Source organism: Vibrio sinaloensis (assembly GCF_023195835.1).
GTDB classification, from domain to species: Bacteria; Pseudomonadota; Gammaproteobacteria; order Enterobacterales; family Vibrionaceae; genus Vibrio; species Vibrio sinaloensis_C.
The window spans coordinates 749730-980415 of sequence record NZ_CP096200.1 but is presented as its reverse complement, the minus strand read 5'-3'; the positions used below and the strand labels follow the sequence as shown (position 1 = coordinate 980415).

190 protein-coding genes and 1 tRNA gene (1 of these 191 running past the window's edge) are annotated in these 230686 nt (G+C 48.4%); 85 read left to right on the top strand and 106 right to left on the bottom strand.

Features of this window, described 5'->3' with window-relative positions; translation table 11 throughout:
- Positions 1-80, bottom strand: partial view of a sensor domain-containing diguanylate cyclase gene (locus MTO69_RS17895; protein ID WP_248334788.1) — the beginning only. The gene continues 2047 nt to the left of window position 1, outside the view; 80 of the gene's 2127 nt are visible here — the first part of the coding sequence; it begins with the start codon at positions 78-80; its stop codon lies beyond the left edge, outside the window.
- Between the two features lie 395 nt (positions 81-475).
- On the opposite strand from MTO69_RS17895, the gene MTO69_RS17890 reads away from it, so the two are divergent.
- On the top strand, positions 476-859 hold the full coding sequence (locus MTO69_RS17890; RefSeq protein WP_432715665.1) for a L,D-transpeptidase family protein: 384 nt from the start codon (positions 476-478) through the stop codon (positions 857-859).
- A 6-nt stretch (positions 860-865) separates the two neighbouring features.
- On the opposite strand, the gene yddG is transcribed toward MTO69_RS17890, so the two are convergent.
- The 6 genes from yddG to MTO69_RS17860 form a co-directional block, all read right to left on the bottom strand.
- Positions 866-1759, bottom strand: a complete 894-nt coding sequence (yddG, locus tag MTO69_RS17885; protein ID WP_248334786.1) for an aromatic amino acid DMT transporter YddG — start codon at positions 1757-1759, stop codon at positions 866-868.
- Positions 1760-1824: 65 nt separating this feature from the next.
- A complete protein-coding gene (locus MTO69_RS17880; RefSeq protein ID WP_248334785.1) occupies positions 1825-2223 on the bottom strand; it encodes an OsmC family protein in 399 nt (132 codons plus the stop codon).
- Between the two features lie 13 nt (positions 2224-2236).
- On the bottom strand, positions 2237-3232 hold the full coding sequence (locus tag MTO69_RS17875; RefSeq protein ID WP_248334784.1) for a Gfo/Idh/MocA family protein: 996 nt from the start codon (positions 3230-3232) through the stop codon (positions 2237-2239).
- A gap of 43 nt (positions 3233-3275) precedes the next feature.
- Complete coding sequence (locus MTO69_RS17870) at positions 3276-3890, bottom strand: LysE family translocator (RefSeq protein WP_248334783.1); 615 nt, start codon at positions 3888-3890, stop codon at positions 3276-3278.
- Between the two features lie 108 nt (positions 3891-3998).
- The gene (locus MTO69_RS17865) at positions 3999-4919 is read right to left on the bottom strand and encodes a LysR family transcriptional regulator (RefSeq protein ID WP_248334782.1); all 921 of its coding nucleotides are present in this window, start codon (positions 4917-4919) and stop codon (positions 3999-4001) included.
- The gene (locus MTO69_RS17860; RefSeq protein ID WP_248334781.1) at positions 4909-5361 is read right to left on the bottom strand and encodes an Lrp/AsnC family transcriptional regulator; all 453 of its coding nucleotides are present in this window, start codon (positions 5359-5361) and stop codon (positions 4909-4911) included. The genes MTO69_RS17865 and MTO69_RS17860 overlap by 11 nt, the downstream gene beginning before the upstream one ends.
- Before the next feature lie 201 nt (positions 5362-5562).
- Between MTO69_RS17860 and yjeH the strand changes: the two genes are divergently transcribed.
- The 3 genes from yjeH (at position 5563) to MTO69_RS17845 (ending at position 9719) form a co-directional block, all read left to right on the top strand.
- On the top strand, positions 5563-6813 hold the full coding sequence (gene yjeH, locus MTO69_RS17855) for an L-methionine/branched-chain amino acid transporter (RefSeq protein WP_248334780.1): 1251 nt from the start codon (positions 5563-5565) through the stop codon (positions 6811-6813).
- 162 nt (positions 6814-6975) lie between these two features.
- The gene (locus MTO69_RS17850; protein WP_248334779.1) at positions 6976-8298 is read left to right on the top strand and encodes an ABC1 kinase family protein; all 1323 of its coding nucleotides are present in this window, start codon (positions 6976-6978) and stop codon (positions 8296-8298) included.
- 74 nt (positions 8299-8372) lie between these two features.
- Positions 8373-9719, top strand: a complete 1347-nt coding sequence (locus tag MTO69_RS17845; RefSeq protein ID WP_248334778.1) for a magnesium transporter — start codon at positions 8373-8375, stop codon at positions 9717-9719.
- 343 nt (positions 9720-10062) lie between these two features.
- Here MTO69_RS17845 and MTO69_RS17840 read toward each other — a convergent pair whose 3' ends face one another.
- Positions 10063-10821: a TerC family protein gene (locus MTO69_RS17840; protein ID WP_248334777.1), complete on the bottom strand. Its 759-nt coding sequence runs from the start codon at positions 10819-10821 to the stop codon at positions 10063-10065.
- Between the two features lie 935 nt (positions 10822-11756).
- On the opposite strand from MTO69_RS17840, the gene MTO69_RS17835 reads away from it, so the two are divergent.
- The 4 genes from MTO69_RS17835 (at position 11757) to MTO69_RS17820 (ending at position 15840) form a co-directional block, all read left to right on the top strand.
- The gene (locus MTO69_RS17835) at positions 11757-12206 is read left to right on the top strand and encodes a dCMP deaminase family protein (RefSeq protein WP_248334776.1); all 450 of its coding nucleotides are present in this window, start codon (positions 11757-11759) and stop codon (positions 12204-12206) included.
- Positions 12207-12791: 585 nt separating this feature from the next.
- Positions 12792-14228, top strand: coding sequence for a glyceraldehyde-3-phosphate dehydrogenase (locus MTO69_RS17830; RefSeq protein ID WP_248334775.1), 1437 nt, complete (start codon positions 12792-12794; stop codon positions 14226-14228).
- Positions 14229-14452: 224 nt separating this feature from the next.
- On the top strand, positions 14453-14662 hold the full coding sequence (locus MTO69_RS17825) for a hypothetical protein (RefSeq protein WP_248334774.1): 210 nt from the start codon (positions 14453-14455) through the stop codon (positions 14660-14662).
- 14 nt (positions 14663-14676) lie between these two features.
- On the top strand, positions 14677-15840 hold the full coding sequence (locus MTO69_RS17820) for an alpha/beta hydrolase (RefSeq protein ID WP_248334773.1): 1164 nt from the start codon (positions 14677-14679) through the stop codon (positions 15838-15840).
- Positions 15841-15898: 58 nt separating this feature from the next.
- On the opposite strand, the gene MTO69_RS17815 is transcribed toward MTO69_RS17820, so the two are convergent.
- Complete coding sequence (locus tag MTO69_RS17815) at positions 15899-17254, bottom strand: hypothetical protein (protein WP_248334772.1); 1356 nt, start codon at positions 17252-17254, stop codon at positions 15899-15901.
- Between the two features lie 501 nt (positions 17255-17755).
- Here MTO69_RS17815 and MTO69_RS17810 point away from each other — a divergent pair.
- Together MTO69_RS17810 and MTO69_RS17805 are read left to right on the top strand one after the other, a co-directional pair.
- A complete protein-coding gene (locus tag MTO69_RS17810; protein WP_248334771.1) occupies positions 17756-18241 on the top strand; it encodes an acyl-CoA thioesterase in 486 nt (161 codons plus the stop codon).
- Positions 18242-18551: 310 nt separating this feature from the next.
- Positions 18552-18797 (top strand): hypothetical protein, encoded by a 246-nt coding sequence (locus tag MTO69_RS17805; RefSeq protein WP_248334770.1) that lies wholly within the window; start codon positions 18552-18554, stop codon positions 18795-18797.
- Positions 18798-19150: 353 nt separating this feature from the next.
- On the opposite strand, the gene malG is transcribed toward MTO69_RS17805, so the two are convergent.
- The 3 genes from malG to malE form a co-directional block, all read right to left on the bottom strand.
- Positions 19151-20041: a maltose ABC transporter permease MalG gene (gene malG, locus MTO69_RS17800; protein ID WP_248334769.1), complete on the bottom strand. Its 891-nt coding sequence runs from the start codon at positions 20039-20041 to the stop codon at positions 19151-19153.
- Positions 20042-20052: 11 nt separating this feature from the next.
- A complete protein-coding gene (malF, locus tag MTO69_RS17795) occupies positions 20053-21627 on the bottom strand; it encodes a maltose ABC transporter permease MalF (RefSeq protein ID WP_248334768.1) in 1575 nt (524 codons plus the stop codon).
- Positions 21628-21699: 72 nt separating this feature from the next.
- Positions 21700-22881, bottom strand: coding sequence for a maltose/maltodextrin ABC transporter substrate-binding protein MalE (gene malE / locus MTO69_RS17790; protein WP_248334767.1), 1182 nt, complete (start codon positions 22879-22881; stop codon positions 21700-21702).
- Positions 22882-23540: 659 nt separating this feature from the next.
- On the opposite strand from malE, the gene malK reads away from it, so the two are divergent.
- The gene (gene malK, locus MTO69_RS17785) at positions 23541-24659 is read left to right on the top strand and encodes a maltose/maltodextrin ABC transporter ATP-binding protein MalK (RefSeq protein ID WP_248334766.1); all 1119 of its coding nucleotides are present in this window, start codon (positions 23541-23543) and stop codon (positions 24657-24659) included.
- A gap of 70 nt (positions 24660-24729) precedes the next feature.
- Here the strand turns inward: malK and MTO69_RS17780 are convergent, their stop codons facing one another.
- Positions 24730-25548 carry a phosphate ABC transporter substrate-binding protein gene (locus MTO69_RS17780; RefSeq protein ID WP_248334765.1) on the bottom strand — a complete coding sequence of 273 codons (819 nt, stop codon included), beginning with the start codon at positions 25546-25548 and terminating at the stop codon, positions 24730-24732.
- A 170-nt stretch (positions 25549-25718) separates the two neighbouring features.
- Here MTO69_RS17780 and MTO69_RS17775 point away from each other — a divergent pair, with 170 nt between their 5' ends.
- Positions 25719-26072 (top strand): DUF3024 domain-containing protein, encoded by a 354-nt coding sequence (locus MTO69_RS17775; RefSeq protein ID WP_248334764.1) that lies wholly within the window; start codon positions 25719-25721, stop codon positions 26070-26072.
- A 214-nt stretch (positions 26073-26286) separates the two neighbouring features.
- Here the strand turns inward: MTO69_RS17775 and rnb are convergent, their stop codons facing one another.
- Positions 26287-28293, bottom strand: coding sequence for an exoribonuclease II (rnb, locus tag MTO69_RS17770; RefSeq protein ID WP_248334763.1), 2007 nt, complete (start codon positions 28291-28293; stop codon positions 26287-26289).
- Between the two features lie 459 nt (positions 28294-28752).
- Between rnb and MTO69_RS17765 the strand changes: the two genes are divergently transcribed.
- Positions 28753-30642, top strand: a complete 1890-nt coding sequence (locus MTO69_RS17765; RefSeq protein ID WP_248334762.1) for a DEAD/DEAH box helicase — start codon at positions 28753-28755, stop codon at positions 30640-30642.
- 105 nt (positions 30643-30747) lie between these two features.
- Here MTO69_RS17765 and MTO69_RS17760 read toward each other — a convergent pair whose 3' ends face one another.
- From MTO69_RS17760 to rbsD, 7 genes are all read right to left on the bottom strand, one after another.
- Positions 30748-31731 carry a chemotaxis protein gene (locus MTO69_RS17760; RefSeq protein WP_248334761.1) on the bottom strand — a complete coding sequence of 328 codons (984 nt, stop codon included), beginning with the start codon at positions 31729-31731 and terminating at the stop codon, positions 30748-30750.
- 357 nt (positions 31732-32088) lie between these two features.
- On the bottom strand, positions 32089-33096 hold the full coding sequence (locus tag MTO69_RS17755) for a substrate-binding domain-containing protein (RefSeq protein WP_248334760.1): 1008 nt from the start codon (positions 33094-33096) through the stop codon (positions 32089-32091).
- Positions 33097-33120: 24 nt separating this feature from the next.
- Positions 33121-34041 carry a ribokinase gene (rbsK, locus tag MTO69_RS17750; protein WP_248334759.1) on the bottom strand — a complete coding sequence of 307 codons (921 nt, stop codon included), beginning with the start codon at positions 34039-34041 and terminating at the stop codon, positions 33121-33123.
- 133 nt (positions 34042-34174) lie between these two features.
- On the bottom strand, positions 34175-35053 hold the full coding sequence (gene rbsB, locus MTO69_RS17745) for a ribose ABC transporter substrate-binding protein RbsB (RefSeq protein WP_248334758.1): 879 nt from the start codon (positions 35051-35053) through the stop codon (positions 34175-34177).
- A gap of 65 nt (positions 35054-35118) precedes the next feature.
- Positions 35119-36102 carry a ribose ABC transporter permease gene (rbsC, locus tag MTO69_RS17740; protein WP_248334757.1) on the bottom strand — a complete coding sequence of 328 codons (984 nt, stop codon included), beginning with the start codon at positions 36100-36102 and terminating at the stop codon, positions 35119-35121.
- A complete protein-coding gene (gene rbsA / locus MTO69_RS17735; protein WP_248334756.1) occupies positions 36099-37604 on the bottom strand; it encodes a ribose ABC transporter ATP-binding protein RbsA in 1506 nt (501 codons plus the stop codon). Before rbsA ends, rbsC begins: the two co-directional genes overlap by 4 nt.
- 24 nt (positions 37605-37628) lie before the next feature.
- Entirely contained in the window at positions 37629-38048 is a 420-nt protein-coding gene (gene rbsD, locus MTO69_RS17730; RefSeq protein ID WP_248334755.1) for a D-ribose pyranase, read from the bottom strand.
- A gap of 306 nt (positions 38049-38354) precedes the next feature.
- Between rbsD and MTO69_RS17725 the strand changes: the two genes are divergently transcribed.
- Complete coding sequence (locus MTO69_RS17725; RefSeq protein WP_248334754.1) at positions 38355-38618, top strand: DUF3012 domain-containing protein; 264 nt, start codon at positions 38355-38357, stop codon at positions 38616-38618.
- 51 nt (positions 38619-38669) lie between these two features.
- Here MTO69_RS17725 and MTO69_RS17720 read toward each other — a convergent pair whose 3' ends face one another.
- From MTO69_RS17720 to MTO69_RS17705, 4 genes are all read right to left on the bottom strand, one after another.
- Complete coding sequence (locus MTO69_RS17720) at positions 38670-39338, bottom strand: LuxR C-terminal-related transcriptional regulator (protein WP_248334753.1); 669 nt, start codon at positions 39336-39338, stop codon at positions 38670-38672.
- 153 nt (positions 39339-39491) lie between these two features.
- On the bottom strand, positions 39492-40508 hold the full coding sequence (locus tag MTO69_RS17715) for a S1 family peptidase (protein WP_248334752.1): 1017 nt from the start codon (positions 40506-40508) through the stop codon (positions 39492-39494).
- Between the two features lie 168 nt (positions 40509-40676).
- Complete coding sequence (gene gcvT / locus MTO69_RS17710; protein WP_248334751.1) at positions 40677-41795, bottom strand: glycine cleavage system aminomethyltransferase GcvT; 1119 nt, start codon at positions 41793-41795, stop codon at positions 40677-40679.
- A 259-nt stretch (positions 41796-42054) separates the two neighbouring features.
- Positions 42055-42678 (bottom strand): helix-turn-helix domain-containing protein, encoded by a 624-nt coding sequence (locus tag MTO69_RS17705; protein WP_248334750.1) that lies wholly within the window; start codon positions 42676-42678, stop codon positions 42055-42057.
- 371 nt (positions 42679-43049) lie between these two features.
- On the opposite strand from MTO69_RS17705, the gene MTO69_RS17700 reads away from it, so the two are divergent.
- From MTO69_RS17700 to gcvP, 3 genes are all read left to right on the top strand, one after another.
- Entirely contained in the window at positions 43050-44345 is a 1296-nt protein-coding gene (locus tag MTO69_RS17700) for a serine hydroxymethyltransferase (RefSeq protein WP_248334749.1), read from the top strand.
- A gap of 34 nt (positions 44346-44379) precedes the next feature.
- The gene (gene gcvH, locus MTO69_RS17695) at positions 44380-44760 is read left to right on the top strand and encodes a glycine cleavage system protein GcvH (RefSeq protein WP_176289532.1); all 381 of its coding nucleotides are present in this window, start codon (positions 44380-44382) and stop codon (positions 44758-44760) included.
- A 119-nt stretch (positions 44761-44879) separates the two neighbouring features.
- Positions 44880-47744 (top strand): aminomethyl-transferring glycine dehydrogenase, encoded by a 2865-nt coding sequence (gcvP, locus tag MTO69_RS17690; RefSeq protein WP_248334748.1) that lies wholly within the window; start codon positions 44880-44882, stop codon positions 47742-47744.
- Between the two features lie 182 nt (positions 47745-47926).
- Here gcvP and MTO69_RS17685 read toward each other — a convergent pair whose 3' ends face one another.
- Together MTO69_RS17685 and MTO69_RS17680 are read right to left on the bottom strand one after the other, a co-directional pair.
- On the bottom strand, positions 47927-51082 hold the full coding sequence (locus MTO69_RS17685; protein WP_248334747.1) for an efflux RND transporter permease subunit: 3156 nt from the start codon (positions 51080-51082) through the stop codon (positions 47927-47929).
- Between the two features lie 14 nt (positions 51083-51096).
- Entirely contained in the window at positions 51097-52221 is a 1125-nt protein-coding gene (locus MTO69_RS17680) for an efflux RND transporter periplasmic adaptor subunit (RefSeq protein WP_282567528.1), read from the bottom strand.
- 311 nt (positions 52222-52532) lie between these two features.
- Here MTO69_RS17680 and malZ point away from each other — a divergent pair, with 311 nt between their 5' ends.
- The gene (gene malZ / locus MTO69_RS17675) at positions 52533-54323 is read left to right on the top strand and encodes a maltodextrin glucosidase (protein ID WP_248334746.1); all 1791 of its coding nucleotides are present in this window, start codon (positions 52533-52535) and stop codon (positions 54321-54323) included.
- 73 nt (positions 54324-54396) lie between these two features.
- Positions 54397-55341 carry an endonuclease/exonuclease/phosphatase family protein gene (locus MTO69_RS17670; RefSeq protein WP_248334745.1) on the top strand — a complete coding sequence of 315 codons (945 nt, stop codon included), beginning with the start codon at positions 54397-54399 and terminating at the stop codon, positions 55339-55341.
- Positions 55342-55390: 49 nt separating this feature from the next.
- On the opposite strand, the gene MTO69_RS17665 is transcribed toward MTO69_RS17670, so the two are convergent.
- Positions 55391-55648 carry a DUF2999 family protein gene (locus MTO69_RS17665; RefSeq protein WP_248334744.1) on the bottom strand — a complete coding sequence of 86 codons (258 nt, stop codon included), beginning with the start codon at positions 55646-55648 and terminating at the stop codon, positions 55391-55393.
- A gap of 236 nt (positions 55649-55884) precedes the next feature.
- Here MTO69_RS17665 and MTO69_RS17660 point away from each other — a divergent pair, with 236 nt between their 5' ends.
- From MTO69_RS17660 to MTO69_RS17640, 5 genes are all read left to right on the top strand, one after another.
- Positions 55885-56784 carry a DMT family transporter gene (locus MTO69_RS17660; protein WP_248334743.1) on the top strand — a complete coding sequence of 300 codons (900 nt, stop codon included), beginning with the start codon at positions 55885-55887 and terminating at the stop codon, positions 56782-56784.
- 184 nt (positions 56785-56968) lie between these two features.
- Positions 56969-57487: an Hcp family type VI secretion system effector gene (locus MTO69_RS17655; protein ID WP_248334742.1), complete on the top strand. Its 519-nt coding sequence runs from the start codon at positions 56969-56971 to the stop codon at positions 57485-57487.
- A gap of 166 nt (positions 57488-57653) precedes the next feature.
- Positions 57654-60674, top strand: coding sequence for a type VI secretion system tip protein TssI/VgrG (gene tssI, locus MTO69_RS17650; protein ID WP_248334741.1), 3021 nt, complete (start codon positions 57654-57656; stop codon positions 60672-60674).
- On the top strand, positions 60671-61120 hold the full coding sequence (locus tag MTO69_RS17645) for a hypothetical protein (protein ID WP_248334740.1): 450 nt from the start codon (positions 60671-60673) through the stop codon (positions 61118-61120). The genes tssI and MTO69_RS17645 overlap by 4 nt, the downstream gene beginning before the upstream one ends.
- Positions 61121-61829: 709 nt before the next feature.
- Positions 61830-62147 (top strand): hypothetical protein, encoded by a 318-nt coding sequence (locus MTO69_RS17640; RefSeq protein WP_248334739.1) that lies wholly within the window; start codon positions 61830-61832, stop codon positions 62145-62147.
- A gap of 269 nt (positions 62148-62416) precedes the next feature.
- On the opposite strand, the gene MTO69_RS17635 is transcribed toward MTO69_RS17640, so the two are convergent.
- From MTO69_RS17635 to MTO69_RS17620, 4 genes are all read right to left on the bottom strand, one after another.
- Positions 62417-63706 carry a GGDEF domain-containing protein gene (locus tag MTO69_RS17635; RefSeq protein ID WP_248334738.1) on the bottom strand — a complete coding sequence of 430 codons (1290 nt, stop codon included), beginning with the start codon at positions 63704-63706 and terminating at the stop codon, positions 62417-62419.
- 136 nt (positions 63707-63842) lie between these two features.
- Positions 63843-65636, bottom strand: a complete 1794-nt coding sequence (locus tag MTO69_RS17630; RefSeq protein ID WP_248334737.1) for a cation:proton antiporter — start codon at positions 65634-65636, stop codon at positions 63843-63845.
- A 169-nt stretch (positions 65637-65805) separates the two neighbouring features.
- Entirely contained in the window at positions 65806-67626 is a 1821-nt protein-coding gene (locus MTO69_RS17625; RefSeq protein ID WP_248334736.1) for an SLC13 family permease, read from the bottom strand.
- Between the two features lie 387 nt (positions 67627-68013).
- A tRNA-Ser gene (locus tag MTO69_RS17620) sits at positions 68014-68104 on the bottom strand.
- 317 nt (positions 68105-68421) lie between these two features.
- On the opposite strand from MTO69_RS17620, the gene MTO69_RS17615 reads away from it, so the two are divergent.
- Positions 68422-69105 carry a MaoC family dehydratase gene (locus MTO69_RS17615; RefSeq protein WP_248334735.1) on the top strand — a complete coding sequence of 228 codons (684 nt, stop codon included), beginning with the start codon at positions 68422-68424 and terminating at the stop codon, positions 69103-69105.
- 59 nt (positions 69106-69164) lie between these two features.
- On the opposite strand, the gene MTO69_RS17610 is transcribed toward MTO69_RS17615, so the two are convergent.
- Positions 69165-69728 (bottom strand): hypothetical protein, encoded by a 564-nt coding sequence (locus MTO69_RS17610; RefSeq protein WP_248334734.1) that lies wholly within the window; start codon positions 69726-69728, stop codon positions 69165-69167.
- 161 nt (positions 69729-69889) lie between these two features.
- Here MTO69_RS17610 and MTO69_RS17605 point away from each other — a divergent pair, with 161 nt between their 5' ends.
- A complete protein-coding gene (locus MTO69_RS17605) occupies positions 69890-71410 on the top strand; it encodes a DUF3612 domain-containing protein (protein WP_248334733.1) in 1521 nt (506 codons plus the stop codon).
- A gap of 295 nt (positions 71411-71705) precedes the next feature.
- Here MTO69_RS17605 and MTO69_RS17600 read toward each other — a convergent pair whose 3' ends face one another.
- Entirely contained in the window at positions 71706-72140 is a 435-nt protein-coding gene (locus MTO69_RS17600) for a DUF962 domain-containing protein (protein ID WP_248334732.1), read from the bottom strand.
- 68 nt (positions 72141-72208) lie between these two features.
- Positions 72209-73585, bottom strand: a complete 1377-nt coding sequence (locus MTO69_RS17595; RefSeq protein ID WP_248334731.1) for a diguanylate cyclase — start codon at positions 73583-73585, stop codon at positions 72209-72211.
- 346 nt (positions 73586-73931) lie between these two features.
- Between MTO69_RS17595 and MTO69_RS17590 the strand changes: the two genes are divergently transcribed.
- A complete protein-coding gene (locus MTO69_RS17590) occupies positions 73932-75008 on the top strand; it encodes a DUF3541 domain-containing protein (RefSeq protein WP_248334730.1) in 1077 nt (358 codons plus the stop codon).
- Between the two features lie 348 nt (positions 75009-75356).
- Positions 75357-76523, top strand: a complete 1167-nt coding sequence (locus MTO69_RS17585; protein ID WP_248334729.1) for a GGDEF domain-containing protein — start codon at positions 75357-75359, stop codon at positions 76521-76523.
- Here the strand turns inward: MTO69_RS17585 and MTO69_RS17580 are convergent.
- Together MTO69_RS17580 and MTO69_RS17575 are read right to left on the bottom strand one after the other, a co-directional pair.
- A complete protein-coding gene (locus MTO69_RS17580; protein WP_248334728.1) occupies positions 76504-76791 on the bottom strand; it encodes a hypothetical protein in 288 nt (95 codons plus the stop codon). The genes MTO69_RS17585 and MTO69_RS17580 overlap by 20 nt on opposite strands.
- A gap of 178 nt (positions 76792-76969) precedes the next feature.
- Positions 76970-77254 (bottom strand): pyrimidine/purine nucleoside phosphorylase, encoded by a 285-nt coding sequence (locus MTO69_RS17575; protein WP_248334727.1) that lies wholly within the window; start codon positions 77252-77254, stop codon positions 76970-76972.
- Between the two features lie 375 nt (positions 77255-77629).
- Between MTO69_RS17575 and MTO69_RS17570 the strand changes: the two genes are divergently transcribed.
- The 3 genes from MTO69_RS17570 (at position 77630) to MTO69_RS17560 (ending at position 80023) form a co-directional block, all read left to right on the top strand.
- Positions 77630-78070, top strand: a complete 441-nt coding sequence (locus MTO69_RS17570) for a DUF2850 domain-containing protein (RefSeq protein WP_248334726.1) — start codon at positions 77630-77632, stop codon at positions 78068-78070.
- Between the two features lie 81 nt (positions 78071-78151).
- Positions 78152-79252 (top strand): mechanosensitive ion channel family protein, encoded by a 1101-nt coding sequence (locus tag MTO69_RS17565; protein WP_248334725.1) that lies wholly within the window; start codon positions 78152-78154, stop codon positions 79250-79252.
- Between the two features lie 153 nt (positions 79253-79405).
- Positions 79406-80023, top strand: coding sequence for a TetR/AcrR family transcriptional regulator (locus tag MTO69_RS17560; RefSeq protein WP_248334724.1), 618 nt, complete (start codon positions 79406-79408; stop codon positions 80021-80023).
- 43 nt (positions 80024-80066) lie between these two features.
- Here the strand turns inward: MTO69_RS17560 and MTO69_RS17555 are convergent, their stop codons facing one another.
- Positions 80067-90191 (bottom strand): retention module-containing protein, encoded by a 10125-nt coding sequence (locus tag MTO69_RS17555; protein ID WP_248335666.1) that lies wholly within the window; start codon positions 90189-90191, stop codon positions 80067-80069.
- 450 nt (positions 90192-90641) lie between these two features.
- Between MTO69_RS17555 and MTO69_RS17550 the strand changes: the two genes are divergently transcribed.
- Positions 90642-92669, top strand: coding sequence for an alpha-amylase (locus tag MTO69_RS17550; protein WP_248335611.1), 2028 nt, complete (start codon positions 90642-90644; stop codon positions 92667-92669).
- A gap of 72 nt (positions 92670-92741) precedes the next feature.
- Here the strand turns inward: MTO69_RS17550 and aroG are convergent, their stop codons facing one another.
- From aroG to MTO69_RS17525, 5 genes are all read right to left on the bottom strand, one after another.
- Positions 92742-93797 carry a 3-deoxy-7-phosphoheptulonate synthase AroG gene (gene aroG / locus MTO69_RS17545; protein ID WP_248334723.1) on the bottom strand — a complete coding sequence of 352 codons (1056 nt, stop codon included), beginning with the start codon at positions 93795-93797 and terminating at the stop codon, positions 92742-92744.
- A 225-nt stretch (positions 93798-94022) separates the two neighbouring features.
- Positions 94023-94925, bottom strand: a complete 903-nt coding sequence (cyoE, locus tag MTO69_RS17540) for a heme o synthase (protein WP_248334722.1) — start codon at positions 94923-94925, stop codon at positions 94023-94025.
- Positions 94918-95952, bottom strand: coding sequence for a COX15/CtaA family protein (locus tag MTO69_RS17535; protein WP_248334721.1), 1035 nt, complete (start codon positions 95950-95952; stop codon positions 94918-94920). The genes cyoE and MTO69_RS17535 overlap by 8 nt, the downstream gene beginning before the upstream one ends.
- Before the next feature lie 17 nt (positions 95953-95969).
- The gene (locus tag MTO69_RS17530) at positions 95970-96518 is read right to left on the bottom strand and encodes a hypothetical protein (protein WP_248334720.1); all 549 of its coding nucleotides are present in this window, start codon (positions 96516-96518) and stop codon (positions 95970-95972) included.
- Positions 96511-97188, bottom strand: coding sequence for an SURF1 family protein (locus MTO69_RS17525; RefSeq protein ID WP_248334719.1), 678 nt, complete (start codon positions 97186-97188; stop codon positions 96511-96513). Before MTO69_RS17525 ends, MTO69_RS17530 begins: the two co-directional genes overlap by 8 nt.
- A 61-nt stretch (positions 97189-97249) precedes the next feature.
- On the opposite strand from MTO69_RS17525, the gene MTO69_RS17520 reads away from it, so the two are divergent.
- Complete coding sequence (locus tag MTO69_RS17520) at positions 97250-97489, top strand: DUF2909 family protein (RefSeq protein ID WP_248334718.1); 240 nt, start codon at positions 97250-97252, stop codon at positions 97487-97489.
- 14 nt (positions 97490-97503) lie between these two features.
- Here MTO69_RS17520 and MTO69_RS17515 read toward each other — a convergent pair whose 3' ends face one another.
- Genes MTO69_RS17515 through coxB form a run of 4 tightly spaced genes read right to left on the bottom strand, consistent with a single transcriptional unit; the run spans position 97504 to position 101766 of the window.
- The gene (locus MTO69_RS17515; protein ID WP_248334717.1) at positions 97504-98388 is read right to left on the bottom strand and encodes a cytochrome c oxidase subunit 3; all 885 of its coding nucleotides are present in this window, start codon (positions 98386-98388) and stop codon (positions 97504-97506) included.
- On the bottom strand, positions 98385-98987 hold the full coding sequence (locus tag MTO69_RS17510; protein WP_248334716.1) for a cytochrome c oxidase assembly protein: 603 nt from the start codon (positions 98985-98987) through the stop codon (positions 98385-98387). Before MTO69_RS17510 ends, MTO69_RS17515 begins: the two co-directional genes overlap by 4 nt.
- Before the next feature lie 8 nt (positions 98988-98995).
- On the bottom strand, positions 98996-100654 hold the full coding sequence (ctaD, locus tag MTO69_RS17505) for a cytochrome c oxidase subunit I (RefSeq protein ID WP_248334715.1): 1659 nt from the start codon (positions 100652-100654) through the stop codon (positions 98996-98998).
- On the bottom strand, positions 100651-101766 hold the full coding sequence (coxB, locus tag MTO69_RS17500) for a cytochrome c oxidase subunit II (protein WP_248334714.1): 1116 nt from the start codon (positions 101764-101766) through the stop codon (positions 100651-100653). Before coxB ends, ctaD begins: the two co-directional genes overlap by 4 nt.
- Before the next feature lie 370 nt (positions 101767-102136).
- Here coxB and MTO69_RS17495 point away from each other — a divergent pair, with 370 nt between their 5' ends.
- Entirely contained in the window at positions 102137-103843 is a 1707-nt protein-coding gene (locus MTO69_RS17495; protein WP_248334713.1) for a phospho-sugar mutase, read from the top strand.
- Between the two features lie 83 nt (positions 103844-103926).
- Here the strand turns inward: MTO69_RS17495 and MTO69_RS17490 are convergent, their stop codons facing one another.
- The 3 genes from MTO69_RS17490 to MTO69_RS17480 form a co-directional block, all read right to left on the bottom strand.
- Positions 103927-105573 carry a sugar nucleotide-binding protein gene (locus MTO69_RS17490; RefSeq protein ID WP_248334712.1) on the bottom strand — a complete coding sequence of 549 codons (1647 nt, stop codon included), beginning with the start codon at positions 105571-105573 and terminating at the stop codon, positions 103927-103929.
- 182 nt (positions 105574-105755) lie between these two features.
- Positions 105756-106181: a GNAT family N-acetyltransferase gene (locus tag MTO69_RS17485; protein WP_248334711.1), complete on the bottom strand. Its 426-nt coding sequence runs from the start codon at positions 106179-106181 to the stop codon at positions 105756-105758.
- A gap of 65 nt (positions 106182-106246) precedes the next feature.
- A complete protein-coding gene (locus MTO69_RS17480; RefSeq protein WP_248334710.1) occupies positions 106247-106879 on the bottom strand; it encodes a LysE family translocator in 633 nt (210 codons plus the stop codon).
- A gap of 211 nt (positions 106880-107090) precedes the next feature.
- Between MTO69_RS17480 and MTO69_RS17475 the strand changes: the two genes are divergently transcribed.
- The 3 genes from MTO69_RS17475 to MTO69_RS17465 all read left to right on the top strand — a co-directional run bounded on the left by MTO69_RS17475 (position 107091) and on the right by MTO69_RS17465 (position 109018).
- Positions 107091-107915, top strand: a complete 825-nt coding sequence (locus MTO69_RS17475; RefSeq protein ID WP_248334709.1) for an AraC family transcriptional regulator — start codon at positions 107091-107093, stop codon at positions 107913-107915.
- A gap of 78 nt (positions 107916-107993) precedes the next feature.
- Entirely contained in the window at positions 107994-108713 is a 720-nt protein-coding gene (locus MTO69_RS17470; RefSeq protein ID WP_248334708.1) for an AzlC family ABC transporter permease, read from the top strand.
- Entirely contained in the window at positions 108710-109018 is a 309-nt protein-coding gene (locus MTO69_RS17465; protein ID WP_248334707.1) for an AzlD domain-containing protein, read from the top strand. Before MTO69_RS17470 ends, MTO69_RS17465 begins: the two co-directional genes overlap by 4 nt.
- Before the next feature lie 86 nt (positions 109019-109104).
- On the opposite strand, the gene MTO69_RS17460 is transcribed toward MTO69_RS17465, so the two are convergent.
- The 4 genes from MTO69_RS17460 to lamB form a co-directional block, all read right to left on the bottom strand.
- A complete protein-coding gene (locus MTO69_RS17460; RefSeq protein WP_248334706.1) occupies positions 109105-109719 on the bottom strand; it encodes a fumarylacetoacetate hydrolase family protein in 615 nt (204 codons plus the stop codon).
- Positions 109720-109896: 177 nt separating this feature from the next.
- Positions 109897-110904, bottom strand: coding sequence for a porin (locus tag MTO69_RS17455; RefSeq protein ID WP_248334705.1), 1008 nt, complete (start codon positions 110902-110904; stop codon positions 109897-109899).
- A 324-nt stretch (positions 110905-111228) separates the two neighbouring features.
- Positions 111229-112083, bottom strand: coding sequence for a MalM family protein (locus MTO69_RS17450; RefSeq protein ID WP_248334704.1), 855 nt, complete (start codon positions 112081-112083; stop codon positions 111229-111231).
- A gap of 145 nt (positions 112084-112228) precedes the next feature.
- Entirely contained in the window at positions 112229-113572 is a 1344-nt protein-coding gene (gene lamB / locus MTO69_RS17445; RefSeq protein ID WP_248334703.1) for a maltoporin LamB, read from the bottom strand.
- Positions 113573-114016: 444 nt separating this feature from the next.
- Between lamB and glgX the strand changes: the two genes are divergently transcribed.
- Together glgX and MTO69_RS17435 are read left to right on the top strand one after the other, a co-directional pair.
- Positions 114017-115966, top strand: coding sequence for a glycogen debranching protein GlgX (gene glgX / locus MTO69_RS17440; protein ID WP_248334702.1), 1950 nt, complete (start codon positions 114017-114019; stop codon positions 115964-115966).
- A 102-nt stretch (positions 115967-116068) separates the two neighbouring features.
- Positions 116069-116935 carry a glycerol kinase gene (locus MTO69_RS17435; RefSeq protein WP_248334701.1) on the top strand — a complete coding sequence of 289 codons (867 nt, stop codon included), beginning with the start codon at positions 116069-116071 and terminating at the stop codon, positions 116933-116935.
- 11 nt (positions 116936-116946) lie between these two features.
- On the opposite strand, the gene MTO69_RS17430 is transcribed toward MTO69_RS17435, so the two are convergent.
- Positions 116947-117840: a LysR substrate-binding domain-containing protein gene (locus tag MTO69_RS17430; RefSeq protein WP_248334700.1), complete on the bottom strand. Its 894-nt coding sequence runs from the start codon at positions 117838-117840 to the stop codon at positions 116947-116949.
- 151 nt (positions 117841-117991) lie between these two features.
- Between MTO69_RS17430 and hisC the strand changes: the two genes are divergently transcribed.
- Positions 117992-119110, top strand: a complete 1119-nt coding sequence (hisC, locus tag MTO69_RS17425) for a histidinol-phosphate transaminase (RefSeq protein WP_248334699.1) — start codon at positions 117992-117994, stop codon at positions 119108-119110.
- Complete coding sequence (locus MTO69_RS17420; RefSeq protein WP_248334698.1) at positions 119094-119867, top strand: ABC transporter substrate-binding protein; 774 nt, start codon at positions 119094-119096, stop codon at positions 119865-119867. The genes hisC and MTO69_RS17420 overlap by 17 nt, the downstream gene beginning before the upstream one ends.
- Positions 119868-119953: 86 nt before the next feature.
- Here the strand turns inward: MTO69_RS17420 and MTO69_RS17415 are convergent, their stop codons facing one another.
- From MTO69_RS17415 to MTO69_RS17380, 8 genes are all read right to left on the bottom strand, one after another.
- Positions 119954-120334: a YccF domain-containing protein gene (locus tag MTO69_RS17415; protein WP_248335609.1), complete on the bottom strand. Its 381-nt coding sequence runs from the start codon at positions 120332-120334 to the stop codon at positions 119954-119956.
- Positions 120335-120400: 66 nt separating this feature from the next.
- Positions 120401-120697: an antibiotic biosynthesis monooxygenase family protein gene (locus MTO69_RS17410; protein WP_248334697.1), complete on the bottom strand. Its 297-nt coding sequence runs from the start codon at positions 120695-120697 to the stop codon at positions 120401-120403.
- 32 nt (positions 120698-120729) lie between these two features.
- Positions 120730-121458, bottom strand: coding sequence for a sulfite exporter TauE/SafE family protein (locus MTO69_RS17405; protein ID WP_248334696.1), 729 nt, complete (start codon positions 121456-121458; stop codon positions 120730-120732).
- Positions 121459-121550: 92 nt separating this feature from the next.
- The gene (locus MTO69_RS17400; RefSeq protein WP_248334695.1) at positions 121551-123095 is read right to left on the bottom strand and encodes a cryptochrome/photolyase family protein; all 1545 of its coding nucleotides are present in this window, start codon (positions 123093-123095) and stop codon (positions 121551-121553) included.
- The gene (locus tag MTO69_RS17395; protein ID WP_248334694.1) at positions 123095-124375 is read right to left on the bottom strand and encodes a DASH family cryptochrome; all 1281 of its coding nucleotides are present in this window, start codon (positions 124373-124375) and stop codon (positions 123095-123097) included. Before MTO69_RS17395 ends, MTO69_RS17400 begins: the two co-directional genes overlap by 1 nt.
- A 90-nt stretch (positions 124376-124465) precedes the next feature.
- Positions 124466-125671, bottom strand: coding sequence for an MFS transporter (locus MTO69_RS17390; RefSeq protein WP_248334693.1), 1206 nt, complete (start codon positions 125669-125671; stop codon positions 124466-124468).
- Between the two features lie 9 nt (positions 125672-125680).
- Positions 125681-125854: a hypothetical protein gene (locus MTO69_RS17385; protein WP_248334692.1), complete on the bottom strand. Its 174-nt coding sequence runs from the start codon at positions 125852-125854 to the stop codon at positions 125681-125683.
- Between the two features lie 116 nt (positions 125855-125970).
- Entirely contained in the window at positions 125971-126363 is a 393-nt protein-coding gene (locus tag MTO69_RS17380) for a rhodanese-like domain-containing protein (protein WP_248334691.1), read from the bottom strand.
- Between the two features lie 119 nt (positions 126364-126482).
- On the opposite strand from MTO69_RS17380, the gene MTO69_RS17375 reads away from it, so the two are divergent.
- Positions 126483-127427 carry a helix-turn-helix domain-containing protein gene (locus MTO69_RS17375; protein WP_248334690.1) on the top strand — a complete coding sequence of 315 codons (945 nt, stop codon included), beginning with the start codon at positions 126483-126485 and terminating at the stop codon, positions 127425-127427.
- Between the two features lie 14 nt (positions 127428-127441).
- Here the strand turns inward: MTO69_RS17375 and MTO69_RS17370 are convergent, their stop codons facing one another.
- The 6 genes from MTO69_RS17370 to MTO69_RS17345 all read right to left on the bottom strand — a co-directional run bounded on the left by MTO69_RS17370 (position 127442) and on the right by MTO69_RS17345 (position 132428).
- Complete coding sequence (locus tag MTO69_RS17370; RefSeq protein WP_248335608.1) at positions 127442-127837, bottom strand: DUF2391 family protein; 396 nt, start codon at positions 127835-127837, stop codon at positions 127442-127444.
- Between the two features lie 32 nt (positions 127838-127869).
- Complete coding sequence (locus MTO69_RS17365; protein ID WP_248335606.1) at positions 127870-128418, bottom strand: mechanosensitive ion channel domain-containing protein; 549 nt, start codon at positions 128416-128418, stop codon at positions 127870-127872.
- An 8-nt stretch (positions 128419-128426) separates the two neighbouring features.
- Positions 128427-129362 carry a CorA family divalent cation transporter gene (locus tag MTO69_RS17360; RefSeq protein ID WP_248334689.1) on the bottom strand — a complete coding sequence of 312 codons (936 nt, stop codon included), beginning with the start codon at positions 129360-129362 and terminating at the stop codon, positions 128427-128429.
- 265 nt (positions 129363-129627) lie between these two features.
- Positions 129628-131214, bottom strand: a complete 1587-nt coding sequence (gene groL, locus MTO69_RS17355) for a chaperonin GroEL (RefSeq protein WP_248334688.1) — start codon at positions 131212-131214, stop codon at positions 129628-129630.
- Positions 131215-131246: 32 nt separating this feature from the next.
- Positions 131247-131537: a co-chaperone GroES gene (locus MTO69_RS17350; RefSeq protein ID WP_248334687.1), complete on the bottom strand. Its 291-nt coding sequence runs from the start codon at positions 131535-131537 to the stop codon at positions 131247-131249.
- Between the two features lie 189 nt (positions 131538-131726).
- Entirely contained in the window at positions 131727-132428 is a 702-nt protein-coding gene (locus MTO69_RS17345) for an EAL domain-containing protein (protein WP_248335605.1), read from the bottom strand.
- A gap of 463 nt (positions 132429-132891) precedes the next feature.
- Between MTO69_RS17345 and MTO69_RS17340 the strand changes: the two genes are divergently transcribed.
- From MTO69_RS17340 to MTO69_RS17325, 4 genes are all read left to right on the top strand, one after another.
- Positions 132892-134172, top strand: coding sequence for a phosphatase PAP2 family protein (locus MTO69_RS17340; protein WP_248334686.1), 1281 nt, complete (start codon positions 132892-132894; stop codon positions 134170-134172).
- A gap of 21 nt (positions 134173-134193) precedes the next feature.
- A complete protein-coding gene (locus tag MTO69_RS17335) occupies positions 134194-135495 on the top strand; it encodes a phosphatase PAP2 family protein (protein ID WP_248334685.1) in 1302 nt (433 codons plus the stop codon).
- Positions 135496-135633: 138 nt separating this feature from the next.
- Positions 135634-136797: a glyceraldehyde-3-phosphate dehydrogenase gene (locus tag MTO69_RS17330; protein ID WP_248334684.1), complete on the top strand. Its 1164-nt coding sequence runs from the start codon at positions 135634-135636 to the stop codon at positions 136795-136797.
- A 201-nt stretch (positions 136798-136998) separates the two neighbouring features.
- Entirely contained in the window at positions 136999-137730 is a 732-nt protein-coding gene (locus MTO69_RS17325) for a hypothetical protein (RefSeq protein WP_248334683.1), read from the top strand.
- Between the two features lie 112 nt (positions 137731-137842).
- Here the strand turns inward: MTO69_RS17325 and MTO69_RS17320 are convergent, their stop codons facing one another.
- The 4 genes from MTO69_RS17320 to MTO69_RS17305 all read right to left on the bottom strand — a co-directional run bounded on the left by MTO69_RS17320 (position 137843) and on the right by MTO69_RS17305 (position 141833).
- Positions 137843-138841 (bottom strand): succinylglutamate desuccinylase/aspartoacylase family protein, encoded by a 999-nt coding sequence (locus tag MTO69_RS17320; RefSeq protein WP_248334682.1) that lies wholly within the window; start codon positions 138839-138841, stop codon positions 137843-137845.
- 116 nt (positions 138842-138957) lie between these two features.
- Positions 138958-139863 (bottom strand): DMT family transporter, encoded by a 906-nt coding sequence (locus MTO69_RS17315; RefSeq protein ID WP_248334681.1) that lies wholly within the window; start codon positions 139861-139863, stop codon positions 138958-138960.
- Between the two features lies 1 nt (position 139864).
- Complete coding sequence (locus MTO69_RS17310; RefSeq protein WP_248334680.1) at positions 139865-140608, bottom strand: 2OG-Fe dioxygenase family protein; 744 nt, start codon at positions 140606-140608, stop codon at positions 139865-139867.
- Positions 140595-141833 carry an argininosuccinate synthase-related protein gene (locus MTO69_RS17305; protein ID WP_248334679.1) on the bottom strand — a complete coding sequence of 413 codons (1239 nt, stop codon included), beginning with the start codon at positions 141831-141833 and terminating at the stop codon, positions 140595-140597. Before MTO69_RS17305 ends, MTO69_RS17310 begins: the two co-directional genes overlap by 14 nt.
- 98 nt (positions 141834-141931) lie before the next feature.
- On the opposite strand from MTO69_RS17305, the gene MTO69_RS17300 reads away from it, so the two are divergent.
- The gene (locus MTO69_RS17300) at positions 141932-142882 is read left to right on the top strand and encodes a LysR family transcriptional regulator (protein WP_248334678.1); all 951 of its coding nucleotides are present in this window, start codon (positions 141932-141934) and stop codon (positions 142880-142882) included.
- Here the strand turns inward: MTO69_RS17300 and MTO69_RS17295 are convergent.
- Both MTO69_RS17295 and MTO69_RS17290 read right to left on the bottom strand, forming a co-directional pair.
- Positions 142871-143803, bottom strand: a complete 933-nt coding sequence (locus MTO69_RS17295) for a Gfo/Idh/MocA family protein (protein ID WP_248334677.1) — start codon at positions 143801-143803, stop codon at positions 142871-142873. The two genes, MTO69_RS17300 and MTO69_RS17295, sit on opposite strands and share 12 nt — an antisense overlap.
- Before the next feature lie 6 nt (positions 143804-143809).
- On the bottom strand, positions 143810-144988 hold the full coding sequence (locus MTO69_RS17290; RefSeq protein WP_248334676.1) for an MFS transporter: 1179 nt from the start codon (positions 144986-144988) through the stop codon (positions 143810-143812).
- Positions 144989-145191: 203 nt separating this feature from the next.
- Between MTO69_RS17290 and MTO69_RS17285 the strand changes: the two genes are divergently transcribed.
- Positions 145192-145683, top strand: a complete 492-nt coding sequence (locus MTO69_RS17285; RefSeq protein ID WP_248334675.1) for a GNAT family N-acetyltransferase — start codon at positions 145192-145194, stop codon at positions 145681-145683.
- Between the two features lie 25 nt (positions 145684-145708).
- Here the strand turns inward: MTO69_RS17285 and MTO69_RS17280 are convergent, their stop codons facing one another.
- Both MTO69_RS17280 and MTO69_RS17275 read right to left on the bottom strand, forming a co-directional pair.
- On the bottom strand, positions 145709-146674 hold the full coding sequence (locus MTO69_RS17280) for a phosphotransferase (protein ID WP_248334674.1): 966 nt from the start codon (positions 146672-146674) through the stop codon (positions 145709-145711).
- 3 nt (positions 146675-146677) lie between these two features.
- Complete coding sequence (locus MTO69_RS17275) at positions 146678-146956, bottom strand: GNAT family N-acetyltransferase (RefSeq protein WP_248334673.1); 279 nt, start codon at positions 146954-146956, stop codon at positions 146678-146680.
- Positions 146957-147126: 170 nt separating this feature from the next.
- Here MTO69_RS17275 and MTO69_RS17270 point away from each other — a divergent pair, with 170 nt between their 5' ends.
- The 3 genes from MTO69_RS17270 (at position 147127) to MTO69_RS17260 (ending at position 150152) form a co-directional block, all read left to right on the top strand.
- A complete protein-coding gene (locus MTO69_RS17270; protein WP_248334672.1) occupies positions 147127-147852 on the top strand; it encodes a flagellar brake protein in 726 nt (241 codons plus the stop codon).
- Between the two features lie 516 nt (positions 147853-148368).
- Positions 148369-149289: a DUF368 domain-containing protein gene (locus MTO69_RS17265; protein ID WP_248334671.1), complete on the top strand. Its 921-nt coding sequence runs from the start codon at positions 148369-148371 to the stop codon at positions 149287-149289.
- Positions 149290-149426: 137 nt separating this feature from the next.
- On the top strand, positions 149427-150152 hold the full coding sequence (locus MTO69_RS17260; protein ID WP_248334670.1) for a siderophore ferric iron reductase: 726 nt from the start codon (positions 149427-149429) through the stop codon (positions 150150-150152).
- Here the strand turns inward: MTO69_RS17260 and MTO69_RS17255 are convergent.
- Positions 150149-151348, bottom strand: coding sequence for an MFS transporter (locus tag MTO69_RS17255; protein WP_248334669.1), 1200 nt, complete (start codon positions 151346-151348; stop codon positions 150149-150151). The genes MTO69_RS17260 and MTO69_RS17255 overlap by 4 nt on opposite strands.
- 148 nt (positions 151349-151496) lie before the next feature.
- Here MTO69_RS17255 and MTO69_RS17250 point away from each other — a divergent pair, with 148 nt between their 5' ends.
- The 8 genes from MTO69_RS17250 (at position 151497) to MTO69_RS17215 (ending at position 163484) form a co-directional block, all read left to right on the top strand.
- Positions 151497-152264 (top strand): ABC transporter ATP-binding protein, encoded by a 768-nt coding sequence (locus tag MTO69_RS17250; protein ID WP_248334668.1) that lies wholly within the window; start codon positions 151497-151499, stop codon positions 152262-152264.
- A gap of 23 nt (positions 152265-152287) precedes the next feature.
- Positions 152288-153181 carry an iron-siderophore ABC transporter substrate-binding protein gene (locus tag MTO69_RS17245; protein ID WP_248334667.1) on the top strand — a complete coding sequence of 298 codons (894 nt, stop codon included), beginning with the start codon at positions 152288-152290 and terminating at the stop codon, positions 153179-153181.
- Between the two features lie 59 nt (positions 153182-153240).
- The gene (gene fhuB, locus MTO69_RS17240; RefSeq protein WP_248335604.1) at positions 153241-155178 is read left to right on the top strand and encodes a Fe(3+)-hydroxamate ABC transporter permease FhuB; all 1938 of its coding nucleotides are present in this window, start codon (positions 153241-153243) and stop codon (positions 155176-155178) included.
- Positions 155179-155356: 178 nt separating this feature from the next.
- Complete coding sequence (locus MTO69_RS17235) at positions 155357-157153, top strand: IucA/IucC family protein (protein ID WP_248334666.1); 1797 nt, start codon at positions 155357-155359, stop codon at positions 157151-157153.
- Positions 157146-158063 (top strand): GNAT family N-acetyltransferase, encoded by a 918-nt coding sequence (locus MTO69_RS17230; RefSeq protein ID WP_248334665.1) that lies wholly within the window; start codon positions 157146-157148, stop codon positions 158061-158063. Before MTO69_RS17235 ends, MTO69_RS17230 begins: the two co-directional genes overlap by 8 nt.
- Positions 158063-159838, top strand: coding sequence for an IucA/IucC family protein (locus tag MTO69_RS17225; protein ID WP_248334664.1), 1776 nt, complete (start codon positions 158063-158065; stop codon positions 159836-159838). The genes MTO69_RS17230 and MTO69_RS17225 overlap by 1 nt, the downstream gene beginning before the upstream one ends.
- A 66-nt stretch (positions 159839-159904) precedes the next feature.
- Positions 159905-161215 (top strand): lysine N(6)-hydroxylase/L-ornithine N(5)-oxygenase family protein, encoded by a 1311-nt coding sequence (locus tag MTO69_RS17220; RefSeq protein ID WP_248334663.1) that lies wholly within the window; start codon positions 159905-159907, stop codon positions 161213-161215.
- A gap of 112 nt (positions 161216-161327) precedes the next feature.
- Positions 161328-163484, top strand: a complete 2157-nt coding sequence (locus tag MTO69_RS17215) for a TonB-dependent receptor (RefSeq protein WP_248334662.1) — start codon at positions 161328-161330, stop codon at positions 163482-163484.
- A 60-nt stretch (positions 163485-163544) separates the two neighbouring features.
- Here the strand turns inward: MTO69_RS17215 and MTO69_RS17210 are convergent, their stop codons facing one another.
- Complete coding sequence (locus tag MTO69_RS17210; protein ID WP_248334661.1) at positions 163545-164522, bottom strand: arginine deiminase-related protein; 978 nt, start codon at positions 164520-164522, stop codon at positions 163545-163547.
- Between the two features lie 311 nt (positions 164523-164833).
- On the opposite strand from MTO69_RS17210, the gene MTO69_RS17205 reads away from it, so the two are divergent.
- The gene (locus MTO69_RS17205; protein ID WP_248334660.1) at positions 164834-166687 is read left to right on the top strand and encodes an ABC transporter ATP-binding protein; all 1854 of its coding nucleotides are present in this window, start codon (positions 164834-164836) and stop codon (positions 166685-166687) included.
- A gap of 38 nt (positions 166688-166725) precedes the next feature.
- Here the strand turns inward: MTO69_RS17205 and MTO69_RS17200 are convergent, their stop codons facing one another.
- From MTO69_RS17200 to MTO69_RS17190, 3 genes are all read right to left on the bottom strand, one after another.
- Complete coding sequence (locus tag MTO69_RS17200; protein WP_248334659.1) at positions 166726-167541, bottom strand: helix-turn-helix transcriptional regulator; 816 nt, start codon at positions 167539-167541, stop codon at positions 166726-166728.
- Positions 167542-167557: 16 nt separating this feature from the next.
- Positions 167558-168154, bottom strand: a complete 597-nt coding sequence (locus MTO69_RS17195) for a LysE family translocator (RefSeq protein WP_248334658.1) — start codon at positions 168152-168154, stop codon at positions 167558-167560.
- A gap of 186 nt (positions 168155-168340) precedes the next feature.
- The gene (locus MTO69_RS17190; protein ID WP_248334657.1) at positions 168341-169189 is read right to left on the bottom strand and encodes a pirin family protein; all 849 of its coding nucleotides are present in this window, start codon (positions 169187-169189) and stop codon (positions 168341-168343) included.
- A 182-nt stretch (positions 169190-169371) separates the two neighbouring features.
- Here MTO69_RS17190 and MTO69_RS17185 point away from each other — a divergent pair, with 182 nt between their 5' ends.
- The 3 genes from MTO69_RS17185 (at position 169372) to MTO69_RS17175 (ending at position 171940) form a co-directional block, all read left to right on the top strand.
- The gene (locus MTO69_RS17185; protein ID WP_248334656.1) at positions 169372-170667 is read left to right on the top strand and encodes an alpha/beta fold hydrolase; all 1296 of its coding nucleotides are present in this window, start codon (positions 169372-169374) and stop codon (positions 170665-170667) included.
- A gap of 160 nt (positions 170668-170827) precedes the next feature.
- Positions 170828-171241 (top strand): alternative ribosome rescue aminoacyl-tRNA hydrolase ArfB, encoded by a 414-nt coding sequence (arfB, locus tag MTO69_RS17180; protein ID WP_248334655.1) that lies wholly within the window; start codon positions 170828-170830, stop codon positions 171239-171241.
- Between the two features lie 57 nt (positions 171242-171298).
- Positions 171299-171940 (top strand): START domain-containing protein, encoded by a 642-nt coding sequence (locus MTO69_RS17175; RefSeq protein ID WP_248335603.1) that lies wholly within the window; start codon positions 171299-171301, stop codon positions 171938-171940.
- A gap of 50 nt (positions 171941-171990) precedes the next feature.
- Here the strand turns inward: MTO69_RS17175 and glgB are convergent, their stop codons facing one another.
- From glgB to MTO69_RS17160, 3 genes are all read right to left on the bottom strand, one after another.
- Entirely contained in the window at positions 171991-174174 is a 2184-nt protein-coding gene (gene glgB, locus MTO69_RS17170; RefSeq protein WP_248334654.1) for a 1,4-alpha-glucan branching protein GlgB, read from the bottom strand.
- A gap of 222 nt (positions 174175-174396) precedes the next feature.
- Positions 174397-176577 carry a 4-alpha-glucanotransferase gene (malQ, locus tag MTO69_RS17165; RefSeq protein WP_248334653.1) on the bottom strand — a complete coding sequence of 727 codons (2181 nt, stop codon included), beginning with the start codon at positions 176575-176577 and terminating at the stop codon, positions 174397-174399.
- A 102-nt stretch (positions 176578-176679) separates the two neighbouring features.
- Positions 176680-179133 carry a glycogen/starch/alpha-glucan phosphorylase gene (locus MTO69_RS17160; RefSeq protein ID WP_248334652.1) on the bottom strand — a complete coding sequence of 818 codons (2454 nt, stop codon included), beginning with the start codon at positions 179131-179133 and terminating at the stop codon, positions 176680-176682.
- Between the two features lie 567 nt (positions 179134-179700).
- Between MTO69_RS17160 and malT the strand changes: the two genes are divergently transcribed.
- Positions 179701-182409 (top strand): HTH-type transcriptional regulator MalT, encoded by a 2709-nt coding sequence (gene malT, locus MTO69_RS17155; protein WP_248334651.1) that lies wholly within the window; start codon positions 179701-179703, stop codon positions 182407-182409.
- A gap of 41 nt (positions 182410-182450) precedes the next feature.
- Here malT and MTO69_RS17150 read toward each other — a convergent pair whose 3' ends face one another.
- A complete protein-coding gene (locus MTO69_RS17150) occupies positions 182451-182807 on the bottom strand; it encodes a YibL family ribosome-associated protein (protein ID WP_248334650.1) in 357 nt (118 codons plus the stop codon).
- Positions 182808-182998: 191 nt separating this feature from the next.
- Between MTO69_RS17150 and MTO69_RS17145 the strand changes: the two genes are divergently transcribed.
- The gene (locus MTO69_RS17145) at positions 182999-183385 is read left to right on the top strand and encodes a thiol-disulfide oxidoreductase DCC family protein (protein WP_248334649.1); all 387 of its coding nucleotides are present in this window, start codon (positions 182999-183001) and stop codon (positions 183383-183385) included.
- A gap of 186 nt (positions 183386-183571) precedes the next feature.
- Positions 183572-185233 carry a methyl-accepting chemotaxis protein gene (locus MTO69_RS17140; protein ID WP_248334648.1) on the top strand — a complete coding sequence of 554 codons (1662 nt, stop codon included), beginning with the start codon at positions 183572-183574 and terminating at the stop codon, positions 185231-185233.
- A gap of 58 nt (positions 185234-185291) precedes the next feature.
- Here MTO69_RS17140 and MTO69_RS17135 read toward each other — a convergent pair whose 3' ends face one another.
- The 3 genes from MTO69_RS17135 to MTO69_RS17125 all read right to left on the bottom strand — a co-directional run bounded on the left by MTO69_RS17135 (position 185292) and on the right by MTO69_RS17125 (position 190148).
- Positions 185292-187112, bottom strand: coding sequence for a M4 family metallopeptidase (locus MTO69_RS17135; protein WP_248334647.1), 1821 nt, complete (start codon positions 187110-187112; stop codon positions 185292-185294).
- A 410-nt stretch (positions 187113-187522) separates the two neighbouring features.
- Positions 187523-189655: an ATP-binding protein gene (locus MTO69_RS17130; protein ID WP_348983342.1), complete on the bottom strand. Its 2133-nt coding sequence runs from the start codon at positions 189653-189655 to the stop codon at positions 187523-187525.
- Positions 189648-190148: a molybdopterin-dependent oxidoreductase gene (locus tag MTO69_RS17125; protein ID WP_248334646.1), complete on the bottom strand. Its 501-nt coding sequence runs from the start codon at positions 190146-190148 to the stop codon at positions 189648-189650. Before MTO69_RS17125 ends, MTO69_RS17130 begins: the two co-directional genes overlap by 8 nt.
- Positions 190149-190306: 158 nt before the next feature.
- Here MTO69_RS17125 and MTO69_RS17120 point away from each other — a divergent pair, with 158 nt between their 5' ends.
- The gene (locus tag MTO69_RS17120) at positions 190307-190675 is read left to right on the top strand and encodes a rhodanese-like domain-containing protein (protein ID WP_248334645.1); all 369 of its coding nucleotides are present in this window, start codon (positions 190307-190309) and stop codon (positions 190673-190675) included.
- A gap of 41 nt (positions 190676-190716) precedes the next feature.
- On the opposite strand, the gene MTO69_RS17115 is transcribed toward MTO69_RS17120, so the two are convergent.
- Positions 190717-191454: an RNA methyltransferase gene (locus MTO69_RS17115; protein WP_248334644.1), complete on the bottom strand. Its 738-nt coding sequence runs from the start codon at positions 191452-191454 to the stop codon at positions 190717-190719.
- A gap of 197 nt (positions 191455-191651) precedes the next feature.
- On the opposite strand from MTO69_RS17115, the gene MTO69_RS17110 reads away from it, so the two are divergent.
- Together MTO69_RS17110 and MTO69_RS17105 are read left to right on the top strand one after the other, a co-directional pair.
- On the top strand, positions 191652-192434 hold the full coding sequence (locus MTO69_RS17110; RefSeq protein ID WP_248334643.1) for an HAD family hydrolase: 783 nt from the start codon (positions 191652-191654) through the stop codon (positions 192432-192434).
- Between the two features lie 40 nt (positions 192435-192474).
- The gene (locus MTO69_RS17105) at positions 192475-192672 is read left to right on the top strand and encodes a hypothetical protein (RefSeq protein ID WP_248335664.1); all 198 of its coding nucleotides are present in this window, start codon (positions 192475-192477) and stop codon (positions 192670-192672) included.
- Positions 192673-192806: 134 nt separating this feature from the next.
- Here the strand turns inward: MTO69_RS17105 and phnE (MTO69_RS17100) are convergent, their stop codons facing one another.
- From phnE (MTO69_RS17100) to MTO69_RS17070, 7 genes are all read right to left on the bottom strand, one after another.
- On the bottom strand, positions 192807-193610 hold the full coding sequence (phnE, locus tag MTO69_RS17100; RefSeq protein WP_248334642.1) for a phosphonate ABC transporter, permease protein PhnE: 804 nt from the start codon (positions 193608-193610) through the stop codon (positions 192807-192809).
- A complete protein-coding gene (gene phnE, locus MTO69_RS17095) occupies positions 193610-194404 on the bottom strand; it encodes a phosphonate ABC transporter, permease protein PhnE (RefSeq protein WP_248334641.1) in 795 nt (264 codons plus the stop codon). Before phnE (MTO69_RS17095) ends, phnE (MTO69_RS17100) begins: the two co-directional genes overlap by 1 nt.
- Positions 194392-195177, bottom strand: coding sequence for a phosphonate ABC transporter ATP-binding protein (gene phnC, locus MTO69_RS17090; RefSeq protein ID WP_248334640.1), 786 nt, complete (start codon positions 195175-195177; stop codon positions 194392-194394). Before phnC ends, phnE (MTO69_RS17095) begins: the two co-directional genes overlap by 13 nt.
- Before the next feature lie 92 nt (positions 195178-195269).
- Positions 195270-196310: a phosphate/phosphite/phosphonate ABC transporter substrate-binding protein gene (gene phnD, locus MTO69_RS17085; protein WP_248334639.1), complete on the bottom strand. Its 1041-nt coding sequence runs from the start codon at positions 196308-196310 to the stop codon at positions 195270-195272.
- 240 nt (positions 196311-196550) lie between these two features.
- On the bottom strand, positions 196551-197762 hold the full coding sequence (locus tag MTO69_RS17080) for a glycerophosphodiester phosphodiesterase family protein (protein WP_248334638.1): 1212 nt from the start codon (positions 197760-197762) through the stop codon (positions 196551-196553).
- Between the two features lie 206 nt (positions 197763-197968).
- On the bottom strand, positions 197969-199309 hold the full coding sequence (locus tag MTO69_RS17075; RefSeq protein ID WP_248334637.1) for a sigma-54-dependent transcriptional regulator: 1341 nt from the start codon (positions 199307-199309) through the stop codon (positions 197969-197971).
- The gene (locus MTO69_RS17070; protein WP_248335601.1) at positions 199306-201222 is read right to left on the bottom strand and encodes a sensor histidine kinase; all 1917 of its coding nucleotides are present in this window, start codon (positions 201220-201222) and stop codon (positions 199306-199308) included. The genes MTO69_RS17075 and MTO69_RS17070 overlap by 4 nt, the downstream gene beginning before the upstream one ends.
- A 324-nt stretch (positions 201223-201546) precedes the next feature.
- Between MTO69_RS17070 and MTO69_RS17065 the strand changes: the two genes are divergently transcribed.
- Complete coding sequence (locus tag MTO69_RS17065; RefSeq protein ID WP_248334636.1) at positions 201547-203139, top strand: bacteriohemerythrin; 1593 nt, start codon at positions 201547-201549, stop codon at positions 203137-203139.
- 134 nt (positions 203140-203273) lie between these two features.
- Positions 203274-203426, top strand: coding sequence for a hypothetical protein (locus tag MTO69_RS17060; RefSeq protein WP_248334635.1), 153 nt, complete (start codon positions 203274-203276; stop codon positions 203424-203426).
- Between the two features lie 102 nt (positions 203427-203528).
- On the opposite strand, the gene MTO69_RS17055 is transcribed toward MTO69_RS17060, so the two are convergent.
- The 3 genes from MTO69_RS17055 to MTO69_RS17045 are packed head-to-tail and all read right to left on the bottom strand — an operon-like array spanning position 203529 to position 205593.
- Positions 203529-204359 carry a hypothetical protein gene (locus tag MTO69_RS17055; protein ID WP_248334634.1) on the bottom strand — a complete coding sequence of 277 codons (831 nt, stop codon included), beginning with the start codon at positions 204357-204359 and terminating at the stop codon, positions 203529-203531.
- Positions 204359-205225, bottom strand: a complete 867-nt coding sequence (locus MTO69_RS17050; RefSeq protein WP_248334633.1) for an ABC transporter ATP-binding protein — start codon at positions 205223-205225, stop codon at positions 204359-204361. The genes MTO69_RS17055 and MTO69_RS17050 overlap by 1 nt, the downstream gene beginning before the upstream one ends.
- Entirely contained in the window at positions 205222-205593 is a 372-nt protein-coding gene (locus tag MTO69_RS17045) for a GntR family transcriptional regulator (RefSeq protein WP_248334632.1), read from the bottom strand. Before MTO69_RS17045 ends, MTO69_RS17050 begins: the two co-directional genes overlap by 4 nt.
- 165 nt (positions 205594-205758) lie before the next feature.
- On the opposite strand from MTO69_RS17045, the gene MTO69_RS17040 reads away from it, so the two are divergent.
- Both MTO69_RS17040 and MTO69_RS17035 read left to right on the top strand, forming a co-directional pair.
- Positions 205759-206004: a DUF3297 family protein gene (locus MTO69_RS17040; protein WP_248334631.1), complete on the top strand. Its 246-nt coding sequence runs from the start codon at positions 205759-205761 to the stop codon at positions 206002-206004.
- A gap of 179 nt (positions 206005-206183) precedes the next feature.
- Positions 206184-207083, top strand: coding sequence for an AraC family transcriptional regulator (locus MTO69_RS17035; protein ID WP_248334630.1), 900 nt, complete (start codon positions 206184-206186; stop codon positions 207081-207083).
- A gap of 367 nt (positions 207084-207450) precedes the next feature.
- On the opposite strand, the gene MTO69_RS17030 is transcribed toward MTO69_RS17035, so the two are convergent.
- From MTO69_RS17030 to MTO69_RS17020, 3 genes are all read right to left on the bottom strand, one after another.
- Positions 207451-208539, bottom strand: coding sequence for a linear amide C-N hydrolase (locus MTO69_RS17030; protein WP_248334629.1), 1089 nt, complete (start codon positions 208537-208539; stop codon positions 207451-207453).
- A gap of 97 nt (positions 208540-208636) precedes the next feature.
- Positions 208637-209545, bottom strand: a complete 909-nt coding sequence (locus MTO69_RS17025) for a LysR family transcriptional regulator (protein ID WP_248334628.1) — start codon at positions 209543-209545, stop codon at positions 208637-208639.
- A 343-nt stretch (positions 209546-209888) separates the two neighbouring features.
- Positions 209889-210767, bottom strand: a complete 879-nt coding sequence (locus tag MTO69_RS17020) for a LysR family transcriptional regulator (protein ID WP_248334627.1) — start codon at positions 210765-210767, stop codon at positions 209889-209891.
- Between the two features lie 99 nt (positions 210768-210866).
- On the opposite strand from MTO69_RS17020, the gene MTO69_RS17015 reads away from it, so the two are divergent.
- The 6 genes from MTO69_RS17015 (at position 210867) to MTO69_RS16990 (ending at position 219424) form a co-directional block, all read left to right on the top strand.
- Positions 210867-212042, top strand: a complete 1176-nt coding sequence (locus tag MTO69_RS17015) for a hypothetical protein (RefSeq protein ID WP_248334626.1) — start codon at positions 210867-210869, stop codon at positions 212040-212042.
- Between the two features lie 160 nt (positions 212043-212202).
- Positions 212203-213288, top strand: a complete 1086-nt coding sequence (locus MTO69_RS17010; RefSeq protein ID WP_248334625.1) for an MFS transporter — start codon at positions 212203-212205, stop codon at positions 213286-213288.
- 171 nt (positions 213289-213459) lie between these two features.
- Positions 213460-216525: an efflux RND transporter permease subunit gene (locus tag MTO69_RS17005; protein ID WP_248334624.1), complete on the top strand. Its 3066-nt coding sequence runs from the start codon at positions 213460-213462 to the stop codon at positions 216523-216525.
- A 200-nt stretch (positions 216526-216725) separates the two neighbouring features.
- Positions 216726-217658, top strand: a complete 933-nt coding sequence (locus MTO69_RS17000) for a lipid-binding SYLF domain-containing protein (protein WP_248334623.1) — start codon at positions 216726-216728, stop codon at positions 217656-217658.
- A 156-nt stretch (positions 217659-217814) separates the two neighbouring features.
- On the top strand, positions 217815-218309 hold the full coding sequence (locus tag MTO69_RS16995; protein ID WP_248334622.1) for a hypothetical protein: 495 nt from the start codon (positions 217815-217817) through the stop codon (positions 218307-218309).
- A 233-nt stretch (positions 218310-218542) separates the two neighbouring features.
- Positions 218543-219424, top strand: a complete 882-nt coding sequence (locus tag MTO69_RS16990) for a LysR family transcriptional regulator (RefSeq protein ID WP_248334621.1) — start codon at positions 218543-218545, stop codon at positions 219422-219424.
- 61 nt (positions 219425-219485) lie between these two features.
- On the opposite strand, the gene MTO69_RS16985 is transcribed toward MTO69_RS16990, so the two are convergent.
- Together MTO69_RS16985 and MTO69_RS16980 are read right to left on the bottom strand one after the other, a co-directional pair.
- On the bottom strand, positions 219486-221177 hold the full coding sequence (locus tag MTO69_RS16985) for a glycoside hydrolase family 13 protein (RefSeq protein ID WP_248334620.1): 1692 nt from the start codon (positions 221175-221177) through the stop codon (positions 219486-219488).
- A gap of 31 nt (positions 221178-221208) precedes the next feature.
- Positions 221209-222240: a LacI family DNA-binding transcriptional regulator gene (locus MTO69_RS16980; protein WP_248334619.1), complete on the bottom strand. Its 1032-nt coding sequence runs from the start codon at positions 222238-222240 to the stop codon at positions 221209-221211.
- A 344-nt stretch (positions 222241-222584) separates the two neighbouring features.
- Here MTO69_RS16980 and MTO69_RS16975 point away from each other — a divergent pair, with 344 nt between their 5' ends.
- The 6 genes from MTO69_RS16975 (at position 222585) to MTO69_RS16950 (ending at position 229651) form a co-directional block, all read left to right on the top strand.
- Positions 222585-223937, top strand: coding sequence for an ABC transporter substrate-binding protein (locus MTO69_RS16975; protein ID WP_248334618.1), 1353 nt, complete (start codon positions 222585-222587; stop codon positions 223935-223937).
- An 86-nt stretch (positions 223938-224023) separates the two neighbouring features.
- On the top strand, positions 224024-225034 hold the full coding sequence (locus MTO69_RS16970) for a carbohydrate ABC transporter permease (protein WP_248334617.1): 1011 nt from the start codon (positions 224024-224026) through the stop codon (positions 225032-225034).
- Positions 225034-226215 (top strand): carbohydrate ABC transporter permease, encoded by a 1182-nt coding sequence (locus tag MTO69_RS16965; RefSeq protein ID WP_248334616.1) that lies wholly within the window; start codon positions 225034-225036, stop codon positions 226213-226215. The genes MTO69_RS16970 and MTO69_RS16965 overlap by 1 nt, the downstream gene beginning before the upstream one ends.
- A gap of 28 nt (positions 226216-226243) precedes the next feature.
- Positions 226244-227335, top strand: a complete 1092-nt coding sequence (locus MTO69_RS16960; protein ID WP_248334615.1) for an ABC transporter ATP-binding protein — start codon at positions 226244-226246, stop codon at positions 227333-227335.
- Between the two features lie 67 nt (positions 227336-227402).
- Entirely contained in the window at positions 227403-228875 is a 1473-nt protein-coding gene (gene gtfA, locus MTO69_RS16955) for a sucrose phosphorylase (protein ID WP_248334614.1), read from the top strand.
- A 122-nt stretch (positions 228876-228997) separates the two neighbouring features.
- A complete protein-coding gene (locus MTO69_RS16950) occupies positions 228998-229651 on the top strand; it encodes a cupin domain-containing protein (protein ID WP_248334613.1) in 654 nt (217 codons plus the stop codon).
- A gap of 91 nt (positions 229652-229742) precedes the next feature.
- Here MTO69_RS16950 and MTO69_RS16945 read toward each other — a convergent pair whose 3' ends face one another.
- On the bottom strand, positions 229743-230648 hold the full coding sequence (locus MTO69_RS16945) for a LysR family transcriptional regulator (RefSeq protein WP_248334612.1): 906 nt from the start codon (positions 230646-230648) through the stop codon (positions 229743-229745).
- Positions 230649-230686: the final 38 nt, after the last annotated feature.

Genomic DNA, 230686 nt, shown 5'->3' with positions numbered 1-230686 from the left:
AGATACTCAAACAGAGCAGTGGCCAAGTAACGCTGATTTGTGGCAGACAAAATATCTTTGAGTAACGAACGGGGCAACATGGCGCTTGACTAAACCTTTGATAGATACCGACAGCTAATCATCATCAGTTGGCGCTATGCAATCAAATGTATTTGTTATCGGCTGTTAAGTGACTCGCATTTCCTTTTGCGCAACTCTTCGAGACTTGAACAGAGCAGCAATTCACGCATTTTAATCCAGGTAAGATTACAGTTTATGTTGCTATTGGGCCCTGCCATCATTCACAATCCCCTTGCCGTTGGGATGGCAAACAGGAACGATATCAGAACATCGATTTATTCCGATTGGTCAAAGTGAGAGTGAGAAGTAGAAGGAAGGCAAAGTGTTGAGGTGGCTCCCGCTGTTGTTGATATTGATCAGTGCCAGTTGTTTTGCACAGGTGGACCGGGTGTTGGTCGATAAATCCAAGCGCAGAATGTACTTAATGGACGGTCAGCAGATCGTTAAGGAGTATCGCATTGCCCTCGGAAAACGTCCGCAAGGACACAAAATTCGCGAAGGCGATCAGCGCACGCCAGAGGGCCGCTATTATCTGGACTTTGTCCTTGATCAATCTGATTTTTATCGCTCAATTCATATTAGTTATCCTAACCAAGCAGATATCGACTACGCTGCGCGACTTAAGCTTGACCCGGGTGGCGATATTAAAATTCATGGTTTGAGAAACGGCGAGCAGCGCCCCGCCCAATTTGTTCAAAGTTTCGATTGGACTGACGGGTGCATTGCCATCACCAATGAGGAGATGGACGAACTTCTGAGCTTAGTCTCTGTCGGTACACCAATTGATATCGAGTGGTAAGCAAACCTAGTCAGTGTTTTCTCGAGTCACCCACCAGCATAATAGAGAGCCGATGGTGACCATCACCACACCTTGAACAAAACTTGGGCTAAGGACCAGGCCTAAGATCAGCGACGAGATCACCGTCGATAGCACAGGGGTAAAATACGATAAGGTCGCCAGCAACACCATATTGCCGCCGATGATCGCATAGTTCCACAACGCATAACCACTACCCATCGCAATGCCGGAAATCATCAGCAAGGTCCCCGATTCGAGGTTGAGGCTCATTCCGCTCTCAGCGCTCAATGCGTATTTCACCCACAAGGTTGCTGCGGTCATAATGAAGAACAGGGTGATCGCGTTTTGCCCATTCGCGATGCGTTTGGTCAGGTTGCAGTAGATGGCCCATAAGAAGGCGCCAACAAAGGCCATGGTGTACGTGGCGGGGTTAGTCGCCACATTGGCGGCTATTTGCCCCACAGTTAATCCCTGATCACCGGTGATACTCCAAGCAACACCGAAAAAGGCCAAAGCGATACTCGGGTAGACCCAAAAACTGGTCTTTTTGCCACTGGTCAATACCGCCAACAACACGGTTAACGCTGGCCACAAGTAGTTGATCACTAGCATCTCTACCGCCTGTTGTCGCGAGTTCGCCATCGCCAGAGCCAGCGCCAGACAGATCTCATAGGCGACAAACAGACCGCCACCGATCAACACATAACGCAGTGAGTAATGGCGAAGCTTAGGCAATCCCATCACCAACACCAGAAATAGCGATGCCACAGTGTAAATCGACGCCGCGCCGCCCACCGGTCCGAGCATTTCCGTCACCGCGCGCGCAAACCCCATGACGCTGCTCCATAGCAAGATCGCCGCCACCCCTGCCAGAGTGAACTTATGTGTGCTTTTTATCATTATTATTGCCAACCAAAACAAAAAAAGCCGAGCTGAGCGCTCGGCCTACTCTCAAGGTAATATCGCTAGACAATTTCCCAGCTATGGGTCATTTCAACCCCTTTACCTAGCATCAGACACACTGAGCAGTACTTCTCTAGGGAATCTGACGCCACTTTTGCCACAACGTCACGATCTAGGTTGTCACCTTGCACCTCAAAGTGAACGTTGACCTTAGTAAAGATACGCGGCGCAGTATCACGGCGCTCTGTTGTCAGCTTGGCCACACAACCGGTTACCGCTTGACCCGCCTCTTTTAGGCCATCAACAACATCCACCGAGCTACAACCACCGGCTGCCATTAACACCATTTCCATCGGACTTGGAGCAGTCGCACCACCGTTACCGTCCATCACCACAGAGTGGCCTGACTGAGACTGGCCTAAAAACTTAAACTCTTCGACCCATTTTACTTCTGCTTGCATCTGTTACTCTCTTTTATTTTTTATCGGAAGAGCGATCGCTTGGAAAGACCACTCCTGTCTGACGACGAATCTCTTCCAGCAATTTTGCCACAATTAACGAGCGCTGTGTGCAGGCATCATTCATCGCCTGTTGTAGAAACTGCTCAGCAAATTCGAGCGCTTCATCATACATAGGATTGGCATCTTGTTTAACGCTCAAATCGATACCAATATCACTGCCACGGGTGTACTTAGTGACCTTTTTCGCGGTCGAGATCATCTCCACCAGCAGGGCACCTTGTTCACCTTGAATTTCACTTGGTAGATAAGAGTCACTGGTTTTTGAGTGCTGCAGCACTACTTCAAATCCATCGTAGTTCATGATCACGCTGCCGCTACCATCAACCCCAGAGTCAAGCAGTTGCGCCTTCGCTTGTAACGATATCGGCTCACCAAACAGCTCGACCGCTGAGCTTAAGCAGTAAAATCCGATATCCATAATAGATCCATTGGCAAACGCTGGATTAAAGGTGTTGGGATTTTCTCCGGCTAAATATTTCGGGTAGCGAGACGAATATTGACAGTAAGTGATCAGCGCTTTGCGAATGCGGCCAATCGAGCTCAATGACGTTTTTAAGCGCTTAAAGTTTGGCAAATGTGGCGACATAAACGCCTCAAACAAAATCACTTGGTTTTGACGCGCGACATCAAACATCTGCTGCGCTAACGCATAATTGGCCGCCATCGGTTTTTCAACAATCACATGCTTGCCAGCTTGCATCATCTGAATCGCTTGCGGTGCGTGAAGCGAGTTGGGGCTGGCGATATAGACAGCATCTATCTCTGCCGATTGCGCGAGCGCGTGCAGATCATCAAATAGACTCGGTGAGTCATATTTTTGCGCAAACTGCTCTGCACTCTCTAGCGAACGCGAATAAACCCCGCTGAGTTGATATTTTCCCGACTTTAATGCCGCTTGAATGAATTGATCGGTAATCCAATTGGTGCCGATCACTGCCAGTCTGATCATCTTTGTTCTCCCTAGCCCAAGCACAGGGCTAGGGCAAACCGTTTTACACCGTCCAAACCACACGTATTGCGAGTAGGATCAACACGGCGCCCGACAAACGGTCGATTAATAATGCTTTAGAGCGAATTCTATCAATTAATTTAGGGCTGGAAAGCAAAAAAGTGACCACAGTGTACCATAAGCCATCAACCACCAGCGGCGTCGCCACAATGGCGCTTTTTGCCGCCACACTGTCACCCACCGCAACAAATTGACTAAATAGCGCGATAAAAAAAAGCGCAATTTTGGGGCTGAGCAGTGAGATCAAAAAGCCCTCACGCGCCGATTGCCACAGCGAGGTGCGCTGCCCAGACTCTAGCCGGGCGGCCACTCCGCCTTTGGAGCGCAGTGCGTTAAACCCTAAATACGCTAAATATCCGGCCCCGGCGTAGCTGATGGTTTTGAACAGCAGCGGTGATTGTTGCAATACCACCGCCAAACCAATCAGGGTGACAAACGCATAAATACCAATGCCAAAAGCATGCGCCCAAGCGGTTGCCAATCCGTTTAACCGCCCTCCTGCCAAACTGTGTTTAGCCACCATAGCCAAACTCGGTCCAGGAGACATGGCTCCGAGCAAGCAAATTGTGAACAGCGAAAACCACACCGTCAGTGTCATAGCCTTTATCCTTCCATTATCTGTTCGCGCTGGCTGCGCTCAATACAGCCCAAGATAACCGAGACATGAAATGATTTGAAATCAAAGTTGGTCATTATCATGATGATTTTAAATCATACCTATTGAGTAGGAAGAAGTCTGCATCGCCGTTAACACCTTGGTCCGCATCCATTCGTGGGCTTTGTCTTGATCATATTTGGGATGCCACATCAACCAGTAACGATGCACATCACTCACCACAGGCAAATCCCTATAGGCCAGGGAATATGAGCGAGAAAGGTTGCGCGCTATGTGCTCTGGAACGATCATCAAATAGTCACTGCTGAGCAGCGCATTGACTGCCGCGGAGAAAAAAGGCACTTTGAGCGCGATGCGACGTTGATAACCTTGCTGTTTTAGCGCGATGTCAGCCTGGCTGTCTTTATCGCCCCCGCCAGTGACTTTTAAGTGCGGGAAAGCAATCAGGTGCTCACATGTCATCACCGGCTCACTATCAAGCGGATGCCCTAGACGCATCAGACACACTGAGCTGTCTTGTCCAAGGGCAATACTGCTCAGCTGTTGCGGCGGCTGAGCCAGCATGGTCGAGGCTAAATGAATCCCACTCTGCTCAAAGCGCTCTAAATAGTCAGGCTGCCACAGTCGATAGGCGATATTGACTTTAGGCGCTTGTTCGACCATCACCGCGACTACATCGGGCAATATGTATTGAGCTACGTAATCACTGGATGAGACAACAAACTCCTGTTGCCACAAGGCGGGGTCAAAGGGTTTGTCAGCCATCAACTGGTCACACTGCTCGAGCAGCTCACGCAGTTTCGGCTGCATCGCCAGCGCTCTTGGCGTGGCCACCAATTGGTTGCCCTCTCGAACCAACAAAGGATCGCCAGATAACTCGCGCAGTTGCGCCAACTGCCGGCTGACCGCTGATTGCGTTAAGTTGAGTCGCTGCGCGGCATGGCTGACATGGCACTCCTCTAGCAGGACGTGCAATGAGCGCAGCAAATTGAGATTGATGTTATTGAGCATGATTAATGGTATTGAAAAACTCAGTTAGCACGGTGTGGGTCATAAGATGACGTAACTCTGGGATTTGCTGCAGTTCGTCTCGAATCGCATTGAGCCGAGCCATGGTTTCAACCTCAACGTAAAGCATCATATCGGTTTCACCACTGATGGCATGACACCACTTGACCCCATCAATCTGATAGATACGCTCGGCATACACTTCGCAGTATTGTCGAGAACTCGACATATCAAACTTGAGCGCCAAATACGCTTTGATCATCTCTTTGTGGTTGGGCCTTGCGATATCGGCATGATAGCCCAAGATGACACGCTCATTTTCGAGTTTTTGAATTCGCGCTGTCACCGCGCTGCGCGACAAATTGACTTGCCTGGCAATGTCACTCACACTTGCGCGCGCATTGAGGGTGAGCTGCTTAATAATCTGTTGATCAAACTTATCCATTTTTTTGCTTCCTATTGCCAACTTATCCTGTTGGTTCAATGCAATGTGACACAAAAACCGAGCGCTGGAAAGCAGACAAATTGCTACTTCGTTGAGTAAAAAGCGACAAAGTGACGGACAACTACGACAAAGTGACTACTGCAACCCACAGACGCTTGAGATAAGCTGACAAAAAACATCGTAAGATGCAGGGAGCGCATCATGAGCCAGTTAAAACAAGATATTACTTTGCTGTCCGGCATCGGGCAGCTCTCCACTACTTTGCTCGGAACTGGCCTGTTTATGGTGCCAGCCATTGCTGCTGGCATTGCAGGTCACTTCTCATTGTGGGCCTGGCTGGTGCTGTTTATCGCCATCTGTCCGATTGGCTTAACCTTCGCCCAACTTGGCAAACGCTACCCTAGCGCTGGCGGCACCGCTTTCTTTGTGCGCCAAGCCTTTAATACGCGATTAGAGAAAAGCGTTGCTTGGCTATTTCTGAGTGTGATTCCTGTCGGAGTGCCCGCTGCAATTGCTCTGGCTGCGGGTTTTCTTCAGCAGCTCTTGCCACAAAGCCTTAGCTCCCCGCTGTTTGCCCAATTGCTCACTGTCGCTTTGCTGATCGGCGTTAACCTCGCTGGAGCAAAATCATCGGGTCAGTTGCAAAGCGTTATTGCGATTGCCATCTTTGCGCTGATTGGTGCCTTCTGGTGGCAAGGGGATTTCTCTACCGCTGATCTTGCCCTGCCGACCCTAACCACTTCTGGCATCACATCGATAGGGGTCGCACTTGGCGTGATGTTCTGGTGCTTTGTCGGAATTGAAGCCTTTGCGCACATGGGAGAAGAGTTTAAAAATCCACAGCGTGATTTCCCGATTGCCATTATTGTGGGCTGCTTTGTGGCCGGCGCGACCTACTGGCTTTGCTCGGTGATCATTCTTAAGCTCGGCGCTTGTGGCAGCGCACATTTTGATAGTGCGTCGATACCATGGGTTTCAGAGCAGCTGTTTGGCACTCAGTTCAAAGTGTTGATCAGCGTGATCGGTTTTGCGGCCTGCTTTGCCAGTGTCAACCTCTATACCCAGAGCCTTTCCCGTATGCTTTGGGCGCAAGCGCGTGATTACAACCCAGACAGCGGACTGGCGCGTTTATCCATTCGTGGTGTTCCCGCAAACGCCACTTTGGCCGTCGGCGGCGTCGTGGCGCTTTCTTGTGTCGTTGGCGCGGTATCTGGCTTAGATCTCGAAGTTTTCCTCAAACTGGCCAATGGTATTTTTGTCCTCGTTTACTTACTGGCAATGCTCTCTGCTTTCAAGCTGCTTCGTGGTGTAGATCGCGTGTTGGCGGGGGTCGCATTGCTTTTGTGCAGCGCCGTGTTTCTGTGCTTAGGCTGGTCAATGCTCTACGCGGTTGTGGTTTTTGGCTTACTAAATTTACCTTGGAAGCGGCGCCGGGTAGCCAAACCAAGCTAGGCGATGACGCAAAGCCAATTGATATCAAGCACCACGTCACGTGGTGCTTTTTATTTTCTCGACTTGTATCCAATCCGACACATTTTGCGTATAACTCAATGATGTCAATCGCGATAACTCATAGAGTCTCGTGTTGGCACGAAACACAAGGGAGAAGATCATATGTCAACCAAAGAACGTAGCCTGCCGACTCACCGTATTTCGAGGCTAGGAAAATTCGCCTCGCTTGCCACTCGTGTCGCGGGCAACGTGATTAGCGAAGGCACCAAGCAAATCGTGCAAGGCAATCGTCCTAAGGCGCGTGATCTTCTGCTAACGCCGCAAAATGTCTCACGCCTAACTGACCAACTCGCTCACCTACGCGGCGCAGCAATGAAGCTTGGGCAAATGTTGTCGATGGATGCCGGCGACATCTTAGAGCCTGAGTTGGCCGACATTCTGGCTCGCTTGCGCTCCAGCGCAGACCCGATGCCATCCAAGCAGCTCACTCAAGTCTTGGTCAATGCTCTAGGTCCGGATTGGAAAAACGAGTTTCTTGCATTCAACTTCAAGCCGGTTGCCAGCGCGTCCATTGGTCAGGTTCATCAAGCCTACAGTGATGATGGAGAAAAGCTGGCGGTTAAAGTGCAGTACCCGGGGATTCGTCAGAGCATCGATAGCGATGTCGATAACGTAGGCACACTGCTCAAGATCGTCGGCTTAATCCCAGAATCGGTCGACTACAAAGGCTTACTTGAAGAAGCGAAAAAGCAGCTCCACGATGAAGCCGATTATCAACGCGAAGCGAGGTTTATGCAGCGTTACCGACAAGCGCTGGAAAACAGCCCCCACTTTGTGGTGCCTAAGCTGTTCTCGAGAAACAGTTCGCAATCTGTCCTTGCCATGAGCTTTATTGAAGGAAGAAGCATCGAGAGTATCGAAGATGCGAGCCAACACACTCGCGACTTTGTTATGCACGCTTTACTTGAACTACTGTTTAGAGAGCTGTTTGAGTTCAAGATGGTGCAGACCGACCCCAATTTCGCCAACTATCTCTATCTAGAGCAGAGTCAACAAATCGGGTTACTCGATTTTGGCGCCACCCGTGAGTACAGCGAAAGATTGAGCTCTGGGTACAAAAAGGCCTTTACCAGTGTGATCAATGGCGACGAACCTGGGCTCAATCAGGCGCTTGAGCAAATTGGCTTTTTTAGCCAAAGTATTCTGCCCGAGCAGCGGCAAGCGGTACTTGATCTGGTTCATTTGGCCTGCGAACCCATGCTGGTTGATCAAGAGTATGACTTTAAAGCCAGTGGATTGGCCCAGCGCCTTCGCGACGCAGGAACCATTCTGAGCATGGAACAAGATTACTGGCACACTCCGCCCGCTGACGCCCTTTTCCTACATCGTAAAATTGGTGGCATGTACCTATTGGCTGCGCGAATTGGTGCGAAAGTAAACATTCGTCGCTTAGTGCTGCCCTATCTGGGCCTCCACAGCAGATAGGGTATTGTTTTTCTGCTACTTTCGAGTACCTTGGAATATAATCAAACAAACACTTCTCTTTTTCGAGGTACTCTGTGAGTCAGTTTCAGGATCTCTCCCTGCTTATCGAACAGATTGGCAAGGCTGATGAGGATCAGCACGCCACAATCCTTAATGACGCCATCGAACAAGGTTTAGAGTCAGGTTCTGTCGCTCTCATCCTTGAAGCTTTTCCGATTGAAGAGCGTGTCAGGCTGTGGCGCAGTCTGCCGCTCGAGCTGCACATCGAAGTGTTGACCGAAGCTCGTGCTGAAGTGCGACACTCGGTGATTAATGAACTGTCCGATACCGAGCTCAAACTGACTCTGGCCAAACTCGACAACCTGTCGTTGATTGAGTGGGCCGACTCACTGCCAGAAGAGATCATTAACGAAGCGCTGCATCTTATCGAGAAAGATGAGCTGGAGCTCTACGATCAAGCTAACCAATACCAAGATGACGAGCTGGGCCGCTGGGCTGAGAGAAAAGTGGTGACCCTGCCATTTAATATCTCCGTGGAAAAAGCCAAAGCCTTGATGGAGCGATACAGCTACGATGCTCCGCAACAGATCTACCTAATCAACAAACGTAAGCAGTTCCGTGGATTGGTGAGCTATATCGACTTGCTTAGAGCCGAGCCCAATGAGCGCTTACGTAACCTAGCGATAGAGAATGTGCTGACCTTAGATGCCAAGCTCACTCTCGCTGAAAGTATTGAGTCACTAGAACACTCCTCCTTGTCTGCCATGCCTGTGGTTGACGAGCAGCAAACCCTGATCGGTGAAGTCGACTGGCATTTTGCATTAGGCACTCAACGTGAAATTTACGAAGCGCGTCTGATGGCGGGTACGGGTATGGATGAAGGGGACGATCTGTTTGCACCTGTGATTAAAAGCTCGCAAAAACGCGGCGTTTGGCTTGGAATCAACTTGCTGACCGCCATTTTAGCCTCGGTGACAATTGGCCTATTTGAGGATGTGATTGCGCAAGTGGTCGCTTTGGCAGTACTGATGCCTATCGTCGCCTCCATGGGGGGCATCGCCGGCAGCCAAACCTTAACCCTAATGGTGCGGGCGATGGCACTTAACCAGATCACCACAGGTAACCGCTGGGCACTGCTAAAAAACGAGATCGGCATCGGCTCCATCAATGGCCTGCTTTGGGCACTGATCATCGGAGCGTTAGCAGGGCTTTGGTTTCAATCCACCGTGTTGGGGGCGACCATCGCGCTGGCCATCATTGTCAATATCATCACTGCCGCCATGTTTGGTGTATTGATCCCGATTGTATTAGATAAGCTAGACCTTGACCCTGCTCTGGCGGGATCGGTGATTCTCACCACGGTTACCGATGTCGTCGGCTTTTTTGCCTTTTTAGGCACAGCCAGTCTAGTGATGATGTAGCCTTGCGAGCCTCACTAACAAGCCAATCGTCAATAGCAATTTGATCGCAGTTCGCATTTTGCAATCTCAATATGCAACTCAGACAAGTAGAAACAGCCTAAAACGGCCATTTATTGCGCAATTTAGCACTATAAAAGTTGGCACATATGATGCACTACATTAGATGACCCTTATTAAGCCGAGGGTCACCTAGCCAACTGACGTTGTTAGTGAACTGGTTTTGTTCACACCTATATCAGCCAATCTCACCACTTGAGGTTGGCTTTTTTTTAACAACAATCTCCCCCCAGCGTTAAGACGAAAAAGGGAAGCAACTGTGCTTCCCATATAACGAACGGCTGAATTACAGTGCTTTATTTGCTATCTTGAATGGACGAATCGCCCTTATCCGCAACTGCTGCTTTTTCTTCAATTGAATATGGCAAAGCTCCAGAATCAAACCAAATGCCATGGCAAAGTAGACATAGCCCTTGTTTACGTGAATCGCAAAGCCTTCTGCCATTAACAAGCCGCCCAGCAGCACCAAGAACAGTAACGCAAGCGTCTTGAACCCTGGATACTTAGTCACCAAGTTGTTGATCTTCTCCGCCGTCAACACCATCACCACCGCAGATGCCAAAATCGCTGCGACCATCACTGGCACTTCGCTGGTCAGCCCGACCGCAGTAATCACCGAGTCCATCGAAAACACCGCATCGACCGCGACTATCTGCAATAACACCACCGCAAGACCGGTTCGAACATGGGTCGAATGCGCCGCATAATGGTGGGTTAACCACGCCCATAACTCTTTGGCACTCTTAGCAAGTAGAAATGCGCCACCTAAAATCATGATCACATCACGTCCAGTGAACGCCAGTTGTGCTAAGTGCAGCAAGGGTTGAGTCAACGACATCACCCACGAAATCGAGAAAACCAATACAATGCGTGCCGCAACCGCCAAGCTAATGCCGAGGTTACGCGCCAACTTGCGTTGATGCATGGGCAGCCGTTCGCACAGTACCGAGATAAACACCACGTTATCGACGCCGAGAACGATCTCGAGCATAAACAATGTGGCAAAGATTGCCCATATTTCGGGTTGTAAGAAGAGTTCTAACATAATGACACCTCCACAGTTGTGGAAGTGGAAGGAGTGTATAGTCGACTATAGGGGTCGTCCATTAAGAGTAATACCTCTGTTGCTTAGGGATCGGTAGTAAATCACCACACCTTCAACAAGGCAATATCACGAGATGTAACAAAATATGTCTAAAAAATAAAACCCCACTAGGCTCTCGCCTAGTGGGGTTCATTCTTACTCGCAGCAATCCGGCTACTAATAGGTGCTCCCTGCATCTATTCCGTGATAGTACGCTGATTCCTTCAGCACTGTCCTTATCATCGCCTTCCTAGCGGTGTCCTTGGCAATCCAGCCCGTTAGTCATCCAGACTAACTCTCATCACTTATCCTTAAGCGGTGTCCTGCACTATCTTCCTGATAGTTATTGCCTTAGTCCGTTAAGCGTCCATTGTCTATCCTTGCGTAACCATCCTAGTTACTCGCATCCAGCCAATGTCCTTCGCTATCCATGCCAATTATTCGTCCTGAATAATCGAATCTTCATCCTGAAGATGACCGTTCCTTGGGTCTTTCCTGTTCCGTGTCGGCATCCTGCTGACAAGTAAAGAATATGCGCTCCACTATTTTTCACAACGCCACTTTGTCCATGTTCATTTGAAATAAAACGGACAAATTTTATTCAAAACCAGTCTTTTCATAGAGTTAAGCACCTAAAGCGTGGTTTTTCTGGTGCTCGCTTTAAGTATCACTTACGCCTTTGTGAGAGATCTCTTACAAGCCTTAGTGACAATTTCCCAGCATGGTTCTTGAGTCAAACCACAAAAAGTGTGACCTAAAACGCACCATGATGCTGCTAAACCTTAGATAGTCATTAGGGCAGCGGTTTTTTTCTGGACTATCCACTGGGAAATTAGGATATTATGATTAGATCTAAATCACATTACCTGTTTCCCCATCATCCAGAGGACGATTGAATGATTTCTAAGTGGGCACAACGCTTTTACCAAATGGCAGAACTTGTTGGCTCGTGGAGTAAAGATCCTTCCACCCAAGTCGGTGCTGTCATCACTAAACAGAATCGGATTGTCTCAGTCGGTTTTAACGGCTATCCACATGGTATTTCCGACAGTGCGATTACTGACGACCGTGAAATGAAGTACCTAAAAACACTTCACGCTGAAGAAAACGCCATTCTGTTCGCTAAACGCGATCTCGATGGCTGCGAAATCTGGGTAACTCATTTTCCTTGTCCAAATTGCGCGGCCAAGATCATTCAAACCGGTATTTCAGCAGTGCACTGCCCGGAGCAGACCGAAGACTTTTTGTCACGTTGGGAAGACAAAATTAAAGTCAGCCAAGAGATGTTTCTCCAAGCGGGGGTAAAAGTAAACTGGCTGCCACTCGCCGACATCAAGGCCCAATAAAGTCATGTAAGCGGTTAGCACACTGGCTAACCGCGTAACCCACTTTCTCTCTATTCACGCACTCAGTTCAATATTTTAAACCTGATCTTTTCCACCTGTCAGACTCATTTTTCCTCATATCGCCTAAAACCGTTGGTTTTCAGTGTTAAATTTTTTCATACTCAGACAAAATCGGCGCTTAGATAAGGCACTAAGTGACCCGCCGAAAGTTTTACGCTGTGATTTCACTTTGTTGTTTACTAATCAAGGTGAACTAGTGATCGATATCATCTTAATATGAGCATCATGAATGAATCATTACATTAAATATGTGCTTCAAGTATTTTTCTTCGCGAATTAAGGCCTAAGTAATCAAAAAGTCAATACGATCAATCGCTAGCTGAAAACGAAAATATACGCCATTTCCGCACCTATTCTCAGCATAAAAACCACGGATTATTTTTCCTAGCAGAATAAGATGTTAGGCATTACAATCCTGCCGCATAAAAATTACAAATTTAATACAATATTTAGTCAGCTCTACTAGCCACCCTACAATCGCAAAGTAGAGTCAGTCCCCCAAAACGTGAAAGGTCCACATATACAATGAGCCCAGAGAAACATCTCCTAGATTGGCAAACGAGCCAAACGATTGCGGAAACTATCTCTCCACTTCTTGGTCAACTTTACCGACATAAAGGTGTAGAAGTTCTACTTTTCGGTAAAACTTTGGTTAACGCGGCAACGATCGATATCATCAAAGCTCACCGCCTAGCCCGCCGTTACACGGACACCGCCCTTAGCCCAGAGCAAACGCTTCCTCTTATCAAAGCATTGGCGGATATGGAACTTTCTCCTTGTCGTATCGACATCGGTCAACTCGCTCATCAATTCTGGAAAGATCGCGATGACGAACATGGCGTGAAAGACTTTCTGCATACCGCTCTGATCGGTGCGATGAATGGTGAAACCGTGAGTGAACCACGCGATGTGGTGTTGTACGGTTTTGGCCGAATCGGTCGTCTGCTAACTCGCCTTCTGGTTGAAAAGTCAGGCCCTGGCTACCCACTTCGCCTACGCGCTGTTGTGGTTCGTGGCGGCAAAAAAGGCGACCTTGAAAAGCGTGCAAGCCTACTTCGCCGCGACTCAGTCCACGGTCAGTTTAACGGCAGCATTGTGGTCGACGAAGAGCGCAAAGCAATCATTGCGAACGGCAACTACATTCAATTTATCTATGCCAACAAGCCGGAAGAGGTGGACTACACTCACTACGGCATCAACAATGCTCTGGTTGTCGACAACACCGGTGTATGGCGAGACGCTGAAGGTTTAAGCCAACACTTAGCATGTGGTGGCGCGGAAAAAGTCCTACTCACCGCACCGGGTAAAGGCGATATCAAAAACGTGGTCTTTGGTGTCAATGACAGTGTTATTCAAGCTGAAGATACGATTATCTCTGCGGCAAGCTGTACCACCAATGCCATTACGCCTGTGCTCAAAGCGATCAACGATAAATTTGGCGTGATCTCTGGCCACATTGAAACGGTCCACTCCTTTACCAATGACCAAAACCTGATTGATAACTTCCACTCAGGTGAACGTCGTGGCCGTAGTGCATCATTGAATATGGTGTTGACAGAAACGGGCGCAGCGAAAGCCGTCGCGAAAGCACTGCCTGAACTCGCTGGCAAACTGACGGGTAATGCGATTCGAGTTCCTACCCCTAACGTTTCAATGGCCATTGCTAACTTGAACTTAGAAAACGGTACCGATAAAGACGAGCTCAATGCGTATCTACGCGAAATGGCGTTAACGTCAGAGCTCTCTGCTCAAATCGATTACACGGAATCGACCGAGATTGTCTCATCAGATTTAGTGGGCTCTCGCTTCGCGGGTGTTGTCGATGGCGCCGCCACTATCGCTCAAGACAATCGCTGTGTTCTTTACATTTGGTACGACAACGAGTTTGGTTACAGCTGTCAGGTTGTCCATTGTATGGAACAAATGATGGGCGTACGTTACAAAACTTATCCGACTCAATAACAGCAGTCGCGGGTTATCGAATATCGCCTCCACTTAGGTGGAGGCAAAGCTCCACAACATAATACCTACAATAATCCCCCGTCTTTGCCATCCTTCGGTTCTTGGGATGGCTTTTTTACTCACCTGACGACCTGTGCCAATCAAACTGGCGCAGCAACACATTTGTTCATATTTGATTCATTTTCTACTCGCTATTCTAATCAATAAATAAAGAGGTAATGATTATGAATAGAGCGGTTACTGCTATCTTGGCGCTGTTTATCGGTGTAATGACCCTAATGTTCACCCTAGTGTTGGCTATCCCCTTGACTCTCTTCGCGCTGATTACAGGCAGAAAAATTGAGAAGTCACTTAAAATGCAGCGAGATATTTTTTCTAAACCGAGCGATCCTTCCGTACTCGAAGGAGAGTATGAAGACGTATCTAAACAGTAATGGTGTCCAACTTAATGATACGTAACACCCTTTTTTTGCTTATCTCCGCTACAGCCTTAATCAGTGCGATAGGCTGTAGTTCAGCGCCAGAAGCTCCAGAGTTTCAAGCCGCTAAAGCCTTACCCAGCTACTCTCAAGCCAGCTTTGGCGAATACATCAATGAAACTCAAGCTTGGCTTGAGAGCAATCGCGTATTCCTCACTCAAGATAAATACACCGAGTTAGGCTTGGTCGCGCCCCAAGAGTTTCGCCCGCTAAAGCCCAATGGCCAGGGCGTGCTGTTAGTTCATGGTTTGGGGGACTCGCCCTACTCGTTTATCGATATCGCAACCCATTTGGCCAAGCAAGGTTACCTAGTTCGCACCATTCTTCTTCCCGGCCACGGCAGCAAAGTCGGCGATTTACAACTGCCCACTTTTGCCGATTGGCAGGGTATCGTTAAGCATCATATTCAACTGCTAAAACAAGATACCGATTCGATTTGGCTAGGCGGCTATTCAACTGGCGCAAACCTGGTAACCGAACAAGCTATTGATGATGAATCAATCAACGGCTTGTTGCTCTTTTCACCCGCATTGCAACCACTCTCTGGCGTAGTCAAGTACGCTAAGCTCGCTAGCTACTTCATTACTTGGGCGGATCAAGATCCCGAGGACAACCCGCTACGCTATAACTCGCTGCCAATGAATGCAGCGGCCGTGTATTACCAGACGTCCAGTCAAGTCAGAGCCTCACTTGCCGGAAAAATCTATGATAAGCCAGTATTTATTATGATGAGCGAGGGTGACAAAGTGATTGATACTCAATACGTCACTCAGGTGTTTGCCAACCAGATGACTCACCCAGCAAGCCACCTAGTCTGGCAAGGTGAGCAAGATACTGGGATTGAAAGAACCACGCGCTATAGCATGCGTTTACCGGATTTGCGGATATCGAATGGTTCACACATGGGGCTCTTGTTCTCCCCAGACAACCCTTACTATGGCCAACATGGCACCCAGCGTATTTGCAGCAACGGCCAAGGGGAAGAGCTCGAGCCGAAATGTAGCCAAAGCCAAGTATGGTACTCAGCCTGGGGATATCGCGAACAAGGAAAAATTCATGCCCGGCTCACTTACAACCCATACTTCGCTGAGAGCATGAGTATTATGGATAAAGTTATGGCACCGAGCTCATAAGCGATAAAAAAGCCCAGCATGACTGGGCGTTGGGGTTTACCTAAAACTGGAAATAGCTTTAAAGCTCTTCAGCATACTCCTCAGCAAACTCTCGTACCTTCGCTGAAAGTGCTGTCTTCGAAATCCTTTCAAGCTGCGGCTTATATTTTAGGTTACCAGACATACCAAGAACTCGACAAGACCAAGCATAATAGTCGGTTGACTTGCTATTTCTGTGAGAGAGTATAACCGTTGAGTGCTCTAGCTCCCTGCTGACGGCATCGAGCAAAGTTTCATTATCTAGATAATTGCGATAAATTTCTTTTACAGCTCGCTTCTGCAGAGCTACATCATCAACTCCAAAGACAGTCGCTCTCGTCATGTTATATAGTTGATGCTCTTTCCAAGAAAGTTCAATCCCCTCTGGTAAGGGCTGGTGTATCACAAAAGATCTAAGGTGGCGCTCACGAAGAGTTTCGGAAGCTTCCAAAGCATATTCACGAACCTCCTGAGAAGTTGAGCTATTTGCGACCTGCTCGATAACTGGCAAATACTCTTTCAGACCTGCTTCTGAGATCGTTTTAATCTGCTCTTCTAGTTCTTCCAACTCATCTTTATTGAGAGACTTTGTGTAACTGTTTTCAACTTGTTTAGCGAGATAATCGAACAACTTTGGTGAATTGAGCCACTGATCTTGAATTTCCTCATACCCATCCATTCTCGTATCATAGTCCTCACTACTAACTAGCTTAAACAATGGTTCTATTACACTGCTAGGGATATAGTTTCTGTCAGTCTCAGGGTTGTAGTTTCGACTTTTTAGTTCAAGTGCCAAACTTTGATATTCTGACATTCTTTCTGAACTAAGTATTATTTTCGGTAGCTCATCGATACCATCTGGCACTTTCTTAGCTAGCTGCTCAGCCATGTAGTAACCTAGTTGATAAGCAGTTAAGATTTCTTTTGAAAAATCCTTTTCAAATAACATGTTCTTCGTTAGGTCATTTTCTTCAGCAATAAGAAGCTCCCCGCTAGGGCTTTCTTCTGTAATCGTATAGCCTAAATTAGGCTGAGCAAGAACATGAGTAGGAATAGGTGTTTCATCACCTACGAAACGTCTATAATAGCTAGCTCTTACGTGAAGAGGCTTAGCGTCAGAGTCATTATCATCTGCATATAAATCCGCTTTCTTCAATCCATCCAAGAAACCTTGAAACGCGATCTTTTTAAGCTCTTCTTGCCTTAATAGGTCTGGCACATTGACGCGATAAGCAAGAACAAAGTCAAATTTAGAAACGGTAAACTTATCGTCGCTAGCCAATTGGGCATATTTAACTTCTGGAGTAACTCTTTTAGAAGCACAGCCAGACACTAACAGTGCCGTAGCGGCTATTATCAGTGGCAGCGCTACTAGCCTAAGACGTTTAATTGTCATTTAGTTTTCCTTATTGATTTTATAAAGCCAATAGAGACTTATCATATTTAGTACAATCATATGTATCATTAATAAAACCAATAGGCATATGTGCGAATCAATTCACAACTTTAACAGCTTTTGTCAACAATATCAGAAAGATAGACTTAAATTATCACACAAGCGAACTGTGTCATTCCGACTTTTTAGATAGATGTCATTCATTTGAGGTCCCCCGCTCTCAAGTCGACTTACATTGATTCTGGTACCCCTGAACTTTCAGCTGTTTGACTTACTCACCAGTCGATTTAGTAAAGTGCTCAATGGTATATGGATGATCTTCTCTGGTTCAGCCTCTCTATGTGTCAAAAATGACAATACTTAACTTATGCACTAGTCTAACGCGACACGAACTACAAAGTCTTACTTAAAGTAATAAGCGAATAAATGTTGCAGACAGTGATACCCTTTGTTATTTAGTTAAATGTAAACATAAAACTTATAACAACAAAGGATTGACAGATGAGTACTGGTCAACGCGATATTACCCTGCGCTTTCTTGCCGAGCCCAGCGACGTCAATTTTGGCGGTAAAGTACACGGCGGCGCCGTGATGAAATGGATTGACTTGGCGGCCTATGCCAACGCCGCTGCATGGAGTGGCAAATACTGTATTACCGCCTACGCGGGTGGGATTCGTTTTGTCGCTCCGATTCATGTCGGCAATTTGGTCGAGGTGAGCGCTAAGGTTATCTATACTGGCCGAAGCTCAATGCACATCGCCATTGATGTCCAAGCAAGCGATCCGAAGGAACTTAAAAACCGCCTCACTACGCACTGTATCGTGATTATGGTGGCGGTCGATGAAGAGGGTAAGCCGACCGAGGTGCCTGATTGGGTACCACAAACCCCGGAAGATATTGCACTGCGCGACTCTGCGATTCGACTGATGAATATGCGCAAAGAGATCGGCGAAGAGATGGAAGCGCACGTCAAATACCTCAAGTAACCCAACCGAATGTTATACCAAACAGCATAAATATCTGGTCATTCTTGCTAGTTAAAATCGCTGATAGCGTCGTTATAGCTATGTTTTCAAGGAATGGTGTAGGTAGGTCAACTAGCTAGCTGCAATCTATGCCTTGCTCTCAACGATTTTTCCTGCGCAATTATCTGGTCACCTATTTATCCCGTTTGGTATTATTTGGCTGGCGGTGCGCTACCGCTGGCCAGTCATATAACTGCCATACCGCTGTCATTTTTCTTTCATCTTGATTTGCTTAAATCCGCTAACTAAACGCGCATCGAAGGAATCACACTTGTCTGCCACTGACATTACATTAACGGAAGCGACCTTGCTCAACCTAAAATCGGTAGAATACCAATGGGTGCGCTCGCTCTATGTGGAAGGCTATGCTGATCAAGAGATTAATCGCTACATCCGCGCCTGTTTTGGCGGTGACGACACCTTCGCTGATCTATTTCGCCGAGTGGCGCTAGCGCAAGAGAGCCATTACGTGTTGCTGCGTTACCTCGGCTGTGCGCCCTCTAGCCGCGAATTCTAATCAAGCTTCTTACCCAAAATACCACACAGTGCTGTGACTCGCATTGCGATGCAATGAACTGCAATGCGACAGCATAATTTTCTGACCGACTCGCATTGATTAATTGCTTGACTATCAATCACTCGCACAGCTTTTACACTACCTCTCAGAGCAAAATTCAGACATAAAAAAACCCGGGACAAAGCCGGGTTTCGGTTACAAAAACTGTTAGTCGTAAAATAGTAAGGAATCTAGCTAACAGCCAGCTATGCGTAACGCCAGTTCTGCTCTCGACTTAACTGATCGGCGGCCAAACCAAAAGTGTTAAGTCTTAAACAAAATGGGCGACCTCGCGGTCGCCCTTATCGTTATTATTACCCTTTCACACCGCCGGCGGTTAATCCTCCAACCAACCAACGCTGCGCAAGTAAGAATACGACGGTAATTGGTAGTGCAGATAATACTGCTGCTGCTGCAAAGTCACCCCATAGATAGTTCTGTGGGTACAAGTACTGCTGCATACCAACCGCTAATGTGTATGAGTTTACATCAGAAAGTAACAGAGATGCTACCGGAACTTCACCTACTACCATAATGAACGACAGAATGAACACCACAGCCAAGATAGGAACAGATAAAGGAAGTAGTACTAATCTGAAGGCTTGCCATGGTGTTGCGCCATCAAGTGCCGCTGCTTCCTCTAGCGATCCATCAATGGTTTCGAAGTAACCTTTAATGGTCCAAACATGTAGTGCGATACCACCGAGGTAAGAGAAAATCAGACCACCATGGGTATTCAAACCTAAGAACGGAATGTACTGACCCAACTTATCAAACAAAGCATACAATGCGACCAGTGCCAGCACCGCTGGGAACATTTGGAAGATCATCATCGCTTTAAGGATGGTGTTCTTACCTTTGAACTTCATACGGGCGAAAGCGTACGCAGAGGTTGTCGACAAGCACACAATCAAGATAGATGAGATGCCTGCAACCTTCACCGAGTTCCACAGCCAAGTGAGAACTGGGAATGGTGGTGGCGTCACCGACCCATCAGCGTTGGTCACTGAAAAACCGAGTGCCAGTTTCCAGTGCTCCAAAGATGGGTTTTCCGGGATAATGCTACCTGTAGCGAAGTTACCCTCACGAAATGAGATCGCGATGATCATCAACAGTGGGAAGATAATCAGTGATAGAAACGCCCACATAGCGATGTGTGTTGCCCACACGCGGTATTTTAAAGACTTACCTTGTACCATTGCCATTTTGCGTCTCCTTAATCCTGAGCGACTTTTGTTACACGTAGGTTGAGTAGCGCCAGCGCCCCTACAAGTAAGAAGATAAGTGTTGCGATTGCACTTGCTAGACCAAAGTCTTGACCACCTGCGCCTTCGAAGGCAATGCGGTAGGTGTAGTTTACCAACAAGTCAGTGTAGCCCGCAGGCTCAGACGTACCGATCATGTTTGGACCGCCTTGCGTCAACAATTGAATCAATACAAAGTTGTTGAAGTTGAAGGCAAAGCTGGCAATCAGCAGCGGCGTCAACGGTTTGATCATCAGCGGTAGAGTGATTTTGGTAAAGTTCGAGACGAAGTTTGAACCATCGATAGCTGACGCTTCGTAGAGGTCGTCTGGAATCGCTTTAAGTAGGCCCATACACAGAATCATCATGTATGGGAAACCAAGCCAGGTGTTAACAATCAAAATCATGCTCTTGGCAAGAATTGGGTCTGAGAACCATGCTGGGCTAATACCAAATAGGCCTTCAAGCACCATGTTCACTTCACCAAAGCTTTGGTTGAACAAACCTTTGAAGATCAGAATCGAGATAAAGGCTGGTACTGCGTATGGCAAAATCAGCAGAACTCGGTAGATCGCGCGCCCTTTCAGCGCTTCCCACTGCACCACACTCGCCAAAATCAGACCAATGAAGACGGTCAAGGCAACACTCACTGCCGAGAACACGACTGTCCAGATAAAGATGCTGATGAAAGGCTCTTTGATGCCGTCATCTTTCCAAACGCGCTCAAAGTTGTGGCTACCAATGTTGACGATAAAGCCCGGAGAGACAGTGTCACCGGTGAAGTTACCACTGCTGTCCACGGGTTGGTAGAAACCGAGTTCCATGTTTGGACGCAGTAGCTCTTGGGTGCGGTTGTTGTATAGCGTTTCGCCATCGTCTTGCAGCGTGTATAGCGGCACCACAGCAGCAAACTTGCGCAGTCCGCTCATACGGATATCTTCACCCGTAGGAAGGTGTAAGTCCAACTCAGACAATGCCGGACGATTTTGTACAATCGTTTTGATTTTTTCTTTCTCGCCGACAACAGTGTCAACTGGCGCAAGATCCATATCGGATGGAGTTAGGCTCGCGAGCTCAAAAGAATCGGTCGCTAGAAGTTGTTCGCCATCTTCGATAACGATGCGATGACCTTGCTCAGTGCTGTATAGGGAAAAAGAATAGCTTTTACCACTTTGGAACGTTCTATCTAACAGCACGCTCTGGGCACGGTCAAAAGAGAGCTGGTTTTTTGCACTGTAGTTTGTGAATGCAAGACCTATGGTGTATGCCAGAGGGAAAAGGATAAACAGTATCATCCCTGCAATACCTGGGTAGATATAGCGATGGGCATAGGTCTTTTTACTACCAAAGATAAAAAGTGCCAGTGCAGTAAGAATCACAGTAAGAAGGGCAAACGCCATCTCACCGCGGGAATACATAAGAATAGTCGCGTAACCGTTAAGAATACCAATAGAGCCAAGTAGCCCCCACTTAATCAGTACGTTTTTACTTGAAGGCAAGCTCGTTGTGGGTGATGGCATAACGCCTGAACCTTGAACTGACTGCATAATAGAACCTGCTAGCGATAATAAAAAAATAGAAATGAAGGAGGGGTTACCCCCTCCTTAAAAGGTATAGCTTTACTTAGTCATCTGTTTTTCAGCGTCCGCTAGAGCAGCGTCCACTGTTTGACGTCCATCAACGATGTTGATGATGGCATTTTTCGCACTACCCCAGAACGCGTTCATCTGTGGGATGTTTGGCATGATTTCGCCGTTCATCGCGTTGTCCATTGTCGCAGCGATGCGTTGGTCAGAATCTAGCTCACGTTGGAACGAGTTGAGCGCTACCGCACCGAGTGGCTTGTCGTCGTTAACTTTACGTAGACCGTCGTTAGTCAGTAGGTAGTTCTCGATGAACTCAACCGCTAGGTCTTTGTTTGGCGACGCAGTGCTGATACCTGCAGATAGTACGCCAACGAAAGGCTTAGATGATTGGCCGTTGAATTTAGGTAGCTTAGTGACACCGTAGTTGATGCCCGACTTCTCGATGTTGCCCCAAGCCCAAGGACCGTTGATGGTCATTGCTGTTTTACCTTGGTTGAACGAAGACTCAGAAACCGAGTAATCCATATCTGAAGAGATTACGCCTTTGTCTACTAGGCCTTTTACGAAGTTCATCGCGTCTTTTACGCCCGCGTTGGCAATGCCCGCGTCTTTAACATCGTAACCTTCTGCACCGTATTTGAATGCGTAGCCGCCGTCAGCTGCCATTAGAGGCCAAGTGAAGTACGGTTCTTTTAGGTTCCACATGATGGCAGATTTGCCGTCTGCTTTAAGCTTAGCGTCTAGCGCAGCCACTTCTTCCCAGCTCTTAGGTGGGTTTGGCACTAGGTCTTTGTTGTAGATAAGTGATAGAGACTCAACAGCCACTGGGTAACCGATCAGCTTGCCTTTGTACTTAACCGCGTCCCATGCAAAATCAACGATGCCTTCTTTAAGCTCTTGAGATGGGTTAATTTCAGTCAGTAGGCCAGCTTCTGCGTAGCCACCAAAACGGTCGTGAGCCCAGAACACAATATCAGGACCATCGCCAGTCGCCGCTGTTTGTGGGAACTTGTCTTGCAGCGCATCAGGGTGTGCCACTGTCACTTTAATGCCAGTGTCTTCTTCAAACTGTTTACCGACTTCAGCCAATCCGTTGTAGCCTTTGTCACCATTGATCCAGATAGTCAGTTGACCTTCTTCGATAGCAGCATTTGCACCAAAAGAGCCAAGAGCAACAAGAGTTCCTAGTGCTACTGTGCTTAGGGCGTTTTTCATGTTCATATCCTTTTTATATTTGTGTTGTAGGGCTCCACCAGAGGTTTCGCCGTATTTCACCAGTAATTCTCAGCCAAACTGACAAAAGACTCATCCTCCTACTCCCTACGCCCTACCTATTATGAACTATTTTCGTGATCCCCATCGTTAACGATCGACGACCAAGTTCACAAAACCACCTCTTTGTGTGACCAAATTCACCCTCAGTAGCGACAAATATTTGAGCTAGATCTCTCTCTGTATTCTCCACCCTAAAATGGCTCCTCCCCGTCTACTCCCCCTACAATTTTTTTGCTTAGGAGGATGCAGGCGCAGGCAATTTTTCACAAACTACAGCCATCCAAGAGTGGATGGTAAGAACCCTTTCCAGTAACACGTAATAGGGTGACTGGTTACAATGCCGCTAGGGTTTGCGAAACGTACTTAAGTCACGTAGGTATTCAGGAAACTGATTCGTTCGGGGGAGAAGCTTAGAGTACACGGGGGAAGCAAACCTGACTTTGGCTTGGTGGGTGATGTGAGAAGCTCCATCACCCTATTTTCTTACACTTTAATATGATTGAATCCATTCCAATACCAAATTCCTACTGTTATTGCCTGCGCCAAAATTCATATAATGATAGGCAGTAAATTATAAAAATTGATCGAGGACGAGCTACATGGCGAGTGTCACGTTAAAAAATGTATGTAAAGCTTACGGTGACGTACTGATTTCCAAGAACGTTGATTTAGAAATCCAAGAGGGCGAATTTGTTGTATTCGTCGGTCCGTCAGGTTGTGGTAAGTCAACTCTGCTTCGCTGTATTGCTGGTCTTGAAGACATCACCTCCGGTGACCTTTACATCGGCGATGAGCGCATGAACGAAGTAGAGCCTTCTAAGCGTGGCGTGGGCATGGTTTTCCAATCCTACGCGCTCTACCCACACTTGAACCTGTACGACAACATGTCGTTCGGTCTTAAGTTAGCGAAAGCAAGCAAGGACGAAATCGACAAACGTGTTGAACATGCTGCAGAAGTTTTACAGTTGAGCCATCTTCTTGAGCGCCAACCAAAAGCGCTATCGGGCGGTCAACGTCAACGTGTCGCCATTGGTCGTACTCTGGTTTCCCAGCCAAATGTATTCCTACTTGACGAGCCACTGTCTAACCTAGATGCCGCGCTGCGCGTACAAATGCGTTCTGAGATCACTAAACTGCAACGCAAACTGGGTTGTACCATGATCTACGTTACCCACGACCAAGTGGAAGCGATGACCATGGCAGATAAAATTGTGGTTCTAGACGCAGGATTTGTTTCGCAAGTGGGCAAACCACTCGAGCTGTACCACTACCCACAAAACCGTTTTGTTGCCGGCTTTATTGGTTCACCGAAAATGAACTTTATGAGCGTGTTCATTGAAGCGGTTGAAAAAGATCGCGTCATGGTTCAACTGGCCAACGGCACCACCTTCTGGATTCCTGTTGATGGCACCACAGTCACCCGCGGCGAGCGCATGTCTCTTGGTGTGCGTCCGGAGCACTTACTGCCCGCAAATGAAGGCGATGCGACTATCGAAGGCGAAGTGAACATCGTAGAGAAACTGGGTAACGAAACCCAAGTTTACATGCACATCGATGCCGCAGACGCAGACATGATTTATCGTCAGCCAGATACCCTTGCTGTCGAAGCGGGCGACAAGCTATCCGTTGGTATTCCAGCTCATCGTTGTCATCTATTCCACAGCGATGGTAAGGCCTGCCGCCGACTGTTTAAAGAAGCCGGTCTTGATGAAGAGTAATTTGCCTTGATTAAAAAAGCCCAGCATTTGTGATGCTGGGCTTTTTTGTTTTTATTAGAAGGCGCACGTTTTATTTGCTAATGGGTGCGTAGCCGTACTCTACAATCAACGCTTTAGCTTGAGGGCTGTTTAAATAGTCGATGAACAGCTTCGACTCTTCATCGGCTTTATCTAGGTTGTACAGCACCAAAAACGGACGCGCCAACTCATACTCCCCGTTGGCAATGGTTTTATTGTTTGCCTCAACCCCTTCAAACTGGATCGCTTTGATTGAGCTGTCTACCGAACCCGTCGACACAAAGCCTATCGCTTGCTTGTTATGGTTAACGATGGTTTTCACCATACTGTTGCTGTTGACCACCAGATTATTCGGATTGATGTCAGAGACTAAACGGCCATTGATTACCTTAGTCAGTCCCATCAAACTTTCAAAGCTATAACGTGAACCCGACGAGGCTTCTCGCGTCACTACCGCAATATCTTGATCACTGCCACCGAGCTGCTTCCAGTTGGTAATGCTGCCTTTATAGATGTCGAATAACTGCTCGCGAGTGATATTTTCAATCGGGTTGGCTTTGTTCACCACCACGGCGAGTCCATCAAACGCGATTGGTGTCACGGTCAAGGTTTCGTCTAGCTCGCTTTCCGTCAAATAACGCGAGCTCATGCCAATGTCTGCGACACCTTTTTTTACCAAAGTAATCCCTGCACTCGAGCCTACGCCCTGTACCGCAACAAAACTCTCTTTGTGGGTGGCATTATATTGGTCTGCAAGCACCTCCATCACCCGAGCAACGGACGTTGAACCAGAAATGTTCACTTCATCCGCCAGCAAAGTGGCGCTAAATAGTGAGCTAGATAGTAGTGTTGCGAGCGCGACACGGAACATATTATTCTCCCAAACGAAACGGTCTAATTGATCACCGCGCCTATGTTATGTCGATTAGATGACATTTTTGTGAAAACCTATACAGACATGACCGGATCTTGTATCTACTATGTTTAAACCCGAGTATGGTAAGCAACAGATATCAGAGGCAATAAGCGAGACTGAGCGTCATGGGATTGGTAAGTTTGCTCCAAAGACAAGTCGAGAGCCGAGCGCAGATCATTTGTAAGCAGCGCAACCAGAGCACGCCTGCAGAGCTGGGTAAAGCCGGTTATGAGGTGTTGCACAACGGAGTGGTGTTTATTAAGCAGCACTTCTTGCTCGACTCCAGTCATTGCCACTATATGAATCCGGTGGCCAAGGTTGCTTGGAACAATGAACTCAATCTGTGGCAACTGTTCGTGCCTCACGATACCGAGCTAGAGGCATGGCTCCCTTACCCTTTTTTAGCCCAGAGCAGCGACCTAACAGCCATAATGCGTGAAGTCGCCAAAGATCCCAAAGCGATGTTCTGGAGCGACTAAACCCCATTAAAAAGGGCGCTCATCGAGCGCCCTTTTACTATATAGACTATTTATACCAAACAGCATAAATATCTGGTCATTCTTGCTGGCTAAAATCGCTGATAGCGTCGTTATAGATTTTGTAGGTAGGTCAACTAGCTAGCTGCAATCTATGCCTTGCTCTCAGCAATTTTACCTGCGCAATTATCTGATCACCTATTTATCCCGTTTGGTATTACTCCTCGGTCGGAGCTTGCGCCTCTTCAGCGCTTTTAACGTCTTCGAACACTTGGGTTGGTTTGGCCACCAAGCTACGGTTTTCTTGGTTTACGTCAGTCAACACCACTTCAAGCACATCGCCAAGACGGTAGATGACTTCTTTATCGATACTCACCGTACCGTTATCACCATTGCACTCTAGACGCTCTTTGTTCGCCAAAATCAGTGTCCCTGGAATGAAGGCAGCTGCGCCATTTTCCAGCAAGCGCACGCGCATACCGGCACGGTTAATATCAAAGATTTCGCCGTTAAACTTGGTGCCCTTAGTCGGCTCTTCGGCGAGTGTGCGCGCGTACAGCCAGTCACTGACATTACGCTCAGCAATCTTATGATGTTTACGGTGTGTCGCCAGCTCCTCACCCACGCTATCATCGGCCGTTTGCACAGGCGCTTTGCCTAAGATGTGCGCTTTTAACATGCGGTGGTTGATCATATCGCCATATTTACGAATTGGAGAGGTCCAAGTCGCGTAGATGTCTAAGCCCATCGCGTAATGTGGCAGTGGTTGATTGCCAATTTCACTGTAAGCTTGCGACTTGCGGATACGGTTATCAAGGTAAGAAGTGTCTTGACCTGCTAACCAGCGGCGCAGCGCGGCAAAACCATCAAGAGTCGCGATAGAATCAGCGGTAAATGGCAACTCACCTTCAGGGTTAACGAGCTTAACCACATCTTCAATCTTTTCTGGCTTAAAGCCTGCGTGAGTATTAAATACCCCACTATTAAACGTGGCTTGCAGAGTCTTACCCGCACAGATATTGGCGGTGATCATCGCTTCTTCCACTAAGCGATTGGCACTGCGACGCAGATCGGCATGAATCGCCACAACATCGTTATCTTCACTCAATTCAAAACGGTAATCTGGACGGTCAGGGAAGACAACGGCGTGCGTTTCGCGCCAGTTAGCACGGGCAAGCGAGAAGTCGTACAAATCACGCACCACTTGAGCAATCTCATCGCTTGGCTGCCAGTGGGCCGACTCACCCGTTTCCAGCCAGTCAGATACGTGGTCGTACACAAGACGCGCTTGAGACTTGATGTTGGCCGCAAAGAAGCGAATGTCATCGCCAATCACCCCATCTTTATCTATGGTCACTGTGCAACACAAGGCTGGGCGCACTTCGTCTTGCATTAAAGAACACAGCTCGTCGGCAAGATCACGCGGCAGCATTGGAATATTGCGCCCAGGTAAGTAGATAGTAAAACCGCGCTCGCGGGCGACTTTATCCATCTCACTGTCTGGTGTGATGTAGGCTGTCGGATCGGCAATTGCGATGGTCAGCTCGAAGTCGCCATTGTCACTTTTTTTCGCGTACAGAGCATCGTCCATATCTTTGGTCGATTCACCATCAATGGTAACAAAAGGAATGTGCGTCATGTCGATACGTTCTAGATCCGCATCGTCTTTGATCTCCCAATGCTCAATGCCTGCAGGCTCGCTGTTAGGCAGATCGTTCTCTGCGAGTGTTACCCACCATGGCGCGATTTTATCGTCAGCGTCGGTGATTTTTTCACTGATTTCAACAAAGAAGCCATTGTCCCCCTTAAGTGGATGGCGAGTCAGGTGCGCCACGACCCAGTCGCCCTCTTTAAGGTCATCGCTTTTGATGCCTTTACGGGTTTTGGCTTTTAGAGAAAGCTTCTTCAATTGAGGGTGATCCGGTGCCACATTGAGCTTACCCTTAAACAGTTTCACGCGACCAATAAAGCGCGTTAGTCCTTGCTCAATCAGCTCTTCCGGCTCCGCCACTTCACGCTCTTTTTCAGTACGAATAATGGCTTTGACCTTGTCACCATGCAGACATTTTTTCATGTACGGTGGCGGGATAAAGAAGCTAGTTTTGCTATCGACTTCGAGAAAACCAAAGCCTTTTTCGGTTGCTTTGATGGTGCCTTCCTTTTTCGGAAGCGTTTCTTGAATTTGCTGCTTAAGTTGAGCCAGTAGCGGGTTATCTTGGAACATCTCTACAATTCTTACTGAAAAAATTGCGCACACTATAACACTGCGGCTATGGCCTCGCTAGCGCACTGCCATGACAATCTAGCCTTTAAACTGGATTTCAAACGCTTATCGAAACAAATAAATCGCGCTCTCTTTAAACAAGGGCACCAATAAGTGACGAAGATGTGAACAGAACAGCCCAAATCAGAGAAAAATTGTGATGAAATTCAATTTTTTCTAGCTTTTCTTATGCTTTTGAGGAATAATGCGCTCCCTCAAATCGATGCGACTACAGTGTAGGCAAATCTGCCATGTGACACAGAGAATGTAGTGAGCGGCATCGAGAGAATTTACGTCCCTAGTGGCTTGATGCGATTTACGACTTTTCCGCATCTGAACGGAATCAGCTCTCAACTGGATTGGTATTGGAATTGGTAGAGCTCGTGGGACCTTTTGTTGACATAATATAGTAGGATCCCAATGACAGATTCTGTAATTCAGTTTAGCGATCTAGCGCTTAACGACTCTATCCTTTCAGCTCTTGATGGTATGGGTTTTGTTTCACCAACTCCAATTCAGGCTGCTGCTATCCCGCACCTATTGGCTGGTAAAGACGCACTAGGTAAAGCTCAAACTGGTACTGGTAAAACTGCCGCTTTCTCTCTACCTCTTCTTAATAAGCTCGACCTTGGTCAACGTAAGCCACAAGCTATCGTTCTTGCACCAACTCGTGAGCTGGCGATTCAGGTTGCCGCTGAGATTAAGAACCTAGGTAAAAATATTGCTGGCCTTAAAGTGCTAGAGATCTACGGTGGTGCATCTATCGTTGATCAAATGCGCGCACTTAAAAACGGTGCTCACATCGTTGTCGGTACACCAGGCCGTGTTCAAGACCTTATCAACCGTGACCGTCTACACCTAGATGAAGTGCATACATTCGTGCTTGATGAAGCAGACGAAATGTTAAACATGGGCTTTGTTGACGATGTCACTGAAATCATGGAGCACGCTCCAGAGTCAGCACAACGCGTACTGTTCTCTGCGACTATGCCTCCGATGCTTAAGAGCATTGTTGAGCGCTTCCTACGTGATCCAGAAACCATCGACGTTGCCGGTAAAAACCACACCGTAGACAAAGTAGAACAGCAGTTCTGGGTTGTGAAAGGTGTTGAAAAAGACGAAGCGATGTCTCGTCTTCTAGAAACAGAAGAGACTGACGCATCGATCGTATTCGTACGTACTCGTCAAGATACCGAGCGTTTGGCTGATTGGCTATCTGCACGCGGCTTTAAAGCAGCGGCTCTACACGGTGACATTCCTCAGTCACTTCGTGAGCGCACCGTTGACCACATTAAACAAGGCGTGATCGACATCTTAGTCGCGACTGACGTTGTTGCTCGTGGTCTAGACGTGCCACGTATTACTCACGTATTCAACTACGACATCCCATTCGATGTTGAGTCTTACATCCACCGTATCGGTCGTACTGGCCGCGCTGGACGTAAAGGTAAAGCGATCCTGTTGGTTCGTACTAACCAACTTCGTATGCTACGCACTATTGAGCGCGTGACTAAGTCATCAATGGAAGAGATCCAACTTCCTCACCGTGACAAAGTAGCCGAAGCGCGTCTAGCTAAGCTAGGTGCAGAGCTAGAAACTGAAAAAGAGCACAAAGCACTTGAGAAGTTTGCTGAGCTAGTCGACAAGCTACAAGAGTCTCTTGAGCTCGATGCCGCAGCACTTGCAGCCATCTTGCTTAAGCGCCAACAAGGTAAGCGCCCACTGTTCTACATCGGCGAAGACCCAATGATTGAAGCGATTGAGCGCGACAAACAGCGTCGTAAAGAGCGTCGTGAAGGTGGCCGTGATGGTCGTCGCGAAGGCGGTCGTAGCTTCAACAACCAAGATTGGGATACGTACCAACTGCAAGTAGGCCGTGAGCAAGGCGTTCAGGTTAAAGATATCGTCGGCGCACTAGCTAACGAACTTGGCCTAACCAAAGGCTCAATCGGTGCTATCAAACTAGCACAAGGCGAAACTTACGTTCAGCTACCAAAAGCGATGTCGTCTGAGACGGCGGGTAAACTGCGTAAGCTGCGTATTCGTCAGAAGCAGGTGGATGCGGTTGTTTGTGACTTTGATGATTTCCGCGAACCTCGTGGTCGCCGTGATGGCGGTGGCCGTCGTGACGGTGGTTACCGTGGCAACCGTGAAGGTGGTCGTCGTGAAGGCGGTTTCCGTGGCAACCGTGAAGGTGGCCGTGGTGGTCGCGACGGTGAACGTCGCTTTGACCGCAACCGTGGTGGTGACCATCGCGGTAACTATCGCGGTGAACGTGGTCACGGCCGTGACCGTCGCAGCGAAGCATAAGATTAACGACACAAAAAAGGATACGCATTGCGTATCCTTTTTTTATTCCTGGTTTATACCCAACGGGATGAGTAAGTGCCCAGATATTGGTTGTGATTGGAATGCCTACTTTGCTTGGCCGAAGATGTATTTATCCATCATGGTCACCATTTTGCCAATCTCTGGTTTGGTGATGGTATCGTTGGCACCCAGCGCTAACGCTTTGGCGCGGTTATCGTCACTCATCAAAGATGAAAACATCACAATCGGAATCGATGAGTAAGCTTCACTATCACGCAGGCGCTTAACAAGGTGCATACCATCCATTCTTGGCATCTCAACGTCAGTCACGATACCGTCAATAAACTCACTCACTGGCATGTTTTCTTCTTTCGCCACTTCGATTAAGTTCATCAACTTCTCGTGTGCTTCGCCGCCATCTTTACAGGCAATCACGTTGTAGCCGGCTGAGGTTAAGGTGTCTTGAATCATGGAGCGAATAAACGCAGAGTCGTCCACCACCATCACGGTTTTGGCGTTGCGCTTAGTGATCATGCGCTGGTTAAGATCGACGGTTTTATCTACCTTAACATCGTATTTTTCCATACTCAGTTCTGGGTTGATATCAGCAATGATCTTCTCGAAGTCGAGGATCATGATTAGGTTACCGTCTTTTCGCACCACCGCCACGACGCAATCTTGCTCGCCCGCTTCCAAAAACTGACTTGGCGATTCAACATCATTCCAAGAAATACGGTGGATACGGCTGATACTGTCGATCAAAAAACCATTAGTCATGTTATTAAAGTCGGTGACGATAACAAACTTGCGCTTCAGATCTTTATTGGTCTGGACACCCAACCAGCCCGCTAAGTCCACCAGCGGAGTCAAGACATCTCGCGAAGAGAACACGCCAACCATATGTGGCTGGGCATTGGGATAATCGGTGGTCTCTGGTACCTGAATCACCTCTCGCACCTTGGCGACGTTAATTCCGTAATAGCAGGTTTTTGTCCCACCACCAGGAAGCTCTTTCACTAAATGGAACTCGATGATCTCCAGTTCATTAGTGCCACTTTCGGTTAAAATCGTACTACTTGATCCGCTCATAATTCTTCTTCATCGTTTGATCACAACTTGTTATCGTCAAAAGTTGTCGATACTTTTGTTCTTTTTAACCGCAAAACAAATCTTTGTAAATCGAATAGACAGTGTGAGTTCAAAGTTCTGCGCTTCAGCCCGAGATTATTACTGTTAAATTACTCAGTAATTAACGAGGTAGCCCAGCCAATACGTCGCCATCGAGCATACCAGGCCTAGATTGTCATAGGTCAGGCGAATTTTTTATTGTACAGAGTCAGCGTCTCTAAACCCTAAGTTCAGCGTCATCATCCTTTAGGTTTAGCACAATTTGGTGGACAAAGAAGAAAAGCGGGCCGACATCGACACCGCCATTTAAGGTAGGTTTTAGCCAAGGAGCGATTTAACCGTTGCGCGCTCAACTAGGGTCGGTTCGAGCTGAACCACTTGAGCTTGGTCACTGTCACCCGCCAGCTTCTTCAGTACCGCTTCAACCGCCGCCTTACCCAGGCGATATTTAGGTTGATGGATAGTGGTCAGTGAAGGGCTCATAAACTTAGCGATGTGGATATCATCGTAGCCAATAATCGATAGCTGATCAGGGATCGCGATGCCTCGCTCATTGGCGGCATTAATCACCCCCATTGCCATCATGTCATTGCAAACAAAGATAGCACTCGGCAGTGGCCCTTTATCCGCCATCCGATTAAACGCCTCGTAACCGCCTTCACATTCAAAGTCGGCTTCGATAATCCAGTCCGATTTGAAGCCAAGTCCGGCCTCATTCAATGCGCGTTTATAACCCTCATAACGCATCTGCGCCTGGTTCCTAACCAGCGGGCCAGTGATACAACCAATATCGGTGTGACCACTATCGATAAGATACTTAGCCGCTAAGTAGCCGCCGCGCAAAGAGTTGTCTTGAATTTTATCACTGGTAAACAGCATCGGGCCCCAGTCCATCACGACAACCGGGATGTCTGGATACTGCTCAAAGACATCGATACGTTCGCCCTCGAGGGAAGAGCACATCAAAATCAAGCCATCAACCCGCTTTTGCAATAGTGTGTTGATGGATTCTCGCATCCGCTGGTTATCCCCTTCGGTATTGCACAAAATCAGGTTATAACCTTGTTGGTAGCAACTGCGTTCCACCCCTTTCACCACTTCACCGAAGAAGGGGTTCGTTGAGGTGGTCACTAACATGCCTATGGTTTGAGTTCGGTTGATTTTTAAACTTCTGGCCAGTGCGGAGGGGCGATAGTTGAGGTCTTTCGCCGCCTGATTGACCCGCTGCGAGATCTCTTCACTGACATAACGGGATTTGTTAATGACATGACTGACCGTTGAGGTTGATACCCCAGCTAGCCGCGCAATATCCTTCATTGTTGCCATGCCGTACTCCCTGACGTCTAACTGCTAACTGCGCTCAGCCAAAAACGCATCCACTTCAGCACGCGATGGTATCGAGGTTTGGGCACCAAAACGAGTGACTGAGATTGCGGCTGCGGCATGAGCAAACTTAATCGCTGATTCTAAAGGCAAATCCTCAAGTAAGCCAGTGACCAATGCTCCATTAAAGGTATCGCCTGCTGCTGTGGTATCGAGCGCTTCGACCCGGAAACCCTCGATCAATGTCCCTCGACCATTTTGACTGAGCCACACGCCTTTCGCGCCTAAAGTGATCATCACAATTTCGATCCCTTTACCGTGCAGTGCATTGGCCGCCTCTTGAGCGCTTTCGTTGTCTGTCACTGTAATGCCGGTTAGCACTTCGGCTTCGGTTTCATTGGGCGTAATCACATCGATACAAGCGAGTAGTTCATCTGACAATTCGCGCGCTGGCGCAGGGTTAAGAATCACATTGGTACGCGCCTGCTTAGCAACCTGCGCCGCTTTTTCGATCCCGCATAATGGGGTTTCCAATTGCATCAGCAAGTACTTGGCATTGCGGATAGATTCCAAGTCTGACTCGATCGCTTCAGCGGTCAGTTTGGCGTTGGCCTCGGCGGAAATACAGATGCTGTTTTCACCGCTATCAGACACTTGGATCATCGCAATCCCGGTCGGGCAATTCGGCTCCATTTTTACACCGCGAATATTGATGTTGTCCATCTTGAAGTTTTCACGGATGTTAATGCCAAACGCATCATCACCCACGCAGGCAATAAAACCCGTGTCGGCGTTTAAGCGCGCCGCTGCCACGGCTTGGTTGGCCCCTTTGCCACCCGGAATCACTTGATAGTTACGACCATGCAACGTCTCGCCTGGGCGAGGAAAAGAAGGCACTTGAAGAACATGGTCAGCGTTAACACTACCTAAAACCACTAACTTATTCATAAGGTTGTCCTCGGCTCGGTAGAGCCCAATAGATGTGAACAGGAGAAATAGCGATGGACTCTCAGGCACAGAGCCCATAACTATTTGCCCTCTTTGCGGCTTACAGAAAGCAGCAAAGAGGGCCGGTTGCGAATTACTTAGTAATCACTTTTAGTGGAACAGGAATGTAAGTTTCTACCTGCTCGCCTTTCAGTACTTGGTCGGCCGTTTCGATGCCTAGCGCACCAATCAGATCAGGCTGCTGTGCGATGGTCGCAGAAAGCTGGCCACGGTTAACCGCTGCAATACCGTCGTCTGTACCATCAAAGCCAACGATCATGACATCTTTGCCTGATGCTTGTACTGCGCGCAGTGCACCCAATGCCATTTCGTCGTTTTGTGCAAATACCGCTTCAACGTCTGGGTTAGCAGCAAGCAGGTTTTCCATTACGTTTAGACCTTTAGTACGGTCAAAGTCTGCTGGCTGACTAGCAAGCACTTGCATCTCGCTGCCTTTTACTGCGTTCATGAAGCCTTCGCCACGTTCACGAGCAGCCGAAGTACCGGCAATGCCTTCCAATTGGATCACTTTGGCTTTCATACCCACTTTTTCAACAATGTAGTTACCGGCCATTTCACCACCCACCACGTTATCTGACGCGATATGGCTCACTACGTCACCTCGGCTAGCCCCACGGTCTAGAGTCAGTACTGGAATGTTTGAGCGGTTGGCCATGCGAATCGCGTTTGATACCGCATCCGAATCGGTTGGGTTGATCAAAATCGCTTTCACGCCACGGACGGTTAAGTCTTCGATGTTCGACAGTTCTTTACTTGGATCGTTTTGCGAGTCCAGAACAATCAAATCATAACCAAGCTCCTTCGCTTTCGCTTCTGCACCGTCTTTCATGGTCACAAAGAACGGGTTGTTCAGCGTCGACAGTACGATAGCCATCGTGTCTTGTGCCTGTGCTGATACAGAAACAGTGGTAGAAAGTAGTGCCGCGGAGATAAGAGTTGCGAGTTTTTTCATTTTATCTGTCCTTGTGTAGGGTGGGTCAAGACACGTCACTTGACCCTATTTAGTTTAGTTTTGATTTACTTGTTTTTGTTGTCTACCAATACCGCCAGCAAAATAACCACTGCTTTGGCAATCATTTGGTAGTAGGAGGAAACATCGAGCAAGTTTAGAGCGTTGTTTAGGAAACCAATGATCAGCGCACCGATCAAAGTCCCCATAATGCGGCCCTTACCGCCCATCAAACTGGTGCCACCCAAGACGACAGCCGCAATGGCATCCAGCTCATAGCCCATACCAGCCGTTGGTTGGGCAGATGAGAGTCGAGAGGTGACGATAATGCCAGCCAAGGCAGCAAGCAGACCACAGATGGCGTAAACACCAATCTTAACGCGGTCCACATTGATACCCGACAGGCGAGTAGCAGATTCGTTGCCGCCTAGTGCGTAAACGTATCGGCCGAAACGGGTGTGATTGAGCAGATACCAAGCGGCTGCAAAAACGATCACCATCAACCAGACGGGTACTGGAATACCCAGCGCATAACCTGTACCGAACCAAGCGAACGCGTCCGCTGTGTCAGTAAAACCTGTCGAAATAGGACGACCATCGGTGTAAACCATAGTCACACCGCGTAGCAAGGTCATGGTCACGAGCGTTGCGATAAACGCCTGCACTTTACCTTTGGCGATAATGATGCCGCTAATGGCACCCAAAGCTGCGCCGGCAAACAGTGCCGTCGGTACCGCAATCAGTACTGGCACTTCCATGGCAATCAAGCTAGCGGCAAATGCACCACATAGCGCCAGCACCGAGCCAACACTCAAATCAATACCTGCGGTTAGGATAACCAGCGTCATACCCACTGCGATGATCGCGTTCACCGAGGTTTGACGAAGAATGTTGAGGATGTTGTCGACAGTAAAAAAGTTCGGGTTTAAGAAAGAGACAACAACAATCAACAATAGCAGCGCAATCAGCGACTTTTGTTCAATGAGCCACTCTTTGCTAAACAGCTTTGTGCTGTGAGATGTATTTGTTTTGCTCATGGTATCGGTACTCATGCGGCTTCCTCATTAATCTTTTTGCCTACGGCACAGGCGAGTAGTTTCTCTTGGTCAGCGTCTTGGGCAGCAAATTCGCCACTGATTCGCCCTTCGTGCATGACCAGAATGCGGTCACTCATGCCGAGCACTTCAGGCATCTCGGAAGAAACCAGAATGATGCTCATACCATCGGCCTTAAATTTGTTGATCAGTTGATAAATCTCTTTTTTCGCGCCGACATCCACACCTCGGGTTGGCTCATCTAAAATCAATACCTTAGGTTTGGTCATCAAGCCTTTAGCAATCGCAACTTTTTGCTGATTGCCTCCCGACAAGTTGCCAATAATCTGATCTCTTGTCGGCGTTTTGATATTGAATAAATTGATGAAGTCTTCGACGGCGACCACTTCGTCATTGTGTTGGATTCGACCTCCTTTGGTCAGTTTATCGAGCGCGCAAAGTGACATGTTCTCTTTGACGGAGAGTCCTAATACCAGGCCATCCCCTTTACGGTCTTCTGAGATATAAGCGATACCATTGGCCAAGCCATCTTGAGGCGACACCGGATTAATGGTTTTGTTGTCGAGATTGATCACGCCGCTCTCACTAGGCAGCGCACCATAAATCACTTTCATCAACTCAGTACGACCTGCGCCCATTAAGCCAGAGATACCAAGGATCTCACCGCGCTTAAGGGTAAAGCTGACATCGTGCACACCCGAACCGGTCAATCCGATCACTTCAAGGCAAGTCTCTCCGTGGCGCACATCAATGCGCGGATACTGCTCATCGAGCTTACGACCGACCATCATTTCAATCAGGCCATCTTCGTCGGTATCGCTCACTTGGCACTGGCCGATAAATTTGCCATCACGCAGTACAGTGATATCGTCACAAATTTCGAAAATCTCTTTCAAACGGTGCGAGATATACACAATGCCGCAGCCTTGGTCACGCAGCTCATTGATCACCGCAAACAGAGATTCGGTTTCAGTATCAGTGAGTGCATCGGTCGGCTCATCCATAATGATGACTTTCGATTCAAACGACAGCGCTTTGGCGATTTCGACCATCTGCTGTTCACCAAGACTCAAATCACCAAGTAAGGTCTTTGAGCTGTGCTTGACGTTCAGTCTCGCCAACAACTTGTCGGCCTCTGCGTACATTTTCTGCCACTGAATACCACCAAATCCGTTGGTAAATTCGCGGCCCAAGAAGATATTCTCTGCGATGGTCAGCTCTGGAATCAGGTTCAGTTCTTGGTGAATGATGCTTATACCCGCTTGCTGAGAATCACGTGGACCTTTGAACGCGGCAGGCTGACCCTGATAATGAATGCTCCCCGAATCTAAGCTGTAGATGCCGGTCAACACTTTCATCAATGTTGATTTGCCCGCGCCGTTCTCACCCAGTAGCGCCATTACGCGGCCGGGGTAAACATTGAGGCTCGCTTGATCTAAGGCTTTCACTCCAGGGAACGCCTTTTCAATCGAACTCAGCTGTAATATGGCTTGAGTCATAGTGCTTCCTTCCTGTTGCGTCACTTAAAACACAACGCCAGCTTGAAAAATGACGTTCGCGTAGGGTGTGCACTCCCCGGTGCGTACCACAGCGCGGCTCTGTTGGGTACGCGCTTTAAAGTCTTCATGGCTGACATAGCAAATCGCAATCGCCTTACCCGTTGCCGCACTTTCCGCATCCAGCTCTTTAATCAGCGCCTCGTGATGCGTTGGGCTTACGGTTTTAAATTCCTCGGCAATGATCACCCCTTCAATCTGAGATTCAGACAAGATCACTCGCACTGTTTCTAAAAACGAAGGCACGCCATGAGTCAATGCTAAGTCGATTCGCTGCACCTGCTCCGGGATGGGTAGCCCTGCGTCACAAATAGTGATTTCGTCAGTATGACCGAGCGTAGCTGTCAAATAGGACAACTCTGAGTTCAGTAGGGTGTGTTTTTTCATCTCATCGACCTTTTAAAATAGACGTTTGTTCAACTATGAGTGTTGGGTTTATTCGAAAAATTCGCGATAAAACACTCATCGAAACGTTTCGATGAAATAATAATAGCTAGGTACGATTTTGCGAGCCGACTATCATAAGAGTGTGAAATAGATCTTTGTACTCAACTCAAGTTCTGCATATGAAGTGATCAAACTCACTGATTGATAAAAATATCAGTGCCTTCTATAAAGAAATTTACGTGATCTTGCGCCATTTATCGCCCAACCACGTTATAGTAAGCGCCAGTTAAATAGTGAGGCTTTGCCATGAAGAAATATTTAGTCGCCTTGCTGGTGATACCTATGCTGTTCGCCTGCCAAGATGAAGTGGGCACGCAAGCTTGGTGCGACAACCTCAACGATACGCCAAAGAGTGAATGGAACGCACAAAACGCTCTAGACTTTGCCAAACATTGTGTCTTTAGCAATGCGGTGGGAAGTGAGAACTGGTGCCGCGAACTCGACGACAAACCCAAGGGAGATTGGAGCGCAAACGAGGTCGCGAGCTATACAAAACACTGCGTGTTTTAAGCACGCGCACAGAAAAAAGGTCTGGATATCCAGACCTTTATTCGTTGGTTACTAAACCCGCTCTTCGAGGGAGATATTGTTGTTTGCCCATAGCAAGGCTTGTAAGCGATTCTTAGCGTTGATCTTTTTAAAGATGTTGTGCAAATGAGTTTTGACTGTGTTCTCGCTGACAAACAGTTCATCGGCGATTTCAATATTCGACGCGCCGTGTCCAAGTAAGCGCATGATCTCTTTTTCACGTTTGGTCAGGTTGGCATAGGCTTGTGAACTGGTGACGCTATGAGCACAGCGGAAGTGCTCGATGTAATCCTGCGCGACTTTGCGTGATAGCCACATTTCATCTTGCATCACTTTCTCCATACCCTTTAACAGCAATGGTAGTTCGTCATCAAGATAAAACACCCCAACCAGGTTACGCCACTTAAACAACTCGCTGGAAGGAGCATCCGATGGACAGTTAAACACAATTTCTTTCACCGTGGTTTGACTCTGCCCTTTGGCAAAGTGGTAACTCTCAAACTTATCACTATCTAGGTAGTGATAATCAATCAGTACTAAGTTACCGAGCAGCGGCTCTCCAGATGCGCAATTTTTTAGCGCGTCCGCGGTGATTATGCTTACCTGCAGACCGAGCCCTTGTTCCAATGAATCTTTTAATAGTTTTGATTGCATACTCACATCAGAAATGAGTGTGACTTTATAGATGTCATTGCTAGCCATAACGTTAATCCCTACCTAACCAAACTTTCGACTTAAAGCTATCGCTTGAGGAAGAATAGTCAACCGGTTGAAGAAGACCAATTAGAGAATAGTCACAAAAAAACCAATAGCTTTCATGAAGTTAATTTGACATTCTCATTTGTAAGAAGAGAGTTAATTTGGCAACCAGAAACGCATGCCGGCAAAACGCCAGTACGCCAGAAGCACTAAAGCGCTCAGCGTAGAGAGAGGGATCGAGCCGCCGCCTCCTCCCCCCTCAGATTGAGGCTGTGTTGATTCACTACCACCGGTATCGTTATTGATCAGTACACGCAGTCCATTCCGCGTTTCCACATACGCTTTTGGTGTTACCAAACCATTGATAACTTGCGATATCCAGCCTTGGTAGTCATGAACATCAGTGAAGACCGCTATCACGTTAGCACTCGGGTCACCACAAGTCGCCGGACCAAAACTGGTGAGGCCGATTTGGACATATTGACCGCCTGTGTACCAGTAAACAGGGCCGCCAGAGTCACCGTTACACGTCGCATTCTTGAATGTCGCGCCCAAAGCGCCATCAAAACAGAGTTGGCTTGAGGTGATTTTGCTGCCAAATACCGCTTGGCAGTTACTCGTATTGACGTAGGTGAGTGACGTCTCGAGTAATCGGGTCCCGCTCGAGTCGTTTTCCGCAATATACCCATGTCCCACGGCTTTGTAGTTGTCATTGGGGGCAAACGCGTTATTGACGGTCGTGTTGAGCAAAGAAGTGTATGTTCCGACGGCTAACGGTGATTCTAGCTTGATGATGGCAATGTCATTTGGCCAACGCTCAACCTCAGAATCGAGGTAGTTGTCGGGATAGTAGAAGGCCTCAGCCTTTGCTTGCTGAGTAGACAAAAAGTTACTTTCGTCTTCTAACTGCGGCGCCACCACGGTGTACAACATCAGATTGTTGTCGCCATAGATACAGTGCGCTGCGGTGAGTACGTACTGTGGGTTAATCATGGTCGCCCCACAGTAAGGAGAAGCACTGTAGGTGTTACCATTTCGGTAAAACAGACTCGCGAAAGAGGGATAGTCAGCAATATTGGCGTTGGAGCCATTGACAATATAGGGTTTTACGTCGACCGCATGTGCGCCAGTGGGCATCAGAATCAACAACAATAAATACAAAAAACGACTCATAGCAACATCCTGGCTTATCACTCCAATCTAAGTTTAGTTTACGTCAAACCTAAAGGGTTAGTTCATACCACTGTCTCGCCCAATAGACAACTAAACCAGTCTCTCTTATAGAAAAAAACCTCTCGACTCGAGAGGTTTATCATTTCTACGTAGTAGAGACAAAAATGTCTAGCCGCGGTAATAGCGCTGCGGCACGAATGGCATTTTCTCAACCGTCATCGGTAACTTCTTACCGCGCACGTCGGCAAACAACTCTGTACCAATCGAAGCAAGATCGGCGCGCACATAAGCCATAGACACAGGTTTACCAGCGTTTGGACCTGCAGTGCCACTGGTTACCACACCCACTTTATTGTCGTCAGCATCAAACAGCTCAGCACCTTCACGCACCGGTGCTTTGGTCTGACCCACTAGGCCGACACGTTTACGTGCCACATCTTTGCTTTCGATCTGTTTTAGGATCACGTCAGCCCCTGGGAACCCGCCTTCACGCTCTCCACCAAGACGACGTACTTTCTGAATACCCCAAAGTAGGCTTGCCTCGACTGGCGTTGTGGTGGTATCGAGATCGTGACCGTACAGACACAAACCGCACTCTAAGCGCAAAGAATCACGAGCGCCAAGACCAATCCACTCGACTTCTTCTTCCGCGGTTAACTTCTGCGCCAGCTCCTGTGCATGGGTGTTTGGCACTGAGATTTCGTAACCATCTTCACCAGTGTAACCACTGCGGCTGACAATACACTCAACGCCTAAGATTTCTAACTTCTTCACATCCATAAACAGCATGTCTGCGACTTGTGGATTGAATCTTTTCAGTACATCAACCGCTTTCGGGCCTTGCAGTGCCAATAACGCGCGATCGTCGATGACCTCTAGCTCCACACCGGAAGGAAGATGAGCTTCTAGATGATTGATGTCTTGCTCCTTACACGCCGCATTTACCACCACGAAAAGATGATCACCCAAATTGGCCACCATCAGGTCGTCCATGATGCCGCCTTGCTCATTGGTGAAAAACGCATAGCGTTGGTTGCCCGACGGGAGGTCGATAATATCGACGGGAACTAATGACTCTAAAAACGCGGCGGCACCCTCACCGTGTAAACGCAGTTGACCCATGTGCGATACATCAAATAGGCCAGCCGCATCACGCGTGTGTAAATGCTCTTTCTTTACGCCAAGTTTGTATTGGACAGGCATATCGTAGCCAGCGAAAGGAACCATCTTTGCACCCGCTTCAATGTGCAGCGCGTGTAGAGGGGTTTTTAGTAGATCTTGAGTCATTGTTGTCTCCATTTTATCAGGTTCGTTTTCCATGCAAGGAAACCTTGTTTCCAATAATAAACACGGGTGGAGAGAATTTGCACGATTAACACGTTGAGAAGCGTTCAAAGTGTGATGCTTAACATCATATTTACATCTTAGCAGGCAAATAAAAAACGCCGCTTTGGCGGTATCATCACCAAAGCGGCGCCATTTTACTCTTTTAACAGGCAAAAGCAAACGTTTGCTTTCACTATAAGAAATTCGTAACCACAGACAGTTATTTGGCCGTCACCCACAAAATATGGGCGTCATTGTCACTGGTCGATACCAGCATATGTCCCATGTTGGCGTCGTAATACACACTGTCTCCCTCACTAAGCTCTACCGGTTCATAAAACTCAGAATAGAACATCACCGAACCTGACAGTATGAGCAAAAACTCTTCACCGTCATGCCTAACCCAATCGCTATACTCTTCAAAGCTTCGCGCATGGACTTGGCTTTTAAACGGCATCATTTTTTTGTTCGATAGCTGAGTGGCGAGCAGTTCGTGTTCATAGGTTGGGGTCGGATGCGGCTTTCCCTGGCTCGCTTTGGTGATATCTCTTCGACCCGTCGCAACTTTTTTTCTTGGCGGTTCAAATAGTTGCGGCATGTCAATCTGCAAACCCATCGCCAATTTTTGCATCGCTTGGAAGGTGGGAGAGATTTGTTCGTTTTCGATTTTACTTAGCGTAGATCGCGCCAGACCGGTGCGCTGACTCGCTTCTTCTAGCGTAATGCCCAGCTTGCCACGGATCTCTTTTATCCGCTGTCCTAGCTTCAATGGCTCTATGTTTTCATCGACCGACTCTTTTGCCAGAGTCAACGACGGATACTCGTCATAGATATCTTCGGGCATGCTTCCCTCTTAAATACGTAGCTACATCCTGTGTGATTTTCATTGTGCCCCAAGCGAATAGGAGAGGAAAGACGTCAACAGGAAATAAACCGTGCTCTCGCTAACAAAATTAGAAACCTTGTTTCCAATAGGAAATTTTTTATTGATTGTTGTGGCGACAACCGCTATGTTACCAACTTGTTAGTTGTAGAGATGCGATTTCCGAGACCAAACGTTACTCAAGTGAACCATTGGAATCGGCTTTTCCCACGATTTTGGGGTATGGATATTCACCCTGGTCTTACGTAGATAAGAACAGTAACAAAAGCAGAGCCGAAGAGAGCTACCCACAAGCACAACCCCTCTTAGGCACGAATGGAAGGTCATCTACCATGAACAAACCGTTTCAAAATCACAGCTTAGAGAACTTTTTCTCTACCAACCTTGCTGCTACCGACGACGCTGTCTTCGCTGGAATTCAAGCAGAGTTTACTCGTCAAAACGAACAAATCGAACTTATTGCTTCAGAAAACATTGTTTCTAAAGCAGTAATGCAAGCCCAAGGCACTTGCCTAACCAATAAATACGCAGAAGGTTATCCGGGCCGTCGTTACTACGGTGGCTGTGAGCATGTTGATACGGTTGAGGCGATCGCTATTGAGCGCGCCAAGCAATTATTTAAGTGCGAATACGCAAACGTTCAACCTCACTCTGGCGCACAAGCGAATGGCGCGGTGAAACTGGCGTTGCTGCAACCTGGCGATACTATCCTTGGTATGTCGCTAGACGCGGGCGGTCACTTAACCCACGGCGCTCGCCCTGCGCTTTCTGGAAAATGGTTTAATGCCGTTCAATATGGCGTTGACCGCGAAACGCTAGAAATTAATTACGATGATGTGCGCGCACTCGCAGTTGAGCACAAACCTAAAATGATCATTGCCGGTGGTAGTGCGATTCCACGTACCATCGATTTTGCCAAATTCCGTGAAATCGCTGACGAAGTTGACGCGATTCTGATGGTCGACATGGCGCACATCGCGGGTCTTATCGCCACAGGTGCACACCCTAGCCCGCTACTTCATGCCCACGTTGTCACCACGACAACACACAAAACACTGCGTGGACCTCGCGGCGGAATGATCTTGACCAACCACGAAGAGATCATCAAAAAAATCAACTCAGCGGTATTCCCTGGCCTGCAAGGTGGACCACTGATGCACGTAATCGCAGCAAAAGCGGTCGCCTTTGGTGAGGCGTTAGGCCCTGAATTTTCGACATATATCGATTCAGTGATCAACAACGCAAAAGTTCTGGCTGAAGTGTTGCAAACTCGCGGTTGTGACATTGTGACTGGCGGAACAGATACGCACCTAATGTTGGTAGACCTTCGCCCTAAAGGCCTTAAAGGTAATAAAGCGGAAGAAGCCCTGGAGCGTGCAGGGATCACATGTAACAAAAACGGCATCCCGTTTGATTCAGAGAAGCCTATGATTACATCGGGCATCCGCTTAGGGACGCCTGCGGGGACAAGCCGCGGCTTTGGCGCTGAAGAATTCAAACTTATCGGTAACTGGATTGGCGACGTACTCGACGGGTTAGTTGAAAACCCTGAAGGCAACGCAGAAGTTGAGCAACGCGTTCGCAAAGAAGTGAAAACACTCTGTGCTCGCTTCCCACTTTACCAATAAACAATTTAATCAAAGTTATTTTGGAGAATAAGCAATGGACAACACACTGAAGTTTGCAGATAGCCACGAGTGGGTACGTGACAACGGTGACGGCACAGTAACTATCGGTATTTCAGAGCACGCTCAAGAGATGCTAGGCGACGTGGTTTTCGTTGACCTACCAGAAGTAGAAGACGAAATCGAAGCAGGCGATAGCTTCTCGTTGGTTGAATCGGTTAAAGCAGCCTCTGACATCTACGCTCCTATTACTGGTGAAATTGTCGAGATCAACGAAGAGCTGGAAGATAGCCCAGAGCTTATTAACGAAGAACCTTACGAAGGCGGTTGGATCGTCAAAGTGAAGATGTCTGACCCATCTGAGCTCGACAATCTAAAAGACGCAGAAGAGTACCTAAACTCAATCGACGATGAGTAATTAGGAACAACTAGGAAGGCTGCCCCTGTTTCAGAGGCAGCTTTTTTTCAAAGTTCGGACGTACAAATAATAGTGTCAGTAATGACCCCATAGCCGAACGATGGATTAGGTAAAGGACAATGACTGAATTACTTCAAAGCCTCAGCACACAAAATGAGTTCGTTGCTCGCCACAACGGCCCAAACAAATCTGACCAACAGAAAATGTTGGACGCGATCAACGTTGCGAATCTAGATGCGTTGATTGATGAAACTGTTCCAGCGCAAATTCGCCTAGAAAAACCGATGACACTGGCCGAAGCGAAAAGCGAAGCAGACATGCTGGTTGCCATGCGCGAGTTTGCCGATCAAAACCAAATTAAACGTACGTTTATTGGTCAAGGTTACTACAACACCTTCACGCCGAACGTGATTCTGCGTAACGTGCTGGAAAATCCAGGTTGGTACACGGCGTATACCCCTTATCAACCCGAGATTTCGCAAGGCCGCCTTGAAGCGCTACTAAACTTCCAGCAGATGGTGATGGATCTAACGGCAATGGACATCGCCAATGCTTCGCTACTTGACGAAGCAACCGCAGCTGCAGAAGCCATGACGCTATGTAAACGTGCAGGCAAAAGTAAGAGTAACGTGTTCTTTGTCGCCGATGATGTGCACCCACAAACCCTTGAAGTGGTGAAAACTCGTGCTAAATACATCGGCTTTGAAGTGCTAGTCGGCTCACTAGAATCACTCCCAGAGCAAGATGTCTTTGGTGCGCTGGTTCAATACCCAGGCACCACGGGTGAAGTTCGCGACCTAACGGACATCATCGCTAAAGCACAAGCCAACAAAACCCTAGTCACGGTGGCTACCGACCTACTCGCTTCAGCTCTACTTAAGCCTGCAGGTGAAATGGGCGCGGATGTAGTGATCGGCTCAGCGCAGCGCTTCGGTGTTCCTATGGGTTACGGTGGTCCACACGCTGCATTTATGGCAACCCGTGACAAGCACAAACGTACTATGCCTGGTCGTGTTATCGGTGTCTCTATCGACGCTAACGGCAACCAAGCTTTGCGTATGGCGATGCAAACTCGTGAGCAGCACATCCGCCGCGAGAAAGCGACATCTAACATCTGTACCGCTCAAGCACTGCTGGCAAACATGGCATCGTTCTACGCGGTCTATCACGGCGCTGAAGGCTTGCGTACTATTGCTCGTCGCACTCACCACATGACGGCTATTTTAGCCGCTGGTCTGACGAAATCGGGCTTTGAGCTGGCGCACAACAGCTTCTTCGACACCATCACCATCAACTCTGGTGAGCAGACCGAAGCGCTATACGCTAAAGCTCAAGCGGCAGAGATCAACTTACGTAAGCTGCCAAATCAGCTTGGCGTGAGCTTTGATGAGACGACCACAACTGCCGACATCGAAGCATTATTCGCGGTCTTTGGTGTTAACCAAAAAGTGAATCTACTGTCATCTGAAATTGCCGCTAACGAGTTCGCTGCGATCCCAGAATCACTGCGTCGTACTTCTAAGTACCTGACTCACCCTGTGTTCAACACACACCACAGCGAAACGCAGATGATGCGTTACCTAAAGCAGCTAGAGAACAAAGACTTCTCGTTGACTCACGGTATGATCCCACTGGGCAGCTGTACCATGAAGCTCAACGCTGCCGCTGAGATGATTCCTGTCACTTGGCCTGAGTTTGGCTCTATCCACCCATTTGCACCAATCGAGCAAGCAGTGGGTTACTCTGCGCTAGCGAAAGATCTGAAAGAGAAGCTGTGTGAAATCACTGGCTACGATCACTTCTCACTACAGCCTAACTCGGGCGCATCAGGTGAGTATGCTGGTCTTATTGCGATTCAGCGCTACCATGAGAGCCGTGGCGAAGGCCACCGCAACGTGTGTCTGATACCAAGCTCAGCGCACGGTACCAACCCAGCGACAGCATCAATGGTATCGATGAAAGTGGTTGTGGTTAAGTGTGATGAAGATGGCAACATCGATATTGCCGATCTAGCAGCGAAAATCGAAAAACACGCTGAAAACCTATCTAGCATCATGATCACTTACCCTTCAACGCACGGCGTGTACGAAGAGCAAGTGAAAGAAGTGTGTGAGATGGTTCATGCCGCGGGCGGTCAAGTGTATCTAGACGGCGCCAACATGAACGCTCAGGTCGGCCTAACGTCGCCTGGTCTGATTGGCTCTGACGTTTCTCACTTGAACCTGCACAAAACCTTCTGTATCCCACACGGTGGCGGTGGTCCGGGTATGGGTCCTATTGGTGTGAAATCGCACCTGGCGCCTTTCCTACCAGGTCACATCGAAAATGGTGTTGAGGGCGAAGAGTTTGCCGTGTCAGCGGCTGACTTAGGTAGTGCTTCTATCCTACCAATCTCTTGGGCTTACATCGCGATGATGGGCGAAGCTGGCCTAACCGATGCAACCAAAGTTGCCATTCTAAACGCGAACTACATGATGGAGCGCCTACGCCCTCACTACCCGGTTCTGTACCGTGGTACAAACGGCCGCGTCGCGCACGAGTGTATTATCGACATTCGTCCACTGAAAGAAGAAACCGGTATCAGCGAAGAAGACATCGCTAAGCGTCTAATGGACTACGGTTTCCACGCGCCAACCATGTCGTTCCCTGTTGCGGGCACGCTGATGGTCGAGCCAACGGAGTCAGAAGATCTTGAAGAGATCGACCGCTTCTGTGACGCGATGATTGCGATTCGTGAAGAAATGGCCAAGGTAAAAGAAGGTGTATGGCCACTAGATAACAACCCTTTAGTGAACGCGCCTCACACCCAAGTTGACCTAGCGAAAGATGACTGGGATCGCCCATACTCTCGTGAAATTGGCTGTTTCCCATCACCGGCAACCAAATCTTGGAAATACTGGCCAACGGTGAACCGCGTCGATAACGTCTATGGGGATCGCAACTTGATCTGTTCTTGCCCAAGTATCGACAGCTACGAAGAGTGATGTTTTACTTGATCACAGATAACCGAGTTGGAAACCGATAACTAAGTTGGGAACTAACTTCAATAAAAAAGGCGAACCGTTTGGTTCGCCTTTTCTTTTAAGAGGGATACCAATAGCCTTGTCGCGATGCGGCAAGGCTATTGGAAAACGCGAATATGTCTTGGCCTAATAAGCCGCTAGTGTTAGTCGTCGTCTTCTATAGGTTGAAGTTTAGTACTACCACCATGGTATTTCTCTCGCAGTCGTTGTACCACCGCAAAGAAGCCTGGGATGAGTAACGTACCAGCCAGTAGTACACATAATAAGCCCCCCAATAACGAAACACCCAAAGAGTTCTGACTAATTGAACCTGCTCCCGATGCAAAAATCAGCGGCAAGATACCTAGTATGAAAGACCAGGACGTCATGTTGACAGCGCGAAAACGCAGTTTACCGCCTTGAACCGCAGCTTGCTCGATAGGGTCCTCTTTTTCTTCTCGCTCGATTTTGGCAAACTCGACGATAAGAATGGCGTTCTTAGAAGCGAGCGCTATCAAGAGAACCAAGCCAATTTGTGCGTACAGATTGAGCGCGGTCCCGGTCAGTTTCAAGGCGAGAAACGTCCCTAGCGTCGCTACCGGCACCACCAAGATAATGGCCAACGGAATTGTCCAACTCTCATATTGCGCGACCATAAACAGGTAGATAAATATCAATGCTAGGGCGAAAGCATACACAGCTTGGTTACCGGCTAAAATTTCCTGATACGCCAAACCTGTCCACTCAAACTGATAACCTTGCGGCAGCACTTTCGCCGCAACCCTTTCCATCGCGTCGAGAGCGTCACCACTAGAGTAACCTAGCGCAGGTTGACCTTGAATTACGGCACTACGATACATGTTGTAACGCCACGCTACATCCGGTTCAAAGACTTGCTCGTAACTCACTAGCGTACTCAGGGGGATCATCTTGCCAGTCGACGACCGGACATGGAAACGCTCCAAATCTTGCATGCCGCTTCGATATTGGCTGTCGGCCTGCATGGTCACCCGAAAGTTTTTACCAAACATGGTAAAATCGTTGACGTACACAGAACCTAAATTTGCCTGCAAAGTACCAAACACATTGCCCAGCGGAATGCCGAGCTGTTTGGCTTTTTCACGGTCGATATCCAAGTAGTAGTGCGGAACATTAGCCCTAAAAGTACTAAACGCTGACCCCACTTCAGGTTGCTTCATTGCCTCTTGGATCACATCGTTCATTACAATTGCTAAATCACTACGACTGCGACCCAAGGTATCTTCGAGGACAAACTCAAATCCAGAGCCGGTTCCCATACCTGGAACGGCTGGCGGCCCCAAAGCAAAAACTACCGCTTCTGGAATTTCTCGCGCTGACCGAGCATTAATTCGAGCTACAATGGCATTGGCAGACTGGTCGCCTTCCATTGCATTGCGGGTATCCCAGTCGAACAACTTAACAAACAGAGACGCACCGTTTGATGCCGCTGCACCAGTCAGGAATGCATAGCCATTGGCCACGGTAATACCATCGATTCCCGGCTCTTGTTCAAGAAGTTCAAGTAGCTTTTCCGATACGGCTTCAGTCCGAGACAATGAGGCTGCATCAGGCAATTGCACGTTAATCAACAGAATCCCTTTGTCTTCCTGTGGTACGAAAGCAGAAGAAGTCGATTTCGCCAGCAGGGTTACCGAGCCTAATGCAACGCCAAACAACACCACAAGCACTAATGAACGTTTGACTAAGAACCCAGCAAGAGAGCCGTATTTAGCGGTCACTTTATCGATGCCTCTGTTGAAGGCCTTGAACCAAGCAGCGCTGTTATCTGCGCCCTGTTTCAACACCAAAGAACAGAGTGCTGGTGATAGGGTTAGTGCATTAATCGAGGAAATGATCACCGAAATACAGATGGTCAACGCAAACTGGCGATACATAATGCCAGTAATGCCCGGCAACATAGCAACGGGCAAGAAGACCGCCAGTAATACCATCGTTGATGTAATGATAGGGCCGGTGACTTCTTTCATTGCCATTAATGTAGCTTTACGTGGTGATATACTCGGGTCATTGCGCATGATGGTATCGACATTTTCAATCACCAAAATAGCGTCATCTACAACGATACCGATTGCCAATATCAAACCAAACAGCGTGACAGTATTGATAGTGAAACCCGCCGCCAACATCACGGCAAATGTTCCGACCAAAGATACAGGGATCGCGACAACGGGGATCAATGTTGCGCGAGCGCTACCAAGAAACGCATAAGTCACCACGATAACCAGTAGAACAGCTTGGATCAGTGTGGTGACCACACCCTTAATCGACTCAGAAACAAATAAGGTCGTATCATAGCTGGTTTCATACTTCATTCCGTCGGGGAAGTTGGCACTTAAATTGTCAAGCAAGCTCATTACCGCTTCACCGCTTTGCAGCGCGTTGGCGCCAGACTGCAATGACAGGGTTACGATCGCCGCATCTTGTCCGCGAAACTTACCATTTGCGTCGTAGAACTTTTTACCCAGTTCGACTCGGGCTACATCGCGAAGGTAGATACTCGAACCGTCTGAGTTTGCCCGTAACACAATGTTTTCAAACTCTTCTACAGACTCCAAACGACCTTTAGTTACTAAGTTAAATTGAACATCTTGAGCATTGCTGTATGGCGCCGCACCAATACGCCCAGCCGCAACCTGCACGTTCTGTTCCGCTAACGCTGCACTGACATCTGAAGATGTTAGGCCCAGACCGGCCATTTTGTCTGGATCCAACCACACCCGCATCGCGAACTCACCACCACCAATAACGTTAACGTTGCTTATCCCGGTAACTCGAGCGAGTTGATCCTTCACATTCAGGTTAATGTAGTTAACCAAAAACTGGTCATCATATTTACCGTCTGGTGAAAAGAAGTTCAGCACCATCAATAAGTCGGGCGAGCGTTTTTCAACCGTCACACCAACTTGGCGTACTTCCTGAGGTAACTTGGCCGTCACTTGTGTCACACGGTTCTGAACGTTAACCTGAGCCTGATCGGGGTCGGTACCCACATCGAAAGTCACAGTTAAGCTATATGAACCGTCGTTGGAAGACTTAGAGGACATATAAATCATATCCTCCACTCCATTGACCGATGATTCTATCGGGTCGGCAATAGCCTGTTCGACAACTTCGGCGCTGGCGCCACTGTATGTTGCGGTCACGCTGACGGAGGGCGGACTAATTAATGGGTACTCGGCCACTGGTAAAGCGAGCAACGATATACCCCCAGCCAAGGAGAGTATTATTGAAATCACCAACGCAAATTTAGGGCGCTGGATAAAAAAGCGACTAAGCATAATAGCGTCCCTTATTACTTGGTTTCTGTTTCAGAGCCCTGTATCTGCACGTTCATGCCGTTGCGGACACGCTGCAATCCCTGAGTAATGATAGTTTCACCGGGCTCAAGGCCGTTCGAGATGATCACGCCTTGCTCAGTTTGCATTCCTAGCTCCACATCACGTCGCTCTGCTACCTCGCCTTCAGTCATTACCATCACGAAGTTTCCGCCTAAATCGGTTTGCACCGCACGCCTTGGCACAACAGTAACGTTCTGCTTATTCTTTTCACGAAGTTCGACTCGAATATTTTGACCCGGCAATAAACGATAGTCTGGATTCGGCACTACCGCGCGTAGATCCAGCGTGCCAGTGTCGAGGTTAATTCGGTTACCGGCGTAATCAATGCTGCCCAGGTGCTCATAACGTTGATTGTTCTCTAGGATCACCTGAACCTCGACCAACTCCGCGGTTTGCTCCTCGGACGCTTTAAGTTTATCCAAACTTAAGTTAAGTCGTTCCCGTTCACTGACGCTGAAAATTGCGTGTACTGGTTCGAGGCTCACTAACGTCGCAAGTACACCAGCAGAAGGAGAAACTAGGTCTCCTTGGCTAACTTTACTCTGGCTGATACGCCCACTAAATGGCGCTTTAATTTCCGTGTAAGATAAGTTCACTTCGGCCAAATTGAGCTGAGATTGGGCGGCCTCAACTTGTGCTTCTGCTCCCAATAATTTTGCGGTCAGGTTATCGAACTCTGATTGGGAGATACCGCCTTTCGGCAGCAGTTTTTTACCACGGTTGATATCTAGACTGGCTTTTTTCAGTTCCGCATTGGCGTGCGTCAACGCTGCTTTAGCCGTTGCAACTTGCGCCTCAAATGAAGAGGGTTCGATAGTGTAGAGTAGATCGCCCATTTCAACCATCTGCCCTTCGATAAAGTGACGCTGCTGTAAGTAACCTGTCACTTGCGCGGTAATGCTGGTGTCTTCAATTGCTTCAATCCGCCCAACAAATGTCTTATTGTTTTGATACGGAATTTGCGAAACTGTCTCGACCACCACCACCGGAGCGGCGGCCTGTTGAGCTTGAATCGCAGGATCGCCACACCCCACCAACAAAGCGCTGGCAAGCAAAGGGATAAGGATAATTTTCTTCATTATGTCAGCCTTTTAAGTAACTATTCATCCACTGATAACTGTAGTCAATTGTCAGAACCACTATAGACATGATTACTCGCATCGAATTCACTCTATCTAGCCAATTTTATTAGACTATTTGTTTCGCGATGTGACAAACAGCTCACTAATTGAGCTTTGTGCGCACAAAACACCCATTACTTAGTTTTGCTACACATATGGCTGACACAAAATGCCAAACTATGCACACAATCGAGAGATACTGACGCAGTGAAGCCAAGGCAGACGCTATAATTTTTCAGCATTCCGACCTGCTACTTTCAGGAGCTTCAATGTCTTTTCCTTTTCTCTATCATGGACAAACCACCCCATGGGTGACCCTTGAGCGTCGTAAGCTCACGCTCACCTTAGCCACCGATAAAACCACGCCGTTTCATCAAGTGCTGATTCGTCACGAACCGGACAATGAAGAGTACTTTGCCGCCATGTCCGTCATTCAAGAGACCGAACATTTGCGATACTGGCAAGGTGAGTTTGAACTGCGTCATGATCAACCACTCAATAGTTACACCTTTAAATTAATCCTTGAGAAGCAGCAGTATTGGTTGAGCGCCTGGGGCGTGACTAACCGTATGCCTGGCCTAGAAAAACACTTCAAAATTAACCCGGACCAGCGGCCTCCAAGCTGGGTCAAACATCAAGTTTTTTACCAAATTTTCCCGGACCGTTTTTGCAACGGCAAACCTGAAATCAGCACTCAAGACAATGAGTATCAAGTCGCTGATGAGCGAAAAACCATAGTCGCCAAGCAGTGGGAGGAACCCGTCGACAACCAGAGCGGAAACGGCGGATACGAGTTCTACGGTGGTGACCTTTACGGCGTTGAGCACAAGCTCGATTATCTACAAGAGCTAGGCATCACTACTCTGTATCTCAACCCGATTTTTGCATCGCCAAGTAACCATAGATACGACACGATGGACTACTACAATGTCGACCCTCACCTTGGCAACAATGAACACTTCGCCGCGCTGTGCGGTGACACCCACCAGCGTGGAATGAAGATAGTATTAGACGCTGTGTTCAATCATACCTCAACCGAGCACCCTTGGTTCAATCGCTTAGGTTGGCATCAAGACCCAGGCGCATATCAATCGAGCCAATCACGCTATCGAGACTATTACTTCTTTGCGGGGGATAGCCAACAATACATTGGTTGGAAAGGAGTCAAAAGCTTACCTGTATTAAACTTCGAAAACGCAAAGGTCCGAGACGCCATTTACCAATCAGAAGATTCAATCATCAAATATTGGCTCAAACCACCCTACAATATCGATGGCTGGCGATTTGACGTGATTCACATGCTCGGAGAGGGCGAGGGCGCGAAAAATAATGCCCACTACGTGAAGGCATTTCGCGACTCGGCGAAGGCCGTCAATCCTGATAGCTATGTATTGGGTGAGCACTTTTTTGAAGCCTCTTCGTGGCTGCAAGGCGACCAAGAAGACGGCTCGATGAACTACTACGGCTTTGCCCATCCACTGCGTGCACTATTGGCAAACAAAGATATAGCGCTCGACCCCATTAGCATCACTATGTTTGAGTTTAGAGACTGGCTGGCCGAAGCAAGGGCAAAAATACCTTGGGATAATCAGCTTGCTCAGCTCAATCAGTTAGATAGTCACGATACCCCGCGCTTCTTTACTCTGTTAGACCAAAACCAAGCGCTGTTTAAGATCGCCGTCACCTTCTTGTTTACTTATGTCGGCACGCCCTGTCTCTATTATGGCACCGAAATTGGCATGCAAGGTGGGGCGGATCCGGACAATCGCCGATGTATGGAGTGGGATAAGTTGCACCAGTCAGAGCTTCTGCCCTTTTTTAAGCAGCAGATTGAGCTAAGAAAAACGCGCCCTGCCCTTCGCTATGGCAGTTACATCGAACTCTACTGCGATGAGGCGTGCTTGGTATTTGCTCGAACCTGTAGTGAAGATACGGTACTGGTGGGCATTAACCTTTCGCAAGTCGAAAAAGACGTGTCTCTATCTGCTGAGCAGACTGAGCTTCTAAACCTATCGACTAGCAAACTATTGATTGGCCCCATGCAGAGTTTGGTCGTTTAACTTAGCGAGGGTAACGACTTTCTACTTTTCTCAGTGTTACACTGAACAAGGATGTTCAATATGAGGAATCTCTTTGCTGACCAATCAGACACTGACGCTGGCGACGGCGAACCTGTTTAACTTTGTCGAGCCACCCAATGCGTTTTATCAGTTTGATAATATCTATGATCGGCAGCAGTGGCTCGACAAATGCCGCTGGACCGAACAACAGCTTTTAGCGCTTGATGCCGATATTGTCGGCTTGCAAGAAGTGTTTAGTATTGATGCTGCCAAGACGTTGATGGCGCAAATGGGTTACCACTACTTTGCTACGGTCGACACCCCTGAGGTGACCGATGAGTACATTTTCTCACACCCTGTGGTAGCTGTAGCATCACGCTACCCATTGAAACACGTACAAGCCGTTCCCCCTAGCTCGTCTATCTATCAGGGATATCAAATCTCACCTCCTACATTTAGCCGTCAGCCGATTTTTTGTATTGTGAATGTGCCTAACATTGGTGAAGTTGGTGTTTACGTTTGCCACCTAAAATCACAGCGGGCGACTGAAAGCATTGATGAACAAAGTGCACAACCTCTGGTAGGAAGGTGGTTATCGGCGCAGCAGCGAGGGTGGGAAGCGCTGCTGTTACGGCTGTTTATGCAGCAGCAGTATCAACAGCGTCCAATGCCGACCGCATTAATGGGTGATTTTAATCAAAGCTTAAGCAGTGATACGCTTGCCCCGCTAATTAGCCCAATCGAGTCGGACGATGCGACATTGGCGTTGACTGATTGCTGGGAATTGCAAAATCCGGTGCCTACCCATAGACCCGCGACTCATTATCATTTCAGTACCGGCAACGTGCTTGATTACATTTTGCTGTCACAAGAGTTTCAACCTCACTCAGCCCAATCTTTAGCTGATGTGAGCGGCGTGACGGTGCTTGATCAACACCTAATCAATCCTGTTTACGAAAATGATAAAAATGCCAGCGACCATGCGTTTGTTGCCGTCACCCTTCGCTTTGTTTTATAAACAAACAGGCCGCGCTATTGCACGGCCTATTGGGTGACAGAACTTGCCATTAAGATGGCTGCTGAAGTTTGGCTTTCGCCTGCTCCACTTTAGAAAAGTCCAGCCCTAACTCTTCTACTGCTTGTTTGATCAACGCGGGATTTTGCATCACTTGGCCCATCAAAAGTTGCAGCTTATCTTGTGGTAATCCAAGTTGGCCAAGCGTCCCCATCGCCGCCAATGGATTGTCCGTTAGCGTTTGGAACAGTTGGTTAATTTGCTCATCGCTTATATTGTTCTCTTTCAACAATGCAATAATTGGATTCATCAGGTTACCTATGTTGCTCAGTAAAATACCCTGCGCAGTCTAGCACCGGCTTGCAGCGATTTGTAGCTGAATCAGCATTGACACCTTATATGATTGACCTTAAAAATCTGCCGCTCGTTATACCGCTACGCCATTCAATGCGCTAGAAAACAAAGACATGACCGACTTTCTCTGGCAACCCCAAACGACATCCTTTATCCTGCCTGGCTAACAACGATTATCATCAAGGCGATACCATGCTTGGCCAAGTTTACACTCAAGTCCCGGTTGGGGTTCGATTCATGCTGCTCTCTGCGCTTGGGTTTGCGCTGATGTCAGCCTGCGTCAAGTATGTAAGCCACTATGGTATTCCGGTGTTTGAAATCGTGGCGGCGCGCGCCTTGGTGTCACTGGTCATCAGCTATCTTGATGTCAAACGCAAGAGACTCTCGCCCTGGGGCAATAACAAGTCTTTGCTGCTTGTGCGTGGCGTTATCGGTACCTTTGCCCTGATGTGTGTTTACTACTCGGTCACGACACTGCCTTTGGCCGAGGCGACCATCTTACAGTATGTTCATCCCGTATTTACCGCGTTGCTCGGGTTGGTTTTACTGAAAGAACGAATTCAAACCTCCACTATCATCTGCATCGTGTTTTGTTTGGCGGGACTTGGCTTTATGATTCAGCCCAGCCTAAATAGCGGGATAGAGTATGAACTGCCGCTGTTTAGCGTGATGACGGCGCTACTCGGCGCTCTGGGGAGCTCGGTTGCCTATGTAATCGTGCGGAAACTAAGCCAAACCGAAGACAGCTCGGTAATCATCATGTATTTTCCACTGATCGCGCTGCCTGTCTCTTTGCTGCTCATTTGGGATAACTTTGTTTGGCCCAGCCTCTACCTGACGCTGTTGTTGGTCCTGGTGGGTATTTTTACTCAGATTGGTCAGTACGGATTGACCAAAGCGATGCAAACTCAAGCTGCGGGGAAAGCCTCCGCCTATTCCTATATTCAAATCGTCTTTTCCGCGCTGCTTGGTGTGTGGATCTTTGATGAGATCCCGTCAATATGGACCTTCCTTGGCGGTGGCTTGATTGTGACTGGAGCCTTGATCAATGTCTTCGGCCATCAGTTACTGCGCCCTTTCCAACGTGGATAACGGATCACAACATATTGCTCATTGAACAACGTGTTTTTGCTTATGCTAGGTAAAAATTTGCTCAGCCGGAGAAGCCAAAAAACGTAAGTGATTGATATTTAATAACATTAAAATCAGGCATAACAATTGCCCTTTAGTCATCACATTCACATGTTAAACAAACACACTAAAGGAAAGGATTGCTATGCCAACTCCATGTTATATCTCTATCGAAGGTGAAACTCAGGGTCTAATTACTGCAGGCGCATGTACTGCTGATTCTATCGGTGATTCGTTTGTAGAAGGTCACGAAGATGAAATGCTGGTTCAAAAGTTTGACCACGTCGTAACCGTTCCAACTGACCCTCAATCTGGTCAACCTTCAGGCCAACGTGTTCACAAGCCATTCCAATTCACTGTTTCTCTAAACAAAGCAGTACCACTACTTTACAACGCACTTTCTTCTGGCGAAAAAATGAAGACTGTTGAGCTAAAGTGGTACCGCACTTCAATCGAAGGTAAACAAGAGAACTTCTTCACCACTAAGCTAGAGAATGCATCAATCGTCGACATTCGTTGCGAAATGCCACACTGTCAAGATCCTTCAATGGCTGACTTCACACAGAACCTAACTGTGTCCATGTCTTACCGTAAGATCACTTGGGATCACGTTAACGCAGGTACGTCTGGCTCTGACGACTGGCGTAAGCCTATCGAAGCGTAATCTAACGCTTGGTTTTAGCCCACCTTTAGGTGGGCTATTGACAACCCTAATCAAGACGCAGCTAGCGGATGTGTCTTGATTAGGGTTTTATACCGATCTGGTTAAGCCAAATTTGAATGCAGTGCCAAACAGAGGTTGGTAGTGGCGATTACCTAGGGCGAAGTTTATGACCAAACTCAATTTCAATCTCACTGTTGAAGGACTCGACGCTGAGGCATTTGTCGTCAGAGAGTTCCACGGCAGCGAGTCTCTCTCTCACCATACCCAAGCAGACGGCCAACTGTGCAATGGTTATTACTACGATATTCAACTGGCCAGCCGCAATGCTCGGCTTACAGCCGAGGACGTAGTTGATAAGTCGGTACAACTTAACCTATATCGTGACTCCGTACGGGTGAAAACCGTTCACGGCATTGCTCGAAGTTTTTCAAAGGGCGACACCGGACATCACCACACTTTCTACGCACTGACTTTAGTACCAGCACTGGAACGTCTGTCTCTGCGCCAAAACAGTCGCATTTTCCAGTTCAATACCGTCCCTGAAATTATCTCTATATTGCTGCAAGAGATGAATATCGATGACTTCGCATTCTCACTGAAAAACGACCATCCGCAGCGCGAATACTGTGTTCAGTACCGAGAAACCGATTTAGACTTCCTGCATAGGATCGCGGCAGAAGAAGGCATGGTGTATAGTTTTGTGTTTGAGCAAGGCAAACATACTCTGCTGTTTAGTGACAGCAATTCTTGTTTGCCAACAATGACGACCCCAGCCACCTACAATGGACTAAGCAGCACGGTAACCAGTCAAGAGTATATATCTAGCCTCAGTGTCGACACCCAAATTGCGCCGAGCTCTGTGCTACTGAAAGACCAGAGTTTTAAAAAGCCCACTTACTCATTTCAGCAAACGGCTCTCGCCACAGATTGCGACTATCAAAGCCAAGATTATGAACACTTCGATGCCCCAGGCCGATTTAAAAGCGATGCCTCAGGCAAAATGATCAACACTGCCCGGCTTGAGTTTTTGCGCCGTGATGCAAAACTCATCCACTGTAAAAGCAATGTAGCAGCCGTTCAGCCAGGTTATCGATTACCGCTCATTGACCACCCAGAGACGTCCCTCAACCGTGAGTGGCTAGTCGTCAAAGCCACGCATCAGGGCACTCAGCCTCAAGCACTCGAAGAAGAAGCGGGCTCTGGCGCAACGACATACCACAACCAGTTTGTTGCAATATCGAGCGAGCAAAATTGGCAGTCAGAGCCGATGGTCAAACCTGTCGTGGACGGCCCGATGATGGCCACTGTCGTTGGTCCTGAAGGAGAGGAAATCTACTGCGATGAATACGGTCGAGTTAAAGTCCAAATGCCCTGGGACCGATACTCAGAGGGCGATGAACACAGCTCGTGTTGGGTTCGCGTATCGCAAGGTTGGGCTGGTAGCCAATATGGCATTATGGCCATACCCAGAGTGGGCCATGAGGTTATCGTAGAGTGCTTAAATGGTGACCCCGATCAGCCTATCATTACTGGGCGAACCTATCATGTCACCAATACTTCACCCTATTCGCTGCCTGAGCATAAAACCAAAACGGTTCTTCGCACAGAAACCCATCAAGGTGAAGGTTACAATGAGCTCAGTTTTGAGGATCAAGCTGACCATGAACAAGTCTTTATCCACGCCCAAAAAGACTTCGATATCGAGGTCGAGCACAATGCGACCACCCACATCAAACACGATCAACATATCAAGGTTCATAACCACTACTTTGAGCGCGTGCAAAACAATCGACACGAAACCGTATCAGGGGACAAGCGAACCCAAGTTGGCCAAGATCAAACGCTGATTGTCCAGGGAGCATTGCATCTCAAAACAGGGAAAGTATGGGTGAACGAGTCAGGCTCTGAAATCCACATTAAAGCCGGCAACAAAGTGGTTATCGAAGCTGGTAGCGAAATCACGTTAAAAGCCGCTGGAAGCTTCGTTAAGATCGATCCTGCAGGCGTTCATCTCTCAGGGGCTGGCGTCAATCTAAACTCAGGAGGAAGCGCAGGAAGTGGCAGCGGTTATGCAGGCCAAGTTGCGGAGCTACCAAAAACACTCGCCAATGCCATTGAAGTTTCAGAATTGAAGCCGCTAGAGGTTAACGCCTCAAAACAAAGCGCCACGGCCAATGTGATCACTACGCTAAACGTGCCAGCGGCCGAAACTGCACAAGCTGACGACGAACGACAAGCCGTGTCTGCCACACCTGCTAGTCAAACGGAGAGTGCCTCTAGTGATGAGCAACACCACCAAACACCGATTCTAAAGTCATCGCTACTCAAACAATCGCCACCACTCGAAAAACTCGCGAACCGTGAAGTTCCTTCCTACAAGCAAGGTTCAAAACTCGATGAAGTTGTGTTTATTCAACACGCTTTGATAGAACTGGGCTTTGACCTAGGCAACGCGGGCGCCGACGGCCATTTTGGTCCCACGACTGAGCGTCAGGTTAAGCTGTTCCAAGAACACTACCAGCCCACCAACACCACCCACCCTGAGTACCAAGTGGGCGCAGTCGATGGTATTGTCGGCAAAGGCACTATCTTAGGGTTGGATGAAGCACTCGTTGAGGGGTGGGAGTATGAGAAGCTCAACACAGAACAAGAACTACGAGTTAGAGCCTTTATGAGGATGCTACGTGTTGGCGAAGGGACTATCGGAGATATCGGTTACGAAACCTTATTTGGAGGAAAATCATTTATCAAAGACTTCGGTAAAGATTGGAGTGATCACCCTCGTATACATATACCATTTGGAAAAACCACATCAACCGCAGCTGGTGCATACCAAGTAATGGGCTACGTGTGGGATGATGAGAAACTGGTGAGGTATAGGCGCAAATACGGGATAAACGACTTCTCTCCCCGCAACCAGGATATCTTTGCCGTGGTACTATTAAAACATAAACGCAAAAACGGATGGCCGTACTTAATATCAGGTGACATAGAAAAAGCACTAAACCCACCACCTGGTCTTGGATATGCGTGGGAATGGGCCAGTTTACCACCGGGAGTATATGGTCAGCCGAACAAAACGTTAAAGGAAGCTCTATCTTTATACGATAAGTTTCTCGAAGAGGAAAAATCTGGTGTAACTGACCTAAAGATTAAATTAGGCGATATCAAGAGGTTATTACAGTGATCAAATATTTATTACCAATAGTCATTTTTTCATCTGCTGCTCAAGCTTCCTCGGGCATGCTCCAAGCGACTTGTGACAACGCGGGCTCTAGCAACAATCACTACTTTTCTATATCATTTTTAGACAAAAACAGTGCAAGGGTTGAAGTAAATTCTAACCAAATCTACGTAAATACAAGATATGAAACCCAAGGCAACGATGAGTACATTTATTACTTCAAAAATATAGATAACATTGGACGTGCTGGTGCCTTCCTTAGCTGGGACAACTTTAGCAGCAGCAAACCTATGTTTAGCTTGAAAAAATTAAACAACCGCGACTACATAGTTAATTGGTACGGGTTTTATGACAATCTAGCAAACTCTTACGCTTGGACAGAAATAGGTGGAAAAGGTCCTGAACTATATAGCAAGAGCAGTGTAATTTACGACTGCACTTATTATTAACCGATCACAATGAACTATCCCAGCATATTACCTCATTGCTGACAAACTCGAACGGAAATATATAGAGTGAGGCGAAGCCTTACTCTACGGTATCAAAATGTAAACATCTGCTTAAGGACACATGTTGATTCGAGTCATATTGATTATTTTTGCACTAACTTCATTTGAAACAAGTGCAAGTATAAATTGCACTAATAATTTCGTTGACATTAGTTCTGAATTTATTGTCAAAGAGATATTATCTATTGATGAAGACAGTGGAGAGCCGACAAAGAAGCAATTTTTCATTTATGACACGGGAGACCTGATAATAGTTCATCAAAAAATCTGTACTATGACTAATGTACAGATCGAATACTATTATAACAACACTAATAATCACCAAGTGGCCAGCAACTTTTTGAATATATTAAATAACGTTAATTCCGCTCATAACCTAACAGTGAATAGTGATATATCAATCGAATTAGAAAATATTATAGGGAATAATGGCACCTCTAACAATGAAATAGACATCTGGAGTTCCACTAATTCTGTTGAATATGAGTTATTAACTCAGACCAACAATAATTTATCTGATATTTACAAATATAAAATTAATTTTTATATCAGCATTGGTGGACTGTGACTCTCTCGATCATTAACTTAAATATAAAACTCATCTATTTAATACAACATGCAATTTATACCCATAGTAGATAAGTGCAAGATGAGCGCTGTAACAACGAAATTCAGCTATTTTTTTAAATTTACTGCACTATTGCTTCTACTAGACAACTCACAGCTTTACACCGTTCCAACAAACCAAATTTGGACGGTAACGCAGGTTAAACGCAACGACTGCAACGTGTGTACTTCAGATGTCTACGTACAAAATGGTAATGCATTGATTAATGGCGTTTGGGTTTCGGGGACGTTTGACTTTTCGATAGATAAAAAGACTGAAGTTACTTTTGGTAGCAGCTCAACATTTGCTCTGGGAGATGTTATTCAATATGTTGAAGTGTCTGTAAAGGAAAAACCATAAACACCTTTGCATTAGCAGTCAGCTCTTGCGTTTTATCTTCCTTAAGTACTACACCCATTTTTGACTCAGCTAACCCTAATACAGAAATGCCCTAGATAACTAGCTAGGCCACACTCTTCTGTAAAAGCAATAAGTAAGCTATGACCCTAGATTTCCCAACGAAGATAGAAAGGGTCAAGATGACGCTAAAAATTAATAAAATTTTCGCTGAAACAATCGATGTTTTAGATAAGGTTTACACTCGAGATCTCTTCGGTTTCGACTAGTCTTTACTCACAGCCCTCGGCAAACGCGTAGGCATTCTTGCCTGACTTTTTCACCTTGTACATGGCGTCATCGGCGATTTTGAGCAGATCTTTTAGATTGTCGGCCTGCTCAGGGTAAGAGGCAATACCAATACTGGCGTTCACTTTTACCATGTTGCCCTGCACTTTGATCGGCTCAGCCAAGGTGCTGAGCGTGCGCTGAGCGATGCTCTCCGTATCATTTGCACCAGCCTGAAGGATGACAAACTCATCACCACCGATTCGGGCGAGCATATCCGTGTCACGAATGACGGATTTGATTCGCTGCGCGACGATTTTAAGCACTTCATCACCAATATCATGGCCATGTTTGTCATTGATCTGCTTAAAACCATCGAGATCAATAAACAACACTCGAACCCCTTCCCCTTCACGTGTTGCGTCGATGAGTGTTTGCTTGGCGACTTCTTGCATATGGTGCAGGCTCGAAACTTGGGTAAGCGTGTCGGTCATCGCGATATCATGAAGGCGTTTTCGTGCTTGCTCGACTTCAGCAAGTGCTTGGTAGAGCTCTGTCACATCATACTCAACCACCAGCAACAAGAACTCGCCGGTAAGAGGGTGGCGGGTGCGACGAATATCTAACGAATGTTGCCGCTCTCCTTGCGCAGTGCGCATGATGTAGTCCCATCGCCCCCCTTGTTGTTCGATGGCGGTTGCCAGGCATTTTCGCCCTTGTTCAGCGCAGGCAAAGCGCGCAACAAAGGTACTCGTCTCATCAGGGGTGCGACTGGTATTGAGATGTGCGTAGGTTTCGGTAGCCGCTGGGTTTTCGATCACCACTTCGCCGGCTTCAGTAAAGGTTGTCGCTGCGACTCGGGTATAGCGCATCGCTTCAACCAACAAAAGGTTTTCCGGCTGCTCGCCTAACTCCACTTTCTCATTGATAAAAGCAATGATGCCGCGATGTTTGTTGGGGCCAAGTAACACCGCTCGGTGCATCATAAAGACGGTTTTCGGTTTGCCGTTTGGGTAGGTGGTCCAAGGGTCGATAGTCAGACCATTTTTCGCTGCGAGCTCAAAGGTTTGTGCGGTTCTGTCCTTCGCCCCTTGCGTATCACCAGACAAATCCTTGTCGATCAACTGCTGCACGTTGTCCAAACCCCAAAACTCGACTGCTGCTTGGTTTCCCCACCACCAGCCATGCTTGTCGAGGTCAAAAAACCAAACCACATTTGGGATCAGTTGGTACAAGGCCAGCTCATCATGGCTCTTGATATGGACTAAGTGATCGTATTTTTCGGTGCTTTCCATGCTTTGAGTCTACCTGTATCGCTAGAGGTTTGATGTTAACACATTTAAACTATTGGCGAAGTAGCATCAAGCTTGGTTCAAGTAGCAAACGATATAAGCATTGAGGGCGTTGCAATGCGGCCCATCGCTGACTAGTCTAGCTCGACTCATTTTTGATTAACGCAACCATCACCTCACCGCTTTCCGGCTTAAAACTAGCGGGTTGAGTGATCAAATGAATGCGCTGCGTCTCACTGACAACAAACAAAGGCACCACGATCGACGACTGATACTGCAATTGATAATCTTCAAAGGTAAAAGCGTCACTGATCGGAGTATGCTTCACCTCTGCGCCTTGGCTGATCAAGCTCGCGATCTGCTTATAGCCTATTGTGCCACCTAGCCACAAGGAGTATGAGTGCTCGCCATTGTGGGACAACTTATCTAATGTATCTTGGCTCTTCTTTTGTTGCAGACTAAACACTTTTCTAGCCCCAAACTCGTGGGAAAAGTGCACCCCTGCCATCGCGTTTAAATGGTGATCCGGCGTAACAGCTATTACCTGCCCTATCCCGATCAAATCTAAATGCTCGTCTGCATGACTTGACGTAGGGTTGCCATAATAGCTCTCAAAGCCCGCCATCCGAGCCTTGCTGACATAGTCCCAGTTGGTATCCGACATGAGTACACGACAGTCATAAGTTTTTATCGCACTACCAATGGTTCGGGCAACGTCATTGGCCCCAACAATCAAGAACCCTCGAGGAGAGGGCTCAGCCACCCCTAACCACCTGGCGATAGGGCGCGCTGTCGCACTTTGCAATACTACGGTTCCGATGATGACCATGAAAATCAGTGGCACCAACAAGTTAGCGTTTTCAACTTGCAATTGAGTCAGTTTTAATGCGAACAAAGACGACACGGCTGCTGCGACGATACCTCGAGGAGCAACCCATGCTAGAAAGGCTTTCTCTTTGAGCACTAAGCTACTTTTCAGGGTCGACAAAAAGATTGACACTGGACGGGAAACCAGCTGAATAAGTGCAAACAAAAGTAACGCAGAAACACCCAACTGTTCAAAATCACTCAGCTCCACACTGGCTGCTAGAAAAATAAACAATCCAGAGATAAAGAGTATGGTTAAATTCTCTTTGAAATGGAGAATATGACTGATGTTGACGTCCTTGACGTTGGCCAACCAGACGCCCATCACCGTGACCGTCAATAATCCTGACTCATGCTCAAGAAAGTTTGAGCCGGTAAATACCCCAAGTAATATAACAAGCACAGCAAAAGGCTGGAGATACTCAGGTAGCCAATGACGGCGCATCATTGTCGCAACAAGGGCACCAGCGGCAATCCCAAATGCAAAGCCAATGATTAAAATTAATCCAAATACAATCAAGCTATTGACTTGGCTTTGCGAGACGATGAACTCATACACCATAACCACAAACAGGGCGCCTAGAGGGTCGATGAGAATCCCTTCCCAACGCAAAATGTTCGATAGCTTGCTGCTAGGGCGTACAGTACGAAGAAGCGGAACAATAACGGTAGGGCCTGTTACTACGGTCAAGCTTCCGAAAAGCAGAGCAAGCGCCCAATCAAAGCCCAACAAATAGTGGGTCGCAGTCGACGTTATCGCCCAAGAGATGATGGCTCCCAAAGTGACGATGCTCCATACACTTTTGCTTGTACCTCTTATCTGTTTAAAGTTCAGAGTGAGGCTCCCCTCAAACAGAATGACGGCGACCGCTAGTGAGATAAACGGAAAGTAAAGCTCTCCTAAGGTATGTTGAGGCTGAATCACCCCGAAAAATGGCCCTACAAGTAAACCAGTGAGCAATAAAAATAGAATCGCTGGCAATTTAAAATGCCAGGCAACCCACTGGCAGCACAACCCCAACAGCCCGATACTGGCCAATGTTAGCGCAATTGTTTCTGAGGACATCGTTAAGTTCCATTTGGTCGACACTAACAGCCTAACTCGAGCATTGATCCGCTCAACTGGCTCATAGGTCGTGGGTAAAGGTCACTGCGGTGACCACAATGATGAACAAATACTTTCTTTTACAGTAGTCAATAATTGACCATTATTTGAAGCTAATTGCTCGAAATCTTTAGAGCGGCCAAATAATTAACAGAAGTGGTACTGAAATCGCGATGACTATCAACTCAAGGGGTAAACCAAGCTTCCAATAGTCGCTAAATTTAAATCCACTCGGCCCAAGGATTAACGTATTGTTTTGATGGCCTATGGGTGTCAAAAATGCGCACGACGCCCCGATGGCCACTGCCATCAAGAATGAATCTGGGCTGACATTCAGCGCCGTTGCCGAGCCAATCGCAATAGGGCACATCACCGCAGCCGTTGCCGCGTTGTTCATCAAATCGGATAAAAACATGGTAACAACAAGAATCAAAATCAGTGTTACCACCGCATTACCTTGCGCCAAGGAGTTAAGTAAAAAATTGGCGATAATATCGGCCATGCCAGTACTTTGAATGGCATTCGCAATCGGAATTAGTGCAGCTAACAACACAATGACAGACCAATCTACCGCATCGTAGACTTTTCGAACCGCGATTGTTTTAAGTGATAGGGACAAGACAACACCGAGGGCAAATGCAATCGTAGCGGGCAATATCCCCATTGCAGCAGCACTAATTGAAGCCAGCATAATAAGGCTTGATAGCCAAGCATTACGTTTATTCGGTAAACGTAGTTCTCGCTGGGCTAAAGGTACGCACCCATAGTCCGAAGCAAAGGCATTAATGGATTCTTGGTTGCCTTGAAGTAACAAAAGGTCGCCAGATAAAATAGATTGCGATCGTAGTCGGTGTGTTTTCTTATGACCTTCTCGAGATAGCGCCAGCAAGTTGGCTCCATATCGAGCCTGCAGCGCTAAGTCTCCAATTCGGCGGTCACACAGCTTGGATGACGGCATCACCGCCAGCTCAAACAAACCTATATCATCCTGTACCGGCTCTTTCTCTTGCTCTTCAACCTCAGAGGTTGGCGAAGTGTCACTGCTCTCGCTGTGAGGCAAGAGTTCAAGATCCAACGTAGAGAGCAGATCATTCAGAGAGTCAGCTTCAGCTTCGACAATCAGTATATCGCCGAAAGTCACTCGCCGACCTGGATTAGGCGCGATGATTCTCACTTTGTTGCGCACGATTCCGGTGATTTGAGCATCCATATCTTTGATAAGCTCTTTGATTTCCCGTATCGAAAGATTGACCACCTTACTCGACTCCGTCACGTATAGTTCGGTAAGATATGCGCCAGAATCAAACCCGTCTGACTCTGTTTTTGCTCGCGAAGGCACCAACCTCCAGCCGATGAAAGCAACGAACAAAATTCCAGCTAGGGCAACAGACACACCGATAGGAGTAAAGTCAAACATTCCAAAGCTACCTAGACCCGCTTCCTTTCGGAAACCGGCCACAATTAAATTGGGAGGAGTACCGATTAGCGTAGTCATACCACCTAAAATTGTGCCAAAAGCCAATGGCATAAGGATTTGGCCAGGCGGCATCTCAAGCTTTTGAGCCAATTGAATAGCAATAGGCATTAGCAGAGCCATTGCACCTACATTATTCATAAATCCCGACAAAAAGGCGCCCAAACCCATCAATACAAGCAAGCTTAAGGTACGACCTGCATTCTGGGGCAATACTGTACGAGCAAGTACATCCACCGCACCTGAATTTTGCAAACTCTGACTCAAGATAAGTATGCAACCAACAGTGACGACCGCAGGGTGTCCAAACCCCAAAAAAGCCTGCTCTGGCGCCACTATCCCTAGCAGTACAGCGGCAACTAAACCAGCAAAAGCCACCATATCGTGACGCCATGGGCTAAACAAAAACATGGAGATAGTGAACAGTAAAATAATACCTAAGGCATACTGCTCATAATTCATCACTGAACTAAACATATTTATTCCTTTGTCCACTTTAATGGCCTCGATGCTGGAGCGATCTTTCTCTATTTAGAATCACCAAATAGATACATACATATATACTCTTGTTCTTTATAAATTTATGCATCAATTTCATGTATTCGCTCATAGCAGCTCAAAACCGTGTCAAAAGTTTTGATTTTCGTGAGCTTAGTGTGGAGACAAACATCGAATCAACGGACAGACGAGCACCGATGACTTTGTTAACCAAAGTGGTCGCTAAAAGTTGGATATGAGTCGGGACTTATATATGTGGTTCAGCGGTCGATACGCACTATCTGTACGACCACGGTGTACTTGCCGAGTCTGGAGGCATAAAAACGAAAAAAACCGCTGTAAAAACAGCGGTTTAATCTTTGAAAGTGGCGGAGAGATAGGGATTTGAACCCTAGATACGCTATTAACGTATGCCGGTTTTCAAGACCGGTGCTTTCAACCACTCAGCCATCTCTCCGTTGCGGGACGTATACTAGGTTCATGCTTAATCGTTGTAAAGCTCTATTTCACGCAGTTTCGTTTAAGTGTCGATAATATAAGCAGTTAGTGGTCGTTAATCGGTAAAATTCAACGTGATATCGTTCGCAAATTGTAGACTAGGAGCTCTAAGTTCCACTCTGTAATAAAATAGTGTTTTATTATTAAAGCATTGAAATATATGTATTATACACTGTTCAGTTAACGCATGTACGCCCGAAAGTCATTGCATAACAGTGTGAACTATATCAAAATTAGGCGATTAACTGGCTTGTGTGTTCAAAAACTGAGGTTTTTATGAAAGTCGCTGACTTATTTAAACATCGTGGTGAATCAAATTCTAAGCAGCATTCTGAGTTTATGCAGTGGATGACTCCAACTGTGCGTGAATACTGGGGAGAAATTGTCAATAAGGCTAACAACCGCCACCTGTTTACTCGTCTGCGTGATTTTCATGCTCCAGCGGTAAACGATGAAGTTGAAGCTCCCCAGCCACAGGCGATCGAGCTCAAACCAGAAGCTCAAAAACTTTACAACGAGTTGCAAGCCAAGCTAGGTGAAGTTATCCATATCGGTGCATGGTTTGATGTGTCGCAAGAGCGGATCAATCAGTTCGGACAGGTCACTGAAGATATGCAGTGGATTCATACCGATCCTGAGCGCGCGGCAACGGATTCACCGTTCAAAACGACGGTCGCTCATGGTTTTTTGACGTTGGCGCTACTGCCTAAACTGACTGATAGTGTCGATCCAGACAACAATTTGTTTCCAACCGCCAAAATGATCGTGAACATTGGCCTTAATCAAGTTCGCTTCCCCTATCCGATTAAAGCAGGTAGCCGAGTTCGTGCGGTGAGTACTCTGGCTAAAGTTACGCCAATCCGCAAAGGGCTAGAGATCGAACGGGAGATCAAAGTGGAAATCGAAGGTGTACGTCGTCCTGGTGCGGTTGTCACGTCTGTTATCCAACTGCATTTCTAATCCTAGATTGATTAAAAAAGGGTACGTTTTCGTACCCTTTTTTGTATTCATCACGCTTTTCAGCTCATGGTGTAACAGCAACCTAGCGGGTAGTCATCACCATTTTTAGCGGTGTACTCTTTTTCTTCAGTGCACGCTCGCGGCTTTCCTTTCTCATCACCTTTCACTAGGCTTATCCAGTGGCGCATTGCCGACATTCCCGCCATTTCTTGTGGGAAGGTGGTGCAGGTTTCAAGCTGAATATCTTCGATATCAATCAACTCAACACAACCTGTCCCTTTATGGCAACCTAGAGTCACTTCAACATGGCTTCCTGTCCCATCGCGGAACAAGATAGACTCTGGGTCTTCTTTTTCGCCAGTGAAAGCAACAAAGTGTTTAGGGTGTTTTAGGCCGCTGTGTCGGCCATCTTTGAAGTAGGCCATAACGTGACGGTAATCGATCACGTAAGCGGTCACATCTTTGTGCGAACCATTCTCTAATGGAAACAGGCGATCCAGTAGCTGTTTGGCTTTTACCTGCTTCTCCATTGCTTGGCTCGTTTCTACCGCGAAGACTGCTTCAGCGATAAATGGCTTATTTTGTTTTTGGATTTCAGTCTTATCGAATGTCAGCATGTTCATAGCGTTTCCCTCGCGGATATTTCACAACTTTTTGTCCTAGAGCAAATATTCAAAATTAGCGTTGACTTGTTTTGCTAATTTGTGACTTTGCTTACTTTGTATACTAGTGAATTTTTGACTACAATTTCACAACAAAAATTTTACAGTGTGAATTTTACAAAATGCCGGTGTCAAAAAGCTTAATTCGTCAGTCTCATTTTCTCGGGACTAAGATAAGAAACCTGAGAAAACGCAACCACTTAACCATGGAAGATCTCTCTGCACGTTGTATTCGTGTTAGCCCAGAGTACGCACCTTCTGTTTCCTATCTCTCGATGATTGAACGCGGAAAACGGGTACCGAGCATTGACATGCTTGAGGTGATTGCCGAAGTATTTCAAAAAGATCCGGCTTGGTTTCTTGACGATGAGCCAGAGCAAGCAGACATCACTCCCGATAAAGGTAATCGCGGTGGGATCAGTGGCATGGCGCTGGAGCCGAGCTTCTTGTTCTCTAACGATATCTTGCAAATCGCGATTCCAGAGATGCTATCGCAAACCGGCATTACCGGACGCCAGTTCGCCCACCTACTAATCCGAGCGCATCAAGAGAGCAATCAGAACCATTTCCCTGATCTTGAGCGCGCAGCGGAAGAAGTGGGGTTAAAAAGACTGAACCTCTCCGCTGAAGACCTGATGGATATAGCGCGCAGTTTGGGCTTGACCATCCGCTGGGTCTCTCAGCCACCAAAGGATGTCGTTGACGAACTTGGCGTCAGCGCCAAACAGGTGGTCACCTCTTTTTTTGAACCGCCAGGCACTATCTTTCTCAATGAGATACTAAAACAGTACCCGACACGGCTTAAATATGATTTAGCGGTCTATATTGGTCACTGTGTTCTGCACAGCAAAGAGGGACTAAAGAGCGTCCTGTCGGTGGGTCATGCCAATAGTTGGGAAGAGCACAATCAAAGTGCGCCGACATCGGAGCTAAATTCACAAGACATCTTGCAGGCGTGGCGCGACTTTGAGTCGAGTTTTTTTGCTGGCGCGTTACTGTGCCCGAAAGTGCCGTTTAGACAGCTTCTAGATAGAAGTGGTTACGAGATCGATGTTCATCAGAAAGCGGGGGTTTCTCCTTCCGTGGCGATGCGCCGGATGACCGTCGTGTCTCCTTATCCCCATTGGCATTACTTTGATGCCTACGGTCAAAACAAGCTTAAGGCGGTGTATCGCGGTAACGGTATTCCACTACCATGGGGGAACATGCGCAAGGTCAACGATCCATGTCAGCATTGGGCCGTATTTCGTCGCTTGTCTGAGCCGCAACAAGGTAGCTCAGCGCAAATCTCTATCTTGAATGTGGGGGACGAGCCAAGAATCTATTGCTGTGAATCGGTCAACATGACAGATCCTGCTGGCAACAATCGCGTGCTGTGCGCAGGTATCGACCTTAACCCAGCGATTGATGCGCAAGGCGGAAACTCGGTCGAATTAGCAGAAGAGCTGAAAGCGCTGTGTGTTGGTCAGGGCGGCAGTGCACCGATTCCGCGTCATATTCAGAAAGAGTTCACGACTATCGCTAAGATTTTAAATATTAATTGGATTGAGCGCGGACTGGCCTCTGATGCTCGAGTGATTTGCTCGCGCGGTGCCGTGTGTCCGAGAAAACCGAGTTGCTATAGTGGTTGCCAAGACGCTTAGCCTAAAGAGAAAGGTTTAAAGAAAAAAAGCCAACCACAATCACCGTGGTTGGCTATATATAAGTGTGAACAAAATGAGTTCACTAACAACGTCAGTTGGCTAGGTGACCCTCGGCTTAATAAGGGTCATCTAAAGTAAAGCAGAAAGCGTGCCAACTTTTCAAATACGATAAATGGGCATTTTTGCACGAAAAACCGCCTATTTCACAAAAACTAGTCGCATACCATTATCGCAAATTGCAAAAGAATGCGTAATGCAAATTTCATAAATGCAATTTGCAAATTTAGCGATTTAGCTAGCGCTTGCGAAATACCCAAATGGGCCCGATCAAAAGAAACTGCACATCCTCAAAGAAGGAAGGCTTTTTCCCTTCAATTTTGTGGCCAACAAACTGCAACAACCACAAAACCGCAAATAGGACCAGCGACACCAGCAACACCGAAATCTGCAGCAGTTCCAACGACCAGATAAGTGAGATGCATGCTAATGAGAAACCGAGCATCATCAGAAACACGCTAAGTGATAAGCGATAATAGAACACCATAGTTGGGACCAAAGCGAGCCAAACCCAATTTAAATTGAGGCCATACAACGGAATTGACGGAATCGACCACAGCAAGCCCACCACCGACAAAAAAATTCCGGGGACTGCGACTTTATGAATTTTTTGATTGACTGGGTGCTGATGGCTCTCGCCATACTCCTTTAGCCATTGAGACAGATCCTTCATACTCTCTCCAAACTTCAACCTTTATTCATTCTATAGCATGGGTCTACTCAGTGTGCTGAGCGAACGATCTAATCTGTGAGAGTTCTTTGCTTCTGACGACGCTTTTCTTCATACATACGTTGGTCAGCAAGCTTGAGCATCTCATCAATGTCTTTAAATTCAGGTCGATAGACCGCATAGCCAATACTGACTTTAAGATTGATCAGATGATGTTCGTAGATGACGGGCGTTTGGCAAATCGCCTTTTGCAATTCAATATTGATGATGTCGATATCTTCCACTTTCTCGATTCTCGACAGCAAAATAAGGAACTCATCGCCGCCTAAACGCGCCACAACATCACTCATGCGCAACACGCTTTTGAGTCGCTCGGCAGTGGCAATTAACACCTTATCGCCGGCTGAATGGCCATATGTGTCATTGATCGCTTTAAACTGGTCCAAGTCGATATTCAAAATGGCAAACGAGTCCGTTGACGTGCCTTTTTTCATCGCCTCAAAGTGCTCGTTGAGTGTGTACATAAAGTAACGACGATTCGGTAAGTGCGTCAGTTCATCTTGCAGTGAACGTTTGCTAGCAGTGATAAACAGGCGATAGGTTAAGGCAAACGCCATCACCAACAACAGGATCATCGGGTAGCCCATTAAGCGGACGATGTGAACCCGATACCATGCGCTATTAGCCAACAGATTTTGTTTGGCAGATGCCGCCAATACCCAACTGCCGTAGGGGAAATGAACAGACTCGACAGCAAATGCATTGTCAAACGTTGATTGCTCACCGTAGAAGAGGTCACCATCCATGCCCTTACTGTCTGCGCCGCGAATGGCTAGATTGTGTTTAAACTCAAAAGAAGCGATCCCCGCATCGGTAAACAGCGAAGAGAGGGAAATCACCACGCTGCATACCCCCCAATAGCGGGTGTTGTATGGCGGATCGGTGAATATGGGAACTCGGACAATCAAAGCGCGCCCCCCCTGAACGAGATTAACTGGGCCTGCGATGAATATCTCTTGGATTTGCTGAGCTTTTTTCACCGTGCGCCATTGTTCGGGAATAGTCCGATAGTCAAGACCGAGCGCCTTTTCGTTCCCTTTCAGCGGGTAAATATGTTCAATTACATCATTCGGTGCCAGGCCAATAAGCTCGACGTGACGACTTTTTCGCATCACGCTGGAGGCGATCAACGCCCAGCCGGAAAACTCAAAGTCTTGGTTGGCCGCGACTAACGTGGAGAGGCTATTTGCGACGTATACATCGGAGACGATGGCCGTTTCTATCTGAGAACGAACAATCGATAACTCCTCCTTGGCTTTGGCAAGCAAGCTATCACGAAGGAAGGATTTTTGGCTGCGATCAAGCGACTCCACCATCACAATAGAGAAAATGAATGAAATAACAAACAAGCTATAGATGAAATAGTGCTTGCCAAGGCGATAGGCCATTTGTCCCCCACAGCGTGCGTTGTAACAAGTGGGCGAAAAAGCGCTTTTCCCACTCACACGAAAGTCAATGTTAAATAGTTTTAGTTATTGTTTAAAAATACATTAAATTGGTGATGTTTTCATCGCTTAATCGATAAAAATGTTGATAGGTTCCCGTCATTTGATGCTGCTGCACCGCCATTAGCCGATGGCACTACATCAAATGTACTAACTGTTTTCGGGTTAATGAGCTGTTACAACGGAGGAAACAAGTAAAATTGACCCCAAGTTGACTCATAGCTCACATTCACCAGCGCAATACCAGATACATTCTGTGGCTTATCATTGATGATTAAGGTCCGATATTATGCGTCGATTGCTCATTGGTCTCTGGCTTGGTGTCGCTGTGCACTACTCGGCGCTCGCCGCCACCCAAACACCCACTTATCAAGCCTCTGCCGATTTGATTCGTCACACCTACGAAAGTCAACTTTTCACTTTACCCGCTTTCAAAGAGGGCCATTATGGTTTGCGTATGTATAGGCAAACCCGGGATGAAAGATACGCCGCAGCGGTATGGACCGACATGGCACGAGTCGCCAGTCGACTCAACCGATTCTCAGCCGAGGTTAACACCCCTGAGCAAATACTGCTGTACGCATCAAAAAGACTGAGTGGTTATGCCGATGAGACCGATGAACGTAGTGTAAGGCGCTATACTGTGACCGAGCATATGCCCGAATACATCTACTTGGGTGTCGATCTATTGGGCTCCATGGCTCGGGCCAATGAGTATGGGCTCAAGCATAAAGAGGACGAAAAACTGCGCGACGTTATTCGCCGCTACGACTTTAAACGTTACGCTACTAACCCTGACATGATCAAAGCTTGGGCCGCGCAACTCGCCAACCAAGTATTCTGGCTGCGTCAACTGGGCGAACAGGATGTGGTCGAGCCGTTTATCGAGGCATTCAGACAAACTTACCCAGACCAGAACGACGCAAAGCTAACTAAACAACAGTATGGCAATAAGATCTACGGCATGACCCACATCATATTTGCCGACTCCGAATATTACCAACACCTTGTCAGCGAACAGCAGTACCAATGGATCTACGATTATTTCCGCGACAACATCGACACCATATTGCTGAGAGCAAAAGAGGATGTGATTGCCGAAGTCGGCATCAGTTTCCTCCTTGCTGGACTCGACGATGACCCCGTGGTCGAAAAAACTCGCCAAGCCATTCAAGCGTCGATCAACCCAGAGCAAGGGATGATTCCGTCAGTCAGCGGCGATTTTGACCTTGAGCACGGTGAACATCGCAATGTATTGGCGGTGATGCTACTCGACTGGCAACAAGTCAATCACACGCCGACCGTAAAACGTGACCCTCGCTTTTTTTCAAATGTACCTTATGGTTTGGTTCCGATTCGATATTAGAGAAAACTTGCAGTTCACGCATTTGCCCCGTCGCGTTGTGGTGACACCGCGACGTCTTTTATTAGAATAATTGATTATAAGTAGACAATGATTGATAGCCGTTAATATCAACATTATCAATAACCAACAAGTGTCAACAAATTAGCATTCACTCTATTTCTATCCTAAATACAGTACGTTATAACAGCGTCAAAAAATATGCATTTGATATCACACATTACGTTATAAGCACTAAAACGCATATAAAGTGGCAAAGGTATTAAATTTCTTAAAATTTTTTCTTGGTTCAGACTTTATTTTTTCTTCTAGACTTTGCTTGAGGGACTACGTATCGAGGAAACTATCAATATGCCACAACTTGCTGGGCAAAAGATTGAGGAAATGGCCGACGTACAAGCTTTGCGGAAACGGAAAATCGTTCTGCTTTGCTCTGTAGTGGGGTTTGTTTACTTGAGCTTGTTCAGTTTTGTGCGTTTTAGCGAAAATGATTTGTTCCTTGGCTCTCTCAATTTCTTCTCGGCAAGTGTACTTTTAATCAATATTGTTTACCTTAGTCGCGATAAGAAACCGCTTTACGCCAGCATTGTATTGAGTGTGGTTCTCTCTATCCACGGGCTTTTGTTCCTAAATAGTGGTGATAGCATTACCGAACGACTGCTGTGGCTGTTCCCTATCATGGCGGTGCTGGTTTTGGTCAACCGTTTTCGAGTAGGCTTAGGCTTTGGCTTACTTTTCCTAAGTACAACGAGCTATTTCGTTGTCAGCAATACGTCGACACCTTTATCAATCCATAGCAGTGAAATTCGTTTTTTACTCAGTCTTGGTGCACTTGCCGTGCTGTGTACTATCCACGCATTCTATTCGAGCAAGATGCTCGATTTTATACAATCCTTGTATAAAGAAGGGATTGAGGATCTCGCCTACCTCGACCAATTGACTGGTCTGGCTAACCGTTGGAGTTTTGAAAACTGGGCGGTTGAAAAAATCCAGCAACAACAAAATACAGATTCGATAACCGCGTTGGTGTTTCTTGATATCGATAACTTTAAGTTTATCAATGATAGCTACGGTCATGATGTTGGTGATCGGGTTCTGAAACACTTCGCTCGTAGGCTGAAGAACAATGTGCGCAACAAAGACAGGAAGTCCAACAAACACGACTACTCAATTGCACGTTTTGCTGGCGATGAGTTCGTGTTGTTACTCTATGATGTCAAAACGGCCAAAGACTTAGAAAATATTCTCCATCGCGTTTGTAATCTATTTAGTAGTGGCTACCAAGGAACGGAGCGGATCAATCAACTCACCATCAGTGCTGGGGTGGCACTCTACCCAGAAGACGCAGACTCGCTGCCAGAGCTAACCCGATGTGCAGACAAGGCCATGTATGCGGCGAAGCACAGCGGAAAAAACCAGTATCGTTACTATCGCAACGACCACGCTAAATTACTCACCTCTGCTGATGGCCTTGCGAGTGTAACGCCGATAAAAAAGGCTAGCGGGTCATGTACATGACCCATAAAGACAGGGCCATGGCGACAATCAACCACGCGGCATAGCGTATGGTGTTTGGCTTATCCTTCTTAGGCTTGACGACTGGCTTTAACGCAGCTCGGCGTGCGGCTCGTGCCGTCGCGATAATGGTGCCTTTATCTTCACTCTCTTCACGCTTTTTTTGCGCTTTTGAAGCCGCTTTCCCAAAACGATGAAGTTGGTCTAGGGTCAACTCTTGATTGGGGTCGTACCGGCTTCGCGAATCATTGTGCTTAGGAACAACAGCCATAAGCGCCTCCTTGCAAATCAACTTCTATCTACTAAGTATAGTCAAAACTGTTATACGTCACTTTGGTTATAACTGAACCAATTATCGACAAAACCGCAACGAGCATTGTCGACTAGTCGAGGCGACAAATAGTAAAAAAGCCGTCACAAGACGGCTTTTCAAGGGATGTTTTCAGCGCTTAACTCAAGTATTCACACAAGTAAGCGGTCGCTTGCTCGACCTTGAGATCAAATGAAGAGTCCCCTGCAACATTAAACGACTCTCCTGCGCGATAGGTTACCCAATCAGCATCGGGGGCGAGTTTCACCGTCAATGCGCCCTTCACCACTGTCATGCATTCTGGAGCTGCGGTACCGAATGTGTATTCCCCCGGCAGCATCACACCGACGCTTGATTGCTCATCTTGTTGGCTAAAAGCCAGCGATTGTACTTGCCCTTCAAAGTATTGGTTCGCTTTAATCATTGTATCCTCCATGATTCATTTACAAATTGGCGATGTGCTCCTTTTATCTCAAATTGTCCCGATCAGCAATCATTGGTTGCAGTCACTACGAGTTATCAATAACCAGAATCCACCAAACTCACCGAACTTTGCAATCATTTAAGCTATCTTGTCGCTTCACTGCTATACGATTTGCTACACTTTAGCGCCAATAACCATTAAAACCTCTTGCGCACAAGATGAACTAAAATTGACTATTAAGTTGAGATGAAAAGTCGCGGTTCTTGGGTCGAGTTCAAACTTCTTCCTCTCGCGATTGCGTTGAGCGTCGATCTCTTCCAATCTAGCTAACCGCGACTTGCGGTATCCTTTTTGAGGGGATGAGTACATACCATTATGACCCATAACTCTATGTTTAAAACTGTCGCCATCAGTGTATTTGTCTTGTTGGCTGTTGGCTTTGGCAGCTTGCTGTACTTCAGTTACCAAGACTATGTTCACCCTAAACATGTCTATGGACGGTGGATTGAGGTTGGCGCTCCCCCCTACCAGACTGAAGTGCTAGAGCTTAACGCCAGCGGGGTGTTTCGCAACGAGCGCTTGGTTGCAACCCATTTTGATTTTGACGGCAAGCAAGTGTTCATCGAAACCGGCAACGGCATAGCCATCTATCAGATAGCAGGTACGTTCGACTCGCCCCAGTTGCGACGCTTGCAACCCAATAGCCCAACTCAGCGCTTTATTAAAGAGGGTTTTGAAGAAACTATCGATATGGAAGGAGGAGGCTCGGCTAAGAACCGCCGCTCGGCTCTGGCTGACCACTTTGGTAATCAATAACCGCGAGGTGTGAACTAGTATCGGTATCGGTTACCTCTTATAATAGCCCCACCTATTATCCGAGCATCTACTATCCACACAATGAATGCCATACTCGAAAACCTTCCAGCTCCTCCCATCGCCACCTGGCTTGAAAATATAGATAGTAATGTCATCACAATTACCATCGCCAGCTTGGTCGTTTGGCTGATTTGGCGTTTGGTCTATCGCCAACTGGAAAAACTGGTCGATAGAACTCGTTTTCATTGGGATGACCTGGTGCTCGCCGCCATTAAGCGGCCTGTGAGTACTCTAATATGGTGCTGGCCTGCCACCATATCAGCAGGCCTGCTGCTCCAGGATTACACCCTATCTAAACTGGATTGGTTAACTACGCTCAAACACTTCTTGCTTATCGGTATCTTTCTCTGGATCGTTATCGGCCTGATTAACAATCTTGAGTCATATGTACTTGATCAAAATAAACGAGATGAAACCACCGTTCAGGCAGTGGCAAAAATCGCTCGGTTATTTTTTGTGGTTATCGCCACCCTGACAATTATGCAAGCGTTCGGCCTTAGCCTATCTGGACTACTCACGTTTGGCGGTGTCGGTGGTCTGGTGGTCGGTTTTGCAGCGAAAGATCTACTCTCAAACTTTTTTGGCGGGATGATGATTTATTTTGATCGTCCGTTTAAGGTTGGGGACTGGATTCGCTCTCCTGATCGTGAGATTGAGGGCACCGTTGAGCGCATCGGCTGGCGGATGACCATCATTCGAACCTTCGATAAACGCCCGCTCTACGTACCCAATTCGGTATTCAGTAGCATAGTGGTGGAAAACCCTTCGCGAATGCAAAATCGCCGTATCAAAGAAGATATCGGCATCCGCTATAAGGATGGCGATAAAGTTGAGCTGATCGTGACTGAGATTAAGCAAATGCTGAAGTCGCACCCAGATATTGATGCTAAACAAACCCTTATCGTTAACTTCAACGGTTTTGGCCCCTCATCGCTGACCTTGATGGTCTATACCTTTACCAAGACGGTGAACTGGATTCGCTACCACAACGTTAAGCAAGATGTGCTGCTGAAAATCTACGCCATTATCAAACAACATGATGCGGATATCGCGTTTCCTACTCAAACCATTCATGTTGAGCCGCAGCACGCTGGCGAACTCGCCTCTCCACACTCAACCTAGCCCGTGTCCAATGTGCGGCAGATCATATCTCTGCCGCATTGAGCGTATTCCCGAGTCACAAGGGATTGACCTTGTCCCAAAAAGTAAACGATGATGTCTACTTCAGTAATGACTCACGCACCCGCCCGCGACGGCTGCGCCAATGTATCGACCATGAGCAAACGAAGCGATATAAAACAAGAAGATATCATCCGATCAGCGATTGAGGTGTTTTCAGCCAAAGGGTTTGATCAAGCCAGTATGGAGGGCATCTCCAAACAGGCAGGCGTTTCAAAGCGAACTCTGTACAAGTATTATCCCAATAAAGAAGCGCTGTTTGACGTGATTATCGATAATCTGCTGTGTCGGTTCGACGATCAGTATGAGGTCAGGTTTGAGCCCTCAATTGCGCTTGAACAACAGCTGTTGGAGTACACTCTCAAACAACTGTGCTACATCAGCAATCAAGACTTTCAACTGACCGCGAGGTTGGTGATGGCGGAGTGCATTCGCTGCAAAGAGAACTCCAAATTACTGGTCGCCAAGTTTGAATCTATTGAAGATGCTCACGGCTTGCAGCAATGGGCTCAGCAGGGTGTGGATGCGGGGATGCTCGATATCCAAGACGTTTCAGCAGCGATAGAGCAATATATTGGCGCCATAAAAGCCGCTGTGTTCTGGCCACAGCTGATTGCCCACCTTCCCCCTGCCTCCCCAGAGCAGGTGGAGCAAACCGCGAAACTGGCTGTCACAAGCTTTGTTGCAACTTATCAGAGCGACAAACACTCCTAACCGCTTTCAAACTGAAAGCTCCCCGAAACAGGGGAGCTTTAGTTTAGTTGTTATCGTGCAGCATAACATGCTCTAGCAGCGACGAAACCATGTCATGCTGCGACATCGCATCAAAGCCACTGTCGAGTTGGTGAGCCAGGTTTTCCACCACAATTGACTGCTCTGGCGCATCAGCGCCCGCAGAGTGGATCTGAAGCTCTACGTTATCGCCATCGACTTTAACATCTAGGTGTTCCAGCAAGCTGTCCATATCCAGTGAGGGTTGCTTGAGCTCTGGCAGCACTGCGCGCAAGTCAATCTTATCCCCTTCACTCACTTGGAAACCTTTGATGGTATCGAGCGAACCATCATCGATATGCTCCCAAACATAGGTATCCATGCCAGTGCCACCCACAAGAATATCTGAGCCTAAGCCGCCATAGAGGATATCGTCTCCGTCACCGCCTTGTAGATGGTCATCACCCGCGCCACCGATAAGGGTGTCATTGCCGTCACCGCCGACTAACAGATCGTCACCACTTCCACCAGTTAGCGTGCTATTCGCGCCACTGCCCTCCAGTCGCACTGCATGAGTCGCGGTGCTTTGATCAATGTTCAAATCAGCCAAACTATCAACCACGGTTAAGTTAAGATCGATATGCTGAGCAGATTCGGCCCGATCAACCACACTGCCTGAGGAAGATGCCTCCGAAACCGCCGTGAGCTGCAAGGTGTGGTCGCCCTCTGGCGCACCTTTGATCGTCAGGCCTTGAATAGCATCTGATGACACGTGCCATACATCACCATCCGGTCTGACCCAACCAGTGCTGCTCTCAATCGTTGCTCCCGCCGGTACGCCTTTCACTTCCAGGGTAAGCGCTTCGCTGCTATCGGTTAGAGCGGCCATGATGCCCACCACCGCAATGCCATTGAGGCTGGCATTGTGACTGACGGTCATGTGCCGGTTGTAATCATATTGAGGCTTCATCGACAGCGTCGGCGCGTCGGCTACCGGATTGACGGCAATGGTGTAACTCTTTGGATCCGCTTCAAGCGCCAGGCCAGAAGAGTTCCAGCTGTCTTTTGCCGTCACCTCGAGTTCGATGCTATTGGCCGACACTGAGCTCGCATCGACAAAGACGCCAACACTAGCGCTACTTGGTTTATCCAGCAGTGCGTTTAAGTCAGTCAGTGTGCCCGACAAAGTGAGTGTGTCAGTGCCTTCGCCAGTCGCAGTCACGCTCGAGCCTACTGGCTTAACCAAAGAGAGCGTGCCGTCACTAATACTCAGCGTCACTGTCATTAAGTCATTACTGGACGCGCCGACATAGTCCACGTCACTGACTGAAATGCCGCTGATCTGCTGGTTAACATCTTCATTAATGTGTGAGGTAATATCGTCAATATCGAGCACCGGCTTATCATTGACTGGCGTTACATTGATAACAAAATCGGCCTGATTGGTGGACGAGGTTGAGCTATCACCGGGGATGTGGGTACCGTTGTTACCGCCATCATTGATGGCCGCTTTCACAGAGACTTGGCCATTAAAATCAGGTTCAGGCACAAAGATAACCTTGCCCGTCGCCAGAGCTGCATTGATATCCGCCAGTTTACCCGTAGCGATCAAGCTGCCATCAGCGGCGACGCTGAACTGAACGTTCGCATCGCTGAGGAAAGTAAATGCACCTGAACTTGCGCTCAGCGTGAGCTGATAGCTGGCATCTGGGTCGTCATAGGTGGCGTCGATATCCGCAATCGAAAATTGATTGATTGCGAGGCCGCCTAGAACATCTTCCGATGTTGCTAAGTCAATCACGTTGGCAAAGGTTGGCTGGTCATTGACGGGATCAATCACCAAATCGACATCAAATTCAGACTTAGGACCAAGTGCCCCATTGTCCACCGACTGAATGGCAATATGAATCGGGCCATCAATCCCCAACGCATTGCCTTGATCACTGTTATGGTCACCAGAGTTAAAGATGATCTTATCCAGTTGCTGGGCATCTATTTCCAGAGTCCAAACCCCAGTGCTTGCGTTATAGTCTGCAAGTTTGCCATCGGGATAATAGATGGAAGCACCATCGGGCACTTGCGTCACTTCCACGCGCAGCGTTTCGGCACCGTTTTCTAAGTAAGTCCCACTGCCAGAAGCAGACATAGCGCGATCAATCACTGCTGCGTTAAGGGCAATATCGACATTTTGCCCTTCCATCCCAGATGCGCTGGTGGTGACATCGCTATCAATCGTGTCACCAATCGGATTGACGGTTAACTTAAAGCTCGGAAGATTGGCCGCTGCCGTGGGTACGCCCAGTAGTGACTCTTGAGTAAATACCGTGACACCAAACTCCGCAGTACCACTGAAATGCTTAGGCGGCTGAACGCTAATCTTGCTCAGATCAATCTCGTCTTTGACGCCACTTGGCAGTTTTACGCTCCACTCGCCGCCACCGTTGTTTTTCACCGTATAACCATCGGTTGCGTTAAGTAAGAAGCCATCCGGTACCCCGGTAAACTTAATCGAAATAAAGCTTTCTGAGCCATCGGTATCAGTGAGCTGGATTGCGACAGAACCAGAAGTGCTCCCTAACGAAATCGCCTGGTCTTCATCCCCGACAATCTCAATCACCTGACTCGGATCGCTTCCAGGTCCGGTGACAACCACTGGGTCGAGTACCGGAGTCACTTCAAAGCTCACTTGTGAGGTAAAGGTATCTTTGTGTTCGGCTGAGCCTTGATGCCCTGGGACGTTAAACTGTGCACTATCGGTGACTTGAGCGCTAACATCGACCAATACCTTGTTTTGGTTGTTGGCCGTTGGGGTGTTGTGGTTTGCTCTAAACAACACCTCATCGAGCGCGCCTGCTGCAATCTGTTGCTGACTAAAGGTCACTGTGGTTCCAAGCGCATGCCCACTGCGATCGTAGAATTGTCCAAGCGTTGGATCTGCGAGTGACAAGGTCATCGCTGTCAGCGCTTCCACGCCTCCCTCAACGCCCGTGACTTGGTCGGCAAACACCGAGCCAAAGGCAAGCTGAATGTAGCTGTCTTCATAACCCAGTTTATCGGCGCCCGCTTGCCCATCTTGGTCGATAGGATTGAAGCTGTCGTCGAGTGAGCCTGTCACCTCAACCTTGATTGTGGGCGCGTGGTCCGTCTGCACATCAGCGATTGGCTTAACTTGAACCACCACCGACTCAGCGCGAGTGAGTTCGTCGCCCGACACTCTGTCGGTCGTGATCACGGTAATCGGCAACTCAAAATCACCCGAGTAGTCTTTCGGCGGAGTAATGGTTAGCCCATCCAAACCGGCGATCTTGCCGTCTGCGGTGAGTGTCGCTTTGAACACATACCGACCATCGGTAAAGTCTTCACTGGCGCCTTCGATACCAATCTTACCCACCGAGGTATTGCTATCGATAACCAGTGTAATAACATCTTCGTGACCATCATGAGATAGCACTTTCAATAGAGGCTCAAGCTGCGTGCCAAGGTCTATTTGCGTATCCTCGGTGCCTGTCACGATTTGATTGTCGGTCAAATCAAGTTCACCGGCTTTGTAATCACCGTCATCAAGATGCGCAGGAAACGACAAAGTGACGCTGGTAGAGCGTTGCTCGACATCACTGCGCTTACTGCCGTCATCCCCTTTATCTACCACTTCGGCGAAGATCGTCAGTCCGATATCACTGTGTTGCTTGCCGTTGAGCGAATAAGACAAACCATTGGGCGCTTTAATGCTAAATGCTTGTTCATTAGTGATAACCCAGCGCCCAGCGCCTTCGTAAACGGCGCCATCAATAAACAACTGGTCCATCACCTGCTCACCAGTCACGCTAAACTGCACCACTAGCTGAGTCACCACTTCATTCGGCTCACCCGCTGATCCAGAGTCATCCGTCTCTTGATAACGAATCACAAATTCTCCGCTTTGATTCGCTTTAGCGCTGTTGGTGGTGAAGTGAATACTGCCGTCCGGATTGGCGGCAACACTGCTGCCTGCAACGCCCGCTTCGCTCTCAACCACCAGTCGATTATTGGCATCTCGTGGCTCGACAACCGGATTCACTTTGACAGTTATCGTTCCGTGCAAGGTCGCTTGCGCGCGCTCTATCTCATTCGTGGGCTGGCCAATCGCATGCTCATGGTTAACCTCTTCAATCTTGACTTCGGTTTGCAACACAAAGTCAGTACTCGAGTCTTTGGCCGGTACAATCTGCACAAAACCAGGCTTGAGCGCATCCTGAGTAAAGTCTTGCACCGACTGACCGCTGGCTGATGTGATGTTGATGCTGCCATTGATGACATTAACTAGCGTTCCTGCCACATAGACGGTCGCTCCGTCAGGGATACCACTAATGGTAATCGATGTGACATGTTCATCACTGTCTGGGTAATCGACCCCTTCCGGATACCAGCGAATATTGATTGGGCTATCTTCATCACCTTGTGAGCTGTTTAGATAGTCTTGGGTGGTATTAATCGCAGGCTCAACTTTGACCCGTACTAACTGCTCAAACGTTCGGCTGTGGCCGTCATTTTCCGTGACAATAATGGTGGCGGTTAAATCGATATTCTCAGTCGACGAGTGCACCGGTTTGATAATAATACCGGTCTGGTTTTGTTCTTGAGTGATGTTGGCCTCGTAAACGGGCTGGCCATTGGCATCGTAACCGGTAAAGTTGAGATCGATAACCTTGCCATCAGCGTCTTCGATAACCACACCCGGTGGAATGTTTGACAGCAACACAGTCACAGACTCGGAGTGATCATTGCTGTTATCCGCATGCTCGCCAGAGTGAATAGTGAAGTTCAACTTCGCGTCGTTGTTTTCCTTGACGGTAATTTCCAGACCCTGCTGGCCGTTTTCTTCGAAGCTGGTCCATCCCGAGCCGGAAGCATCCCCTTTGGGAATATCCACCACCCCTTTGACCTCAACGTTAACCGTTTTGGTCTCAAGAACTTGCTCATTTACCGCCACACCACTAGTCAGAGTGGCGCTATCTTTGACCACACCCGTCACCTTAAAGGTAAAATCCTCGTTACTATGTAACTTCGGGATCACTTCGACGTTGTGCAACTGGTCGTAGGCAATTTCTTGGTAAGTGTGGCCATTCTCTGTCACCTCAGTGATAAGACTGCTGCCCGCTCCCGCCCACTTTAATTGAGCGCCTTGGGTGAGATCCGAAATACGCACATACAGGGTTTCCGAGCCGTCACCGTCTAACGAAGGCGACATGGAAATCACTTCATCAAGCGTCAGTGGATTGCGATCGCTAGTCGGGTCTAGCGTATCTTGCGAGGCGGCGTTATCTTCAAAAATATGGATGCGACTAACGCTAAAGCTGGCTTTATCCGCCTGCGGCGTGACATCAAAGACCAACTCTTTTGGCTCTGAATGTGCCTCGCGCTTACCCGCCAATGGATTGTTGCGCTCCCGGGTGACAGCAACCGCTTCAAGCTTAATGGTGCCGGCGAAATGGTCATCTGGATTGACCTGAATGGCATTTATGTCTTTTGACGAGACATGATAAACGCCGTTTTTATCTGCACTCAGCGGATTGCCATCTTTACCAATCAGCTCAAAATGCCCTGCTCCGTCAGTCACTCGCAGCTCATAACGAATGGTTTCTGGTCTGGTGCTATCTTGGGTTACCGCTTGAAGATCTAACTTGGCGCTATCGCCATCTTCGGTTAACACGTAATGATATTGGCTGTTGCCATCATCCCAGGTTGCGATATCTGCAACGCTCTCCACCTCAATATTGAAGCTCGAGTCCAAGGTATGATCTAGCGTTCCATGGTTATCGATTTGCAGCTGATAGTTGATGTCTACCCCTCGGCCATTGGTCGAAAGATTTCGATCCGGCACAAAATAGAGGTTTTCAATCGTGGCGGTGGTATGGCCGTCCGTTGTGCTAAAGCTCTGCACAATCTGATCTTTTGCCAACACTAAGTCGCCATCTGCATTGGTCTCTAACTGATGGTACACACCGTCTTTTAGATAGAAAAAGCTACCGCGATGCTGGCCATGTTGAATCACTAGCTGGCCAATTTTTTCTGCGTTATCTTGGTCAAACAAGTTCACCGCTAACGCCACTTTGGCCGGCGAGTCGGCCAAGCCTTGTTGATTGTCTTGCGCGTTTTCTCGCTCTGGCTCATCGCCTGTCGCGTATTTAATTTGGCTATCGCGACCAGCATCTTCAAAGGTTTTGACTGCCAAAGCAATCGGCTGCGCTTTATGGTCGGTAATGGTGATGTCTAATGGCACGACAGAAGTATCTTTGTCGCCGTCGGTCGCGGTTAGATTGACGGTAAACTTAATCTCGTCGCCGCTGTGCTTAAGGTTTGGAGCAGCAGCGAATGTCACTGAGCCATCGGTATCCACTTTTAGCCAGCCTATATGACGCTGAGTAACCTGACCATCTGAACCTGTGGTCTGTTCATACACAAACAGATCGTGAGAACCTGACGCCAAATCAACGCTGGATGCAAGGTCACCATTGCCTTCCCTAAAGACAATTTGTACGCCATGACTATCTTGGGTACCCTCAATCGAGGTCAAAGCAGCATTGTCGGCGCCCTTATCTGTTTGGGCGGCAAACAGTTGGACGGTATTGCTCCAGTGCTCTCCCTCTTCAACGGTTAGCGACTGCTGCGTTAAGGTCGGAATATCATCAACCACGCGAATCGGCAGAGTGATCACATTACTCTCATCGCCATCAAAGTCAGTGGCCTTGATAGTAAAATTGAGCTGAACACTGTTTTCTCCACCACCAGCAAGGTGATCGAGGGATTTAACCAGTTCAAAACGGTAACTATTGTCAGCCGTGTCGAAAACGATGCTAAACACCGCCTCTCCGCTTGCGGTTTCCGCGGTGTAACTAAACTCGGTCCCACTTTGGGTCACAGCGCGCCATGAGAGCGCTTCACCGCCACTGGTCAAATCTTCAAGAATTTTATCCGCATCAGCGAGTTGATATTTAACGACACTGTCTGCGCCTTCACTCACATCGAATGTGCCGCTAACTTGTGGTCGCTGACTCTGATCAGAGCCGACAGTGGCAAGGTCATCCTCATCGACAACATGAGTCTGGCTAATATTGGCTAAGGTAGGTGTATCGTCGACCAACTTAATCGGTAAGTTGACCGCTAAAGAATGATCCCCATCGCTGTCGACCGCGATTACCGGAAGGTTAACGACTAGGTTATCTTGCCCTTGGGTCGGATGGTCAACTTGATCAAGCAATGTCACCTGGTATTTATCAAAGTGAGTTTGATCGAGCTGAATCGAAAGTATGTCGATCTCTTTACCCGTATCGGTGGTGATATAGCCGCGATACACGCCGGATGACAACGCCTCAAACACCACTGGCTTCCCAGCAGAGGTGAGCGTCGAACTGCTATTGAGCGTATTGAGATCTATGTGCAGTGCGACCACTTTGTCACTGCCCGTCGCCACATCAATCGAACCGCTGGCTGTCGTCACGATTCCACCAAGCGTTGAGCCATCACTGAGGCCGCCCTCAAACAGCTCAGTTGCGCTGATGCTATTGATGACGGGGTTGCTGCCATCTTTAATGGCAAGCTCTACCGTGCTGGTGAGCGTATCACCATCTTGGTCGGTGACCGTGACAACAATGGTATGTTGGATGGTTTCACTGCTAGAGTGGTCCCGATTACTGTTGGCAACAAAGGATAATCGTCCATCTGTGGTGATCACCACGGTACCATCGGTAACCGAGTAGTGGGTTTGGCCCGAACTCACTGTGTACGGAGTGCCATCAAATGTGAACGCGCTAACCTTACCTTGGTCGGCACCAGCATGAGTGATCACGTCAACTTGGTTGCTGGTTGCTGTACTCTCATGGTTTGGCTCGGTCACACTTAAGCTGCCATTGGCAACGACTTGCAGATCATCGCCAATACGCACCATCAACTGACTCGGCGCTGAGTGGTCATTGTCGCTGTCCACCACATAAACAGGAATGGCGATATCAAGGCTATCTTGACCTTGAGCAGGGTGGTCGACCTCTTTGTGTAGTGTCACCCGATACTCACCCAGCTTTTCTAAGTTGATGGTCAACACCTCGATCTGTTTATCCCCGAGCTTGATATAACCCTTATAGACTCCTGCCGAGTCCTGTTCGAGTAACACTTTCTGACCTGCGGATGTCAGTGTTGATGAACGATTGAAAGCATCGACATCAATACCCATCGAGACCACTTGATCGCTACCCGTGAGGAAATCAATCTTGCCCGTCGCGGTTATGTCCGTGTCACCCACTTTCGAACCATGGTCTAGCCCAGCTTCGAACAATTCTGCGCCGCTAATGCCACTGATCACTGGGTCTTGCCCATCGGCGATGGTGATATCAACCTTACTGGTCAATTGGTCACCGTCTTGGTCGGTCACAGTGACCACCATGGTGTGCTGGATGGTGTCGCCCGCCGAGTGGTCAAGATCGCTATTGGCAACAAATGACAGCTTGCCATCGGCACTCAATTTAACTGTGCCATCGGCGACGGAATACTCGGTTCTTCCCTCTTCAAGCAGGTACACCTTGTCATCAAAGGTGAACGAGGTCACTTGACCATGATCGGCACCCGCTTGGCTAATCACATCGATTTCGCTGCTCGCCTGCGTCGACCCATATTCTGGCTCTGTAAGGCTTAAACTGCTGTCAACCACCACCTGCTGGTCATCGCCGACATTAATCACTAACTGCGAGCGTTGTGACTGGTCATTATCCGCATCGGTCACGTAAACCGGTAGTGAAATCGTTAGCGTGTCCATTCCCTGCTGACGCTGGTCAAGCTCATCCAGAAGCTCGACTTTGTACTCTGCGCTAAAGGCGGTATCGCTGTTAGTTACCGGACCAATCGTGACTTTGATGACATCGACTCGCTTATCGCCAAGCAGGATGTAACCCAAATATACGCCCGACTGGCCGTCAACGGCTTCGAGAGTCATCACTTGACCTTGGGCAGTAATTGCTGACTGCTGCTGCGCGGCATTAAACGCATCGACATCAATCTGCATCTGCGTAATCTGATCACTGCCCAACGCACCATTCAAGCTACCAGTAAATTCAGTGTTAGTTGGGCCGACAACAGAGCCATCCACCAGCCCCGCTTCATAGACCGCAGCATTGTCAATGGAGGTAAACTCAGCATTAGCGCCATCCGCTATCGTGATTTGAGCATCAATCGGGGTTCGAATCGCATTGCCGCCGCTGTCTTTGCCCTCAAGCTCAAACGAGATAACAATTTGATCATTGCTAAACGCAACCTGACCGCCACCGACAGAAGGAATATGATCTATGGGCTGGTAGACGGTTGTGACCAGATCTAGGGAAACATCATCTCCGAGATTATTGGCTTCAATTGCAATAGTGAGTACTTGCTCTCCATTGAGAACACCGACAATGGCATTTTGCGTAGAGTCATAGCTAAAGCTCACCGCTTGGCCGTTAGATGTGATGTCTGAATTGAGCTCGCTCAACAGTGACGCCAGAGAAACAGATTTCGGCACAAACGAACCTGCATCAAGGGCCAAATCGCCTGCGGTAATCGTCACCGAATTGGTCGTCGATTGAGGATAGGTACCGAGCGAGAAAGCGCCTTCGGTTAAAGTGCTACTTATGGATTCACCACCATTGGCAAACACAAACGGACGTTGCGAATCGTCATTGTCATCGACGGCTTGGGTTGAAAAACCTGAGGTTTCAAAGAAGGTGCTCGCCAACACTTCTGCACCATTGTAGTCGATGGTGACAAAACCTGCGTTGGCAGAGCCCGCTGAGCCACCTGCGGCGGTTGCTTCGAGGATCTCTGTCGGGTCGGCGCCCGCCAAAATTGCATCTTGAATGGCCGCTAGCTCTTCTGGCGTAAATGCCGCGTTATTGAGCTGCGATGGGTCAAAGCTGACTTCGCCGGCAATAGGTGCTGTGCCCCAGCCGTTTAGGCCATCTTCAACGGCGATGCTATTCGCATCAACACTAAACTCTGCTCTGGCGTTTTCTAGCAGTAGGTTCGACTGATTGGATGTGAGGATGATTTCACCCGAGTTCACTGCATCACCGACTGACACTTTTCTTGCAACACCTTGAGGGTTTACAACGACTACATCACCACTCACCTGTTTTACAACAGCAGGCTGGCGTACAACATCTACATCCATAAAGGTCCCCGATAAATCACCCCAAAACAGCATTAGGGCATAGTAATATTTTGTTTCATTTTTAAAGTTATGCGCTAAAAGTAACAAACTTTGCTCACAAAACCACTCTTAAATATCAACCTATAAGTTAATAAGACTTAACTAATATGAGTGAATCCAAGTAAAGCTGGGGTACACAAAAGATCCAACACGACAAATGTGGAAAATAAATGACCAAAAATCTCAACTTTGAAACATCTTTAGCCTCAATTCACATCGAGCCATAAGGGTGATTCGCTACATTTCATCAGCTACTCATCCTTTCCTCGGTGAACTGTGAAATAGCTCTGTTTTTAGGGCGTAGAAAGGAGGAATGATGTCGAGTGATAAACAGGCAGATAAGGTAAATGAGTATAAAAGCAACAACATCAAGGATGTAACGTGAACAACTCTGTAACTTATCCCATCACTATGCTGGCGTGCGCCATAAGCACGGCTGTGATGGCCAGCCCAAGCCTAACGCTGTCGACCACCACTACCAGCCGAGATTTTCCCTTGCATAGCGGAGAGCCAATCGTACTGCCACTCACTAAAGACACCTACCAAATCACTATTACAGGTATCGATGGTCAGTGTGCTGAGGTAGCTGAGCAGAAAGTAAAATTTCGCCGTCCACTAAACTTAAACTGTGGCAAAGAGACCCAATTGCCGCTGAAGATACGCTTTAACGGCGACTACTCTTTTGCGTATGATGCGCAGAACCACACCTTAACAGTCGCCCGTGAGGCCAAAAAGAGCAGCAAAACCTTTGTCCGCCCAATCCCGAATGTTCAATGCGAAGTCTATAGCGGTGATGAAGTGACTATCGCCTTAGACGCCACATTTGCGGAGGGAACGCGACTTAGGGATGCATTGAGCGGCCAAGAGGTGGTCGTCAAAAATGGCCAAGTCACACTGACGCCTTCTGCAACTAGCGGCGGCTTAGTGTTACTTGAAGCCGTTGATACCCCGGCGACTGCTCCCGAGTTTAGCTATCACAACGCCAATATTTACTTTGTTATGGTGGACCGCTTCCATAACGGCGATAGCAGTAACGATCAAAGTTACGGACGGCAAAAAGATAACCAACAAGAAGTGGGCACCTTTCACGGTGGCGATCTTAAAGGGGTGATTGAGAAGCTAGATTACATTCAGAGTTTAGGTACCGATGCGATTTGGCTGTCGCCCATCGTTGAGCAGGTACACGGCTTTGTTGGCGGCGGCGAGAGTGGCAGTTTTCCTTTCTACTCCTACCATGGCTATTGGACGCGAGATTTCACCAAGATCGATCAAAACTTTGGCAGCGAAGACGATCTTCGTCAGCTAGTCACAGAGGCACATAAACGAGGGATCAAAATATTGCTCGACGCTGTCCTCAACCATGCTGGCTATGCGACATTGGCCGACCTTCAGCTTGATAATATTCAAGTGGTCAACCGTGACAAAATGCCAAACCAATGGGCCCAATGGGCGCCAAAGGCTGGAGAGAACTGGCACAGTTTTAACAACGCGATTGACTATCAAAGCGAGCAGTGGGCAACTTGGTGGGGACCAGAATGGGTGCGTGCGGGTCTACCAGGCTACCCACAGCCAGGCAGCAGCGATACCACGATGAACTTAGCTGGGTTGCCTGACTTTCAAACCGAGTCAGAGCAAACCGTGACACCGCCACAGTGGTTATTGAATAACCCTGGCACACGCGTACAGGCGCGAGAGAATTATACAGTCGCCGATTATTTGGTGGAATGGCAATCCGACTGGGTGAAACGTTTCGGCATTGATGGGTTTCGAGTTGATACCGTGAAACACGTCGAAGGGGATGTGTGGCTCCAACTGAAACAGACCGCCAGCGAAAGCCTCGAACAGTGGCGCGCACAGAACGGCCAACAAGGCGAACCATTTTGGATGATGGGTGAAGTATGGGGACACTCGGCCTACCGTTCGCCCTATGCCGATCAAGGCTTTGATGCGTTGATCAACTTCGATATGCAGAAAAAGCTCGACAAAGGCGCGGCCTGTTTCAGCCAGATGCAGGATGTCTATCAGAACTACGCGGATTCCATTCAATCGACGCCAGACTTCACGCCTGTTAGCTATATGTCATCACACGACACTGAGCTATTCTTCAACCGCTTTAAATCCTTTGACATGCAACGTAATGCAGCCAATGCGCTGCTGCTGAGCCCTGGCGCGATTCAGATTTACTACGGTGATGAAGTGGGTCGAGAGCTAGGTCCATACGCAGATGATTTCCATCAAGGCACGCGCTCGGATATGGTGTGGAAACTGGATGAGCAGCGCCAGCAGTTGTTATCACACTGGCAAATCTTAGGCAAGTTCCGCCAGAGTCACCCTGCGATTGGCGCTGGGGTGCACAAACAGATTGCTAACCAGAATGCCTATGTGTTCTCAAGAACGTTAGGGGAAGACAAGGTGGTGGTGGCCTATGTGGGGCGCTAATATCAAATAGCCATCAATTTAGTGGCATAAAAACCAAAAAAGCTCCCGAGGGAGCTTTTTTACATAATATGGTTACTTGTTGTTGCGACGCGCTGCCACAGCGTCAGCCAGTTGGCGAAGTACTTTTTCGGTGTCATCCCAACCGATACACGCATCGGTAATAGATTGGCCGTAGGTTAAGGTTTCACCTTGAACCAGATCCTGACGACCTTCAACCAAATGCGATTCAATCATCACACCGAAGATTGCCTCTTCACCCCCAGAGATTTGGCTGGCGACATCGTCAGCCACCACCATTTGACGTTGATACTGCTTCGAGCTGTTGGCATGGCTAAAGTCAATCATCACTTTCTGAGGTAGGCCAGAGGCTTCCAGCTCTTGCTTGATCGCGCCAACATGGTCGGCACTGTAGTTTGGCTCTTTACCACCACGTAAAATGATATGACAATCTGGGTTACCCGCCGTTTCAATGATCGCAGAGTGGCCATATTTAGTCACTGACAGGAAGTGGTGCGAGGCACTGGCTGAACGAATCGCATCTGAAGCAATTTTGATGTTGCCGTCGGTGCCGTTTTTAAAGCCCACTGGACATGAGATACCCGACGCCAGTTCACGGTGCACCTGAGACTCAGTGGTGCGCGCGCCAATGGCACCCCAGCTGATAAGGTCAGCAACGTATTGCGGTGAAATCATATCGAGGAACTCACTCGCCGTTGGCATGCCCATGTCGGTCAGGTCGAGCAGCAGTTTGCGGCCCATACGCAGTCCATCATTGATTTTAAACGTATCGTTCAGATAAGGGTCATTGATCAGACCTTTCCAACCCACCGTGGTACGTGGTTTCTCAAAGTAGACGCGCATCACGACTTCTAGGCGATCACCGAGTTCATCACGCAGTACTTTTAGTCGCTTACCGTATTCAATCGCCGCTTCTGGGTCATGAATTGAACATGGGCCGATGATCACCAACAGGCGATCATCTTTGCCCTTTAGAATATTAGAAATGGCTTCACGTGAACGAAACGTAGTCGAAGCAGCAGATTCTGTCGCAGGAAACTTCTCTAAAACGGCAACTGGTGGTAATAATTCTTTGACTTTATTAATTCGTACATCATCGGTTTGAAACATTGCTTACTTCTTCCTATTTCTCTTTAATGGAGCGCGACACTCAAAAAAGGTGGTGAAAAAACGCTCACGCTATCTTGGTCCTGTCTCTGTAACTTATCTATCAAAAACCAAGCTTGCAACCACTATTTTCAATAAAAGGCAATATTTCTGCTGTTTTTACATTTTACATAGACTGTAAATTAATAATTACACCCACACTGAGATGCCTCTTGCTGCTCAAAACCATTAAAATCCTGCCCAATAATGGTCAAGCAGCAACAACATAAACAGCAGCATCAACTGATAGATAGAGAACTTAAAGGTTTCAATTGCCGAGTTTGCTTGTGGGCGAAACTTCAGCTTCCAAGCGTGATAAATAAAGCCAGCGCTAAGTAACATGGCGCCGACCCAGTAAACAAGGCCAGCCATGCCGACCAAGGCGGGTAGAGTGCAGACAATCGCCAATAGCACGGTATAGAGTAAAATCGAGGTTTTGGTGTATTCCACCCCATGGGTGACTGGCAACATTGGAATGTCAGCTTTGGCGTAATCCTCTTTGCGATGAATGGCGAGTGCCCAAAAATGAGGCGGCGTCCAGATGAAGATAATCATCACCAATAGCCACGCATTGGCATGCATCTCTCCAGTCACGGCAGTCCAGCCCAATAATGGAGGCATCGCCCCAGCAATGCCTGCAATCACAATATTTTGCGGTGTGGCTCGTTTTAAATAGAGCGTGTAAACCGCGGCATAACCCAGCAGGCTGGCGAAAGTTAGCCAAGCGGTCAGCGCATTCACGCCTACGTATAAGATGAAAAATCCAACCAAGCCCAGTGACGCCGCAAAAGAGAACACATGAACGGAGCGCAGCTTACCCTGAGGTAGAGGGCGTTGATAAGTCCGCGCCATAATGGCATCGATTTTTTGATCAATAAGATGATTGAAAGCCGCTGCCGAGCCGGCCATCAAGCCGATTCCTATCAGGCCAAGCACAGAAGCTTGAACCGGCAACGCCCCCGGCACCGCTAAGCACATTCCCACCAGCGCCGTTAGCAGCATCAGCGCCACCACTTTAGGCTTGGTCAAGGTAAGGTAGCTCTTCCAAATCCCTTTTTCACTGGTCGTGTTTAATGAAATAGTCTTACTCATGGACGCTCTCCTTAGACAACGAATTTGACCTAACCAGACGCGGTTCGCGCGCAGCCCAAAGCAGATAGTTAATGCGAAGTACCGTTAGCAGCAGTAATGCCGCCCCCAAGTTATGCGCCACCGCAATAACCAATGGCAGACTTAGCAGGACATTACCTACCCCTAAACCAATTTGCACCGCTAGCATGACGAGTAAGCCAAGCGTCAGTTTACGCAGCTCAGGCTGGCCGGTGCTATACAGCCGATATGCCAGCATCAGCACCAGCACACTGACCACCATGGCTCCGAACCTGTGGATGACATGAATCGTCATTCGAGCGGCATAATCTAGCGTGCCAAACTCATAGCTCTCTTGTGGCGGTTGTATCAAATCAAACGCGGTGGCAAAGTCGAGATAAGCTGTCCAGTTGCCCTCACAGATCGGTAAACTGGTACACATCAGCGCCGCATAGTTTGACGATGTCCACCCGCCCAGCGCGATCTGAGCCACCACCGCCAATAGGGTGACGACAGCCAATGGACGTAAACGTTGCGGAACTGAAGGACTGGGTTCGATGGAGCTTTGCCGCTGCAAATGCCAATGGCAGAGAGCCAGCAAGCTAAACAAGGTAAAGCCTCCCAACAAGTGCCCCATTACGACAATGGGCATCAGCTTCATAGTAACCGTCCACATCCCTAGCAAGGCTTGAAACACCACTACAGTGGTTACCGCGACCGATAGAAACAGGGGCAGTTGGCGCGTTTTCAAGCCGACAAAAGTAATCGCAAAGACGATCAAACCTAAAGCACCGGCGACGTAACGGTGGATCATCTCCAGCCAAGCTTTATCTTCTTCAATAACTAAGCTGGGAAATAAAGACTGCGCCAAAGCGATTTCATGGGTTTCATTCGGCACAGTTAAGTGACCATAACATCCGGGCCAATCGGGGCAGCCCAATCCTGCATCCGCCAACCGAGTGTAGGCACCCAACATCACCACAATAAAAGTCACCATTAGGCTCAATCTAACTAGATGTATCAACTTCATCTCGGCACTCCTTGCCATTAACCAACACGAGACAACTTAAGCAGTTTGCGTAGGTCTGCCAGTAGCCCTTTGCTTTGGGCGGTAAGCTGTTCCTCAGACTCAGCTTTGGGGTAGCGCATCACCAACTGGCCTAATGGATCGACGATCACGAACTCAAACTGACCCACATGCTCAGTAAAACTGGGTGCGACTTGAAGCTTGGAAAACGCATCCCAGCTAGGTGAAGACTTAGCGCTGCTCGGGGTAGTGATTAACACCGGCTGCACACGCTGTTGATACTTGCCAAGCGCAATATGACTTTGCCCCAGCAGATAAATTTGCTGCTGGCAAAAGGCATCGCACTGCTCAGGCACCACGTAAGCCAACTGCCACTGTTTGTGCAGCAACGGACTGTCGATATCGAGCGCAGAAAGGGTCAAGGTAGGTTCAATCAGCACCCCTTTGTTGGTCACCCCTGACTGATACCAATGCTGACTGAGCACAGTTTTGGCGATCACCGCGGGCAGAGCGAACAGCAGCACTAATGCGATAAAAATCAATCGACCTCGATACACTGGGTTAATCATAGCGAGCTCCTTGCTTGAGTGTCCTAACCAGTAAAAAAAGTGACAACAGCGCCAATACAAACGCCATCGCAAACCACTGCACGGCGTAACCTTGGTGCTTCTCAGCATTCATCGAGATGGGTTGCCATGGCTGAGGATAGGGCCAATTGGGTTCAATGGGCTGCACCACATAAGGTTCTAACGTCATTTGCCACTCACTCTCTAGTTGGGCGAAATTTAGATTTTGAATCCGACTTGTTTCCCCACGCTCCATAAACAGATCTTGACTGAGCGGGTTGAAAGACTTGCGGTAGATTCGGCCAACCACCTGTCTTGGTTCTGTCAGCCATTTTACGGCAGGAAGCTGCTCGCGAGTCGAAGGGGCACCAACAAACCCGCGCTCTAACAATACCCACTGATTGTCTTCTGTGCGCATCAGTTGCAGCGCCAAATAGCCAACCTCACCTGAAAAATGTTGGTTATCGAGCAGCAGATACTTGCCGGCCACCGGTGTTGCCAAAAACGTCACTTTGAGGCCTGTCGGCTGGATGAGTTGTTGGGGGCTGAGTGCCGATAGCGCAATCGGAGCCAAATTTTCTCGCTCACTAACTCTTTGCTGTATCGCACTTTTTTCATCCGCTCTTGAGAGCTGCCACAAACCCAAGTTGATCAATAGCCAAAACGCAACCACAGTTAACAGACAAGCCCCGACAAAACGTAATGTTATAAACCGAGCCGCAAAGGAACTCGTTATGGTGTTTATCTTTAAGCTATTACTGCTTCTGCTACTGCTTTTCATCTTAATAAACCTTGGTCGAGCCATGTTCGAGATGGTCAAGGGCGAGCAGGAAGAACAACAAGACTCCAGTCCTGATGATAAACCGATGAGTTTCTACCTCGGCCGCCGTGTTTTTCTCTCTGCCCTCGCGATCATTTTGTTGGTCGCCGCCCTGCTCAGTGGGCTAATTGAGCCCAACAGTCGCCCTTTCTAGTCTCTCTACCCGAGTTAAATAACGTAGACAAAGATGAATAGGCACAACCAGACCACATCGACAAAATGCCAATACCAACTGCCTGCCTGAAACGCGAAATGATTGCTCGGCGTAAAGTGATCTTTCGCCACTCTTGCCAGCAGCACAATTAAGAAAATCGTCCCTAATAGCACGTGCATACCGTGGAAACCGGTCAACAAGAAAAAGGTATTACCATAAATACCAGATTGCAGCGTTAAGCCGAGATCTTGATAGGCGTGAACGTACTCCACACCTTGGTAGTACAAGAAGAAGCAGGCTAAGACGATGGTAATTTCTAACCAAACAATCAGTGCCATGCGTTTGTTTTGCTCCAAACTGACGTGGGCAAAATGCAGCGTAATCGAGGACGTAAGTAAGATGATGGTATTGACTAAGGGTAACCCCTGCCAAGGCATCGCAGTGGTAGTTTCGCCACCTGGGGTCAGAGTCAGTGGCCATATCGCTTCAAAGGTGGGCCATAACACTTCGGCTGTCATAGCATTATTACCCGCGCCACCCAGCCAAGGGACCGAAATCATGCGTGCATAAAACAGCGCACCAAAGAAGGCGCCAAAAAACATGATTTCAGAGAAGATAAACCAGCTCATCCCTTGACGAAAAGACCGTGAAAGCTGCGCGGAATACTTACCACTCATTGATTCAGCAATGACATGGCTAAACCACCCGGCAAACATATAGAGCAGGAATAGAAACCCCGACAGCAGAATGAGCTTGCCAAACACACTGCCATCCCCACCCTCATCCATATTTTGCACTGTCAGCCCTGCGCCAACGGCAATCAAAAACAGGGCGATGGCTCCGACTATCGGCCAGCTGCTTTGGGCTGGAACATAATAGGGTTGATGTTTTGAACTCATGGCGTTGCTCCTTGCACGGCGTCAGGGCTTTGTGAAGTTGACGCCTTGGCGAATTCGGTCACCGTCGCTTGCTCACTGATATCGTACAAGGTATAGGACAACGTCAGTGTGTGAATCGACTCGGGAATATCAGGTTCAATATAAAAGATCAGCGGCATCTCAGCGCTCGCCGAAGCCTTTAGTGGTTGCTGGTTGAAACAGAAACACTCGATTTTGTTAAAATAACTGGCGCCCATTCCGGGAGAGACGGAAGGCACGGCTTGCCCAACAATGTCGCGTGCAGAGATATTTTCAGCTCGATAGGCGGTTTGAATCACTTCGCCCGGATGAACATCCATCGACATTCTCTCCGGCTCAAACCGCCAGGGGACGTTATGGTGGTTGTGGGCCATAAACTCGACGCGCACCACCCTTGAGGTATCAGGCACCATCCCTTGCGGCTGCAAAACCGACTCACTGTTGGTTTTGCCATTGATTCCTAGCGCTTCGCACATCACGTCATACAAAGGCACCAGCGCAAAACCAAAGCCGAACATCGCCACCACCGCAGCCACCAGCTTTAAGGTTAATCTTTGATTGGCGTGATTGGCGAGACTCATAGCGCCCCCTAGTCAATTTTCGGCGGAGTATCAAAGGTATGATGTGGCGCCGGGCTTGGAACCGTCCACTCTAAGCCTTCGGCTCGCTCCCAAGGCTTCGCCGCCGCTTGTTCACCCCCGCGAATACATTTGATCACCAGCCACAAGAAAATCAGTTGCGACAGGCCAAACGCAAAGCCACCAATCGAGACGATTTGGTTCACATCGGCAAATTGAATCGCGTAATCGGGAATTCGGCGTGGCATCCCCGCAAGCCCGAGGAAATGCATCGGGAAAAACAGCACATTGACCGAGATAACCGAACACCAGAAATGCCACAAACTCAGCCGCTGGTCATACATATGTCCGGTCCATTTCGGTAGCCAGTAATAGGCAGCGGCCATAATCGAGAACACCGCGCCAGACACCAGCACATAATGAAAGTGCGCGACCACAAAGTAGGTATCATGGTATTGGAAGTCGGCGGGGACAATCGCCAGCATCAAGCCGGAAAACCCACCTATGGTAAAGAGGATAATGAAGGCAATCGCAAACAACATCGGCGTTTCAAAGGTCATGGCACCTCGCCACATGGTCGCGACCCAGTTAAACACTTTCACCCCAGTGGGCACCGCGATGAGCATGGTGCAGTACATGAAAAATAGCTCGGCGAACACCGGCATACCAGTGGTAAACATATGGTGCGCCCAGACTAAGAAAGAGAGCAGAGCGATACTGCACGTGGCGTATACCATCGAGTGGTAACCAAACAGCTTTTTACCGCTGAATGCGGGCACAATCGCGGAGATAATGCCAAACGAAGGCAAGATCATGATGTAGACTTCGGGGTGGCCAAAGAACCAGAAGATATGCTGGAACAACACCGGATCGCCGCCCCCAGCGGCATCAAAGAAAGAGGTCCCAAAATACTTGTCGGTCAAGACCATAGTCACCGCCCCAGCCAGCACTGGCATCACCGCAATCAACAAAAAGGCGGTGATCAACCATGTCCAAACAAACATCGGCATCTTGAACCAGGTCATGCCCGGTGCGCGCATATTGACGATAGTGACAATGACGTTAATCGCGCCCATGATGGAGCTAATCCCCATAATATGGACCGAAAAGACGAACAGTGCGGTGCTATCAGGGCCATAAGTGGTGGATAGCGGAGCGTAAAATGTCCAGCCAAAATCGGGACCACCCCCTTCGGTAAACAGCGATGCAAGTAGGATGGCGAACGCGAACGGAAGAATCCAGAAGCTGAGGTTGTTCATGCGTGGCAGCGCCATATCTGGCGCACCAATCATCATTGGGATCATCCAGTTAGCCAGTCCAGTAAAGGCAGGCATGACGGCACCAAACACCATAACTAAACCATGCACCGTGGTCATTTGATTAAAGAATTGCGGTTCAACCAACTGCAAACCCGGTTGGAAAAGCTCGGCGCGGATGATCATCGCCATCGCTCCGCCAGTGAGGAACATAATAAAACTGAACCAAAGATAGAGGGTGCCTATATCTTTATGGTTGGTCGAATAGAGCCAGCGCGTGATCCCCTTTGGCGCGTGATGATGGTCGTCTTCCTCAATCGCAATGGTGCTATTTGCACGTGAGATGTCGCCGTCAGCAGCAGGAGCAAACTTGGTTTTGTCTTCGATTACACTATCAGGTTTGGACGTTTTCATTGTCCCTCCTTAGACGCCTTAAACTGGTTTACATCTGAGGCTTGAACCACATCACCGACACTGTTACCTAGTCCGTTGCGTTGATAGGTGACAACGGCGGCAATTTCTTTATCGGTTAGCTGATTGGCAAATGCTTGCATCGCGGTGCCTGCGCGCCCGTTGACCACAACATCGATGTGCGGCTCAACCGCTCCGGTCGCCACTTTGCTGGCGGTAATCGCCGGAAACGCCCCCGCAATCCCCGCCCCGTTGGCTTGGTGACACACAGCGCAACGGTCGAGATAAACCTTTTCGCCAATCGCCATCAGTTCGTCCAAGGAGAGTGACGCGGTCAAAGAGGCTGCTGCCTCTTGCTGCGCTTTAGCAATTTCCGCTTTCTTGGCTAACAGCCACTCATCGTATTGTTGCTCTTCCATGGCATGAACCACCACTGGCATAAAGCCATGAGCACGACCACACAACTCAGCACATTGACCACGATAGATTCCGGGCTTATCAATACGTGTCCATGCTTCGTTGATAAAACCGGGAATGGTGTCTTTTTTGACCGCAAAATCAGGCACCCACCAAGAGTGAATAACGTCGTCTGAGGTGAGTAAAAAGCGCACTTTACGGTTGATGGGTAAAACAAGGGGATTATCGACTTCCAATAGGTAGTGGGCACCTTTTTCTTCAATACCCTCAATCGATTTTTGACTGGTCGCTAACAAGCTAAAAAACTCTACATCCTCGCCAAAATAGCTGTAGTGCCACTTCCATTGCGAGCCGGTGATCTTGACCGTGAGATCCGAGCGGGAGGTGTCTTCCATCGCAACCAAGGTCTTGGTAGCAGGAATCGCCATAAGCACCAGAATCACAATCGGAATGACCGTCCAAATCACTTCCACTTTGGTACTTTCGTGAAAATTAGCGGCCACCGCACCTTTCGATTTGCGATGGTGATACATGGAGTAAAACATCACTCCAAACACCACCAACGCGATGGCACAGCAAATGTAGAAGATCAGCATATGCAGGTCATACACCTGACCGCTAATCTCCGTCACCCCTTGCGTCATGTTGTAACTGTTGCTTTCAGCACGTGCAGTACCGGCTGCGAATATCGCAGACATAACAAGCACTAGAACTGAACTGTGTGATGGTTTCAAAAGATCTCTCCTCTGCCGCAGCATCATGCGTGGTGGGTACTCGAGCCATTCACCGTGCTCATTAGGCAAGAAAGTACCAAGCTACTTTTGGACCTTAGAAAATGCAGTTAAAACGCAAATAATGTGTAAATTGTTATATTTATGTTAATAAACGTTAGTTGGCGTTTCCAGATTGTGCAAGAAAGTGCTAATGAAATCGCTAGGCCCACTTCCATCGGCAGTTTTAGCGATTGCGCTCTATGTAATGAGAATCAATATCAACTAAATTGATGCGAATGGTGTGAAATCACATAGACTTAGTGAGTAACCTCAAATAAATAGATAGGTAGATAAGATGATGGATAACGTGACCCACTGGTTGGAAAAAGATCCCGATCCGCACACAAGAGAAGAGCTTCAACACCTTATTGATCAACAAGCATTGACCGAATTAGAAGACCGATTCAGACAGCGACTCGAATTTGGTACCGCGGGGTTACGCGGTGAAGTGGGTTGTGGTCCCAATAGAATGAACCGTCTAGTGATCCAAGAAACCGCTGCTGGGCTGGGGCATTATTTAGTGCAGCAAGTCGCCGATGCCAAAAATCGTGGCGTTGTGATTGGCTATGATGGGCGTATCGATTCGAAGCAATTTGCCCACGATACCGCGTGTGTGCTGACCGCGTTGGGGATCAAAGTGTTCCTTACCCACACCGTCGCCGCGACGCCAATCGTCGCCTTTGGGGTCAAACACTTTAATGCAGCCGCCGCGGTTGTTGTCACGGCCAGCCACAATCCACCGCAATACAATGGCTTTAAAGTTTACTGGGACAACGGCGCACAGATAATTCCGCCGCACGATTCCGGTATCGCCGCCGAAATAGACATCGCTGCCACCAAACCGATTCCTTTGATGTCATTGGCTGATGCCGAAAAACAAGGCTTGCTCACTTGGTTACAAGAGGATTACTACCAAACCTATCGCCAAGCGATGAACCACAACCCTTTGCTGCAAAAACGCCATCAACCAGAGCAGGTGGCTATCGCCTATACCGCCATGCATGGTGTCGGTGCCGTTATGGCAGAAACCTTGCTCAATGATGCAGGCTTCACTCAGGTTTACAGTGTAAAAGAGCAGCGCGAGCCGGACGGCACCTTCCCGACTGTCAACTTCCCCAACCCTGAAGAAGCTGGGGCGATGGATAAAGTAATGGCGCTTGCCAAACAGCACAACGCCGATCTCGCTTGCGCGAATGACCCAGACGCAGACCGCTTCGCTGTCGCTGTGCGCAAACCCGATGGTGATTATCAGATGTTAACCGGCGACCAAGTCGGCGCTCTGTTTGGTCATTATCTACTATCGCAAACCGAGGCGAATAAACAATTAGTCGGCAATACCATTGTCTCCTCGACCTTGCTCAACAAAATAGCCTCTGCCCACGGCGCACACTACTATCAAACTCTGACGGGGTTTAAGTGGCTGACCAATGTCGCGATGCAAAAACAAAGCGATGAGCGGCAGTTCTTATTCGCTTACGAAGAAGCGCTTGGCTATACCATTGGTAAACAGGTATGGGATAAAGATGGGCTCTCGGCGTTGGTCGCTTTTGCTCAGCTCACAGCCGAGCTAAAGAGCCAAGGAAAGAGCATTTGGGATCAATTGGAACAGCTCTATCGCCAACATGGGATGTATCTCAATGCGCAGCGTAGTATCGCACTAGATCCGACATCGCCCCCAATCGGCGACAAACTCCGCGCTCAACCACCGACGATGATTGCTGGAAGAGCAGTTGAAATCAGCGAAGATCTCAAGTCATTAACCAAAACCTTTGCCGATGGCACCACAGAGGTCATCAACCTGCCAGCAAGTGATGTGCTCATTTATCACTTGTCAGGAGGAGCGCGGGTGATCGTGCGTCCGTCAGGTACGGAGCCGAAACTCAAATGCTATTACGAGGTGATTGAACCTTTCTCTGATAGTGATTCGCTTGAACAAGTATTTGAAAAGGCGTCAGAATCGATGAGTATGTTGATTTCAGAGCATCAGCACAGCTTGTTGTGACCTAATTTGAGCTTGTTATAACCGACAAAATGGGGAGCCAAGTGTGCTCCCCAGTTCAATAAGATGATGTCGCTTCTGATGACTTAGAGCTCAAACAAGCGTTCGATAGCGATCGCTTTCTCACAGTCGAAAGCACCAAGGCTGAGACCAAACTCCCAGTCGACGCTTTTATTGAACATCGCCATCATCAGTGCAATGCTTCGCTTATTCGCATCCTGCCAACAGTCTGTTTTACTGTACTCACCTGAGTCAATCGCTATGCCGTCCACTAAAGTGGGCTCGAATCGCCATTTTTCACCTACTCGGTAGTATCCTTTACTCTGTAAACGTTGATCACTATGTATTTCTAAATCGTGCTCAATTCCCGCAGGACCGCCGATGCAAAAATTAACGGTCAGTGAATGTTCACCAATATTCAAACTTATAACTAGCTGTTCGACGGTTTCTTCTACTTGACACTGACTCACCGCTCCGAAGCAATGTAGCAACCAAGAAACCGGATGACTCACCGTTTCAACAAACCATTGCTTAAGTGAATAGTCACCAGACAAATTCACTCTCGAGTTCAAATTGACTCGACAGGGTTTACGCTGGGTCTTTAACCACTGCTCGATCCGTTTTGCCGTGTGCAGTTGGCTAAACGCATAGTTGACCAAAATCCGTTTGTCTGGAATTTGCCAAGACTGTGTTGCGCCTTCTAAGCCGACCAAGGGCTTTTCGCACACGATAAAGGGCTTAGAAATGATATCAATCGCAGTAGCATGCAAAGCCGCCGGCGTTGCGACCGTCACCACATCCATCGAATTGAGGTCAACCATTTCGGTTGTCGCATTGCTAACGCCTTCTTGTTCGCATACTTGCTCCAACTCAGTTTGCGTTCTTGCACAGAGCGTTGTGACTTCTACTCCAGAAGCACGATAGTGTGGAATGTGCGTCCGCCCCCAATGTAACCCGACTATACCAGCGGTCTTGATCAACCTTGGTTCATCAAACCGCTCACTCAGAGGTGGTAAGGCGATTCTGTCATCATGCAAACGCTGATCATGTTGATAGTCATTACTCGGAATAACCTGCCACGGTTTCGCGTACTTTTGTTTTAGCGCGCAAACCAACTGATAAAAGCTCCAACCCTGCTTGGCATTACTATCAAGATGATATAAACCCGCTTCGTTTCTTTCGATCAATTGTAGAAAGCCGATTGCCGTGTCTTCCATGTGTGATGTAGCAGGGAGCCAGGCGGTACTTGCCGTGATGAAACCTTTTTCATTCTGCTGTTGGTCAAGGTGAGCTAGCATGTTATTGCCAACAGCGACATCATGAATCTGCCAGCCTATACGCGCGATCATAGCACTTGGGTTCACCGCCCAAATCGCATCTTCGCTGCGCATTTTGTACAAACCATACTCTTCTTTGGTGTTGCGTTCGCTAAAAATGCTATAAGGACCATTTTGCTCAGCATCAAAGACCATTGCCGTACTGACAAACAAATAAGGGATACTTTTCCAAGCGCTGCGTTGCGCGAGCCATTGGGCCCATTGCTCACTGCCCATCGCCATGTGACAAACCGCATCTACATCCACTTCTTGCCAAAACGTTTCACTTTGCTCTTGATTGTCTGGGGAGATTTGATGGTGATTCCATTCAACGACGGTCCATCCTCGACGGGTAAACTGCTCAGCAACTTTTGGGCCTAGGCTTCCGCTGAGCCCGGTCATCAATACTTTTTTCATATTCTCTAGCTAGGGTGTAAATGCTCATGGCAATAGAGTTAAGCACAATCATCCACTCAAAAAACCGAAGTGATCTAAAATCTTTGTCGAATAACACGTTTTGTAGGGGGAAAAGCTGACAGACATTAAATCGAATCGGGTACGAGACGGCCATCAGACTGGAACTCGATCCACTGCCACTTCTAAGCTGAAGGAATTTTCTTTTGCAAAAAGATTTTATCGATTCCTTGAGTGGGAAAGCCGGTGTAACGGCCAACTTCAGTAAAACCAAGTTTGGCGTAAAAGCCAGGCGCTTGAAAAGTATAGGTGTCGAGGTACAAGTCAGTGACGCCGAGTTTTTTGGCCTCTTGCTCGACCTTTGCCATCAGTAGCGATCCCGTGCCTGATTGACGTTTAGACTCATCAATCCACAGAAACTCAACGAACAAGGTATTGGTAAAGATCTCCCCTGTGAGCCCACCAACAAAGTCGCCATTTTCATCTTCAGCGTAACAGGCAAGGCTATGAATATCTTCGCTAGGGAAATGCTGCATATTGAATGCTTTAAGGCCAGAGTAAATCACATCTTTGATATTTTTGGGCGGATTGAGAACGAACTGAACATTCATAACGGCTTCCTTGTCCTTGAATAACATCGATACAAAAAAGGCCAGCTCGCGCTGACCTTGATTGCTTAGCTCGCAAATGAGCTTAACATCCAAATCGCCAAAACAACAAATATCAGCCCCATGAACTTATGTTGGTAGGCGCGAAACTGTGCATTTTCCAGCAAAGGCTTACCTAAGGTCCCGACCAGCGCCACCAATACCAGATTAAACGCCAAGCCCAATACATTAAGCAGCAAGCCAAGGGCCAACATCTGCTCTCCGGAGCTCGCATTGATATTGCTGGAGACAAACTGAGGTAAGAACATCACAAAGAACACCAACGCTTTAGGATTGAGCAGATTACTCACCAGTGCTCGCTGGTAAAACGCCGTCGCCACTTTTCTCTGTTCACCAAGCTCTGGGGCCTCTGCCCCGCTCGCTCGTAGGCAATCCCAACCCATCTTTAGTAGATAGGCACCACCGAGAAGGTGAAGTGCTTTAAGCGCTATCGGGCTCATCGCGATCAGCGCCGATACCCCTAGCGCGGCTAACAAAGTGAGGATGATGCCAGACGTGGCATTGCCCAAACTGGCAAAAAGCCCCACTTTGCGCCCATAACTCATACTTGAGCTAGCAATCAACAACATATCAGGACCAGGCAGGAGCAAGAGTGCAACCACTGCGGTCAAATAAACCGGAAGCACGGAAATATCTATCATTTTAATTATTTTATACAGAACAGAAAGCGCGAGATTTTATACTAGTATATCGGCAGTTTCCATCAATATAATATAACAACAAGCACAAAAACCGGTTCAATTATCCATATTAAATCAATTGATAAAAAAGGCAATTTTGTACAAAAACTTGGCTTAGCAGTAAGCTAGACTGAGGAATTAATTTGCAGCCATAGCAACCCAAGGAAGGCATGTGACGACAAACAGTAAAGAGTCAGCGAGTTTTCGCCTGGCCGATGAACTCGGAGGGCTTGAGCTACTGGAGGCAAAATACACCCATCAGAATTTTTCGCGTCACAGTCACGAAGGCTACACCATTGGCGTCATCGAGAAAGGCGCACAACGCTTTTATCGCACAGGTGGTAACCATATAGCACCGCAAGATAGCATTATTTTGGTTAACGCTGATGAAGTACATAACGGTCAAACGGCCACCGAGGGCGGCTGGGAATACAAGGCCATGTACCCATTGCCAGAGCAATTCGCCAAGCTTAGTGAAGGGCTCAGTTCTCACGCTTCTATCCCCTATTTTCCTGAGCCTGTGGTTTACGATCCTGAGCTAGCTCAGCAGCTTAGGTTAGTGTTCGACACCCTCGCGCAATCCGACAATCCCTTACTGCGTGAAACCTTGGTGTACGGCACCTTAGTCAAACTGGTCGCAAGACATAGCAAAACCAAGCTTGATTGGGAGCCCAAAACGCGCAGTCAACGTCAGTTGCTCTTGGCCAAGGAGTTTCTTGATGATTTTCCACAAGCCAACGTCAGCCTAGAGGACCTCTCCAAGTTGGCAGGCCTTAGCCCCTATTACTTGACTCGCTGCTTCCAAAAAGAGTTTGGCTTGCCGCCACATGCCTATCAAATTCAGGCAAGATTGCGTGTTGCGAAACAACTACTTCGCCAAGGGATGACGATTTCAGACGTCGCGCAAGAGTGTGGTTTTCATGATCAAAGCCATTTTCATCGCCATTTCAAAAAGGCATTGGGGTTCACGCCTAAGCAATTTGCGGGCAACGGCTAACTGAGCAAAAATGTACAATCGCAGCCGATTATTTCGTGGCTAGATGAAAGCACCTAGCACAACTCACCTTGTTAACTTATGGATATAATGACAATCGATACCGAAACCCCATCAAGTCACAGTCAACTGTTCTGGCAAGGCGCACTTGCGATGGTGCCGCTAAGTATTGCAGTGATCCCCTGGGGCTTACTTGCAGGCTCTTTTGCGGTTGAATCGGGCTTAACCCTGATGGAGAGCCAAGCGCTATCGGCTATTTTGTTCGCCGGCTCCGCTCAGTTAGTGGCAACTGGCATGTTTAAAGCCGGGGCCTCACTGGCCACCATGTTACTGGCGATATTTTTTATCACCTCTCGTCATCTGCTCTACAGCGTGTCGATGCGCGAGAAAATCAAGCCTTTGCCGCTTAAATGGCGTTTAGGGCTGGGCTTTCTTCTTACCGATGAGCTGTTTGCTATATGTGGTCAACAGTCGGAAAAACAGTTTAATCGCTGGTATGCGCTTGGAGCGGGGTTAAGTTTTTATCTATGTTGGAACTTAGCCACTTTGGCGGGCATCATTGCTGGCAGCTATATCCCGGCCATGAATGAACTGGGCTTAGAGTTTGCTGTCGCCGCGACCTTTATCGCTATTGTCGTGCCCAACATTAAAACCTCCCCCGTGCTCATGGCAGTGCTGGTAGCGCTGGTGATCTCGGTGTGGTGTGCGAGTCAGCAAATAGAGTCTGGACTGATGATCGCCAGCGTCGGTGGCATGTTAGCCGGTTACCTCACAGAGACAATGCGCGGAGGTAAGCAATGATCATGTTATCGATACTCGCGATGACGGCCTTGGTGTTTTTAAGCCGTTATCTGTTCTTAGAGCCTCGCCTGCCTCTAAGATTAAACCCTCAAGCGCAGCGGCTGTTGACCTACTCTAGCCCTGCAGTCTTAACCGCCATTTGGGCACCGATCGTGTTTATGCCTGAGCAGCAGCTGTGGTTATCGACAAACAACCCTTACCTGATTGCTGCCGTGGTCGCTGCGGTACTGGCCTGGAAAAGCAAGAATGTGTTGCTGACGACTATCATAAGTATGCTGGTCTTTCTCGCGCTAAAACTGCTTTAACCGAGTGTTACAACATGCCATAAAAAACCTCCAATTGATCACTCAATTGGAGGTTAATCCTTATCCCAAGGGCAAAGTAAAGCGCTTTATTGCGCTACCCACTCTATTTCTATCAATGTTTTGTCATCGGATTTGAGGCGCGCGAGAAACACATCGCCTTGATGCACTTCACCCACACCTTGCGGTGTGCCTGTCATAATGATGTCACCATCGCATAGGGTGGTAAAACTAGAGAGTTCATCGACGATAGTTTGTGGCGGATACATCATCTGCGTCACAGCGCCTTTTTGCACTCGGACACAGTTGATAAACAGCTCGACTTCTAACGACTCAATCGCAATACCTTGCAGCGAAATAAATCGGCTAAACAGTGCCGAGCCGTCAAACGCTTTGGCCCGCTCCCATGGCAGTCCTTTCTCTTTTAGTTGCGATTGCAACGCGCGCTTGGTGAGATCTAACCCAACGCCAACCGCACTCAATCGACCACCCTCAACCACGAAGCAAATCTCAGCCTCATAATGCAGTCGCTGTTGGTGAAACGCGTGCAATTTGCTGCCAATCGACGTGGCAGGCTTGTTGAACACCACCATCTGGTCAGGCACGGCATTATTGAGTTCGTGGATATGCTCCAGATAGTTGCGCCCAACACATAAAATCTTACTCGGTTGATGCGACTGTTCACCAACCTTAACACTGTACATTTTCATCATCCCTGACTGTTGCTTATTCGCTGCCTATTGTAATCAAATGCTCTATGAAATGAATCAGTTAACCGTTTTTTTGGAGAGTAGCTCTCGTCATCAAACGGCTCAATAGAATTAATAAAAACGCCCACTGATGCTCAGTGGGCGTTGAGATCGATTACTCACTGTTTTAGCCTAGAAGAAGTAACGCGCTCCGAATGTCCATTGGTCGTGATCTTTGGTCGATGGGTCATCATCACCGAGATCAAACTGGTAACCGGCAAAGCCCACTAGTTTTGGCGTAAAGTTGTACTCCGCTTGCAAGGCGCTCTCGCTGAACACGGTCTTTTTGCTCGACGTCGACATCTTTTTACCTTCAACTGCTTCATAGTTGACGATTAAGTTGAGACCATTGCCTAACCCGTATGCGAGTACCGCTTCATACTGATTGGATTCATAGTAACTATCATAAAAATTCTTATTGTCTGCGTAGACCAGTGCGCCATACACACCGTCGCCATAGTTACCGTACTTGAGTGACAACAGATGGGATCTCGCTTCTACGTTATCGATATCACCACTGTTGTACGCATAACCTAGCATCATGCCCATCATTGAGAGTGACACCGCAACCTGACCACGCGCATCGTAGAGTTTACTGTCTTTTGCTCCAGTGTGTTTGCCCTGCCAACCTAAACCGAAACCAAGCATCACATCGTCGTTGATATCAATCATGTTGCGATAGGTCACCATTTTATCACCCCGACCAGTGGCGAGATTGCCATGATTCTCGTAGACAAAGTTATTGGCAAAGGCGATCGGTTTATCAGCCACTCCGGCAACATCGTAATAGGGGGCCCATTGTGTACCTAAAGCCAATCGGCCAGCTTGTTCGTGTGTCGCGCCGATGTACCCTAAACGCGTGGTGAAAGAGGTATCGCCACCGCCAAGGTAGTTCAACGCCCACTCACCTTTGGCATCGACGGTCACGCCGTTTCCGAGCTCTTGTGTGCCTTCGACATTCAGTCGAGGAGACACTTGATGTACTTCGACCTCTTTGCTACTGCCGTATTCACCTAAACCGACGTCGACATAACCGCCAATGGAGAGGGTTGAGCCGTCACTGCTGTAAATCTGTGCCGCGTAGGCTTGAGTACCACATGCTAGTGCCGCGATTGATACGGCTAATAATTTAATCTTCATATTTTCATGTCCGTATTGGGTTGAACTTTAGTTCGATTTAGCATCCTTGACGCTAAATACAGCACGAACATCTAAACCCTAGTACGAAACAGAAAAAAAACGAGCAGGTATAGTGACTTAACCATGAGACAGCCGATGCGTTTGCTGGGCACTTCCGGACAATAACCATCTAAGCAATTGATTTTATATAGGTTACCAGGAGGGAATGAGCTGCAAAATAATATTGTGACTTGTGGCACATTTTTATCAACTCAAAGGAACTTTGCACAAAAAATAAAACCCCTCGCTTAAGCGAAGGGTTCTAGTTGAGGTTGTCGAACAGGGCTATTTTGCGTTGACAGCCTTGATAAACACTTGCTGCGCGCCTTCAACATTGAGCGCTTTGGCTTCTTCGAGCAAGCTAAGTGCTTTGTCGAGATTGTTGGCTTTTACCGCCGATTCGATCGCGTTGTGGTAGTAGGTTTGGGTTTCTGGTTGCACAACCTCGACGATGGGAGCCTGCGCAATATTAGCAGAGGATACGCTTGGCTCAGCTTGTTGAGTGTTTGAGGGCGCAGTACCAATCGAGAAGAAACCGATACTGTCAATCGATACTTCTATCTTACCAGTAAGCGCATTAGGCACTGGAATGTCTTTCGCTTCCGGTAAGTAATTCCCACGGCCTTCTGCATCCAAACGAGCAGGGTGAATCACATCTGTAAATCCACCTAGATCGGATTTGTCGCCATAAACGATCAAATAAACTGACTTCTCACCTACTGGCGGGAAGAAATCTTTGTCAGCGACAAGGCGATTGCCTTTGTTCAAACGTGGTTTGGTGTAAACAAATTCGTCTCTACCATACTGCTCAATCACGTTGCCCGCTTTATCGACTATGACTGCTCGGGGAACAAACGCAGTATCTTCAATAATACTGGTAATTTCCAAAGCATATTCACCTCGATTGGCTGGCAGTTCAAAGACCGCAACAGGCCCATCGATATTTTGATAGCTCAAATATTGCGATTGGTTGGTAATCTCGATGATAGCAGTGCTTGGTAATTTTACTTTCGCACTCTGAAGTTCAGCAAGCGACGTTATTTGCTCGACTTGAGACTCCTGTACATATTCGGGGGTAGGTGCGCTTTGGCAGCCAACTAAGGCAACACAACCGCTTAAAAGGAGGGAGCGAAAATACATATATTGTCCTTATTTTATTTTTCTAAAGGCTTCTGATTTAGCAATATTAGACGGTGTTTATGGTGTTCAAAAGCGCTTAGGAAAATAGCCGGCTGAAGCCGGCTACCAATTATAGGACTAAATAACTTGGACAGTTAGTTATCTATTACCACCAAGCTTCTACTTGGATACCTGCAACGAACTCGTTATCTTTGCCTGTACCGAACGCATCTTTGTTCTCTAGGTCAGAGATATAAGAACCGTATACACGGATTTCAGGACGCGCCCAGAAGCTGTCACCCATCGCCCATGCTTGAGCAACAGTAAACTTGGTGTTACCGAAGTCTTCTACAGCAGTGCCTGCTTTGTTGATTTTCTCACCAGCGTTGTAACCCGCTTCGAAGATAGTACGCATAGTGTCGTTCCACTTATACATTGGACGAGCAACTACCGAGTACTGATCGATATCTAGTTTGCTAGTGCCAATATCAGCACCTGCTAGGTAAGCCAACTGATGACCCATTTCCCAGCTTTCGCCTAGGTTCATCACACCCCAGTTGATTACACGATAACCTTTGGCACCATTTTGGTCGCCAGAGCGATCATAGTATGCGCCAGCTCCCCAGAAGTTCGCCGCTTGAACACCATAACCATTTGTACCGTATTGAAGAACTGTTTGGTTGAAACCGTTGCTCATTCCTTGGTGCAGCACAGCAGTTGCTAGAAGACCATCATCCGCTTTTGCTGTTTGACCGTTTGATTCAGCGGCAAAGTTGTAAGCCAAAGCAAGCTCTAACGACGCATCTTCCCATAGGCCGATGTTTGCCAGACGTGCGTCAAAGATAAATCCGTTAACTTCCTCGTCTTTAGTTTTGAAGCCATCCGCTACATAGCTGCCCGAAGCACCTTCGATAGCTGCAATACAACCTGGGTTGCCGTTACATGCTTTAATTGAAGCTGCCGCTGCATCAGTAAGTTTGTAGTTAACGTCAGTTGTATCTACTTTTTGAGAACCATTATCTTGTAGAAGTGCTAGAGACAGCTTTTGGTTACCAAGAGAAATATTCTCGATACCACCACCAGTACCTGACGTGTTCAAGAAGTAGAAATCGGTAATATGGATATCTTTACGTTGGTAGTACGTTTTACCCGCCCAAAGTGTTGCATCACGGTCGAATGCCAACACACCTTTTGCTTTTACAGCAAATTGTGCAATGTTTACATCACCATCTTCCCAACCCTTCTTACCATCGCGGCCTGCTGCAATCATTGATTCAAGGCGCCAGGTTTGCTCGCCGGTTTTTAGCTCTTCCGCAAAACCAAACTCAGAGTAGTTGTCGTTTTCGTTGCCTAAACGGCCAATACCGTTTTTGTTAACAGAAACATCAGAGCCGCTGTTAGCACTGATTCCAGTACCCGCACGCATATAACCGTTAAAATCTACCGCGAAAGCTGAGCCAGCAGCTAGAGTCGCAGCCACTGCAGCAGCAATTACACTTACTTTTTTCATTATTAACTCCATTTAGGGTTTATTATTCTTTCTTTGCTCTCTCGCTCTTGACTCTGTAAAGGCAGAAACAGACTCGTAATAAAAGAGAGGTAAGATGGGAGTTGAGCATTTGCCCTCGTCCCCGTTTGTTTCAACTGCGGCCAGATTAACTGGGGAGTAGAGGCTAAAAATCCTCCAGATGAGAAATATTCGGGGGGGATGAGAAAGGAGGAGAAATCATACCCTATGGTGTTTTTCTTTGCTTTGTCACAAAAGTAGGGAGGAGAAAAACCAAAGAGGAAAAAAATAGTGCTACAAAATGTCAGACTGCTCACTGTTTATCTATCAAACAGCCAAATATTGAAAGTTTATTACAAAACGTTTTTTTATCATGGAGCTTGACCTAATTCACACAACACTATTTACTAATATTTTAGTAAGAAACCATATCAATAAGTTATTAAGATGCAGTGTTCACGTCCATACCCTTTAGGGGCGACGCCAGATAGCCAAGGGTGTAACTTCTCTATCTATGCGCCTCAGGCACATGAGATAAAGCTCGCCCTGTTTGAAGCTAGCGGCGAGTTTAAAACCTACCCTCTCCAAGGCGAGTACGCTGGGATTAAACATACCTACTTAGAGAACGTTAAAGCGGGCCAACGCTACGGCTATATTGCTCAGGTCAAAGGGAAAGCGCACTTTATCTCAGACCCGTATGCCAAAGCGCTCGACAAGCCACTGCAATATGAACTCCCGTTTAGTTCTGAAAAAAGTTTCCAACTGGCAAAATGTGTAGTCGTGGATGACGCGTTTGACTGGCAAGGGGTGACTAAACCTAATCGCCCGCGCGAAGAGATGGTGGTATTCGAGACTCATGTCAAAGGGGTAACCAAGCTCAATCCCAATGTTAGCCCAAGCCACCAAGGCTGCTACTTGGGCCTTATCAGCTCAGAAATGTTGGCTTTCTACAAGCAGCAAAACATCAATACATTGCAGCTGTTGCCCATCGCCGCCTGTATGCATGAGCCACATTTACTCAAAATGAACAAGGTCAATTACTGGGGTTATAACCCTTACCTGTTTATGGTCCCTGACCCAAGATACGCAGAAAAGAGTGCGGTGAAAGAGCTCAAAACCGCGATTCGTGAACTACACCGTCATGGCATCGAAGTGATCCTCGATGTGGTCTACAACCACACCGCAGAAGGCGGCGCTGATGGCCCTGTGTTTAATTTAAAGGCGCTGGATAAGCGTTTTTACATTAAACATGGTGAGCACTACGCCAACTTCACTGGCTGCGGCAATACTGTCGATCTTGCTTATCAACCGGCGATGAATCTGGTCATGGACACACTGCGTTACTGGGCAACCGAGTATCAGATTGACGGTTTCCGCTTCGATTTGGCGGCGACCTTGGGCCGTCATGGCGAACATTTCAGCCCCGATGCAGGCTTCTTTAAGGCCGTTGCGCAAGACCCTGTCCTGCAGCAGGTCAAATTGATCGCCGAACCTTGGGACATTGGCCCCAACGGTTATCAAGTCGGCAACTTCCCGTTTGGCTGGAACGAATGTAATGACCGCTTGCGAGACATTACTCGCAGCTTCTGGCGCGGTGATCAAGGTTTCCTCAAAGAGTTCGCCACCCGATTGATGGGCTCGCGCGATCTGTATAGCGCGGCCAACTGGCCATATAAGCTGACGGTGAACTACATTACCTATCACGACGGGTTCTGTATGCAGGATCTGGTCTCCTACAAACATAAACACAATGAAGCAAACGGCGAGCAAAACCGAGATGGTCATGGTGACAACCGCTCTGACAACTATGGTGTTGAGGGCGAGACTGAAAACCCATTGATCATTGAGAAACGCGAGAAGCAAAAGCGTAATTTTATGGCTAGCCTACTGTTTGCTTTTGGTATTCCGCACATTCTCACCGCCGACGTGCTTTCTCACACTCAACAAGGCAACAACAACGCCTACTGCCAAGACAACGAAGTGAGCTGGCTTAACTGGCAAATCAGTGACAATAAGCAACGCTTTAAGACGTGGCTTGCCGATATGGTGCAAGCACGTCAGCAGTACATGCTGCCATTTATTCGCGCCTTTAGTGGCAAGAAACGCAACCACAATCGTATTTTCTGGCGTCGTATTGATGGCAGCTTTATGGAGCACGACGACTGGAATCAACTGAGTTCGGTCGCTCTGCACCTCGGTATTGGTGAAGCGGGCAATGAACTGTTTTACTGTATTAACCAAACCAATGCTCCGGCTCGCTTCACCTTACCGGAAAACAAAAACAGTTGGACCATGATCTGTAACACCGACAGTCACGATCTGCACCAAACTATAGACCACAAACAAGTTCTGGTTGCCCCCGCCTCTATGGCGATTTTCTTTGCCGAAGGTGAGTAAGCCCCCTCCCTTGCCAGTCACACTTTGGCTGGCAAGGATTTGAATCTACTTGATTTAGAGCACTGTTGGTCGAACAATAGAGCCAACGATTAAGAGGTGCTTATGTCCGACAAAATCTCGACCACTGCGTTAGCCAAACTTCGCGATATTGAACCCAAACAGCTATTTAGCGACTTAAAATCTGCAGGTTACATCAACCGTGCTGACGACAACTGGCTGCTTACAGAATTGGGACGAAAGTTTGGTGGTGAAGTGATCGAGCACCCCAAATTTGGTCCCTTTATTGTTTGGCCCAAAAACTTACTTGTCGATCTCACCGCTACCAGTGGCAAAACCTTAAGTGCGACCCAAATCGGTCAACGATTCACGCTGAGCGCCAAAAAAGTCAACCAACTGCTGCAAGAGCTTGGCTGGATCAGTAAGAAGGACGATGGTTGGCACGTCACCCTATCCGGACTCAGCGTGGGTGGATATAAGCGCGAAGACCAAGAGAGTGGTCAATTTTTTGTGGTGTGGCACGACTCTATCATTCGCAACAAACGCCTTAAACAATCGGTGATCGAGTTCTCCGGCCAAGATGCCGAGGCTCATGCCACCGATAAGTCGCTGTCGAGTTTTAGGCAAAAATTCGAGGCCAAGCACCGAACCCTTGACGGCCATTATGTACGCTCCAAGGGAGAGCTCAAGATAGATAACTGGCTGTACATGAACGGGATTGTTCATGCCTATGACCGACAATTGCCGATTGAGGATGACGTACTCAGCGACTTCTATCTGCCAAGCGGAAAAGTTTATCTACAGTACTGGGGCAGCGATCATGGCGAGGTCGACACCAAACGCCAGCAACAACTGCGCGCTATTTACTCCGAGCACCATTTTGCTCTGATCGAAGTATTCCCCAGCGAGATCGATAAGCTAGATGACCTACTGCCAGCTCGTTTGCGCGAGTTTGGCATCAAAGCGTACTAAGGCTACCCTTTTCAATCCTCGCGTGTCAGCCAGGTCACTAGTTGATTGACCATGTGGTTTTCCTCATGCTTTGGGTTGAGTAGATGATAGCTATTGCCAGAGGCCACTGTCGTTGAAAACGGCCTCACCAGACGCTTCATCTGCAAATCCTGCGCAGCCAAAGTGATATCACCAATCGCGATACCAAACCCTTGCTGCGCCGCATTCATCGCTTGATCTAAGGTGGCAAATGTCTGATTTCCTTTGCCAAAAACCTTGTTGAACCCTGATGCCGCAAGCCACATCGACCAATCCGATTGCTCCGCGTTAGCGTGTAACCAAGTCAACCCCATCAATGTTTGTATCGCGTTCGCTTGACCATCCCTGTCTTGCACCGCGAACTTATCCCAGAGCTCCGGCGCACACACAGGCGCTAAGATTTCATCAAATAGCACCACCTGTTCCACGGATTTACTGCGTATCGGCTGACCATAAGTAATGATCAGGTCAAAGTTATCAAAGTTTGGCACCACCTGATGTTTAGTGGTTGAAGTCAGCTCTACGTGAATATCGGGATGGGCTTGTTGAAAATTAGCGATGCGTCCCAGTAGCCAGGTGGTGATACAACTTGGCGCATTGAGTTTGATTCGATTGGCACCATCGACAACCTCGCGTATCGCCGACTGTAATCGTTGAATCACACTCTCAGCCAAAGGGACAAATTTCGCGCCTTCTGGGGTCAACGCGAGTCCACGCGCTTGACGATAAAACAGTGCCACGCCCATTAACGCTTCTAGCGATTGGATCTGCCGGCTAATCGCCCCTTGCGTCATATTGAGACGTTGCGCAGCGTGGGTAAAGTTGAGATGTTGAGCCGTCGCCAAAAAGGCCTGCAAGCTCTTGGTTGAAGGTAATCGGGTATTCATGGAGTAACCTATGATTTTTTTGCATGGCTAGTATGTCTTATTTTCGTTTTAACCAAAAGCCATCATTGACTAGATTGTTATTCAAACGGGAAATTTAGTTATCATAACCAATTAGGTGTGAGTAACTATGCATTAATGGATAACACTCTGAATGTCACTTGCAGAAAAACTCGCCCCAGAGAACATAAAAAAGTTAATACCATACCAATCAGCCAGACGCATTGGCGGTACTGGTAGGTTGTGGCTCAACGCCAACGAACTGGAAACTCCATTGCTGTTTCAGGACAACCAATCCGCATTGCACCGTTATCCTGATTTTTTACCGAATGACATTGCCGTCGCCTACCAAGCCTACTGCGAAACGTCACAACCCACACTCGCGGTGCGCGGTGCTGATGAGGCTATCGACTTATTGGTTCGAACATTCTGCCAGCCCGGCAAAGATAGCATCACCATTTGCAGTCCGACCTACGCGATGTATCAGTTCTGCGCTGAGTCAATGGCTATTGACGTGATTGACTGTCCATTGCAAGCGCCAGATTTTAGTCTGGATGTCGATGCCGTTGTCTGCGCCGCTAAGCGCAGCAACCTCGTTTTTCTCTGCTCACCCAACAATCCAACAGGCCAGTTGCTCGATAGAGACAGCATCATCGCCATTCTTGAGCAGACTCAACAGCACGCACTCGTCGTTGTTGACGAAGCCTATATTGAGTTTGAGCTGGGCCAAAGTGTGGTGGAGTTGATTGACCACTACCCCAACTTAGTGGTGATCCGCACTCTGTCAAAAGCCTTTGGTCTGGCGGCGGTCCGCTGCGGCTTTATCATCGCTCAGCCGTCTGTCCTCGACTTTATCGCTAAACTGATTCCACCCTATCCCATGCCCGATAGCTCAGCAGAAATCGTACTTAACGCTCTGAGCCCTAACGGTATTGCCAAGGTCCGTGAGCACACGCAAAAGCTGCTGGCGACCAAGCAAGCCTTTGTTGACCAAATTGCCCATCTTGATTGGATTGAGCGTGTTTACCCTTCAGCCACCAACTTTGTATTGGTCCGCACTGAGCCGGGTTTCCCACTGTTTGAACTGCTGCTTGAGCAAGGGGTTGTCACCCGCAACCAAGCACACGAGCCCAATCTAGCTGACTGCGTGCGCATCACTATCGGTAGCGAAGCAAGCATGAACGAAGTGGGCAAAATCATTTGCAACTTACCCAACCGACTGACAACATCAACACCACACAATAAGGATATTGACCATGAACAAACTGCTTAGCGCTTTCGCTTGCGCCGCTGCACTGATCTCTACCCCACTGCTGGCCAAAGAGGTCCGCTTGGCTTCTGACTTTACCTACCCTCCATTTAACTACATGGATGCAAAGGGAAACCCAGTTGGTTTTGATATCGAGATCGCCGATGCGCTTTGCCAGCAAGCAGAGCTGCAATGCACTTGGGTTTCCCAAGGCTGGGATGCTTTAATTCCAAGCTTGTTGGCACGTAAATCTGACGTGATCATGGCTTCGATGCGTATTACTGATGACAGAAAGAAGAAGGTGCTGTTTACCGATAAATACTACCAAACTCCAGCACGCTTTGTGGCGCAGGCTGGCCAGACACTGGATATCAGTCCTGAAGGCTTGAAAGACAAAGTCATTGGTGTCCAGAGCGGTACCATTCATGATCGTTACGTCACCGACAAATTTGGCGATGTTGCGACCATTAAACGCTATGCAGGTCAAGACGAGGTGTATATCGACATGGCCAATGGTCGTCTTGATGTAACCTTTGGCAACTCAGATCAGCTTGCGCTCGCTTTTCTCGACAAAGAGATAGGTCAAGGTTTTGAGTTTGTTGGCAAAGCGGTCACAGACAAAGCCTATATTGGCGAGGGCACAGCCTTAGCCCTGCGCCATAACGATCAAGCCTTGGCTGAGAAGTTTAACCGAGCCATTGCCGAGATTCGCGCCAACGGCACCTATGACAAAATTGCGGCTAAGTATTTCTCATTCGATATTTATGGTGAAGAGCTCTAATACCCATAAACCCATTATCTGATCGAGATAAAAAACAAGGCCGACTTCATAAGATGAAGTCGGCCTTGTTGTTCTACCAACTGAATTTACAGCTTACCGTAACGGGCGCGCGCCGCTTGCTCTTTGGGCACCACAGTTTTACCAATCGGTGCGAGCGAAATCAGAGCCAACTTGAGGTGCTGAAGCGCGAATGGAATACCGATAATGGTAATGAAGCACGCAACTGCCGACATAATATGGCCAATAGCGAGCCAAATACCCGCCAGCAAAAACCAAATCACATTCCCTATCGTACCTAGCGGGCTAGTACCGAGATCGAGCTCGTTGGTGAGCTCACTGCGACTGATGGCCTCTTGGCCAAACGGAAAGAATGAAAAATTCCCCATCACCAAGCAGGCACGCCCCCAAGGAATACCGATAATGCTAATGAACGCCAGCAGGCCAAAGAACCACCACATCAGCCCCATGATGACGCCGCCGCACAAAAACCAAATGATGTTACCTAAAACTCTTAACACGCTACTCTCTCCTGGTTAGCTTGGGTAGACATTTTGGTAATGCTCTACCGTTGGGAATGGGTCATAAAAATGGTGTAAAAGTGCTTTCCATTCCTGATACTGCGGTGATTGCCTAAAACCTTGCTGATGATCTTCAACAGTTTGCCAATTGACCAACAAAATGTAGCGATTTGGCGTTTCAATACAGCGCTGCAGCTGGTGCGAAACATAGCCCGGCATCGACGCGATGATGTTTTGCGCTTTGGCAAAATTGGCTTCAAACTGCGCTTCAAGTTGAGGTTTTACCTCTAGAATCGCGACTTCCAGTATCATGGTTTCTCCTTAACCTAGGATGAACAATCCGATTAACTCAACCCCTGCCAAACCGCCGTGGCACCACTAATGGAACACAAAATCAGCGCCCCGCGGCGAATTTTCTCTTTCGGCAAGGTTTGCGTGGTGGCTCTAGCCAGTTTATACCCGAGCCAAGCGGCGGGAATCAGCGGGATAGAAATCCACAGATGGTGCAAGGTAAAGAATCCCGCTGGAATTTGAATAATCAGAGAAATGATCGAGCTAAACACAAAGAAAGCAGACAGATTTCCGCGCAATTGATTGGCTTCTTGATGTTGCAGTAGCAGCGCCATTGGTGGTCCGCCGATAGCGGAGCTGGTGCCAAAAAAACCGGAGAAAAAGCCCGCGACACCCATTCTCATCGGGGTTGGCTCGATACGAAAAGGCAGAAGACTGACCGCAACGGCAAATAGCACCAACGCGCCAAGCCACAAAGCGAGAAGATCTGTCGACACCATAACCAACAGTACGCCGCCAGCGATGGAGCCTGGCACTCGGCCAATCAAGGCCATTTTTAGCCCGCCAATTTCGACACTCTCGCGATGTTTTAACGCATTTAATACCGAAATAAACAGCGCCACCAAACAGATGGGGGCTGGCACATAGTCGGGCGAAACTAAGAACAGCAAAGGCGCGGCTACGATCGCCAAACCAAAGCCAATGGCCGTTTGAACAAAAGAACCTACAAATATCAACAAGGCAGCGATCAGCGCTTGCGAAGTAACCCATTCGGCAAACATATAAGCAATTCAGTGCAAAAGAAAAATGAGCCTCCATCATAGTCGAATTGCATAGCCGGTGAATAGGGTTAGCTGCACCATGGCAGCTAAATTTACAACTGCTCGATGTTGTCTAGATAGTGTTCGGCGGTATCCAACACGGCTTGTTGCGCCTTACTGTCCATCTTATCCCACGAGCGATAGATCATCCCAATGCGTGGGTTGGTCCCTAGACTATCGCGATGTTTGATCATAAAGCGCCAGTATAAGCTATTGATCGGGCATGAGCCTTGGCCACTCTTGGTTTTAATTTGATAATGGCAGCTTTTGCAATAATCACTCATGCGGTTAATGTATGCACCGCTGGCCGCATAAGGTTTGGTACCAACAATTCCGCCATCGGCGAACAGTGCCATACCGCGAGTATTGGGCATTTCGACCCACTCTATCGCATCGATATAGATCCCCAAATACCAACTGTCAACCTGATCCGGTTCTATTTCGCTAATTAAACAGAAGTTCCCAGTGACCATCAAACGCTGGATATGATGGGCATAGGCGTACTCCAGTGACTGACCAATGGCCTGGCGCATACACGCCATTTTGGTTTCGCCACTCCAAAAGTACTCAGGCAGGGCTCGCTGCGCGCTCAAATGGTTCAAGCTTGCATAGTGCGGCATGTTGACCCAATACACGGCGCGAATGTACTCGCGCCAACCGATTATCTGCCTGACAAAACCTTCGACCTGAGCAATATCGACTTGAGGGTTATTCGCATAGGCAGAGAGCGCCGCCTTGACCACCTCGAGTGGATGCAACATCTTACTATTGATCGAAAATGACAGACGGCTGTGATATAGGCTCCATTTCGCATGGTGCTGACTGGTCATCGCATCTTGAAAACGGCCAAACAGAGGTAAACAAACCTGACAAAAATGCGCCAACAACGACAAGCTTTGATTGCGATTGACTGGCCATATCAAGTTGTTCTCCACGCGACCGATAGTCGCAATCCGATGTCGCGCTATCCGCTCAACAATTGCAGAGACGTCGGTGGCAAACAGCAGCGGTTCGGGTAAGTTGTCAATGTCGGCCGCTTTGAGCTTGTTGCGATTATTGGCATCGTAATTCCACTTCCCTTCTACCGGCTTGCCTTGCTCCATCAACAGATTAAAGCGCTTGCGCATTTTGCGGTAAAAGTGCTCCATCATCACGTGCTTACCCGGAGCGAAATAGTCATGCAGTTCGGCAAACGGAAGCAAAAAGTGTTCACTCTCGACTAATGCCACCTCACAGCCGGGAATGGAGAGTTGCGACAGCTGCTGACAGAGGCGATATTCATCAGGCCTTTGGTATTGCAATTGGGATGCGCCGGCTTTGGCAACATAATGCGCGAGCAGTGAGGGCAGATCATCAAAGTCACTGGTCTCATCGAGAGTCAAATGCATGACTTGGTGCCCCTGCTCACGTAACTGATGAGCGAACTGCTCCATCGCAGCAAAAAAGGCGCATACTTTCTGCACGTGATGACGGGTATAACTCGCCTCTTGGTGAAGCTCTGCTATTAGATAGAGCACAGAATCGTCCACTTGCTGAAACCAAGAGTGATTGCCATCGAGTTGGTCACCCAAGATCAAACGGATTGATTGAAACTGCATCAGTGCGACTCCTTGCCAGTAGCGGCGGATAACCATTTAGCGACGAATTCACCATTAGGGTCGTACATCTGCGTCTGTTTTTCTAGATTGAATTTTCGGCTTGGGTTTGGGTCCGCCCCTACCCCCGCCAAATATTGCCAGTTGCCCCAATTTGAGCCGACATCATAATCGATCAGTTTAGTTTCAAAATAGGCCGCACCATAACGCCAGTCTAAATCGAGTTCATGAATAAGACAGCTGGCCACCAGTTGACGCCCACGATTAGACAGGTAACCCGTCAGTTTTAGCTGACGCATGCAGGCATCAACAATCGGCAAGCCTGTTTCACCCTTAACCCACGAGTGAAAACGAGCCGAGTCAAAATGCCCGATCGGACTGTGGGCTTTGATCCCTTGATGAAGGAACAGCCGTTCGGCATGGCGCTGCGCATACCAATGAAAATACTCTCGCCACAGCAGTTCAAAATAGATCCAATAACTCGACTCATTAGCGCCATGCTTGGCTTCATAATCTCTGAGATAGGTCATCACCTCTCTAGGAGATACACAGCCTAAAGCGAGCCAGGGCGAAAACTTGGTCGAATACTCCTTACCATCCAGACCATTACGGGTAAGTTTGTACTCACTAGCTAAGTGAGTAGAGAAGTACCAAGCGCAATGTTGGTGACCCGCTGTGCTCCCCCCAACAAAAAGGGCTTCATCCTCCTCCAAACTAGTATGTTGGAAGTAATCTAAGTCACTCTCTGCCATTGGAGGAAGCGCTGTCAGATTTGCATGATGATGAATCGGCAACGCTTCCACTTGCTTGCGAAAACGGGTAAACGTGGGGGGCAAGTCGTCCAACGCGAACGGTAGTTGGGACTCACTGAACAAAGTGGAGACATTGGCTTGCACCACGCAGAGTTGGGGGAATTGCTGTTGTAGCGCCTCGACGCAGCGAGCCTCATTCGTGCCTGAAAAACGGTCACAATAGAGGTGAGTGACGTGCAGAGATTGAATTAATGATTGCAGCGCCGCAAAAGGCTCTTGATCACACAAGATTAGCTTTTGGTCGAACTTTGCAAGCTGCTTCGATAGATCGTTTATTGAGCTTTGGATGAATCTAACGCGCTGCTCACCCAAATGAGATTGTTGTGAGAAATTGGCCAAGTACGGCGTTAACTCTGGCATACAGTAGACACAGACCAAGGCGTCGACTTGCTGCGCCGCATTGGCCAGCAAATCATTGTCGTTCAATCTAAGATCGTGACTAAACCAATATAAGCCCACTTTTTTCTGCACGCGACTCTCTCCTCTCTAATAAAAACAGCGAAGTGCTTACTTCGCTGTTTATACGCAGAAAATCGATGCTTCGATTCACTTCATCCAGATTTATGCCGCTGCCACTCGCCTAACAGGTTGATCGTTAATCGGCAGATGGATTAAGGCTGCGGCCAAGGCCAACACGACCGTCGACCACCAGATCGGCTCATACGAACCATAGTAGTCATAAATTCTGCCGCCGGCCCACGCACCTAAGAAGCTGCCGACCTGGTGGGTAAAAAAGACTAGACCATACAAAGTGGATAAATACTGCGCGCCGAAAATCTGTCTCACTAAGCCAGAGGTCAAAGGCACGGTTCCTAGCCAGCAAAAACCAATCGCAGCGCCAAATATAACCGCTGTTTGCTCGGTCACCGGCAGGGTCACAAATGCGCCAATCACCACTGTGCGCATTAAATAGAGCGCCGCCATCACATGGCGTTTGCTGTATTTATCGCCCATTACCCCCCAAAAATAGGAGCCAAAGATGTTAAAGATACCGACATAGGCCAGCGCCATCGCCGCTGTTTCTGCTGGCAAGTGACGATCGGCGAGGTAACTGGGTAGATGGGTAGCGATAAACATCACATGAAAACCGCAAACGAAAAAGCCCAAATGAATCAGCCAATATCCTCGATGGGCAAATGCCTCCTTAAGGGCCTGCGACAAGCTCTGCGCCGCTGCCACGGTTTCATTCTTATAGCTGTGCGCTTTAGGCGTGCGCATAAACAGGGCAAACGCAATCATGGTGGTACACAGCACAGCAAACCACTGCATTGCCCCTTGCCAGCCAAACTCACTCAATAGAGTTTGAGCTCCCGGGATCATCGCGAACATGCCAAACGATCCCGCTGCGGTAGTCAAACCGAACGCTTTCGCCGCATGTTGAGCTGGCACCGCTTTCGCTACCGCGCCAAGTACGATCACGTAGCTGGTCGCACTTAGCCCAAGACCAACCAAAACGCCCAGCGTTAAATAAAGGGCGCTCGGGCTCACCGCTATCGAAGTCAGATATAAACCTAGTGCGTAACTGATAGCGCCAAAGACAATGATTCGCTTGGCACCAAAGCGGTCTGCCGCCATACCCACAAAGGGCTGAAACACGCCAAACAAGAGGTTTTGTAACGCAATCGCGAAGCTAAAAAACTCTCGCCCGGTTTGAAAGTAGTCAGAAATCGGCAGCATAAAGATGCCAAACGACTGCCTGATACCCAGGCATAGGATTAAGATGGCAATACCAAGCCAAACAATGGGTGGAAATCGAAAAATACTCATCGCAATACCTTAGTGATGTACGGAGTGATGGGTGTTGGGTTGAGTGCTTTGATGGCAACCCGCGTCGATAGCTTGCTGGGCCAGCAGTGCCACCAACGCTGGTGAGTGATGCAACACCACCAACGACAAACTCAACAACACCGTCATTCGTACCAGCTGAGCGAAAAGTGATTGAGAAAACATAGTGTCTCCCTCAGCATAATGAAAAAGAGCGCGCAGCATAGTGGCTCGCCTGTTATGACTCAAATGACATTTTAGCAATTCCTCTATGCACCAAGCGCATAATTAAAAGGTGAGCGCTAACTGACGAGCTCAAAGCCTTCATCTAGCCAACCGGTGACGCCACCGATCATCTTCTTGACCGCACGCCCTTGCTTTGCCAGGCGAATCGCCGCTTTCTCGGTCGCGTTGCAGTGCGGCCCGGCGCAATAAACAACAAACAGCGCGTCAGTAGGGTAGTCAGCCAAGGTGGTAGGGTTGAGCCTCGCGTGTGGAATATTGACCGCACCTTCGATATGTCCGGCAGCAAACAGCGCCTCACCTCGGACATCAAGCAACACAAAATCTTGGCGCTGGTTGGACAGCGCGTGGTGCACATCCCAACAGTCTGTCTCAAATTCTAGTAATCGTTGAAAATGCGCTAATGCTTGTTGGCTATTGGCGGCTTTTACTCGAGATACGGCACTTGTCATAGCGACTCCTTGCTTAATGAACCAATGTGTCTCCATCATGACAGCAAGGCAAAATGAGTGACATTGGCTTGATAGACAGTTATCGTTAATAATCAGCCAAAATGAACTAGGGAAGGATTATGATAAAAGTCGCGATACTTGCCCACTCTCACCTCACCTTGTTTGAGATGTCTTGCGCGGTGGAACTGTTTGCCTTGCCTAGGCCCGAGTTTGACAACTGGTATCAGGCACAAGTGATCAGCCTTGAACAGCAACAATTTCACACCACCGGTGGAGTGGGTTTGACAGTCAAGCAGATAGAGAGCCTCGACGACTATGACACCTTGATTATCCCCGGCTGGCCAACATGGGATTACCCCATTCCCGACGCCATTGAGCAGCAGGTACGTCGCTTCGTGCAGATGGGAAAGCGAGTGCTCACTTTATGTTCGGGCTCTTTTTTATTGGCTCGTTTAGGGTTATTAGATGGAAAAAAGGCGACGACACATTGGATGTATCAAGCGCAGTTTTGTCAGCAGTTTCCACAAGTCGACTATCAACCTGATGTTCTGTATGTGTTCGCTGACAATATTGGCTGCTCGGCAGGCAGTGCGGCGGCGTTGGATTTGGGGCTGGCGGTGATCCGCCACGATTTCGGCTACCAAATCGCCAACCAAGTCGCGAAACGTTTGGTCATCTCAGCTCATCGTTCAGGGGGGCAAGCGCAGTTTGTTGACACCCCGATGCTAGAGGTACCCAATCAATTTTCACAAGCCCTCGATTGGGCCAACAGCCAATTGGATAAAAGCATCACAGTGGCCGATCTCGCCGAAAGAGCCAGCATGTCGCGGCGTACTTTCGACCGAAAATTTCGCGCCAGCTTTGACCTTTCACCGAAAGAGTGGCTGATTCAGCAGAAAGTAGAACGAGCGAAAGGACTATTGGAAGAGCGTCACTACCCAATTGAGCGCCTAGCTTCCCTAGCAGGATTCGACAATGCGACCACTTTGCGTCATCACTTTCGTCGACTAATGGGAGTGTCGCCAGGGCAGTATCGCAAGCAATTTGGTGACAAACAGCCGTAGCACCGTTGTGGGCACTACTCTTTATCAAAGCTATCGACCACGATTGCGCCCATGGACGCGGGCATAGTGATGACAATGATTCGCTTTAAGGCGGTGGTCGGGTCTTCCAGCAACGGCAGTTGGTCAATACATGCCAACACCAACGCCACTACCAGTGCCGCCATCAGATATGCTGACACAATCCGCAATACAAACACGCCTTTACGCTGGCGAACATCACGTTGAAACACACTTTCATAAGTAAACAGCGTCAAAAATGTCAGCGATAAAACCATGAGCATCAGCAAATTAGCGGTGGGCAGTGTCTCGCCCAAGCGCCATGCTTCTTCAGAAAACGAGATTGGCACCGCTAATGCGAACGCGCCGACAAAAATTTGTCCGGCATCTTCAAAATTAAAGCTTAACTTCATCGACACGCTCTACTCCTTAGCGGATTCATGCCTTACTCTGCGTCAGCTTTGACCGCTTCGGCTTGGTTTTTCGCCACAATTTTGATCACGCCTTTTTGCAAGATCAAACTATTGGGGTAAGTGATGATATTGCCACTGGCATGGCGCAAAATAACATGGAACATGGTGATATCAATAATCACACCACTGATGTCTTCATCCTTTTCTGCCACTTTGACCGTGTCGCCAATTCGGTAAGGGAAAACAAAAAAGATCAATATGCTGGCGGTCAAGTTGCTCAGTATCGACCATTGAGCAAACAGTGCCACCCCCAAGACCGCGAAAATCGACGATAGGAACAGCGATATATCACCAAAACCTAAATCGAGAATAATGGTAAAAAAGGAAACAAACAGTATAAACGCCATAAAGTTAAACGCTTTCGACACAAACTTAGTGCGCTCTAGCGACACCCGTTTATTACCCGCTAAACGAGAAATCCAGCGCAGACCCAAGCGGCGTATGACCAGATAACCCACAATCAATAACGTCGCTAGTAGTGCCTGTTTGCTGACAAACGTTAACGGCCAAAGCTGCTCCAATTGTTCCACTAAATAAACCTCAATTTTCTCAAAATAATCACTTCTGCCACACTCACTATGACCAGCGCAATGCAGAACAGAGTAAAGGCGGTCGGGCTATCCACCCCGGGCATACCGCCAATATTGACCCCGAGCAGGCCGGTAAAAAAACTCGCGGGCAAGAAGATGCCAGCAATAATCGAAAAAAGATAGGTATTTCGATTCATCAACTCACTCTGTCTTTGAGCCACATTGGCCAACTGGAGATTGATTTGGTCCATGTAAAACTCAATCGATTCATTGATGCGCAAAATCAGATCTAGGCCGTTTTTCACTTGTGTCTTTTGCGCCTCTAACTGTGTGACTTCGGCACTAATCAGATCTTCAAACACATACCGTTGCGGCTTTAGATAGCGACGCAACTTCAAGAGTCGAAAATGCAGCTGATTGAGGGTATCGAGATGACTCTGCGCCTCCCCTTCCAGCTCATTAATTTTATCTTCAATCGGGGTGAGGAAATCTGCGATCAACCGGTTGATGCTGTTCATCATAGTGACTAACACAGCATCAAGGCTTTTGGGCCCTTTGCCCTGTTCCAACTGATTAATCAGTGTTGAGACTGCCCGCGACGGCACCTTGCGCGTAGAAATCAGCGTCCCTTTGTACCAAAGAATGCGCAAACTCAACATGTCATCTGGCTCAGAGCCTTGGTTAAGGTTGATTCCGCGCAAGATAATCAAAAAACTGCCATCGTCATAGCTCTCAAAGCGCGGGCGGGTGTCATCGGCGAGTAGCGAATCGATAATGCCTTCAGGAATTTGATTTTCCATTAACCAAGGACGCAACCCTGGTTGATCACGCTGACAGTGATACCAGTTGTTTGCCTCTATCGGCCCAGGCTCGTTTGCTTCAAGCTGCGCTGTTGCGGATAAAAAGCTCCAGCGAGAAATAATAAAGTCACTCATCACGCGTCCTTGATTTTGCGAATAGTCGAGTTTGTTAATATATGGATGAAAAAACCGCGTGGCGCAATTAATTTCTTTAAAAACCAACTAATTCCGCGCATTGTCGCTGAGATTTAACCTGCCGGGATAAATAGTTATACCGATAATTCCGCAGTAAAAATGATCAGATAGTTATTCTGGTTGATCTTAGTGTCCTAGCGCTTCGAGCAGAGCACAAAAAAGCGGGCGATGAGGCCCGCTTGATTACTCTATTATGGCTAAAGTGTTAGTCGTTTGCTTGGTGCTCGGTCACCATAGCTTCTGTGGTGATCATTAAACCAGCGATCGAAGCGGCAAACTGCAGCGCCGAACGAGTGACTTTGGCTGGGTCTAAGATGCCCATTTCGATCATGTTACCAAATTCGCCCGTCGCCGCGTTGTAGCCATATTCCGCATCACCCTCTTTCACCGCATTGGCGATCACTGACGCCTCATCACCGGCGTTTTCAGCAATTTGACGCAGTGGCTCTTCCATCGCGCGCAAAGCAACGCGAATACCAACGTTTTGATCCTCGTTATCGCCTTTGAGGCCTGATAACGACTTAGCGATCTTAGTTAACGCCACACCACCACCAGCAACAATGCCCTCTTCAACCGCCGCGCGAGTGGCATGAAGAGCATCATCAACTCGATCTTTCTTCTCTTTCATCTCCACTTCAGTCGCCGCACCAATCTTGATCACAGCGACACCGCCAGAGAGCTTGGCAATTCGTTGCTGTAGCTTCTCTTTGTCGTATTGAGAGGTGGTGTGCTCAATCTGACTTTCAATTGAAGCAACACGATCTTGAATCGCACTCTCCGCGGCTGCTCCGCCGACTATGGTCGTCGTGTCTTTAGTGATGGTGACTTTCTTCGCACTACCTAGTTGCTCTAGGGTCACCTTCTCAAGCTCAAGACCAATCTCCTCCGAAATCACAGTCGCATCGGTGAGCACCGCGATATCCTGCATCATCGCCTTACGGTGATCGCCAAAACCTGGCGCTTTCACTGCTGACGCTTTAACGATGCCACGCATGTTATTGACCACTAGCGTTGCCAACGCTTCGCCTTCAATGTCTTCGGCAATGATAAGTAGCGAACGTGATGCTTTCGCTACCGCCTCAAGCGTTGGCAGTAACTCGCGAATCGAGCTCACTTTTTTGTCAATCAGTAGAATGTAGGGGTTGTCTAGCTCGACACTTCCTGATTCCTGATTGGTAATGAAATACGGCGACAAGTAACCGCGGTCAAACTGCATTCCCTCGACCACCGACAGTTCGTTATCCAGCCCTTGACCCTCTTCAACAGTAATCACCCCGTTACGACCCACTTTCTCCATCGCTTGAGCGATGATTTCACCAATCGCACGGTCGCTGTTGGCCGAAATGCTACCAACATGAGTGATAGATTCGCTGTCGCTGCATGGTTTCGACATGCTACGTAGCTCAGTCACCGCCGCATCAACAGCTTTGTCGATGCCTCGTTTCAAATCCATTGGGTTCATGCCCGATGCGACCGCTTTTAAGCCTTCATTAATGAAAGCTTGAGCCAACACAGTCGCCGTGGTGGTACCGTCGCCCGCTTCATCATTCGCTTTAGACGCCACCTGTTTCACCATCTGAGCGCCCATATTTTCAAATTTGTCTTCGAGCTCAATCTCTTTGGCGACAGATACCCCATCTTTAGTGATGGTGGGAGCACCAAAAGATTTGTCTAGAACGACATTGCGACCTTTAGGTCCTAGCGTCACCTTGACCGCGTCTGCGAGCAAGTTAACCCCTTTCAACATTTTTTGGCGAGCGTCATTGGCAAACAAAACATCTTTTGCAGACATGATTATCTCCTAACTAAACAATGAAATAGCACTTACTCTACAATGGCCAATACATCAGACTCAGACAAAATCAGGTACTCATTACCGTCGATTTTCTCTGTTTTTACGCCATAGCCATCATTGAAAATAATCTGATCACCTACTTTGACTTCCATCGATGCACGATCGCCATTGTCTAGGCGTTTACCCAGACCAACAGCCACGACTTTGCCACGATTCGAAGGTTTAACAGACTGAGAAGTTAAGACGATTCCTCCTTCAGATTGCTGTTCAACGTCTTGTCGTTCAACAATCAACTTGTCATTTAAAGGACGAATGTTCATTGAGAGTGCCTCCTACTTGAACCAATAAATAAAAGACAAATGAGATACTAGTTTCGGACTCCTCTTCGGGTCCCGAGGATTAAAATAGGGGCAGAGTGTGCGACTTCAAGAGTTAGAATTGATAAAAAATTTTTATCGAGACAATAAAAAAGGCGGAACATGTCCACCTTTAATCATTACCGAAGCGCATCACAACTTGGATAAATCAGGTTGCGGCAAGCTCTCAAACCCTGGTTTGGCAATCAGGTATCCTTGTACCAAATCAACCTCTAAAGTTTTGAGATACGCTAGCTCCTCTTCGGTTTCTACCCCCTCAGCCAGCACCGTGATATTGAGCTGTTTAAACATATTGACACAGTTTTTGACAATCACCTGGCGGCTGGTTGATGAGTCAATATCACGAATCAACGCCATATCTAACTTAGCAATATTGGGTTGAAAATCGGCTAACAATCCCAAGCCTGAGTAACCGGCGCCAAAATCATCGATGGCGGTTAAAAAACCAAGCTTTCGGTAACATTCGACGATATTTCTCAGATGTTCGGTGTCACGCATCTTCTCCACTTCGGTAAACTCAAACATGATCCGATTGAGTGGGAAATCGTATTTGTCGGCCAACCTGAGCGTGGTCGCAAGACATTGCTGTGGCTCGTAAACTGCATTGGGTAAAAAGTTGATGCTTAAAATGGTATCGAGTCCGAGGTCTGCAGCCAGTTTGATGGCTTTGGCGCGACACTGCTGGTCAAAATGGTATTTGTTTTCGTCATTTACTTGAGACAACACATGAAAAGCCGACTCATTATTAACCCCCCTGACTAACGCTTCGTATCCAAACAGTTGCTGTTGCTTTAAGTCCCAAATGGGCTGAAACGCCATGGTAAAGTCGCCCATTTTAGTTTTACGACACTCACATTGCTCACATTTAGCTGGAAACTCAATGTCTGATTCTTGGGTCATTTTTGGCTCTCTGATCATTACACGCTATCTATGCAGCATAGCGCAAAGATGATTCTCTGTGATATTGGGGTTAACAAAAACGTGATTTCTTCACCGACGACAAATGGTTAGCCACACTATGGAGTAAAAACTCCAATTATTTCAAGCCAAATGATTGACCTATTAAATATCTTGATAGTACCTAGTTGTCTTCTAGTGGCCTACTTTAGGTATAACTACCGCACAAAGTGAAAAAACATAACCAATATCAATACAAGCGCAAATATTATTGCAGTTGACAATTTGCGTGATATCAATCACATGGAGATGTGGATTTAATAGCGTAATCTAGACCCATGTGCGTTAGTTTAATTAACAAAATAAGCGAATTAAATTCACAACCTATACGGTGTTTCGGATGAACAGACGTCTAATTTCAACAGCCATCGGTTTGGCATTGACCAGTGGCTATGCAGTGGCAAACAATGCAATCACAGATAACACTAACGATGACTATGTCGTCGCCGGTGACTACATTCAAATCGCCGTGCCGGCAACCGGCTTGTTGGCGGCGTGGCTGTATGATGATGCTGAGGGCGCTAAACAGTTAACTTACTCACTAGCGACGACCGTAGGTATCGTGCAAGCAGGTAAGTTTGCCGTTGGTCGTATCCGCCCCAATGCATCCAATACCGCCTCATTCCCCTCAGGGCATACCGCCGCTGCTTTCTCAGGCGCAGCATTCTTGCAAACCCGCTATGGCGCTAAATGGGGTATTCCTGGCTATGCAGCGGCGACTTTTGTTGGAATGAGTCGAATTCATGGCAACCGACACTACGCTGACGATGTATTGGCTGGCGCTGGCATTGCCTTTTTGACCAATCAATTTTTTGTCTCTGAATATACGCCTGAAGGGGTGAGTTTTGGCGCGGCCCCAATGAAAGATGGCATGATGCTTAATGTCAGCGTGACCAATGAAGCGCTTGATTACGAGAGCGATCGGCAGCGCAACAACCCAACCTATCCGAGCAAGAAACGTCACTCATTTACGTTGGATATTGGTTTTAACACTTACGATACCATGGCGGATCTGGGCGCCAACCAGACGATTAAAAACTCAGCGCCACTCGACCCGTATCAACCGTATGCCACTGCGCTGTATGAGTACAAAATTGATGACAGCACCTCACTCGAAGTGCTGCTATCACCCAATGAAACCCGTCGTTCGGGCAAGGTAACAGAAGGTTTTCAACTCGACAACGTCACGTACACGGCGGGAGAAGAAGTCTTCCTGGCTTTACGCCAATGGAGTACTGGCGCGTCTTACATCAAGCACTTCGAGCTCAACGATCAACTCACTCTCTCTGCCGGCGCCGGACTTTACGCCTACTTGATCGAACTTGAAGCCGATCGCAGCAATGGTGGCGCGCACGCAGCGTTAACCTCGTATCCTGTTTTGCCGTCTTTTACTGGTAAGCTGGATTATCAGTTCCATCAAGATTGGTCACTGCGTGGCAAGTTCGACTTCCAAGCACTTAGCGATGACCGCGCTTTCGCCTCAGAGGCCGGGGTAAACTACACCATCAATCCCGAGTGGGACGTGGCGATGAAATACGCTTACACCGACAACCGTTGGGGTAAGTCAAAAGTGCGCTTTAAATCCGAATCTGTCGTGCTGTCTGTTACCAACCACTTTTAATCGGCTAAGGGAATCGCTGTTATGAAAAAATCGATACTTTGCTCTGCTATTCTCGCCTCGCTGCTCAGTGTTTCAGCACAGGCACAAGATTTCAACGCGATCAACAAATCGGTCGACGACGACATTGTTGAAGCGGGTGATGTCTTAGTCATTGCTATCCCAGCCACAGGTTTGCTCGCCTCTTGGATTTATGACGATTTTGAAGGCGCCAAACAATTAACCTTTTCGGTCATTGCCGCGCAAACCATTACCGAGATAACCAAAAATACCGTTGGTCGTTATCGTCCCAACTCAGACATAGCGGGCGCGAGTTACAAGTCGTTCCCGTCTGGCCACGCAGCCGGGGCCTTCTCTGGTGCCGCCTTCTTGCACAGTCGCTACGGCGCAGCGTGGGGGCTCCCAGCTTATGCTGGCGCGACCTTTGTCGCGGCAAGCCGGGTACATGGTAACCGTCACTATGCTGACGATGTCCTAGCGGGCGCCAGTATTGGCTTTTTAGTCAATCAATTTTTCGTCAGCCCTTATACCAATGATGGCGTGGCTTTCTCGGCAGCGCCAAATGGCGATGGAGGCCTAACCTTAGGGGTTTCTATCAGCGACAAAGCCTTGCAGTACGACCAAGGGCGCGAGCGTGGTACGGGTGCACTGAAGAAAGAGCGCCGTCAGCGTTTCCAGCTTGACGTCGGCTTTAACACCACCGATTCATTGCGTGAACTTGGCGCGCAAGATTTGATGCCTAACTCACAGTTAGTCGATGACCACCAGCCGTTCTCTGCCGTCACTTACGAGTATCAACTGGACGACGACAGCTCATTTGATATCCAACTGATGCCAAGTGAGACACGTCGCTTTGGTACAGCGAGTGGCAATTTCAGCGTTGACAACAAAGTCTACAACGATGGCTCTGATGTTTACATTGCCTTCAAACAATGGAGTGTCGGTGGTTCGTACTACCAACACTATCAAGTTAACGACGATCTCAAGCTTTCAGCCGGGGCTGGCCTATACGGCTATTTAGTCGAGCTTGAGGCGGATTATTTGCGCGGTGGCCAATATGCCAAAGAGGGCGGTATCGAACTGATGCCATCTTTGACCGGTAAAATCAGCTATCAGTTGATTGGCGGGCTGTCTGCATTCGCCACTGGGCAATACCAATTTGCCGGCAGCAACAATGTCTCCTACGCCGAGGCGGGCCTAAATTATGCCCTAAACGACGAGTGGGATTTTGGCCTTAAGTACGCGACATCACGCAGCGATTGGCGCAGTGTGTCGGCCAAGTATCATTCAGACTCAGTGGTGCTGAGCTTCGCCAACCGTTTTTAATTTAGAACTCTACGCGCCTTGTTCACGCTTGGCGCGTCATACGACTCTCGCTCAAGGACCAGCGTGATTGACCATCAAGAGCCAACTAAGCAATGGAGCATCAACTCTTGATACCGACTTATTTCATGCAGGTTTATTATGAACTCATCTACATCTACATGGTCAACACTGACCAAACTCAGCTTGGCTCTGGCGTTGTGCAGCGCCTCGTACACCTCTAACGCTGGGCTACTTGACCAATTTAGCGATCCGCAAGATGGCCGAATGGATGCCAGTCAATTTATTCTCGACAACGCGACCGGTTTTTTGCCAATGCCAATCATGGTTACAGATCCTGCCGTTGGCGTTGGTGGCGGCGGTGCACTGCTGTTCTTCCATGAATCGGAGCAACGTAAACAAGCGCGTTTAGCCGGTGAAGAGGTGGCCAACATTCCGTCAAGTGTCTCTGGCTTAGTTGGGCTCGCCACCGACAATGGCACTAAAGTGTACGGTGGTTTTCACTCTGGCAACTGGTTTGACGACAAGGTTCGTTACCTGGGTGGGTTGTTTAAAGCCGACGTCAACCTTAAATATAACTTGGTCGACTCGGCGAATGTCGAGGTGAACTCCGATGCGGTGTACTTTTTTCAAGATATCGACGTCAGACTCGGTGAAAGTAACTTTTTTGCTGGAGCGAGCTATACCTATATGGCGACCAAAAATAGCATGCCATTGGTTGATCACCTCGTTGGTGAACCTGTGCCACAAGAGCTCTCTGACAGCGATATCGCCTTTAAGCTGACTTACGATAATCGTGACCATCAGTTTGCGCCCAATGTCGGTACCAAAGCCGGAGTGAAGGTCAATTACCACTCAGTCAACGTGCACGATGGTGCGAGTAGCGGCGATGACAAATACACCAAGTATCACGGCTATGTACACAATTATCGCCGCCTATCAGACAAGTGGGGGCTAGCTCTGCGCGGCGATGTTAAACGTGTTGAAGGCGACTACACCTTTTATGCCCGTCCGTTTGTAGATTTAAGAGGGATAGCCGCCATGTCCATTCAGGCCAGCAATACTGCCGTAGCCGAAGTTGAGGTCAGTTACGATATTGATGACCGCTGGACGGTACTTGGCTTTACCGGTGCCGGTGCGGCGTTTGAGAATGACACCCAAGCTGAAGATCTAAAATGGCATCAAGCAGGTGGCGCAGGTTTTCGTTACTTAATTGCTCGCCAATTAGGCTTAACTACTGGCCTCGATGTCGCCACTGGACCAAAAGAGACCGCGGTGTATATTCAGTTCGGCGGCGCTTGGTAACTCAACTTCGTTCATATCATCACTCTATCAGTCAGGCCTGTTGCATTCGCGCAGGCCTTTTTTATTCACACCAGCAATCATTGACACCCCGTCAATAGAGAAATTGCACCATCCATATAAATATCGAATAGTTATTAATTTAACCATTTGCCTCGTCCGATACATAATAGCTCCAACTTAAACGAACTAGGATATACCCCCATGAAAAGATCTCTATTAGCATTACTACTCGCAGGCATCAGTGCTGGCGCAATGGCAAACCAAGCTCCTGAGCAACAAGAAGTGAACTACGGTGATCCGACCGCGAGCTTCTCTACTGTAGGTATCAGTGGTACCCAAGACAAAGGTCAAGTGAATATGATGTACGGCGCAGGCGCTAACATCTTCCAACTCGACTTAGGTTTTGACAACACCAAAGACGCCGATGGCAAACGCCCAGATAGCAAAGACGCATTTAACTACCGCGGTCGCTACTTCCACGTCACCGATGGCCTTGGCTACTCTGTGGATGTAATGGGCAGCGCAGACAGCACTACGGTTCTTGGTGGTGCAATCTACAAGTTCACCGTAACCGACAACGTAATGGTGTTCCCAATGCTCTCTGCAGGTTACAGCGCATCTAAAGATGGTAAAAACAAGATTGGCCTAGAGAAAGATAGTGCCATTGCTCAAGCTGGCTTGTACGCAATGTACGGTTTTGATAGCGGCCACTGGCTCTACGCGAACCCTAAGACCACTTACCACGTTGAAGGCCAAGAGTTCACCAATCAAGTTGAAGTCGGCGGCGGCTACATGTTGACAGACAACATCTCCGTTGGTTTTAAAGTCGAACACACTGGCAAAATCAAAGGTACCGTTAAAAATGGACTAGGGGTAGGCAAAGACAAAAAAGAAGATACCGTAACTTGGCTGCAAGCTAACTACTACTTCTAACTAAGTTTGGGGCGCTTTGCCTATTTTCGCCCCGCTTAAAAAATGCAAATCCACTGCACGACACTTACTTTTTGCCCCACTGAGTTGGGGCTTTTTTTTGTCTAAGGCAGGCTTATTCAATCAAACGCACCACCAAGGAGCCTGGCGCACGTACCGATTCGACGTTGTGGCTGATCACTGTGCCCGCGGAGGGAGCATAGTAGGTCTGAACTTCATCGCCGAAGCTGTTGTATTGAGTAGCAAGCTTCTGTCCTTGCTCAACGTGCTCTAGCAACTCAACATGACAAACCACAAATCCACCTTGCTCAGCGCGGACACTAATAATCTTACTCCCCTCGATAACCCTTTGGTTGCTCGGTAGTAACTCTCCCGCAATCAGCTGATAAGCACGCAGTACGTTCAAAACACCCTCACTTGCTCGCTTGACCATAGTGAGATCGGTGTAACGCCCCACGCCAACTTCAATGGTAATCGAAGCAATGCCCGCTCGGTTATACACCGTCTCCAATATTCCGGGGTCACCCGGATCATTAAGAATCACATCTGGGTGAATTAAACGCGCCATTTTAAGTGCATCAGGCAAGCGGTAGTCGGCAAACGCGTACAGCGGATACGCGCTACCACTGGTTTGCGAGTGCAAATCAATCGCTAAATCTGCATTGGGTTTGAATAAGTTCTCCCATAAACTGTGGGCATAACGGCTGGCGTCATCGCCATGGGGATCCCCGGGAAACAGTCGGTTAAGGTTAGCCGATGAACTATCAGGCGCCGCCGAGTGAAAGTCGCGGCTATGGCGAGCAATGCCAGAAAGATTGACGGTCGGCACTATAGTGATGCAACCCGCTATCGCTTGCCCCTCCAGAGCTCGAGCGACTTGCTGGGCGGTGAGAATACCATTTTGCTCATCACCATGAACCCCGGCGCTGATCACGATGCGTTTTCCGGGCTTTTCGCCCTTAAACACTCGAACGGGCAGTGTTTGTGGATGGCCTATCGCGTCCGTCGCCACCGCAAACCAAAATTTGTGCTCTCCCGGCTCAAGTGCATTGACATCGAGCGCCTGAAGCGTTGGATACATGGGGACAATACATTCGTTGAGTGGTTTAGTCATCGCGCTCCTCACAAAAAAAGGCGGGGTTCGATTACCCGCCTTAGGTGTTTGTGTTGGCTACTTTAATACGTAAATAGGTGTTTGAGTAGCTTGGAGCTCATCAAACCCATGCTCGTTTAGGTTTCTTTGGTCGAGGTCACAACCACGCTGAATAGAATCAAGGCTCCGCCGAGCAGTTGAACTGGCGACAACGACTCTTGCAGCCATAGCATCGCAAATAATGCTCCGAACAGCGGCTCACTGCCCATCAACAGCGAAACCCGAGTCGGCGAAGTACGGCGCACTGCGTAGTTTTGTACGTAAAAGGCGAACAAAGTACAAAACAGCACTAAGTAAGCAACCAATAGCCAAAACTCATGGTTGGTCGGTATCACAATTTGCTCTGCGGGCAGATACGCCAATGCACAGACAATCGCTACAGCAGCTACAACCAGCGATTGCAACGAAGTGAGCGTGGTCGTGGTGATCACTTTTCCTTCAGTAAAACGCTTAGTCAGCGTGACCATGAGTGCTCGCAATACCGCTGCCGCCAGAATAAAGTAGTCGCCACTGTTTAATGACAGCTCAATGCTTTGATTACTGGTCAGCAATACCACGCCCACGACACTGCACACGGTGAGCATCCACAACGTATTGCTGACACGTTTTTTGTTGATCACTAACTCTGCAAACGCGGTCAAAATCACCGATAAGCTGATTAAAAAAGCCGCATTTGATGCTGTGGTCTGAGAGACCCCAAACACCTCACAGAAAAAAATCGCCGATAAAATAAAACCGGTTGGTATGGCTATCTTCCAGTCTTTGTTAAGTCCTCGGCGAAAGTCTCGAATCACTACAGGTAGCATACATAGAAAAGTGATCGAGAAACGAATCGATATAAATACCAACACACTGGTATAGAGCAACGCGCTCTTGGTTAGTCCGTAACTGGTGCCCCAAAAAATAGCCACCAGCAATAACAATGATTCGGTTAACGGAAACCTAAAACTTCCTTTTTTTAACTCACCCGCTGCCGTTGTCATCCTATTCCTCCATCTTGGTAAAAGCGATTACGAGTACATCCCTATACGCGCATTTATCGTTGCAAATCGGTGAAATAGCTGACACTTCATGCATTGTTGCCAGGTCGTCAGCCATCACCATGTCAAAAGTTTTTTCTAGTGTCAGTCGCTCCAACACATTTCGTTTATCATCGGTAATCACCGTTTCTCCACCAGTGATATTGGTGCGGCTAATCAGCATCGAAGCGATATAGGTCACCCCATCTCGATGCAGACCTTCGGGGGTGGGTTTCCCTTGTTCAAGCTCATCGGCAATAATTCGATATGGATGAAGTCGGATATTCCAATCGGTCCCCTCTCCTTGGGCCGCGTCGTAAATATCACTCATCATCAGCAGTAATTTTTCTAAGATCGGCGATAGGGTAAAACGGTCAGTCAGCGGCTCGAAATGGCGCTCAACGTCTCCGTTGAGCGGGTTGACTGAAGCAGGCTGCACATACGGTTCATGAGGCAACATCACTAGCTGGCGAGTATTCTTTAGCTTGTTGAACTGACCGTAACGTCGGTAGCGGTAACCACCACCATCAGCCATGTATCGGTCTCGTTCAAGTTGGCCCCAGCAGCTCATAAAACGCACCACTTCATCGACATTGGTCGACAGCATGCTGGTCATCTGCTTACCACTGACGAACACGTAGTCGTTTTGGTTGAGCAAGTTGGCGACCACCGACGCATGTTTTTCGCGAGGATTTTTAATGATGTCCATCAGAGGTGGCCTCCGTGTTGTGATCGCACTGTTGAACTGAAGATGTCAGTTCTATTGAGCGGCGACTGCGCTGGTGTGCAATGTCGACTTCCCAGTTGTCTCTATCACGCAGATATCGAGCGTTACTGGCGACAATGCTGGTCGCCAACGCCTGACCGCGTGATAGTTTGAAAAGAACACTGCCAGAGATAGACTCGGCAGTGTGAGCGATGAACGCATAACTGGCACTTTGCAACGGGCTTCCCCAACGGCCTTCGACCGCCTCTTGGGTCCACATCTCGTTTTGCATCGATTTAGCTTTGAGTACATCTGTGGGTAAGGTTGCTGTTTCCAGCAACTTATATGCTTTCATGAGGATGTGAGCAGCGGGTGCTTCGCGCACCTCTAATACTTTCTCATCGTCATCTAAATGGTCGAAACCGACGTAACGACCAATTTCATACGCGCCAACGTGGTTGTTAATGAAAGCAATCATTTCCCTAAGGTTTATCGGTAAGTCATTAATGGTGACCGGATACCCCTTACGAAATCCTATTTTAATTTGGTGCTGTTCGAGCTGTTGCTCAGGCTGCCAACGCGACCAGGTAAACAGTGATTCGGATAAGTTGAACCCTTCTGGATCGTCTAATACGCCCGATTCGAACTCGCGGCACCACAGGTTGGCATCACCGCTCACCGAACGTGATTTGAATCCAACCAAGCCTGAGTGAAACAGCGCATTGGCTTTCTCCTCGCGACTCAGCGCCGAGTATTCATACGGAGAGCCGTAGTAGCCTTGATAACCGCTTGCCTCAATCGCGCCGTTTAGCCTTCTGAGACTATTTTGCGATTGGTTCGCGGTATGGATGATGGCATCGCAGCCGAGCTGCTGCGCCACTTCTACCGCTTTGCTGGCAATGATTGGCCTTGATAAAGAAGAGCTGACCGGATAGTCGCCGAGATAGAGCGCCTGTGACTGGATAGCAGAGACGACACTGTGTTCAACAAACTCTTGCTGAGCATCTAACACCAGCAGGTCTACGCCATAATGGTTAGTGATGAGTTCGAGGTTGGCTCGGTCAATGCCTTCACCGAGGTCAACCACCAGAGCGGTCACTTTCACGTCGCTCTCTTTAAGGAGCTCCAGCAAATAACTGCTATCTAAACCACCACTAAAAAGGGTCAATACATGATTTACTGCCGTTGAGATCGTTTGAATATCTTCAATACTTCTTATTTTTTTCACGATGTCCTTTCCATCACTTTGTCATTCATTGACATATTTAGTATCCATCCGTAACTTAAGTGAAACAATATAGCGATATCGCAAAGGATTTTTGCACCATGGACACAAATAAACTTATTCCACTGCTGTCGGAGATGGCGATCTTCGTGAACGTGGTCGAGTCAGGCAGCTTTTCTAAAACGGCGCAAAAACTCGGTGTCTCCCCCTCATCGGTGAGTCGTTCCGTCACCCGATTAGAAAATGCGTTGCAAGAAAAACTTTTGGAGCGAACGACACGGCAAATGCGCTTGAGCACCACAGGCCAAGAGGTTTACAGCTTGTGTAGCGATATGATGAATTCGGCCAAGCTCGCAGTTTCTGCGGCTCAAGCCGATAAGAGTGAGGTCTCAGGCTCGCTGAGAGTCGCGGCGCCTAAAGCGCTATCACGCCAAGTATTGATGCCAATGGTGCTCGACTTTATTGACCTCTACCCCAGCGTCGCGCTGCAATTGAAAGTTGCGGACCACTACATTGACCCGATTGGTGATGAAGTCGATGTGATTATCCATATTACCGAAAAACCCACTGAGGGTTTGATTGCCAAGCCATTAGCAAACTGCCGCTTAGTGCTGTGTGCCAGCCCCAACTATCTGCAGCAACATGGCGTGCCGACTCACCCTGAAGATATCGCTCAGCATAACTGTTTATGTTTGGGAGAAAATCCGCGTGACCGAATCTGGGACTTTACCAACAATGCCAAAAGGGTGTCGGTCAATGTGAACGGCTCGTTTACCGTCAACCACAGTGAGATCCGCCGCGAGGCCGTGATCCGAGGCAAAGGAATTTCGGTGTTTCCTGAGTTTGCGATTCAATCCTACATCGCCTCCAAACAGGTGATTGAAGTGCTGCCAGATTGGCACGTCGGAGGCAAATACCAAGGCACGATTGTCGCCCAGTATGCGCAGTCGAAATTTATTCCGGGGCAAATAAAAACCTTTGTTGAATACTTACAACAAAGGTTTGTTCAAGACGCTTCAAGCGATACTGGGCTTCTGGGGCTAACGCGATAGCTGCGCCTCAAGGTGTGCTACTAACTGCTCTGCCAACTGATGAGTAGCAATATTGCGCGCCACAACCTCGCTTGGCACTTTTCCTTGCTCCACCACCGACAGCCAATCACTTATCATCGCCTCAAAGCCTTTGCTAGCCAGCATTGGCGTCCAGTCTTTTAGCGCCAGCGTGCGGTTTTCTCCCTCACTCCAAAACTGGCCTTGATAGAAAGAGTCAAACTCAAAGGCCTGATTGGTATAAGTCGCACTCACTCGCTCTTTGGTGATACCGAACTGACGGTTCATGGATGCATGAAGCAATGTTTGACCCGCCTGCCACTGGATATCCAGTCGCGCAAGCTGCTCGCCAGCAAACTGCTCGGTGATGTAAGCCCCTTCTAGGGTGGCACGACAATCTAGGTTAATACTGTCAAGCGGGTGGATGAAATCATCGAACACAAAGGTGCGAATATCACCCGGTAGATTCAAACGGTGTTTTTCCCAGCGTAGCGAGGTCAGTTTGCCAGGCTGCGCCAAAGCAAGCTCTGGCAGGTGCTGATTATAAAGCGGTATATGGCGACGGTTAAAGCCAACGTAGAGCGGTTGCTGATGTTTTTCAGCCAGTTCATACAATGCGTCGACCTGCTCAGCGCTTCCCGCCAGTGGCTTGTCGACAAAGGTTGCTACGCCTTGGGTGAGAAAATAGCTGGCAACCTGATGGTGAACCGCGGTGGCGGCATGAATCATGACCGCGTCGGGCTGAAAAGCGATAACGTCTCGGTAGTCTTGGCAAGATTGCGCTACTCGATGCTTTTGGGTCAACTGAGCCAAAACCTCCGCGTTGCGCGTGCAAAAAATCAACTCAACCCCTGGCCATTGGGTTATCACAGGTAAGTAAGCTTTTTGTGCGATATCACCCAGACCAATTATTGCGATTTTCATATCAGGTTAGCTCCATCTTAATACTCGAACCTCGTTCCCCGCTTCAGGCAAGCGAGGGATGTTCAGTGATAGTACAAATGAAATCAAGGCCATGCCAGCACCGATAAAAAACACCGCTGCGGGCGATACCAACCAAATAAAGCCAAACGTAACTGGAATAAACACCGCGGCGATATGATTGATGGTAAACGAGACGCCAGCCGTCGAGGCCATATCCGCCGGATCGGCAATTTTTTGAAAATAGGTTTTGATCGCAAGCGCCAAAGCAAAAAACAGATGATCAACCACATACAAGATCGCCGCCCACTGCGCGGTTTCGACCACCGCGTAGCCAACAAACACCGCGATTAAACCAGTGTACTCAAACATCAGCGCTTTGCGCTCACCCACCTGACCAATAAAGCGGCCAATACGCTTAGCGAACAGAAAGTTGAATAAGTAGTTGATTAAAAATAGTAAGGTGACGTCTGCCGCCGAGTAACCAAACTTCTCGACCATTAAAAATCCGGCAAACACGGTAAAGATTTGTCGGCGCGCGCCACTCATAAACGTCAGCGCATAGTAGAGCCAGTAACGCTTACGCAAAACCAGCTTCTTATTTTGTGTCACTTCAGTCTGAAACTGAGGAAAGCTCAAACTCATCCACGCCACTAGGGCAAAGCCGATACCACCAAAAACTAAGTAGACCCACTTAAACTCGAGTTGTAGCACCTCTAGGCAAAACCACAATGCGGCATAGGTCACTAATGATGCCAGCGCGCCCACCGAAATCATTTTGCCCAACATTTCTGGCGCTTCATCCTTGCTCAACCACTGCAAAGATAATGACTGCTTAAGGGTTTCGAAATAGTGAAAACCCGACGACATCAACAGGGTCGTCAGCAGCAGACCAATAAGGCTTGGGAAGAATCCGGTAATGGCTGTCCCCAAAGTAAGTGCCGCCAACGAGAGCAACATAAATCTCTGCTCGCGAATAAACACCAGCACAAACACAGCGGTAAAGGCGAGAAAGCCCGGGATCTCGCGGACACTTTGCAGCAAACCAATATCCGAGCCATCAAAGTTGGCTTTTTCAATCACAAAGTTATTGAGCAGCGCCATCCAACTTGAAAAAGCAATGGGGACGACGATGGAGATAACCAATAGAAAGTTTTGGGGAGTTTTCCAGCTCGCAGCGTGATTCATGCAGACTTCCTTATCCAACAACTCACTTAGAGTAAAGCGCAAACTGGCAACAAACAAACATTTTGTTGCGGTTGTCCTACCCGCCAGCAACCTTAACTCGCAGCAAAACCACCATGAGATAATTTTATTGAAAACAAGACTTTAACTATTTAACAAAACTGGTTATGTTGGAAAAATGTTCAACCCGTCGTTAAGGCAATAATATGGAAATAATAATACGTCCGACTCAAATCAGTGATGCCGCTGCATTGGCTGATATCTACTCCCAGCCCAAAGCACAACGGGAAACACTACAACTGCCTAAACCATCACTGGCGATGTGGACCAAACGATTGGAGAACATACCTGAAGGCGTCTACACGTTTGTCGCCGAAGTGGAGGGGCGAGTCGTCGGTAATATCGGTTTCGAGCATTCACAGCGACCGCGCACCTCCCATTGCGCCAGCTTTGGCTTAGGTGTGCATGATGATTTTCATGGGATGGGTATTGGCAGCAAATTGATTGCAACGGTGCTCGATTTGGCTGATAACTGGCTGCAAGTAAAACGGGTGCAAATAGAGGTCAACAGTGACAACGAGAAAGCCATCGCTTGCTATAAGAAGTTTGGCTTTGAGATAGAGGGCGAAGCTAAGTTTGGTTCCTATCGAGACGGCGAGTACATCAATACCTACTACATGGCCAGAATCAAACCCTAAACCGGCTAGGTGTACCTACAAGTATCTAGGGGTACGCCTTTAACTCTTGCAGCGCACGCGCGGTTAAGCTCTCGGTATACTCATTGATCTTCCAATGCCCAGGGTTCCAGCCTTTAACGAAACGCTGAAAATCTGCCCAGGCGATCGCGAATAGCGGCCGCCATGCTTGCTCCACCTCCGTTGGGCACAGCGACGGCTGACTCTCATTTAACGCACCTTTAAGGTGTGAAAAGTACTCATTTAATAACTCACTTTCCATAGCGGCACAATCCTGCGGGGCCACGGCGCTACTGATAAACAGAGCGACATCTTTCATTGCACAGCCTCGACCCACGTATTGAAAGTCGACCGCAGCGGCATGGTTGCCATCAGGGGTAAAGCAGAAGTTAGCCAACTTAGCATCGCCATGGATCAGGGTTTGATAAGGCGCTTGTGACAATACTCGATCAAGTTTGTCGGCACTCTGTTTCAACGCGATGTCTTGCAGCGCATGATATTCGTCCGGCCGCGTTTCAAGGTGCCAATAACTCCCTGTCGGCCAAAGCCCTCGCCCCTCACTGCCAATATGTTGCGCATGAAATTGTGCCAGCCAGTGCAGGCACGCGCTGATGTGATTTCGCTTTGGCGTACTCACTACCTGACTGTATCCAGCCAGTTGGAGATCTTCCATCAGCAAAAGAAATTGGTCCTGTTGCACTTGTAAGTAATGCTTTTTCGGCACTCGAGCGCGGCAATGATGGGCATGGTCGTCATACCAATTTAACTCAACTTGATAAGAACGCCACTTACGCTGATGGGAAAGAGGCGTGTTCCAACCTCTAGGGTGGGCCTGTTGGGTAGGCAGTTGAATATGTTTGACGATAACACTGGTGTCGCCAGCCTTTAGCCGAACCAACTCACCGTAGCCACTCCACAGCACTTGCAGCGTTTCAACGGAATCAATCTCGCCCAAGCCTAACTGAGTGAAAAGCGGTTGATATGGGTTGGTCATTTACTATGCCTTGAGGTGCGCCCACTCAGGGTGACGCTCAAGATAGTGCACCACGTAGCTGCACACGGGCTCAACTTTAACCTGCATGTTTTCCAGCTCTGCCAGCAGCGCTTCCATCATCACCTTGCCAAAACCTCGTCCTCGCAAGGCTTCAGGGACATGGGTTGCGGTGATCACATACACATCACCTTTCACAACATAGGTCACAGTTGCGTAATGCTGATCTTCCAAATGCACACGAAACTGACTGTTTTGTTGATCGAGAACAACCGTATTTGACATACCGACTCCCAAAAATGCTAACAAGTTCAAACTAATCAGGTAAATTGATGTTTGAACAATAAATAATCCAAACATAGAATTAGAGAGATCCGAGGTGTTCAATTGTCATCCGGACGCAATATTTTTACCCACCAACAAAACAATAACACGGTGGGCGCAACGGAGGCTAGATGAATACCCAGGCGGTAGCAAGAAACGATCAGCAGCACGCGGAGCGCAGTGTCTCTGTGCTCAACAGCACAGATGCCTTGGCAATGGTCGAACATGGCGGAGAACTCACGATAGGGATTTCAACCCCGGTCGGCACCACGTTCCGCTGTAAAACGTCTTTTATTGGCACCCACTCAAATAATGTGGTGCTCGCCGAATTGCCCAAAATTTCAGATGATGACCTAGAGTATTTCTTTCAAGAAGGGTTTTGGGCCACGGTGCGCGCAATTTCGCCTCGCGGTGAAGGGGCGGTTATCCATTTCAGAGGTCAATTGCAGCATGTGTTGACTTCACCGCTGCCGATTGTCGCTTTGTCGGTTCCACAAACCATGCAAGTGACCCAACTGCGCAAAGAGCCGCGTTTTGATGTCAACTTATCCGCCAAAGTCGTGGCAGAAAGCCACCGACTGGACTGTGAAATCCGTGACCTATCCAAAGGCGGGTGCCGTTTTATTACTGCGCCGTTAAGCCGCCCTTTCCAGGTCGGGGAAGAGATAGCATTGCAAGTGCAACTCAATACCCTGAAAGGCACCCAGTTTGAGCCTCTGTTTGGCAAAATCTGTAACCTGCAGCGCTCAATGCATTATGCGAGATACGGTGTGGCCTTCACTGACGGAGGTAAAAACAACGCCAAAGTATTACTCGGCCACCTTAAGTTTAACGGCACTAAGCTGACACTGAGATAGAATTTCAATTTGAGTGAACCACGCCCGGTAGTTGTGCCGGGCGTTTTTTTGTCCGTTCAAGCCGGCCTGATCAGCGATTCGATAAAGAAGCGATCGTTTCTGAATAGTGAAAGCAAGGGAAATAAGCGCCAATCAAACGCGACAGTGTTCATTGAATCACATTACGCAGATAAAAAAAGAGCCAAACGCAATAGTGCATTTGGCTTATATATAGTGTGAACAAATCGCATTCACTAACAACGTCAGTTGGCTAGGTGACCCTCGGCTTAAGAAGGGTCGATTTAAACAATGCAGATTGCGTGCCAACTACAAAAAGTAGGGTTTATTTGTGGTGAGCCGCATTATTTAAGCAAAAACTTATCTTAAAATGCAATATGAAAATTGCATTTTGCAAACAATTGCAAATATATAAGAAACTACATTCCTATAAACACTTCTATCAACGTTGATTTGGCGATACTTTTTTGTGTGCAGAATCGATATACTCACTGCACTCATTTTTCGCATTAATTGACTATGAATTATTTGTCTACATTTCTGAAAGGTATGGCGATGGGAGCCGCAGATGTGGTTCCTGGTGTATCTGGCGGTACGATCGCGTTCATCACCGGTATTTACGACACTTTGCTGGAAAGTATTCGTCGAATTAACCCAAGCGTACTGGGAATCTGGAAACGCCAAGGGTTTAAAGCGGCGTTTGAACATATCAATGGCTGGTTTCTGATTGCCCTGTTCGGCGGTGTTTTCACCAGTATTGCCACACTCGCTAAGCTGATTTCTTGGTTATTGGTGACGCACCCGATCCCGCTGTGGTCATTTTTCTTCGGCCTGATCTTGGTCTCTGTGTTTCATATGCTGAAGCAAATCGAGCAACGTAGCGTCAGCCGAGCAATATTGCTCGCCCTAGGCGTTGGTTTTGCGTACACCATCACCATACTCAACCCACTGCAACTTGAGCCTACGAGCATCAATGTGCTGTTTGCTGGCGCTATCGCCATTTGTGCGATGATCTTACCCGGTATTTCTGGCAGTTTTATTCTGCTGCTGATTGGCATGTACGCGCCCGTGCTTGGCGCAGTGAAGTCATTCGACATCCAAGTGTTGGCGCTTTTCCTAACGGGCTGCGTTGCAGGCTTATTGAGCTTCTCACATGTGCTCTCTTGGCTGCTAAAGCACTTTCGCGATCTAACTTTAGTATTTTTGACTGGTCTGATGCTTGGCACACTACCCAAAATCTGGCCGTGGAAAGAGACCATCAGCTGGCGAACCAACTCGAAAGGCGAGCAAGTCCCTTTGGTTGAGCACAATCTTACCCCGTTCGATTTTGAAGCGGTCACCTCGCAGTCATCACAACTTGGCATGGCAATCCTCTGTATGCTGTTTGCCATCGTGCTGGTACTCGGGCTCGAAAAGTTCGCCGAGCAGCGCGATATCTAACCCAGTCAGCACCGAGATCAACTTAGCGACCTTGATGGTCGCTTTTTTCTCTCTATAAATACAAATGAGAATTAATTGCACATGTAAGTTATTTTATTTAAGCTGAGGCGATTAATTTCTCTCTCCTTCCACCCACCATGACTGAGCATGTTTTTTTCGACACCCTTTTTGATCACGCACGGAAAGTCACGCCATATCTCGACGGTCAAACCACTGAGAACTCAGAGATCACCGCACCGATTGTGCAACCTGGTCAACCTAGCGCCGAGGTGATTCAAGCTCTGTATCGAGAGCTTAAAGAGGCTCACCCTGAAGCGGGTCCCGCGTATTGGTTAACTCGCACGTGGACCTTACTGTGCTGGCAACCCATTTATGTCGCCTTTGTCTCGATTTACGCCTGTCGCGGCTTACCAATGCTCTCGAGCATGGTGCAGAGTGTTCAACCTAGATTCATCAGTGGTTTTCACTTTGGTTCGCTGCACTACATACAAGGCGAGCCCCAGCAGCTGATTGTTCAAGCGGGTCAACAGTTGGTGGCCATGTTTGATGAATATCGCGAGCAAATGGCGCAGTGGACTCGAATTCGACCTGGGTTTACTCAGCACCTATTCGCTGATGGCATACTGGGTTGCATGGTGAAACTGCACCAGTTCTATCCCAACTTGGCGGGCGATTATCTGCTGCAACATGCCAAGTGGTGGCTGAGCGCGTGTAATTTACCCGAGAAACTGTTGCAGTCACTGCACTACGATAACAACACTCACTCGCTCACTTTGGTTCGCACCAGTTGCTGTTTGGTCTATAAATGTGAGGGGCGCAGCTTCTGCCGAGATTGCCCTCGTCACCCCGACAACAAACTCTAGGTTTGCACCACGACCGCTTTCGAATGGGCGATATAGGCAGTCAGCACGATCAGCAAGGCAAACAACACACACAGATAGATAGGGTATTGTGGCGATAAGGTAGCGCTAAATGCCAGCAGAGACGCGAGCCCGTAGCCCAAGGTGTGCGACATCGCGATATATCCCGCCACCGCGCCCGATGCATCCGGGTACTGGGCTGTGGCTGCCGATGTGTAGGCTGGCACCAGCAGCGCCGCTCCAATAGCTGCTAAGCTCATGGCGACTAACAATACCCAAATCACATCCAGCAAAAATAGGGCGAGTCCCAACAGCAACAGTACTGAGCCGATTCGATACATACGCTCGGGCGATAGGCGTTTTTTCTTAATGACCAACAACTGGGTAATAAAGGTACAGGCTGCGCTCACCGTGAGCAGCACGCCGATCGCATCACTGATTTGGCTGGTTGACCAAGCGGTGATCGAGCCGATCAACGGTGAGAAGCTATATTGCAGCAGAGCAATAACCGCACACAGCAGTAAACCACTCAATAAATAGCGCCACAGGCGAGGTCCAGGTAACCAAGGCAGTGCCGCATCTTGGCCCTTTTTTGCCACAGCTGTGGCCGGCGCAGGCAGCAATCCCGCACCGAGCAGCGCTATCAACGGCAGCAGTACCATGGTCACTAAAGGCGCAAACGGCGAGGCTTTTAGCGCCACTATCGAGACCAATGGGCCGAGCAACCGACCAACACTTAAGCCCATGCTCACCGAGGTAATCGCTTGCAATCGATGTTGCTCGCCACACAGCACAATCGCCCAGTGTTGGCTGGCCGGAACCATGCCAGATACCGTGCAGCCATAGATGATTCGCGCCACCACCAAACCCATCAAGCACGGCACGTATCCTAACTGGTTATCACGACTGACAATGGCAAACAGCGCCAGTAAACCAAAGCTCAGCGCCATCCCAGCCAAAGCTTGAATCACGACTCGCTTGGGGCCGTGTTTATCGCTAACGCGCCCCCAAAAGGGGGCAGAGGGCAGAAACAGTAAGCTTCCGAGGGCAATCAAAATAGACCAAGTAGGCAGATCAAACGCAGACTGTTCGACCAAAAATGGCAACGAAACCAATAAACCATTCTGACCAATACCCATTAATGCAGCCGCCAACGCAATCACGGCCAACTGAGAAGAGTGTTTTTTTATTGTAAGCATAAGCACAAACGCTAGATACAACTGACTCACGCCAGCCCAAGCATCCCGATTAGTAATAGAAATGTTGATAATGAAAATAATTATCATTGTTATTTTGTTGTGATAACATTAACCAATCGTGACTCTTAACTCAACTTCATATTGCACTATGTTCCGACTCATCGACGCTTCATTCGCTATTGATGACAAGCCGATCCTCTCCACCACCAGCCTCGAGTTCGCTGCCAAAAAAATCACCACATTACTTGGACATAACGGCTGTGGTAAATCGACACTGATCAAACTGTTGAGTAGGCAACACCGCCCTACCAGCGGCCAAGTGCTGTACCAGCAACAACCTGTTGAGGCCATGAGTCATAGCGAGTTCGCTCATCAAGTGGCGTATTTGCCTCAGCACCCACCGATGACCGATGGGGTCACCGTCCGCGAGCTGGTCTGCTTCGGTCGCTACCCATGGAAAGGCGCGTTTGGACGCTATACCGACAAAGATTACGCGATCGTTGACCAAGCGATTGAAAAAGTGGGCTTAAGTCGATTGAGTGACCGCTTCGTCGCGACACTCTCTGGCGGCGAACGCCAGCGCGCATGGGTGGCCATGCTGGTTGCTCAACAAAGCCAGACCTTATTGCTCGATGAACCCACTTCAGCGCTGGACGTCGCCCATCAATATGAGCTGCTGTCTCTGATTCAAGAGTTGAACCACAGCTTAAATCTAACGGTGATCATGGTGCTCCACGACGTCAATATGGCGGCTAAATTCAGTGACCATCTGGTTGCGCTGCATTCTGGCCAAGTGATTGCGCAAGGCACGCCGGAACAACTCATGACCCGCGACACCTTGAGCCAAATCTATGGGATGGAACTCGCGCTGTTTCCTCATCCGCAAACGGGTCAACCCATCAGCTACATCCCTTAAATCGCACCTAAAAGGACTCTGTTGTGAAAACACTACTGTTACTCTCACTGTCTCTTCTCGCTTTACCGGTATTTGCCGTTGATATCGAACACGAAATGGGCGTCGCTTCCTTTGAAACAACGCCGAAAAAGGTGGTCACATTGGACTGGGCCCTAACGGAAACGGTGTTAAGCCTAGGGGTTGAACTGCAAGGCGTCGCCGACGTTAATGGTTATCAACAATGGGTGGTAGAGCCCTCGCTCAGCCCAAATACGACCAATGTGGGCTCCAGACGCGAACCGAACATAGAACTATTGAGCCAATTAAAGCCCGATGTCATTTTGATCAGCCAGCATATGGCGGCGGCTTACGAGACACTGAGTGGTGTCGCACCTGTGTTGGTGTTTACTGTCTACAACCAAGACAAACAGCCTCTGCGCTCTGCGCAAACCATCACACGTAAACTCGGGACCCTATTTGGTAAAGAGCGCCAAGCGCAACAAGTGATAGAGCAAACTGAGCAAGTGCTGAAAGAAAATGGCGAGCAAGTGCGAGCGCATGGCGAGGTTAACGGCTTACTGTTCGCGCGTTTTATCAATGACAAAACGTTGAGGGTACACAGTCAAGGCTCTTTGGCCGATGCCACTATCAAGGCGATGGGGCTCAGCAACGATTGGCAACAGCCAACCAACTTGTGGGGATTTACCACCACAGGTGTCGAAAAACTCGCTGAGCACCAGCAGAGTAAAGTGCTGCTGTTTGGCCCATTAAAAGCGGAGCAGCGTCAAAGCTTACAGGCTTCGCCATTGTGGCAGGCAATGGCGTTCACTCGCCGCGATGATGTGTACGAGCTACCGGCCATCTGGACATTTGGTGGGCTTATCGCCGCACAGCGCTTTAGTGATCACATCACCCAGCAGTTGACGACGCCGAAATAATGAACAGCAACGCTTTGCGCCTCAAACAGCCACAAAAATCACAAACCACACCTTGGTGGATGGCAATAGTGCTGCTGAGTGTGATTGCTGTTTTGATCCAATACACCGCGCCCTACTCGCAAGGTATGGCGCTGGTATGGGAGACACTGTGGCACTTTGACTCAAGCAACTATCAACACCTAATCACTCATCTCACCTATTTGCCGAGACTGGCTGTTGCCCTACTGTGCGGGTTTGCTTTAGCTGTGGCAGGTTGCGTAATGCAGTTCGTGCTGCGCAACCCCATCGCTTCGCCCACCACCTTAGGTGTCGCGTCGGGCGCCGAGCTTGGGATGGTCCTTGGCTTACTGTTTGTTCCCTCAGAGTGGCTGCTACCAGGGTTTGTGCCTGCTTTTATCGGTGGCAGCGTAACCACGGCGTTGGTTTTTATCCTCAGTGCCAATCGCGGCTTCGCGCCACTACCGATGCTGTTGGCTGGCATGGTCATGAGCCTGTTTATTGGCTCACTCACGACCATGTTGGTCATGCTGCATGAGCAAAAGTTAACCAGCGTCTTTGTTTGGGGCAGTGGCGCGCTTAACCAGAACGGCTGGGACAGTGCCTCGCTGCTGCTGCCACTCGTTACTGTGCCAACGCTAATGTTGCTGCTTTTACAACGACCGCTGTCCACCTTGCAATTTGGCGATAATGTTGCTGCGTCTCTAGGGGTGAACATCAAGCAAATCAAATTGCTGTGCTTGAGTTTGGCGATTTTTATCACCGCGGCTGTGGTCAGCGAAGTGGGATTGATTGGCTTTATTGGCATTGTCGCCCCTGCGGTTGCAAGGTTAATTGGCTATAGAACTCTGTCGCTGCAGCTTGTTGCTAGCGGGACAATTGGCGCACTGATGCTACTGACGGTGGACCTCGTGGTTCAGCCTCTGTCTGGAGTTGGAGGGGAGTTGCTACCCACAGGGGCAATGACCGCACTCATTGGCTCGCCATTTTTGCTGTGGCTGCTACAAAGAACTAAGCTTCCATCGGAATTGCGCTCTCGCGAGCAACAGGTTGGACAGTATCGTCACGTCAGGACAAGACACGTCTACGGGGCGATGGCGACACTTTTACTGCTATGCAGTTTTATCGCGCTAGCGGTTGGCCAAGGTCAACATGGTTGGCAGCTGACCTTAGATCCGCAACTGTTGCAACTGCGTTTACCCAGAGTAATGGCGGCGCTATTAGCCGGGGTGGGGTTAGCGTTTGCTGGGAGCCTGATCCAACGCGTCTCGAACAACCCAATGGCCAGCCCAGAAGTACTTGGTCTCAGCTCTGGCGCAGCCCTGGCTTTAGTGCTTGGAAGTTTGCTCGGGGTTGCTGTTGAGCGCGAGCAGCAAATGCTGCTGGGGACCGCTGGCGCGCTATCGGTCACCCTATTAATCTGGTGGATCGGGCGCAAACATCAGTTTGCTCCCGGGCAAACCCTGCTAACAGGCATCGCCTTGAGCGCAGGGCTCGACGCTTTGCTACGCATCGCTCTGAGCTCAGGACAAGACAACGCCACCTCGCTGCTGACTTGGCTCTCTGGCTCAACCTATTTAGTCGCGCAGTCCGATAATGTGTTGCTGATGGCTGGTGTCACCCTCATAGGTGCACTCGCCTTAAGCCTGCAACGTTGGGTGGCGATCATCGAGCTTGGTGAAGTGACGGCGGGCAGCCTAGGGCTGAGTGCCGCTAAAGTTCGTTTGGTGCTACTGCTACTGGTTGCGACGTTAACAACACTGTGCACCATAGTCATAGGTCCTTTGAGTTTTATCGGTTTACTCGCCCCGCATATGGCACGCTCACTACACCAGTACCGCCCCCAAGCACAAATGCTCACCGCTGCATTGATTGGAGCTGTGGTGATGGTCTTGGCCGATTGGCTAGGGCGTAATCTCTGGTTTCCGTGGCAGTTCCCAGCAGGATTGCTCGCCTCACTGCTCGGCGGAGGCTATTTTCTCTACCTGATGCGCCGCTGATCTGCCCAGATTTGGAAGGTGACACCTGTTCACCTTCCAATAATAACCTTCTGATTAATAAGTGTAATGACACTATTTGCAACAAATTTGTCAAAAACATAAAAAACCAGTTGATCATGCGAATGATAATAATTAGCATTCTCTCGTCAGTTTAGTTAATAACATAACGAGAAAGAAAATGAATCGTAACAACGATCGGCTTAACCTCGAGAACTCAACCCTTTCGGTTAACACCAACCAACCCTCCATGGCTTGTTTTCTCAATTCACTTGCCCGCGAAAGTCAGTCAGTTCAACTGCTGTGCCACCAAAGCGGTGAGCACATTTACCAGCTTTCATTAGCAAACGAGCGCACCATTCACATTACTCTGAGCTACTATTCTCCTTTAGGCAGTCATGAGTACCGCTTGCCCGCTTTACTGCTCACTCCACAAGGGGTCGCAGCCCTAACCTCTGAGCAACTGCTACACCATATCGTTAATGAGCCGGCACTGGTTGGCATCGTGAGCGAAGAGCAAAAACAGATTTTCATCAAACGCGTGCTCGAAAGCCAGCGCAACACTCAGCAAGCAATTAAACACTCTCCCTATCAACAACATTTGTTTAACGCCAAGCTCGATTTTAAGACCGCAGAGCAGGGTCTACTGATTGGTCACTCATTCCACCCGGCACCTAAGAGTCGTGAGCAGTTCACTCTGACCGACGCTAAACGTTTCTCGCCAGAGCTCGGTGGGGAGTTCAAGTTGGTGTGGCTCGCCATCAATCAAGACATTGTTAGCACTGGCAGCTCAGCTGGTATCGATTTTAACCAGCGCCTTAAAGAGCTGGTTGCACATGATGTCACTTTGAGTGACGCACTCAATACCGCAACAGCGCAAGGAAAAACACTGCTGCCCGTTCACCCATGGCAATGGCATGTGATGGCTGACAACCCATCAATCAAAGGCTATATCGCCACCAAGCAGATCGACACTCTCGGCCAGATAGGTAGCACTTGGTACCCGACTTCATCCACCCGTTCGCTCTACGCGCCAAACCTGCCATACATGTTGAAGTTTTCATTGAGCGTGAAACTGACCAACTCAATCCGCAACTTGTCGCTGAAAGAAGTGGTGCGTGGCACTCGCCTCAATGACTTGTTCCAAACTCCTGCTTTGGCCAGCTTGCTTGGACAAGGCAAAGGCTTTCAATTGATGCAAGAGCCGGCATTTATCGGGATTCGCGATCTAAACGGCGACATTATTGACGAAAGTCTTGTGGCATTTAGAGACAACCCGTTGATGGATAATCCAACGCAAGAAGCGGTGGTTCTGGCAACCTTAACCCAACAAAATCCTTATGGTGGTAGCAGCCTTGTTGCGGCGCGGATTCAACATTACGCCGAGCAACAAGCCATCACGACGAATGATGCGGCTATCCGCTGGTTCGACGCCTACTGTCGTCACGCTGTGGTACCGCTGTTTGATCTACAAGCCAACTGGGGAATTGTGTTTTTGGCGCATCAGCAGAACATCGTGATGCAGTTAGAGCAAGGCTTACCAATTGGCATGTACTACCGAGACTGCCAAGGAACGGGCTACACCGAGCTTGCATTCGAGCTATTTGGTGACCAGCTTGGCGATAACAAGCACACGCTAGAAAACTACTGGAACCAAGATAAGGTCCGCCGCTATTTTGCCTACTACCTGATTATTAATTCCACCTTCAATGTCATCTCCGCCATTAGCGCCCACTCAAACGTTGAAGAAGCGCAGTTGATCGACATTTTGCACCACCATTTGACCGCACTGCTTGCTAGCGGAGTGAAAGACGACGAGTGTCTTCGCTATGTACTCACCAGTGAAGCATTGTGTTGCAAAGGGAATTTCTTCTGTTATTTACAAAACTTCAATGAAAACTCGATTCCAGACCCTGCTGTGATCTACTTTGACTTGAACAATCCTTTGGCTAATGTCGAGGAGTTGGCTCATGTCTGAATTCAATACCTTTATCTTTCATTCGCAGCCACAAGCAACAGTGGAGATCACCTTACACGCAAGCGATTTGGTGTGCTGTGAAATCGGCGATCAGTTAGTGCGCGAGTTGGATCAACTGTTTAGCCAAGATAAAACCATGGCCGACTGCCGCATTGTTAGCTCAGATCATGAAGTGACCCAGTGGCTAGCGACCTTGCTGCCAATCATCGATCAGACGGTAAGTCGTCACACTTTTTACCAACTGCCGCTGGTTTGGCATCAACACAAACCGTCAAGCGGCTTCCCGCAGCGTTTAGTTCAGTCCAATCCAAACTACCGTCATCACCCTTTACGTCCGCCTATGCCATGCGGCCAGGTGTACCAAAGATACGATAGTGGTATTGAGCAGAGCGTGAGTTTTCGGCTGATCGATCTGGCGACTGACCTTGAGCGTTTTACTGGTTGGATGAATGACCCACGGGTTGCGCATTTTTGGGAGCAAGCGTGGAGCCAAGAAAAGTTGGCAGAGTTTATTCAACAGCGCCTTGCAGACCCGCACATTATCCCTTTGATTGGCGAGTTTAACGGCGAAGCGTTTGGCTACGTCGAAGCCTACTGGGTGGCAGAGGACAGACTCAGCCCCTATTACGATGCAGAGCCCTTTGACCGCGGCATCCACCTGTTGGTGGGCGAGCAGTCGTTCCGTGGTCCTAAGTTTTTCAACGCTTGGATGAGAGCTATCAGCCACTACCTATTTATCGACGAGCTTCGCACCAACCGAATCGTACTCGAGCCCAGAGCAGACAATGAGCGTTTGTTTAATCGCATTTTGCCCCTCGGCTATCGTAAATGCTTTGAGTTTAACTTCCCGCATAAGCGTTCCGCGCTATTGATGTTAGAGCGCGACACCTTCTTTACGGAGCAGTGGTAATGGAACAGTTAGCACTCCATCAATTTTGGCCACTGGCCAACCAAAAAATGGTGGCTAAGATCCTCAGCGAGTTTGCCTATGAGCAAGCGTTTGGGTTTGAGAGCACCGAGAAAGGCTACCAGTTGACACTTGAGAGCGGGACCCGTTACCACTTTAGCGGTGAGGAGAATATTTGGGGTCAGGTGATGATTGACCCGACATCGATTGGTCGAGAGTCCCCCATTGAGTCACAGCAGCCTCTGAGCGCCGCGCTGCTGATGCGCGACTTACAACCGCTGCTCAATATGCCCGATGACGCATTTGCTGAACATTTGGAAGATCTGAATGCGACTCTACTTGGCGATTGCAAAGTGATGCAAGCCAAGCAAGCGATGACAGCGCGCGATTTGGCCATGCTGCCATGTGAGCAACAGCAAAGCTATTTCGATGGTCACCCCAAATTTGCCTTTAACAAGGGACGCCGCGGCTGGGGAAGCCATGACTTAGCTTTGTACGCGCCTGAGTCACGACGTGCATTCCAGCTTGGTTGGGTGGCGGCTCATCACACGATTCTCAAGCTGGCGACCAACGACAGCGTCAGTTGGCCGCAATTGGTGCAAGCGTCAATGTCAGAGCAGGACATCCGCCAACTCGATAGCACTCTGGCCGCGTATAACGTCGATATCAACGACTATCACTATCTGCCCGTTCACCCTTGGCAGTGGAACAACAAGCTCTCGATACTGTTTGTGCGCGAGTTGGCCACCAAGCAACTGGTCTATTTGGGTGAAGCTGGAGATGAGTTTGCTCCTCAGTTGTCACTGCGTACCCTGAGCAATGTCACTCGCCCCCAGAACTACGATATCAAGCTGCCATTAACCATCATGAACACCTCTTGTTATCGAGGTATTCCTGGTCGATACATACTTGCTGGCCCTAGCGCTTCAGACTGGATAGATAGCGTATTTAAAACCGATGCGCTATTGGTCGACAAACAAGCCGAAGTGCTCCAAGAGCCCGCAGCGGCATTTGCCGAGCAGGCCGATTACGCCTTGCTTGCCAATGCGCCGTATCGATATCACGAGCTGCTCGGTGTCATTTGGCGAGAGTCGGCGGTGTCTAAGCTTAAATCCAATCAGCACGCCATTTTAATGGCTGCGCTGATGGAAACCGACCTTAACGGTCAACCGCTGATTGCTGAGTACATTCAGGCGTCCGGTTTGAGTATCGACACCTGGCTAACCCAGCTATTCGATGCGGTGGTGATTCCTTACTATCACTTGCTGTGTAAGTACGGCGTCTCTCTGATCGCGCACGGACAAAACGTCACCTTAGTACTAGAGAACAACGTCCCCAAACGCATTCTGCTCAAAGACTTTCAAGGCGATATGCGTTTGGTCAGCAGTGACTATCCAGAGCAAAGCTCGCTTGATAAACGCGTCAAAGAAGTCACGGTTCGGCTGGATGAATCCCTAATCATTCATGACCTCCAAACCGGGCATTTTGTCACCACCCTTCGTTTTATTTCACCGTTAGTCGCCAAGTTAGGCTTCTCTGAGCAGCAGTTCTATCGCCTGCTTGGAGACAGGCTTAAAGCCTACATGGCCACCCACAGTGAGTATCAGCACAGGTTTGAGCAGTTTGACCTGTTCAAACCGAGAATTTTACGCATCGGACTTAACTTGGCTAAGTTTCGTCACAGCACCGACGCCAGCGCGTCACGCATGCTACCAGACATGGATGACATGCTGGATAACCCGCTGGTCAAGGCGCAACCGACGAGCACCAAGCGCTAGACACTCAATAACTACAACTTTAGCGCTCAATTAAGCCGCACAATAACCAAGAAAAGGATTGTTCTTATGGAACACACTAACAACGTCAAGCTAGACCTCGCCGGCGTCGGCGTCGGCCCCTTTAACCTCAGTGTTGCTGCCTTACTCGCGGATACTCCGCAGCTCAAAGCTCGTTTCTTCGAAAGTCGAGACAGGTTTGCTTGGCACCCTGGATTACTGCTAGACAACACCCACATGCAAACCATGTTTTTGAAAGACTTGGTGACCGCGGTCAATCCACAGAGCCATTACTCGTTTCTCAACTATCTGGTGCAAAACAAAAAGTTCTACCGCTTCTTATCTGCGGAGCTGCAATGCATCAGCCGTCACGAGTTCTCAGACTATCTCGCTTGGGCCGCCCATCAGCTAGACAATGTTCAGTTCTCGACTCAAGTCGAACAGGTCGAATACGATGGCAACACCTTTACCCTACATACCAATCAAGGCCGCTATCAAGCCAATAACCTCTGTATTGGCACAGGCAAAGTACCGAGCGTGCCCGATTGCGCCAAGCCTCATTTGGGCGAGCGAGTATTCCACGCCGCTGAAATGGGCTTGAAGGCGCGCGAATTTACCGGTAAGCGAGTGATGATCATCGGCGGTGGCCAAAGTGGCGCGGATATCTTCATCAACGCCCTGCAACATAAATGGGGTAAGCCTAAATCTCTTGATTGGCTGTCGCGCCGCGCGAACTATCAACCATTAGATGAGGCGGCCTTCACCAACGAGTTCTTTACGCCCGATTACGTCAACGCGTTTGTCAACTTAACGCCACAAGTGAAACAACAAGAGGTGACCAACCAGAAGCTCACCTCTGATGGCATCACTCAAAAAGCGCTGCTGACTATCTATCAAGAGCTATACCACAGATTTGACGTGCTAAAAGAAGAGAAGTGGGTACGGCTACTTCCGCATCGCACCTTGAGTCAAATGAACGCGCATGCCGATGGATATAGCCTCACGGCTAATAACGCACTCGGTCAATGCGTTGAAACCCATCAAGCGGACATTGTGATTTTGGCCACCGGCTTCCAAGCCCCTTACCCAGCATGCCTGAACCAGATATTGCCCCTGTTTGATCTCGACGCCCACCATCGCTACCAGATGACCCCGGATTTCGAGATTCAATGGGAAGGCCAGCAGCACAATAAGATTTTCGCCGTTAATGCGGGGATGCACACCCACGGCATTGCCGAGCCACAGCTGAGCTTAATGGCTTGGCGTAGCGCCCGAATCATCAACCGTTTAGCAGGAAAAGCGCTGTTCGATACCGACTCAGGACAAGGCATGATCGATTGGCTCTCTCCCGATACCTTGGTCGAACAGTTGGTCGCCTAACCTTTTTGTCGCTCACCTGCCTTGGTGAGGGACGGTTCAACCCGCCCAAGAAAACAGTGGTTGTCTATTCACCATTGCTGGGCCTATTACTACGATAAACATAGAGAAGAAAATGAAAGTGAATAAAGGAAACTTGCAGTTATCTTGCGCTGCAATGGCTGTTGCAGCCGCCATTATGACTGCGCCAGCGATTGCCCAAGAGTACACCCTGTTTGATGAAATGGTGGTGGTATCAAGTCGCACACCAAAAGCGATCAGCGACATTCCCGGCACCGTGTGGTACATAGACGCTCAGCAAATCGAGCAAGAGTACCGTGGCGGTAAAACGCTAGGAGAGATCCTCGCCACTTCGATTCCTTCACTCGATATTAGCAGTGGCGCGCGTACCAACTACGGCCAGAACCTGCGCGGCCGCAAAATGCTGGTCATGATTGATGGTGTCTCGCTGCAGTCATCACGTCAAATTAGTCGCTACATGGACTCAATCGACCCGTTTAACATCGAACGTATCGAAGTACTATCAGGAGCAACCTCGATATACGGAGCGGGCGCATCTGGCGGTGTGATCAACATTGTGACCAAGAAAGCAGATAATCAGGCGCTTGAGTTAGAGTCTTATGTGGGCGCAACCTCTGGCTTGAATTCTAGCGACGATTTCGACTACAAAATCGCTCAATCTATCTCCGGTGGCAACGACAAAGTCAGCGCTCGCGCAGCGGCAGTCTACTCAGAAACGCAAGGCTTCTTCGACGCCGATGGCAATATCGTCACCCCAGACATCTCGCAAGGGTCACTGCAGTTCAACCAAACTGTTGACTTAATGACCACGGTAGGGGTCAATATTTCCGATAGCAAACAGCTCAAGCTACTGGCCCAATACTATGATAGTCAGCAAGATTCACCTTATGGCCTTTACATCAAAAACGGCGACTTTGTCGACGTTCGCAAGGGCTTTGACTCTGATCGCGAACATGGCACCAAACGCATGATGCTCAGCGCTTCTTATGTCGATGATGCATTTTTAGGCCACCAGCTGATTGCCGAAGCGTCGTATCGTCACGAAGATCAAACGTACACCCCTTATTACCAATCGTCTGGCCAGCAAAAAACGGACGTACTGTCATTAAAAGCGGCACTGGCTAAACAGTTCGACAAGCTCAACCTGGTCTACGGTGTCGATGCATACCAAGACAAACTGAGCAGCAATCAGGCGCCGTATGATTCTACGATCGCCAACAACTCAGGTAACCTTATCAACCGTACTTATGCCCAAGTAGGCCGCTACCCAGGTATTGAAGTCGCCTCACTGGCTGGGTTCGTCCAAGCGGATTATCACATCACTGACAATTGGTCCGTTGAAGGAGGCTTTCGCTATCAACACATGGTCAACAAAATTGATGACTTTGTCGGCTATCAGCAACAGAAGAAAATCGCTGCTGGAAATGGCTTAACGGCTGATTCGGTGCCAGGTGGTGAGACTGATTACAATGTGGGTCTGTTCAACCTTGGTACGATTTACCGTATCGACAACCACTCACAAGTGTGGGCCAACTTCTCACAAGGCTTTGATCTGGCCGATCCAGCCAAGTACTACGGTCAGGGCCAGTACACTCTTGTTGGTGACAACTGGCAGCTAAATGACAGCATTAACGTCAGCGACTCTAAAATGTCAGGGATCAAAACCGACAGTATCGAGCTGGGTTACCGCTTAGATCGCAATGGCTTCAACCTGCAATCTGCCGCTTACTACTCAATCTCTGACAAGTCGGTCAAATACAATAAAAAGACCTTATTGATTGAAGAACTTGAAGACAAAAAACGTGTGTACGGCTTAGAAGCTATGGCTTCTTACTGGGTCAATGACCAAATCCAGCTTGGCGCTTCTGGCCACTACGTCGTCTCACAAATCAAAGGCGATGATGGCTGGCAGGATATGACCGCGGGCGAAGCCAGTACCTCACGAGCCAATGCGTGGGCCGGTTGGTATGACGATGCGTTAGCACTTAAGCTGCAAAGCCAAACCATGTTTGACTACAGCGACAAGGCAGGCAATAAGCTGGATGGCTATACGTTGTTCGATCTAGTGGGTAGCTACCAGTTGCCTGTTGGCAGCTTGGGTTTTGGTATTCAGAACTTGTTTAACCGCAACTACACCACGATTTGGGGACAGCGCGCGCAGATCCTTTACTCTGCGCACTACGATGCCGCTGCTTACGACTACAAAGGCCGTGGCCGCACCTTTAACGTTAACTACCAAGTGAAGTTTTAATACTCACAACAAAAAAACCGCCCGGACTAATGGGCGGTTTTTGAGCTAGATGCTCAACGTTTATAACTGATGAGTGCGGCTAGGTAAAAACACCTCTCCTAGCATACAACGTACGCTGCCACCACCAATGTTTTCAATTGTTTGCACGTTAAATGGCATTAGCTTGCCGTGACTCGATAGCTGAGCTAGCTGGGCTGCTGAGAAAGCGTCATAGGCGGATTGCGACATGGCAATCACCTTTTCACCATTAACCGTTTCCAGCTGTAGAATGTTGCCGCAAAACTGGTTCATCTGCTCCAATGAAATCGAAATCACTTGCTTATCTTTGGCCAACGACTTGAGCACAAAGCGGCGTTCAAACTCTGGGATCACTTCATCACAGATAACACAAAATCCTTCACCGATCGCCATCATGACGTTGGTGTGATAGATGGGCTTACCCGATGGCAGTGCGGTTTGAAACGACACCACACGTTCATAACCGATGCGCTGCGCGTAATCCTCAAGAACCTCGCGATCACAGCGTTGTGACAGCGCCGCGTACACGGTTTTATTGAGGTGATCTTTCACCATCACCCCGGTACTTTCTAGATGCGCATCTTGTGCCAAATAGTCCAGTAGATCGTCTTGTGCCAGCACCGGACGGCCCGCGAATTCAAGCGCCTCTACTAACGCTTCGGTTTTTACTTCTTGCTGACGGTTTTTGCACGCCATTGGGAAAGTATACAAGCGACCATCAGCGGTGGTGCTAAACCAGTTGTTCGGGAAGACCGCGTCAGGCGTTTCGATATTACCTAATGGGTAATCAAACACCACCACTTGCACACCCGCTTGGCGCAATTGCTCCACCATGGTATTGAACTCTTGCATCGCGAGCTGACGTATATGACCAGTGGTATCGTTGACTTGATGTTGAAATTCATTGTCTTGCGCCGTTTCAGCATTAAAGGCGAACTCTTTTGGCGGTACCATCACCACACAGTTAGCGTTTTGCACTGAAGATAGTTTTTTTTCTAGTATGGCTTGCTGTTTCAACATTGTGACAAACTCAATTAATCTCACTCAATAACGCCAATTGTAGACATAATGTTAAATAAAATATTACTGAAATACGCTACTAAATTGCACCTTTTGCAGTAACATTTACTGAACTAATTACTCAAGTCAGTAAATATTACTGACAAAACAACTTGGTCGATTGACAGAATGAATATTATGCAAGAGAAAGAATAATAAACTGGTTACATTTACCAAAGTGACGGTATACCATGACATCGCCCTTCCTATTAATGGACGAACGCATGCGCCCCAGCGGCGCTCCATTCTCATTGCGTGTTTAGGAAAATGATATGTTTAAAAAATTTGAAGGCTTTACTCAGCCTTTCCCCGACCAAGAGCCCAGTCAACCACCCAGTGGTGTGTTCGCGTTTTGTCGTCACTATACCCGCGGATTCGAAATCCCACTGTTAGTCATGTCGATCATGGCGACCATTGTGGCAGTGGTCGAAGTCTCTCTGTTTGGCGCTATGGGTAACTTGGTCGACTGGTTATCTAACAGTAATCCAGAAACCTTTTGGCAAGACAATCGTAGCGATCTGATTTTTTACGGTGTGTTACTGCTGGTTGTGATGCCTATCTTAGTGGTCGGCTATTCACTGTTGGTTCACCAAACTTTGCTCGGCAACTACCCGATGTCCATTCGCTGGTTGGCTCACCGTTACCTGCTAAAGCAGAGTTTGAACTTCTACCAAGATGATTTTGCCGGACGTGTCGCCACCAAAGTGATGCAAACCTCGCTCGCGGTGCGCGAAACCGTGATGAAAACCATGGATGTGTTTGTTTACGTCTCGGTTTATTTCACCTCGATGGTGGTGCTATTGTCGCAAGCGGATTGGCGATTAATGATTCCAATGATCATTTGGCTATTGTGTTACGTCAGCATCCAGATCTATTTTGTGCCTAAACTCAAGCAAGTCGCTTCTGAGCAGGCCGATGCACGCTCGACCATGACCGGTCGGATTGTCGATAGCTACACCAATATCGCCACGGTCAAATTGTTCTCACACAGTAAGCGCGAAACCGACTACGCCGAAAAGGGGATGAATGGCTTTTTGGACACCGTGTATCGTCAAATGCGCTTAGTGACGGGATTTGATGTTGCCGTCGAAGTTACTAACTATATTTTGGTTTTCTCGATTGGTGCACTCTCGATTTTCTTGTGGATGGACAACTCCATCAGCGTCGGCGCGATTGCCATTGCCATCGCCTTGGCACTGCGGATTAACGGCATGTCGATGTGGATCATGTGGGAAGTAGGGGCGCTATTTGAAAACATGGGTACCGTGGTCGATGGGATGAAAACCCTCTCTAAACCGATCGATATTGAGGACAAACCTAACGCCAAGCCCCTAGTGGTCGAGCAAGGCAGCATCGAGTTTGACAATGTCAGCTTCCACTATGGTGACAAAACTAAGGGCGTGATTAACCAGCTCAATCTGACCATCAAGCCCGGTGAGAAAGTCGGCCTGGTGGGTCGCTCTGGCGCTGGTAAATCCACGTTGGTGAATTTGCTGCTGCGTTTCCACGACGTAGAAAGCGGCCAGATTAAGATTGATGGGCAAGTGATCTCTGACGTCACCCAAGATTCACTGCGCAGCAAAATCGGCATGGTGACACAAGATACCTCGCTCCTGCACCGCTCAATTCGCGACAATATTCTCTACGGCAATCCCGACGCCTCAGAGGAAGATCTACTGCGTGCGACCAAACAAGCGCATGCCCATGAGTTCATCGAAACCTTGAGCGACCCATTTGGTAACACCGGATACGACGCCCAGGTCGGTGAGCGCGGCGTGAAACTCTCAGGCGGACAAAGGCAGCGTATTGCGATTTCGCGTGTGTTGCTCAAAGACGCGCCGCTGCTGATCTTAGATGAAGCCACCTCTGCGCTCGATTCAGAGGTTGAAGCGGCGATTCAAGAGAGCCTCAACGAACTTATGCAAGGCAAAACTGTGATCGCCATTGCGCACCGTTTATCGACTATCGCCGCGATGGATAGGCTCATCGTGCTTGATAAGGGCGATATCGTTGAGCAAGGCACCCACCAAGAGCTCGTCCAGCAAGGCGGGATTTATGCTCAGCTCTGGGCGCATCAGACCGGTGGTTTTATCGGCAACGAAGAAGACACCAAACAGAGCGCTTAGCAAAAGCCAAAAGCCAGTCATTCTTCGACTGGCTTTTTTCAACTCTCAACAAAATGCGACTGGTAGTATTTTGGCGTTACCGCGATTTTCCTTTTGAACTGGCGCTGGAAGTGCGCTTGGTCGGCGAACCCTAATGCATGAGCGATATCGACAATACCCTCACCCGACTTGAGCATCACTTTTGCGCGTTTGATTTTTTCGTCCATCAAGTAAGCATGAGGTGGAAGACCATAATATTGCTTAAATGCGCGTAACAACTGATAGCGACTCAACTGCGCTTCCTCTGCAAGTTGATCCAGTTGATGTACGCTACTGACATCATCAAGCAGCTTTTCTCTCACCCTTTGGATGTCTGGGGTCGGCATCTGTCTGAACGCCTGGTTGGTATCACCAAATGTTGCTGCGATAAAATCGTACAAACGAGTTTCGATTTGCATTTGGCTGGCATCAGACTGCACATCGTGTAACAGACAAACAAACCTGTGTTTGAGCTCGGGGTCACGTTCAAATGCCGCTCGAAAGGGCAGATAGTCGTGGCGATGGTTGTCACTGATCTCTTGCTGCACCCGCCCCATCTGCTCCGCATCAACAAACAACATACTATAGGACCAAAGGCCTGCTTCAGGATTACAGGCGTGTACATCCGCAGGATTAATCGTGACCAAATCACCTTTACCGATATGGTGGCGATGATGATGATTATGATATTGCGCGCGTCCATGTTGGATAAGACCGAATGAAAATTCATCGTGGGAGTGGGCTTGATAGCACGCACTACTATGATTTGCGATTCGCAACTCTATCCAAGGCACCATAGTGCTTTGCTTAAAATGTGCGCTGTTATCTCGCTTCATACGCAGCTCCTTTGCGCTAACTCGACCAGATCATGCTAACAGATAGCGCGAGTGTGGTCGCCATAAACCGATTAAAGGCAATTTGACGACTGGGCTGATGAAGATAATTGGCCAACCACCGACCAGCCATCGCCCATAAACCAACGCCAATAAGGCAGCAGATCAGAGAAACAAGCGTAAAGATCCACAACCACTGCTGAGGAGACTGTTGCCCAAACACGTAGAGACTCACTCCCGACATTGCCACTAACCAAGCTTTGGGATTGAGCATCTGGCTAAGCGAACCTACCCACCAGCCTGATAACGAAGATGACTTCTGAGTTAGGTCACCCACGGGCGCAGTGAATATTTGATAAGCCAAATAAAGCAAAAAAGCGCTACCGAACCAGCGCATAAAGAGACTTAACGCTGGCAGCCAATCGATGATTTGCTGCATCAATTGCCCACAAACGAACACTACGATGGCGTAAGCGACTGACGCCCCAACAACCAATTTTGCCGCTTCTCGGTGACCGCTTCGCATGGCAGTCGTGGTCGCTAATAAGTTGACCGGACCCGGCGTTGCTGCACCGACTAAGGCAAATGCAAACATCGCGATTACAATATTATTCATCGACTCCTCCTATTTGCCATCAGCGTAGGACGACGGGAGCCTCAAGTATTGAACGATATTGCAACCATAAAAAAGCCGCGCCTAAAAAGGTGCGGCAAAACAAAAACAACTGGCAGTGGATAGTTGGCTTTTGTGTTGGCGAGGTCGAACAGCGACCCCAATCAAATTGTGCGCTGGGCTGGCGACTTAGTAAGTTTCAAATAACCCCATGTTGTAGTCTCGAACTGCTTGTTCGATTTCAGCCATACTGTTCATCACAAATGGGCCATAGTGGACTACAGGTTCATCGATCGGCTCTCCAGCAAAGATCAACGCGCCGCTGTCAGCTTGTGTCGACAGTTCCACTTTGCCGCCTTTACTTAACAAGGCCAGCTCACCTTGTTTGACTGTTTGTGTGCCAATCTGAATGTCACCACGATAGCTAAGCACCATCATGTTGTGTGTCTCCGGCACTGTCAGAGTCAGTTGCTGTCCTGAATTGGCTCGCCAGTCTGTGACACTGAGATCGACACCGGTTTTGTCCAGTGGGCCGGCCAATTCTTGCTCATTGGCGACAATGTTACCTGCTAGTACGCGCAGCAACCCAGTATGATCACTTTGATGTTCAGTAATCGTCTCCGGTTGAAAGTCGTGGTATTGAGCTGGCTTCATTTTGTCGCGAGCAGGCTGGTTAATCCAAATTTGGAAACCATGTAGCTCGCCCTCTTCCATAATCGGCATTTCACTGTGAATCACGCCGCGTCCCGCCGCCATCCATTGCGCGCCACCGGTTCTTAATTCACCCACGTTGCCCATATGGTCACGATGTTGGAAATGGCCTTTGAGCATATAGGTTAAGGTTTCAATGCCTCGATGAGGGTGTGGAGGAAAGCCACCAACATAATCTGCACGCTGGTCAGACTTAAGTTCGTCCACCATCAAAAAAGGTGAAAACTGCTGATTATTGAACCCAGCGACACGTTGAATTTTAACGCCATCGCCATCTGAAGTGGCATGGGTTCTGATGATTTGATTGACACTACGCATCACGCTCATAGCTTGTCCTCCCTAATTGGTATGGGATAAGTCTAAGCCAACAGAAATAAAAGATGAGCGTGTAGATTAGAGCCTCTCGTTCAAAAATTTTGAATAAGAGCCTTTGCCCCAAGAGCATTGGTCTGCGCTAAACAACACGTTAAACTAGCGGCTCCTACCGTCACGGATGCAAAAACAACACAATGAACGCACTATCCTTTACTGATGCTGGAGTCACTTATACTCCGCACTCCTTTACCGCACCGCTTGATTACTCTGACGCCAGCAAAGGCACGATTACCGTCTTTGCCCGTGAGCTCAAACTCACCAGTGATGGCGAACAAAACAAACCTTGGCTGGTTTACTTTCAGGGCGGTCCGGGGTTCCCGTCGCCACGACAAAATGGCAACAACGGCTGGGTAAAACGCGCCTTGCAGCAATATCGAGTCTTGCTCCTCGATCAGCGTGGCACTGGCAATAGTAGTGTGATTAATCAGCAAACCTTGGCTCATTTGTCACCGCAACAACAAGCCGATTACCTAGCGCATTTTCGTGCCGATAATATCGTGCGTGACGCCGAGTTGATTCGCCAACAGTTTGGCATCGAACAATGGGCCATTCTGGGACAGAGCTTTGGCGGCTTTTGCTCACTGACCTACTTATCGATGTTTCCGGAGAGTTTAACTCGCAGTTACATCACAGGCGGGGTGCCTTCCCTCTCTCGTCATCCGGATGATGTCTATCGCGCCACCTTCAAACGCACCATGGAGAAAAACCGAGCGTTTTTTCAGCAGTTTCCCCAAGCGCAGCTGTTGTGTCAGCAAATTGCCGACCACTTGCTTGAGCATGAAGAGTATCTGCCCAACGGCCAGCGCTTTACTGTCGAGCAGTTCCAACAGTTGGGCATCAACTTCGGCGTGTCAGATTCATTCCTCCCGACCTACTATGCGCTTGAAAACGCTCTGATTGAGGTCAACGGTAAAGCACAACTGCGCGAGGAATTTCTCAGTAATATGTTGATGGAACAAGGATTTCAAACCAATCCTATCTACGCGATTCTCCATGAATCTATTTACTGCCAAGGTTTCGCCTCACAGTGGAGCGCGCATCGCATTCGCCAAAGCCTGCCTGAGTTCAACTATCAAAAAGGGCAGCCTTTCTACTTTACCGGTGAAATGGTGTTCCCTTGGATGTTTGACCAATACAAAAACTTGCAGCCGCTCAAACAAGCCGCCGAACTGTTGGCAGCGAAGCAGGATTGGCCTGCTCTATACCATGAACACGTACTGGCGCGTAACTCAGTGCCAGTTAGCTGCGCAGTCTACGCAGACGACATGTTTGTTGAAATGGACATCAGCCGCGAAACCCTAGCCTTGATACCTAACGCCAAAGCCTGGATTACCAACGAGTATGAGCATAACGGGCTGCGTGCAGATGGGGAAAAGATCTTAGACCGATTATTCGCGATGGGCGATCAAACCGCGGCGACGCTTGTCTAACCGCATCCGCCCCGCATTGAGCGGGGCGAGCGTTGTCTTTCTCTGAGTTGCTTGCCTGTTCCTTGTCAACAGCGAGCCTGACAAAATCATTTGCGTGCACCATTAGAGTCACCCACGGCAAATGGGTTACAATGGCTTTTTTGCCGATAGCTAACTATTGATGCTAACCATATCTAACACCGTGACCCTGCAATCCTGGGAAGTCCAACTGACTGCCATTCGCGCACAAGGGGCCGGAGGTCAGAACGTCAACAAGGTTTCCTCAGCGATTCATCTGCAGTTTGACGTTAAACACTCGACCTTACCGGACATCTACAAACAACGTATTCTCGCGCTCAATGATTCTCGTCTGTCTAAAGAGGGGGTCATCACTATTAAAGCGCAGCAGTTTCGTACTCAAGAACAGAACAAAGAGGATGCCCTCAATCGCTTGGCGGAGCTTATCCGCTCCGCGATGGTGGTGCAGAAGAAACGCCGCGAAACCAAGCCAACCCGTGCATCCAAAGAACGACGCCTAAAAAGCAAAAACATCAAATCACAAACTAAGTCATTGCGTGGGCGGGTCAATCACTAGGCAATCGGATGCGGTTGTTTTACTCTGGTGATAATAATGGACGATGTGAGAACCGGTATGCCACGCTTATGGACAAGCCTTTCCCTATTGATCTTGCCTTTTTTGCTCTGCCACTCGGTGCACGCCAGCACTCATTGGCAGTTTGATAGTGACAGAGAGGGAATATCAGTATATTGGCGTGAACACAAACAAGGCTTGGTCGAAATACGCGCTCGAATGTTCACCCCAACCAGCTATAGTGCCTTTTTACGTTTACTTGAAGATACCGATAATGTGCCAAGCTGGGTAGATAACGTCAGCCACAGTGAAGTAGTGGAGCAAATCTCAGCAAACGAAAACATCGTCTACACCCAGTTTAAAGCGCCCTGGCCAGCCAGAGATCGCGATATGGTGACCTACTCGAAATATTGGCAAGATGAGCTGGGATTAATATTGCACATCCAAGACGCTCCCGATTCGGCAGTGGCGGAGCAAGCTGGCTACATTCGTATCCGCGAGGTCGACGCGCGCTGGACGCTTCAAAAGATCAATGATGGCACCACTATGGTAGAGTATCGGGCGTATGCGAACCCAGGTGGTGCACTGCCGAATTGGTTGGTCAATAAGTTAGCCAAATCGAGTGCACGAAAAACTTTTGAAGGCCTGCGCCAACAGCTGGCTGACTATCAAGGCCTGACTCACCCCGGCATCAATGAATAAAAAAATGCCCAGCGTTAACGCTGGGCATTATTTCACTTAACTCATTTCGTTTAACTCAGTTTCAATTTGTAGAACACGGTAGCCAACGGTGGAATCTTCAGTGTCAGCGACTGAGCTAAACCTTGACTCTCTTTCGCTTCGCTGCTGACCGTATCCAGCACTTGATAACCACTACCGTGGTACTTGGCATCATCGGTATTGAGTAGCAACTGATAAGTGCCCTTGATTGGGACACCAAGTCGGAACGCATCATGTGGTACCGGAGTAAAGTTACTGATCACCAAAATGCGTTCACCACTATCACTCAAACGTTCATGAGCTAAGATAGACGCATCGGCCGAATCCTGTAGACGCCATTCAAAACCGCGCGGCTCACTGTCGAGCTCATACAAGGCTTTTTCACTGGTATAAAGCTTATTAAGATCACGTGTTAGCGACTGCACACCTTGGTGACGTTCAAAATCAAGCAAGAACCATTGTAATTGGTCATCGTGATTCCACTCACCGGTTTGACCAAACTCCGCCCCCATAAAGTTAAGCTTTTTACCCGGCTGCGCATACATATAACCCAAATAGGCACGTAAGTTGGCGGTTTGCTGCCATTCATCACCCGGCATCTTATTGTGAATCGAACCTTTGCCATACACCACTTCATCGTGGGATAACGACAACACGTAGTTTTCACTATGTGCATAAACAAGCGGGAAGGTGATGGTATCGTGATGGTATTTGCGATGAACAGGATCTTGTTGAATATAGGAGAGCGAGTCGTGCATCCAACCCATATTCCACTTAAAACCAAACCCTAAGCCGCCCATAAACGTCGGTGCAGAAACACCTGGAAACGCAGTGGACTCTTCTGCAATCGTCATCGCGTTAGGGAAGTATTTGTACACTTCCTCATTCATCCACTTCAGGGTGGCGATAGCATCATAGTTTTCGTTTCCGCCATCGACATTCGGTACCCATTGGTCATGGCTGCGTGAATAGTCGAGATAGAGCATCGACGCCACCGCATCGACACGGATACCATCGATATGGAACTGTTCAAACCAATACAGCGCATTAGAAACCAAGAAACGGCGTACGTGCTCACGGCCAAGATCGTAAATGTAAGAGTTCCAGTCTTGATGCCAGCCACGACGAGGGTCGGGATCGTGGAACAAAGGTGTGCCATCGAAGTTGGCTAAGCCATGATCATCTGACGGGAAGTGTGCTGGTACCCAATCGAGCACCACACCAAGTCCTGCTTGGTGGCATTGGTCAACGAAGTACTTAAAGTCATCCGGCGAACCGTAACGACTGGTTGGTGCAAACAGTCCAACCGGTTGGTAGCCCCAAGAGCCATAAAATGGGTGTTCAGAAACCGGCATCAACTCAACATGGGTGTAGCCCATGTCGACCAGATAAGGGATCAATTGGTCGGCCAACTCTCGATAATTGAGGAAATCACCGTTTGCGGCGCGACGCCAAGAGCCAGGGTGTAGCTCATAAAAAGACAAAGCTTGCTTGCGTTTCTCTGTGACTGGACGCTGCTGCCATTGCTGATCTTGCCACTGATAACGACTGTGATCATAAGTCACAGATGAAAATGAGGGGTACTGCTCTGCGTAAGCGCCCCAAGGATCGGCTTTGTGCGGCAGCCCTTCACCGTTAGGCCCCTTAAGCTCAAACTTGTATTGAGTTCCCTCTGGCAAATTGGGAATAAAAATCCCCCAAATACCATAGTCAAGACGCTGCATCGGCGTACGGCGACCATCCCACTGATTAAACTCACCGACTAAGCTACATGCCGACGCGTGCGGCGCGTAAACCAAAAAGCGTATCCCCGAAATCTGCTTACCATCACGCTCTAATGTCACGAACTGCGAGCCCATGTGCTTATACATTTCTTTTGGCGTGTGCAGATCGTCATACTCCGCATAGATGTTGTGGTATTGGTAAGGATCATCGACCAACTGCTCGGTGCCGTTCCAATCTACCGCTAACAAATAATGGGTTAAGTGCAAGTCACGCTGCTGCTTTAAAATAAACCCCGACGCATCTTCGCGTTCTAACTCTATCCGCTCCTCATCAATCACCAACTCAACTTTGTCGGCACCTGGCATCCATACCCTGAGCGCCCCTTGTTTTGGGTCGATATAAGGACCGATAAAAGAGAAAGGATCTGCAAATGTCGCATGCGAAAGTTGGTTATATATCTTTGTTGCCTTATCTAACGTTGTTGCTTTCAAGTCGTCCTCTCCCTAACCTAACTTTCTGGCCGAAAACCGGCGCTGATGGTGCTATTTACCCTGAGCATAACTGAATGGTACACAGAGAGAATAGCGGGTCAAATAAGCGAAAAAGCCCGCTAAATAGCGGGCTTGATTAGCATGATTCTAGTTTACCGAATTCCTGCTCTACATAGAGTGATATAGCCTTAAATTTTCTATGTTCACTCTGCAACATCGGCATTATTTACTCGCTTTTGCTCTTACTTCAGTCAGCTTATGTGCAATCCGGTTGACCCCTTCATGAGCAAAGATTTGATCCAGGTTCATTGACAGCTTACGACGCCAGTTCGGGTACTCATCAACCGTGCCAGGAATGTTGACAGGTTTGTCCATTTCTAACCAATCTTCCAATTGAACACTCAACAGTGTTGATGCGCCCGCCGCCACATGCAGCTGCAACGCTTCTGCAAGATACGAGTCCATAGGTACGTATTGCGCATCTCGTCCTACACCTTCTGGCAGGTAACCGTGCCAAGCGACGGAGTCTAGAATGCCTTGCTTAGACTCAAGGCGGTCTGCAAACAACCCTTTTAATTGCTCTGCATCTGGGTACAGGCCAAGCTCTTCGCCCATTTTTAGGTCATCGCAATGCCAGAAACCACGTAGAGTCGGCATATCGTGAGTACATAAAGCCGACATCGACTGCTCTGCGTAGTGAACAGGAGAGATGTAACCGCCGTCGTCTTCAGATGTTTCGAAGAAGAAGACTTTGTACGAATGGACACCCGCATCACGCAAAATATCGACGATTTCGTCCGGCACTGTCCCTAAATCTTCACCAATCACGCTACACTGATGACGATGTGATTCTAGGGCTAGAATCGCCAGCATATCTTCGACTGGGTAGTAGATGTACGCGCCTTGTGTCGCGTTTTCACCTTTTGGAATCCACCATAAACGCAGCAAGCCCAACACGTGGTCGATACGCAATGCGCCACAATGCTTCATGTTGGCACGCAATAACTTGATGTAAGCATCATAACTGGTTGCGTGCAGAACTTGTGGATTGAGTGGAGGCAGACCCCAGTTTTGACCAAGTGGGCCAAGCACATCCGGCGGCGCACCAATGCTGGCGTCCATCACCAGATTTCCGTCGTCAGCCCAAGTTTCGCTACCAGAATCGGCAACCCCTACCGCGAGATCTCGATATAAGCCGACTGACATGCCTTTCTCTTCAGCCAAAGCTTGCGCTTCTTTGATTTGAATGTCGGCAATCCACTGCAAGTACATGTAAAGATGGACTTTATCTTGATTTTTTTCGATAAAGGCCGTGACAGCACTGCTATCAAATTGTCGATACTCTTCTGGGAAAACAGGCCAGCCCCACACATTGTGGTCTTCGGCATGGAGCTTAGCATGAAGGGCATCAAACGCCGCTTGATGCAGCAGGCTATCACCACCTTCCTCAACAAAGGCTAAAAACTTCTGTGCGCGTTCGGTGTTCTTGTCAAGGTGACGCGTTTTGAACTCGTCAAACAGCAAAGGCAGCACGTTCAACTTAAGATCCGCCACTTCGGTGTAGTTGACCCAGTGAGAGTCACGCGCTTTTTGCAAACGTTGTTGGAACTCAGCGCTACCGACGCGCTGCTGCGCCTCAATGCTCAATGCAAATTCAGGCACTGAGCTGACATCGATATACAGGATATTCAACCAGCGACGCGATGACGGACTGTATGGGCTTGCGCCTTCCGGATTCGCTGGGAACAGTGAATGGATCGGGTTCAAGCCAACGAAGTCGCCACCACGGGACGCAATGTCCGCCACGAACTGTTTCAAGTCGCCAAAGTCACCAATGCCCCAGTTGTGCTGAGTACGCAAAGTGTATAGCTGGACACTTGGGCCCCACATTTTTTTGCCACTCTCAATCGCATCTTGTTTGTAACAAGCGCGTGGCGTCACAATTAACGTCATCTCATACGGCGCTTTGCGGCGCTTACGCATAACAGTTAGCTTGTGATAACCCCAAGCAATATCACTTGGTAGTGCAAACACTAAAGGGCCACCCTCACTGCGCTCATCGCGCACGATTTGCGACTGAAGATAGCCTTCAAGTACCTCTCCCTGCTCCGTATCTAGACGCCAGCTAAACTCGCTCTCTCTAGCACTGACTCCTAGGTTAAGGGAGACTTCCACAGGCTCACCATCACGTACCACGAGTACCGGTTCGAGCACATCTTTTTTGTGCTTTTTCTCCGCCGATTTCAGAAGTGTTTCGTCATTGGTTGTATCGTAACCTAGCGAGGCTAGTAGGCGGCGGATGGTCTCTTCTGAAACCTTCGCTTCATCGCCCCACGCGCTCACGTAGCTGTCGGCAATTCTCGCCATTTCAGCGACTTGTTTTAATGCGTTTTGTTGTTTCATCGCTCTCTCCGAAGGACTGCTTATACCTTCAAAATGTAGGGTAATCTTATATCTAAAAGAAGTAGAGCCAAGGCACGAGGGCCTTGGCTTTTGTTGGCTTGTTTAGCGTTTCACCGCTTCAAGTTTCCAAATATTGTTCACGTAGTCTCGAATTGAGCGGTCAGAGGTGAACTTGCCGACCAATGCAGTGTTGAGTATCGCCTTCTTCGCCCAACCTGCTTGGTCTTGGTACTGTTGGGCCATCGCTTCGTGCGCTTGCACGTAAGAAGCAAAGTCAGCCAAACATAGGTATGGGTCACCACCATCTAGCAAGCTGTCGTATGTTGCGCGTAGCAAGCCAGGTTGACCTGGTGTGAACTCATCACCGAGCAAGAGGTCGAGTGACGCTTTCAGCAGTGGGTCTGCATGGTAGTAGTCGTAAGGGTTGTAGCCAGCGGCTTTCAGTGCCACGACTTCATCCACTTCAAGACCAAAGATATAGATGTTGTCATCACCCACCTCTTCGCGAATTTCAACGTTCGCGCCGTCCATGGTACCAATCGTAAGTGCACCGTTTAGTGCCATCTTCATGTTACCAGTACCTGACGCTTCTTTACCCGCTAGCGAGATTTGTTGAGAAACGTCAGCAGCAGGGATGAGCATTTCAGCCATGCTGACACGGTAATCAGGGATGAAGACCACTTTCAGTTTGTCGCCAACGCGTGGGTCGTTGTTGATCTTGTCAGCGATCTTGTTGATAGCGAAAATAATCTCTTTCGCTAAGTGGTAACCTGGCGCCGCTTTAGAGCCAAAGAAACAGACGCGTGGCGTACATTCAAAGCCAGGTTCGTTGATGATGCGATGGTACAGAGACAAGATGTGTAGCAGATCGAGATGCTGACGTTTGTACTCGTGCAGACGCTTGATCATCACATCAAAGATAGCATTAGTATCGAGCTCGATACCCATGTTCTCTTTAACCCAATCAGCAAGGCGCTGTTTGTTGGCTTTTTTCACCGCCATGAATTCTTTTTGGAACTTGGCGTCATCAGCGTACTTCGCAATGCCTTCTAGCTGCTCAAGTTTCGCTGGCCACTCGCTGCCCACCTTGTCAGTGATTAGCTTAGATAGACCTGGGTTACAGAACTTCAACCAACGACGTGGCGTGATACCGTTCGTTACGTTATGCAGACGAGTTGGGAACATCTCGTGGAACTCTGGGAATAGATCTTTCTTAACTAGCTCAGAGTGCAGTGCCGCTACGCCGTTTACCGCGTAAGAACCGATTACACATAGGTTAGCCATGCGAACCATGCGGTTGAAACCTTCTTCGATGATAGACAGCTTAGCTTGTTTCTCACCATCACCAGGCCACATTGCGCGAACTTCTTGGAGGAAGCGGTGGTTGATTTCGAAGATGATTTCCATGTGACGAGGAAGTAGACGCTGGATTAGCGACTCTGGCCAAGTCTCTAGCGCTTCTGGCAATAGAGTATGGTTAGTGTAAGCGAAGGTTTGTGAGCTGATTTCCCACGCTTTTTCCCAAGAGAGACCTTTTTCATCAATCAAAATACGCATCAACTCTGGAATAGCGATGGTTGGGTGAGTATCGTTAAGCTGAATAGTCTCTTGCTTTGGTAGATCAGCCAAAGCGAAGCCAGCCGCTTCATGACGACGTAAAATATCGCGTACCGACGCTGCTGAGTGGAAGTACTGCTGCATTAGACGCAGTGTTTTGCCTTTCTCGTGGTTGTCATTTGGGTACAGTACTTTGGTGATGTTGCCCGCATCTATCAATGCGTGCTGAGCTTCAAAGTAGTCGCCGTTGTTGAAACTGGCTAGCGAGAATGGCGCAATCGCCTGACATTCCCAAAGACGAAGCGGGTAAACCGTGTCTGACTCGTAACCTACGATTGGCAGATCCCAAGGCATCGCTTTTACTGTCATACCTGGTACCCATTTACGTACTTCGCGGCCGTTTTCGTGCGTCACTTCTACGTGACCATAGAAGCCAATTTCTTGCGCCAATTCGGGACGCGCGACTTCCCAAGGGTAACCTTCTACACCGCGCCACGCGTCTGGTGTTTCTTTCTGACGACCTTCTTCGAATGATTGCTTGAATAGACCGTATTCGTAATGCAGGCCGTAACCGACCGTTGGGAACTCTTGTGCTGCACATGAATCCATGAAACACGCCGCCAAACGACCCAAACCACCGTTACCCAATGATGGGTCGCGCTCTTCTTCTAGCAAATCCGTTAGGTTTTGCCCTAGTTCAGCCATCGCATCCGTGATTTGATCGTACAGACCAAGGCTAATTAGATTGTTACCTGTCAAGCGGCCAATCAAGAACTCAAGAGAAAGGTAGTTAACGCTTTTGGCGTTTTTGATTTTTGGGTCTTGCTCAGTCTTTAGAAGATCAAGTGTGGTGATCTCAGCCAGCGCTTTGCCCATGGCAAGGTACCACTCACGTGAAGTCGCGGTTTCCACTGTTTTCGCGTAAGTCGCAGAAAGGTGCATCTTCACATCGGCTTGAAACGAAGCCTTATCAAAATTTTTCTGTTGCGTAGGTTTCATTAGAGAAATCTCACTTATTGGTTTTAATCCATCTGTGCCATATCGTGCATTGACACGCTCAGTAAAACATCCTCCCACCTAGCCACCAATTTAGGAGGAGGAAACAGGGCGTAGAGGGTGTATATCCATAGGCTCAGTGATCCAACTCTCATTAAAAAATCGCTACGCCTGAGCTCGGGTGACTAAGATCACACCATCAACGAATTTAGCCTAGCTCTGACGTATTAAAGATACATGTTGCGGAGAATATCTATTTGGTGAAAATGTATACTTTGTCACAGAATGTTTTTGTTTTGAGTGCAACTTTCACGCTTATCGGTGCAGATAGAGAGTTAGAACACAGTTTATTACCCAGCAATAAGTGACCAGCATCACAAATACAGGGCGTAGAGGAAGCCAAAGTGTGAAATATGCGAAAAACCGACAGCTGATCAATAACTGTTGCTTTTGATCTCCAGTACTATTCATAGCAACACGCTAAATTGAACAGATTTTGCTCAACATCGCCTTCACTCCATCCGAGTGATTGAGTGATGACCAGCAGGACATCAAATTGGGATTAAGACGATGTGGATTCCTTCGAAATTAACGCGCCCGGGCCGACTGCACAACGCGATCGTACGACCAAGAGTGCTTGATTTATTGCAACAAGCGCCTTTTTACAAGTTGGTGCTGCTCCGCTCCCCTGCTGGATATGGCAAAACCACCATGGCCGCACAATGGCTGTCGGATAAACCCAATGTCGGTTGGTATAGCATAGATGAGAGCGACAACGACTCATTTCGTTTTATCAATTACTTGCTGAAAGCACTGAACAAAGCCACCGATGGAAGCTGTCCAAGCTCGCAAAAGCTGGCCGAGAAGCGTCAGTTTTCGTCTCTGCACTCGCTGTTTGGTGAAGTGTTTACTGAGATGTCAAACTTTCATCAAGAGTGTTATTTGGTGCTGGATGACTACCATCTGATCGCCGATGACGAAATACACGAAGCGATGCGCTTTTTCCTCAAACACATGCCAGATAATTTGACCTTAGTTGTCACCAGTCGCGCAGCCCCGCCACTCGGCACTGCCAACCTGCGCGTTCGCGACTTAATGATAGAGATCGGCGATGAGCTGCTGGCGTTTGACACCGAAGAGACGACGCGTTTCTTTAATCAGCGCGTCAGTGACGGCATTGATGACACCACCGCGAACAACCTGCGCAACTATGTTGAAGGCTGGCCATCAGCACTGCAGTTGATCGCACTACAGGCTCAACATCAGCACAAAACCCTCGCCCAATCGGCCGAGTCCTTCTCACAGTTTAACCACGCGCACCTGTGGGACTACCTGGTAGAAGAGGTGTTCGATCTGTTAGATCAAGAGACTCGGCAGTTCCTACTGCAATGCTCAGTGCTTGATCATTTCAACGACCAGTTGGTCTCTGAGCTCACCGAACGTGAAGATGCGCTGAGCATGATTGAATCCCTCAACCGATTTGGTCTGTTTATTCATCCGCTTGAGGGAGAGCAAAACTGGTACCGTTTCCATAACCTGTTCGCAGAATTCCTCTCTCACGAGCGGACGGCGCGTATCCCTCAACAAGAAAAGCTGTTACACAGAAAAGCCGCTACGGCTTGGCTTAAGTTGTCTTCACCGCACCAAGCACTGCGTCATGCGCAAGAAGCGCGCGATAGCCAACTCACCGCAGATATTTTGAGCCAGTATGGCTGGAACATGTTCAACAGCGGTGAACTGCAAACCCTTGAAAAAGCGATCAACTCCCTGACGACAGAACAGCTCTACAGTGAGCCGAAGCTGTGTATGCTGCAAGCCTGGTTAGCGCAAAGCCAACACCGCTACAACGATGTCAGCGACCTACTATCCAAAGCCGACCAGCAAATGGCCAAGCTCAATGTGGTACTGAGCAGCAAAGAGCAAGGTGAGTTCAACGCATTGCGTGCTCAGGTTGCGATCAACCGCAACGAGCCCGAGCAAGCTCTGGAGTTGGCCGAGCTCGCGCTTAGTCAACTCGACTCCACCATCTACCGCAGCCGCATCGTCGCCACCTCGGTGGTCGGTGAAGTCAATCACGTATTAGGCCATCTAAGCCGCGCTCTGCCTATGATGCAGCAAACAGAGAAGCTGGCGCGCCAGTATCAGGTTTACCATCAGGCGCTGTGGGCAATGCTACAACAAAGTGAAATCTTGATTGCTCAAGGTTATGTGCAAGCTGCCTATGAAGTACAGGACAATGCCTTCAAACTGATCGAAGAGCAGCAACTGCATCAAGTCCCGCTGCACGAATTCTTGCTGCGCGTTCGCGCGCAAATTTTGTGGTGTTGGAATCGTCTCGATGAAGCTGAAGAGTGCGCCTATAAGGGGCTCGATGTGCTCGGCAACCATAGCCCGAGTAAGCACTTACATAGTTACTCGATGTTGGCACGTATCGCCATTGGTCGTGGCGAGATAGACAAAGCGGGTAAATTTATCGATCAAATTATTCATCTGCTCAAACAGTCTACCTATCACGTTGACTGGACTGCCAATGCCTCGCTCTCTTTGATTTTATTTTGGCAGGCACGTGGCGATTTGGAATCGATCGCCCAGTGGCTTGAAACCACGGTGCGCCCCGAGCAAGCGTGTAACCACTTTACTCAGTTGCAGTGGCGCAACATTGCCCGCGCTCAGATTGCGCTAGGCAAGTTTGATGATGCGAGTGAAACGCTGAGCTTTATTCAACAACAGGCAAGCGAAAACGAGTTATTGACCGACACCAACCGCAATCTCATCGTGCAAGCGGTTTTGGCGATATCTCAGCAAGATGAAGCCAATGCACAGCAGTACCTCAAGCAAGCGCTCGAACTGACCAATCAAACCGGCATGCTGGGTAACTTCCTAGTCGACGGTGACAAGATTGGGCATATCCTTGAAAAGCTCAACAACAAACATGATCTTGGCGACTTAGAGCGTCATCGAGCTCAGCAGCTGTTGAAAGACATCTCAACCAATCAACGAAGCAGCTCGATTCACTTTGACGAAGAGTTTGTCGAAAAGCTGGTCAATCACCCCAATATTCCAGAACTGGTGCGCACCAGCCCTCTGACTCAGCGCGAATGGCAGGTGTTGGGGTTAATCTATTCCGGGTTTAGCAACGAGCAAATTGCGCAAGAGCTTGACGTGGCTGGCACCACGATTAAAACGCATATCCGCAATCTGTACCAAAAGCTCAATATTGCCAATCGTAAAGAGGCGATAAAAACCGCCGAGAATCTGCTGCAATTGATGGGTTACTAAGGTTGCTAATTAGAAAAAAAGCGCCAGTCGGCGCTTTTTTTTTAAAACTTTTTCGGCGCGTAGCCCGTCATCACTTCAAGGCGTAGCTCTTTGCCCAGTTTTGTCATCGGATGCACCACCACTAGCCCTTTTACTGATTTCTTTAGCTTGCCCATATCAGCCTGCTCAGCTTTGGTAATTGGGCGAGAGAAAGGCATATCCAGCAGACTCTTACGCTCTTTATTCATGTCGTACTTCAACTTATGTTGAGTCGCACTGGCTTTTTTACTGAGCTTTTCCAGTTCGTCGGTAAACTTACTGATCATTTCCTGATCACCACGCCCTTTGGCAGCCTCCAACTTACGCTGACAGGTATCAATGCGATTGTTTAGGTTCTGTAGTTCTTGCTTCAGGCTCATGGGATATTCTCTTAAAGAAACGGAAAGGTCGGCGAGTGTAGCACAAGCCAAGTCACTGCCCTACTATTAATCGCTATGACTGAGTCTCCACTATGGCAAACATAGTGCTTAAACTACGATAACAATCTAAAAGCCCCACTTGCTGATCAGTCATCTGTCTTGGCGCGTAGAATAGGCCAAAGGAGTAAACTATGTACCAACTGATCATTTTTTATGACGGCTTCTGCCCACTGTGCGTAAAAGAGATGGATGCACTGCAACGTCACGACGCGCGCCAACAGATAAAATTGGTCGATATTCAGAGCGAACAGATGCGCCACTATCCCAATATCGACAAAACCAAAGCAGGCCAGATCCTACACGCGCTCACCCCTGATGGCGCGCTGTTACTCGGCCTTGACGTTACCTACCAAGCGTGGAAATTGGTCGGCAAAGGGTGGATCTACGCCCCCTTGCGCTGGTCGGTGGTCAAGCCTCTCGCAGATTGGGCTTACCTAGGGTTTGCGCGCAATCGATACCGTTGGTCTAAGTTACTGACAGGTAAAAGTAAATGTGAGGACGGTCAATGTTCTCGTTAGATAGGACTAATGTCTAACTCAATAGCAATCATAAATCACTCAAGACTCACATTCCTTGGCCGATAAATTGGCTAATCTTAATAGATAAACTTTTGGTCTATAACAATGATTCCAATAACAGGACATCGTAGCTAGATCAGCTTTGCTAGACATGATGTCACTTTGCACCAATAACAGGATGTTTGTATGAGTCTTTCAATTCGTAGCCGCCTCTATATTTTGGCTCTTGTGCCACTGCTTGTGATCACCCTAGGTATGCTTGGGGTGACCTACATAAAAACTTCAGATCTTAACCAACAACAGATCGAAGTCACACGCTCCAACATGATGAACATGAAGAAGGAGGAGCTGAAAAACTACATTCAGATGGCAAAATCTGCCATTACTCCCTTTCTTCAGCGCGGCGCCTCGTTAGAAGAAGCGCTGCCAACCCTCAAGACGTTGGAGTACGGTGAGTCAGGGTACGTGTTTGCCTATGACTCCAAAGGGGTGCGTGTCGCGGTAGGTAAAAGCGACAAAGGCATTGGCGAGAACTTTTGGAGCCTGCAAGACAAGCAAGGCAACTACCTGATTCAAGACTTACTGCGCAACGCTAAGACTGGTGATTTCACCACCTACTACTTCCCTAAACCTGGACAAACCGAAGCCTTACCTAAGCTCAGTTACTCCATCTTTATCCCAGAGTGGGATGTGATGCTCGGGACGGGTTTTTATACCGATGACATCGACGCCATCGTGGCAGAGATGGAACAAGCGACGACAAGTGCATTGCAAACCACACTGTCGGCGATTGTGGTGTTCTGTATCATCATTGCGGCCATCGTTGGCGTGTTTGCAGTGGCGGTGAATCGCACCATCATGAAACCGCTTGAAATGTTTGATGCTTCGATTAGCTCTTTTGCTAGTGGTGATGCGGACTTAACGGCCCGTATGGAAGATTTCAAGGCACCAGAATTTGCTAAACTAAGCCGCAACTTCAATGCCTTCGTCGCCAGCCTACAAACCATTATTCGCAGTGTCAGCGACGTTGGTCATCAGGTAGTGGCTGAGACCAATGATATGTCGCAGCGCGCAGCCAAAGTGGACGAACTGGCCTCAGGTCAGCGTGAAGAAACCGAACAAGTGGCCACCGCCATGACTGAGATGACTACCACCGCGAGTGAAATCTCAAACAACGCTAATCAAGCCGCAGATTCTGCCAAACAAGCGGATGATAACGCCAAAGAGGCGCAACACATCGTTAACTCAGCCGCAGACTCAGTTGAGGCACTGGCGCAAGAAGTGTCACAAGCGAATGGTGTGATTTCACGTCTAGAAGGCGATGTACAAAACATTTCCTCTTCTCTCGCCGTAATTCAAGACATCGCCGAACAAACCAATCTACTGGCTCTTAACGCTGCGATCGAAGCCGCGCGTGCTGGTGAGCAAGGCCGAGGCTTTGCCGTGGTGGCCGATGAAGTGCGTAAGCTTGCGAGTCGAACTCAAGACAGTACCGGCGAAATCCATCAGATGATCGAACAGCTTAAAGCCGCCTCCGATGATGCCGTTAAAGCGATGGAATCAAGTCAGAAGCGCGGTGAATCGACCGTAGAAGAAGCCAACGCTGCCGCCCAAGCCTTAATTAAGATTCAAGAGTCGATTGGAACCATCATGGACATGAACTCGCTGATTGCGACCGCGACTGAGGAGCAGAGCTTGGTCGGTCAAGAAATATCACAGCGTGTGGTGGTCATTTCCGATCAAAGTTCACAATCGGCAGCGCTCGCTAATGAAAACCGCGCCGGTAGTCAGGAGCTGAACCAAAGAGCCAATGAACTGTATGAACTGGTTGGCCGCTTTAAGGTATAGTGTTACCGAATAGAAAAGACAACATAAGAAAAAGGCACCGAGGGTGCCTTTTTGCTGTTTAGTCTAAACGTAAGGTGACGCCAGAGTATGTATAGTAACCGCGCAACATCACATGGTAGGTCACTCCTGGCTGAGCATTGATTTGGCACTGCTCTGAGTTGCCATTCATAAACGGACGACAATCATAGCTGCTGGTGCTTGGCTTGCTACCCGCTTTGACGTAAAGGTCTGCGTCTCCAGTTCCGCCTGAAATCGACACCTTCACGCTTGAGGCGTTATCCACAGTAAAGGTGTAGAAGTCTTGCTCACCGCGGCTGCCACTCAAGCCCGTTTTGGGCTCGCCTTTTTTCAGTTCATTGCCAGGCTCAATCACACCACAACTCGCATTGACCCCCACAGTGTTGAAGGCATCTTTGACATCTTGAGCGCTGTAGCCTAAGTCTTGCGCCGCCTTCGTTACGCCACAAGCGCCAGCGTCAAAGGTACTGTTTGCCGTCCAGTAAAGCTGATTGGCCACAGTGAACACTTCAAAGCCTTTACGCACGTCCCACCCGGCCTTGTTTGCCAACAGATAAAAGGCGCGATTGTAAACACCGCTAGAGTAGTGAACGTTGATACCGTCATAGTAATCTGAGGCGTGACCGATTGAGCGGCCATCTTTAGAAGGTTGCTCAAAATAGCGCAGCCCCCCTTCAGACTTAAAGATATCAGCACCGACTACCCAATCAACGCTGCCTTTCATATAGTATTCCGCCGCTTCCCCAGCGATATCGGAGAAAGCTTCGTTGATCCCTCCAGACATATTTTGGTAAACCAAGCCCGAGTTTTGCTCAGTGAAGCCATGACTGACTTCGTGCGCACTGACGTTGATATCAACCAGTGGATAGAAGGTGTCCTTCCCATCACCAAAGGTCATCGACGAGCCATTCCAAAACGCATTTTCGTAGTCTGTACCATAATGCACACGCATGGTTAGCTGAAAACTAAGTGGCGCTGTGTTCATCCAATCTTGGTACATGTCGAACACCACCTTACCAAAGTAATGGGCGTCGTTAAGCGGCGAATAGGCGCCATTCACATACTTGTAGTCATTGTAATTGGTGTCATCCGGACAGTCATAGCTAAACGCTGTACTACCTGAGGTCCCATTGTTCAAATCCACGGTTTTTACCGCGCTATTATTCATGGTACAGGTGGTACCGACCTTGTCGATGACAAATCCTGGATAATTGGTTCCATACTCGTAGCGGCCTGTTTTGATGTTGCCTCCAGGGCCTGTGCCTATCGCCTGTACATGGTTCAAACCATCCCAATGCTGAATCACGGCGCCTGTGGTTGCATCAATGAAGTAAAATGGACGCTCAGGTACGTCAGCCGCGACAAAGAAGTCCACCAAGTACACCACTTGCGCTACCTGATTTTCATCCAGCTTAATCATCAACTTGGCTGTCTCATTTTCCACACTGGGCACGGTGGCCGCTTGGCCCTGAAAAGCGGAGATGGCAGCAGCAATCGCTTGTTTCTGATCCAAAACCGGATCGATAACAGCAAGATCCGCCTCGATACCTTGGGCCATCGTGCCAAACACTTGGCTTGGCTGATCTTGGCTTAAGGTTGCGACAACTGCGGTATCGAAAACTGGCACCCCACGGTGAGTTTGTTGGTAACGAACTTTAGTTTTACCGTTGGGAAGCTGCACCCGCTTTACTTCTGCAAACCCTGTAGCGGACGAGGCGACACTGCTGGTTTGCGCCTGAAGTGCTTGCTGTAGTAGCGCATCATCATTCACTTGGACCATTTCTGCCGCGTGAGCACTCATGCTCAAAGTGGTGCCGAGAATTGCCGAAATCATCCAGCTCAATTGACGTTGTTGGTTCATTATTTATTCCTGTCATTATCTAATCATCCTTTCTTCCCAACCGCTCAATAGGAAGTGTTTTGCGAAAAATCGCTTCAATAACATGGAAGATAACTTCACAAACGCGCAAGTAAGCCGCAAAAAATTTATATACCGTATGGGGTTTATATTTTACGCATTGTTTCGACTTAGAAGGTAAAGCAACGGGTGGGGCAAATTTTGGTCCTTGAAAAGCAAGGGGTTATGGTTAATGACAAAAATGCGCTACAAATTATTAACACAGTTTTATCAGTAATCCGAGTGAGACATCATTCGAAAGTTTATTTTTTCTTTTTCATGGTTACAGTATAAAAAATGGTATAAAAGCCATTAAAGGGCCGAGTTCATCGACCCAGCGCCAATGGATTGCGCATAGTGAGTTAAATAAAAGGTTAAACCACAGCGCGATAGGCCGGCAGGTACCGTTTTATCATCGCGACCATGGACTCAAGTTGAAATGGCTTGGCTAACACGTCCGCAAACCCTCGCTCAAGATAGTCGCTGACATCGCTATCGAAAGTATTGGCGGTCAGCGCAATAATGACGGTATCGGGTGCCAATTCTTGCTGCTTAATTTGCTCAAGCGCCTGAATGCCGTCCATCACTGGCATTTGAATATCCATAAACACCAGATCAAAGTGTTCATTTTTCAGCTTATCAAGACACTCTTTACCGTTATTGGCCGTTTGCCAACTCACCCCAAGCAGGCTCAGCATCTTAGTGGCGACAATCTGATTAACGCGCATATCTTCAACCAATAACACCTTGACGTGATCGCCGATGTGGAGCGTTTGGGTGCTGGATGGGTGAGCAATACCTGACTGCATTGTCTGTAAAGACGCAACCATAGTGAACAGGTCATAAGGTTTGGTGAGTTTAACCACACCATCACTCTCAGGAACCACCATATTAAGATCGGCAACCACCAATAAGCCTTGCAAATGTTCCGTTTGAACCAGCTGTAAGCCGGCCTCTAGCGTGGCTTCATGGCTTTGATAATAGACAGTGAAATTGGCATCAGGGTCAAACAGACCCAGTTGTGACAGCTCAGTGGTAATGACTTTCTGCGCATGGATATTCGGCGCCACCACATTCACCGCCAAGGCAGTGCGTTGCATGTCGATTAGAGGTTGTCGCTCGACCACCTCAACCGGAATTTGAATGACAAACTCAGTGCCCTGATTGAGCTGACTGGTGACCGAAAGTTGTCCCCCCATCAGCTGGACCAAAGATTGACAGATCGACAACCCAAGACCACTGCCACCATACTGGCGAGTGATGGAATCATCTGCTTGGGTGAACTCCTCAAACACCCGCCCCAGTTGCTCCTCACTCATACCAATGCCGGTATCCTTAATCTTTATGGTCAACTGCTGCTGAGTATCCACAGAGAGGCGGATCTCAACTAAGCCCTGGTGAGTAAATTTAACCGCGTTGTAGCTAATATTATTGATGATTTGCAGCAGCTTAGTTTGGTCGGCACGTAAGGTAAAATCCTCCGCCGCATCGGTAGTGAACAAGACTTCGACTTGCGGCTTATTCATGTCGATGAAAATCGTTTTCGATGCCGCCACCAGTTCGCTGAATAAAAATGTCTCGAGATGCAGCGCGACCTTGCCTTGCTCAATCTTACTGATATCAAGAACACTGTTGATTAACTTAAGTAAATGCTGGCCGGAGCTATTGATCAAGGTTAGAAAATGTCGAGTTTGTTGATCTGCTGCGAGGTAATACTCTTTTTGGCTAAGACCAATAATGGCATTGAGCGGCGTGCGCATCTCATGTGACATGTTGGCAAGAAAACGCGCCTTGGTGGTCGCACTTTGCTCAGCCAAAAGCTTAGCTTGTTGCATCGCTTGGGTTTGCTCACGCAAGTGTTGGCTCAAGCGACTCTGGTTCAAGTACATCCACGAAATCACCCCCACCATAAGTAGTGAACAGACTAAAATGATGACCAGATAGAGATACTGTTTGTTGTGCAGGTTCTCTTTATACAACAAGAACTGCATCTGATTCTTCTGTACCTCAGAGACAAAACTGGACAAATATGTGTTAAGACGAGAATAGACACCGTTCAACTGGAGAGAGAGGTTGTCGAGTAGAGCACGACTCTCCAAGGTGACCGACTCGATACGAGTAAATACTCCTTCAATCTCTAAGCTTAATTCGGTTAGCCTTTTGATATCGCCATATTGCTGATGCGCTTCAATAGTACGATTCGATTGAAAGTCTTGCAGGATACTGGCCCGCAGCACTCGAGCTTTCAGTTTGAGTTGACTCAGCGCCTGATTGGAGGGCGCCTTTTGAAATCCTAGCAGCTCATTTTTGAACGACAGTAATTTCACTTTGGCCGATAAATTGTTGTTCACTATGGTGACATAGGGCTGCGGAGCGATATTGCGAATTTCGGTAACGGAATAAAAAAAGTAACCAATCATGATCAGTAGCACCGAAACCAGTGTCGCTACGATCGCGGTAAACACACGGCCTGATAACGAGCCAATCGGCTTCATCTCACTACTCAACGATAATCTCCTTCACCTGCCATACCGACAAGCTGTAGTAGTAATCGTTGCGAAGTTCAGGATGGTCAGCAAAAGGAAACACCACAAAAAATGGGCCTTTGTCGTCGATGCTCATCCGCTCTCCCGCCTCATGTGTGGCAAGCAGCACTTGATATTTAGTGATATCTGCAACAGGAATAGACACCACATAATCATCCCAAGCGACCACTTTTACCGACTCACCTTTGGCACCCACCAGCTCTAGGACACTTTCCAGTGTTGGTCCTTGATACTCCAGTACGCTCTCAACCACGTGGTTGTTGGTATTAATAGTGGCTTGCGGCAGTTGACTCACCATGGCTTCATCAAACGCAGCGACACTGTCCGAGTTGGTTTCCGATATTGCGCCAGAAATCCACAGGATGGGTTCGCCGCTAGGCGTCGGCAGCGCCATCACCCAAGCAGAGAGAGTTAGCCCCAGCGCAGCAAGCCCTGTAATCATTATCTTATTCATCTGATTTCCTACCCTAATCAATACCCTTTGTACTCACCGAAAAGTAGCAAAGATCTAGTATTGATAGTATAGACAGTAGAAAATCATACTCGCGACAAGCGACCAACCAAGATAGAATTTTGTGATGGACTTAAGCACTCAGTAACAAGGAAAGCCCGATGAAAAGATTGATCACTCTTACGCTGCTATCGCTGTCTTTATTCAGCGCCGTTAGCTATGCGAGCCAACGTGCTCAGCAAGGTTGGCACTGGATAGAACAAGGCGCTCTGGTGGTGGATGTTCGCACCGCGCCGGAGTTTCAAGCCGGCCACCTCGACAATGCGGTCAACTATCCTCTGGCAGAGTTGGAGCAACATTTCGCACACGTGGCAAAAGACCAACCGATTGTGCTCTACTGTCGAAGTGGCAACCGCTCTGGGCAAGCATTTCGCTATTTACAGGCGCAAGGCTTTACTCAGTTGCACAATGCCGGCGGCTTGAACGAGTTATTAAGCACAGCCAGCGGAAGTGATAGCGCCGATAAGTAGCTATAGAATAGTAAGGTGAAGTGGCTCCACTTCACCCAAGCTTAGTGGCCGTGCTGACGACGCATATTGTCGAGGATGATGCCCGTCGCCATAGCAACATTGAGCGACTCTGCACCACCAAAGGCTGGAATGGTAATTTTGTTGGTGACGTATTGTCCTGCCTCAGGACGAATACCGTGGGATTCACTGCCCATCAACAAGATTCCTTGCGCGGAAAATTCGGTATTATGTACGCTCTCACCTTCCAGAAACGCACCATAAACCGGCAAGTTGGCAGAGCAAAGATAAGCGGGCAAATCGATCTGACTGACCGTCACTCGAGCAAAGCTGCCCATAGTGGCACTGATGGTTTTCGGATTATAAGGATCCGCACAGTCTTGGCTGGCGACAATGTGCTTAATACCGTACCAATCAGCAAGGCGGATAATGGTGCCTAGGTTTCCAGGATCAGACACCCCGTCGAGGGCGATCATCAAGCCTTCCGCGCTCGGTACTGTAATGTTTGGAATCTCCACCACCGCAATCGCCGCGTTATTGCTGACTAAAGTGCTCGCTTTGGTCAGCTCTTCGAGCGTCGCTGCAACGCATTCAACATCGCCAAGCGCACTCGCATGCTGAGCAAGAAACTCTGACGTTGCGAACAGATTTTTCACCACCAACTCAGACTGAACCAGCTCTAGCACATTCTTTTCACCCTGAACCAAAAAAAGCCCATGCGCTTTGCGCTGTTTCTTTTGGCCTAAAGCACGCAGGAGTTTGAGCTGGTTTTTCGAAATCATAATATGTCCAAGGTAGAGAGGGCTGGCGATAAAAGCGCGCCAATTATAGAGCAAAGCATGGCGAAGCAAAAGAGGGCTGAACAAGGTCACGAGCACCAGCAAAGCGCCGCCACTATGCGCATTCGAGCAACTTACTACGCCATCACGGTATTATCTACATTGAGCAGGTAAACTATTGAGTCAAAGAGATAAAACGGATGACAAACGTGCTGACACCTGAATGGAATAAGATTGAGTGGGTACTCACCGATGTGGACGACACCCTAACTTGGCGCGGAAAACTCCCCGCAGAAACGTTACTCGCCCTTAATAGCTTGCAGCAACAGGGCATCAAGGTGGTGGCCGTTACAGGTGCTTGCGCGGGCTGGTGCGATCATATTGCTCAGCTTTGGCCTGTTGACGCAGTGCTCGGCGAAAATGGCGCATTTTGCTTGGAGAAAAGTGAACCCGGCATTACCCTCTCCTCCTCAGTCGATATCGACACTATGCGTCGCCAACAGGCGCACCTCAAACAGCAAATTGAACAGATCCTACACGACTATCGCGAGATAAACCTGACGCTCGACCAAGCCTACCGCCTATGTGAGGTGGCGATCGATATTGGTCAAAACCGTTCTCCGGTTGATAGCCAAACCGTCCAGCAAATTGTTGCGCGTATCCATGCGATGGGCGCCCATGCGACCGCCAGTTCGATCCACATCAATGCGTGGTATGGCGACCACTCCAAGCGCAACAGCGCCTTCGCCTACCTGCGTCAACAAGGGCTGAGCGATAGCGAGATTATCAGTAAATGCTGCTATGTCGGTGACTCGCTCAATGATCAGCAGATGTTTGAAACCCTGCCAATGAGCGTAGGGGTGAAAAACATCGAGCACTATTGGCAGCAACTCAACCATAAGCCAAATTTGGTGATGAGCCAGCCAGGAGGCTTTGGCTTTGCCGAATTTACCCATGCACTGCTCGCGCTCAAACAGAGCTAAACCACTCGCCGACACGTTTTCTCTCGGTCTGACTATACTAATGATAACGGACCAGCATGAAGAGGTTGGCGTGATGGACTTTACAGAAAAACTTCGACTGCGCGGCAAAGCAGAAGAAGATATTTACTTTGCCCAGCGTGATCGCGAGCTTATCGAAGCGATGCACGACAAGCAAAAGCAACAACAAGATTCTCAACCACCGATGCAACAGGACGACAGCAGCGCGGCCACTAAATAGTGGCACGGTGAACCGGGACGACGCCGCCTTGGCTTGCAAAGGGACGACGAGTAAATCAAAAAAGCGGCTGGAGGCCGCTTTTTGCTTAGTGTCTTAATTGCTTGGAGCTTAGTTGTAAGCACCTGGCAACTAGATTAAATCAACTTTTTGCGTACATGTACCACCAGCGCTTCTGCCAATACAACCACGGCAAATATGCTCAATAGCACCATAGAGACTTTTTGCCACTCAAACAGGTTTTGAGCATCATTGAGGACCACCCCAATCCCGCCAGCACCCACCAAACCCAGCACCGCCGATTCACGAACATTGATATCCCAGCGGAACAGTACAATCGAATAAAACGCTGGCATCACCTGTGGCCAGTAGCCTTTAACCAGGATACTCATCCATGAGGCACCCGTGGCCTTTAACGCCTCAATGGTCCCCATGTTGACCTCGGCAATCGCCTCTGCCAACAACTTACCGACAAAACCGACACTACGCACCGCAATGGCCATGATTCCCGCCAAAACGCCGGGGCCAAACAGCGCGATAAACAGCAGTGCCCACACTAACGAGTTGACTGAGCGCGAAGAGACCAAGAAGAATTGCGCGATCCAGTTGAGCGTTTTACTTGGGGTGATATTGGGCGCGTTGAGCAGCGCCAAAGGGATCGCAAGCACCAAGGTGAACAGTGTGCCCAATGTGGCGATGTGCAACGTCTCTATCAAAGCATCGTGAATGGTCTCTGGATAGAATCCGTAATCAAGTGGCACCATACGACTAAACATATCCGCAAACTGCGCTGGCGCGTCGTAAAGGAACTCTGGGATGATCTCCACGGTCTGCCAAGACCAAACAATCGCAGCCACAAAACAGAAGTAGGCGGCAAATCTTGCCAGCCGTTCATTGAACGTAAAGCGTTGCCATTCTCTATCAATCGAAGCGGTGGTCATTAGAAAATTCTCCTTACTACATTAGACAAGAATTCACCCACCAAAATCAGCGCGATAATGGTGATTAGAATGGCCGCGACAAAGTCATAATCGAAGCGCTGGAAAGCCGAGAACAAGGTCCCGCCGAGACCTCCCGCACCGACAATGCCGACCATAGTGGAGTTACGCAGATTGGAATCTAGCTGGTAGCTGGCAAAGCCGATAAAGCGAGTAAACACCTGCGGCATCACTGCAAACAGAATCACACTGATGAAGTTTGCTCCAGTGGCGCGGATCGCTTCTACTTGCTTGAACGAGATCTCTTCGATCGCTTCCGCAAACAGCTTGGCGATAAAACCAATCGAAGCGAACACTAAGGTCAAAATCCCAGCTAACGCACCAAACCCCACCGCCTTGACGAACAGGATGGCAATGATCACCGGATGGAAGGAGCGGCATAGCGCAATGAAGCCACGTACAGGCGTCGATACGATAGATGGCATCATATTGCGCGCTGCCAGCAAGCCGAGAAACAGCGATATCACTATGCCAAAGAAGCTTGAAATGATCGCAATTTGTAAGCTCTCAGCCAGCCCGCTCAACAGCAGGCTTGAACGTGAAAAATCAGGTGGAAACATACGAGAAAGCAAGCGCTCACTCTCTCCAAAGCCTATCATCAATCGGTCAAGCGTGAGATTGAGTGTGGAGAAACTGTAAAACAGGTAGCCAACAACCGCGACCAAACCAAGACGGCTTAACCAAGAGGCTTTAAATGGGTTTTCCACTTGAGGGGTCGACGAGGTTAATCCAGCCATGACTCACCTCCGTAGATGATTTTCAGATCTTGCTCGCTAATACCCTCTGGGCTGCCGTCATAGTGCACCGTGCCATTGCACATACCGATAATGCGCTTAGCAAAACGCTTGGCTAGGTTCACATCGTGAATATTAACCAGTACCGGGATTTGCTTCTCTTTGGCGAAGGTTTCCATCAGCTCCATGATCTCAACGGCTGTCTTAGGATCGAGTGACGAAGTCGGCTCATCAGCCAACAAAATGTATGGGTCTTGCATCACCGCACGGGCGATTCCGACTCGTTGACGCTGACCGCCCGACAGGCTATCGGCACGCTGATTGGCAAAATCTTGTAATCCAACAAACTCCAACAACTCAAACGCTTTGCGCAAATCTTGCTGCGAGTAGTTGCGGCGCCAAGCATTCCACGACGACATATAGCCCAAACGACCAGACAACACGTTCTCAATCACCGTCAAACGCTCGACCAAGTTGTACTCTTGAAAGACCATGCCGATATGGCGACGCTGGTTGCGCAGCGCTTGACCTTGCAGTTTAGTCAGGTCTTGGCCCTGAAACAGGATTTCACCACTGGTGGGATCATTGAGGCGGTTGATACAGCGCAGCAGGGTACTTTTTCCGGTACCTGATGGGCCGATAATAGCGATGATCCCTGGCTGGTCGATGTCGATGTCGATCCCTTTGAGAATAGGCTTTCCGGCAACGTATTGGTGAAACAGATTGCTTATTTTAATTCCGTCGTATTGTGCGCTATCACAGCTTGCTACGGCCATACTACAGTTCCTTGTGATTGTTCTATTTAGGATGCACGGTGCCCTGCGCCCTACACACAAGGGCACCGTGCTATTGGCGTCAGATTGGAGAATTACTGGTTAGTGGCTTGTTTGGCTAACTCGGCCGCTTTTTTCTTGGCTCGCTTAGCCGCATCTTTTTCTGCCAGCTTTTTAAGCCCTGTTTTGGTGTAAGCAGTACCTGTGGCATGAGCGATATCACGAATGACTGACCAATCTTCTTGATAAGTGATTGGCGAGAAGCGATCCGCGCCTTTAAACGCAGCGCTCATTTCAGGCGTGAAACGGTAGCTAAAGAAGGCTTGATTGATTTTTTCCACCAACTCTGGCTTGAGGTTGTACGCATAGCCAAATGCAGACGTTGGGAAACGTGGGCTGCGGTAGATGATTTTGAGCTCAGAATCATCAACACGACCTGCGGCCACCATGCGATCGTAAACATCCGATGCCACTGGCGCTGCGTCGTAGTCGCCGTTGTAAACCCCTAGAATCGATTGGTCATGCTTACCTGAGTAAAGCACTTTGTAGTCTTCATCAGGGACCAAGCCTTGCGCCGGGAATAGAGCACGTGGCGCTAAGTTACCCGAGTTGGATGATGCGGAGGTATGGGCAACTCTCTTGCCTTTCAGGTCGGCCATTTCGTTGATGCCGCTGTCCTTGCGCACAATCGTAACTAAGTTGTAGCCTTGAAAGCCGTTCTCATCTCCTTTCACGGCGATGGGTACATAACCGGCAAGGTTAACGGCATAACCAGTTGGGCCAGTCGAGAAGCCTGCAACGTGCAGACGTCCAGAGCGCATCGCTTCGACCTGAGCAGAGTTAGAGTGAACAGTGTAGTAGATGACCTTTTTACCGGTTATTTTGCTTAGATGCGCCTGAAAATCAGCGAAAGCATCTTTGTATAGCGCCGGGTCTTCAACGGGTGTGTAAGTGAACACTAGCGTGCTTGGGTCGATCCACTCAGAGGCATCTTTAGGCGCATCGGCAACCAAGTCTTGGTTTTCGTCACAATATCTCTCATCCAGAACCCCACGGTTAGCACACTCATTGGCCATCGCCAGCGTTGGCAGCATCAAAGAGCCAGCGATTAACAATCCTTTTACACTGTTTTTCATATTAGAACCTTACATTCACGTTATTGTTGATATTCCCTCCCTCTATAGCAGAGGTTGTGCCAACTATTTATGGCTATATTTTCAAACACTTAGCAACATCCACAAAACACCTCTCAGCATTTGGGTCATTTCTGTCCTTGATAAAAACAAACATTTGGGTCATTTGTGTCCCATCATAAACAGCGACAAAAAAGGGCCAGTTGGCCCTTTATGAACTTGGTCAACGACCCGATGTTTGTATTAGATGTCCATACAGTTAGCGTAGTAAGTAACGGTCGATGGCCAATCACTGAACACGCCTAACACACCGACGTCTTTGGCCAGTACATCGAGGACTTTCATCATATCGCCGTCACGCTTGATCTGCTCGGTCACCGATTGGTAGTACCAACCACCGCCTTGTGCCAGCGGGCCAGAGCGCTCGAGTGTCCATGCGATAATGTCTAAGTCTGCTTGCTTAGCGAGCTTCGCGTAGTTTGAGGCAACAATTTGCTTGTTGTCATCGAGCTCAATCAGGGCGTAAAGCGGTGGCGCGATAATGTTAACCCCCTGCTTTTGCAAGTCCTTCATGTTCTCAAGAGAGGCAACGAAGTCTTGCTGCTCATACATACGATCATCAAGATAGACCGCCTGCTTGCCAAACTTCGGCTCGTTTTCAATCCAGTACTTCACATCATTGAGGTTAAACGACTGAACAAACGCTTGTTCTGGGGCAAAGCCCGCTTGCTTAAGCTCATCGATGAGCTTCTGTGCATACATTTGCTGAGTGAATCCCTGATATGGCATCTCAACCGCTGCCGATTTGAGCTCTGGCGTCACTTTCACGCCATATTGTTTAAATAGCGCCGCACTTTCGGCATGCGTCATCAAGGTGCCGGTTTGCGAGTAAAGATCGGTGCGCCAGCCCGGCGTGCCTTGCATGTACTCTTCGACAGTGGTGGCTTTCGGGTTCGCACCATCCATCTTACCCTTTAAGGTTTTGAACTCCGCCAAGGTAAAGTCAGAGGTACGACATTCCACCTGAGCATCTTCGCCGGTCGCAGGGTTAGCAGGCTTAAATGGAACCGTACATTTTTTAGCAAGTTCTGGGTGCGCTAAAACATCAGTGGTGGTGTGCAAATCGCTTTGCGAATGGCGACAAACCAATTGCTTGTCTTTAGTAAAGGTCACATCACACTCTAGCACCCCTGCTCCCATCGCAATCGCGGCTAAATAAGATTCCTTGGTGTGCTCTGGAAACTGCATCGCAGCACCGCGGTGGCCGATGGAGAAGTCACTGCGATGGAAAGGACCATTGCTGCAACTTTCCAACTTAGTTTTTAGAGGACTGTTTTCCATGTCACTGACTAGATACAGTGGACGTGGACCGACTTGGGCCGGTTCATTGCCTGCCATAGCCATTGAACTGACGCCGATTAAGAGCGCGATACTACTGGTTACGATTTGCTTCATTGGTTTCTCCTGCAGCAAATGTTCTATCGTGGATACAAGACTCTGGACTGAGCAAGTTTCAAACGTTTTACAAGCTGTTGAATCTTTTGTTGTTATCGTCAAAGTCGCATCACATGTAGCACGCTCTATGCCAATTAATTTTTCCTTTTATTTCAGCATGATATAAGCAAACTGTCGCAAACAAGCTTCACTTGGGTCATTTGTGTCTAGGCCTTGAAGCTCTCCTTATCCAGTTGATGCTTCTTCATTTTGCGATACAAGGTTTTACGTGGCAGGTTAAGCCGCAAAGAGACCTCATTGATATTGCCTGACATCTCGATCAAGGCCTCGGTCAGAACGTTGCGCTCATACTGCTCCATCTGCTGCTCAAACGCGAACGCCTCGCTACCAGTGACACTCGGCGCTTGCAAATCAAACCCTTCACCGACAATACCCAACACAAATCGATCTGCCACGTTTCTTAGCTCGCGGACATTGCCCGGCCAATCATGACGACACAGTTGCTGGATTTGCTCAGCATAAAGGGTCGATGCTCGGGTTTTGTATTTTTGACTCGCTTGAACCACAAAGTGACGAAATAGGGCCTGAATGTCCTCTTTGCGTTGGCGTAGCGGCGGCAAGTTGAGACTGGCGATATTGAGACGATAGAAGAGATCGGCACGGAATTCTCCCCGCTGACTCAGGGCTGATAAGTCGGCTTTACTTGCTGCAACCACCACAATATCCACCGGGATCAAGCTATTTCCCCCGACTCGCTCTATGACGCGCTCTTGCAGCACCCGCAGCAGTTTGATCTGTACCGAAATGGGCATACTTTCGATTTCGTCGAGAAAAAGCGTGCCGCCATGGGCTTGCTCAATCTTACCTATGCGTTTTTTATTGGCGCTGGTGAACGACCCCGCCTCATGACCAAACAGTTCACTTTCAATAATGCTTTCGGTCATACCGCCACAGTTAATCGCCACAAAGGGCTTATCTCGACGCGGAGAATATTGATGAAGCGCGCGCGCCACCACTTCCTTGCCGGTTCCGGTTTCCCCGTTGATGATGGTGTCGACACCTGTACGCGCCAACGCCAAGATCTGGGTACGCACCATCTCCATCGATGCCGACTCGCCAATCACCACATTCTCAATCGGTAACTCAGGGGCACTGACCACCTGCTCGGCCATCTGTTGCAGGTGGATATTGGCGAGGTTGAGTTTTTCGATCAACTCATCGCTTTGCAGTGGCTTCTCAATAAAATCAAACGCGCCCAGCTTCATCGCTTCAATCGCCATCGGGATATCGCCGTGGCCGCTCATCAACACTACTTGGCAATGCGGCGATCGACTTTGAATCGCATCGAGCATGGCTAAGCCATCCAACTTGGGCATGCGCACGTCACACAGCACCACTTGCTGGCTGCTTGGGTTCAGCGACTTAAGCGCCAGTTTAGGGTCGGTAAAGCCCACCACATCAAAGCCCTCTAATTCGAGCATTTCACTGACGGCTTCTACCACGTCCATCTCGTCGTCAATCAGTGTTATCTGTTTTCTTAGCGTCATGAGGTTTCACCTTGTTCCAAAACTATGACAAATTCACTACCTTGCTGTGGCTGTGAAGAGACCCGAATCGAACCGCCGAAATCTTTGATAATGTTAAACGCGATCGACAAGCCAAGCCCTAATCCCTTGCCGACCTCTTTTCGGGTATAAAATGGGTCAAAAATATGCGGTAAGTCTTCGGCCAAAATGCCTTTGCCATTGTCTTTTACCGCGATCGTCACCTGGCTATCGACACGCTTGACCGACACCACAATCAGCGGCTCACCAGAATCTGCAACCGCGTCCACCGCATTACTGATCAAATTGACCAACACTTGCTCTAAGCGAATCGGATTGGCCTTGACGATTTCTTGCGGCGTCAGAGCACAATCGAGCACAATCGGCGCGCCACTATTAGCAAACAGCTCTAGCGCATCGTTCACCACAGGCATCACCGCCACCGACGATACCTTGCCGTCACTTTTGCGCGAAAACGCTTTGAGATGACGAGTTAACGCCGCCACCTTACCGAGCAAGACTTCAATTTTCTTCAGATTGTGCACCGCTTTCTCTGGCCGTTGCTGATCAAGCCATTTTTGTGCGCTGCGGGCATGACTGCTAATCGCGGTCAAAGGTTGATTGATTTCGTGGGTAATGCCGACACTCAGCTGGCCTAAAGCGGCCAGTTTCCCGGCCTGCACCAACTCATCTTGAGTCACTCGCAGTTTTTCTTCCGCCACTCTGCGCTCCTCGACTTCCGCTTCTAAACGTTGATTGGTGCGCTTCACCACCTGCGCGGTGGCCTGAAACACTTGCAGCGATTTGGCCATCTGAGTGATTTCATCATGCCCTTTGAGCTCAATGTGTGTATCCAGATGACCAGTCGAAATGGCAAACATGTCGTCACGCAAATCGAGTAGGCGCTGCAAAATATTCTTCCTCACATAAAACCAGGCAATACCGGCTGCCGCCAACACACTAAAGAGTGACAGCAGCAACGAGAAGGTTCGATTCGAGGTCAGTGAGCGCTGCGCCTTGGCAATTGAACGGTCTATCTCTAGGTTGACCTTGGCACTGTTGCGCTCGATCTGCACTGAAAGTTGGTGCAAATACTCGCGGCTATTCTCCAGCAAATAGGCTTGCTGATAGTGATGTTCCAACGCTTGGTTTTTCAATTTTACCAGCCGACTGGAGCGCGACGCTAAGGTGTAAATCACCGACAGCTTTTCATCCAGCGCAGGCATTGAATCGGCTAAACCACTAGCAAGCCAAAGTCCAAACCACTCTTGCCCCAGTTGTTCCAAGCGATAAGTGGTGTAGTCGAGTTCGTTAAAGCTGCCATCATTGTAGAGCTTCTCGACCAATCCCAGCTGGTAGTACAGCAGTGCATTGAGCTGACTGTATTGCAGCTGCGATTTTTGTTGATTGGGCAGTTGCTCAATCTCTTCGCTCACTTGTTGCAACAGCGGGTAGAACCCTTCCAACAAGTTGCGCAGCTGCTTGTTCAACGCGCGTGACTCCTCGCCACTTTGGTGAAGCAAACTCAAGCTGTTGTTCACCTGAACGATCAAGTCTTTAAAGTAGTCGTGATATTCAGGGAAGTGCGCCAGTACCTGCTTCATCACGGCGATGCTTTGATTAATACGTTGCATCGCTTTTTGCCGCTCGAGGTTAGAGTCGGCATCGACTAGTTGCGCAGAATCAGTAATGACCAAGCGCACCATGTCGTTTAAGCGCGCGGCTTGTTCGAGCGAAGCAATGTCTTGCTCTTTCAGCTCGACCAGCGCTTGCTCCAGTTTGTCGTATGTTGTCGAGCTAAACAGTGCCAGCAGCAAGGTGGTGAGCGACAACAAAGCGAGCGCCAAACCAAGGCGCACTTCGATACCACGCCACTTAAACGATCGGAGAGAAGAGGAATTGGACCTAATGTCCATTGGGCTAAAGCCTTGATTAACTGACTGATTCACTGCGTGTTCCCATGCACTCGCCGGTGCATTTATTCATAGAGCTGTTAACAACCCCCATCAAACATGACTACATTTTATTAATAAAGCACCAAATGGCAGATCTGTGGCATAGGCAATGACAAATTGCTCTAACGATCGACCTCTCCCTACGTGGCCCACCAAACAGCATCTCATACCGACCAGCACTCTGTTTGCCTTTTTGTCATTAACGCGCCTTTTTTAGGCTGTTCAGCCATCTATGACCTAGATTTAAGGGAGCGGCGGACGGAATAGCGAACAAGGAGCGGCGCTATGTTTAAAACCCAGTTAGCAAAGCTAAGTCACCTTTCCTCAGCGCAGTGGGCACTGCTGCTGAGCCTGTTGGTATTGCCTATCGCTTACCTGTTGCTTTCCCAGCAGCAGTGGATGTGGCTCGCCTTACTCGCTCTCTATCACGCGGTTGTAGTACTGTTAGTTTTCTCTATCAATGGTTTACTCGACCAACTTCGACGAGCCGCTGTGCACTTATCTGAAGGGGACTTAACCGTGCGCGTGTCGGCGCAGAACCAGATAAATGGACCACTACTGCGCACCTTTAATCGGATTGGTGAAGATATTTCTCGTACCGTGCACGCACTACGCAAGTCGACCGCCCGCCTACTTGAAGTCGCAGACACAGTGCAAGAAGACTCGGCGCTATCAAAAAATGGCGCGATTGGTCAAAAGCGCGATGTGGACAACGCCAAACAGATCATCGGCGAGCTGTCAGACATTACCCAAAATGTGTCTGAATACTGTGAGTCGACCGCTTCATTAGCCAATCAAGCCAAAGCCAAAGCCGACCAAGGCACCAAAGACATGATGGCGCTTGAGCAAGCGTTAGATAACGCCAATCAACATATCGACAACTCTAATCAACACTTTCAATCTTTGATGGAAGAGACGGCACAAATCAACCAAGTCATGGAAACCATCAGCGGTATCGCTGAACAGACCAATCTATTGGCATTGAATGCGGCGATAGAGAGCGCTCGAGCTGGCGAGCAAGGGCGCGGGTTCGCGGTGGTCGCCGATGAGGTGCGCTCGCTTTCGGTGCGAACCCAAGAGGCCACCGAAGAAATTCGCGGCAAAATCGCTAACTTACAAGCCAAAACCGACGACGTCTTGCAGACCATGCAAGAGAACAAATCGAGCATGACTAAATCGCTCGACATTGCCTCGACCGCAGAAAATACCTTTAAGGAACTGCACTTACAAATCGACGAAGTCAGTCAATTTAGTCAGCAAATAGCCACCTCTTCAGAGCAACAGCTCGGCCAAACTCAGCGTCTTGAACAGTGCTTACAACTGATAGCGACGGAGTCGGACAACAACGTGAAAGCCACTCAAGAAACCTTAATTGCCAGTATCACGGTGCGCAATCTGTCAGGCGAAATCGATTCTTTGCTGCATCGCTTTGCCACAGACCATCACCAGATCGAAGTGGAAGAGTTACAACGCGACAAATTGATGGAGTGGAATGATCAGCTCGACATTGGCCTAGATGAAATCAATCGCCAACACCAAACCTTAGTCCACCTAGTGAACGAGCTCTACCATTTGCTCACTCATCATTACGGGCGAGCCTCAATCAAACGCGTGGTTCAGGGGCTGATTGATTACACCGCCAACCACTTCACCTACGAAGAAGTGTTATTCGAGCAAATTGGTTACTCGCACACTAAAGAGCATGTGGCGAAGCACAAGCAATTGGTTGAGCAAGTATTGGAATTTCAAGCTCGGGTCGAGAAGGGAGAAAACATCGGCGATGAGCTGATGGCATTTTTGAAAAACTGGTTGGTACAGCACATCATGCGTGAAGACAAGGCCTATGCGGAAACGTTTAAGAAAAACAACTTAAACTAATGATGTTTATATAGTTTTACGCGTATCATTGGCAAAATTTGTTTTATCTTATCGACAAAAAATCAGATTAGTCATCTTACTGGGTTACTGCTTTAATCCGCACCGAAACAGTTCATTGACTATAAGGTGTAACCATGTTCGCAATTGATGATGTTGTTGTTGCAACTAAAGGCGTTGATCTCGGTAAAATGGTCGTCACAGGTTTAAGCAGTGGTGGCTTCTACGTGCGTGTTACCGTTGAAGGTATGTCACTCACTTACCCAGCCAAAGACCTTAAGAAAGCATAATCCGATGATTTAATTAAAAAAGGTAGCGAAATCGCTACCTTTTTTATTACCAATATCAATCGCATCAATTAGATGTTCCGAAAATTGCTGTGATTGGTGTGCTCAATCTAACGAGCGACTGAACTTTAAGCTCGCAACTAGCCCCAACGCTCCAAGCAATATATAGACAAGCAAATTCAACGCGCCGATACGAGCCACGGCGGTGAATGGGTTCTCCGACACCAAAATATCCAGCGGTAGTACGGTCACTGCGCTAAAGAAATCGCCCACCACCGATGTGGAAAACAGACTATTGGCCACCAGCTTGATCACAAAAAAGCCAACTAACATCACCAGTAACGGCGAGTTAACCTTGTGCGAAACCGCCATCGCGATCGCCGCCAGCGGTGCCAACGCTAGGCCGACCAACCACATTCGGCCAATAAACTCCAACCAATGAGTCAGCACATAGCTGAAGGACTCCCCAGTGAAGAACAGCGGAAACTGCTGTGCCATCACGACGTTAATTAACCACATCAAAAAATCGGCACTGATGACTAACATCGAGCACAGCACCGGCGTGACAAACAGGCCAAACACCAGCTTTACCAAGTGGATGTTTAAATCGGTCACCGGCATACTGCGCCAAAACATCACACTGCCTTCTTGGCGTTCTTTACGCAAAGTTTTGGGGAAATAAAGACTGGTCAGCAAAATAGAGAGCAGCCCGCTAAAGCCAAGCACCATTTCGCTCAGTTGTTGTCCGAGCTCATACCCTGACATGGCGTGGTCTGAATCATAGGTTAGCTCGTAAGTCACATTACTCTGAATCGTTGAATTCATCAAAATGCTGACTAAAAGCACCACGCCACACACCAGCAATACTATAGGAATGCGAGTGATTAACTTATGCTCCAGCCACTCCTTTTCAAGCATGTATAGATTAGCATTCATTACACGGCCTCCTTCTGTAAGGCTAAAAACAGATCCGCCAGTTTTACATTGTAAATTTTTTCGACCTGATCAATCTTTTCAGCATCTTGGGCGTCAAGCAGCCAGCGGGTTGTTCCCAACCCCGACTCTCGCGACAGCGGCTGCAGGGCGGCGATCTCAGCATCGTTTTCTGTTCGAGTTTCAACAATCACGTATTTTTGCGCCAAGTTCTCCATCGGTGACTGCAACACCGCTTGACCATGCTTCAAAATCAGCACATCGGTCAGCAGGTGCTCTATTTCTGATACTTCATGACTGGCGATGATCAGTGCTCGCTCTCCATCATGAAACCATTCCAATAGATGGCGATAAAAGGTATCGCGGTACACCAAATCCAGCCCCAAGGTCGGCTCGTCCAAAATCAAAACTTGCGTATCCGTTGATATCACCACAGCGAGATGCAGTTGCACTTTCATTCCTTTGGACAAAGATTTGATTTTGCTGCCCAGCTTAATGTCTGTTTGCGCCAAAACCGACTTAGCTTTAGTCAGATCAAAGCTGGGATGCACACCCGAGGTATAGCGCAATAATTGCTGGACCGTCATCCATTCAGGCAGCACATTGACATCAGAGATATACGATAGGTGCTGCATCACTTGAGCGCGATGGGCGTGTGGCTCCAACCCTAGTATCGCGATCTGCCCTTGGTATGACTGCGCACCCAATAGGCTTTTGATCAGCGTTGACTTGCCCGCGCCATTGTGGCCAAGGAGCCCCAACACTTGACCTGCTTTCAACTCAAAACTGATGTTTTTCAGCGCTTGCTGCTGTTTATCACGGCCAGAATACTGCTTAGATACCTGACTCGCCTCAATTAATACGCTCATACTTCACCCTTAACGTGCTGCTTTAACTGCACAATAAACTCGTCCAATGGAATCTCTAGCTGCTGTAACTTGGTCGCAATTGCAGGAATTTGCTGCTCAATAAAATTCTGTTTTTGCTTGATTCTTAAACGATTCAGCGCCCCTATGGTGACAAACATGCCTTGGCCGCGTCGCTTCTCAATCAAGTCCTCATCCACCAGCAGTTGGTAACCTTTCATCACGGTAAGGTGATTAATCTTAAGATCAGCGGCCACTGAGCGCACTGAAGGCAGCGCTTGCCCCTCAGACCAAATGCCTTGCAGTATTTGTTCGATAATGCGATCAGCAAGCTGACGAAATATCGGTTGGGAATCATTCCAATCAGTCATCCTCGTCGCTTCCTCGCTTTAGTGTTATACATAGGTATAACACTAAAGCAATTTGCCAAAATTGCAACCACAAACTGCACGAGTCTGTCGGCGAGTTAAGCTTGAATGCACGCCAAGCTGTGACTACAATGACGCACTTTTTTTAATGACTTCAAGGTCTCGAACATGAACGACACAACTAAACCTGCTTTACCAGATCGCCTATCGGGCAACGCGCGCAGCCCTTTCTTTGTTAAAGAGTGCTTTGATCACCAGATTGGTATCCGTTTCAACGGCAAAGAGCGTAACGATGTCGAAGAGTATTGTGTGAGCGAAGGCTGGATCAAAATTGCTTCGCCAAAAGCGAAAGACCGCTACGGCAACCCAATGCTTATCCAATTGAAAGGTACGGTTGAAGCTTACTACGTGTAAGTCGCTTGCCGAGAAAAACAGCCTCGACGAGCTCTCTCTGCTGAGCGCTTGTCGAGCGTTTTACTGTTAATCATCCACTGTCAATCAACGTTGACTGTCGCAACTTTTTACTGCCAAGTTTGAATCTCAGCCCGATTCAATTAGTCTTCATAGCAATTCATGGAACGATGAGAAAACCCATGCGTGTTGACTATCAAAAGCGGCTTAATCCTGTGATCCGCTACCTCGAAAAAAACTATGACCAACCACTCAACTTGCCCGAAGTCGCGGCGTTGGCCAATCTATCGCCTTACCATTTCCACCGCACTTTCAAAGCCGTTCAGGGAGAAACCTTGGCCGACTTTATTCGCAGACTGCGCCTTGAAGCCGCCGCAGATGAACTGTTTAAAACCAAACAACCCATCATCAATATTGCATTGGAGTTTGGCTTTTCATCGTCGCAAAGTTTAGCCAAAGCCTTTCAACAGCATTTTGGTGTCACACCCAGTGCTTTCCGTGATTGTGAGAACTATCAACAATTTGCGCTATTGGCGCGAAATAGCAAGATAGGACACACCTTGCGCAAGATTGGAAACGACCTCGAATCAGACGCTGCTTATACTGACTGCGAATCAACAACATGGAGCAAAATCATGGAAACCCAACAATTTGCAGCGTCAAAACTCGCCTATATCCGCGTAACTGGCCCGTATGGTGACGGTTATGAAGAGCCAAGTGGCCGTTTGTATCAATGGGCAGGTATGAAAGGGCTAGCCGGTAACACCTGCATTTTCATTTACCACGACAACCCTGAAATCACCCCCAGTGATAAGTGCCGCACCGACATCTGTTTGATGGTTCCTGACGATACCCAAGTCCCGGATGGGATTGAGTTGCAGGACTTTCCGGGCGGTGAGTACGCCGTAATGCGCCAACAGATCACGCAGACGACGCAATACGCCAAAGCCTGGGATGACTTGATGGCGCGAGTGATCGAGTCAGGTATCGAAAGTGACGATAGACCTTGCTTTGAGCTTTATCACAGCTTTGATCCTCAAACCCAGCACGCCGATGTGAGCTTTTGTACTGCCATCAAATAGCTTGCCACTCACGCCTGCACCAGTTGGTGTAGGCGCTTTCAGGTAGATTTAAACCGAGCCCTTGCTACCTATCGTAGGTGATTGCGATTATCACGTGGTCACGCAAGCCTTCTCTTAAGCTAAAGGCTCTGGCTCACTTATTACGTCGAACAATCCGGCTTCGTTTCTAGCGAGTATGATGGTGAAAGGGGCGTGCATAGCCCCCCATAGTGGTGCGCTGAATCAATAAATCGCTACTCGGGTTGTTGATACCAGAGAAGCACTTATTCAATAACAAGCCATCACACTATCTTCAAAAAAAAAGAACGCCCAAACATTTAAAATGTTCGGGCGTTCATTCTTCGAGGTTTTAACTAAGCTCTAATCGTTACTCACATGCTTCAAACTTCGGTACAAACTCCCCTTTTTCAGATTGCTGAGTCAGGTTAGCACACAGCTCTACTTTGGTATTTTTAGTGTCTTCTAGATTGAACTTAATCAATTGACCGTCATACAAATTGTCGTGCACTACATCCCCAGTATTCAAGTTGTACTGTGTTGTGAAGAACGTTGGGAACACACCCATGCTTTCCGCACCTTTGCCGTTTCTAGGTTCTGCAGGTACATCCAAGTCAAGAGGAATCGCAACCGCAGAGTGGAAAGATAAGCGTTGAGCTGCCATGGTTTGCTGGTAGTTTAAACCTTCAAAGCTTTGGCCCTTAGCATGATGTAGACCACGAACGTATCGATTTAATGACGAATAGTCAGCGGGGACATTGTTGGCCGTCATGTTTGGGCTCACCTCATTGAGGTATTCAATGTGCTCTTGATACAAAGGTTCATTAGTAACAAAGCGAAGATTGTCATTTGCGCTGCCACGCCATACTTTTAGCTCACCGTTCGCGTTAAGCTGGATAAGCGCCACATTGCCTTCTTTATCACGAATATTAAAGTGCGCTGGTACTAGGTGGGTCATGCCCATCATTAAATCCGAGTAAGCTGGCTGCCATTCACCTTTGTCTAGTCCGGTAATAGCTTCATCGACGTTTTTGTAATTTGAGGCAATAAACGTGGCTAACTGACCATTGTCAACCGCCGGTGCACCGTTGTCATTATTCTTATGCAGCTCAAGGAAAGGCTCGCTCGCTTCCATGTATTGTCCATGAACAGACATGCCTTGGTCATTGAATGCATCATAGGCTGTGCCTTTAAAGATGTTTTCATCATAAAGAGAAACGGTGTGATACTTAGTTTTCCAAGTAGCTTGGGTTTTATAGCTTGGAGAATCAGAAACCATGGTTGTACCAACAGGTGTTACTTTGGCAATGGCTTCTACAGGCACAGCCCAATCCATCGAGCGCATGGTTAACGTGCCGTGGTCTGTAATTGCAGAGACACTAGAACAAGCGGAAGCAGTAGATACGATACCAGCAGTGGCTGAAGCGGCAATTGCGATTGCGATGATTGACTTTTTCATAATTAAACCCTCTTTCGAACATTTTGTTGTTTGCTTAAGTTGGGTTTAATTTACCGATTTTTATTTTAAGGGATTTTAAACTCCTTAAAGATTAACTTTATGGTTTAGCTTCAATCATCTGTTCCACCAGCCAACGACCTGCCGGCCCCAATTCATGCACCCACGCCAGTTCTACCGCCCAGTTCATCTGGCCATCGTCAAACTCAAGGTCCAAGGCAGTTAACAATCCGCTTTCAATCAAAGGCTCAGCCAATTGTCTAGGATAGAAGGCGTAGCCCACACCGGCTAATAGGAGCTCACGAAGATGGTAGAAGCTTGAATAGTGAGTCAGGTTCGGCCCTAACCTTAAACCTTCACTTAACTCTTGCGTACTCACCATCCCCGGTAAAGGGAACAATTGAGAATGCGAGTAGAGATCGGCATGTGTCAAACCACCCCGTATTTTTGCTAAAGGATGAGACGAAGAGACAACCACTGTCCAGTAGATACGGTCAACCATAGCATCCTCTCCTCCATGATCACTCCGAAGTCGACCTGGCGTTAACATAATATCGACTGGTTGAACATGCTCACCAGAGTTAAGTCGAACCCGATCAGAGCTAAGCGTCGCGCTCTCTCCATCAAATAGCACCAACTCAACATTGGGGTATTTTTGCTTAAACTCGACGAAGACTTGCTTGAAATGTTCAAACATCACCATGCCGTGCGTGGCGACTCGAAGCTGAGGTTCTTCCCCTGCACTGACGGCTTGCGCATGTTTCTCGATGCCTTCGAGCTTAGGAATGATTTCGAGAGCTTGAAGGTAGATTTGACGCCCCAAAAGAGTCAACGTTGGTCGCTTACCAGAATGACGTTCAAACAAGGTCGCTTCGAGATCAAACTCAAATGCCTGAATAGACTGTTGAACGGCCGCCGCTGAAACACCCAATTGACGCCCTGCTGCCGAAAAGGAGCCCGTTTCCGCGACAGCCCATAAATATAGTAAACGCTCTGTAGTGACTATCATCGCTTCCTTGCCTTTTCTTTCATGTTTCGAGTCAATCTTTAAAGAAGAAGTTTATGCTTTTTAATTAAGCTTAACTGTTTTGCCTCAATAACGAACCGTTCGTCAAGCCTCGTTCAGCACTCTTTCCAAAGATGTCGCCCAATGCACTTCATTTAAGCAAAAAAAATGAGAGGCTCTGGCCTCTCATTCTTTCTTAGAACTTACTCACATGCAGTCCAAGTCACTGGCTCACCTGTTTTTCCTAACTCGAACACGTTAGCGCAGCTCTCTTGAGTAAGCGCAGCAATTAGCGCTGCTGCCTGATCGTTAACTTATCGAAATCAGCGGATGGCTCTTGCACAACTCACTGCCAATGCTCCTTAATGTAGTTCACTAGCCATTGATTCACAGGCTTATTTAAGTTGTTTTGCGGATACATAGCGTGGCACGAGTAAACAAGTCGGCTATCTACTTCGCTGTGCAATCGAGCAAGCCCATAGACATCTTTAAAACTCTGATACATCGATTCTGGAATCACAGCATAACCAGCTGTTGGTGCAAGAAGTGACAACTGCTGATGAATGGTATCGGCTTCTATAACATGCTTGGAAAAATTGAGCCCTTCCACTTTTCTATTCGATAATTGGCGGAAAGTGACGTGACGATGCTGCTCTAAATCGGCGATGGAAGCCCTACTTAATGTCGCGAGAGGGCTATCTTGAGCCACTACCATACAAGCCCTAAGCTCTTGTATTCCCAAAAAATCCACCCCATGACCATACTCATAGGTTGTAATATTGAACGCAAAGTCCACCTTCTTTTGTTCTACAAGTCGAACGATCGTATTGATTGAGGGTTCAACAAACGAAAACTGGGTATTGGGAAAGGCTTTAAACAGTTTTGACAACATCCGTTGCAACTGGTGACTTTGAAACAACTGGGGTATAGCTAGGGTCATTTCGGCTTCAACCCCAGCACTTAAACCATGACAAAAGCTCTCGAACTCTTCTAAACCAGTCAGTGTTTGCTGACATTTGGTCTGAATCGCTTGACCAGATTCGGTTAATGATAGGCGTTTAGATGAGAAGTCACGTTCAAATAGCTGCAACCCCGTTTCGTCCTCAAGCTGCTCAATCAAACGGCTGACCGTAGATTGAGAACAATACAGCCGTTTAGCCGCTTTGCTCATGGAACCCACTTCCACCACCGTCAAGAACGCTTTCATTTGGTTGTAAGAAATCACACCCTATCCTTTTTATGCATAGTTACCAGTTAATAGTAATCCGATTTTTGTTGTTAATCTATTCGTAAATCGAAACACATATAGAGAAAGGTAAACGCTATGAAACTTAAACTAATCGCAGCACTTATTATCTCCGCCTCATCAATGGCTCATGCAACGGATTCAGCTAACGTCATTGGCGATAACCTACCTTACTTCAATGCAGACCGCGCAGCCGTTCAGGAACAGGCCTACGTGATTGATGCAACAGGTAAAACACCTGAAGAGATTGGCGTTATTATCGCTAAAAGTTCTCTGGAACGTGGTGAAGAACTCGCTCCATTGGGTGATGACGCAGAGCAATGGTTAGACATTGCAAAGCAAGCCATCAAGAATATTGCAAAAATTAACCCTGATCACTTCAGAATGTTGAAATCTCAAGCCCAGTATCGTGGCATCTCGCTCGAACGCTTAGTTGCAAGCACCATGGCTCCGGATTTCACGATTGATTCAGGCGTTACAGGTGAGAGCATTACTGACTACATCGACCTACCGAACGGTTGTACTTCGGTCGCATACAACAATGGTTTAGTCGGTCAAACTCTAGATTGGCCACTAAGCTCCATCAAAGATGATACAACTCTGTTGAAAACCGACCATCAAATTGGCGAAATTGGAGATGGCACTCTATTCCAGCAAATGGGTCGCAAAGTGGGTGTAACTATCACGCATCTAGGACGTAAATCCATTCAATCTACAGCCGATTACAGTAATATCATCACCTTAGATGCACTTGCTTCAACGGCCGCTAGAATGAACTCGGTTGAAGAAGTGATTGCCCTTGCCAAGCAATATAAGCTTATCGTACCAATGAATATGACGGTTGCAGATAGCCAAGGCGGTTACGCCGCCATCAATGTCGCAGGTGCAGAAACTGTAGTCCACCGTGGCAATGATAAGGGTGTAGCGTTTACCAACCACTCTCAATCGCTAAGAGACAAGCTCATCCCTGAGGGAACAAGCGCGCAGCAAGAAACTGAAGTGAACAGAAAGAACTTCTGGACGTTTGCGAGAAAAGATGCGGCAGACAACTTTATTAAATTCACGCCAGAGCTAACGGTTGAATCAATGAAGTACCTGTTCAACTCAAAACCGGTCAACTTATCTAAATACAACGGTGATGAGTTCGTGACTACCAAAGCATTCATTTGGGACTTGAACTCGGGCTGTGCTGAGTTTGCCCCGGAAAACCCTCTGTTCATGAAAGGAGAATACACTCAAGTTTGTTTTGACTAGTCAATGATGATGCAACCCACCTTTTACTTGGTGGGTTGCATCGCAGGATCATCAAATCCACTTCTCCTCTCACCTTCATCTTTAGCACAGACAAGCTGTTTCCCTAACCTAACAAATTGATGTAAGTTATCAGTAAGACATCACACCCTAGGGCAAAGTTATGATTACCGCCCCCAACTGGCTATCAGCAAGTATCAAACTGGCGATTGCAGCGGCTGTTTTTTCCATACTGCCACTGTTCTTAACCACGTTGTCAGACTATTTTCTGCTCTCAAAAACTCAGCTCAATAGCCTCGCTACCGTAGAGTTGATGGGCTTTGCGCTAGCTTGTGGCATCAACTACCAAGCATTGAAGTGGGGCGTGCGCTACAACGAAAATTTCGCTCTCGCTGGACTAAGCATATGTAATTTGCTCAGTGCCATGACTGCCGACTTCACCATGTTCTTCATGATTCGTGCTGTTGCTGGGGTGCTCGCAGGTTTGGTGATCGTTCGGGGTTATGAGGTCCTGGGGAGTGAAGAAAATGCCGATGCTGCTTTTGGTAAAGCCATCGCCATCCAAATGTTGTTCACGGCTGCACTGTTTTTGTTTTTACCTTATTGGGTTCAAACCTATGGCCCGCGCTCCATTTTGTTTGTCCTATGCGCATTGGCAGCCGTCTGTTTGTTATTCAAACCCTTACAAAGTGAAACAACCATCAGTTCTCGACCGTCTGAGCAACTTGATTACTCGCTGATATTTATCAGCTTGGGTGCGATTGCCATGGTCATGATGACCCACTCCGCGGTTTGGTCAACACTCGGTTTCTATGCTAACGCTCGCGACATCACTATTGAACAGCAAGGGTATCTCTTTTCCATCGGTACCCTATTTAGTGTCCTCGGTGCGATCTTGGCCACCCTAAACTGGGTACATGCCAAGAAATCCAAACTACTGCCCATTGCGATCGGCTTACAATGCTTGGTGGTAGGCGTGATCGTTTTGGATGACTCAATGAGTCGCTTTGTTGCCGCCACCTTCTTTTTCCAACTGCTGTGGAATTTCATGCTACCCCTGGCGCTTGGTTCGATTGCGACAGGTCGACATGCCCGAGTCATTCTTTGCTTTGTTTTGGTGGCGCAAACCTTTGGAGCGGCGTTAGGACCTTTGGTGTTGATTTCGGGGTGGGTATTGCCTGAGTTGACTGTGATGCTGTTCCTCACTTATTGGATGATGGCCTCGGTACTCAAATCCAGCCGAGCATAGAGAAGACGGTTACCTGAGCTCGATACCGTTTACCGCAATTACTAACAACTGTTGACAGAACTTCTCTACCAGTAGGACCTATTCGTTCTCTCTATAGAACCTACATTGTTGCTAAATACGCCTTTGAGTATGCTGAGGGTGCCCATCCTCCACATCCATCAGAGGTCCACCATGTTTAAGATATTTATCAGCAGGCCCAAGCTTGCCATTGTTCTTTCCATTTTTATTTCCATTGCAGGTGTCGTATCGGCACTGCAATCTCCCATGGGGCGATACCCAGATGTTGCGCCCCTCACAATAGCTGTCGATACATGGATGGACGGAGCGACAGCTGAAGTGATAACCAAATCGGTCGCACCAGAGATCGAAAAACAGGTGAATGGCGTCACCGGGATGGAGTACATGAAGTCGACCTCTGGCGCAGATGGAACCTATTCGCTCGAGGTGGTATTCGAAAATGGGACCGATGCAGATAACGCCGTCACTTTGGTACAAAACCGAGTCAACCTCGCTCTTCCCGAACTACCACCCGAAGTTGCTCGAAATGGTGTGAAGGTAGAAAAGCTGTCTAACGGTATGTTAATAGGCCTTTCGATTAAAGATCCAACAGGAAAAGCGAAAGACACCGAAATCAGCAGCTTCTCTGGCGGACCGTTTAAAGAGGCGTTACAGCGTATTCCCGGTATTTCTAAAGTCGATGTACTAGGTGAGAAAAAGTACGCCATGCGCATCTGGTTAGATCCGGTCAAAATGAAGCAATATTCTGTCGATGTAGCGGCAATCAACCATGCCATTAGCACACAAAATAAGATCAGTCCTGCAGGTTCACTTCAAGGCGATCTGCTTGAGTTCCCGCTTACAGTAGACGGTGGTTTAACCACAAAAGAGCAGTTCGAAGACATCGTTGTTCGCGGTGATGCACTGCAAAAACGTATTCTGCTCAAAGACGTAGCACAGATTGAATTAGGCGCAGAGGTGTACACTGCCAATGCTTATGCTGGCGCCGACAGTGGTTCAGTGGTCTTCATTTATAAAACTCCCGATGCGAATGCCGTTGAAGTCGGCCAAGCCGTAGCCGATCTCCTTAACACTTTCGACACTCACTATCAGATCGACTACGTATACGATGCGACCAGCTTTGTTTTGGGGGCAATCGACAATGTGATCGAAACCTTATTGTTAGCCGTCGTGATTGTGGGTCTAGTGACGTTGGTGTTCATGCAGTCAATCCGCTTAACGCTGATCACAGTCACCGCCATCCCAGTATCCTTGATTGGCACATTCGCCTTCATGTTTGGCCTAGGTATCGATATCAATATTATCTCTATGCTTGGCTTGGTCATGGCTATCGGTATTGTCGTCGATGCCGCTATCATTGTGATTGAGGCAGCCGAACACGAACTGCACCATAACCCTGACATGAGTGTTCGCGAGTCGATTGTTCGTGCCATGGACAAAGTGGTATCACCGATCATTGCCTCTGCTTTGGTATTGCTGTCTGTATTCGCGCCGACTGTTTTCATGCAAGGTATGACCGGCACTATTTACAGTGAGTTCGGTATCGTGCTATCCGTGTCGGTTCTAGTCTCTACCGTCGTCGCATTGAGCCTAACACCAGCACTGTGTGTCTTGTTCATGAAACGCCCGAAAAAAGGCGTGTTGGCTCGTTCAGTTGAGCGGGTGATTGGCGGAAAAATCACAGCCTTTACCTTCGTGACAAAACAGTTTGTGCGCTTCCCGATCATCTCTCTGTTGCTACTTGGCGCTTTAGTGTGGCAAGCCGTCGACCACGGAAAAGATCTCCCTCAAGGCATGCTGCCCGCAGAAGATACCAGCGCGATCTTTGTCGTTGGTGGTTTTGACCCTGGTACAGCCTTACCTGTTACCGACAAACATGCTCTAGATTTAATAGAACAACTTCAACAAGTTGATGGGGTAAAAAACTCGATCGCTGCCTCTGGCTTTAATCTGCTCAATAATACCGCCGATATGAGTAGCTTCTTAATTCTGCTTAATCTTGATGCGCTTGAAGAACGCAAGCACTCAGATGATGAGATCACCGAACAAGTAAACCAAGTGCTTGCAGACAACCAAATCAGTGGGTTCGCTTTCAAACCACCGGTTATTCCAGAGTTGGGCATGGTCGATGGCATTAACTTTATGTTGATTGACAAGCTTGGTCGCTCTGCGCAAGAGCTGATGAAAGACACTCAACAAATAATGGAACAGCTTAATGATTCTGACTCTATTGCCATTGCAATGACCCAGTTTTCAGTCGATAAACCATCACTAAAATTGAACGTCAAACGCGACATCATGCTTGAGTACGGGGTAACTTACGCTGATCTTGTCGCTGGTATGCAAGCGCACTTTGGCGGTCAATATGTCAATACATTCAACCTATACGGTCGAAACTACAAAGTCATGATGCAAAATGCCCCTGAGCATCGACTGAATCAAGACGCGTTAGACAACGTATTCATTACCTACGGCAATGGACAAAGCCAACCAGCGAGTAAACTGTTTGACTTGGAGAACACTAAGTTACCAAACTTCCTTAACCGCTTTAACGGTCAACAGTCGGTATCCATTGATGTGATTCCAAGCCTGTCAAGTGGTGCTGCTATTGAGACGTTGAAGTCGCTTGATCTGCCAGAAGGCTATGCGATTGAGTTTACAGGTACGGCAAAAGAGGAGATCCAGGCCGGAAACCAAACTGCCATCATTCTCGCTCTGGCGCTACTGGTGACTTATCTTGTTCTGGTCGCACAATACGAAAGCTGGTTGATCCCTGCCGCTATCATGACCATGGTACCGACAGCAGTCATCGGGATTGTTGCTGGCGTGGCAAAACTCGGCGTTGAAATTACCTTGTTCACTCAACTCGCGGCAGTCTTGCTGATTGGTATGGCGGTACGAAACGCTATTCTCATCGTGGAATACGCCAAAGAGCTTCGAGAAGTGCAAGGCTACGCACTCAAGCACGCAGCCGTTGAAGCCATGCGCTTACGTGCCCGCGCGGTATTTATGACTGCCTTCTCTTTCGCTGTAGGTTTGATTCCGTTAATGGTTGCCGATGCCATTGGTAGCGGAGCGCAACAAGCCTTAGGTTGGGCGTCATTTGGTGGCATCGTGTCAGCAACCTTCATCGGCTGTATTGCTGCTTGTGTGCTGTTCGTTGTGTTCCAGTCGATCCGTGAACTGAAGCACAAATCGATACTTGCTCACACTGCTTAGTCTGAAAGCATAACCGGTTTAAGCCCCTAAACTTGCTCGAGTCAATTTAGGGGCCTTTTGTATAAAAATACATTATTTTCAAAAACTTAAAAACCCAGCCAACGTTACAAACTGGCCTCAAGAAGAGGGTTTTTCAATGAAAACTATTAAAAAAACGAATAGTAACTAACTCTATATATTCTTTGAAGACAGGTATTGTTGTGGCCATAGACCAAAATGGAGCGGTCAGTACCGAGCCCGTGACATTTAAACAATCTCGAGCGGATGCTGTCGCAACCATCAAGGTACTGAGTGGGCAGAAGCCGTCACAACTAAACCGAGTATTGACGGCGCAATATCAGAGAGTTGCGACGTTTCACACTACAGTCAATGAGGCCAATATCATGATTATTTCCAACTGCACTGGCTCAACTAGATGGAACTTGATGAGCGTCTTGTTGCTGTTCCTGATGTCGATTTCGTCTGGAGCTGCCCTAGCTCAAAGTTCGCAGCAACAAGTCGAAACATCGAAACTCCAAACTCAATCGAATAACTTGGTCAAAATATCAGAGCAACAGTTCTCTCGCTTTAACTCCAACCAGTATTGGGACTCAGTTAAGACCACCACAGGTATTGCCAAAGCGATTCTGATCGTGCCTAAAAGCCATCAATTGGGATTTGTGCTCGGTGCACAATGGGGCAGAGGAATCCTGTTAGCTCGCAAAGAACAGCAGTGGAGTGCCCCAGTATTCGTTAAGTTCAATAGTGTTATGTTTGGCTTGCTGGCGGGCGCTCAAAAAGTCGAAGGCATTGGGGTTATCTTAAGCAACGACATGCTCAACCAGATCAGTTCGAAACCATTTCGAGTCGGTGCAACAGCTGATTTGACTATAGCCAAAGGCATTAGCGGCAAAGTGGTTGGAGGCAAAGACGGCATTTCAACACTGATGGTTTCTGAGAATAGCGGCTTGTTTTTTGGCGGCAGTATAGATGCGATCACTTTTCGCCCGGATAGCGAACTGAACACCGCCACTTACGGCTCATCGGTCAACATTGACGACATATTGAGTCATAAAATCCATCCTGATCATCCTCAGTCCGCGAATTTAAGAAACATGCTAGAAACGGCTGCGTTTAATGCTGTGTATCAATAGCTTGAAGCCGATATCCACAAAAGAGTCGCACGTCATTGCGATTTTTTTGTTTCGCTGCCCAGCAATACCATTGCAAGTCACCCTCTACCGCCGTGATACGCGTCTAGTTAACTACAGCGCTGTATCACACTATTTTTGTTGGAGTTTTTTGTGCTAATGCATTTGATAGATCCGAAAGATAAAACTCAACTGTGGATCGTGGAAGATCTCGGCATCGAAGTTCGAGTTAAAAGAGTACTCGAAAGTTCAGACCAACAGGAGCAACGACTATCTCGTGAAGCCGTTTGTCGGTTATTTGAATATGAGAGTTGGGAAGCTTTATGCAGGGCGAAAGTAAAGACCGCCACCTATCAAGGCTGGGTAGGTTTTGGTTACCGACGTTCTGCCTATACGACATGGTTGGTGTATGCCTATTTACGCCAACACCATCTATGGCGCGCACAAATTGATGATATTGTTAGGTTCTCAAGCCAGTTCTCGCAGCACCACGAGGGGTCAGAGCTTGCTTCAAGCTCACACGACCAACTCACTCAACAGGTAAAAAAAATCGGGGAAAAAGCCTTTGTTGGCGTGCACAGTTTTAGCTCTTACGCTGACATAGAAATGACCAACTGGCGAGAGCTAGCCTCTAACTGGAAGCTGGATAAGTAAGTTCACTGCCTGGTGAGTTTAACTGCAACCTAATAACATCCTGATGAGATGAAGTGCATTCAATATTCGCCAGTGAGAGCACTCAAAAGACATTTTCCATTTAAATAATTGATCGTTATTTAAATGGAAAATGGTGCTTGCCCCTAATAAAGAGACACTTAAAGTTGACTCTGGATTATGTATTTAACTAATATTTGAAAGCCTCAACCAACTGACTTTCAGATAGGATTGCTATGCTTAATCTTGAACAAATCACAGCATTCATTGCAGCCGCCGAAAAGGGCTCCTTCTCTGCAGCTGCTCGCCATTTAGGTAAAAGTCAGAGCTCAGTGAGTATTGGGGTCAATAACTTAGAGTTGGATTTAGGGGTCACGCTGTTTGACCGCTCGACCAAGTACCCTAAATTAACCGCTCAAGGTGAACGTGTTTACGAGCAATCCAAAGTCCTTCTCAGACAGGCAGAACGAATTCATAGTTTTGCTCAGGGTACGACAGAAGATGTTGAAGATGTTATACGCATCGGCATTGACCCACTGGTCCCTCTTTCGGTCATCGACAGCGCTCTAGAGAAAATGGCTCAGCGTTTCCCTTTTACTCAAGTTCAACTATTGAAACTATCTGGTGAGAAACTGAACAGCGCGATCCTAAACGGTGAAATAGATCTGGCGCTTAACTTGGGTTCAAAAGCGGTTCCTGACAACTTGGAATTTGTCGCTGTTGAACAAATCGAGTGGGTATGTGTCTGTAGTCCAGACTCTGACTTTTCGGACATGAGTGAAGTGGACAATGAAACCTTAATTGCAGAAAGGCAAATTGTTTGTACCAGTATGCTAGAAAACAGTGTGCTCAATGCGACCAGTAAACTCTCTCAAGAGATTTGGCAGGCTGCGGACTTAGATGACATGGTGCGTTTAGTCGAACAAGGTCTAGGCTGGGCGTTTTTGCCGAAATCCATGGCGATAGAGCGTCAAGCAATGGGGACATTGATCGAGTTCCAACCTGAATTTCAACGAGCCGAACTCTATTATGCCGCCGATCTGCTTTGGCGCGCGAATAGCCATAGAGGGCCGGTGTTCACGTATCTTAACGAACTTCTGACTGCCAAAAAAATCTAGCCCCATCATTGTGTTTACAGTGTAAAAGTGCCACGGTTGACCCCGTGGCACTTGACCTCACTTATCTCGATTCAACCTCAAGCACTAACGCTTGGTAGGGCTGTAAAGTGAGTTTCGCCACACTCGCGACGCTGCCAGGATAATTATTGATCACCGTCTGCTTCACCTCAGCGGCATAACTTCTCTCCACCTTTTCGTCAGTAAAGTTGGCAATCACCAGCAGTGACTTACCTTGATGAGTACGGGTGTAAGCGTAAACCTGACTATCCTCTGGGTCGAGTAGCTGATGCTCGCCATAGACAATCACGTCGCCATACTCTTTACCTTGGCGCAAGGTGATCAGGCGTCGGTAGTAGTGATAGATAGAGTTTGGATCGCTCACGGCCTGTTCGGCGTTAATGTCTGGATAATTGGTATTGACCGGCAGCCAAGGTGTGCCAGTGGTGAAACCCGCATTTGGCTGCGTGTTCCATTGGATCGGCACACGAGCATGGTCGCGTGAGAAGTCATTGAGGAAGGCAATCGCGTCTGCGTCGCTGACCCCACGGTCACGCATTTTTTGATAGTGGAATTTTGCCATTAAGTCATTGAACTCATCAATGGAGTTGAAATGCTTATTGGTCATCCCGATCTCTTCGCCTTGATAGATATACGGCGTGCCACTCATCATGTGTAACACCGTCCCGAGCATCTTGGCGCTGATCACTCGGTATTGGGGCGAATCACAACCATAGCGAGAAACGGTGCGTGGCTGATCATGGTTGCTCCAATACAGGCTGTTCCAGCCTTTTTGGTACAAGTCTTCTTGCCAGCGGGTCATGATCTCTTTGTATTGGACCAAATCGAACGGTTTTTTGACCGCGTTATGCTCTTCTCGATCAATGCTGACATGTTCGAATTGGAATATCATGCTGATCTCGTTGCGGGCCGGGTGTGAGTAGTAACGCCCATCCAGTGTAGTGGTAAATGGCGTTTCTCCCACCGTCAACACATCGTAGTGCTTCAGCACTTTATCGTGCATTTCACGCAAGTATTGATGAACCAGCAAATTGTTCGACCAATGTTCCCAACCCGCGACGCCTTGGTCAAAAATGGTTGCATCGGGAAAGTCTGACGGTTTGCCAATCATATTGATCACGTCCATGCGAAAACCGCCTAGCCCTTTTTTGAGCCAGAAGTGCATCATATCGTACACCGCCTCTCGCACCTCAGGATTGGCCCAATTGAGATCCGGCTGCTTGTTACTGAACAAGTGCAGATAATACTGCCCGGTTTGCTTGTCCAAGGTCCACGCTTTGGGTTTGAAAAACGACTCCCAGTTATTCGGCTCACTGCCATCTGGCTTTGGATCCTTCCAGATATACCAGTCACGCTTAGGATTATCTTTGTCGCTGCGCGAGGCTTTAAACCACGCGTGCTCATCGGAAGTGTGGTTGACCACCAAATCCATCACAATCTTAATCCCGCGCTTATCTGCCTCGGCAATCAGTTGGTCCATGTCGGCCATAGTGCCAAATTCAGGCGCGATCTGCTGATAATCAGAGATGTCGTAACCGTTGTCATCCATCGGAGATTGATAAACTGGGCTTAACCAGATCACGTTGGCACCAAGACCGGCAATGTAGTCGAGTTTCTCAATGATGCCGGGAATATCCCCTACCCCGTCGCCATTCGAATCATTGAAACTGCGCGGATAGATCTGGTAGACCACGGCATTGTGCCACCAGCGCCTTTCTAATTGGTGCGTGCTCATGATGGTTACTCCTTAAACGTGTTGATAACCTTTAACTGGTACTGCGAGTCATTAACTCAGTCTCGAGCACCATGGTTTGGTAGGGGATATGCCCCATCGCCATTTGAGCAGCAAGCTGCCCTTTATGCATAATCGGCTGTCTGACCGTGGTCAAGCCCGCTGGCTCAGCGGCTGGAATGTCGTCAAAACCAACAATACGTATCTGTTCAGGGACTTGTAGCCCAAGCTCTTGAGTCACCTCGAGGGCGGCAAGGGCAATCTTGTCACTCATACACAGCAATACATCGGCGCGCTTTGGTGAAGTCAGCGCGCCGCGCAACATGGTTTTCAATACCTTTTTCTCTAACTCATGTATCTGCCAAACATTTTCTACATCAAGCGTCGCCCCTTGATCACGAATCGCACGTTTGTAGCCCTCGAATCGACAACGAGAAACGGATTCTTCCTCGGTGTAAAGATGGTCGAGGTTAGCCAGTGCCAAAGCATTGGTGGATTCAAGTCGCAAACCTAGAATCAAGATTTGGTCTTGCGGGCTACGAATGGCGTGACAAGCAATGTCGTAACAAGCTTGTTCGTTATCGACGTTAATCGAGGGCACATCAGGCCAGCAGAAATCCACCGTCACTAAGGGCTTGCGCTGACGGGTGATCAAATTCATCACGTTGGCGTCCATCGGCTTACCATAGACAATAAAGCTATCGGGGATGGTTTCCACTTGGGTATTTTGGTAGTTCTCGGTCTTAGACGGCAGCATCAACATGTTGACGTGCTCTTGGTCGAGCATTTGAGAAATGCCGGTCAGAAACTCTGTCGCGACTGGATCGGTAAAGTTGAACGCCAGATTGTCAGCGAGCAACAGCCCTATCACCCCTGTTTTTCCAGTGCGCAAACTGCGAGCGGTAATACTTGGCCCGCTATAGCCGAGGTTCTCACACTCAGAGAGGATTCTCTCTCTCAAAGACTGAGATAACTGATTCGGTCGATTAAAAGCATTAGAGACCGTCGCGGTTGAAACCCCAAGATATTCAGCTACGGTTTTAAGTGTTGGCTTTTTGTTTTGCATGTGAGGGCCGCGTCCAAAGGTCAAATCTATAGGCAAAGATAGTCAATATTTTTCCAAAGTCTAAAACGATTAAGTAAAAATCAGTACTCACGCAAGTAATACAAATAATTTAACTTTGAAGGCGGTCAACTTTTGCACAGTAAAGCAGGTCAAAACTTGATCAAAAGCACAACATGCGCCCAAAAAACGAGCAATTTTGGCTGCAACTTCTACTTTAGTTAGTGACAACTTAATCGATTAAGAAAACACCTTAACAGCGCAGCCGTCTTTCGCTTATGAGGTCATTAAGTTCGATGTACATAACAAGAAACGTTAAATAGGTATCTGAACACGGAGTCTAACCAATGAAAACCACTCTAATTGCTAGTTCGATTGCTGTCGCAGTGCTCTCGCTCCCTACGATTGCTGCTGACTTAAAATATACCCCCGGTGAAGACGCTCGCTTTAATTGGCAAAGCTATGAAGCGCTCAAAAGCCAAGATCTCAAAGGACAAACCGTTACCATTTTCGGTCCGTGGTTGACCGAAGATAAAGAGTTAGTTGAAAGCGTTATCGCCTACTTCGAACAGGCGACAGGCGCCACAGTCAACTACTCAGGTTCAGACTCATTCGAGCAACAGATTGCGATTGACGTCCAAGCCGGTAGTGCCCCTAACATCGCCATTTTCCCTCAGCCGGGCCTTGCCGCTGACCTTGCTTCAAAAGGCTTCTTAACTCCGCTAGAGCCAAAAATGGCAGATTGGATCAACGACAATTATGCCGCGGGTTCATCTTGGGTCGATTTGGGCACCTTTGCCGGTAAAGATGGTAAAGAAGCGTTATATGGTTTTTTCTATAAAGTGGACCTCAAATCGCTCGTTTGGTACGTGCCTGAAAACTTTGAAGATGCGGGCTACGAAGTGCCACAAACGATGGAAGAGCTCAAAGCGCTCACAGAGCAGATCGTTGCGGATGGCGAGACACCTTGGTGTGTTGGGTTAGGTTCGGGTGGCGCCACAGGTTGGCCAGCGACGGACTGGGTGGAAGACATGATGCTGCGCACTCAATCTCCAGCAGACTACGATAAATGGGTCACCAATGAGCTCAAGTTCAACGACGCAAAAGTGGTCAACGCGATTGAGGAGTTTGGTTGGTTTGTGCGTAACGATGCCTTTGTCGACGGTGGGGCTCGTGCAGTCGCGGCCACCGATTTCCGTGATTCACCAAAAGGACTCTTCACTTCACCAGTGAAATGTTACATGCATCGTCAAGCTTCGTTCATTCCAAGCTTCTTCCCTGAAGGCACAGTGTTGGGTACAGATGCCGACTTCTTCTACTTCCCTGCCTACGAGTCTAAAGACTTAGGTAAGCCGGTTCTGGGTGCAGGTACGATGTGGAGTATCACCAAAGACTCGCCTGCTGCGCGTGCGTTTATGGAGTTCTTACAATCTCCAATTGCTCATGAGATTTGGATGGCTCAGTCAGGTTTCTTAACCCCGCACAAAGGCGCCAATGTCGACGCTTATGGCAACGACACACTGAAGAAACAAGGGGAAATCTTGCTTCAAGCGACCACGTTCCGCTTCGATGGTTCTGATCTGATGCCGGGCAAAGTCGGCGCTGGTGCATTCTGGACCGGTATGGTCGACTACAGCGGTGGCAAGTCTGCGCAAGATGTTGCCAACGATGTGCAAACCACTTGGGATGCATTGAAATAGCCGCTTGAGCCAAAAGCCGATAGACACGGTTTCTATCGGCTTTTTGACACCTCGGTTTTGTTTCCAATGGTATAAGTGAGATAGCGATGGAACAGCTCTACTCCTCTTTATTTATCATGGCGTTAGGCGTTGCCAGTTGCGTGGTCTACTTTTTAGGGACCAACTGGTTGTTGAGCGTGATCTTTCCCACCAAAAACGTATCCAACCAAGTCATGGCTCGTAACCTAAGGCGCGCAGCCTCGATTCGTCCCTGGCTGTTTCTCGGCCCGGCCTTGAGTTTCCTTGGTCTGTATTTGGTTTATCCGGTATTTGAGTCTGTGGTGTTATCCCTGCATGACCGAAACGGTGACCAGTATGTCGGACTGTCCAATTACGCGTGGCTATTTAACGATCCTGAGTTTCGCGAGTCGCTGTTTAACAACTTATTGTGGTTGCTGGTGGTACCTGCTGCCTCGACCTTCTTTGGGCTAGTGATCGCTGCACTGACTGACAAAGTCAGTTGGGGCAATATCGCCAAGAGTCTGATCTTTATGCCGATGGCGATTTCATTCATTGGTGCGTCCATCATCTGGAAGTTCGTCTATGACTACCGGGCACCGGGATCGGAACAAATCGGCATACTTAATGCGGTTGTCGAGGCGTTTGGCGGAACCGCACAGGCTTGGATCACCATTCCGTTTTGGAACAACTTCTTCTTGATGGTGATCTTAATCTGGATCCAAACCGGTTTTGCCATGGTGATCCTCTCAGCGGCGCTGCGTGGCATTCCAGAAGAGACCGTTGAAGCGGCCGTACTTGACGGTGCCAATGGCGTGCAAATCTTCTTCAAAATATTGATTCCGCAAATCTGGGGCACCATCGCGGTGGTCTGGACCACGATCACCATCTTAGTGCTCAAAGTCTTCGATATTGTGTTGGCCATGACCAACGGCCAATGGAGCACTCAAGTCCTCGCCAACATGATGTTTGACTGGATGTTCCGTGGCGGCGGCGACTTTGGACGCGGCGCGGCGATCGCCGTCATTATTATGGTTGCGGTTATCCCGGTGATGGTTTGGAACATGCGCCAAGCAAGCGCGCAAATGGAGGATCGCTAATGTCAGATTCAACCACAGCGAACCAAGCCAAATTCGGTTTGAGCAAATTAAGACGCTCGCCGCTGACCCTGCTGGTGCATTTCTCAGTACTGGTCATCGTGGTGATGTGGACGCTACCGACTGCGGGGCTGTTTATCTCGTCGTTTCGTGATAAAGACCAACTGGCGCTTTCGGGCTGGTGGACCTCCCTCACCAGTTCACAACAAAATCTGGTTGAGCGCACCGACCATCCTGACCAACAAATTCAACAGGGCGACCAGTACCTGCTGTCAGGACAACTGCTAGTCAATGGTCAACCCAGTACCATCAGCGCGTTTGGTTTTTCTTCCCGTGAACCCACCAAGTATCAGCCTGGCGACGTCGCCGAGATGAACGGTGGGGGTACGCTCACGGTTGCCGAAAATGGCGAATATCGCATGACCTCACCTGAGCCATTCAAAGGCTCGCGAGGAAAACGCATCTTCTTTACCGCGGTCGTCCCACCCAAGTTTGGTTTAGCCAACTATGAAGAAGTCTTGACGGCAGAAGGGATTGGTCGCTCATTTATCAATTCACTCACAGTGACCATACCGGCGACGGTCATCCCGATTCTGATTGCCGCCTACGCCGCGTACGCCCTCTCTTGGATGAAAATGCCCGGGCGCAATCTATTAATTGCGCTGGTGGTTGGCTTGTTAGTCGTGCCCCTGCAAATGTCCTTGATTCCACTGTTGCGGCTGTATAACGACATTGGCGCGTTTTTCGGCGTCGGTGCCAAGACGTATCTCGGGATTTGGCTTGCCCACACGGGCTTTGGCCTGCCCCTTGCCATCTATTTACTGCGTAACTACATCTCCAGTTTGCCGAGAGAGATCATCGAGTCGGCCAAAGTGGATGGCGCTACCGACTTCGAAATCTTTATGCGTATCGTGCTGCCGCTCTCGTTTCCTGCCCTCGCCTCGTTTGGCATCTTCCAGTTCTTGTGGGTGTGGAACGATCTGTTGGTCGCCACCGTGTTCCTCGGTACCGGTGAAGAGCACATGGTGTTGACCGCAAGATTACGTGAGCTACTCGGCTCTCGTGGCGGCAACTGGGAGATCCTTACCGCATCAGCGTTTGTGTCTATCGCAGTGCCGCTCGCGGTGTTCTTTACCCTACAACGATACTTAGTTCGTGGACTTCTTTCTGGCTCGGTCAAATAAGCCGTTTGCAAATGATGAGAATAATGAAATGACAGGATTAGCTTTAACCAACGTAACGAAATCATATGGTGACACTCAAGTTCTGCACGGTATCGATCTGGATATAAAGCAAGGGGAATTTGTGGTGTTTGTCGGCCCATCGGGTTGTGGTAAGTCGACCTTATTACGCATGATTGCCGGACTTGAAGAGATCACCTCTGGAGATCTCTTTATTGAGGAAGCGCGCGTTAACGATTTACCCGCCGCCATGCGCGGCATTGCCATGGTATTTCAAACTTACGCCCTCTATCCGCACATGACGGTGTACGACAATATGGCGTTTGCGATGCGCATTGCCAAAGAGTCAAAAGAAGCCATTCATGAGCGAGTAATGGAAGCGGCCAGAATGCTGCAACTGGAACCTTACCTAGACCGCTTACCAAAAGCGCTGTCTGGGGGCCAGAGACAACGGGTGGCGATTGGTCGCGCGATTGTTCGCCAGCCAAAGGTGTTTCTATTTGATGAGCCTCTTTCCAATTTGGATGCTGCGCTACGGGTGCAAACGCGAATTGAAATTGCCAACCTTAAAGAGCAACTCGAACAAACCACGATGATTTATGTCACCCACGATCAAGTCGAAGCCATGACGCTGGCAGATCGAATTGTGGTGCTGTCGGCAGGTAAAATCGAGCAAGTGGGCACCCCGCTAGAACTCTATACCAACCCAGCCAATGTGTTTGTCGCGCAGTTTATCGGCTCGCCCGCGATGAACCTTAGTACCGCCACATTGGTTTCAGCGGGAGAGCGCTGCAAAGTCAAGGCTGAGAGTGGGCTTGAGATTGACATCCCCATTGCGGCTAACCCAGATCTAAGCGGCAGCCAATTGCAATTAGGGGTAAGGCCTGAAGACTACCTCGTCGCCGAACAAGAGGACGCAATCATCTCCGGAACCGTCTTGTTTGTTGAATCATTAGGTGAGGTGACCTTGCTGCACATTAATGCCGACGGTCATGACGAAGCGATTGTTGCTAAGTTGCCCGGGATCTTAGACTTCCATCGTGGAGAGCAGATCTACCTTAAGGCCGATGTGGAAAAAATCCATCTGTTCAATCAAGACGGGATATCGCTAAAGCATCTCTAATTCCCACAGTAGACCAGAGTTTGACTGCGTCTACTGTGCATTTGCTTTGACCAACAAGGTGCCATCCATGCAAAACAAAGTTCAATTGATCACTTACGTCGACCGCTTAAGTGGCGCAGATTTACCCGCTTTAACCTCACTGCTAACCACTGAACTAAACGATCTGTTTGCAGGGGTACATCTGTTACCCTTCTTTTATCCGATTGATGGCAGTGATGCTGGGTTTGATCCTATCGATCATCAACAAGTCGATCCTCGTTTGGGCGGCTGGGCTGAGGTTAAACAGTTAAGTCAGCACTGTGACATCATGGCGGATCTGATTGTGAACCATGCGTCGGCGCAATCACCACAGTTCTTGGATGTGCTGGATAAAGGAGAGTTATCGCCATACTGGCCGCTGTTTTTAAAGGAGCAAGATATCTTTCCGGAAGGGATTACTGACCAGCAAGCAGGCGCCATCTATCGACCTCGTCCGAGCCGCTGCTTTAGCCTTAAAACACTCAAATCAGGTCAACAGGTTAACTTCTGGACCACTTTTACCGACAATCAGATTGATATCAACGTTGAACATCCGCAGGGGAAAGCCTACCTCGAGCAGGTACTGGGGCTGTTTGCCGATAGTGGGATCAAAATCATTCGACTCGATGCGGCGGGTTACGCAATCAAGCGACCCAACACCAGTTGTTTTATGCTCGATGACACCTTTGATTTTATTGACCACCTCTCCCGTCGCGCTAACGAACTGGGCATGGAAACCGTTGCTGAGATCCATAGCCACTACCAAACTCAAATAGACGTCGCAAAGCGGGTTCACCGCGTTTATGATTTCGCCTTGCCACCTCTGGTGCTGCATGCGCTATCCGCCAATGATGTCGATCCGCTCATCCACTGGTTGAGCATCGCCCCGCGCAACTGTCTCACCGTATTGGATACCCACGATGGCATTGGCATCATAGATGCGGGCCCGGAAGGAGATAAACCGGGGCTACTCAATGCAGCGCAAATCGACAAGCTAGTGGAAACCATTCATGCCAACAGTCACGGGCAAAGCCGGCTGGCAACCGGTGCAGCGGCCAACAACCTCGATCTATACCAAGTTAACTGCAGTTACTATGAAGCCTTGGGCAAAAACGATTTTCATTACCTCATCGCGCGCGCGATTCAATTCTTTAGTCCTGGCGTGCCTCAAGTTTACTACGCAGGTTTACTGGCGATGGACAATGACATGGCTCTGCTGGAGCAAACCCAGGTTGGGCGGGATATCAATCGCCCCTATCTAGACCGACAAACGCTCAGCAAACAATTGCAACAACCGGTTGTACGAGGTTTGATGGCGCTGATTCAGCTTCGCAACACTCAGCCCGCCTTTGATGGAGAGTTTCAACTCTCAGGGGGCGGTCAAATGCTGACTCTCGCTTGGCAGCATCAAAACGACCGCGTGGAATTCGCCCTTGACCTCAGTCAGCAACGTGCCCAGATTTCTAGTCAGCTCAATGGTCAAACCGAGCGAATAGACTTAAGCACGCTGGCTAAAGGCTAAACGACCGATTTTTATTGGTCGTTAAGGCTTTTATCATCCGACACGAGTTGTTCGCCCCGGATGTGCTATCTTTTGCCACAAACATCATATGACATAACAACACATGATTTGGGAGAGTCTCGATGCTCAATATGAATTTGTCTCAGCGAGTGGTGGTCAACACCGCCGAGATGGAATGGGTCGCCAGTCCAGCAAAAGGCGTGTGGCGCAAACCACTTGAGCGAGAAGCGGCTGAATCCGGACACACCACCAGTATTGTTCGTTATGAGGCTGGCTCTCAATTTCAAACCCACTATCATCCTATGGGCGAAGAGATCTTTGTATTGGCAGGTGTGTTTTCAGACGAACATGGCGACTACCCGGCCGGGACCTACTTACGTAATCCACCTGGCAGTCACCACGCGCCTTTTAGCCGCCAAGGCTGCGATATTCTGGTCAAGCTCAATCAGTTTGACCCGCGTGATGAAGCGACGGTCCGAGTCGATACCCACAGCCAGAGCTGGTTGCCCGGCATCGGAGGATTAGAAGTCATGCCGCTGCATGAGTTTGAGCATGAGCATGTGGCATTGGTCAAATGGCCCGCTGGCGAGAGATTCCAACCACATCGTCACTTTGGTGGAGAAGAGATATTGGTCCTGTCTGGTGAGTTTGCCGATGAATATGGCCGCTATTCAGCGGGCAGTTGGATACGCAGTCCACATATGAGTGAGCATTTTCCTTATGTCGAGCAGCCCACCGTTATTCTGGTCAAAACTGGCCATCTACCGGTGGATTGATAGCGCCATCCTACGGTTATCGCCCTGCGCCAGTAACGATGACCACTTTATCCATTTTTGTTCCTCTATCTTTGCACCCAATCCAGCGGCTTTACACTGTAAAGTGCCTTGGGTTTTGCATTTTTTCCACACCAGCCAATAGCCGCTCAATCAGCAAGCTTAACGCTTTTGGTTGATAGCGGCGCTGTTTATAAACCAGATAGGCTTGCCGTACCCCACGCTGATATTGTGGCAACACACGCACTAGGTTCATTCGCTGGTGAACGTGGCGAAAAGGGAGAGCCGCCACCCCAAGCCCTTTTTCCACCGCGCCGCAGACCGCAATAATGTCGTTCACGATCAACTTGGGTTTAATGCTTATCACATCGACCAACTGCTCTTGCTCGAACACCGAAATATCGAGCGCGTGATCGACGCTCACCCAATTCAGCTTGCTCAGCGCGGAAAGATCTGCAATCTCACCTACACTTTGCAAATACTCAGGGCTGACAAAGAAGCCCTGATGAGCTTTAAACAAGGGCCGCGCGATCATCTCATCCATCTCAGTCAGATCAAACGTCATCAGCAAGTCTCTGTCTGTTTGCGGAACAGCTTGCTCCTGACTAAGCACAAGATCGAGCGAGACGTGAGGAAAATCAACCAAAAACTGCTCAACCACTTCCCCAACAAACGCTTGATAAAAGTTATGAGGGATGGCCAGCTTGATTTTCCCAGACACTGCCTGAGTTTCACTGAGCATTTGCCCAAAGCCAACTTCAATCGATTCCATGCCACTCTTTAGCTGCTCAAAGGCTTCTAAACCACTTTGAGTGGCGACCAGCTCTCTGCCCCTCTTTTCCAGCAAACGTGTGCCTAAGCGTTGCTCAAGAGCAGACAAGCGGCGTGACATGGTAGAGACGGGCAAGTGCAGTTTCTTTGATGCGGAGAGTAATGAGCCCTGCTCGACCACCGAACAGAACAAATAGAGATCGTCAATGTTTCCAAATATGGAACTCATACTTCTAAACCTGAATATATTTTTCACTATTGAATGGT

Coding starts and splice junctions, on each gene's coding strand:
- MTO69_RS17890 (WP_432715665.1), top strand. CDS start 476: ATGTACTTAATGGACGGTCAGCAGATCGTTAAGGAGTATCGCATTGCC.
- yddG (WP_248334786.1), bottom strand. CDS start 1,759: ATGATAAAAAGCACACATAAGTTCACTCTGGCAGGGGTGGCGGCGATC.
- MTO69_RS17880 (WP_248334785.1), bottom strand. CDS start 2,223: ATGCAAGCAGAAGTAAAATGGGTCGAAGAGTTTAAGTTTTTAGGCCAG.
- MTO69_RS17875 (WP_248334784.1), bottom strand. CDS start 3,232: ATGATCAGACTGGCAGTGATCGGCACCAATTGGATTACCGATCAATTC.
- MTO69_RS17870 (WP_248334783.1), bottom strand. CDS start 3,890: ATGACACTGACGGTGTGGTTTTCGCTGTTCACAATTTGCTTGCTCGGA.
- MTO69_RS17865 (WP_248334782.1), bottom strand. CDS start 4,919: ATGCTCAATAACATCAATCTCAATTTGCTGCGCTCATTGCACGTCCTG.
- MTO69_RS17860 (WP_248334781.1), bottom strand. CDS start 5,361: ATGGATAAGTTTGATCAACAGATTATTAAGCAGCTCACCCTCAATGCG.
- yjeH (WP_248334780.1), top strand. CDS start 5,563: ATGAGCCAGTTAAAACAAGATATTACTTTGCTGTCCGGCATCGGGCAG.
- MTO69_RS17850 (WP_248334779.1), top strand. CDS start 6,976: ATGTCAACCAAAGAACGTAGCCTGCCGACTCACCGTATTTCGAGGCTA.
- MTO69_RS17840 (WP_248334777.1), bottom strand. CDS start 10,821: ATGTTAGAACTCTTCTTACAACCCGAAATATGGGCAATCTTTGCCACA.
- MTO69_RS17835 (WP_248334776.1), top strand. CDS start 11,757: ATGATTTCTAAGTGGGCACAACGCTTTTACCAAATGGCAGAACTTGTT.
- MTO69_RS17830 (WP_248334775.1), top strand. CDS start 12,792: ATGAGCCCAGAGAAACATCTCCTAGATTGGCAAACGAGCCAAACGATT.
- MTO69_RS17825 (WP_248334774.1), top strand. CDS start 14,453: ATGAATAGAGCGGTTACTGCTATCTTGGCGCTGTTTATCGGTGTAATG.
- MTO69_RS17820 (WP_248334773.1), top strand. CDS start 14,677: ATGATACGTAACACCCTTTTTTTGCTTATCTCCGCTACAGCCTTAATC.
- MTO69_RS17815 (WP_248334772.1), bottom strand. CDS start 17,254: ATGACAATTAAACGTCTTAGGCTAGTAGCGCTGCCACTGATAATAGCC.
- MTO69_RS17810 (WP_248334771.1), top strand. CDS start 17,756: ATGAGTACTGGTCAACGCGATATTACCCTGCGCTTTCTTGCCGAGCCC.
- malG (WP_248334769.1), bottom strand. CDS start 20,041: ATGGCAATGGTACAAGGTAAGTCTTTAAAATACCGCGTGTGGGCAACA.
- malF (WP_248334768.1), bottom strand. CDS start 21,627: ATGCAGTCAGTTCAAGGTTCAGGCGTTATGCCATCACCCACAACGAGC.
- malE (WP_248334767.1), bottom strand. CDS start 22,881: ATGAAAAACGCCCTAAGCACAGTAGCACTAGGAACTCTTGTTGCTCTT.
- malK (WP_248334766.1), top strand. CDS start 23,541: ATGGCGAGTGTCACGTTAAAAAATGTATGTAAAGCTTACGGTGACGTA.
- MTO69_RS17780 (WP_248334765.1), bottom strand. CDS start 25,548: ATGTTCCGTGTCGCGCTCGCAACACTACTATCTAGCTCACTATTTAGC.
- MTO69_RS17775 (WP_248334764.1), top strand. CDS start 25,719: ATGGGATTGGTAAGTTTGCTCCAAAGACAAGTCGAGAGCCGAGCGCAG.
- rnb (WP_248334763.1), bottom strand. CDS start 28,293: ATGTTCCAAGATAACCCGCTACTGGCTCAACTTAAGCAGCAAATTCAA.
- MTO69_RS17765 (WP_248334762.1), top strand. CDS start 28,753: ATGACAGATTCTGTAATTCAGTTTAGCGATCTAGCGCTTAACGACTCT.
- MTO69_RS17760 (WP_248334761.1), bottom strand. CDS start 31,731: ATGAGCGGATCAAGTAGTACGATTTTAACCGAAAGTGGCACTAATGAA.
- MTO69_RS17755 (WP_248334760.1), bottom strand. CDS start 33,096: ATGGCAACAATGAAGGATATTGCGCGGCTAGCTGGGGTATCAACCTCA.
- rbsK (WP_248334759.1), bottom strand. CDS start 34,041: ATGAATAAGTTAGTGGTTTTAGGTAGTGTTAACGCTGACCATGTTCTT.
- rbsB (WP_248334758.1), bottom strand. CDS start 35,053: ATGAAAAAACTCGCAACTCTTATCTCCGCGGCACTACTTTCTACCACT.
- rbsC (WP_248334757.1), bottom strand. CDS start 36,102: ATGAGTACCGATACCATGAGCAAAACAAATACATCTCACAGCACAAAG.
- rbsA (WP_248334756.1), bottom strand. CDS start 37,604: ATGACTCAAGCCATATTACAGCTGAGTTCGATTGAAAAGGCGTTCCCT.
- rbsD (WP_248334755.1), bottom strand. CDS start 38,048: ATGAAAAAACACACCCTACTGAACTCAGAGTTGTCCTATTTGACAGCT.
- MTO69_RS17725 (WP_248334754.1), top strand. CDS start 38,355: ATGAAGAAATATTTAGTCGCCTTGCTGGTGATACCTATGCTGTTCGCC.
- MTO69_RS17720 (WP_248334753.1), bottom strand. CDS start 39,338: ATGGCTAGCAATGACATCTATAAAGTCACACTCATTTCTGATGTGAGT.
- MTO69_RS17715 (WP_248334752.1), bottom strand. CDS start 40,508: ATGAGTCGTTTTTTGTATTTATTGTTGTTGATTCTGATGCCCACTGGC.
- gcvT (WP_248334751.1), bottom strand. CDS start 41,795: ATGACTCAAGATCTACTAAAAACCCCTCTACACGCGCTGCACATTGAA.
- MTO69_RS17705 (WP_248334750.1), bottom strand. CDS start 42,678: ATGCCCGAAGATATCTATGACGAGTATCCGTCGTTGACTCTGGCAAAA.
- MTO69_RS17700 (WP_248334749.1), top strand. CDS start 43,050: ATGAACAAACCGTTTCAAAATCACAGCTTAGAGAACTTTTTCTCTACC.
- gcvH (WP_176289532.1), top strand. CDS start 44,380: ATGGACAACACACTGAAGTTTGCAGATAGCCACGAGTGGGTACGTGAC.
- gcvP (WP_248334748.1), top strand. CDS start 44,880: ATGACTGAATTACTTCAAAGCCTCAGCACACAAAATGAGTTCGTTGCT.
- MTO69_RS17685 (WP_248334747.1), bottom strand. CDS start 51,082: ATGCTTAGTCGCTTTTTTATCCAGCGCCCTAAATTTGCGTTGGTGATT.
- MTO69_RS17680 (WP_282567528.1), bottom strand. CDS start 52,221: ATGAAGAAAATTATCCTTATCCCTTTGCTTGCCAGCGCTTTGTTGGTG.
- malZ (WP_248334746.1), top strand. CDS start 52,533: ATGTCTTTTCCTTTTCTCTATCATGGACAAACCACCCCATGGGTGACC.
- MTO69_RS17665 (WP_248334744.1), bottom strand. CDS start 55,648: ATGAATCCAATTATTGCATTGTTGAAAGAGAACAATATAAGCGATGAG.
- MTO69_RS17660 (WP_248334743.1), top strand. CDS start 55,885: ATGCTTGGCCAAGTTTACACTCAAGTCCCGGTTGGGGTTCGATTCATG.
- MTO69_RS17655 (WP_248334742.1), top strand. CDS start 56,969: ATGCCAACTCCATGTTATATCTCTATCGAAGGTGAAACTCAGGGTCTA.
- tssI (WP_248334741.1), top strand. CDS start 57,654: ATGACCAAACTCAATTTCAATCTCACTGTTGAAGGACTCGACGCTGAG.
- MTO69_RS17640 (WP_248334739.1), top strand. CDS start 61,830: ATGAGCGCTGTAACAACGAAATTCAGCTATTTTTTTAAATTTACTGCA.
- MTO69_RS17635 (WP_248334738.1), bottom strand. CDS start 63,706: ATGGAAAGCACCGAAAAATACGATCACTTAGTCCATATCAAGAGCCAT.
- MTO69_RS17630 (WP_248334737.1), bottom strand. CDS start 65,636: ATGTCCTCAGAAACAATTGCGCTAACATTGGCCAGTATCGGGCTGTTG.
- MTO69_RS17625 (WP_248334736.1), bottom strand. CDS start 67,626: ATGTTTAGTTCAGTGATGAATTATGAGCAGTATGCCTTAGGTATTATT.
- MTO69_RS17615 (WP_248334735.1), top strand. CDS start 68,422: ATGAAAGTCGCTGACTTATTTAAACATCGTGGTGAATCAAATTCTAAG.
- MTO69_RS17610 (WP_248334734.1), bottom strand. CDS start 69,728: ATGAACATGCTGACATTCGATAAGACTGAAATCCAAAAACAAAATAAG.
- MTO69_RS17605 (WP_248334733.1), top strand. CDS start 69,890: ATGCCGGTGTCAAAAAGCTTAATTCGTCAGTCTCATTTTCTCGGGACT.
- MTO69_RS17600 (WP_248334732.1), bottom strand. CDS start 72,140: ATGAAGGATCTGTCTCAATGGCTAAAGGAGTATGGCGAGAGCCATCAG.
- MTO69_RS17595 (WP_248334731.1), bottom strand. CDS start 73,585: ATGGCCTATCGCCTTGGCAAGCACTATTTCATCTATAGCTTGTTTGTT.
- MTO69_RS17590 (WP_248334730.1), top strand. CDS start 73,932: ATGCGTCGATTGCTCATTGGTCTCTGGCTTGGTGTCGCTGTGCACTAC.
- MTO69_RS17585 (WP_248334729.1), top strand. CDS start 75,357: ATGCCACAACTTGCTGGGCAAAAGATTGAGGAAATGGCCGACGTACAA.
- MTO69_RS17580 (WP_248334728.1), bottom strand. CDS start 76,791: ATGGCTGTTGTTCCTAAGCACAATGATTCGCGAAGCCGGTACGACCCC.
- MTO69_RS17575 (WP_248334727.1), bottom strand. CDS start 77,254: ATGATTAAAGCGAACCAATACTTTGAAGGGCAAGTACAATCGCTGGCT.
- MTO69_RS17570 (WP_248334726.1), top strand. CDS start 77,630: ATGACCCATAACTCTATGTTTAAAACTGTCGCCATCAGTGTATTTGTC.
- MTO69_RS17565 (WP_248334725.1), top strand. CDS start 78,152: ATGAATGCCATACTCGAAAACCTTCCAGCTCCTCCCATCGCCACCTGG.
- MTO69_RS17560 (WP_248334724.1), top strand. CDS start 79,406: ATGAGCAAACGAAGCGATATAAAACAAGAAGATATCATCCGATCAGCG.
- MTO69_RS17555 (WP_248335666.1), bottom strand. CDS start 90,191: ATGGATGTAGATGTTGTACGCCAGCCTGCTGTTGTAAAACAGGTGAGT.
- MTO69_RS17550 (WP_248335611.1), top strand. CDS start 90,642: ATGCTGGCGTGCGCCATAAGCACGGCTGTGATGGCCAGCCCAAGCCTA.
- aroG (WP_248334723.1), bottom strand. CDS start 93,797: ATGTTTCAAACCGATGATGTACGAATTAATAAAGTCAAAGAATTATTA.
- cyoE (WP_248334722.1), bottom strand. CDS start 94,925: ATGAGTAAGACTATTTCATTAAACACGACCAGTGAAAAAGGGATTTGG.
- MTO69_RS17535 (WP_248334721.1), bottom strand. CDS start 95,952: ATGAAGTTGATACATCTAGTTAGATTGAGCCTAATGGTGACTTTTATT.
- MTO69_RS17530 (WP_248334720.1), bottom strand. CDS start 96,518: ATGATTAACCCAGTGTATCGAGGTCGATTGATTTTTATCGCATTAGTG.
- MTO69_RS17520 (WP_248334718.1), top strand. CDS start 97,250: ATGGTGTTTATCTTTAAGCTATTACTGCTTCTGCTACTGCTTTTCATC.
- MTO69_RS17515 (WP_248334717.1), bottom strand. CDS start 98,388: ATGAGTTCAAAACATCAACCCTATTATGTTCCAGCCCAAAGCAGCTGG.
- MTO69_RS17510 (WP_248334716.1), bottom strand. CDS start 98,987: ATGAGTCTCGCCAATCACGCCAATCAAAGATTAACCTTAAAGCTGGTG.
- ctaD (WP_248334715.1), bottom strand. CDS start 100,654: ATGAAAACGTCCAAACCTGATAGTGTAATCGAAGACAAAACCAAGTTT.
- coxB (WP_248334714.1), bottom strand. CDS start 101,766: ATGTCTGCGATATTCGCAGCCGGTACTGCACGTGCTGAAAGCAACAGT.
- MTO69_RS17495 (WP_248334713.1), top strand. CDS start 102,137: ATGATGGATAACGTGACCCACTGGTTGGAAAAAGATCCCGATCCGCAC.
- MTO69_RS17490 (WP_248334712.1), bottom strand. CDS start 105,573: ATGAAAAAAGTATTGATGACCGGGCTCAGCGGAAGCCTAGGCCCAAAA.
- MTO69_RS17485 (WP_248334711.1), bottom strand. CDS start 106,181: ATGAATGTTCAGTTCGTTCTCAATCCGCCCAAAAATATCAAAGATGTG.
- MTO69_RS17480 (WP_248334710.1), bottom strand. CDS start 106,879: ATGATAGATATTTCCGTGCTTCCGGTTTATTTGACCGCAGTGGTTGCA.
- MTO69_RS17470 (WP_248334708.1), top strand. CDS start 107,994: ATGGATATAATGACAATCGATACCGAAACCCCATCAAGTCACAGTCAA.
- MTO69_RS17465 (WP_248334707.1), top strand. CDS start 108,710: ATGATCATGTTATCGATACTCGCGATGACGGCCTTGGTGTTTTTAAGC.
- MTO69_RS17460 (WP_248334706.1), bottom strand. CDS start 109,719: ATGTACAGTGTTAAGGTTGGTGAACAGTCGCATCAACCGAGTAAGATT.
- MTO69_RS17455 (WP_248334705.1), bottom strand. CDS start 110,904: ATGAAGATTAAATTATTAGCCGTATCAATCGCGGCACTAGCATGTGGT.
- MTO69_RS17450 (WP_248334704.1), bottom strand. CDS start 112,083: ATGTATTTTCGCTCCCTCCTTTTAAGCGGTTGTGTTGCCTTAGTTGGC.
- lamB (WP_248334703.1), bottom strand. CDS start 113,572: ATGAAAAAAGTAAGTGTAATTGCTGCTGCAGTGGCTGCGACTCTAGCT.
- glgX (WP_248334702.1), top strand. CDS start 114,017: ATGCAGTGTTCACGTCCATACCCTTTAGGGGCGACGCCAGATAGCCAA.
- MTO69_RS17435 (WP_248334701.1), top strand. CDS start 116,069: ATGTCCGACAAAATCTCGACCACTGCGTTAGCCAAACTTCGCGATATT.
- MTO69_RS17430 (WP_248334700.1), bottom strand. CDS start 117,840: ATGAATACCCGATTACCTTCAACCAAGAGCTTGCAGGCCTTTTTGGCG.
- hisC (WP_248334699.1), top strand. CDS start 117,992: ATGTCACTTGCAGAAAAACTCGCCCCAGAGAACATAAAAAAGTTAATA.
- MTO69_RS17420 (WP_248334698.1), top strand. CDS start 119,094: ATGAACAAACTGCTTAGCGCTTTCGCTTGCGCCGCTGCACTGATCTCT.
- MTO69_RS17415 (WP_248335609.1), bottom strand. CDS start 120,334: ATGGGGCTGATGTGGTGGTTCTTTGGCCTGCTGGCGTTCATTAGCATT.
- MTO69_RS17410 (WP_248334697.1), bottom strand. CDS start 120,697: ATGATACTGGAAGTCGCGATTCTAGAGGTAAAACCTCAACTTGAAGCG.
- MTO69_RS17405 (WP_248334696.1), bottom strand. CDS start 121,458: ATGTTTGCCGAATGGGTTACTTCGCAAGCGCTGATCGCTGCCTTGTTG.
- MTO69_RS17400 (WP_248334695.1), bottom strand. CDS start 123,095: ATGCAGTTTCAATCAATCCGTTTGATCTTGGGTGACCAACTCGATGGC.
- MTO69_RS17390 (WP_248334693.1), bottom strand. CDS start 125,671: ATGAGTATTTTTCGATTTCCACCCATTGTTTGGCTTGGTATTGCCATC.
- MTO69_RS17385 (WP_248334692.1), bottom strand. CDS start 125,854: ATGTTTTCTCAATCACTTTTCGCTCAGCTGGTACGAATGACGGTGTTG.
- MTO69_RS17380 (WP_248334691.1), bottom strand. CDS start 126,363: ATGACAAGTGCCGTATCTCGAGTAAAAGCCGCCAATAGCCAACAAGCA.
- MTO69_RS17375 (WP_248334690.1), top strand. CDS start 126,483: ATGATAAAAGTCGCGATACTTGCCCACTCTCACCTCACCTTGTTTGAG.
- MTO69_RS17370 (WP_248335608.1), bottom strand. CDS start 127,837: ATGAAGTTAAGCTTTAATTTTGAAGATGCCGGACAAATTTTTGTCGGC.
- MTO69_RS17360 (WP_248334689.1), bottom strand. CDS start 129,362: ATGAGTGACTTTATTATTTCTCGCTGGAGCTTTTTATCCGCAACAGCG.
- groL (WP_248334688.1), bottom strand. CDS start 131,214: ATGTCTGCAAAAGATGTTTTGTTTGCCAATGACGCTCGCCAAAAAATG.
- MTO69_RS17350 (WP_248334687.1), bottom strand. CDS start 131,537: ATGAACATTCGTCCTTTAAATGACAAGTTGATTGTTGAACGACAAGAC.
- MTO69_RS17345 (WP_248335605.1), bottom strand. CDS start 132,428: ATGGGCGACTTTACCATGGCGTTTCAGCCCATTTGGGACTTAAAGCAA.
- MTO69_RS17340 (WP_248334686.1), top strand. CDS start 132,892: ATGAACAGACGTCTAATTTCAACAGCCATCGGTTTGGCATTGACCAGT.
- MTO69_RS17335 (WP_248334685.1), top strand. CDS start 134,194: ATGAAAAAATCGATACTTTGCTCTGCTATTCTCGCCTCGCTGCTCAGT.
- MTO69_RS17330 (WP_248334684.1), top strand. CDS start 135,634: ATGAACTCATCTACATCTACATGGTCAACACTGACCAAACTCAGCTTG.
- MTO69_RS17325 (WP_248334683.1), top strand. CDS start 136,999: ATGAAAAGATCTCTATTAGCATTACTACTCGCAGGCATCAGTGCTGGC.
- MTO69_RS17320 (WP_248334682.1), bottom strand. CDS start 138,841: ATGACTAAACCACTCAACGAATGTATTGTCCCCATGTATCCAACGCTT.
- MTO69_RS17315 (WP_248334681.1), bottom strand. CDS start 139,863: ATGACAACGGCAGCGGGTGAGTTAAAAAAAGGAAGTTTTAGGTTTCCG.
- MTO69_RS17310 (WP_248334680.1), bottom strand. CDS start 140,608: ATGGACATCATTAAAAATCCTCGCGAAAAACATGCGTCGGTGGTCGCC.
- MTO69_RS17300 (WP_248334678.1), top strand. CDS start 141,932: ATGGACACAAATAAACTTATTCCACTGCTGTCGGAGATGGCGATCTTC.
- MTO69_RS17295 (WP_248334677.1), bottom strand. CDS start 143,803: ATGAAAATCGCAATAATTGGTCTGGGTGATATCGCACAAAAAGCTTAC.
- MTO69_RS17290 (WP_248334676.1), bottom strand. CDS start 144,988: ATGAATCACGCTGCGAGCTGGAAAACTCCCCAAAACTTTCTATTGGTT.
- MTO69_RS17285 (WP_248334675.1), top strand. CDS start 145,192: ATGGAAATAATAATACGTCCGACTCAAATCAGTGATGCCGCTGCATTG.
- MTO69_RS17280 (WP_248334674.1), bottom strand. CDS start 146,674: ATGACCAACCCATATCAACCGCTTTTCACTCAGTTAGGCTTGGGCGAG.
- MTO69_RS17275 (WP_248334673.1), bottom strand. CDS start 146,956: ATGTCAAATACGGTTGTTCTCGATCAACAAAACAGTCAGTTTCGTGTG.
- MTO69_RS17270 (WP_248334672.1), top strand. CDS start 147,127: ATGAATACCCAGGCGGTAGCAAGAAACGATCAGCAGCACGCGGAGCGC.
- MTO69_RS17265 (WP_248334671.1), top strand. CDS start 148,369: ATGAATTATTTGTCTACATTTCTGAAAGGTATGGCGATGGGAGCCGCA.
- MTO69_RS17260 (WP_248334670.1), top strand. CDS start 149,427: ATGACTGAGCATGTTTTTTTCGACACCCTTTTTGATCACGCACGGAAA.
- MTO69_RS17255 (WP_248334669.1), bottom strand. CDS start 151,348: ATGCTTACAATAAAAAAACACTCTTCTCAGTTGGCCGTGATTGCGTTG.
- MTO69_RS17250 (WP_248334668.1), top strand. CDS start 151,497: ATGTTCCGACTCATCGACGCTTCATTCGCTATTGATGACAAGCCGATC.
- fhuB (WP_248335604.1), top strand. CDS start 153,241: ATGGCAATAGTGCTGCTGAGTGTGATTGCTGTTTTGATCCAATACACC.
- MTO69_RS17235 (WP_248334666.1), top strand. CDS start 155,357: ATGAATCGTAACAACGATCGGCTTAACCTCGAGAACTCAACCCTTTCG.
- MTO69_RS17230 (WP_248334665.1), top strand. CDS start 157,146: ATGTCTGAATTCAATACCTTTATCTTTCATTCGCAGCCACAAGCAACA.
- MTO69_RS17225 (WP_248334664.1), top strand. CDS start 158,063: ATGGAACAGTTAGCACTCCATCAATTTTGGCCACTGGCCAACCAAAAA.
- MTO69_RS17220 (WP_248334663.1), top strand. CDS start 159,905: ATGGAACACACTAACAACGTCAAGCTAGACCTCGCCGGCGTCGGCGTC.
- MTO69_RS17215 (WP_248334662.1), top strand. CDS start 161,328: ATGAAAGTGAATAAAGGAAACTTGCAGTTATCTTGCGCTGCAATGGCT.
- MTO69_RS17210 (WP_248334661.1), bottom strand. CDS start 164,522: ATGTTGAAACAGCAAGCCATACTAGAAAAAAAACTATCTTCAGTGCAA.
- MTO69_RS17205 (WP_248334660.1), top strand. CDS start 164,834: ATGTTTAAAAAATTTGAAGGCTTTACTCAGCCTTTCCCCGACCAAGAG.
- MTO69_RS17200 (WP_248334659.1), bottom strand. CDS start 167,541: ATGAAGCGAGATAACAGCGCACATTTTAAGCAAAGCACTATGGTGCCT.
- MTO69_RS17195 (WP_248334658.1), bottom strand. CDS start 168,154: ATGAATAATATTGTAATCGCGATGTTTGCATTTGCCTTAGTCGGTGCA.
- MTO69_RS17190 (WP_248334657.1), bottom strand. CDS start 169,189: ATGAGCGTGATGCGTAGTGTCAATCAAATCATCAGAACCCATGCCACT.
- MTO69_RS17185 (WP_248334656.1), top strand. CDS start 169,372: ATGAACGCACTATCCTTTACTGATGCTGGAGTCACTTATACTCCGCAC.
- arfB (WP_248334655.1), top strand. CDS start 170,828: ATGCTAACCATATCTAACACCGTGACCCTGCAATCCTGGGAAGTCCAA.
- MTO69_RS17175 (WP_248335603.1), top strand. CDS start 171,299: ATGCCACGCTTATGGACAAGCCTTTCCCTATTGATCTTGCCTTTTTTG.
- malQ (WP_248334653.1), bottom strand. CDS start 176,577: ATGAAACAACAAAACGCATTAAAACAAGTCGCTGAAATGGCGAGAATT.
- MTO69_RS17160 (WP_248334652.1), bottom strand. CDS start 179,133: ATGAAACCTACGCAACAGAAAAATTTTGATAAGGCTTCGTTTCAAGCC.
- malT (WP_248334651.1), top strand. CDS start 179,701: ATGTGGATTCCTTCGAAATTAACGCGCCCGGGCCGACTGCACAACGCG.
- MTO69_RS17150 (WP_248334650.1), bottom strand. CDS start 182,807: ATGAGCCTGAAGCAAGAACTACAGAACCTAAACAATCGCATTGATACC.
- MTO69_RS17145 (WP_248334649.1), top strand. CDS start 182,999: ATGTACCAACTGATCATTTTTTATGACGGCTTCTGCCCACTGTGCGTA.
- MTO69_RS17140 (WP_248334648.1), top strand. CDS start 183,572: ATGAGTCTTTCAATTCGTAGCCGCCTCTATATTTTGGCTCTTGTGCCA.
- MTO69_RS17135 (WP_248334647.1), bottom strand. CDS start 187,112: ATGAACCAACAACGTCAATTGAGCTGGATGATTTCGGCAATTCTCGGC.
- MTO69_RS17125 (WP_248334646.1), bottom strand. CDS start 190,148: ATGAATAAGATAATGATTACAGGGCTTGCTGCGCTGGGGCTAACTCTC.
- MTO69_RS17120 (WP_248334645.1), top strand. CDS start 190,307: ATGAAAAGATTGATCACTCTTACGCTGCTATCGCTGTCTTTATTCAGC.
- MTO69_RS17115 (WP_248334644.1), bottom strand. CDS start 191,454: ATGATTTCGAAAAACCAGCTCAAACTCCTGCGTGCTTTAGGCCAAAAG.
- MTO69_RS17110 (WP_248334643.1), top strand. CDS start 191,652: ATGACAAACGTGCTGACACCTGAATGGAATAAGATTGAGTGGGTACTC.
- MTO69_RS17105 (WP_248335664.1), top strand. CDS start 192,475: ATGATAACGGACCAGCATGAAGAGGTTGGCGTGATGGACTTTACAGAA.
- phnE (WP_248334642.1), bottom strand. CDS start 193,610: ATGACCACCGCTTCGATTGATAGAGAATGGCAACGCTTTACGTTCAAT.
- phnE (WP_248334641.1), bottom strand. CDS start 194,404: ATGGCTGGATTAACCTCGTCGACCCCTCAAGTGGAAAACCCATTTAAA.
- phnC (WP_248334640.1), bottom strand. CDS start 195,177: ATGGCCGTAGCAAGCTGTGATAGCGCACAATACGACGGAATTAAAATA.
- phnD (WP_248334639.1), bottom strand. CDS start 196,310: ATGAAAAACAGTGTAAAAGGATTGTTAATCGCTGGCTCTTTGATGCTG.
- MTO69_RS17080 (WP_248334638.1), bottom strand. CDS start 197,762: ATGAAGCAAATCGTAACCAGTAGTATCGCGCTCTTAATCGGCGTCAGT.
- MTO69_RS17075 (WP_248334637.1), bottom strand. CDS start 199,309: ATGACGCTAAGAAAACAGATAACACTGATTGACGACGAGATGGACGTG.
- MTO69_RS17070 (WP_248335601.1), bottom strand. CDS start 201,222: ATGGACATTAGGTCCAATTCCTCTTCTCTCCGATCGTTTAAGTGGCGT.
- MTO69_RS17065 (WP_248334636.1), top strand. CDS start 201,547: ATGTTTAAAACCCAGTTAGCAAAGCTAAGTCACCTTTCCTCAGCGCAG.
- MTO69_RS17060 (WP_248334635.1), top strand. CDS start 203,274: ATGTTCGCAATTGATGATGTTGTTGTTGCAACTAAAGGCGTTGATCTC.
- MTO69_RS17055 (WP_248334634.1), bottom strand. CDS start 204,359: ATGAATGCTAATCTATACATGCTTGAAAAGGAGTGGCTGGAGCATAAG.
- MTO69_RS17050 (WP_248334633.1), bottom strand. CDS start 205,225: ATGAGCGTATTAATTGAGGCGAGTCAGGTATCTAAGCAGTATTCTGGC.
- MTO69_RS17045 (WP_248334632.1), bottom strand. CDS start 205,593: ATGACTGATTGGAATGATTCCCAACCGATATTTCGTCAGCTTGCTGAT.
- MTO69_RS17040 (WP_248334631.1), top strand. CDS start 205,759: ATGAACGACACAACTAAACCTGCTTTACCAGATCGCCTATCGGGCAAC.
- MTO69_RS17035 (WP_248334630.1), top strand. CDS start 206,184: ATGCGTGTTGACTATCAAAAGCGGCTTAATCCTGTGATCCGCTACCTC.
- MTO69_RS17030 (WP_248334629.1), bottom strand. CDS start 208,539: ATGAAAAAGTCAATCATCGCAATCGCAATTGCCGCTTCAGCCACTGCT.
- MTO69_RS17025 (WP_248334628.1), bottom strand. CDS start 209,545: ATGATAGTCACTACAGAGCGTTTACTATATTTATGGGCTGTCGCGGAA.
- MTO69_RS17015 (WP_248334626.1), top strand. CDS start 210,867: ATGAAACTTAAACTAATCGCAGCACTTATTATCTCCGCCTCATCAATG.
- MTO69_RS17010 (WP_248334625.1), top strand. CDS start 212,203: ATGATTACCGCCCCCAACTGGCTATCAGCAAGTATCAAACTGGCGATT.
- MTO69_RS17005 (WP_248334624.1), top strand. CDS start 213,460: ATGTTTAAGATATTTATCAGCAGGCCCAAGCTTGCCATTGTTCTTTCC.
- MTO69_RS16995 (WP_248334622.1), top strand. CDS start 217,815: ATGCATTTGATAGATCCGAAAGATAAAACTCAACTGTGGATCGTGGAA.
- MTO69_RS16990 (WP_248334621.1), top strand. CDS start 218,543: ATGCTTAATCTTGAACAAATCACAGCATTCATTGCAGCCGCCGAAAAG.
- MTO69_RS16985 (WP_248334620.1), bottom strand. CDS start 221,177: ATGAGCACGCACCAATTAGAAAGGCGCTGGTGGCACAATGCCGTGGTC.
- MTO69_RS16980 (WP_248334619.1), bottom strand. CDS start 222,240: ATGCAAAACAAAAAGCCAACACTTAAAACCGTAGCTGAATATCTTGGG.
- MTO69_RS16975 (WP_248334618.1), top strand. CDS start 222,585: ATGAAAACCACTCTAATTGCTAGTTCGATTGCTGTCGCAGTGCTCTCG.
- MTO69_RS16970 (WP_248334617.1), top strand. CDS start 224,024: ATGGAACAGCTCTACTCCTCTTTATTTATCATGGCGTTAGGCGTTGCC.
- MTO69_RS16965 (WP_248334616.1), top strand. CDS start 225,034: ATGTCAGATTCAACCACAGCGAACCAAGCCAAATTCGGTTTGAGCAAA.
- MTO69_RS16960 (WP_248334615.1), top strand. CDS start 226,244: ATGACAGGATTAGCTTTAACCAACGTAACGAAATCATATGGTGACACT.
- gtfA (WP_248334614.1), top strand. CDS start 227,403: ATGCAAAACAAAGTTCAATTGATCACTTACGTCGACCGCTTAAGTGGC.
- MTO69_RS16950 (WP_248334613.1), top strand. CDS start 228,998: ATGCTCAATATGAATTTGTCTCAGCGAGTGGTGGTCAACACCGCCGAG.
- MTO69_RS16945 (WP_248334612.1), bottom strand. CDS start 230,648: ATGAGTTCCATATTTGGAAACATTGACGATCTCTATTTGTTCTGTTCG.